Annotated in this window: 198 protein-coding genes and 1 tRNA gene (2 of these 199 cut by a window edge); 107 read left to right on the top strand and 92 right to left on the bottom strand. The window is 52.8% G+C overall.

The features are described 5' to 3' along the window. The 7 genes in view from ATY27_RS18530 to ATY27_RS18500 are tightly spaced (at most 59 nt apart) and all read right to left on the bottom strand, a layout consistent with a single transcriptional unit that may run on beyond the window. Nucleotides 1-1,317, bottom strand: partial view of a tryptophan halogenase family protein gene (locus tag ATY27_RS18530; protein ID WP_208932093.1) — the 5' portion only. The gene continues 192 nt to the left of window position 1, outside the view; only the first 1,317 of its 1,509 coding nucleotides appear in the window; its start codon is at nt 1,315-1,317; its stop codon lies beyond the left edge, outside the window. A 59-nt stretch (nt 1,318-1,376) separates the two neighbouring features. Continuing rightward, the gene (locus ATY27_RS18525; RefSeq protein WP_208932092.1) at nt 1,377-2,411 is read right to left on the bottom strand and encodes an alpha/beta hydrolase fold domain-containing protein; all 1,035 of its coding nucleotides are present in this window, start codon (nt 2,409-2,411) and stop codon (nt 1,377-1,379) included. Further along, nucleotides 2,408-4,003 (bottom strand): GMC family oxidoreductase, encoded by a 1,596-nt coding sequence (locus tag ATY27_RS18520; protein WP_208932091.1) that lies wholly within the window; start codon nt 4,001-4,003, stop codon nt 2,408-2,410. Before ATY27_RS18520 ends, ATY27_RS18525 begins: the two co-directional genes overlap by 4 nt. Further along, nucleotides 4,003-4,452, bottom strand: coding sequence for a hypothetical protein (locus tag ATY27_RS18515; protein ID WP_208932090.1), 450 nt, complete (start codon nt 4,450-4,452; stop codon nt 4,003-4,005). Before ATY27_RS18515 ends, ATY27_RS18520 begins: the two co-directional genes overlap by 1 nt. A gap of 15 nt (nt 4,453-4,467) precedes the next feature. After that, a complete protein-coding gene (locus ATY27_RS18510) occupies nt 4,468-5,430 on the bottom strand; it encodes an acyltransferase (protein ID WP_208932089.1) in 963 nt (320 codons plus the stop codon). 13 nt (nt 5,431-5,443) lie between these two features. Then, nucleotides 5,444-8,536, bottom strand: coding sequence for an efflux RND transporter permease subunit (locus ATY27_RS18505; RefSeq protein WP_208932088.1), 3,093 nt, complete (start codon nt 8,534-8,536; stop codon nt 5,444-5,446). After that, a complete protein-coding gene (locus tag ATY27_RS18500) occupies nt 8,533-9,720 on the bottom strand; it encodes an efflux RND transporter periplasmic adaptor subunit (RefSeq protein WP_208932087.1) in 1,188 nt (395 codons plus the stop codon). Before ATY27_RS18500 ends, ATY27_RS18505 begins: the two co-directional genes overlap by 4 nt. 737 nt (nt 9,721-10,457) lie before the next feature. Here ATY27_RS18500 and ATY27_RS18495 point away from each other — a divergent pair. Next, nucleotides 10,458-11,408: a glycoside hydrolase family 16 protein gene (locus ATY27_RS18495; RefSeq protein WP_208932086.1), complete on the top strand. Its 951-nt coding sequence runs from the start codon at nt 10,458-10,460 to the stop codon at nt 11,406-11,408. 24 nt (nt 11,409-11,432) lie between these two features. Continuing rightward, a complete protein-coding gene (locus ATY27_RS18490; protein WP_244151364.1) occupies nt 11,433-12,434 on the top strand; it encodes a Gfo/Idh/MocA family oxidoreductase in 1,002 nt (333 codons plus the stop codon). A gap of 70 nt (nt 12,435-12,504) precedes the next feature. On the opposite strand, the gene ATY27_RS18485 is transcribed toward ATY27_RS18490, so the two are convergent. Next, the gene (locus ATY27_RS18485) at nt 12,505-15,111 is read right to left on the bottom strand and encodes a family 20 glycosylhydrolase (RefSeq protein ID WP_208932085.1); all 2,607 of its coding nucleotides are present in this window, start codon (nt 15,109-15,111) and stop codon (nt 12,505-12,507) included. A 312-nt stretch (nt 15,112-15,423) separates the two neighbouring features. Here ATY27_RS18485 and ATY27_RS18480 point away from each other — a divergent pair, with 312 nt between their 5' ends. The 5 genes from ATY27_RS18480 to ATY27_RS18460 all read left to right on the top strand — a co-directional run bounded on the left by ATY27_RS18480 (nt 15,424) and on the right by ATY27_RS18460 (nt 21,177). Further along, complete coding sequence (locus ATY27_RS18480; protein WP_208932084.1) at nt 15,424-16,350, top strand: BadF/BadG/BcrA/BcrD ATPase family protein; 927 nt, start codon at nt 15,424-15,426, stop codon at nt 16,348-16,350. 13 nt (nt 16,351-16,363) lie between these two features. Further along, nucleotides 16,364-17,362, top strand: a complete 999-nt coding sequence (locus ATY27_RS18475) for an SIS domain-containing protein (protein WP_208932083.1) — start codon at nt 16,364-16,366, stop codon at nt 17,360-17,362. Between the two features lie 110 nt (nt 17,363-17,472). Continuing rightward, nucleotides 17,473-18,603 (top strand): N-acetylglucosamine-6-phosphate deacetylase, encoded by a 1,131-nt coding sequence (gene nagA, locus ATY27_RS18470; protein WP_208932082.1) that lies wholly within the window; start codon nt 17,473-17,475, stop codon nt 18,601-18,603. Nucleotides 18,604-18,692: 89 nt separating this feature from the next. Continuing rightward, entirely contained in the window at nt 18,693-20,015 is a 1,323-nt protein-coding gene (locus ATY27_RS18465; RefSeq protein ID WP_208932081.1) for a sugar MFS transporter, read from the top strand. Nucleotides 20,016-20,091: 76 nt separating this feature from the next. Further along, nucleotides 20,092-21,177 carry a heparan-alpha-glucosaminide N-acetyltransferase domain-containing protein gene (locus ATY27_RS18460; protein WP_208932080.1) on the top strand — a complete coding sequence of 362 codons (1,086 nt, stop codon included), beginning with the start codon at nt 20,092-20,094 and terminating at the stop codon, nt 21,175-21,177. Here the strand turns inward: ATY27_RS18460 and ATY27_RS18455 are convergent. Genes ATY27_RS18455 through coaD form a run of 3 tightly spaced genes read right to left on the bottom strand, consistent with a single transcriptional unit; the run spans nt 21,109 to nt 24,029 of the window. After that, a complete protein-coding gene (locus tag ATY27_RS18455) occupies nt 21,109-22,089 on the bottom strand; it encodes a hypothetical protein (RefSeq protein ID WP_208932079.1) in 981 nt (326 codons plus the stop codon). The two genes, ATY27_RS18460 and ATY27_RS18455, sit on opposite strands and share 69 nt — an antisense overlap. Before the next feature lie 45 nt (nt 22,090-22,134). Beyond that, entirely contained in the window at nt 22,135-23,550 is a 1,416-nt protein-coding gene (locus ATY27_RS18450) for a capsule assembly Wzi family protein (protein ID WP_208932078.1), read from the bottom strand. Then, nucleotides 23,547-24,029: a pantetheine-phosphate adenylyltransferase gene (coaD, locus tag ATY27_RS18445; RefSeq protein ID WP_208932077.1), complete on the bottom strand. Its 483-nt coding sequence runs from the start codon at nt 24,027-24,029 to the stop codon at nt 23,547-23,549. Before coaD ends, ATY27_RS18450 begins: the two co-directional genes overlap by 4 nt. Nucleotides 24,030-24,149: 120 nt before the next feature. Here coaD and ATY27_RS18440 point away from each other — a divergent pair, with 120 nt between their 5' ends. The 7 genes from ATY27_RS18440 to ATY27_RS18410 all read left to right on the top strand — a co-directional run bounded on the left by ATY27_RS18440 (nt 24,150) and on the right by ATY27_RS18410 (nt 34,519). Beyond that, nucleotides 24,150-24,812 carry a TetR/AcrR family transcriptional regulator gene (locus tag ATY27_RS18440; protein WP_208932076.1) on the top strand — a complete coding sequence of 221 codons (663 nt, stop codon included), beginning with the start codon at nt 24,150-24,152 and terminating at the stop codon, nt 24,810-24,812. A gap of 223 nt (nt 24,813-25,035) precedes the next feature. Further along, nucleotides 25,036-27,108: a M13-type metalloendopeptidase gene (locus tag ATY27_RS18435; protein WP_208932075.1), complete on the top strand. Its 2,073-nt coding sequence runs from the start codon at nt 25,036-25,038 to the stop codon at nt 27,106-27,108. Between the two features lie 286 nt (nt 27,109-27,394). Further along, the gene (gene acnB, locus ATY27_RS18430) at nt 27,395-29,992 is read left to right on the top strand and encodes a bifunctional aconitate hydratase 2/2-methylisocitrate dehydratase (protein WP_208932074.1); all 2,598 of its coding nucleotides are present in this window, start codon (nt 27,395-27,397) and stop codon (nt 29,990-29,992) included. A gap of 73 nt (nt 29,993-30,065) precedes the next feature. Next, nucleotides 30,066-30,434 (top strand): YacL family protein, encoded by a 369-nt coding sequence (locus ATY27_RS18425; RefSeq protein ID WP_208932073.1) that lies wholly within the window; start codon nt 30,066-30,068, stop codon nt 30,432-30,434. 200 nt (nt 30,435-30,634) lie between these two features. Next, nucleotides 30,635-30,973: a P-II family nitrogen regulator gene (glnK, locus tag ATY27_RS18420; RefSeq protein ID WP_208932072.1), complete on the top strand. Its 339-nt coding sequence runs from the start codon at nt 30,635-30,637 to the stop codon at nt 30,971-30,973. 12 nt (nt 30,974-30,985) lie between these two features. Then, entirely contained in the window at nt 30,986-32,257 is a 1,272-nt protein-coding gene (locus ATY27_RS18415) for an ammonium transporter (RefSeq protein WP_208932071.1), read from the top strand. A gap of 1,335 nt (nt 32,258-33,592) precedes the next feature. After that, the gene (locus ATY27_RS18410; protein WP_208932070.1) at nt 33,593-34,519 is read left to right on the top strand and encodes a Dyp-type peroxidase; all 927 of its coding nucleotides are present in this window, start codon (nt 33,593-33,595) and stop codon (nt 34,517-34,519) included. A 29-nt stretch (nt 34,520-34,548) separates the two neighbouring features. Here ATY27_RS18410 and argR read toward each other — a convergent pair whose 3' ends face one another. Further along, nucleotides 34,549-35,016, bottom strand: coding sequence for a transcriptional regulator ArgR (gene argR, locus ATY27_RS18405; RefSeq protein WP_208932069.1), 468 nt, complete (start codon nt 35,014-35,016; stop codon nt 34,549-34,551). Nucleotides 35,017-35,275: 259 nt separating this feature from the next. Here argR and mdh point away from each other — a divergent pair, with 259 nt between their 5' ends. Further along, nucleotides 35,276-36,214, top strand: a complete 939-nt coding sequence (mdh, locus tag ATY27_RS18400) for a malate dehydrogenase (protein WP_208932068.1) — start codon at nt 35,276-35,278, stop codon at nt 36,212-36,214. 67 nt (nt 36,215-36,281) lie between these two features. On the opposite strand, the gene ispB is transcribed toward mdh, so the two are convergent. Next, entirely contained in the window at nt 36,282-37,253 is a 972-nt protein-coding gene (ispB, locus tag ATY27_RS18395; protein ID WP_208932067.1) for an octaprenyl diphosphate synthase, read from the bottom strand. 210 nt (nt 37,254-37,463) lie between these two features. On the opposite strand from ispB, the gene rplU reads away from it, so the two are divergent. The 5 genes from rplU (at nt 37,464) to ATY27_RS18370 (ending at nt 40,320) form a co-directional block, all read left to right on the top strand. Continuing rightward, nucleotides 37,464-37,772, top strand: coding sequence for a 50S ribosomal protein L21 (rplU, locus tag ATY27_RS18390; protein ID WP_031566951.1), 309 nt, complete (start codon nt 37,464-37,466; stop codon nt 37,770-37,772). An 18-nt stretch (nt 37,773-37,790) separates the two neighbouring features. Beyond that, the gene (gene rpmA / locus ATY27_RS18385; RefSeq protein ID WP_031566953.1) at nt 37,791-38,048 is read left to right on the top strand and encodes a 50S ribosomal protein L27; all 258 of its coding nucleotides are present in this window, start codon (nt 37,791-37,793) and stop codon (nt 38,046-38,048) included. Nucleotides 38,049-38,206: 158 nt separating this feature from the next. Then, nucleotides 38,207-39,364 (top strand): Obg family GTPase CgtA, encoded by a 1,158-nt coding sequence (cgtA, locus tag ATY27_RS18380; RefSeq protein WP_208932066.1) that lies wholly within the window; start codon nt 38,207-38,209, stop codon nt 39,362-39,364. Nucleotides 39,365-39,373: 9 nt separating this feature from the next. Beyond that, nucleotides 39,374-39,865, top strand: coding sequence for a type 3 dihydrofolate reductase (gene folA, locus ATY27_RS18375; RefSeq protein WP_208932065.1), 492 nt, complete (start codon nt 39,374-39,376; stop codon nt 39,863-39,865). Nucleotides 39,866-39,942: 77 nt separating this feature from the next. Then, nucleotides 39,943-40,320: a DUF3718 domain-containing protein gene (locus tag ATY27_RS18370; protein WP_208932064.1), complete on the top strand. Its 378-nt coding sequence runs from the start codon at nt 39,943-39,945 to the stop codon at nt 40,318-40,320. 142 nt (nt 40,321-40,462) lie between these two features. Here ATY27_RS18370 and ATY27_RS18365 read toward each other — a convergent pair whose 3' ends face one another. The 7 genes from ATY27_RS18365 to lptD all read right to left on the bottom strand — a co-directional run bounded on the left by ATY27_RS18365 (nt 40,463) and on the right by lptD (nt 49,184). Then, entirely contained in the window at nt 40,463-42,475 is a 2,013-nt protein-coding gene (locus tag ATY27_RS18365) for a methyl-accepting chemotaxis protein (protein WP_208932063.1), read from the bottom strand. Between the two features lie 85 nt (nt 42,476-42,560). After that, nucleotides 42,561-43,373 (bottom strand): symmetrical bis(5'-nucleosyl)-tetraphosphatase, encoded by an 813-nt coding sequence (locus ATY27_RS18360; RefSeq protein WP_208932062.1) that lies wholly within the window; start codon nt 43,371-43,373, stop codon nt 42,561-42,563. Then, complete coding sequence (gene apaG / locus ATY27_RS18355; RefSeq protein ID WP_208932061.1) at nt 43,373-43,744, bottom strand: Co2+/Mg2+ efflux protein ApaG; 372 nt, start codon at nt 43,742-43,744, stop codon at nt 43,373-43,375. The genes ATY27_RS18360 and apaG overlap by 1 nt, the downstream gene beginning before the upstream one ends. Then, nucleotides 43,741-44,586, bottom strand: coding sequence for a 16S rRNA (adenine(1518)-N(6)/adenine(1519)-N(6))-dimethyltransferase RsmA (gene rsmA, locus ATY27_RS18350; RefSeq protein WP_208932060.1), 846 nt, complete (start codon nt 44,584-44,586; stop codon nt 43,741-43,743). The genes apaG and rsmA overlap by 4 nt, the downstream gene beginning before the upstream one ends. After that, nucleotides 44,579-45,574 (bottom strand): 4-hydroxythreonine-4-phosphate dehydrogenase PdxA, encoded by a 996-nt coding sequence (gene pdxA / locus ATY27_RS18345; RefSeq protein ID WP_208932059.1) that lies wholly within the window; start codon nt 45,572-45,574, stop codon nt 44,579-44,581. The genes rsmA and pdxA overlap by 8 nt, the downstream gene beginning before the upstream one ends. Continuing rightward, on the bottom strand, nt 45,574-46,863 hold the full coding sequence (gene surA, locus ATY27_RS18340; RefSeq protein WP_208932058.1) for a peptidylprolyl isomerase SurA: 1,290 nt from the start codon (nt 46,861-46,863) through the stop codon (nt 45,574-45,576). Before surA ends, pdxA begins: the two co-directional genes overlap by 1 nt. Before the next feature lie 11 nt (nt 46,864-46,874). Continuing rightward, nucleotides 46,875-49,184: an LPS assembly protein LptD gene (gene lptD, locus ATY27_RS18335; RefSeq protein WP_244151363.1), complete on the bottom strand. Its 2,310-nt coding sequence runs from the start codon at nt 49,182-49,184 to the stop codon at nt 46,875-46,877. A gap of 108 nt (nt 49,185-49,292) precedes the next feature. Between lptD and ATY27_RS18330 the strand changes: the two genes are divergently transcribed. The 3 genes from ATY27_RS18330 to djlA are packed head-to-tail and all read left to right on the top strand — an operon-like array spanning nt 49,293 to nt 51,768. Then, nucleotides 49,293-50,306 carry a phosphotransferase gene (locus ATY27_RS18330; RefSeq protein ID WP_208932057.1) on the top strand — a complete coding sequence of 338 codons (1,014 nt, stop codon included), beginning with the start codon at nt 49,293-49,295 and terminating at the stop codon, nt 50,304-50,306. Next, a complete protein-coding gene (gene murU / locus ATY27_RS18325; protein ID WP_208932056.1) occupies nt 50,294-50,968 on the top strand; it encodes an N-acetylmuramate alpha-1-phosphate uridylyltransferase MurU in 675 nt (224 codons plus the stop codon). The genes ATY27_RS18330 and murU overlap by 13 nt, the downstream gene beginning before the upstream one ends. Nucleotides 50,969-50,970: 2 nt before the next feature. Further along, a complete protein-coding gene (djlA, locus tag ATY27_RS18320; protein WP_208932055.1) occupies nt 50,971-51,768 on the top strand; it encodes a co-chaperone DjlA in 798 nt (265 codons plus the stop codon). 11 nt (nt 51,769-51,779) lie between these two features. Here the strand turns inward: djlA and ATY27_RS18315 are convergent, their stop codons facing one another. The 5 genes from ATY27_RS18315 to rapA all read right to left on the bottom strand — a co-directional run bounded on the left by ATY27_RS18315 (nt 51,780) and on the right by rapA (nt 58,036). Then, nucleotides 51,780-52,127: a DMT family protein gene (locus ATY27_RS18315; RefSeq protein WP_208932054.1), complete on the bottom strand. Its 348-nt coding sequence runs from the start codon at nt 52,125-52,127 to the stop codon at nt 51,780-51,782. Nucleotides 52,128-52,329: 202 nt separating this feature from the next. Then, the gene (locus tag ATY27_RS18310; RefSeq protein ID WP_208932053.1) at nt 52,330-53,106 is read right to left on the bottom strand and encodes a DUF3530 family protein; all 777 of its coding nucleotides are present in this window, start codon (nt 53,104-53,106) and stop codon (nt 52,330-52,332) included. A 115-nt stretch (nt 53,107-53,221) separates the two neighbouring features. Further along, nucleotides 53,222-54,283, bottom strand: a complete 1,062-nt coding sequence (locus tag ATY27_RS18305) for an OmpA family protein (protein ID WP_208932052.1) — start codon at nt 54,281-54,283, stop codon at nt 53,222-53,224. 178 nt (nt 54,284-54,461) lie between these two features. Beyond that, complete coding sequence (gene rluA / locus ATY27_RS18300; RefSeq protein ID WP_208932051.1) at nt 54,462-55,112, bottom strand: bifunctional tRNA pseudouridine(32) synthase/23S rRNA pseudouridine(746) synthase RluA; 651 nt, start codon at nt 55,110-55,112, stop codon at nt 54,462-54,464. A gap of 11 nt (nt 55,113-55,123) precedes the next feature. Next, entirely contained in the window at nt 55,124-58,036 is a 2,913-nt protein-coding gene (rapA, locus tag ATY27_RS18295) for an RNA polymerase-associated protein RapA (RefSeq protein WP_208932050.1), read from the bottom strand. A 205-nt stretch (nt 58,037-58,241) separates the two neighbouring features. Between rapA and ATY27_RS18290 the strand changes: the two genes are divergently transcribed. The 3 genes from ATY27_RS18290 to ATY27_RS18280 all read left to right on the top strand — a co-directional run bounded on the left by ATY27_RS18290 (nt 58,242) and on the right by ATY27_RS18280 (nt 63,252). Continuing rightward, nucleotides 58,242-59,633, top strand: coding sequence for a PhoH family protein (locus tag ATY27_RS18290; protein ID WP_208932049.1), 1,392 nt, complete (start codon nt 58,242-58,244; stop codon nt 59,631-59,633). 108 nt (nt 59,634-59,741) lie between these two features. Then, nucleotides 59,742-62,171: a hypothetical protein gene (locus ATY27_RS18285; RefSeq protein ID WP_208932048.1), complete on the top strand. Its 2,430-nt coding sequence runs from the start codon at nt 59,742-59,744 to the stop codon at nt 62,169-62,171. After that, a complete protein-coding gene (locus tag ATY27_RS18280) occupies nt 62,161-63,252 on the top strand; it encodes a hypothetical protein (protein ID WP_208932047.1) in 1,092 nt (363 codons plus the stop codon). The genes ATY27_RS18285 and ATY27_RS18280 overlap by 11 nt, the downstream gene beginning before the upstream one ends. Here the strand turns inward: ATY27_RS18280 and ATY27_RS18275 are convergent. Then, nucleotides 63,218-64,150: a hypothetical protein gene (locus ATY27_RS18275; RefSeq protein ID WP_208932046.1), complete on the bottom strand. Its 933-nt coding sequence runs from the start codon at nt 64,148-64,150 to the stop codon at nt 63,218-63,220. The two genes, ATY27_RS18280 and ATY27_RS18275, sit on opposite strands and share 35 nt — an antisense overlap. Continuing rightward, the gene (locus ATY27_RS18270) at nt 64,147-64,797 is read right to left on the bottom strand and encodes a choice-of-anchor H family protein (RefSeq protein WP_208932045.1); all 651 of its coding nucleotides are present in this window, start codon (nt 64,795-64,797) and stop codon (nt 64,147-64,149) included. Before ATY27_RS18270 ends, ATY27_RS18275 begins: the two co-directional genes overlap by 4 nt. A 104-nt stretch (nt 64,798-64,901) precedes the next feature. Between ATY27_RS18270 and ATY27_RS18265 the strand changes: the two genes are divergently transcribed. Then, entirely contained in the window at nt 64,902-65,729 is an 828-nt protein-coding gene (locus ATY27_RS18265) for an RNA pseudouridine synthase (RefSeq protein ID WP_208932044.1), read from the top strand. A 58-nt stretch (nt 65,730-65,787) separates the two neighbouring features. Here ATY27_RS18265 and ATY27_RS18260 read toward each other — a convergent pair whose 3' ends face one another. Together ATY27_RS18260 and ATY27_RS18255 are read right to left on the bottom strand one after the other, a co-directional pair. Next, nucleotides 65,788-67,758 carry a hypothetical protein gene (locus tag ATY27_RS18260; protein WP_208932043.1) on the bottom strand — a complete coding sequence of 657 codons (1,971 nt, stop codon included), beginning with the start codon at nt 67,756-67,758 and terminating at the stop codon, nt 65,788-65,790. A 25-nt stretch (nt 67,759-67,783) separates the two neighbouring features. Beyond that, on the bottom strand, nt 67,784-68,755 hold the full coding sequence (locus tag ATY27_RS18255; protein ID WP_208932042.1) for a D-2-hydroxyacid dehydrogenase: 972 nt from the start codon (nt 68,753-68,755) through the stop codon (nt 67,784-67,786). Between the two features lie 132 nt (nt 68,756-68,887). On the opposite strand from ATY27_RS18255, the gene ATY27_RS18250 reads away from it, so the two are divergent. Continuing rightward, on the top strand, nt 68,888-69,601 hold the full coding sequence (locus ATY27_RS18250) for a transporter substrate-binding domain-containing protein (RefSeq protein ID WP_208932041.1): 714 nt from the start codon (nt 68,888-68,890) through the stop codon (nt 69,599-69,601). On the opposite strand, the gene ATY27_RS18245 is transcribed toward ATY27_RS18250, so the two are convergent. The 5 genes from ATY27_RS18245 to ATY27_RS18225 all read right to left on the bottom strand — a co-directional run bounded on the left by ATY27_RS18245 (nt 69,592) and on the right by ATY27_RS18225 (nt 76,489). Next, nucleotides 69,592-70,014, bottom strand: a complete 423-nt coding sequence (locus ATY27_RS18245; protein WP_208932040.1) for a group 1 truncated hemoglobin — start codon at nt 70,012-70,014, stop codon at nt 69,592-69,594. The two genes, ATY27_RS18250 and ATY27_RS18245, sit on opposite strands and share 10 nt — an antisense overlap. Continuing rightward, nucleotides 70,002-70,841: a DUF3034 family protein gene (locus ATY27_RS18240; protein WP_208932039.1), complete on the bottom strand. Its 840-nt coding sequence runs from the start codon at nt 70,839-70,841 to the stop codon at nt 70,002-70,004. Before ATY27_RS18240 ends, ATY27_RS18245 begins: the two co-directional genes overlap by 13 nt. Beyond that, nucleotides 70,838-73,159 carry an EAL domain-containing protein gene (locus tag ATY27_RS18235; RefSeq protein ID WP_208932038.1) on the bottom strand — a complete coding sequence of 774 codons (2,322 nt, stop codon included), beginning with the start codon at nt 73,157-73,159 and terminating at the stop codon, nt 70,838-70,840. The genes ATY27_RS18240 and ATY27_RS18235 overlap by 4 nt, the downstream gene beginning before the upstream one ends. A 229-nt stretch (nt 73,160-73,388) precedes the next feature. Continuing rightward, a complete protein-coding gene (locus ATY27_RS18230) occupies nt 73,389-73,940 on the bottom strand; it encodes a cohesin domain-containing protein (RefSeq protein ID WP_208932037.1) in 552 nt (183 codons plus the stop codon). A gap of 26 nt (nt 73,941-73,966) precedes the next feature. Then, on the bottom strand, nt 73,967-76,489 hold the full coding sequence (locus tag ATY27_RS18225) for an ExeM/NucH family extracellular endonuclease (RefSeq protein ID WP_208932036.1): 2,523 nt from the start codon (nt 76,487-76,489) through the stop codon (nt 73,967-73,969). A gap of 337 nt (nt 76,490-76,826) precedes the next feature. Here ATY27_RS18225 and ATY27_RS18220 point away from each other — a divergent pair, with 337 nt between their 5' ends. The 3 genes from ATY27_RS18220 to ATY27_RS18210 are packed head-to-tail and all read left to right on the top strand — an operon-like array spanning nt 76,827 to nt 81,432. Beyond that, nucleotides 76,827-79,100 carry a patatin-like phospholipase family protein gene (locus ATY27_RS18220; protein WP_208932035.1) on the top strand — a complete coding sequence of 758 codons (2,274 nt, stop codon included), beginning with the start codon at nt 76,827-76,829 and terminating at the stop codon, nt 79,098-79,100. 17 nt (nt 79,101-79,117) lie between these two features. Next, nucleotides 79,118-80,623, top strand: coding sequence for a glycerol kinase GlpK (gene glpK, locus ATY27_RS18215; protein WP_208932034.1), 1,506 nt, complete (start codon nt 79,118-79,120; stop codon nt 80,621-80,623). Continuing rightward, nucleotides 80,623-81,432, top strand: a complete 810-nt coding sequence (locus ATY27_RS18210) for a hypothetical protein (RefSeq protein WP_208932033.1) — start codon at nt 80,623-80,625, stop codon at nt 81,430-81,432. The genes glpK and ATY27_RS18210 overlap by 1 nt, the downstream gene beginning before the upstream one ends. A gap of 31 nt (nt 81,433-81,463) precedes the next feature. Here ATY27_RS18210 and ATY27_RS18205 read toward each other — a convergent pair whose 3' ends face one another. The 4 genes from ATY27_RS18205 to ATY27_RS18190 are packed head-to-tail and all read right to left on the bottom strand — an operon-like array spanning nt 81,464 to nt 87,945. Continuing rightward, nucleotides 81,464-82,075, bottom strand: coding sequence for a TetR/AcrR family transcriptional regulator (locus tag ATY27_RS18205; protein ID WP_208932032.1), 612 nt, complete (start codon nt 82,073-82,075; stop codon nt 81,464-81,466). 22 nt (nt 82,076-82,097) lie between these two features. Then, nucleotides 82,098-83,558, bottom strand: coding sequence for an efflux transporter outer membrane subunit (locus ATY27_RS18200; RefSeq protein WP_244151362.1), 1,461 nt, complete (start codon nt 83,556-83,558; stop codon nt 82,098-82,100). Between the two features lie 10 nt (nt 83,559-83,568). Next, nucleotides 83,569-86,694 (bottom strand): efflux RND transporter permease subunit, encoded by a 3,126-nt coding sequence (locus ATY27_RS18195; protein WP_208932031.1) that lies wholly within the window; start codon nt 86,692-86,694, stop codon nt 83,569-83,571. A 12-nt stretch (nt 86,695-86,706) separates the two neighbouring features. After that, on the bottom strand, nt 86,707-87,945 hold the full coding sequence (locus tag ATY27_RS18190) for an efflux RND transporter periplasmic adaptor subunit (RefSeq protein ID WP_208932030.1): 1,239 nt from the start codon (nt 87,943-87,945) through the stop codon (nt 86,707-86,709). Nucleotides 87,946-88,077: 132 nt separating this feature from the next. Between ATY27_RS18190 and ATY27_RS19935 the strand changes: the two genes are divergently transcribed. Next, complete coding sequence (locus ATY27_RS19935) at nt 88,078-88,395, top strand: excalibur calcium-binding domain-containing protein (protein WP_244151361.1); 318 nt, start codon at nt 88,078-88,080, stop codon at nt 88,393-88,395. 84 nt (nt 88,396-88,479) lie between these two features. Beyond that, nucleotides 88,480-90,834 carry an exonuclease domain-containing protein gene (locus tag ATY27_RS18180; protein ID WP_208932029.1) on the top strand — a complete coding sequence of 785 codons (2,355 nt, stop codon included), beginning with the start codon at nt 88,480-88,482 and terminating at the stop codon, nt 90,832-90,834. On the opposite strand, the gene ATY27_RS18175 is transcribed toward ATY27_RS18180, so the two are convergent. Next, nucleotides 90,766-91,524 (bottom strand): SDR family oxidoreductase, encoded by a 759-nt coding sequence (locus tag ATY27_RS18175; protein WP_208932028.1) that lies wholly within the window; start codon nt 91,522-91,524, stop codon nt 90,766-90,768. The two genes, ATY27_RS18180 and ATY27_RS18175, sit on opposite strands and share 69 nt — an antisense overlap. A 116-nt stretch (nt 91,525-91,640) precedes the next feature. Here ATY27_RS18175 and ATY27_RS18170 point away from each other — a divergent pair, with 116 nt between their 5' ends. Genes ATY27_RS18170 through ATY27_RS18160 form a run of 3 tightly spaced genes read left to right on the top strand, consistent with a single transcriptional unit; the run spans nt 91,641 to nt 95,468 of the window. Next, nucleotides 91,641-92,549, top strand: coding sequence for a LysR family transcriptional regulator (locus tag ATY27_RS18170; protein ID WP_208932027.1), 909 nt, complete (start codon nt 91,641-91,643; stop codon nt 92,547-92,549). Between the two features lie 53 nt (nt 92,550-92,602). Next, a complete protein-coding gene (locus ATY27_RS18165) occupies nt 92,603-93,043 on the top strand; it encodes a nucleoside deaminase (protein WP_208932026.1) in 441 nt (146 codons plus the stop codon). Further along, a complete protein-coding gene (locus ATY27_RS18160; RefSeq protein ID WP_208932025.1) occupies nt 93,036-95,468 on the top strand; it encodes a diguanylate cyclase in 2,433 nt (810 codons plus the stop codon). The genes ATY27_RS18165 and ATY27_RS18160 overlap by 8 nt, the downstream gene beginning before the upstream one ends. Nucleotides 95,469-95,509: 41 nt before the next feature. Here the strand turns inward: ATY27_RS18160 and ATY27_RS18155 are convergent, their stop codons facing one another. The 6 genes from ATY27_RS18155 to ATY27_RS18130 all read right to left on the bottom strand — a co-directional run bounded on the left by ATY27_RS18155 (nt 95,510) and on the right by ATY27_RS18130 (nt 100,788). After that, nucleotides 95,510-97,081 (bottom strand): PAS domain-containing methyl-accepting chemotaxis protein, encoded by a 1,572-nt coding sequence (locus tag ATY27_RS18155; RefSeq protein WP_208932024.1) that lies wholly within the window; start codon nt 97,079-97,081, stop codon nt 95,510-95,512. 97 nt (nt 97,082-97,178) lie between these two features. After that, on the bottom strand, nt 97,179-97,772 hold the full coding sequence (locus ATY27_RS18150; RefSeq protein ID WP_208932023.1) for a 2OG-Fe(II) oxygenase: 594 nt from the start codon (nt 97,770-97,772) through the stop codon (nt 97,179-97,181). A 168-nt stretch (nt 97,773-97,940) separates the two neighbouring features. Then, nucleotides 97,941-98,873 carry a hypothetical protein gene (locus tag ATY27_RS18145; protein ID WP_208932022.1) on the bottom strand — a complete coding sequence of 311 codons (933 nt, stop codon included), beginning with the start codon at nt 98,871-98,873 and terminating at the stop codon, nt 97,941-97,943. A 24-nt stretch (nt 98,874-98,897) separates the two neighbouring features. Next, nucleotides 98,898-99,545 carry a hypothetical protein gene (locus ATY27_RS18140; RefSeq protein WP_208932021.1) on the bottom strand — a complete coding sequence of 216 codons (648 nt, stop codon included), beginning with the start codon at nt 99,543-99,545 and terminating at the stop codon, nt 98,898-98,900. Then, nucleotides 99,520-100,083 (bottom strand): sigma-70 family RNA polymerase sigma factor, encoded by a 564-nt coding sequence (locus ATY27_RS18135; protein ID WP_208932020.1) that lies wholly within the window; start codon nt 100,081-100,083, stop codon nt 99,520-99,522. Before ATY27_RS18135 ends, ATY27_RS18140 begins: the two co-directional genes overlap by 26 nt. A gap of 111 nt (nt 100,084-100,194) precedes the next feature. Continuing rightward, nucleotides 100,195-100,788, bottom strand: a complete 594-nt coding sequence (locus ATY27_RS18130; RefSeq protein ID WP_208932019.1) for a DUF1801 domain-containing protein — start codon at nt 100,786-100,788, stop codon at nt 100,195-100,197. A gap of 73 nt (nt 100,789-100,861) precedes the next feature. Here ATY27_RS18130 and ATY27_RS18125 point away from each other — a divergent pair, with 73 nt between their 5' ends. After that, a complete protein-coding gene (locus ATY27_RS18125; RefSeq protein WP_208932018.1) occupies nt 100,862-101,449 on the top strand; it encodes a DUF3833 family protein in 588 nt (195 codons plus the stop codon). An 8-nt stretch (nt 101,450-101,457) separates the two neighbouring features. Here ATY27_RS18125 and ATY27_RS18120 read toward each other — a convergent pair whose 3' ends face one another. Further along, entirely contained in the window at nt 101,458-103,014 is a 1,557-nt protein-coding gene (locus ATY27_RS18120; RefSeq protein WP_208932017.1) for a DUF3369 domain-containing protein, read from the bottom strand. Nucleotides 103,015-103,098: 84 nt separating this feature from the next. Next, nucleotides 103,099-103,500 (bottom strand): DUF2721 domain-containing protein, encoded by a 402-nt coding sequence (locus tag ATY27_RS18115; RefSeq protein WP_347876414.1) that lies wholly within the window; start codon nt 103,498-103,500, stop codon nt 103,099-103,101. Nucleotides 103,501-103,621: 121 nt separating this feature from the next. Here ATY27_RS18115 and ATY27_RS18110 point away from each other — a divergent pair, with 121 nt between their 5' ends. The 3 genes from ATY27_RS18110 (at nt 103,622) to ATY27_RS18100 (ending at nt 106,190) form a co-directional block, all read left to right on the top strand. After that, on the top strand, nt 103,622-104,218 hold the full coding sequence (locus ATY27_RS18110; protein WP_208932016.1) for a YhgN family NAAT transporter: 597 nt from the start codon (nt 103,622-103,624) through the stop codon (nt 104,216-104,218). Between the two features lie 3 nt (nt 104,219-104,221). Then, nucleotides 104,222-105,499 carry a hypothetical protein gene (locus tag ATY27_RS18105; RefSeq protein ID WP_208932015.1) on the top strand — a complete coding sequence of 426 codons (1,278 nt, stop codon included), beginning with the start codon at nt 104,222-104,224 and terminating at the stop codon, nt 105,497-105,499. 88 nt (nt 105,500-105,587) lie between these two features. Further along, the gene (locus tag ATY27_RS18100; protein ID WP_208932014.1) at nt 105,588-106,190 is read left to right on the top strand and encodes a YjaG family protein; all 603 of its coding nucleotides are present in this window, start codon (nt 105,588-105,590) and stop codon (nt 106,188-106,190) included. Nucleotides 106,191-106,207: 17 nt separating this feature from the next. Here the strand turns inward: ATY27_RS18100 and rsmD are convergent, their stop codons facing one another. Continuing rightward, a complete protein-coding gene (gene rsmD / locus ATY27_RS18095) occupies nt 106,208-106,828 on the bottom strand; it encodes a 16S rRNA (guanine(966)-N(2))-methyltransferase RsmD (protein WP_208932013.1) in 621 nt (206 codons plus the stop codon). 470 nt (nt 106,829-107,298) lie between these two features. On the opposite strand from rsmD, the gene ftsY reads away from it, so the two are divergent. From ftsY to ftsX, 3 genes are read left to right on the top strand one after another with little or no spacing between them, the layout of a single operon-like run. Next, a complete protein-coding gene (gene ftsY, locus ATY27_RS18090) occupies nt 107,299-108,267 on the top strand; it encodes a signal recognition particle-docking protein FtsY (RefSeq protein WP_244151411.1) in 969 nt (322 codons plus the stop codon). Between the two features lie 2 nt (nt 108,268-108,269). After that, nucleotides 108,270-108,953: a cell division ATP-binding protein FtsE gene (gene ftsE, locus ATY27_RS18085; protein ID WP_208932011.1), complete on the top strand. Its 684-nt coding sequence runs from the start codon at nt 108,270-108,272 to the stop codon at nt 108,951-108,953. After that, nucleotides 108,950-109,924 carry a permease-like cell division protein FtsX gene (ftsX, locus tag ATY27_RS18080; RefSeq protein ID WP_208932010.1) on the top strand — a complete coding sequence of 325 codons (975 nt, stop codon included), beginning with the start codon at nt 108,950-108,952 and terminating at the stop codon, nt 109,922-109,924. The genes ftsE and ftsX overlap by 4 nt, the downstream gene beginning before the upstream one ends. Nucleotides 109,925-109,933: 9 nt before the next feature. Here ftsX and ATY27_RS18075 read toward each other — a convergent pair whose 3' ends face one another. Then, on the bottom strand, nt 109,934-111,157 hold the full coding sequence (locus tag ATY27_RS18075; RefSeq protein WP_208932009.1) for an HDOD domain-containing protein: 1,224 nt from the start codon (nt 111,155-111,157) through the stop codon (nt 109,934-109,936). 271 nt (nt 111,158-111,428) lie between these two features. On the opposite strand from ATY27_RS18075, the gene rpoH reads away from it, so the two are divergent. Next, complete coding sequence (rpoH, locus tag ATY27_RS18070) at nt 111,429-112,283, top strand: RNA polymerase sigma factor RpoH (protein ID WP_208932008.1); 855 nt, start codon at nt 111,429-111,431, stop codon at nt 112,281-112,283. Between the two features lie 116 nt (nt 112,284-112,399). On the opposite strand, the gene ATY27_RS18065 is transcribed toward rpoH, so the two are convergent. The 3 genes from ATY27_RS18065 to gpmM form a co-directional block, all read right to left on the bottom strand. After that, on the bottom strand, nt 112,400-113,458 hold the full coding sequence (locus ATY27_RS18065; protein ID WP_208932007.1) for a divergent polysaccharide deacetylase family protein: 1,059 nt from the start codon (nt 113,456-113,458) through the stop codon (nt 112,400-112,402). A gap of 65 nt (nt 113,459-113,523) precedes the next feature. After that, on the bottom strand, nt 113,524-114,681 hold the full coding sequence (locus ATY27_RS18060; protein ID WP_208932006.1) for a peptidoglycan DD-metalloendopeptidase family protein: 1,158 nt from the start codon (nt 114,679-114,681) through the stop codon (nt 113,524-113,526). Further along, on the bottom strand, nt 114,681-116,225 hold the full coding sequence (gene gpmM, locus ATY27_RS18055) for a 2,3-bisphosphoglycerate-independent phosphoglycerate mutase (protein ID WP_208932005.1): 1,545 nt from the start codon (nt 116,223-116,225) through the stop codon (nt 114,681-114,683). Before gpmM ends, ATY27_RS18060 begins: the two co-directional genes overlap by 1 nt. A gap of 225 nt (nt 116,226-116,450) precedes the next feature. Here gpmM and ATY27_RS18050 point away from each other — a divergent pair, with 225 nt between their 5' ends. The 4 genes from ATY27_RS18050 to gpsA are packed head-to-tail and all read left to right on the top strand — an operon-like array spanning nt 116,451 to nt 118,673. Further along, nucleotides 116,451-116,876 (top strand): rhodanese-like domain-containing protein, encoded by a 426-nt coding sequence (locus ATY27_RS18050; protein WP_208932004.1) that lies wholly within the window; start codon nt 116,451-116,453, stop codon nt 116,874-116,876. A 13-nt stretch (nt 116,877-116,889) separates the two neighbouring features. Continuing rightward, nucleotides 116,890-117,153, top strand: a complete 264-nt coding sequence (grxC, locus tag ATY27_RS18045) for a glutaredoxin 3 (protein WP_208932003.1) — start codon at nt 116,890-116,892, stop codon at nt 117,151-117,153. Nucleotides 117,154-117,174: 21 nt separating this feature from the next. Then, on the top strand, nt 117,175-117,657 hold the full coding sequence (gene secB, locus ATY27_RS18040) for a protein-export chaperone SecB (RefSeq protein ID WP_208932002.1): 483 nt from the start codon (nt 117,175-117,177) through the stop codon (nt 117,655-117,657). A 17-nt stretch (nt 117,658-117,674) separates the two neighbouring features. After that, on the top strand, nt 117,675-118,673 hold the full coding sequence (gene gpsA / locus ATY27_RS18035) for an NAD(P)H-dependent glycerol-3-phosphate dehydrogenase (RefSeq protein WP_208933450.1): 999 nt from the start codon (nt 117,675-117,677) through the stop codon (nt 118,671-118,673). 14 nt (nt 118,674-118,687) lie between these two features. Here gpsA and ATY27_RS18030 read toward each other — a convergent pair whose 3' ends face one another. Next, nucleotides 118,688-120,445 carry an EAL domain-containing protein gene (locus ATY27_RS18030; protein ID WP_208932001.1) on the bottom strand — a complete coding sequence of 586 codons (1,758 nt, stop codon included), beginning with the start codon at nt 120,443-120,445 and terminating at the stop codon, nt 118,688-118,690. Between the two features lie 158 nt (nt 120,446-120,603). On the opposite strand from ATY27_RS18030, the gene ATY27_RS18025 reads away from it, so the two are divergent. Beyond that, nucleotides 120,604-121,068: a tRNA (cytidine(34)-2'-O)-methyltransferase gene (locus ATY27_RS18025; protein ID WP_208932000.1), complete on the top strand. Its 465-nt coding sequence runs from the start codon at nt 120,604-120,606 to the stop codon at nt 121,066-121,068. A gap of 25 nt (nt 121,069-121,093) precedes the next feature. After that, the gene (locus ATY27_RS18020; protein ID WP_208931999.1) at nt 121,094-121,981 is read left to right on the top strand and encodes a cation diffusion facilitator family transporter; all 888 of its coding nucleotides are present in this window, start codon (nt 121,094-121,096) and stop codon (nt 121,979-121,981) included. Here the strand turns inward: ATY27_RS18020 and ATY27_RS18015 are convergent. The 3 genes from ATY27_RS18015 to ATY27_RS18005 are packed head-to-tail and all read right to left on the bottom strand — an operon-like array spanning nt 121,938 to nt 125,028. After that, nucleotides 121,938-122,945, bottom strand: coding sequence for an alpha/beta fold hydrolase (locus ATY27_RS18015; protein WP_208931998.1), 1,008 nt, complete (start codon nt 122,943-122,945; stop codon nt 121,938-121,940). The genes ATY27_RS18020 and ATY27_RS18015 overlap by 44 nt on opposite strands. Next, entirely contained in the window at nt 122,942-124,333 is a 1,392-nt protein-coding gene (locus ATY27_RS18010; protein WP_208931997.1) for an ATP-binding protein, read from the bottom strand. Before ATY27_RS18010 ends, ATY27_RS18015 begins: the two co-directional genes overlap by 4 nt. After that, nucleotides 124,333-125,028 carry a response regulator transcription factor gene (locus ATY27_RS18005; protein ID WP_208931996.1) on the bottom strand — a complete coding sequence of 232 codons (696 nt, stop codon included), beginning with the start codon at nt 125,026-125,028 and terminating at the stop codon, nt 124,333-124,335. Before ATY27_RS18005 ends, ATY27_RS18010 begins: the two co-directional genes overlap by 1 nt. Before the next feature lie 196 nt (nt 125,029-125,224). Here ATY27_RS18005 and ATY27_RS18000 point away from each other — a divergent pair, with 196 nt between their 5' ends. Next, entirely contained in the window at nt 125,225-125,665 is a 441-nt protein-coding gene (locus ATY27_RS18000) for a Spy/CpxP family protein refolding chaperone (RefSeq protein WP_208931995.1), read from the top strand. Between the two features lie 113 nt (nt 125,666-125,778). Here ATY27_RS18000 and glnG read toward each other — a convergent pair whose 3' ends face one another. The 4 genes from glnG to glnA form a co-directional block, all read right to left on the bottom strand. Beyond that, nucleotides 125,779-127,185 (bottom strand): nitrogen regulation protein NR(I), encoded by a 1,407-nt coding sequence (gene glnG / locus ATY27_RS17995; RefSeq protein ID WP_208931994.1) that lies wholly within the window; start codon nt 127,183-127,185, stop codon nt 125,779-125,781. A gap of 3 nt (nt 127,186-127,188) precedes the next feature. Then, nucleotides 127,189-128,259, bottom strand: coding sequence for a nitrogen regulation protein NR(II) (gene glnL, locus ATY27_RS17990; protein WP_244151360.1), 1,071 nt, complete (start codon nt 128,257-128,259; stop codon nt 127,189-127,191). 71 nt (nt 128,260-128,330) lie between these two features. Next, a complete protein-coding gene (locus ATY27_RS17985) occupies nt 128,331-128,870 on the bottom strand; it encodes a DUF4124 domain-containing protein (protein ID WP_244151359.1) in 540 nt (179 codons plus the stop codon). A gap of 141 nt (nt 128,871-129,011) precedes the next feature. After that, nucleotides 129,012-130,421: a glutamate--ammonia ligase gene (gene glnA, locus ATY27_RS17980; protein ID WP_208931993.1), complete on the bottom strand. Its 1,410-nt coding sequence runs from the start codon at nt 130,419-130,421 to the stop codon at nt 129,012-129,014. Nucleotides 130,422-131,000: 579 nt separating this feature from the next. Between glnA and typA the strand changes: the two genes are divergently transcribed. The 9 genes from typA to ATY27_RS17935 all read left to right on the top strand — a co-directional run bounded on the left by typA (nt 131,001) and on the right by ATY27_RS17935 (nt 140,529). Further along, nucleotides 131,001-132,821 carry a translational GTPase TypA gene (gene typA, locus ATY27_RS17975; RefSeq protein ID WP_208931992.1) on the top strand — a complete coding sequence of 607 codons (1,821 nt, stop codon included), beginning with the start codon at nt 131,001-131,003 and terminating at the stop codon, nt 132,819-132,821. A gap of 139 nt (nt 132,822-132,960) precedes the next feature. Then, a complete protein-coding gene (locus tag ATY27_RS17970) occupies nt 132,961-134,571 on the top strand; it encodes a response regulator (RefSeq protein ID WP_208931991.1) in 1,611 nt (536 codons plus the stop codon). A gap of 66 nt (nt 134,572-134,637) precedes the next feature. Next, nucleotides 134,638-135,675, top strand: a complete 1,038-nt coding sequence (locus ATY27_RS17965) for an FAD:protein FMN transferase (protein WP_208931990.1) — start codon at nt 134,638-134,640, stop codon at nt 135,673-135,675. A gap of 107 nt (nt 135,676-135,782) precedes the next feature. Beyond that, the gene (locus tag ATY27_RS17960; protein ID WP_244151358.1) at nt 135,783-136,721 is read left to right on the top strand and encodes a virulence factor BrkB family protein; all 939 of its coding nucleotides are present in this window, start codon (nt 135,783-135,785) and stop codon (nt 136,719-136,721) included. Continuing rightward, on the top strand, nt 136,708-137,670 hold the full coding sequence (pip, locus tag ATY27_RS17955) for a prolyl aminopeptidase (RefSeq protein WP_208931989.1): 963 nt from the start codon (nt 136,708-136,710) through the stop codon (nt 137,668-137,670). The genes ATY27_RS17960 and pip overlap by 14 nt, the downstream gene beginning before the upstream one ends. After that, nucleotides 137,667-138,116, top strand: a complete 450-nt coding sequence (gene dtd, locus ATY27_RS17950) for a D-aminoacyl-tRNA deacylase (RefSeq protein WP_208931988.1) — start codon at nt 137,667-137,669, stop codon at nt 138,114-138,116. The genes pip and dtd overlap by 4 nt, the downstream gene beginning before the upstream one ends. Nucleotides 138,117-138,147: 31 nt before the next feature. Continuing rightward, on the top strand, nt 138,148-139,053 hold the full coding sequence (locus tag ATY27_RS17945) for a bifunctional GNAT family N-acetyltransferase/hotdog fold thioesterase (RefSeq protein WP_244151357.1): 906 nt from the start codon (nt 138,148-138,150) through the stop codon (nt 139,051-139,053). Continuing rightward, nucleotides 139,053-139,853 carry a hypothetical protein gene (locus ATY27_RS17940; RefSeq protein ID WP_208931986.1) on the top strand — a complete coding sequence of 267 codons (801 nt, stop codon included), beginning with the start codon at nt 139,053-139,055 and terminating at the stop codon, nt 139,851-139,853. Before ATY27_RS17945 ends, ATY27_RS17940 begins: the two co-directional genes overlap by 1 nt. 124 nt (nt 139,854-139,977) lie before the next feature. Next, complete coding sequence (locus ATY27_RS17935; RefSeq protein WP_208931985.1) at nt 139,978-140,529, top strand: hypothetical protein; 552 nt, start codon at nt 139,978-139,980, stop codon at nt 140,527-140,529. Between the two features lie 424 nt (nt 140,530-140,953). Here the strand turns inward: ATY27_RS17935 and ATY27_RS17930 are convergent, their stop codons facing one another. Further along, nucleotides 140,954-142,978: a methyl-accepting chemotaxis protein gene (locus ATY27_RS17930; protein WP_208931984.1), complete on the bottom strand. Its 2,025-nt coding sequence runs from the start codon at nt 142,976-142,978 to the stop codon at nt 140,954-140,956. Here ATY27_RS17930 and ATY27_RS17925 point away from each other — a divergent pair. Continuing rightward, nucleotides 142,977-143,198, top strand: a complete 222-nt coding sequence (locus ATY27_RS17925; RefSeq protein ID WP_208931983.1) for a hypothetical protein — start codon at nt 142,977-142,979, stop codon at nt 143,196-143,198. The genes ATY27_RS17930 and ATY27_RS17925 overlap by 2 nt on opposite strands. A gap of 38 nt (nt 143,199-143,236) precedes the next feature. Here ATY27_RS17925 and hutC read toward each other — a convergent pair whose 3' ends face one another. Beyond that, the gene (gene hutC, locus ATY27_RS17920) at nt 143,237-143,968 is read right to left on the bottom strand and encodes a histidine utilization repressor (protein WP_208931982.1); all 732 of its coding nucleotides are present in this window, start codon (nt 143,966-143,968) and stop codon (nt 143,237-143,239) included. 191 nt (nt 143,969-144,159) lie between these two features. Here hutC and hutI point away from each other — a divergent pair, with 191 nt between their 5' ends. Together hutI and ATY27_RS17910 are read left to right on the top strand one after the other, a co-directional pair. Further along, on the top strand, nt 144,160-145,389 hold the full coding sequence (gene hutI / locus ATY27_RS17915; protein WP_208931981.1) for an imidazolonepropionase: 1,230 nt from the start codon (nt 144,160-144,162) through the stop codon (nt 145,387-145,389). Between the two features lie 80 nt (nt 145,390-145,469). Further along, nucleotides 145,470-146,999 carry a bifunctional diguanylate cyclase/phosphodiesterase gene (locus ATY27_RS17910; protein WP_208931980.1) on the top strand — a complete coding sequence of 510 codons (1,530 nt, stop codon included), beginning with the start codon at nt 145,470-145,472 and terminating at the stop codon, nt 146,997-146,999. Between the two features lie 13 nt (nt 147,000-147,012). Here the strand turns inward: ATY27_RS17910 and ATY27_RS17905 are convergent, their stop codons facing one another. Both ATY27_RS17905 and rraA read right to left on the bottom strand, forming a co-directional pair. Then, the gene (locus ATY27_RS17905) at nt 147,013-148,071 is read right to left on the bottom strand and encodes a formimidoylglutamase (RefSeq protein ID WP_244151356.1); all 1,059 of its coding nucleotides are present in this window, start codon (nt 148,069-148,071) and stop codon (nt 147,013-147,015) included. Continuing rightward, entirely contained in the window at nt 148,064-148,549 is a 486-nt protein-coding gene (rraA, locus tag ATY27_RS17900; protein ID WP_208931979.1) for a ribonuclease E activity regulator RraA, read from the bottom strand. The genes ATY27_RS17905 and rraA overlap by 8 nt, the downstream gene beginning before the upstream one ends. A 162-nt stretch (nt 148,550-148,711) precedes the next feature. Between rraA and ATY27_RS17895 the strand changes: the two genes are divergently transcribed. From ATY27_RS17895 to ATY27_RS17885, 3 genes are all read left to right on the top strand, one after another. Continuing rightward, entirely contained in the window at nt 148,712-150,721 is a 2,010-nt protein-coding gene (locus ATY27_RS17895) for a bifunctional diguanylate cyclase/phosphodiesterase (RefSeq protein WP_208931978.1), read from the top strand. A gap of 81 nt (nt 150,722-150,802) precedes the next feature. Beyond that, complete coding sequence (locus ATY27_RS17890) at nt 150,803-151,327, top strand: phosphatase PAP2 family protein (protein WP_208931977.1); 525 nt, start codon at nt 150,803-150,805, stop codon at nt 151,325-151,327. An 83-nt stretch (nt 151,328-151,410) separates the two neighbouring features. Next, nucleotides 151,411-153,273, top strand: a complete 1,863-nt coding sequence (locus ATY27_RS17885) for a HAMP domain-containing methyl-accepting chemotaxis protein (protein ID WP_208931976.1) — start codon at nt 151,411-151,413, stop codon at nt 153,271-153,273. Nucleotides 153,274-153,333: 60 nt separating this feature from the next. Here the strand turns inward: ATY27_RS17885 and ATY27_RS17880 are convergent, their stop codons facing one another. The 5 genes from ATY27_RS17880 to priA all read right to left on the bottom strand — a co-directional run bounded on the left by ATY27_RS17880 (nt 153,334) and on the right by priA (nt 158,473). Beyond that, entirely contained in the window at nt 153,334-153,711 is a 378-nt protein-coding gene (locus ATY27_RS17880) for a DUF971 domain-containing protein (RefSeq protein WP_208931975.1), read from the bottom strand. 26 nt (nt 153,712-153,737) lie between these two features. Next, nucleotides 153,738-155,069, bottom strand: a complete 1,332-nt coding sequence (hslU, locus tag ATY27_RS17875; protein WP_208931974.1) for an HslU--HslV peptidase ATPase subunit — start codon at nt 155,067-155,069, stop codon at nt 153,738-153,740. 9 nt (nt 155,070-155,078) lie between these two features. After that, nucleotides 155,079-155,600: an ATP-dependent protease subunit HslV gene (gene hslV / locus ATY27_RS17870; protein WP_208931973.1), complete on the bottom strand. Its 522-nt coding sequence runs from the start codon at nt 155,598-155,600 to the stop codon at nt 155,079-155,081. Nucleotides 155,601-155,680: 80 nt separating this feature from the next. Continuing rightward, complete coding sequence (locus ATY27_RS17865; RefSeq protein ID WP_208931972.1) at nt 155,681-156,205, bottom strand: SPOR domain-containing protein; 525 nt, start codon at nt 156,203-156,205, stop codon at nt 155,681-155,683. Nucleotides 156,206-156,304: 99 nt separating this feature from the next. After that, nucleotides 156,305-158,473, bottom strand: a complete 2,169-nt coding sequence (gene priA / locus ATY27_RS17860) for a primosomal protein N' (RefSeq protein WP_208931971.1) — start codon at nt 158,471-158,473, stop codon at nt 156,305-156,307. Between the two features lie 240 nt (nt 158,474-158,713). Here priA and rpmE point away from each other — a divergent pair, with 240 nt between their 5' ends. Both rpmE and ATY27_RS17850 read left to right on the top strand, forming a co-directional pair. Then, a complete protein-coding gene (rpmE, locus tag ATY27_RS17855) occupies nt 158,714-158,926 on the top strand; it encodes a 50S ribosomal protein L31 (protein ID WP_208931970.1) in 213 nt (70 codons plus the stop codon). A gap of 515 nt (nt 158,927-159,441) precedes the next feature. Then, nucleotides 159,442-160,686, top strand: a complete 1,245-nt coding sequence (locus ATY27_RS17850; protein ID WP_208931969.1) for a malic enzyme-like NAD(P)-binding protein — start codon at nt 159,442-159,444, stop codon at nt 160,684-160,686. Nucleotides 160,687-160,810: 124 nt separating this feature from the next. Here ATY27_RS17850 and metJ read toward each other — a convergent pair whose 3' ends face one another. Next, complete coding sequence (metJ, locus tag ATY27_RS17845; RefSeq protein ID WP_031567174.1) at nt 160,811-161,146, bottom strand: met regulon transcriptional regulator MetJ; 336 nt, start codon at nt 161,144-161,146, stop codon at nt 160,811-160,813. A gap of 177 nt (nt 161,147-161,323) precedes the next feature. Between metJ and metB the strand changes: the two genes are divergently transcribed. Together metB and metL are read left to right on the top strand one after the other, a co-directional pair. Then, on the top strand, nt 161,324-162,607 hold the full coding sequence (gene metB / locus ATY27_RS17840; RefSeq protein ID WP_208931968.1) for a cystathionine gamma-synthase: 1,284 nt from the start codon (nt 161,324-161,326) through the stop codon (nt 162,605-162,607). Nucleotides 162,608-162,612: 5 nt separating this feature from the next. Next, a complete protein-coding gene (gene metL, locus ATY27_RS17835) occupies nt 162,613-165,045 on the top strand; it encodes a bifunctional aspartate kinase/homoserine dehydrogenase II (protein ID WP_208931967.1) in 2,433 nt (810 codons plus the stop codon). Between the two features lie 40 nt (nt 165,046-165,085). Here the strand turns inward: metL and ATY27_RS17830 are convergent, their stop codons facing one another. Both ATY27_RS17830 and ATY27_RS17825 read right to left on the bottom strand, forming a co-directional pair. Further along, nucleotides 165,086-165,619, bottom strand: a complete 534-nt coding sequence (locus tag ATY27_RS17830; RefSeq protein ID WP_208931966.1) for a response regulator — start codon at nt 165,617-165,619, stop codon at nt 165,086-165,088. After that, nucleotides 165,619-166,950: a HAMP domain-containing histidine kinase gene (locus tag ATY27_RS17825; RefSeq protein WP_208931965.1), complete on the bottom strand. Its 1,332-nt coding sequence runs from the start codon at nt 166,948-166,950 to the stop codon at nt 165,619-165,621. Before ATY27_RS17825 ends, ATY27_RS17830 begins: the two co-directional genes overlap by 1 nt. A gap of 476 nt (nt 166,951-167,426) precedes the next feature. Here ATY27_RS17825 and ATY27_RS17820 point away from each other — a divergent pair, with 476 nt between their 5' ends. From ATY27_RS17820 to argH, 8 genes are all read left to right on the top strand, one after another. Continuing rightward, nucleotides 167,427-167,624 (top strand): hypothetical protein, encoded by a 198-nt coding sequence (locus tag ATY27_RS17820; RefSeq protein ID WP_208931964.1) that lies wholly within the window; start codon nt 167,427-167,429, stop codon nt 167,622-167,624. A gap of 22 nt (nt 167,625-167,646) precedes the next feature. Continuing rightward, nucleotides 167,647-168,261 carry a hypothetical protein gene (locus tag ATY27_RS17815; RefSeq protein ID WP_208931963.1) on the top strand — a complete coding sequence of 205 codons (615 nt, stop codon included), beginning with the start codon at nt 167,647-167,649 and terminating at the stop codon, nt 168,259-168,261. Between the two features lie 42 nt (nt 168,262-168,303). Continuing rightward, on the top strand, nt 168,304-170,073 hold the full coding sequence (dauA, locus tag ATY27_RS17810; RefSeq protein WP_208931962.1) for a C4-dicarboxylic acid transporter DauA: 1,770 nt from the start codon (nt 168,304-168,306) through the stop codon (nt 170,071-170,073). A gap of 269 nt (nt 170,074-170,342) precedes the next feature. Then, a complete protein-coding gene (gene argC / locus ATY27_RS17805; RefSeq protein WP_208931961.1) occupies nt 170,343-171,386 on the top strand; it encodes an N-acetyl-gamma-glutamyl-phosphate reductase in 1,044 nt (347 codons plus the stop codon). After that, a complete protein-coding gene (gene argB, locus ATY27_RS17800; protein ID WP_208931960.1) occupies nt 171,379-172,149 on the top strand; it encodes an acetylglutamate kinase in 771 nt (256 codons plus the stop codon). Before argC ends, argB begins: the two co-directional genes overlap by 8 nt. 113 nt (nt 172,150-172,262) lie before the next feature. After that, nucleotides 172,263-173,177: an ornithine carbamoyltransferase gene (locus tag ATY27_RS17795; protein ID WP_208931959.1), complete on the top strand. Its 915-nt coding sequence runs from the start codon at nt 172,263-172,265 to the stop codon at nt 173,175-173,177. A gap of 10 nt (nt 173,178-173,187) precedes the next feature. Next, nucleotides 173,188-174,408, top strand: a complete 1,221-nt coding sequence (locus tag ATY27_RS17790) for an argininosuccinate synthase (protein ID WP_208931958.1) — start codon at nt 173,188-173,190, stop codon at nt 174,406-174,408. A gap of 67 nt (nt 174,409-174,475) precedes the next feature. After that, nucleotides 174,476-175,861, top strand: a complete 1,386-nt coding sequence (gene argH / locus ATY27_RS17785; RefSeq protein ID WP_208931957.1) for an argininosuccinate lyase — start codon at nt 174,476-174,478, stop codon at nt 175,859-175,861. Between the two features lie 69 nt (nt 175,862-175,930). On the opposite strand, the gene ATY27_RS17780 is transcribed toward argH, so the two are convergent. Continuing rightward, nucleotides 175,931-178,480, bottom strand: a complete 2,550-nt coding sequence (locus ATY27_RS17780) for a penicillin-binding protein 1A (protein ID WP_208931956.1) — start codon at nt 178,478-178,480, stop codon at nt 175,931-175,933. A 152-nt stretch (nt 178,481-178,632) separates the two neighbouring features. Here ATY27_RS17780 and ATY27_RS17775 point away from each other — a divergent pair, with 152 nt between their 5' ends. The 9 genes from ATY27_RS17775 (at nt 178,633) to ATY27_RS17735 (ending at nt 187,765) form a co-directional block, all read left to right on the top strand. Beyond that, nucleotides 178,633-179,712, top strand: coding sequence for a pilus assembly protein PilM (locus ATY27_RS17775; RefSeq protein ID WP_208931955.1), 1,080 nt, complete (start codon nt 178,633-178,635; stop codon nt 179,710-179,712). Continuing rightward, entirely contained in the window at nt 179,700-180,338 is a 639-nt protein-coding gene (locus ATY27_RS17770) for a PilN domain-containing protein (protein ID WP_208931954.1), read from the top strand. The genes ATY27_RS17775 and ATY27_RS17770 overlap by 13 nt, the downstream gene beginning before the upstream one ends. Further along, the gene (locus ATY27_RS17765) at nt 180,335-180,925 is read left to right on the top strand and encodes a type 4a pilus biogenesis protein PilO (protein ID WP_208931953.1); all 591 of its coding nucleotides are present in this window, start codon (nt 180,335-180,337) and stop codon (nt 180,923-180,925) included. The genes ATY27_RS17770 and ATY27_RS17765 overlap by 4 nt, the downstream gene beginning before the upstream one ends. Further along, complete coding sequence (locus ATY27_RS17760) at nt 180,922-181,470, top strand: pilus assembly protein PilP (RefSeq protein ID WP_208931952.1); 549 nt, start codon at nt 180,922-180,924, stop codon at nt 181,468-181,470. Before ATY27_RS17765 ends, ATY27_RS17760 begins: the two co-directional genes overlap by 4 nt. 32 nt (nt 181,471-181,502) lie before the next feature. Next, on the top strand, nt 181,503-183,530 hold the full coding sequence (locus ATY27_RS17755) for a type IV pilus secretin PilQ family protein (protein ID WP_244151355.1): 2,028 nt from the start codon (nt 181,503-181,505) through the stop codon (nt 183,528-183,530). Nucleotides 183,531-183,683: 153 nt separating this feature from the next. Then, nucleotides 183,684-184,202, top strand: coding sequence for a shikimate kinase AroK (gene aroK, locus ATY27_RS17750; protein WP_208931950.1), 519 nt, complete (start codon nt 183,684-183,686; stop codon nt 184,200-184,202). A 19-nt stretch (nt 184,203-184,221) separates the two neighbouring features. Next, on the top strand, nt 184,222-185,310 hold the full coding sequence (gene aroB, locus ATY27_RS17745; protein WP_208931949.1) for a 3-dehydroquinate synthase: 1,089 nt from the start codon (nt 184,222-184,224) through the stop codon (nt 185,308-185,310). Continuing rightward, complete coding sequence (locus ATY27_RS17740) at nt 185,303-186,916, top strand: AAA family ATPase (RefSeq protein WP_208931948.1); 1,614 nt, start codon at nt 185,303-185,305, stop codon at nt 186,914-186,916. Before aroB ends, ATY27_RS17740 begins: the two co-directional genes overlap by 8 nt. A 12-nt stretch (nt 186,917-186,928) precedes the next feature. Further along, complete coding sequence (locus tag ATY27_RS17735; RefSeq protein WP_208931947.1) at nt 186,929-187,765, top strand: Dam family site-specific DNA-(adenine-N6)-methyltransferase; 837 nt, start codon at nt 186,929-186,931, stop codon at nt 187,763-187,765. A 13-nt stretch (nt 187,766-187,778) separates the two neighbouring features. On the opposite strand, the gene ATY27_RS17730 is transcribed toward ATY27_RS17735, so the two are convergent. From ATY27_RS17730 to ATY27_RS17720, 3 genes are all read right to left on the bottom strand, one after another. Beyond that, a complete protein-coding gene (locus ATY27_RS17730) occupies nt 187,779-187,973 on the bottom strand; it encodes a DUF2970 domain-containing protein (protein WP_208931946.1) in 195 nt (64 codons plus the stop codon). Nucleotides 187,974-187,988: 15 nt separating this feature from the next. Next, the gene (locus ATY27_RS17725; protein WP_208931945.1) at nt 187,989-188,270 is read right to left on the bottom strand and encodes a hypothetical protein; all 282 of its coding nucleotides are present in this window, start codon (nt 188,268-188,270) and stop codon (nt 187,989-187,991) included. A 147-nt stretch (nt 188,271-188,417) separates the two neighbouring features. After that, nucleotides 188,418-189,173 carry a TorF family putative porin gene (locus ATY27_RS17720; protein WP_208931944.1) on the bottom strand — a complete coding sequence of 252 codons (756 nt, stop codon included), beginning with the start codon at nt 189,171-189,173 and terminating at the stop codon, nt 188,418-188,420. 238 nt (nt 189,174-189,411) lie between these two features. On the opposite strand from ATY27_RS17720, the gene rpe reads away from it, so the two are divergent. Together rpe and trpS are read left to right on the top strand one after the other, a co-directional pair. Then, entirely contained in the window at nt 189,412-190,089 is a 678-nt protein-coding gene (rpe, locus tag ATY27_RS17715; RefSeq protein WP_208931943.1) for a ribulose-phosphate 3-epimerase, read from the top strand. Between the two features lie 135 nt (nt 190,090-190,224). Beyond that, nucleotides 190,225-191,238 (top strand): tryptophan--tRNA ligase, encoded by a 1,014-nt coding sequence (gene trpS, locus ATY27_RS17710; protein ID WP_208931942.1) that lies wholly within the window; start codon nt 190,225-190,227, stop codon nt 191,236-191,238. Nucleotides 191,239-191,285: 47 nt separating this feature from the next. On the opposite strand, the gene ATY27_RS17705 is transcribed toward trpS, so the two are convergent. Both ATY27_RS17705 and ATY27_RS17700 read right to left on the bottom strand, forming a co-directional pair. Continuing rightward, nucleotides 191,286-192,623 carry an IS4 family transposase gene (locus ATY27_RS17705; RefSeq protein WP_208931129.1) on the bottom strand — a complete coding sequence of 446 codons (1,338 nt, stop codon included), beginning with the start codon at nt 192,621-192,623 and terminating at the stop codon, nt 191,286-191,288. 120 nt (nt 192,624-192,743) lie between these two features. Further along, nucleotides 192,744-194,228, bottom strand: a complete 1,485-nt coding sequence (locus ATY27_RS17700) for a hypothetical protein (RefSeq protein ID WP_208931941.1) — start codon at nt 194,226-194,228, stop codon at nt 192,744-192,746. 235 nt (nt 194,229-194,463) lie between these two features. On the opposite strand from ATY27_RS17700, the gene ATY27_RS17695 reads away from it, so the two are divergent. Both ATY27_RS17695 and ATY27_RS17690 read left to right on the top strand, forming a co-directional pair. Beyond that, nucleotides 194,464-196,548 carry a carbon starvation CstA family protein gene (locus ATY27_RS17695; protein ID WP_208931940.1) on the top strand — a complete coding sequence of 695 codons (2,085 nt, stop codon included), beginning with the start codon at nt 194,464-194,466 and terminating at the stop codon, nt 196,546-196,548. A gap of 4 nt (nt 196,549-196,552) precedes the next feature. Beyond that, nucleotides 196,553-196,732 carry a YbdD/YjiX family protein gene (locus tag ATY27_RS17690; protein WP_208931939.1) on the top strand — a complete coding sequence of 60 codons (180 nt, stop codon included), beginning with the start codon at nt 196,553-196,555 and terminating at the stop codon, nt 196,730-196,732. Nucleotides 196,733-196,862: 130 nt separating this feature from the next. Here ATY27_RS17690 and ATY27_RS17685 read toward each other — a convergent pair. The 5 genes from ATY27_RS17685 to rpsU form a co-directional block, all read right to left on the bottom strand. Beyond that, a tRNA-Ile gene (locus ATY27_RS17685) sits at nt 196,863-196,939 on the bottom strand. 165 nt (nt 196,940-197,104) lie between these two features. Beyond that, nucleotides 197,105-198,958, bottom strand: coding sequence for an RNA polymerase sigma factor RpoD (gene rpoD, locus ATY27_RS17680; RefSeq protein ID WP_208931938.1), 1,854 nt, complete (start codon nt 198,956-198,958; stop codon nt 197,105-197,107). A 103-nt stretch (nt 198,959-199,061) separates the two neighbouring features. Then, a complete protein-coding gene (dnaG, locus tag ATY27_RS17675; RefSeq protein WP_208931937.1) occupies nt 199,062-200,780 on the bottom strand; it encodes a DNA primase in 1,719 nt (572 codons plus the stop codon). 109 nt (nt 200,781-200,889) lie between these two features. Further along, the gene (locus tag ATY27_RS17670; RefSeq protein ID WP_279614567.1) at nt 200,890-201,333 is read right to left on the bottom strand and encodes a GatB/YqeY domain-containing protein; all 444 of its coding nucleotides are present in this window, start codon (nt 201,331-201,333) and stop codon (nt 200,890-200,892) included. A gap of 18 nt (nt 201,334-201,351) precedes the next feature. Continuing rightward, nucleotides 201,352-201,567, bottom strand: a complete 216-nt coding sequence (rpsU, locus tag ATY27_RS17665) for a 30S ribosomal protein S21 (RefSeq protein ID WP_008899776.1) — start codon at nt 201,565-201,567, stop codon at nt 201,352-201,354. Between the two features lie 183 nt (nt 201,568-201,750). On the opposite strand from rpsU, the gene tsaD reads away from it, so the two are divergent. Further along, nucleotides 201,751-202,764, top strand: coding sequence for a tRNA (adenosine(37)-N6)-threonylcarbamoyltransferase complex transferase subunit TsaD (tsaD, locus tag ATY27_RS17660; RefSeq protein WP_208931936.1), 1,014 nt, complete (start codon nt 201,751-201,753; stop codon nt 202,762-202,764). Nucleotides 202,765-202,850: 86 nt separating this feature from the next. Here the strand turns inward: tsaD and plsY are convergent, their stop codons facing one another. Continuing rightward, on the bottom strand, nt 202,851-203,456 hold the full coding sequence (plsY, locus tag ATY27_RS17655) for a glycerol-3-phosphate 1-O-acyltransferase PlsY (RefSeq protein ID WP_208931935.1): 606 nt from the start codon (nt 203,454-203,456) through the stop codon (nt 202,851-202,853). A gap of 151 nt (nt 203,457-203,607) precedes the next feature. Between plsY and folB the strand changes: the two genes are divergently transcribed. The 4 genes from folB to ATY27_RS17635 all read left to right on the top strand — a co-directional run bounded on the left by folB (nt 203,608) and on the right by ATY27_RS17635 (nt 208,876). Then, nucleotides 203,608-203,961 (top strand): dihydroneopterin aldolase, encoded by a 354-nt coding sequence (folB, locus tag ATY27_RS17650; RefSeq protein ID WP_208931934.1) that lies wholly within the window; start codon nt 203,608-203,610, stop codon nt 203,959-203,961. Continuing rightward, a complete protein-coding gene (folK, locus tag ATY27_RS17645; protein ID WP_208931933.1) occupies nt 203,961-204,443 on the top strand; it encodes a 2-amino-4-hydroxy-6-hydroxymethyldihydropteridine diphosphokinase in 483 nt (160 codons plus the stop codon). The genes folB and folK overlap by 1 nt, the downstream gene beginning before the upstream one ends. A 240-nt stretch (nt 204,444-204,683) precedes the next feature. Next, complete coding sequence (locus tag ATY27_RS17640) at nt 204,684-205,775, top strand: efflux RND transporter periplasmic adaptor subunit (RefSeq protein WP_244151354.1); 1,092 nt, start codon at nt 204,684-204,686, stop codon at nt 205,773-205,775. Between the two features lie 20 nt (nt 205,776-205,795). After that, the gene (locus ATY27_RS17635) at nt 205,796-208,876 is read left to right on the top strand and encodes an efflux RND transporter permease subunit (RefSeq protein WP_208931931.1); all 3,081 of its coding nucleotides are present in this window, start codon (nt 205,796-205,798) and stop codon (nt 208,874-208,876) included. 133 nt (nt 208,877-209,009) lie between these two features. Here ATY27_RS17635 and ATY27_RS17630 read toward each other — a convergent pair whose 3' ends face one another. Continuing rightward, nucleotides 209,010-209,525: a DUF1569 domain-containing protein gene (locus ATY27_RS17630; RefSeq protein ID WP_208931930.1), complete on the bottom strand. Its 516-nt coding sequence runs from the start codon at nt 209,523-209,525 to the stop codon at nt 209,010-209,012. Beyond that, on the bottom strand, nt 209,512-210,762 hold the full coding sequence (locus ATY27_RS17625) for a multifunctional CCA addition/repair protein (RefSeq protein ID WP_208931929.1): 1,251 nt from the start codon (nt 210,760-210,762) through the stop codon (nt 209,512-209,514). Before ATY27_RS17625 ends, ATY27_RS17630 begins: the two co-directional genes overlap by 14 nt. Before the next feature lie 76 nt (nt 210,763-210,838). Between ATY27_RS17625 and ATY27_RS17620 the strand changes: the two genes are divergently transcribed. After that, on the top strand, nt 210,839-211,753 hold the full coding sequence (locus tag ATY27_RS17620; RefSeq protein WP_208931928.1) for an AAA family ATPase: 915 nt from the start codon (nt 210,839-210,841) through the stop codon (nt 211,751-211,753). A gap of 24 nt (nt 211,754-211,777) precedes the next feature. Next, nucleotides 211,778-212,599, top strand: a complete 822-nt coding sequence (locus ATY27_RS17615) for a general secretion pathway protein GspB (protein ID WP_208931926.1) — start codon at nt 211,778-211,780, stop codon at nt 212,597-212,599. Between the two features lie 7 nt (nt 212,600-212,606). Here ATY27_RS17615 and ATY27_RS17610 read toward each other — a convergent pair whose 3' ends face one another. Together ATY27_RS17610 and putA are read right to left on the bottom strand one after the other, a co-directional pair. Beyond that, nucleotides 212,607-213,716, bottom strand: a complete 1,110-nt coding sequence (locus tag ATY27_RS17610) for an HD-GYP domain-containing protein (RefSeq protein WP_208931924.1) — start codon at nt 213,714-213,716, stop codon at nt 212,607-212,609. Between the two features lie 126 nt (nt 213,717-213,842). Then, a complete protein-coding gene (putA, locus tag ATY27_RS17605; protein WP_208931922.1) occupies nt 213,843-217,625 on the bottom strand; it encodes a bifunctional proline dehydrogenase/L-glutamate gamma-semialdehyde dehydrogenase PutA in 3,783 nt (1,260 codons plus the stop codon). 137 nt (nt 217,626-217,762) lie between these two features. On the opposite strand from putA, the gene ATY27_RS17600 reads away from it, so the two are divergent. Continuing rightward, nucleotides 217,763-218,257, top strand: a complete 495-nt coding sequence (locus ATY27_RS17600; RefSeq protein WP_208931920.1) for a winged helix-turn-helix transcriptional regulator — start codon at nt 217,763-217,765, stop codon at nt 218,255-218,257. Between the two features lie 113 nt (nt 218,258-218,370). After that, nucleotides 218,371-218,949, top strand: coding sequence for a hypothetical protein (locus tag ATY27_RS17595; RefSeq protein ID WP_208931918.1), 579 nt, complete (start codon nt 218,371-218,373; stop codon nt 218,947-218,949). 64 nt (nt 218,950-219,013) lie between these two features. On the opposite strand, the gene ATY27_RS17590 is transcribed toward ATY27_RS17595, so the two are convergent. Next, the gene (locus ATY27_RS17590) at nt 219,014-219,670 is read right to left on the bottom strand and encodes a TIGR04211 family SH3 domain-containing protein (RefSeq protein ID WP_208931916.1); all 657 of its coding nucleotides are present in this window, start codon (nt 219,668-219,670) and stop codon (nt 219,014-219,016) included. A gap of 144 nt (nt 219,671-219,814) precedes the next feature. On the opposite strand from ATY27_RS17590, the gene ATY27_RS17585 reads away from it, so the two are divergent. After that, complete coding sequence (locus tag ATY27_RS17585; RefSeq protein WP_208931914.1) at nt 219,815-220,726, top strand: CYTH domain-containing protein; 912 nt, start codon at nt 219,815-219,817, stop codon at nt 220,724-220,726. Between the two features lie 23 nt (nt 220,727-220,749). Then, nucleotides 220,750-223,560 (top strand): bifunctional [glutamate--ammonia ligase]-adenylyl-L-tyrosine phosphorylase/[glutamate--ammonia-ligase] adenylyltransferase, encoded by a 2,811-nt coding sequence (gene glnE, locus ATY27_RS17580; RefSeq protein ID WP_208931912.1) that lies wholly within the window; start codon nt 220,750-220,752, stop codon nt 223,558-223,560. Here glnE and ATY27_RS17575 read toward each other — a convergent pair. From ATY27_RS17575 to tolC, 3 genes are all read right to left on the bottom strand, one after another. After that, on the bottom strand, nt 223,550-224,155 hold the full coding sequence (locus tag ATY27_RS17575) for a TcpQ domain-containing protein (RefSeq protein ID WP_208931910.1): 606 nt from the start codon (nt 224,153-224,155) through the stop codon (nt 223,550-223,552). The two genes, glnE and ATY27_RS17575, sit on opposite strands and share 11 nt — an antisense overlap. Before the next feature lie 97 nt (nt 224,156-224,252). Then, complete coding sequence (lpxL, locus tag ATY27_RS17570; protein ID WP_208931908.1) at nt 224,253-225,176, bottom strand: LpxL/LpxP family Kdo(2)-lipid IV(A) lauroyl/palmitoleoyl acyltransferase; 924 nt, start codon at nt 225,174-225,176, stop codon at nt 224,253-224,255. 138 nt (nt 225,177-225,314) lie between these two features. After that, nucleotides 225,315-226,616 carry an outer membrane channel protein TolC gene (gene tolC / locus ATY27_RS17565; RefSeq protein WP_208931907.1) on the bottom strand — a complete coding sequence of 434 codons (1,302 nt, stop codon included), beginning with the start codon at nt 226,614-226,616 and terminating at the stop codon, nt 225,315-225,317. A 114-nt stretch (nt 226,617-226,730) separates the two neighbouring features. Between tolC and nudF the strand changes: the two genes are divergently transcribed. From nudF to parE, 5 genes are all read left to right on the top strand, one after another. Continuing rightward, nucleotides 226,731-227,372, top strand: coding sequence for an ADP-ribose diphosphatase (gene nudF / locus ATY27_RS17560; protein ID WP_208931905.1), 642 nt, complete (start codon nt 226,731-226,733; stop codon nt 227,370-227,372). A 28-nt stretch (nt 227,373-227,400) separates the two neighbouring features. Next, on the top strand, nt 227,401-227,859 hold the full coding sequence (locus tag ATY27_RS17555) for a DUF1249 domain-containing protein (RefSeq protein WP_208931903.1): 459 nt from the start codon (nt 227,401-227,403) through the stop codon (nt 227,857-227,859). Next, the gene (locus ATY27_RS17550; RefSeq protein WP_244151353.1) at nt 227,856-228,608 is read left to right on the top strand and encodes a metallophosphoesterase; all 753 of its coding nucleotides are present in this window, start codon (nt 227,856-227,858) and stop codon (nt 228,606-228,608) included. The genes ATY27_RS17555 and ATY27_RS17550 overlap by 4 nt, the downstream gene beginning before the upstream one ends. Beyond that, the gene (locus ATY27_RS17545; RefSeq protein ID WP_208931899.1) at nt 228,605-229,180 is read left to right on the top strand and encodes a YqiA/YcfP family alpha/beta fold hydrolase; all 576 of its coding nucleotides are present in this window, start codon (nt 228,605-228,607) and stop codon (nt 229,178-229,180) included. The genes ATY27_RS17550 and ATY27_RS17545 overlap by 4 nt, the downstream gene beginning before the upstream one ends. A gap of 81 nt (nt 229,181-229,261) precedes the next feature. Further along, nucleotides 229,262-230,686, top strand: the 5' portion of a protein-coding gene (parE, locus tag ATY27_RS17540) for a DNA topoisomerase IV subunit B (protein WP_208931898.1). 468 nt of this gene lie beyond the right edge of the window; only the first 1,425 of its 1,893 coding nucleotides appear in the window; its start codon is at nt 229,262-229,264; its stop codon lies off the right edge, out of view.

The raw sequence follows: 230,686 nt of genomic DNA, 5'->3' as shown, positions 1-230,686 counted from the left end.
GCCTTTAAACGATTCCTGATCATATTGCACCAGATGACCGCGTTCGCGGTACAGGTCCATTTTATGCTGCAGAGTATCCGGTACCTGCATCGCGGCGCAGTAACGCCAGAATTCAGAATCGCGCCGGTCAGTCAGTTTGTAGTGCAGGATCAGGAAATCACGGATATTTTCCAGCTCGGCATTATGCAGCCGGTTCACTTCGGCAATCGCGGCAGGGGCAAAATCCTGATCCGGGAAAAACGCCTGCAGTTTGGCCAGCGCCGTCTGCACCAATGAGATGCTGGTGGATTCCAGAGGTTCCAGGAAACCACTGGCAAGACCGAGGGCAAAACAGTTTTTGTGCCAGATCACGTCGCGCCGGCCCGGCGTAAAACTTAGCTTGCGCGGGCTGTTCAGTACTTCACCTTCGACCGTATCCAGCAATGTCTGCCGGGCGGATTCGTCACTGCAAAAAGCGCTGGCATAGATGTGTCCATTGCCCATCCGGTGTTGCAATGGGATGCGCCACTGCCAGCCGGCATCCATCGCGATCGAACGGGTGTAGGGCAGGATCGGACCGGTACGGACCGTTTGGACCGCCTGCGCCGCATCACATAATAACCACTGTTGCCAGCTTTGATAGCCGACGCCCAGCGCTTCGCCGAGTAACAGACTGCGAAAACCGGAGCAGTCGATAAACAGTTCGGCACTGAGGGTTTCGCCATTATCCAGCACCAGCTGATCAATAAAACCTGTGGTCGGCTGCAGCACGACCTGACTGATCTCCGCATCCAGGTGTTTGACGCCGGCGGCCATCGCATGTTGTTTCAGGTAGGCCGCGTATAACGAGGCGTCAAAGTGATAGGCATAATTAAAATCGGCCAGTGGCGAGCTGGGCTGCGGGTGCGGCTGAGCAAATTTGTCGTGCCGCGCCAGCACGCTGGCAAAAGAATAGTCTTCAAAATTCACCGGATGGCCAGCCAGTGCCAGCCGGTTCAGATAATGATGAAAAGCGACCTGATCGATTGGCAGACCAAAATCAGAAAATGGATGGAAAAACCGGCTGTCCTGCTGATACCAGTTTTCGAACTGGATCCCGAGTTTAAAGCTCGCCTGTGTTGCCTTAATAAAGGCAATTTCTTCCAGGCCAACCTGATGATTAAAATGCACGATGCCAGGAATAGTCGCTTCGCCCACGCCGACGGTGCCGATCCGGCTGGATTCGATTAAGGTGATCTGTAAAGGCTCTGTTCTGGTCATCCGGGCCAGGCTGATCGCTGCCATCCAGCCGGCGGTGCCGCCGCCAACAATTACAACCGACGAGATGGGTTTAGCCATGACTGCTCTGCTTATAAAATGAAAATGACAGCTTATTTAGCATTGCACTGACAGCGTTGTCAATCGCTGTTGCGGCACTGCTGGTGCTGGCCTTGTTGTGCCGGCGGCACCGGCAGTTTTTGCGCCAGAAAAACTGCCATTTGTTTGAGCAACAGCTGTGTTTCCGGCGCCTGCGGCAACGCAGCGGCAAAGACATGCAGCATGCCATCATACAGATCCAGCTGCACCGGAGCGCCGTTGTCCGCCATGCTGCGATATAACCGGATACTGTCGCTGAGCAGCAGCTCACGACTGCCGCTTTGGATCAATGTTGGCGGAAACTGCGCTGAATATTGTGCATAGACTGGTGACACCCACGGATGTTGCCAGTCAGCCGGCGCGGCATAGGCCGCCGCCGCCCGGGCCAGGTGACGTGGATAACTGAAATAGGGATCGTCGCCACGCAGACTGTCCCGGCTGTCACCGGTATTGCCAAGTTCAGCCCAGGGCGACCATAACAGCAGCGCCTGCGGCGGCTGCTGCGTGCGCAGGGCCATTACTGTCGCGAGGTTTGCGCCGGCAGAATCGCCAAAATATACCAATCCATGCGGATACAACGTATTCAGCTCGCTGGTCAGCTGCAACAAAGAATGTTGGATCCGCTGCCATTGCTGCTGCGGGGCTTTGGCATAATCCGCTACCAGCACCTGCATACCCAGCCGCCGCGCGACCCGGGCGGCCAGTGCACTGCTGCTGTGGGCACTGCCCAGCGTAAAAGCACCCCCATGCAGGTACAGCAGCACCTGGCGGTAACACAGCTGCGGCGGGGTCAGGGTCAGCACTGTTATACCGCCGATAGTCTGCTCAGCCAACGTCACGCCACTGCGCTGTATTTGTGCAAGCGCAGCGGGCCGTGCCGCATGGTCAAGTCGCTGCCGCAGTGCCAGCCAGGCCGCATGATCACCAGGCTGGGGAAACGACGGCAAAGCGCTGAGTGCCGGCAGTTGTTGCCGGTATGCCGCTGCGGCTGCCGATTCCGCCTGAGCCGGTGCCACGCTGCTACATAGTGCCAGCAAGCCTATTCGCTGCAAGGCTGACTGCCAGCGGCGACTCATGCTGCGTTGAGCCTGTTAATCAGATGATCCGCCAGCCGCAAAGCCAGTGCGGCTATCGTCAGGGTAGGATTAACACTGGATCCACTGGCAAACACAGTGCCGCCATTAAGGTACAGATTCGGATGGTCATGTGCGCGGCACTGCGCGTCCACCACCGACTGGGTCGGATCTGTGCCCATGATGGTGGTACCGAGCGTGTGCGCATCCGAGCCCATATGCATATCAATCTGGACTTCAGCGCCTATGGCTTTAGCGATCTGCCGGTATAGTTCTGCACTGTGCTCACAACTTTTGCGGGCATAGTCGTCGACCCGCCAGTGCACCACCGGCAGCGGCAGGCCGAGCACGTCTTTTTCGGTCGGATGTAACGTGATGCGGTTGTCCGGATGTGGCAACTGTTCATGTTGTACATAAGAGCTGAACCGTCTGACCGCCTGATGCCGGATCGCCTGGTTCAGTGCTTCACCGGTCAGGCCCTGGTCAATTAGCGCTTCGCTGACTGGTTCGAGCTGGTTGCCGTTTAAGATCGAGAACTTTTTTGCGCCCATCTGCCGGCGAAAATCGCCATCCATAAACTGGGTAATGCCGGTGATACCAATAGGACCACGCCCCGCGTACACCGGAAAACTGCAGTCAAAGGTGGCGTAAATGTGCGGGTGGTCCATCAGGTTACAGCCGACCAGACCTGAACTGTTGGCAAGACCGGCCGGGCTGTGTTGGCTCACCGACATCAGCAGGATTTTGCAACTTTCGATCGCATTGGCGGCCAGTACATAACAACGCGCTTGCACCTGATGGCGCTGGCCGGCCGGATCGAGATAAAACAGGCCGTTGATCTGACCGTCGGACTGATCCTGCAGCTGATGCACGATCGCGTTATAGCGAATTTCGGCACCGGCTTGCAGCGCTTTGGTTAATGTCATATCGGCGCAGTATTGCGCACCAATGGGGCAGATCGGCACACAATTGTTATTGCCACAGCACGGCGGCCTGTTGTCATACAACTGACTGTTGCGTGCGACCGGCTCCTGAAACAGCTCCATGCCGATGGCCTTCAGCGGACCGGCCAGCACCTGATCCATCACTGAAAACTGTGGCGGTGGCATCGGGAAGGCACTGCTGCGCGGCAGGTCCAGATGCGGAATGTCGCGGCCCGATACGCCCATTTCGCGTTCTGCTTCGGCGTAATAGGTTTCCAGATCGTGATAGCTGATCGGCCAGTCGCGCCCAACACCATAATGTTGTTGTAGCCGGAAGTCTTTGGCTGGGATGCGCCACGACGCTGAGCCCCAGTGCCAGGTGGTACCACCGGCGGCGCGGATATATGTGGTGTCGTAAGACTGTGCCGTTGACGTCAGATAGGCCGGATCGCCAATCGGATCGGCCTGACGGGCATGCGGCTGGGCCGGATAGGGCGCCATCGAATCCCAGCGTGACGAAGCACGGTGGCGGCTGGCCAGCTGGTGACGTTCCAGGCGCGGACCGGCTTCGAGGATCAGCACTTTCAGGCCGCTGCGGGCGGCTTTCCAGGCGGTCATGGCGCCGGCGACACCAGAACCGACTATCACGACATCATAAGGTTGTTGCGACATCAGGACACTCCTTCCACGCTGTGCCAGAAATTCACCGGACCGTGGCAGGTCAGCCGGGCTTTATACAGTTTTGGCAGCAGCTGGCGACAATAACCACCGTCCGGGTCATACCGGCCATCCGGCCGGCCCGGCAGCTGTTTGCCGGTATATAAAGCGCGGCTGATTTGCTTCAGCAATGGCCCGGCTCCGGCGTCTTTTAACCAGTTCGCCGCCGGATCTGCCGCGACTAAAAAACCAGCCAGCGTCTGGCGTTCCGCCGCGGTCAGATCTTGCCAAATCTGCGGCAGATGCTGCTGCAGATAAGGTGTTGGTATCGCCAACAGTTGCTGCAGCCGCTGTTGTAATAACGCTGCTTCGGTCGGGGCGGCCAGAGCCCAGCCAGCCCAGGGCAGAGTGGCGGCAGCCAGTACGGCATGTAAGCCGGATTGCAAAAATATACGACGGTCCATAATCACCTTGTGTTGTTAACTGACACGGTCTGTACTCAGGGTGGCGCGTTGCCATTTACTGAGCAGTTGTTGAAACAGCAGGTATAAATAAGCAGCCGCCATCGAACCAAGCACGGAACCGGCGTATTTGCCGATCGAGCCCTGTGGCACATTCAGCAGGTGCAGCAGATAGTTAAACCAGGGGTGGATCAGATAAATAGTGGTGGCCATTTGTGAATACAGCCTGGAGCGGCCCGAACTGACGGATGGCAGTCCCAGCGCCCACAGGAACAGCACCGGCGCTGCCAGCAGGGCACTGAGTGGCAGGTCGTACCCGACCACCTGCTGATGTTGCTGATAATTCAGTGCAGCCTCGATCACCAATAAACTCAGTGCGCCCAGCAGCCACAACAGCGGAAAACGGCCGGGTAAGCGGGAGATGCCTTCGCGCCGCAGCAAAAAACCAATCAGTACAAATGGAATACCGAAAAACAACGCACTGCGAAAATACAGATAGCCATTTTCCATCGGCAGCCACTGATAATTGGTACCGTACTGCAGCAACACGCCAAACAGATACAGACTGACCGCCCAATAACTGAGCTGACGGGTACTGCCGCGCCGGATGAAATAAACGGCGATGACCGAGACCACCAGCGCGGACAGGTACCATAAATGGTTATAACCAAGCAGTAAGGTGGTTAAAAACTGATCGGTCTGCGTCAGTGCCTGGTCGGCATAAAAATACAGATAGATCAGTTGCCAGCAGGTAAACAGCATAAACAGCTGCGACACTATGGCCGTAGCCTGGCCTTTGCGGATGCTGTCATACAGGTAGTAGCCATTGATAATAAAAAACACCGGCACGGCTACCCGGAACAAGCCCTGTGCCGTCAGCACCCCCCACAACTCACTGTGGTAACCGATACTGGCGCAATGGATCCCTATCACCATCAGCGCCATACCAAACTTCAGATAATCTAAACCGCTGTTTCTCATCAGGATCTCCTTTTCATAGTTCAACAGGGACTGCAAGTTCCGGCGCAAAAACGCGGCGGATATCGGCCAGCGCCAACACCAGAGCCGGCAGCAGCAGCAACGTCACCAGCGTGGACAGCATCAGGCCAAAGCACACCGAAACCGCCATCGGAATGACAAACTGCGCCTGCTGGCTGGTTTCAAAAATAATTGGGAACAGGCCCAGAATGGTGGTCACCGAGGTCAGCAAACAGGAACGGAAGCGGTCGCGGCAGGCTTGAACCAACTGCTGTTGCAGCGGCGCGTCCGGCTGTTGGCGCAAATTATCCAGCAATAACAATCCGTCATTGACCACCACCCCGCACAGCGCCAGAACGCCAAGCAGTGATAACAGCGACAGGTCAAGCTGCAACACCGCATGGCCCAGCACGGCGCCAGTCATAGCAAATGGCAGCACGGCCAGCACCAGCAGCGGTCTGCTGTATGATTGCAGTGGAATAGCCAGTGCGGCGTAAATCAGGATTAACACCAGCGCCGCTGACCAGATCAACTGATGCAGCAATTCGGCGGTTTCGCGGCTGGCACCGCTGAGCTCGGTGCCAAGGCCGGGCAGATTGCGCTGTAATTCGGGCAGGATCACGGTCTGCAGGTGTTGCATCACCTGTTCCGGCGAGATCTGTTGCGGGTCGATATAAGCACTGATGGTGACTGCACGCTGGCCATTCAGCCGCTGGATCTGTGCGATGCCGTTACTCAGCTGCAGATCTGCGACCAGCTGAAACGGCACCTGCCGGCCATTGCTGAGCTTTATCTGTAAGGACGCCAGGTCGCTGACTTCCTTGCGGGCATACGCCGGATACCGCACCATGACACGGGTTTCTTCGGCATTTTTGATGAGCCGCTGTACTTCAATGCCATGCACGGCCGCGCGTACCTGGCGGGCAACTTCAGCCACGGTCAGGCCAAGACTTTGTGCCAGTGGTTTCAGTTGCAGTTCAATCTGCTCACTGCCACTTTGCATACTGTCATAGACATCCTGCACACCAGGTTGCAGCGCCAGCTGTTGGCGCAACTGTTCAGCGCCCTGTTGCAGTACTTTGCTGTCTGCGGCCGTCAGCGTCAGCGCCAGATTGGGTCCGGCGGTACTGCTGGCCGCGTCCATACTGACGGTCTTTAAGCCCGCGGGTCTGCCGGCCAGCGCCCGCCAGCGCTGAATCACCTCGGCGGTACTGATGCCGCGCACTTCGCTTTTACTCAGCTCAATAAACATGCCGGCGCCGGAGTCGCCCTGACGCCAGTACAGCTGATTCTGCACCACACTTTGACCAGTTTCAGTTTTAAGCTGCGCATCCAGCTGTTGTAACCGGGCCGAGAAATGTTGCACCAGCTGATGCACCTGCTGGTTCGGCAGACCGACTTCACCCTGAATATTGACCTGGATGAAATCACTGGGCACGGCTGGCCACAACAAGGTGCGGATATGACCAGCCTGCACCAGCGCAGCGCTGAGCAGCAATACCGCGCAGGCGCCGGTCAGCACGGTCCAGCGTTGTTGTAACAAGCGGCACAACAAAGGCAAATAATACTGTTCACGCAGCCGCTCAATGCCCCGGGCAACGGCACGCCTGAGCCGGCCAGGCTCTTTAGGCGGAGCAGTCCGGACCAGATGCGATGGCAGCAGGCATTTGCTGTCAAGGATCGACATCGACAACGCCACAATCACCACCATGCCGATGGTGTACCACATTTGTGCCAGTTCGCCGTGCAGGAACAGCAACGGTACAAATGCCAGCATGGTTGTCAGCACGCCAAATGTGGCCGGTACTGCCACTTTGCGGGTGCCACGCAGTACAGTATTGCGGTCCTGCTTACCACTGAGCCCGGCTTCGGCGCTGACGCTTTCACAAACTACAATGGCGTCGTCAACCAGAATGCCCAGCACCAGAATAAAACCAAACAGGCTATACATATTGATAGTCAGGCGGCCAAACCAGGGCAGTTGCATCAATGCCAGCGTTGCCCCGATACAGGTCAACAGGCTGACGACCACCCAAACCGCACTGCGCGGACTCAACACCAGACTGATAAAGACAAAAATCAGCAGGGCGCCGGACAGCAGATTGGCAACCAGCAGACCCAGCCGGCTGGACAGGTAATACGAATTATCCGACCAGACGTCCAGTTTGATTTCGGCCGGCAGTTGCCGGCGTTTTTGCTCCAGATACTGGCGGACCGTGGCGGCGATGGTGATGTCATTCTGGTCGTCAATCGACTCGACACTGATGGCTTCGCCGGCCTGGCCGTTGTAACCAAAAAATGCGCCTTTTTCTTCAAAGCCATTGCGGATCGTCGCGACATCACCAAGCCGTAATACAGTGCCGTCTGGCAGCTGACGTAACGCAATCGCAGCAAAATCATCCGGTGAATAGGCCTGCACCGCGGCGCGGATCTGTAAATCACCGGCGGAGCTTCTGAGCAAGCCGGCGCCAATATTGCCGGAGGCAGCTTCTACCTGCTCAGCGATGCCGGCCAGCGACAACTGATATTTCTGCAGCTGCAGCGGCTGCACTTCAATGACCACTTCATAACGGGCCAGCCAGGGAATATGGGCACGGCCAATGCCAGGCAGCGCGGCAATTTCATCGCGGATCTGCTTGGTGACTTCTTTCACCGTCGCCTGATCCATGTCGCCATAAATCTGCACAAACATCACCCGGCGCCAGTTGCGGACCACCTCGATCAGCGGCTTTTCCACATCCTGTGGGAAGGCCGACAGACTGCTGATCCGTAGTTGCACTTCATCCAGCAAAGCCTGCAACGCGGATGGATCTTTGGCCTCCAGCACCAGCGTGCCACTGCCATAACGTGCTTCGCTGCTGAAGCTGCGGATGCCGGGTAAAGGCCGGATCGCTTCCTCCATTTTGGCCAGAATGGCGTCTTCCACTTCTTGTGGTGACGCGCCTGGATAGTGGGTGCTGATACTAATCAGTTTGCTTGGCTGTACCGGCTCATATTGTTTGCCGATGCTGTAGGCCGACACCAGGCCGGCGCAGAGGATAAATAATGTGGCCAGGCCCGCAGCGATGGGGTTCGCCAGAAACCAGGCAATTACACCGCGGTTTTTCATTGCACAGCCCCTGCAAATGCGGTCTGACGATTGGGTTCAGCCAACAAAGGTGTGGCTTCGGTTGCGACCTGCATACCCGGAATAGGATTAGCCAGCGGTGTGGTGGCGATCCATTCGCCATCGTTGATGCCATGGCGGATATAAGCCAGTTCACCACTGCGATGCATGACGTCGACATCACGGATCTCCAGTCGCGAATCTTTAACGACGATCAGTTGCTTACCATTTAGCAGCAGTTTGTCCGGTACCGCTGTCACGGCAAATGCATGCTGACCTTCAACGCTGATTTCGACAAAACTGCCAAAGACGATCGAATTGACAGCGTTGTCATTTTTGCGCAAAAAATAAGGGTCTGGCAGTTCAATCACGCCGTAATGTAATTGTTCGTTGCTGGCAACGGCCGCTTCGGTGCGCACGAGGCGAGCAGGGCGGTAAAATGGCTGGCCGGCCTGCTCGCTGATCACCTGCACCGGTATTGCCTGTGTCAGCAGGCCATCCGGTTGCCCCAGCAATGTCAGCTGGTGGGGCGTCAGTGGGACGCGGATCCGTGCAGTGTCGGTTGCTGCCAGTGTGATAAAAGCATCGCCGGTTTGCACATAGTCGCCGGTCTCGGCGTGTTTGGCAGTGACGAGGCCGGCAAAAGGTGCGCGGATCTCGGCTTTATTCAGCTGCGTCTTCAGGAAATTATATTGCGCCTGTGCAGCGGCCAGACTGGCCTGAGCCTTTTTTAACTGCGGTTGCTTCAGTGCCAGTGCTGAGGTTTTTAACTGCAGGCCAGCTAATTGATGCCGCGCGACTTCGGCCTGCGCCTGACTTTCACTCAGTTCTGCTTCTGCCGCGGCAATTTCAGCGGCTGCCAGCGCCAGCCGTGCCTGGGTCTGTTCAATATCAAGTTGTGCTATCACCTGATGCTGTTGCACAAACTGGCCGACCTGCACGTCGGCCCGGACCAATTTCCCGGCGACTTCAGCAGCGATTTGTGCACTGACTTTTGCTTCCAGTATGCCTTGACTGCGAATGGTAAAACGCTGCGGGCTGGTCTTCACCTGACTGATCTGAATGTGCACAGCCGGTCGTGCAGCCACTGGTGCCGCAGGAACGGACGGGTGTTGCATGATGTACCAGCTCAGGGTCAGCGCAGTCACGGTCAGCAGCGGTATAGCCACTTTTTGTTTGAATGTCATATCCATCTTCAGCATTGATGTGAGTGGGAGCCGGCGCAGTAAAAACACTGCAGCCGCAGTGCTGACGTTTGATCAGCCGGCGGCAGGATAGGGCATCCACTGCGGCAGAAACTGACGAAAAAGTGATAAAAAAGGGATAATTAACCGTTAAAATGTTATCGGTAAGTTAATGCATGATTTGGTAAATTGATGACAGCGCACGATTAATTTTTGATTTTTTTTCAGATTTATTTTTTCATATATACGCAAGCAGTTGAAATATATGAATTAAAATAATTATTTGCGATTTGATAAAATATTGACAACGCTGTCATAAATTGGCTAGTATCTGTTCATCGATACGGATTAGTAGTTGGTTCTTATCGATTGTCTCCCTGTAGAAGTCTATTCGCAGGCGCTGTGTTCCGCTTTGCCCCGGAACACCTGTACCGGATCACCGTCTGGTACAGGACAGCTGCAACGGATGTTGTGTTTTATTTGCCAATCCTTATCCAAGGGTATTCAGGATGCAGTGCGTAAGCGATGCATCCTTTTTTTTTGGGACGTTTTTAACGACACCGCGTTCCGGTAATAGCACCGCATTGTGGCATGATAACGCAGACGACCAGATGCATCTAACCTGATGTTTTCACGACGGATATCACTTTGATATTAAAAATATGTAAAAACCATTATGACAGCGATGTCATTTGTGCGGCACCATCACTGCTGTTTATCATCTGAAGGAGTGTCATAAGATGCGGATCTCCCCGTTAATCAGCGTTAGTACTGTTATGTTATTCGGCTGCGTCGGCGAGCCATCGCTGTCGCAACAACCTCAGACCGGCTCTGCGCCATTATTGTTTGATGATTTTGCCTACCAATCTGCGGCTGAGTTTCAGGCGCACGGCTGGCTGGTACGCCATCAGGCCGGTCATCCCGGTTTGCCAGGGGCGCAATGGGATAGCAATGCAGTGGCATTTTTACCGGCGTCGGCAGAGGCTCCGGCCGGTGCTTTGCAACTGAGTGCCAGCACGGACGGGCAGGGGAGCAACACGCGACAAGTGCAGATTTGCCACCAGCGTAAATACAAAATGGGCACTTATGCCGCGCGGGTGTTGTTCCGGGATGCGCCGGCATTTGGTCCGGACGGCGATGTTGTGATCCAGACATTTTATGCCATCAGTCCGCTGCAGGCCGATTTGCATACCGATTACAGCGAGACCGATTTTGAGTATCTGCCAAATGGCGGTTGGGGGCAGGGCTCTGCAGCGGCACTTTGGGCCACCAGCTGGGAAACATTTCAGCTCCAGCCGTGGACGGCGCTGAACGAGCATAGTCGCCGGCCTGGTTCGATGGCCGGCTGGCACACGCTGGTCCTGCAGGTATCGTCACAGCAGCTACGTTATTATGTCGATGGCGAATTGTTCGCCGAGCACACTGCAGCTGTGGTACCGGAAGACTGGATGTCGATTAACTTTAACCTGTGGTTTATGGCCAGCGGGGCCGACGGCAGCGGCGGGCCAGTGGCGTCAGATTTACTGAGGCAATATCAGCAGGATATCGATTGGGTCATGTATATTGCCGACCAACAGCTGAGTCCGGCGCAGGTTGATGCGCAATTGCAACTGCTGCGACAAGGTGGCCAGACTTTTATCGATACCGTCGCAGCGAAAGTACCTGCCAGTGCCGGTGATTGTGGCCTGTAACCACAGGCTGAAGGAGAGGGGGGCATGAAGCATAATATTCAGCCGCTGCGTTGGGGCATTTTGGGTTGCGGCAATGTCACTGAAGTGAAGAGTGGCCCGGCTTATCGGCAAACGCCTGGTTTTGTCGTGCAGGCGGTGATGCGCCGTGATGCCGCCAAGGCGGCTGATTATGCGGCCCGTCATCAGGTGCCGGTCTGGTACAGCGATGCCGATGCTTTGATCAACGATCCACAAGTTGACGCCGTCTATATCGCCACGCCGCCCGACAGCCATTTGTCGTACGCGTTAAAAGTCGCAGCGGCCGGCAAAATCTGTTGTGTCGAAAAGCCGATGGCGCTGAATACTCAGCAATGTGCAGAAATGAATGCGGCATTTGCTGCCGCCGGAGTGCCGTTATTTGTCGCCTATTACCGGCGTAGTCTGCCGCGGTTTTTACAAATCAAACAATGGCTGGATACCGGGCGCATCGGCACTGTGCGCCATGTGCAGTGGAACTTCAGCCGCAGTGCCAATCCGCTCGATTTAACCGGCGCTGCCAACTGGCGCACTGATCCGGCGCAGGCTGGTGGCGGTTATTTTGTTGATCTCGCCAGTCATGGCCTCGACTTATTGATGTATTTACTTGGCGACATCACGCAAGTGCAGGGACAAGCGCTGAACCAACAAGGTTTGTATGCCGCCGAAGATGCGGTGACGGCGCAGTGGCGGTTTGCACCGGATGCCGTCGGGCATGTCGCGACTGGCAGCGGTTTCTGGCATTTTGGCACCGACGGCCGGCGCGATGCGGTCGAAATTATCGGCAGCAAGGGCCATATCCATTTTTCGGTGTTTCAGGACGAGCTGTTGCAACTGACGGAGAATGGAGTGACAGAGGAACTGTTTATCGAGAATCCGCCGCATATTCAGCAATACCATGTGGCGAATATCGCTGCGCAGATCCGGGGGGAGGCGCCACATCCGTCGTCAGGCGATAGCGCGATACGCACAACTGCGGTGATGGAACAGATCCTGGCGGGACGGGTGTAAGGGTTAAATTTTTTGATGCTGCAGACATAACAAAGCCGGTTTACACCGGCCTCGTTATGTTTCAGTGTGATCAGTGCTGCGGCGTATTATCCGGCAATTTGCTGATCCGGCTGCTGCGGCCATCGACACTGCGGCTGCGCAACCAGACTTCGGCATTGGCGCTCACTTGCACGCCTTCCTGATACCGTAGCCAGCTTTTGCCTTGATCCAGGCTGTATTCGATGCCGAGACCCGGCAATGACACATTGGCCTGCAGCGTGCCGTTTTTGATCTCCGCGCCGACGACCGGCAAATAATAATGCACGCCGGCCAGACTCATTTTCGGCAGCTCTTTTTCCGCCATGACACGGGCGAACAACTGCCAGGATTTATCACGCGCAGCAGTGTCGGCTTTATCGCCTTCCCAGGCCGCATGATGCCAGGCACGTTCAGCGATCGGCACCAGACGTGGAAATAACATCTGCTCCAATTGCTCAGCGGTCCGGATCGTTTCGGTCCAGACCTGGCCTTGTACGCCCAGAATATTTTCCGGTTTTTCCAGCGTCGGCAGCGCGCGGCCGACCAACTGTTCCAAATCGGTGATCACGGCGCCACTGCGGGTTTTATCGGCGTTGGCATAGACATGGTCTGGCATGTAACCAAAGATCCGTTTCGGGTCGGTATAACGTGCCGCCCAATAATAACCACGCTCTTCCGGATGGGCTTCGTTCGGGTGATCAAGATATAAGTGCGTGCCGTGTGACAACACCACCTGATAACCGGCATTGGCCAGCCGGTACGCCCGATCTGCCACGCCCCATTCCCAGATATTGTCCCAGACGTTGGCATACACCTGTTTGCTGGCAAACTGATCACGGTTAAACGGGTTGACCGGGTCATACATCAGGCCGTCTTCCCAGCCGCCGAGTGCCAGTTGGCGTTTGTGCAATAAGTCGGCGACTTTGCTGACAAAATAAGGTTTTAAATCGGCGACCCCGGCCACGCCCGGCAGTGCTTTGGCAAACAACGCCTGACATTGTGGTGATGCAGTCCAGCTACCGGCACCCACTTCATCACCGCCCATATGATAAGTGCTCAGCTTCAGACCAGCGGCGCGGTACATCTGCTGCAGCTCATAAATCACTTTGTCGATAAAGGCATAACTGGAGTCCATACAGACGTTGACCGAGTTATCGCTGTAGTTCTGAACCGTCATGTATTTTGAGGTATCGAGCGGATCGCTCAGCAGATATTGTTCTGCCTCAGTTTTTTTGCCTTGTTTCAGCAGCCGCTGATACCGCGCCTGCATCGATTTGATCGCTGCGCGGGCATGCCCCGGCATATCAATTTCCGGGATCACTTCAATGTGGCGGGCATTGGCGTATTTGAGGATCTCAATAAAATCGTCGCGACTATAAAAACCATTACCGGAGCCATCTTTGTGCGGGCCAGTGCCCAGCTGGGTCAGCAGGCACTGCTGCTCACTGAGATCAAAACACCGGGTTGCACCGATGTCGGTCAGTTCCGGCAGGCCCGGGATCTCCAGACGCCAGCCTTCATCTTCGGTTAAATGCAGATGCAGTTTATTCATTTTGTAACGTGCCATCTGCTCAATCAGCCGCAGCGTGACTGCTTTTCCATGGAAATTCCGGCCCATATCGTAATGCATGCCACGCCAGCGATAACGTGGGCTGTCGCTAACTTCCTGCTGCGCCAGACTGACGCTGTCAAATTGTGCTGGCGTCAGGCTTAACAGCGACTGCAGGCCATAAAACACCCCGGCATTATCTGCGCCGCTGATGCTGATTTGGCTGTCGGTGAGCGTTAAGCGGTAACTTTCCGCCGTTTTTAAGCTGGGGTCGACACGCAGCACAATCTGTTTTTCCGCCGTGTCGGCAATGCCCGCAGTTTTGCTCAGCGCCAGTCCTGCCTGACCAAAACGTTCCTGCAGATAAGCGGCTTCGGCCGTGAGCCTACCAGGAAAACGGATGCTCCATTGTTTATCCAGCAGCACTGTTCCGCCGGTCAGGCGTTGTTGTTTTGGCGTTGGAATGATTTGGTCCGCTACTTTCAGATCCGTATTCAGCGGCGCATTCACTGCTAAGTTGTCCTGATAACGGCTCTGACTGTCGGCCACTTTATATAAGTCAGGTTGTGGCTTTTGATAACGATACAGCTGTTCTTTATGCCGAAACGGTGCAACAAACTTCGTCAAATCTTCAGTGTCGGTGTTGCGGAAGATCTCCGGTTGTAACGACCCTGCGACGATAAAGGCTCGCGGCATAAAATCACTGTAACTGACCAGTGATGGCGCACCACTGACTTCAATAGCGATGACGGCGCCAGACGGCAGGCCTTTAAATGCTTTGGTTGGGGTCAGACGATGTAAGTCGCCCTGAATATGCTCCAGTTTCAGGCCGGATTGAACGTCAGCACTGAGCAGACGCACGGCATGGAAATAGATTTGCCAGTTGCCGGTCCCTGCAGCCAAAGCCTGAGCGGATTGATTGTGCAGACGATACTGGCCTTTAAAAGTACCGGGTTTGTCCTGAAAATTACTAATCACGGCCATCTCAAACTGAGCCTGACTGGCGAATGTCTTTAAGTCTGTCTGCTGAGTAAACTGGCGGGCAAACAGCGTGGGCGCAAACAGCAACGCAGCGGCGGCTGTGGCAAAAACAAGCTGAGATCTCTTCATCGTATTTCCTGTTGCAAAAAGCAGAGTGGACACACTGCTCGTCCGTTTTAAGCGGTTTTCCTCAGAGATTACGGCAAAGTGACTGAGTTAACTCGCTGATTTTTATTTTGTTTTTAATATGCGCACTGACAATACAGCTAAATTAAGTCTGATTTTTAATCAGGGGTCTTGTTATTTGTCAAAATTATTATATGCTGAACTGAAAAAATGACAACGCTGTCATAATTAAAAGTGCCGAATATTTCTACAGGGGCCATTACAGGCCTTCAAACACGGCAAAGACAGTCGCATTTCGTGCAACGAGGGTGCTAGATGAGTAGCGAAGCAGGGCAGCACAGCCCATTGTATCTGGGCATTGATGGTGGTGGCAGCAAATGCCGTGTGGTGATCGTCGATGCCGCAGATCAGCTGTTGGGAGAGGGGCTGGGTGGGCCGGCTAATCCATTGCGTGGCATGAAAGTCGCGACCGATTCTATTCTGACCGCAACACAACAAGCCTTGTTGGCCGCTGGCATGACCTTTAATGACATGTCGCGGTTGATCGCGGGTGCTGGTTTGGCCGGCGTTAATATGCCGCAATATTTTCAGCTATTCAGTGAATGGCAACATCCGTTTGCCGAATTCCATCTGACCTCCGATTTACATACGGCCTGCATTGGCGCGCACAAAGGCGACGATGGCGCGGTGATTATTATTGGCACCGGCTCTTGTGGCCTGGCTGATGTGAAAGGTCAGTGCCTGGATATCGGTGGCCATGGATTCCCTTATGGTGATAACGGCAGTGGCGCCTGGTTCGGCAATCAGCTGGTCCATCATGTGCTGCTGCACAAAGATCAGATTGGTGCGGCAACATTGCTGACGGAGCTGCTGACTGAAGCTCTTGGGGTTAGTGGAACACTGGAAATCGTCAGCCATTTTATGCATGCCACACCGACTGTATTTGCCCGTTATGCACCGTTGATTTTTACCGCTGCAGAGCAGGGGGATCAGGTCGCTGCAGAGATTATTCAGGCCGGTGCCCGGCATATTGAGAATATTGCCTTGCGGTTGTTCAGTCTGGATCCGCCGCGCCTCGCGCTGATTGGTGGCCTTGCTTATAAAGTGCAGCCGTATTTATCCGCACAGGTGCAAGCGTTAATTGTACCAGCACAGGCGGCGCCTGAATTTGGTGCTGTCTGGTTTGCCCGGCAACGTCGGGCCCGCAATGGCCAAGAATTTTTATCCGTCTCCAATCAATGAAGTGAGTATTCGCATGACCAGCACCATCATGGCGCAAGAAGCCGCAGAAGCCCCAATCCGTATCCGTGAGCAGCTCCAGACCAATGCTGCAACTATTGCCGCGGTGGTTGCGCAGATCCGTCAGCGTCAGCCGAAATATGTTTACATGGTCGGTCGTGGTTCATCAGATCATGCCGGTGTGTTCGGTAAATATCTGATTGAAAGTGTGATTGGTCTGCCCGTTGTGGCAGCTGCGCCATCGATTGCCAGTGTGTACAACAAACAGCTGCAACTGACTGATGCACTGGTGATTTGTATTTCGCAAAGTGGCCGTAGCCCGGACATTCTGGCGCAGGTCGCGATGGCGAAGAACACCGGCGCGCTGGTGGTTGCTCTGGTGAATGACACCACGTCGCCACTGGCAGAGCAGGCCGATTTTGTCGTGCCGTTGTTTGTCGGGCCGGAAAAAGCCGTTGCTGCAACTAAGAGTTATCTGGCCACTTTAAGCGCTTTATTGCAGCTGGTTGCGGTTTGGTCCGCTGACCGTGACCTGCAAACAGCGGTCGATCAGTTGCCTGAACTGTTATTACAGGCGCAGCAGTTGCCAGCACAACTGACTGCCGAGTCGGTGGCCGGCGTCCAGCACTGTGTGGTACTCGGTCGTGGTCCTGGTTATGCCATTTCGCGTGAGATCGCCCTGAAATTAAAAGAAGTCTGCGGTATTCACGCCGAAGCCTTCTCCAGCGCAGAGTTCCTGCATGGCCCGGTCACGCTGGTCAAAGATCAGTTTGCCATTATCGATGTGTCGATCCAGGACGAAGCGTTCCAGGCGCACAAAGCGCAGATCGCCGAAGTACAAAGCCGTGGCGCCAGCCTGGTGCATCTGCATCATGGTCAGCTTGCCAGCCATCCACGCGTCCTGCCGCTGTTGTTATTACAACGTTTTTATCTCGATGTCGAAGCGGTTGCGCGCAGCCGTGGTGTTAACCCGGATGCACCACCAGGCTTAAATAAAGTCACCAAAACAGTTTAACGAAATCAAACGAAACCGTTTTTTAGATCCGAATGGTTTCGTTTTTCTTGTGTCTGACGTAGTATGACTGCTGGCAAGCTGGACAGGTCAGGATTAGAGGAGCGGAATTGATGCAGCAATCCACGCAACAGCAGTGGTCAGTCGCGCGGTTATTTGATGGCGAACAGTGGCATTCCAACGTTAGGGTGACGGCCGAACAAGGCGTCATCACCCGGATCGCAGCCTGTGCCCCAGCTGAATGTACTGACCTGACGCTGGTCCCCGGTTTTATTGATGTGCAGGTTAATGGTGGCGGCGGTGCTTTATTTAACACAGCGCCCACTATCGACAGTCTGCGCACCATGCTCAAAGCCCATGCCGGTTTTGGTACCACCGCGATGCTGCCAACGGTGATCACCGACTCTGTTGCCACAATGCAACAATGCGCCGATGCCATTGCCGCAGCAGTTGCCGCCGGTGAACCCGGTATTCTCGGTGTGCATTTTGAAGGCCCGCATTTATCAGTTCCTAAACGCGGCGTGCATCCGACCGAACATATCCGCGGTCTCACGGCAGATGAGCTGGCGTTGTATGGCCGCACTGACCTTGGTATTAAGCTGGTCACCGTCGCGCCGGAAAACGTCACACCGGAGCAAATCCGTCAGCTAGTCGAACTGAACGTCATTGTTTGCCTCGGCCATTCCAACGCCGATGGCGCAACGGTTGAAGCGGCGCTGGCCGCCGGAGCGACCGGTTTTACCCATTTATACAACGCTATGTCGCCGCTGACCTCGCGCGAACCCGGCATGGTGGGCGTCGCGCTCGCTGATCGTAACAGCTGGTGCGGCATCATTTTTGACGGCCATCATGTGCATCCGGTGGCGGCAAAACTGGCGCTGGCGGCTAAACCCCGCGGCAAAATGTTGATTGTCACCGATGCGATGTCACCGGTGGGCACCGCTGACACCGAATTCCCGTTTTTTGCCGGTAAAGTTACCCGCGTCGGCAACAAACTGACCAATGATGCCGGCTCGCTGGCCGGTTCCGTACTGGATATGGCTGGCGCCGTGCAGTATGCCGTGACAGAACTCGGTATTGAGCAAGGCGAAGCGCTGCGGATGGCTGCGTTATATCCGGCAGAGTTTTTGGGCATTGCCAGTCGTCATGGCCGGATCCTGTCGGGTTATCGGGCCGATCTGGTACTGCTCGACGCCCAAGGCGTGGTACAACAGTGCTATATCGCTGGTAAGGCGTTTAAATAGTTTTAACTGACAACAAGTAGAAACATCACAGGGCAATCAGTCTGGCGCCTGCGCCAACTCTCATAATAACAACCGATAAAGAGGTGAATATGGATACGGTATTGGAACGACCGCAGCAAAAAAATACGGTGTTACCGATGGTGATCATCGGGACTTTGTTTTTTGTGTTTGGTTTCGTCACCTGGCTAAACGGATCTTTGATCCCGTTCCTGAAGCTGGTGTGTCATCTGACCGAATCGCAGGCGATGTGGGTGACTTTTGCATTTTACATCGCCTATGTGGTGATGGCGTTACCGATGTCGTGGGTACTGAACAAAGTTGGCTATAAAAACGGCATGGTGGCCGGTCTTGGTATTATGGCCGCCGGTGCGCTGTTGTTTATTCCGGCAGCACAAACCACTTTGTATAGCTTGTTTCTGGTCGCCTTATTCACGCTTGGTACCGGTTTAACCATTCTGCAAACTGCATCGAATCCGTACATCGTATGTATTGGCCCACGCGAAACAGCTGCGATGCGCATCAGTATCATGGGCTTGGTGAATAAAGGCGCTGGCGTGTTAGTGCCGCTGATTTTCACCGCCTGGATCCTGACCGGTATGGACCAGTTCACGCCAGAAGTACTGGCAGCGCTGAGCGAAGAAGAGAAAGCCAGCCGCATTGCGGAGTTATCCAACCGTCTGGTCACCCCATACATTTATATGACCGTTGCGCTGCTGGCGTTGATGGCCTTTGTGAAGTTCTCACCATTACCTGAACCTGAGCTGGAGCAACCCGTTGAGCAAGGTGTGGCGCCGGAGCATCGCACCTCTGTGCTGCAGTTCCCGCAACTGATGCTGGGTGTGGCGGCGTTGTTTTTTTATGTCGGTGTCGAAGTGATCGCCGGCGATACCATTGGTCTGTACGGTCAGCACCTGAATGTGTCGCATTGGGGCGCACTGACATCTTATACGATGGTATTCATGGTGTTAGGTTATCTGGTTGGTGTCAGCTGCATTCCGAAATATCTGTCGCAACCGCGCGCGCTGCAAGGCTCGGCGCTGTTTGGCATCCTGTTTACGCTGGGCGTGATGTTTGGTTCGGCTGAAAGCCACCAGTTGTCGGCGGTCTTATTTGGCTGGGCTGGTATTCCAACTGTGCCTGATACTGTCCTGTTCCTGGCGATGCTCGGTTTTGCCAATGCGCTGGTGTGGCCAGCAGTATGGCCACTGGCGTTGGAAGGTCTGGGTAAATTCACCGCAACCGCATCTGCGTTACTGATCATGGGGATTGCTGGTGGTGCTGTATTGCCAAAAATCTATGGCTATCTGTCTACAGCGTCCGGTGATGCTCAGGGCGCTTACTGGATGATGATCCCCTGTTACGCCTTTATCCTGTACTACGCCTTTAGCGGCTACAAAAAACGACAGTGGTAACCACTGCTGGTAGATAGGAGTCTCAGGGCTGACAACGTCAGCCCTGTTGTGTTTTAGCAACCGGAGAACAATAAAAATGCAAAATACCGGACGGTTTTACGCGCTGGATGTGCTGCGCGGACTCGCGATTGCGCTGATGATTCTGGTCAATACACCAGGCAGCTGGTCGCATGTGTATAGCCCACTGCTGCATGCCAGTTGGGATGGTTTCACCTTTGCCGATATCGTGTTTCCGGGCTTTTTGTTTGTCGTCGGCGCGGCGATGGCGTTTTCACTGAAAGATGCGCGACTTGATGGCTCCATGCTACAGAAAATTTTTAAACGTGGCCTGCTGATGTTTGGCTGTGGTTTGTTGCTGAATTTTTTAAGTCATCCGGAGCTGTCGACACTGCGCATTCCCGGCGTGTTGCAACGTATCGCCATCTGTTATGTCATTGCCGCCGTGCTGATCCTGAGCTTGCCCAAACGCGGGCTTTGGGCGGCGATTCTGCTGTTGCTTGGCGGTTATTTTGCATTGTTACAGCTATCGCCAGCGCCATTTTCGCTGGAACAGAATATCGTCCGCACACTGGATCTGGCTGTGTTTGGCGCGGCCCATGTCTATCAGGGTTTTGGCATACCGTTTGACCCCGAAGGTTTATTAAGTACCTTGCCGGCCACTGTTAACGTGCTGCTGGGTTATCTGGTTGCGACTGGCCTCAAAGGCAAAGCACCGCAGCAAGCAGTACGTGACCTTGTTGCCTTTGGTGCGGCGTTGATTATTCTGGCGCTGGCAGGGCATTGGTTCTGGCCGGTGAATAAAGCGTTGTGGTCCGGTACTTATGTGGCGCTGAGTTGTGGTTTGTTATTGTGGTTGCTGGCGGTGCTGGTGTATCTGGTGGACATCCGTAAAGCGACCCGGCTGACTGAACCGCTGCGGATTTATGGCACCAACCCGTTGTTTATTTATATGCTGAGCTGGATGTTTGCCGTGGCGACCGGGCGTTGGCTCAGTTGGTCGGCAGGTGAGGGGACTCAGTCAGTCGCCGGGTTGTTGTATGACGGTTTATCAGTGCTCATGCCACTGCAACTGGCATCGCTGGTGTTTGCGCTGTTACATGTGGTGCTGTTCTGGGCTTTGTCCCTCTGGTTGTACCGCCGGCAGATTTTTATCAAACTCTGAACCAGTGAAATCGGCCGGCACAAACCAATAGCGGCGGTCGGTATAATCTGTATCCGGGCTCAGGCCCGGATTGGCTAGTTCCAGCCAATGCGCCATGGTGAACTGACTCAGTGGAAATACATGCGCTGTCAGTGGGTGTTGTTGCATATGTTTCAGTAATTCGCCATCGTTGATCATCAGTTGCAACCCCTGTTCTACCCACTTCGCCAATGCTTCATTTTGTTTGCCGGTAAAAAAATAGATGGCAAAAGGGTAGTGCAGCATCATATCTGGATAACGCATCAAGCCGGGATACAAAGCTGCGCGTTCACGCAGTTCGGTCTGGCCTTCATGTAAGCCGCGAGGAAAATAATCACATCGGCCGGCATTGACCTGTTTAAACAGGTTTTCATAGACTGGTGAGGTCAGCACTTTTAAACCCGCTTGTTGCAGGATCTTCGTATCAGGCCAGCTCAGACCCTGGTAGGCAGTCAGTTTATGAAGTTGTTGCAGATTGCTGATCTGGCTGAATTTTTCCAGTTGATTACGTTGAATAGTCAGCATCCGGAAGCCCATCAGGCCGCGCTCCAGCGGGATACGGATGGCTCGGAGTTGTTGTTCTTTGTCGCGGTCAGTCCCCATCCAAAATAAGTCGATGATCTGACCTTTTTGCAATTCGCGTACAGCGCGGCCCTGTTCCATTTCAGCTACTGGCAGGATATCGGGCAGGGGCCGCCCGGCAGCGGCTTTGTGCAAAGCTTTGTGCAGCAGTTCCATATAATACTGATGGGATACATCGTGGACAGAGCGCGGTTTCGGTACCCGGATCTGGCTGGCCCCGGTATTTTCAACAGCAATCACAGCTGTGGCCGAAAATGCCAGCAGCAATAGGCAGCCAGTTAAGCTGTTCCCGAACGCTAACCATCTTTTCACGCAGATCCACGCTCCGTCCTCTCACGCCGCGCGGTGAGAAATCGCTTAGAACCGGTATTCCCAGCTGCCAGCCGCACTGACCTGATGGTCCAGCTCTGGCCGCAATGGTGACTGCTGCAAGTAACGAAGTTGCAGACTGAGTAAGCCGTCAAACAAGCCGCGCCGATGTTCCAGCTTCAGCTGCCAGCTGGTATCTGACAAGGCCGCCTGATGATAGCGTGCCAGCGTCAATTGTGCTGACCAACTGATGCCGCCTAAGGTCTGATAATGATAGGCGCTGCTCAACACCTCTGCATCAGCGCCATAACCGCTGCCGATAATGCGGCCGTAGCGGCGATACCCGTCCGGATAAAGTCCGCCCTGATACGCACAATCACCGGGTTCCAGCTGGTCGGCGCATTTCAGGTATGTATCTGAATATTCAAAGTTAAGCGTGTGAATGCCGTCGGTTTCACCAAAATAACTGCGCACCCCCCACAGTTGTAATAACTGATCCGGTGTACCACTTTGATTGTCATCGTCGGCCAGTTCGGTATAAAGCGTCAGCGGAAAACCAGCCAGTTGCAGGTGCCAGGCGGCATCAAGCGCAGCACGCTGGTCGGCCGGGATTTCATCACGTTTGTCATAGCTCACCAGATCCCACAAAGTACTGAAGCCATTACTGCGGCCCTGGCCACCCCATTGGATCACACGGCTGGCCCCCAATTCAATGGCAGGAACTGGCCTTAACGTCAGGCGCCCCCCCCAATAACGGGTTTGTGGTACCACACTGTTGTGCTGACCGTAGCCAAGGAAAGTCGTGGCCGACCAGGGACCCAGCCAGCGCAACCAACTGCGTTCATCTGGTTGCCAGCCATGACGCGTCAGCCGCACACTGGGCATCGGCCGCGCATTATTACTGAGTAATAAACTGCTTTGTTGACCCGGTCCCCACCAGACAGGCGTCTGGTCGACCTGCAATACCCAGTTGCCGCGGATCAACGCCAGATAGCTGCCATCCAGCGTGCTGGCTTGTTCGGTGCTGTCATCGGCCAGTGCACGGCGATTGACTTGCAAGCGGCCGGCGACTGAATCACTTTGTACTTCCTGAAACAGACTCAGCGCCGCATCTTCAAAATAGCTTTCGCCAAAATGTTGATGGTTCGATGTCGCGCTGTTCGCTTTGATTTTTACCCCGGACTGACGCTCACCGCGGTTGGCATGTAACGCACTGCGTAAATGCGCCACAGCGAATTGCAGCTCCGGGCTTAAGGCCGCGCTGTCGATCCGATTTAAATCGATGGCAATATTCTTCCACATGATCGGATAAGTGTTGACTGGCCCGGTTAACAATCCGGCTTGCGCCAGACTTTGTAACGACTGACGCAGATAATTGTCCTGGGTGTCCAGCCATGGGGTCGCTATTGCAGGCGCGGTACAAAGCGCCAGAGTGAATGACAGCGTTAACAGCTTTAATTTCATCGGCCTAACTTCCGGTTCAGCGCATCCAGCACTTGCGGTGCGACAAAAGGGGAAACATCTCCACCATGCCGCGCCACTTCTTTGACCAGCGTAGAGGAGATAAACATGTTTTTTTCTGACGGGGTCATAAACAGACTGTCGAGGTCAGGATTGAGCTGCCGGTTCATGCTGGCGAGCTGGAATTCATACTCAAAATCAGCGACAGCCCGCACCCCACGGATTAACACCTGTGCCTGATGGATGCGGCCAAATTCAGCCAGCAAGCCGGCGAATCCGACAACCTGCACGTTCGGCAGATCGGCGAACACCTGCTGTGCCAGCGCAACCCGTTCTTCCAGACTGAACATCGGCTGTTTACTCGGATTGGCGGCTACGGCCAGGATCACTTCATCAAATAGGCGGGCCGCGCGGATGACTAAATCGGTATGGCCATTGGTCAGCGGGTCAAAAGTCCCGGGATAAATTGCTTTGGTTTTCATCGTGGGCGCCTGTGGTCGCAGCGGTACCGGCGCAGGCTGGCGCAGGCAGGGCTGGTATTTTTTTTCGATTTGACGTTACTATAACAAAATAATCCCTTTCACTATAAGCCCGTGCCGGTCATGGACAAGAAGTTGCGCACTAAAGATAAAATATTACAAGCCAGCATCGAGTTGTTTAACCAGCAAGGCGAGCGTCAAATCACCACCAACCATATTGCTGCCCATCTCGGTATCAGTCCGGGTAATCTGTATTACCATTTCAGGAACAAAGAAGACATTGTCCGGCAGATTTTTAAAGAATATGCCAAATTGCTGGACAGCCGTCTGCAGCCGCCAAGCCGGCATTCCGAGGCGCTGGATGCATTAGCGCAATATTTGGATACCGTATTTGAACTGATGTGGCGCTTTCACTTTTTTTACGCCAACCTGCCGGATATCCTCAGCCGCGACCCATTGCTGCAGCAGGATTATCTGCTGGTGCAAAAAGGTGTACAAAGCAAAGTAGTCTCAGTGTTACAGGCATTAAAAGCGGCCGATGTCATTGAAATAGATGACGCTGATATCGCCAACTTCGCTCACACCATCAAACTGGTAGTGACTTTCTGGATCAGTTACCTGAAAACGCAGGCGCCGCAGGCGGCGATCGATCAGGCGCAGGCGTATCAGGGCGTATTAAAAGTGCTGTTGTTATTTAAACCTTATTCGTCGCATCAGGCATTGCCTCGCATTGAGAATCTGCAGCGGCATTACCAGCATCTGGCCGGCCAGCCGTTGCTGAATTAACCGCCGGTTAGTGGCCATTTTGCGCTGTTGCTGTAAAGAAGTTTTACACCTGATGCGGTGTTTTGTTGCATTTCGTTACAACTTGCCCGTTGCTATCGTTGTCGGCTGACGTGCGCCGCGTTACCATGCAAGCAGAGTTCAGGCGCATCTGCAGCAGGCTGCATCCCGATCCGCATCCGCCTAAGACTCAGGGTCTTATAAAAATCAACCAGGAATTATCCCGATGAAAAATATCTCTGTACTGGCGCTCAGTGTTGCACTGGCGCTTGGTCTGACCGGCTGCGAAAAAGCCGCACAGGCTCCGGCTGAAGCTCCGGCAGTCGCCGCCGTTCCGGCCAAAACACTGGTATCCGGTGTTGAGCAGGAAAACTTTGACCCGGCGGTCAAACATACTGAAAACTTCTTCTACAGCGTAAACGGTACCTGGTTACAAAAAACCGAGATCCCGGCCGACAAATCCAACTACGGTTCTTTCACCAAGCTGTACGACGATTCACAAGTGGCAATGCGCACTATTATCGAATCTGCTGCCGCGAAAAAAGATAAAGTAGCGGGTACTGACGAACAGAAGCTGGGTGATTTCTACACCAGCTATATGGACGAAGCCGGCATCGAAGCCAAAGGCGTCGCGCCAATCAAAGCCGATTTAGACAAAATCGCTGCGATCAAAGACCACACTGAGCTGGCCCGCGTGATGGGTGAATTCCAGCTGGCTGGCACCAGTCTGCCATTTGGCTGGTACGTCAATAACGACGCCAAAGCCTCAACGCAAAACGCGTTGTATCTGGGCCAAAGCGGTCTGGGTTTACCGGATAAAGATTATTACTTCAACAAAGACGCGAAGTTCGACACAATCCGCACCGAATATCAGAAATATCTGGTCGACATGCTGACCTTAGCCGGCGTAGCAGATCCTGCGAAAGCGGCGGAGCGCATCTATGCGCTGGAACTGAAAATTGCAGAGAAACACTGGAGCCGCGTAGAAAACCGCGACGCCGATAAGACTTACAATAAGTTCAGCAAAGCAGATTTAACCGCCAAACTGGGTGCTTTCCCTTGGGAAGAGTATGCCAAAGTCGTCAAGCTGGATGGCGTGTCAGACATCATCGTTGAACAGCCAAGCTACTTCGAAGCTTTTGCCGGGATCTATAAAGACACCGATCTGCAAACCTGGAAAGACTACCTGAGCATCCGCTTTGTGTCTGAATATTCAGCCAAATTGAGCAAAGCTTTTGTTGATCGTCAGTTCGCCTTCTACGGTACCGTACTGTCAGGTACCAAAGAGCAGCAACCACGCTGGAAAAAAGCCGTGAATGCTTCTGATGAAGTGCTCGGCGAAATCGTTGGCAAACTATACGTCGAACAACACTTCAAACCAGAAGCCAAAGAGCGGATGAAAGTGCTGGTCGACAATCTGATCAAAGCTTATCACCAGAGCATCGATACGCTGGAATGGATGACGCCGGAAACGAAAAAAGCCGCGCATGAGAAGCTGAACAAGTTCACACCAAAAATCGGTTACCCGGATAAATGGAAAGACTACAGCAACCTGAGCATCAAAGCCGACGATCTGGTCAGCAACTATAAAGCGGCTGCACAGTTCGCCTACAGCCAGATGACGGCCAAGCTTGGCAAACCAGTTGACCGTTCAGAATGGTTTATGACCCCACAAACCGTCAACGCCTACTACAACCCGGTGAACAACGAAATCGTGTTCCCGGCCGCGATCCTGCAACCGCCATTCTTTAATCTGGATGCCGATGATGCAGTGAACTACGGTGGTATCGGTGCGGTGATCGGCCATGAACTGGGCCACGGTTTTGACGACCAGGGCGCCAAGTTTGACGGCGACGGTAACCTGCGCAACTGGTGGACCGATGCGGATAAAGCTGAATTCGAAAAACGCGGCAAGCAGCTGGTGGCACAATACAACCAGTACTCACCACTGGAAGGCATGCATGTCAATGGCGAGCTGACGCTGGGTGAAAACATCGGTGACCTGGGCGGTCTGACTGTTGCGCTGAAGGCTTACAAGCTGTCTTTGGCAGGTAAAGAAGCGCCAGTCATGGATGGCTTCACCGGTGAACAGCGTTTCTTCCTGAGCTGGTCACAAGTGTGGCGTCGTAAAGGTCGCGAAGAGTATCTGCGTAACATGCTGACCACAGATCCACATTCACCAAGCGAATACCGTGTTATTGGTATCGTGTCGAACATTCCTGAGTTCTACGACGCATTTAACGTCAAACCAGGCGACAAGATGTACATCGCACCGGAAAACCGCGTCAAAATCTGGTAATTAATCTGCCAGCTTGCAATCAAATCAAAGGCCGCTCCCCGCGGCCTTTTTGCTACTTGGCGTACCGGTGCAAACTGCGGTATCGGCGTTTAGCTGAATTCCTGCCCAACAATTTCCCATATCATTGTTTTAAACGCTAACCATTCATCAAACTTATAGCCACTATAAGCAGTGCGGCATATACTTCGGTGTCATTTGTGGCTGATTTTTCTTATAATCCAGCCGTTTGATTTGCTGCAAACCCGCTTGAGCACAGGCTCGGGTGGACCAACCAGAGGACATTACCGTGCTGCAACAATACCGTGAACACGTCGCTGAACGTGCCGCCCAAGGCATTCCTCCGAAGCCGCTGACTGCGCAACAAGTGGCTGACTTAGTTGAATTATTAAAGAATCCTCCGGTCGGCGAAGAAGCATTCCTCGTCGACTTACTCGAAAACCGTATTCCACCAGGTGTTGATGAAGCTGCTTATGTCAAAGCCGGCTTTTTAACAGCAGTTGCAAAAGGCGAAGTGCCAAGCCCGTTAGTGACGGCCGAGCGCGCCACAGAATTACTGGGCACTATGTTCGGTGGTTATAACATCCAGCCGATGATTGACCTGCTGGACAGCGACAAGTTAGGCGCTATCGCCGCCAAAGGTCTGTCTCACACGCTGCTGATGTTTGATTCTTTCCATGACGTCAAAGCGAAAGCCGATAAAGGCAACCAGCATGCGAAAAACGTGTTGCAAAGCTGGGCCGATGCCGAGTGGTTCTTAAGCAAACCTGCTATTCCTGAGAAAATCACGGTGACTGTGTTTAAAGTCACTGGTGAAACCAATACCGACGATCTGTCACCAGCCCCGGATGCCTGGTCACGGCCGGATATCCCACTGCACGCTTTAGCGATGCTGAAAAACGCCCGTGAAGGTATTGAGCCGGACGTTGCCGGTGCAAAAGGCCCGGTAAAACAAATCGAAACGCTGCTGGCCAAAGGCTTCCCGCTGGCGTACGTCGGTGACGTGGTCGGCACAGGTTCAAGCCGTAAATCTGCGACCAACTCAGTATTGTGGTTCATGGGTGACGACATGCCATTCGTGCCAAACAAACGCACTGGCGGTGTCTGTTTAGGCGGCAAAATCGCACCAATCTTCTTCAACACGATGGAAGATTCAGGCTCTCTGCCAATCGAGCTGGATGTAAACAGCATGGCGATGGGCGATGTGATCGACATTTTCCCACATCAGGGCGTGGTCAAACGTCACGGCACTGATGAAGTGATTTCAACCTTTGAACTGCGTTCAAACGTACTGTTAGACGAAGTGCGCGCTGGTGGCCGTATTCCACTGATCATCGGTCGTGGTTTAACTGACAAAGCCCGTGAAGCGCTGGGCCTGCCGCATTCAACAGTGTTTGAACGTCCGGCGGTGACTGAAGTTACCAACAAAGGCTTCACGCTGGCGCAAAAACTGGTGGGTAAAGCTTGTGGTGTCAAAGGTATTCGCCCTGGCCAATACTGTGAACCAAAAATGACGACAGTCGGTTCACAAGACACCACCGGTCCTATGACGCGTGACGAGTTAAAAGATCTGGCCTGTTTAGGTTTCTCTGCCGACCTGGTGATGCAGTCATTCTGTCACACAGCAGCGTATCCGAAACCAGTGGATGTAAACACACACCACACGCTGCCTGATTTCATCATGAACCGCGGTGGTATTTCGCTGCGTCCGGGTGACGGCGTGATCCACAGCTGGTTAAACCGCATGTTGCTGCCGGATACTGTTGGTACCGGCGGTGATTCACACACGCGTTTCCCGCTGGGGATTTCATTCCCGGCCGGTTCAGGTCTGGTTGCATTCGCCGCAGCCACAGGTGTCATGCCGCTGGATATGCCTGAGTCTGTGCTGGTGCGCTTTAAAGGCGAGATGCAGCCAGGTATCACGTTACGTGATCTGGTCCATGCCATCCCTTATTACGCGATTCAGCAAGGCTTGCTGACGGTGGAGAAAAAAGGCAAGGTCAACATCTTCTCTGGCCGCGTGCTGGAAATCGAAGGTCTGGAGCATCTAACTGCTGAACAGGCGTTCGAGTTGTCAGATGCTTCTGCTGAACGTTCAGCTGCCGGTTGTACTATCACGCTGTCGGAGAATTCAGTCAGTGAATATCTGCAATCGAACATCGTGATGCTGAAGTGGATGATCAGTGAAGGTTACGGTGATATCCGTACTATTGAGCGTCGTATCAACGCGATGGAAGCCTGGCTGGCCAATCCGAAACTGGAACGTGCAGATGCGGATGCTGAATACGCCGCGGTGATCGAAATCGACCTCGCTGACGTGAAAGAGCCAATCCTGTGTGCGCCAAACGATCCGGATGACGCCCGTCTGTTGTCAGCAGTCGCCGGTGAGAAGATCGATGAAGTCTTTATCGGTTCCTGTATGACCAACATCGGTCACTTCCGTGCAGCCGGTAAACTGCTGGACAAATTCAAAGGTCAAATCCCGACGCGTCTGTGGATCGCTCCACCGACCAAAATGGATAAAGACCAGCTGACCGAAGAAGGTTACTACGGCATTTACGGCCGCGTCGGTGCGCGGATCGAGATCCCGGGTTGTTCACTCTGTATGGGTAACCAGGCCCGTGTTGGCGACAACACCACAGTAGTGTCAACCTCAACCCGTAACTTCCCGAACCGTTTAGGCCAGGGCGCCAATGTGTACCTGGCCTCTGCTGAACTGGCGGGTGTAGCGTCTATCATCGGTCGCTTACCAACGGTTGCGGAGTATCTGGAGTATGCGAAGCAGATCGAAACGACGGCAGCGGATACCTACCGCTACCTGAACTTCCATCAGATGAGCCAGTACACCAGCAAAGCATCGAATGTGATTGTGCAGCAAGCTGTTTAATTTCAGTTAGTTGCAGTAGTTTGCCAAAGAGGCCCGCGATTGCGGGCCTCTGTATTTCCGGAGAGAAGTTACAGTGGAACATGATTTTATTTATCTGGCTGACAGCCGGCGATATCTGCTGAAACTACCGTCAGAACAACATGCTTTGCAGTGTTTTTTGTTGGAAGAATTCGACTTAAATGCCCGGAGTTATCAACCGTTGGCCGACAAACTCAGTACATTGGGTCCTTATGATGAGTATCAGTTCGCCGGTCGCGAGTATTCGCTGCACGTCGAACGTATGGAGGTGCGGGTGTTTCATCATAGCTGCGGTCAAATTCAACCGGACGACCAGTTTATCGAAGCCGATCTCAATACGGATGACGCCAGTCTTCAGTCAGAATGTGGTGTCGAAGATCTGCTCCGGCTGCTCCAGGCCTGGCAGCAATTTCTGCCAGCCTGATTGTTTTCTGCTGCACCTGCAACGGGAAGAAGCGCACCATCATGGTGCGTTTTTTTTATCCAATTCTTGCTGATTTGTTCTATCTATCTGTATTTAAAGAAATAAAAAACTTGGCACACGACTTTCTTATACAAATAGCAACAGCAACAAGTTGCCTGGGCCGATTTGCGCCGGTCCGGGAATCAATGAGGATAAAAACTATGAAACTCGTAACAGCCATCATCAAGCCATTTAAGCTTGACGATGTCCGTGAAGCGATTGCGGACATTGGGATAGAAGGCCTGACCGTGACGGAAGTCAAAGGTTTCGGGCGGCAAAAAGGCCACACAGAGCTGTACCGTGGCGCGGAATACCAGGTGGACTTCCTGCCGAAGGTTAAATTGGAAATTGCGACGCTGGACGAAAATGTCGACCGCCTGATCCAGGCGATCCAGCAAGCCGCCCACACCGGTCGGATCGGTGACGGTAAAATTTTCGTGTACGACCTCGAGCAAGTGGTACGGATCCGTACCGGCGAAACCGACGCAGAAGCGATCTAGCAGGAGTTCATCATGCAAGAACAGATTTATCATTTACAGTTTGCCATGGACACCTTCTATTTTCTGGTGTGTGGCGCTTTAGTTATGTGGATGGCGGCTGGGTTCGCCATGTTGGAATCCGGTTTAGTCCGGGCAAAAAATACTACTGAAATTCTGACGAAAAACTTCGTGTTATATGCCATTGCCTGTTTGATGTACTTAATCTGCGGTTACCAGTTTATGTACGGTGGTGGGTATTTCTTAAGCGGGATTGAAGCAATGAATGTCGATGAGACATTAGCCAGTATTGCCAGCCGTGAAAATGGTTTCACTGGTAAAGCCGCTTACTCTAAAGCTGCAGATTTCTTCTTCCAGGTCGTGTTTGTTGCTACTGCGATGTCAATCGTCTCGGGTGCAGTCGCTGAGCGGATGAAACTGTGGGCATTTTTTGCCTTCGCAGTGGTGATGTGCGGTGTGCTGTATCCAATGGAAGGGTCATGGACCTGGGGTGGTCAACCGGTATTCGGTTTGTATAGCCTGGCTGACTTTGGTTTCTCTGATTTTGCTGGTTCAGGTATTGTGCATTTGGCAGGCGCAGCAGCTGCTTTAGCAGGTGTAATTTTGTTGGGTGCCCGCAAAGGTAAATTTACCAAAGATGGTAAAGCTCATGCATTCCCAGGTTCAAACATGCCATTGGCAACTCTGGGTACATTAATCCTGTGGATGGGCTGGTTCGGTTTTAACGGCGGCTCTATGTTGAAACTTGCGGACATCGGCAACGCGCATGGTGTGGCGATGGTTTTCGTCAATACCAACGCTGCAGCAGTGGGTGGTGCTTTATCTGCTCTGATCGTTTCAATGGTGCTGTTCCGTAAAGCGGACTTAACGATGGTATTAAACGGTGCATTGGCAGGTCTGGTCGCTATCACGGCTGAACCATCAACGCCAACACCACTGCAAGCAACGATTTTTGGTGCGGTAGCGGGTGTACTGGTGGTTGCGGCGATTATCGGTTTTGACAAAATCAAAATTGATGACCCGGTTGGTGCGATTTCAGTGCACGGTGTAGTGGGTTTCTTTGGTCTGATGATTGTGCCACTGACCAAAGACAGTGCATCGTTCCTGGGGCAGTTCATTGGTGCCGCGACTATCTTCGTCTGGATCTTTGTTTGCAGTCTGATTGTCTGGGGTGTGCTGAAAGCCACTATGGGCATCCGGGTCAGTGAACAGGAAGAATATGAAGGTGTAGACCGTTCTGAGTGTGGTATTGAAGCATACCCTGAATTTGTGTCGACCTTAAAGTAAGCAGCCTGAGGAGAGCCGGTGGGGCTTCTCAGGAGCGAGTATCCCGCCCGGCAGTGCATGTGATGACTGCCGAAGCGGGACACTAAACCCTTACCACCAAATCGTCTATCCTTGTCCTTTGTCTTCTAAGACGACCCCACTGGTACTAGCCTGTGGGGTTTTTTATTTATGTGCGGACAAAATCTAATCTATCAGTGCAGATGCCAGCTGAAAAGTAGGCAAAGGTACGATGAAAAAAATTTCAACTGTCAGTCATCATCTGTTCACGATGTTTAGGTAGGTGTTCCTGCCGGGTTGGATGAGTCCGCTAAAGACAGGGTTGGGATACAGGCGTCACCGGGGCGAAACTCAATCTGGTTGGGTTGCAGGCAGTTGGAACCAGACTGAGCCGCACGAGGCGCAGACAAATTCAATGATGAGAACCATAAAAACAGGAAAGCCGCTCCTTTTTGGGGAGCGGCTACCGTAATACTTTGCCAAATTCCATTTTGTGCCCAATGGGCATCCATCCCTGCCTCCCGAAGGAGATTCACGCGCTGTGAAGGTTTTAACATCCGTGCTCATAAAACGCTGCCAGTGCAGTGTCCTACTTCAAGCCAATCCTGGCTTTCCATTCCATTGAGGTACCATCCTGATACCGCTGCTACATCCTGTAGCGTCCTGTTCCTTTGGGTATCGTCCTGATACCGCTGCTACATCCTGTAGCGTCCCGTTCCTTTGGGTATCGTCCTGATACCGCTGCTACATCCTGTAGCGTCCTGTTCCTTTGGGTATCGTCCTGATACCGCTACTACATCCTGTAGCGTCCTGTTCCTTTGGGTATCATCCTGACACCGCTGCTACATCCTGTAGCGTCCTTTGTTGTGTTGTTCAATCCCTGAACAACATCTGCTCCTCCGGAGCGACTACTCCATTGGCTGGCATCCTGCCAACACCACCGTTCCCGGTGTCCATTTCCCTAGAGACTTCACCCTGAAATCTCAGCTCTTCCTGAGCCTGTCCATGACAATCTGACTTATCAACCATCCTTGATTGAGCTTTCACAACCATTGCTGTGATGTCTTCCTGTCCGGTGAGAGAATTATGCCCTGAATTTATGAGAGTTTTGTTGTTGTGAGCCAAGATAGGCTTAGCTGGAGTCACTCAATAATCACTCAACATATAAAATATTTAATAAAAATAGCAACTTACTGAAGTTGCTGGCTTGATATCGCTGACCAAAAGGCGCTTTAGCCTACTCAAATGTGAGATATATCTCACAAAGTTCACGTAGATTTGGCGCCACTAACTTTTTTGGTTAGCATGGCGGCATCTGATAACTGTAATGCTGGGACTATGGCAAGAGAACAATTAGGTGTCTGTGCAGAACCAAACTTACATGGGTTGTTGTTGCTGATGAACGCTTTAGATGGGCACGAGCAGCATATCCGGCGAGTGCTTGGGCGGATCCCGGGTTTGATTCAAAAACTCACAGAGCAATTTTCCGAAGCCAACCTGAACGCGGTCATTGCGATTGGTCCAGGTTATTGGGACGCATTGTATCCGGCGCTGCGGCCCTTGGATTTTCAGCCGTTTTCTCCTCTGCTGGTAGACGATCTGGCGATGCCAGCCGTGCCTTATGATGTATTGCTGAAGATCCGGGCAGATCGTTATGATGTCTTGCATCTGGCTATTCAGCAATGTTATCAACAGCTGATGCCGCATCTTGAGCTGGTCGAACAAACCCATTGTTTTCGTTTTATGGATGGCCGTGATCTGACCGGTTTTATCGATCAGCCACAATCGCCACGTGGCCGCAAAAAACGTGAGTTAGCACTGATATCTGAGACAACACAGCCAGAGTTAGCTCAGGGCAGCTATGTGTACTATCAGCGATATCGACTTGATTTAAACCGCTGGCAACAACTGACTCAACAACAACAAGAAGTCATTATTGGCCAGCGAAAACTGGATGGACAGCAATTGGCAATGGCACAGCTACATGAACAAAGTCATGCAGTAAAGGCTGCTGTGACAGATGATTTTGGTGAGTTTTATCCGCTGGTGTTTCAAAATATGCCGTTTGGTCAGCTAAAGGTCCAAGGGCTGGTCATTCTGGCTTGTTCAGCTGAGCCAACAGCATACCTGACATGGCTCAACCGGCGTTTAGGCGACTCGGGCGGGCAAAACTACGATTTGTTACTGGATTATGTGCAAGCCGATAGTGGCGCGGCTTTTTTCGCACCATCTATCTCGTTTCTTGAAGACCAGGCAGGTCTGTGATGCTTTTATTGACAAGGCATCCAAAAAACTCAGACCTTTTCAAATAATTCAGTCACTTTCTTCAATGTGAAATTTATATTTTTCACGCTGGTTGGTGCGATAAATATGGTGTCGTCTCCGGCGATTGTACCCAGCACACCTTCGGCTTTACCCACCGAATCCAGCAGTCTGGCGATCAACTGGGCTGCGCCGGGACTCGTGCGGATAATAATCATCACATCATTGTGTTCTATGTCGAGGACAAGCTGGCGAAGTGGACTTTTGGTTGTTGGCACGCCCAATTCGGGTGGCAGGCAATAGACCATTTCCTGGCGGGCGTTGCGGGTACGGACAGCACCGAATTTACTCAACATCCGCGAGACTTTGGACTGACTGACGTTATCAAATCCTTCCGCTTTCAGTGCATCCACAATGTCGCTCTGTGAACCGAACCTTTCTTCTTTCAGCAGCGCTTTAAAGGCTTGGATCAGCGCTTCCTGTTTGGTTTGTTTGGTCATAGTTACCAGTTAATTCACTTAATTAAGTCTTACTCAAGCATCATGCAACAAAGCATACCATAGCAAAAACCGCCGTTGGATCCACTGAATTCTTTGCTGCGTGCAAGAATGCCATTATCCATGGGCTTTGCTGAATATTGTCCTATATTGATCTGGTTAATTAATGTGCTGCTACTTTGGTATAAGTCATTTGTAATTTGCGCCGTATTTCAGTATTGTTGGCGCGTTTTTTTCGGTGAACCGACAATTGGAGATAAGCATGAAAGTTACCGTTTTAGGTGCTGCTGGTGGTATAGGTCAGGCCCTATCTTTATTACTGAAGTTAAATCTGCCTGCTGGTACTGATTTAGCGTTATACGACCTGGCTCCGGTGACGCCGGGTGTTGCTGTAGACTTGAGTCATATCCCAACCGCGGTAAAAGTGACGGGTTATGGAAAAGACGATTTGCATACCGCGTTAGCAGGTGCAGATGTTGTTATGATCCCTGCCGGTATGCCACGCAAGCCTGGTATGGACCGTTCTGATTTGTTTAACATCAACGCCGGTGTGGTGAAAACCCTGGCCGAAGCCATTGTTGTTCAATGTCCAAAAGCGCTGGTCGGTGTGATCACTAACCCAGTGAATACAACAGTTGCAATCGCTGCTGAAGTATTCAAAAAAGCCGGAACCTATGATGCAAAACGGCTTTTTGGTGTAACGACGCTGGACGTCATCCGCGCGGAAACATTTATTGCGGAATTAAAAGGTAAAAATCCTGCGGAACTGATCGTTCCGGTGATTGGTGGCCACAGTGGTACTACTATTCTGCCACTGTTGTCACAAGTTAAAGATGTGACATTTACCGACGAAGAAGTTGCTGCTCTGACTTACCGTATCCAGAACGCCGGTACAGAAGTGGTTGAAGCCAAAGCGGGTGGCGGATCGGCAACGCTGTCGATGGGCCAGGCTGCCGCACGTTTCTGTGTGTCGCTGATCAAAGGCCTGCAAGGCGAGACAGTTACTGAGTACGCTTATGTGGAAGGCAAAGGTGAGCACGCACGTTTCTTCGCTCAGCCGATCACTTTGGGTAAAAACGGCGTCGAAGCACTGTTAGACATTGGTACTTTGAGCGCATATGAACAAAATGCAATGAACGATATGCTGCCGACTTTAAAAGCAGATATCGCGCTTGGTGAAGAGTTCGTGAATAAGGCTTAATATCAGGCCTGATAAAAAAGCCAGCATCAGCTGGCTTTTTGCATTTTAGTACTGACAACCAGGTACTCTAGTGAGAGCGTTCCACAGCGATATCCGCCAGTGTCAGTAAAGCGTCTTTGTAAGGACTTGGCGGCAAAAACTCAATAGCCTGTTTTGCCAACTCAGCTTCCCTTTCCGCAAGATTTCGGGTGTAACCAAAAGCGTTTGTATCGTGCATAGCGGCCATAATCGCGTCGAAGTGCTGCAACCCATTGCTTTCGATAATCGCTTCCCGAATTAATGCCTGTTGCGTCGGATTACCGTGCTTGAGTGCATGGATCAACGGTAATGTCGGTTTGCCCTCAGCCAGATCGTCGCCGATATTCTTACCAAGTTCATTTACGTCCGCCTGGTAGTCCAGGACATCATCAATTAGTTGGAAGGCAGTACCGAGGTGCAGACCATAAAGCCGCATAGCTTCTGTGGTTGCAGCGTCTTTGTCTGCAAGAATTGCAGCCAATTCGGTTGCAGCTTCAAACAAACGCGCAGTTTTGCAATAAATGACCTGCAGATAACTTTGTTCCGTTGTGTCAGGGTCGTTTACGTTCATCAACTGCAGTACTTCACCTTCTGCAATCACGTTGGTTGCATCTGCCAGAATTTGCATGACGCGCATACGCTCCAACGACACCATCAGCTGGAAGGCTCGGGTGTATAAAAAGTCACCGACCAATACGCTAGCCTGATTACCGAAAACCGCGTTTGCAGTTTCTTTACCACGACGTAGCATCGATTCATCGACGACGTCATCATGCAGTAAAGTAGCTGTGTGGATAAACTCAATAATGGTCGCCAGTGTTATATGCTGCGCCCCCTGATAGCCGAGCGCGCGTGCAGCAAGGACCGCGAGTAGTGGGCGTAAACGCTTACCGCCGCTGTTAACAATATAAATGCCGAGCTGGTTGATCAGCGCAACATCAGAATTCAGCTGAGAAAAAATATGTTCATTCACAGCAGTCATATCGTGCTGGCTCAGTAAGCGGATTTCATCGAGCGTCATGCGGGGTCAGTTAATTCAGGAAACCAGAATGGCTGGATTCTACAACAACAACGAAAGTGGCAAAACTAAATCTCGATCCTTTTTGTGGGTTGATGATCTTTTTAATATTTGTGCTTGCGAGGGTAGGGGAAATTGCGTACAATTCGCGCCCTGTGAATCTAATTAACACGCCCCCTCTGCGGTTGGCGTGATCTGTACGGAGTTCTAACTATGTACGCGGTTTTCCAAAGTGGTGGTAAACAGCACCGTGTGACTGAAGGTCAAACCCTTCGTCTAGAAAAACTGGACTTAGAGATGGGTGCAAAGGTTGAGTTTGCTGCCCTGATGATCGTAAACGGCGACGATGTAAAAATCGGTACTCCAGTCGTAGAAGGCAGTAAAGTTACTGCGGAAGTGGTCGCACATGACCGTGGCGATAAAGTTAAAATCGTCAAATTCCGCCGTCGTAAGCACTACCGTAAACAAGCTGGCCACCGTCAGTGGTTTACTGAAGTGAAAATTACTGGCATCAGCGCTTAATTTCAGGAGTAACGACTCATGGCAAGTAAAAAAGGTGTAGGTAGTACACGTAACGGTCGTGATTCAGAAGCGAAACGCTTAGGTGTTAAGCGTTTTGGCGGTGAATCAGTTCTGGCTGGTAACATCATCGTGCGTCAACGTGGTACTAAGTTCCATGCTGGCACCAACGTGGGTATCGGTAAAGATCACACGCTGTTTGCTTTAACTGACGGTAAAGTTCAGTTTGAAGTGAAAGGCGAGCACAGCCGTAAATTCGTTAGCATCGTTAGCGAATAACAGCTGAAATCTCCGAAGAAACCCCGCACAGAGCGGGGTTTTTTTTTGCTTATCAGTAAAAAGATAACGCATAGTTTTGAAACAACAGGCCTTTGTTTTCGCAGTTCAAGAATCATAGGTTTATAATGTTCGCAATGTATTTAGCAGGATAGGTCGAAATGAAATTTGTTGATGAGGCTCTGATCCGGGTCGAAGCCGGCGATGGTGGTAATGGGATCATCAGTTTCCGCCGCGAAAAATTTGTATCCAAAGGTGGACCAAATGGTGGTGATGGCGGAGACGGCGGCGACGTCTATCTGATTGCGGACAGTAACCTCAATACGTTGGTTGATTACCAATTTGAAAAACTGCATATCGCACAGCGTGGCCAGAATGGCATGAGTACGAACTGTACTGGTAAGCGCGGTGAAGATTCAATTTTACGAGTTCCGGTTGGCACGCGGGCAATTGATGTCGACACGAATGAAGTCTTGGGTGACTTAACCCGAAATGGTTTGAAACTGATGGTTGCTAAAGGCGGTTGGCACGGCCTGGGCAACGCCCGTTTTGCCAGCAGTACTAACCGCACACCGCGGAAAAAAACCAATGGCACGCCAGGTGAAGTTCGAAATCTGCGGCTGGAATTATTACTGCTCGCAGACGTTGGTATGTTAGGTCTGCCAAACGCCGGCAAATCTACCTTTATCCGTGCAGTTTCTTCAGCAAAACCGAAAGTAGCGGACTATCCGTTTACGACATTAGTACCAAATCTTGGTGTAGTTCGGACTGAAAGCAGCAAGTCATTTGTGATCGCCGATATCCCGGGTCTGATTGAAGGCGCGGCAGAAGGGGCCGGTTTAGGCATTCAGTTTCTGAAACACCTTGAACGCTGTGGCCTGTTACTCCATATGATTGATGTTTTACCAGCCGACGGTTCAGATCCAGCCGAAAATGCACAGGTCATTATCCACGAGTTGGGCAAATACAGTGACAAACTGGTAAATAAACCACGTTGGTTGGTATTCAATAAAATCGATCTGGTGCTCGAAGACGAACTTGACGAGATCAAGCAGAAAGTGATTGCAGCGATTGGCTGGGATGGTCCTGTGTATCAGGTCTCTGCGGCGTCCAGAACGCATACAGAAGCCTTGTGTCAGGATATTCAGGCTTACCTTGATCAGTTGCCAAAAGAAGCGCCAAAAGAGCAGCTGCTTGATCCAGTACAGTTCAAATGGGACGACTATCACGCGGATGCGATGAATCTGGCGGACGATTTGGATGATGACGATGATTTCGATGATGATGACTACGAAGTCGAAGTGATTTATCGCCGTTAAGGATGCTGCATGTTGTTAAGTCTGATTGCTGCAATGGCCAATGACCGGGTGATCGGTTTAAACAACCAGATGCCCTGGCATATGCCTGCTGATCTGGCGCATTTTAAGCAGGTGACCTTAGGGAAACCGGTGGTGATGGGCCGTAAGACGTTCGATTCAATTGGACGGTTATTGCCGGGCCGGCGCAATGTTGTGATCAGTCGTCAAGTTAAACCAGAGGGTTTTGCTGCCGATTGGGTCAATAGTCTCGAAGATGCGTTAACGCTGCTTTCAAAGGAACCAGAAGTGATGGTTATTGGTGGTGCTGAGTTGTATCGCCAGACCTTACCGATGGCAGACCGGCTTTATTTGTCCGAGTTTGCGCTTGAAGTGGCTGGAGATGCGTATTTTCCAGACTACCACGCAATTGGTCAGTGGCGGATAAGTTCAGAGCAATTGTTCCAGGCGGATGATAAGAATCCGGTAGATTACCGCTTCTTACAACTTGAGCGTGAACGCTGAAATTTCCAGCGTTGCGCATCACCTAACATGTTGCTACTATTAATTTTGTTTTGCTAATTCTGCCTCAGAGGTTGCCTATGAAATTAATAAACGCCACGTTATGTCTGTCGTTGGCTGCAGGTTTAATGCTCGTTGCACCAGCCGCTCAGGCTCAGGAACAGCTGGCTGCTTCGATGTGCGATTATGTCAAAGCAGATGATAAGAATCGCTTTCGTAAGTTGTTGTCTGATAACCGATTAAGGTTACGTAATATTTATGACGGTGTGGTTTGTGACGGTTTATCCCTGATCCGATTTGCAGTAAAAAGTAATGCAGCCGGTGCAGGGGAGTTTATTGTCAAACAGTTACCTGCCGCCCAAATTACTGCATCAGGTGATATCGCTTGGGCAGAATCTAATCATGCAGGCTCGGCATTGATTGCGGTACTGAAAGCTCGGGCAGGTGGTGGCGAATAGCCATAAAAATTCAGCAAAAAAGCCGTGGATCCCACGGTTTTTTTACGCCCGCAGATATTCGACTCATAACTTAGTCTGGCTGTTCTAAGCAAGTTCACAACAAAAAAGGAGCCGAAGCTCCTTTTTTAATCTTGATGTTCAATCAGACTTTAAATTGATCAACCGACAACCGCAGTTCTTCTGCCAGGCGTGCTACTTCATGGCTGGAGTCTGAGGTTTGCTCTGCACCAGAAGCCGTTTCCTCGGCGATATTGACGATTGATTCCAGCAGCTTGCTGATCTCATGCGATACCTGATTCTGTTCTTTCGCAGCATGAGAGATTTGCTCACTCATGTCATGAGCCATATGTACAGCATGGGTGATTGAATCTAACGCCTGATCAGCCACTTCAGTCTGCGCCACACAGTTTTCTGCCTGACGTCTACCTTTGTTCATCGCCTCAACTGCTGCATGCGCACCACTTTGCAGCACTTGAATCATCGCCTGAATTTCCTGCGTTGAGCTTTGTGTTTTACTGGCCAGTGACCGTACTTCGTCTGCAACTACCGCAAAACCGCGACCTTGTTCACCGGCCCGCGCTGCTTCGATTGCGGCGTTCAGCGCCAGTAAGTTGGTTTGCTCAGCGATACCACGAATTACATCGAGGATACTGCCAATCGAGGCGCTGTCCTGATGCAGTTTATTGATAACTTTGGAAGCCTGTTCAACTTCCTGTGACAACTGCAGAATGGTCTGTTTGTTGTTGGAGGAGATGCCTTTGACACGTTCTGCTTCTGCATCAGCGTGTTTGATTTCAGCCAGTGCATCGTTTGAACTTTGCAGTACACCTTGTGAAGTGCTGCTCATCTCGGTCGTTGCGGTCGCGGCCTGTGTGACCTGTGATTTCTGCTCACGGATCGCTGCGGTTGACTGTACAGTAATAGCAGAAGTCTGCTCTGAAGCTGCGGCTAATTGCGTTGACCGTGAAATGATACCCTGAATCAATTGACGCAAATTACCAATCACCTGATTACAGTTTCGCGCTAGTTCGCCAAATTCATCCTGCGCCGAATCGTCTAACTGTTTGGTCAAATCTCCAGATGCAACCACGCCCAGAATCGCATTCACTTTACCCAGCGGTGTGGTGATGCTGTTACGCGTCCACAATGCGATTGCAGCAGCTGCAACGAAGGAGAAAGCCATGACGCCAAAAATCAACACAATAGCACTGGAGACGCTAGACTCTGATTCTTCCTGAATCTCGCCTGCAGCTTCACGGGCTTTAGTCAGCAGTTTACTGAGAGCTGCACTTGCGTCTGTCGTTTGTTGTTCAGCTGTTGCCAATAATTTCGCGGCTGAAGCTTCTGCCGCTAATTTATTCGATTTTAAAGCCAGAATTCCATCTTCAGCGGTGAGTAATTCATTGATAGTGGTAATTTTTTCGTCTAAATCAGCCACCATATCAACAGCACCACCGGCTTCGGCTTTGATGATTGCCATCTTCGCCACGATATCCGTCATCCGGTTTTTAATCTCATTGCTGAGCGTTTCTGAGGTATTAGCTGCATTAGTCCGGGTTAAATCCACCACAGTACTCACCATCGAGTTCATGCTGGTCTCGAGGACAGAAGCGGCTTCGGCAGCTTTCGGGAAACGACGACTGACATCCCGCACATCACTGAAATCAAGGATTAACGAAGCAGAATCGTCAGCGTTACTTTCTAAATCACCCAGTTTGCTGTTGATTGAATCGCGCAGTGACAGTGATTTTTTCAGCTGAGCAAACAGATTATTGCTGGTTGGAATAAATTCGTCGTATTGACCAGTAACGTCTTTGAAGCTTGCGGCGAGAACGGGTTCATTACCAACCACAGACTGAAGATTTTTTGCAGCGGCATCATACGCATCTTTTTCTGCAGCAAATGCTGTTTCAAAAGCCGTTATTTTTTTCACTTCATCGGTATAAAACGCCTGCAAAGTGATTTTACTCATGATCACGAATTCACTTTTCAGCGTGGCGCTGTTCTCCAGTGCCGGGATCGAAATGGTATTTACCTGGCTTGTTGAATCACTGATATTGTTCAGGCTGGAGTAGGAGGTAAGGCCGATAATCAGTAACAACACTGATATCACACCAAAGCCGCCGATGATGCGCAATGCAACGGTTAACTTCATATGGAACTCCCAACGGGTTGGTCAACAATCGCCTTCAACAGCTTCCATGCAATTGTTCGGGATCGGTATGGATAAAACCCAATTATTATAGTCTTTTTTCGTAGCCGGCAACACTAAAACGCTGTTGAGATTCAATACAATAGCATGTGAGAGCCTGCCCCCAGACACAACCTGTGTCCAGTGCGTGAATTCCCGAAACAGGGGAATAACCCTGTAACGCAGCCCAATGACCAAAAAAGATCGTTGGATGTGTCCTATCAGACCAGAAATCAAACCAAGGGGTCAACAGCGGATTATCTGATAATTCGCCTTTCTGCCGCAGTTCGAGCCTGCCATCGGCAAAACAGTAGCGCATCCGGCTGCAACTATTGATAGTAAACCGGAATTTTTCAGCAGTTGTCTTGGAGTCTGACCATAGATCCGGGGTGTTGCCATACATCTGTGCATACAGACTGACCGGGTCAGTCCGCAGCTGCTGCTCGACGGCATGGCAGGCCTGCAGTGCAGTATCAATGTTCCACTCAGGTGCAAGCCCGGCATGGACCAGCAGTAATTGCTCGGTCTCATTGTAATGAATAAGTGGTTGTTGCTGTAACCAGTGTGCAAGTTCGGACAGATCGGGGGCCTGGAGTAACGCTTCAAGTTGGTCTGCCGGGCTGACCCGGCCATAACCGTGTAAGCTCGCCAGAAAGTTCAGGTCATGATTGCCAAGCACTGTGATCGCTGAAGCACCAAGGTTTTTGACAAAACGCAAAGTTTCCAGAGATTTTGGGCCGCGCGCAATCAAATCACCGCAGAACCATAGTTGATCCTGAGTCGGGTCAAATTGGATTAAAGCCAGCAGCTGCTGCAGCTGGTCAAAGCAGCCCTGTACATCCCCAATGACATAACGGGCCATTAATTCAGCACGTTAGGGACTGCAAGGCGGAACAGTGGGATCGGCGCTTCAAATTCGCTGCCATCCGTAGTTTGCATCTCGTAGTGGCCCTGCATAGTACCGACCGGCGTTTCCAGCACTGCTCCGCTGGTGTAGGTGTAGCTGGACCCTGGCGCCAGTTCCGGTTGCTCGCCGACCACACCATCACCGCGTACTTCAGTATTTTTGCCGTTTGCATCGGTGATCGACCAGTAGCGACGCAATAATTTGACTGCTGAGCCCGATTCATTGCGGATCGTGATGGTATAGGCGAAGACAAAACGTTCCGCCTCGGCATCGGACTGGCCCGCGATGTAAAACGTCTCGACGCTGATTGGGATTTGGTAAATCACAACACTTCTCCGTCGTTACTGACTGCAACTCCCATCGCATCGGGTTGTTGTGCCAGCCACTGGGCGACGCGGATAAACTCGCCGACCGACAACTGTTCTGGCCGCAGACCCGGATTGATGCCCAGTGCTTCGATATCGGCAGCAGTTGCAAAGTTACTGAAACAGTTCCGCAGTGTTTTGCGTCTTTGGTTAAAGGCTTCCAGACACACCCGGTTTAACACAGCGACCGGTACGTCGGCGCGTTCTGCGACCGGTTTTGGAATGAGGCGGACTACTGCAGAGTCAACCTTCGGCGCAGGTTTAAATGCACCGGGGCCTACTTCCACCACCGGAATGGCCTGGCAGAAAAACTGGGTCATGACACTGAGCCGGCCGTAGGTTTTACTGCCGTGTCCGGCTGTCATTCGTTCCACCACTTCTTTTTGCAGCATAAAATGCATGTTTTCGATGCAGTCGGCAAAATCAAACAGGTGAAACAGCAGAGGCGTGGAAATGTTGTATGGCAGGTTGCCAAATACTTTTAATTTGCCGTTTTGCGGCATCAACTGACTGAAATCAAATTTCATTGCATCCGTTTGATAAATAGTTAGTTTATCAGCCAGCGTCGGATGTTCCCGCAGGCGCTGCGCCAAATCCCGGTCCAGCTCGACGACGGTCAGATGGCCACAACGTTCAGCGACAGGTTCAGTTAATGCACCCAAACCTGGACCGATCTCTACCAGATGCTCACCCGGCTTTGGCGCTATCGCTTTGACAATGCGTTCAATCACAGCCGGATCATGCAGGAAGTTCTGGCCAAATCTTTTACGGGCCTGATGCCCCATGTGTACTTTATCAGTCATGTTGTGCTTTTGATTGAGTCGCTAAAAAAATGGCCTGGTCCAGCGCATGCTGGAAACTGCCGGGATCTGCCAGACCTTTGCCGGCGAGGTCCAATGCAGTGCCGTGATCGACCGAGGTGCGGATCAAAGGCAGCCCAAGGCTGATATTGACCGAACGGCCGAAACCTTTGTGTTTCAGCACCGGTAGGCCCTGATCATGATACATCGCCAGAACTGCGTCGGCGTTATCGAGATATTTACTTTGAAACAAGGTGTCGGCCGGCAACGGTCCAATCAGGTCCATGCCTTCCGCCCTAAGTTCATCCAAAGCCGGCCGGATCACGTCGATTTCTTCCCGGCCGAGATGGCCATCTTCGCCGGCGTGTGGATTGAGTCCACAGACATAAATGCGTGGATTGGCGATGGCAAACTTCTGTTGTAAATCCTGATGCAGGATCCGGGTGACTTGCAGTAAACGTTCGCGGGTGATGGCTTTGGCAACATACGCCAGTGGAATGTGCGTCGTGACCAAGGCCACACGCAAGCCTTCCGTTGCCAGCATCATCACGACATAAGGCGTATTGGATTGCAGGGCGAAAAATTCGGTGTGACCACTAAAAGGAATACCTGACTTGTTGATAATGCCTTTGTGTACCGGACCTGTAACAATGGCGTCAAACTGCTTTTGCATCGATTGCTGACCGGCAAAAGTCAGCGTATCGACCACGTAGCGGCCATTATTTTCATTCAGCACGCCGGGTTCAACTGGCTGAGCCAAGGCAAAAGGCGCAATGGTCAGCGTGCCGGCGCGTTGAGGCTGCGGTGGCAGGTCAGCCTGGTAGGGCAGTAACTGCAACGGCAGACCAATGAGCTTTGCCCTGTCCAACAACAACGATGGATCGGCGCAAACCACCAGCTCAGCTGGCCAGTCCTGCTGTGCCAGCTGAATGATCAGATCCGGACCAATGCCGGCAGGTTCGCCCGGTGTGACGCCAATCCGTAACGTCATTATTTATCTGCCAATACTTCGATGAAGGCTTCGTCGCGGATCTCACGCAGGAAGTTGCTGGATTCCTCGTTGAAGCGGCGGTTATAAATCATCCGCGTGACTTGTTCACGTTTTTTCTCGGCAGTGGCGTCTACGGTGCGGCGGTCCATCAACTGTACGATGTGCCAGCCGTGTTCGGTGCGGAACGGTTCGCTGAGCTGATCTTTTTTCAGCGATTTTAAAGTATCGCGGAATTCAGGAACAAACACGTTTGGATCAGCCCAACCCAGTTCGCCGCCTTTTAAACGTGAACCCGGATCTTCTGAATTTTCTTTGGCGAACTTGGCGAAATCCGCTTTACCCGCTTTAAAATCAACGGCAAATTTCGCCAGCATATTTTTAGCTTTTTCTTCACTGACAATGATCGATGGCTTGATTAAGACATGGCGCGAAGAAATTTCTTCGAATTCAACCACGTTAGCGCCTTTGATATCAAAGATGGTCAGAATGTGGAAACCAGCACCTGAACGCAGCGGTCCAATCAGATCCTTTTTCTTTTTGCCACGCACCTGGTCGGCGAACAAAGTTGGCATTTCATTGATATTCATCCAACCCATATCACCGCCTTCCAGCGCAGTTTCAGCAGACGAAGATGCAATGGCGATTTTTTTGAAATCGCTGCCGCCGCGCAACAATTCCATCACTTTGGCTGCTTTGCTTTCCGCATCTTTGATCTGTTCTTCGCTCGGCTGGCCTGGCAGTGCCAGTAAAATATGGCCGATGTTGTATTGTTCGTTACTGGCGCCTTGTTGTTCCATCATTTTGGTCAGCGTATCAATCTCTTGCGGGCTGACATAAATGCGGCGTTGTACGTTGGCACGCAGCACTTCACCTGTGGTGATTTCTTCGCGCAACCGCTCACGGAACAGCTCGTAGCTGCCTTCTTCCCGCACGACCTGAGCACGGAATTGCTCAACAGAGACTTTTTGTTCCCGGGCGATGTTTTCGATGGTCTGATCGAGCTGCGCATCGGTAATTTGCAGGCCCATCCGTTTCGCCACCTGCAGCTGCAGGCTGTTCATGATTAAACGTTCCAGGGCTTGCACCTGTAAGGCCGAATCAGAAGGTAAGGTCTGGCCTTGTTTGGCTGCGTTCTTTTTCACGCGGGCGACCATGTCGCGTACTTCAGTTTCCAGAACGACACTATTGTTGACGATCGCGGCTACGGCATCGACTTTGGTTTCGACGGCCTGGCAATTCAACATGACACAAGTGGTCAGAGTCGCGGCAATCAGCTGTGTTAACTTCATAATTTTCCAGTCTAATTATTTAATAAATAGGGACGGCGATAACCAAAGACCCCAGTGGACAGCATGTCCGACACGTTAAAACCGGCACTATCCCCAAACCCTTTTAACACAAACTGCAACGCAATGCCGCTGTCGAGTTTGAACGGGGAGTTGATATTGTTGATCGGCAAATCCAGATTGGTCTCAATTTGCCGGCGGGCGATCAGCCGGACTGCCCAGCAGCAGGATTCATACTGCAATCCGACGTTGGCTTCAATCATCCGGTCATTGTGTAAATCGCGATAATAGCTGCCAACCAGCTGCCATTGATTATTCAGCGGCATGGTACCCAAGGCACCTAACTGCTCAATCTCGTTGCCTGAGACATAGCGGCTGTAGCGATGGTTCAACTGCAGCAGATTTTTATCATCAGCACGGTAATCCAGCGACACGTTACTTTTAATCACCCGCTTAGTTTTCGAATCATACTGTACGCCGTTGTTTAAAAACCAGCGTTGCTGAAAATGCAGCACAGATTCAGCAGCAAAGATCGATTCGGTGGCAGCGATCGGTTGATTGTTGTCGAGATTTTTCCCATCCGGCGTTGCCAGAAACAGGATTTGGCCGAGGCTGAAACGGAAACGCTCAGTATCAAATTCGTCATAGATCCGCGTCGTCGCACCGAGCGTCAGCTGGTTCGAATCGTTGATCCGATCCAGGCCGGAGAAACGGTTTTGCCGGAACAACCCGTAGTAGTCATCTTGCAGCCGTGCCGTATCGTATTGCCAGATTTGGCTCTGGTCACGGTATGGGATGTACAGGTACTGGATTTGTGGTTCCAGCGTCTGTAACGACGACTGACCAAACCAACGCGCGTCACGTTCAAAATTCAGTTTACCGTTCAGCTGTACTTTCGGCAGATGCCGTTCGGTATCTTCAGCCACCAATGCCAGTTCTGGCGGTAATGTGGCCAGATCGGTGCGGCGTTTTTGCTGGTAAAACGTCGACATCAGACCGGTTTCGAGCTGTAGCTCATAGGCCGGCGTCACATAAGGCAACCGTAATGTGGGTTCCAGATGCAACCGATCGGCTTGTTTAATCGGCGCGTTGTCATTGGCAAAATGGGAATACTGACTGTGCCAGCTGAATTCAACGCCGGCGGGCAGTTGTAGCGGGCGTGCTGATTGTAAATCCCATTGCGGCAGCGCCGCGTAGGAGTATGTATCAGCATAATTACCCAAAATTTCAAAGCCTTGCAATCTGATATCTGAACGCACGTCTGCACCAAAATAACTCAGGCTTGCTTGACGATTTAGCTGCGTATCGCTCTGATTATTAAAATCGGAGCCAAGTTCACTTAAATAACCATCATCGCTGACATCGGTAAAGTCGACCTGCGCGCGCCAATTATCGGCAAAATCAGAACGATGTTCGACATGGCTCAGGTAACGACTGCCAAAACCGGCGGGTTTATCCTGGTCATCCGGCAAAAATTCCAGCTGTAGTTTGCCGCTGTCCTGTGCTGTCAGATAGCGGAACTCGGTTTTCAGTTGAGTGCCACGTTCGCTCATGTAGCGTGGCGTGATGGTGGCGTCGTAGTTGTCGGCCAGATTCAGATAATACGGCAGCTGTAAATCCACGCCCAGTTTTTGCGAGCTGCCAAACTTCGGAATTAACAGACCAGATTTGCGCTGATTACTGACCGGGAAGGTCATATATGGCAAATACAACACCGGCACGCCTTTGATTTTGACCACCGAATTCCAGGCTTCGCCCCAGCCATCATCGGCATTGAGCTGGATATCTTCAGCTTCCAGTGCCCAGCCGTTGTCGCCATCCGGACAGGTGGTAAAGCTGGCTTCTTTTAAGGTGACCTGTTCGCTGGACGCCTGCATTTCCTTTGCATAACCCCGGCCAGCCTGGCTGATAAAGCGGTAGTCGGCATCGGTCATGGTGGCATTGTTGTCGTTGACACGCGCACTGAACGAACTGCTACTGACTTTGAGTTGTGGGCTGTAATAACTAATGCCGCCGTCAGCGAACATATGTTGCTCAGCTTTGGAAAAAGTCGCACTGGGCGCGCTTAATAAGGTATCGCGGTGCGTCAGCTCGACACCGTCACTGAATACAGCACTTTGGTTATCGTTCAGTCTGACTTTGCCGGAAAATATCCGCAGGTTGTTATCATTTTTATCCAGTTGCGCCAGCCGCTCGGGCAACGTCAGTGTAGGGTAACATTGCCTGACCGGCTCAGCAGCAAGCGCCAGACCCGGAAGTCCGAACATCAGCAGGTACAAGGCATGGTATTTCATCCGGCGTTCCAAAAAGTTGCTCTGTTCCATCAGGCCACAGCTGACCTGTGTGCAAAAAGAGGGCCTGTATGATAAATCAATTTTCGCCGCTCGGCTAATCCGTTATAGTGCGGCTTTTGCCCGGTTTGGAGTGCTCAGGTGGCGGAAAGGTTGTCACAAATTCAGAATTTTTTACAGCAGTATCAGGCTGACAGCCCTATACAGTTTCACGCGATCAGTGGCGACGCCAGTTTCCGGCGTTATTTCCGCGTACTAAATGATACCGCACATTGGGTATTAATGGATGCGCCGCCGGCGTTGGAAGATAGTCAGCGCTTCATGGCTGTGGCAAATGCATTGGCTGCTGCCGGTCTGCAAGTGCCGGCGGTACTGACTTCGGATCCGGCTGCCGGCCTGGTGTTATTGCAGGATCTGGGCGATGACTTATTGCAATTTAGCCTGAATGCACAAAATGCAACTGACTGGTATCGTCAGGCGTTGCGGTTATTACCCATGATGCAGACAGTCACGGCCACCTCGCAAGGCCCGTTGCCACAATTTGACCGCGCCTTTGTGTTGCGGGAACTGCAAATTTTCCTCGACTGGTTTTTACCGGTACATTTGCAAATCACGCTGGATGCTACAACCAGCCAGATGCTAAACAGTACTTTTGAACGGATCGCGGATGAAGTACTGGCGCAACCGCAAGCGGGCATGCACCGCGATTTTCATAGCCGCAATCTGATGATCCAGCCCGATCAATCGCTGGCGGTGATTGATTTTCAGGACGCCGTTGTCGGTCCTGTTTGCTATGACGCCGTGTCTCTACTACGGGATTGTTATCTGCGCTGGCCGGATGCATTGGTGGCGTCCCTGCGTGATGAGTTTTATCTGCTGTTACAGCAACACAACCGCGTGAGCGCCGACTACTCGCTGGTGCAATTTCGCCGGGCGTTTGACTGGACCGGCCTGCAACGTCACCTGAAAGTTTGTGGTATTTTTGCGCGCCTCTACCATCGTGATGGCAAAGCCGGTTATCTGGCCGATTTGCCACGAGTGGTTGGTTATGTTCGCGATATTGCAGCTATTTATCCGGAACTGACCGAATTTAGCCAGTGGTTTGACTCAGTCGTGCTAGCGCGGTTTGCTGAGGTCAGTGCATGCGCGCAATGATTCTGGCTGCCGGCCGTGGCGAGCGGATGCGGCCTTTAACCGATCACTTGCCAAAGCCGCTGTTGCCGGTAGGCGACCGGCCATTGATTGAACATCATCTGCTGGCGCTGAGCCATGCCGGAATTCAATCGGTGGTGATTAATCATGCCTGGCTTGGCAAAAAAATCGAAGCCAGGCTTGGTGATGGCCGGCAGTTTGGCCTTGATATTGTTTATTCGCCAGAAGGTGAGACCGGGCTGGAAACGGCAGGTGGGATCCGCTTGGCGTTACCGCTGCTGGGGGATGCGCCGTTTCTGGTGGTGAATGGCGATGTATTGACTGATTTCCCATTTAGCCGACTGCTGCATGCGTTAGCGCCGGATAAAATGGCGCATCTGGTGCTGGTGCCCAATCCGCCACAGCATCCGCAAGGCGACTTTGCGCTGCAGCAAGATTACGCCTGCGTCGACGGTCCGGTTAAATATACTTTTAGTGGTATTGCGCTGTACCGGCCGGAGTTTTTCCATGATGTACCACCGGGTGCACAAAAACTGGCGCCGTTTTTACGGGCTGCGATGCAGCGTGGCGAGATCACCGCCGAGTTGTATCAGGGTTATTGGGCCGACATTGGCACACCACAGCGTCTGGCAGAGGCTGATTTTCATTTTCGCAGCAGGAGCTGAATATGTGGGGTAAATTACTGGGCGGTTTGTTTGGCCTGGCGATGTTTAAAATTCCGGGCCTGATTATCGGCATTTTTATTGGCCATTGGTTTGACCGCAGTATGCGCCAGCAGTTTGAGCAAGCCGGTGGATTCAATGGCTTCAAACGCGATCAGAGCGAAGCGCAAGGCTTGTTTATGTTCAGCACTTTTGCGGTGATGGGGCATCTGGCGAAAGCTGATGGCGTTGTCACCACGGCGCACATCGACAAAGCGGTGGCGTTTATGCAACAGCTGGGGTTAGGACCGCAGCAACAGCAGGAAGCACAGCGGGCTTTTCGTGAAGGCAAAGATAGTCAGTTTCCATTGCAACAGCAGTTGCAGTCGTTGCGTCAGGCATATCGCTGGCGACCTGATTTGCTGCAGATGTTTCTGGAGATCCAGATTTCAGTGGCTTATGTCGATGGCCGGTTAAGTGATATCGAACTGAAACTGCTGCAACAAGTGGCTGCAGCACTGGCGATTTCGAACACCCGTTTACAATATCTGCTCGGCAGATACGAAGCTGAATCACGTTTTTCGCGGCGGCCTACCCAGCAAGCGCCTGCCGCCGATGCGCTGGCCGATGCTTATCAACTGTTAGGTGTTGCGCCGGACTGTAGTGAGGCCGAACTGAAAAAAGCTTATAAAAAACAAATGTCACAGCATCATCCGGACAAACTGATGTCACAAGGCTTGCCGAAAGAAATGCTGGAGCTGGCCAATCAGAAAACTCAGCAAATCCAGGCGGCATACGAGCTGTTAAAACAACATCGCAGCTGAGCCTGGCCGGCTCAGCTTTTGTAATAAAACATAAAATATACCGCGCCCAGCAGACAAACCCCGGCATAAACATAATTCAGCTTAAACGGCTCTTTCATATACAACACGGCAAACGGGATAAACACCGCGAGCGTGATCACTTCCTGCAAAATTTTTAACTGCGCCAGACTCAGTACCTGCGAACCAATGCGGTTCGCCGGCACCATCAGCATGTACTCAAAAAACGCAATGCCCCAAGACACCAGAATGGCGGTTAGCAATGCGGATGATTTCAGGTGTTTCAGATGGCCATACCAGGCAAATGTCATGAAGATATTGCTCAGAACCAGCAAGCCGATGGTAGTCAAAACCGGAGACATTGATATTCCTTTGATCACTGAATTATTCTCAGTTTACCGGGCGGTCAGGTAATTTGCATTTGGCATTTGCTGAACCACCGTTTCGGTGACAGGCGATGCTTGTGTTGTATGGATTCAAGGCAACGATCAGCAAGAATTAGGATGCTGTGTGCCAGAATCTGCCAGCAAATAAAGCGTTTTGAAAATAGTTAGCCGACATCTGTTAATAGCCGATGTAACGCAGCCAACCGAGGATCTCCCCGCCGAGCCAAGGGTGATCCTGTTCCACAGAGCCCGGCAACAGCCGTTGCCGGTAAATTTCTTTGATATGTTTGCGTACCAGCTGCAAGCGAAGGGCTCCACTGTTGCGGGCGAAACCATTGTCGATTTGTGGTAATAAATCCAGTGTCGGCACTTTGTGCTGACTGATTGCCTCTGCAACTTGTTCATTTAACGCGACGTCCTGCATCGCGGCACCGATTAACACTAATGCCTGTGGCGGACTAAGTTCTTCATTTTTGTACAGATTGTTCAACAAGGCGCCGCTGTGACCGAGGCCGATCACGACGATAGTGCCGGGTTTAGCTTCGGCCTCCTGCATGACCACTTTGAGTCGTTCCAGCAGTTGTAGCTGGTAGGCCTGCAGGTTTTCCATACTGGGGTCACTCACGCCAGGCGGTACCATCATCGCCATCGTATTCCAGCCAAAATCAATCAAGTAGTTTCTCAGGTACTCAACAGCCCGTGGACTGGCGGCATGCTGCGACCAGTCAGGGACTAAGATCACAGTGCCTTTGACAAAAGGTGTCATCGCCGTGCGTTGTAAAGTTAAAAAGGATTGTTGGTCGGATTTCAGCGCATTGATTTGTTTGGTGGCAAGCTGGCGTTGTAAATCTGCGGCAGTTTGTTGTTCATCCCATAACGCAGCCTCCGCTTTGAGCAGAAATGGCAGACATAACAGCAGGATACTCAGGGAAAAACAGGAGAAGGCTCGCAACATCGTAAATTCCGCCGGACTTGAGATTAATGTCAGTATCGGCCACATTTCGCCGCACTATAGTGCTGGCAGAAAAAACAAAGCCACCCGAAGGTGGCTTTGTCAGCAGTAAAACGAATTAACGTTGTACGGCTTCTTTCACAGATGCAGTCACAGTCGCTTCGATACGACGGTTGATTGCATGAGCGGCTTTTGAGCTGCCTGCAGCTTTTGGTTTGGTGATACCGTAACCAACTGCTTTCACGCGGCTGCGTTCGATGCCGTAGTTGCTGACCAGAACGTCTGCAATGGCGTCAGCACGACGTTGTGACAGCGCCAGGTTGTAAGCCGGAGTACCAACGTTAGACGCATGACCACCGATTTCTACATCAGTGTTCGGGAAGCGTTTCAGGAAGGTTGCCAGTTTTTCGATCTCTGCATGGTATTGCTCTTTCACGACAGAAGAGTCGTTATCAAACTGAGCATTCAGCGCGATGCTGACTGAGTTTTCAGTGAAGATTGAACAACCGACAGTGTCTACTTTGTCAGTGATTGGCGTGTTAGCGCACTGATCTTTATCGTCTGTTACACCGTCCTGATCGGCATCACCAATGACCGGTGCTGGCGCTGGAGCTGGCTCTGGCGCAGGTGCTGGTTCTGCGGCAGGAGCAGCGCCGAAGTTGTAGGTCAGACCTACTTTCACGCCATGATCGCCAAACGCTTTGCTGATACCCTGGTAACGGTTTGCTTCAACGAAGAAAGCAACTTCGTCAGTGACGAACATGTTCACACCCATACCGATGTTGGCAGCAGATGCTGAACGGCCAGTGGTGTAGTTTTTGATACCACCCACGAAGTACAGCGGCAGGCTGTCAACGTGGTAAACCAGGTCCATACCAACGCGGTTGCCTTTGATATCGGCGTCAGAGAATTCTGATTCCAGATCCTGGCGAACATATTCTGCGCGGATGCCCCAGCTTTCGCTGATACGGTAACCGATGTTCAGGCCAGTGCCGTTGCCGTTGTTCTGACCTTTCCAGTCTAATGATTTAGTTTTGTCGTTGTCCGGTGCGTAGTGCTCCCAGAACACAGAACCGTAAACCCGATCTTGTAATTCAGCAGCAGTAGGGGCGGCTGATGCTACAGCAGTCATCAGGGGTAAAGCTGCCAGAACGGCAATTGCGCTAGTTTTCAGTTTCATCCATATCTCCTTAGGGGTTTTTCCAACGCGCTAATTTTATTTGATTTGTTTAGATTAAACAAATTTACTGTTGTTTTGCTGAACAAAAACATCTCTTTGTTGTCAGCGCAACACGCGTCAGCGGGGTCATGCTAACCGCTGAAGATGAATCTGCGGTTAACACTTGGGTACTTTGTATTCAGAATGGTGCCGGTGACCGAAACTCCAGCCATTGGCCTGTCAGCGGATGGCGTAGCCCCAGCATTGCTGCATGCAGCTGTAAACGTTCAGTTTTTTCGTCCGGCGCCGAGCCATAAAATTTGTCACCACAAATCGGATGCCCCAACCACTGCATATGTACCCGCAGTTGGTGCGAGCGGCCGGTGACCGGCGTCAGTCGCACGCGCGTGGCGTTCTCTTCATAACCGATGTTTTCAAATAGAGTCTGGGCTGGTTTGCCCCGGCTGAAACAAACCATTTGTTTTGGCCGGTTTGGCCAGTCACAAATCAGCGGCAGGTCAACGGTGCCGGCCTGCGTCTGTAACCGGCCTTCGAGTCTGGCAATATAATGTTTTTGCGTTTGCCGACGCTCAAACTGCCAGTTCAGCTCGCGTTGCGCATCCAGAGTCAGCGCCATCACTAACAAACCGGATGTGGCCATATCGAGCCGGTGTACTGTACGTGCCGTCGGGAACACCCGTTGCACGCGCAACTGCAAACTATCCTGATGTTCCAGCGCTTTGCCGGGTACTGACAACAAGCCGCTGGGTTTATTCAGGACCAGCAGCGCCTCATCCTGATACAGGATGTCCAGATAAGGTGTTTGCGGCGGCCGGTACTCCAGCAACATGTCCGTGTGGCCTAATCGTGACTGACGACGATGACGCGGATCGCATCAAAGCGCAGACGTGCTTTACCAATGTATTGATCCAGCTGCTGTTGTTTATCCGCGAGGTGGGCAATTTCTTCCGGCCGTACCAGCGGGTTGATTTTTGCCAGCGCCTGTAACCGGTCTTGTTGCGCCTGCAACTGGTTATGCATATTGCGCAAAGCTTCTTGTTGCAGTTGTTTTAACTGCACATCGGCATAGGCTTCGGCTTTGGCCAGCAGCGGGTGGATTGTGCTTTGCAGCGCGCCGACCAGTTTACTGGCAGTTTGGCGGCCGACCGGTTTGAGCTGACGGTTAAAGTTGTCAAACGGCACATTCGGCGCCAGATTCTTGCCGGTTTTTTCCAGCAACAAGCGAATGGGTGTGGGTGGCAGATAGCGCCCCAGTTGCAGTTCCGCCGGTGCAGACGCTTCGACCAGATAAATACATTCGACAAAAAATGTCGCTGCCGGAAGTTGCTTGTTATGCAGCAATGCGGCCGCGCTGTTGCCCATCGTGTCTTGTGTGACAATATCCAAAGTGCCCTGAACCATCGGGTGATCCCAGCTCAGGAACTGAATATCTTCCTGCGCCAGTGCTGTGGCCCGATCAAAAGTGACGGTAATGCCATCTTCGTCCAGCATCGGGTAATGACCTTGCAGATGCTCTGAAGGCGTCAGCACAATGCTGGTGTCACTGCGGTCATCCTGCTGTACACCGAGCAAATCCCAGGCTTTGAGCATATACAGCGGCAGAATAGTGGCGTCGTCCTGTAAGCGGACTTGTTCGACTAACTGTTGCGCCTGGCCGCGGCCACTGGAGTTCAGTTCCAGCAGTTGGTCCCGGCCTTGTTCCAGCTGTTGTTTCAGCTGTAAGTTCATCTCACGACTATCTGCCAGCAGGTTGCTGACTGCTGCCGGATCTGGCGTTGATTGCGCCAACAGTGGTAACAGCCGTTCACGCATCTGTTGATAGACGGCGCCACCGGTCTGGCAGGTCGCATCAAACGCGCCTAAACCCTGGTGATACCAGTCCAGTAACACTTGCTGCGGTTGGTCGATGAAATACGGCAGATGGATTTGGATATCCTGCGTCTGACCAATCCGGTCGAGCCGGCCGATCCGTTGTTCCAACAAATCAGGGTTCAACGGCAGATCAAACAACACTAAGTGGTGGGCAAACTGGAAGTTGCGGCCTTCGGAGCCGATTTCCGAGCAGATCAGCGCCTGCGCACTTTGATCATCTTGCGCAAAATATGCGGCCGCTTTATCGCGGTCAAAAATCGACATGCCTTCGTGGAATACTGCAGCGCGGATGCCTTCTTTCACCCGCATCGCTTCTTCCAGTGCAATGGCGATGTCGGCATGGGCACAAATCACCAGAAACTTTTTGTATTTGTGTTGTTTAATCAGTGCAATCACCGCTTCAACACGCGGGTCAAACTGCCACCAGCTGGTTTTACTGCCTTCAAATTCCTGGTAAATCCGCTCGGGGAACAACAGCGTTTTCGCTTTGAATTCGTCGGTCTGGTTGGCCATAAAACTGAGCTGCACTTTGATGGCATTCTGATATTGCTCCGGCAGCGGCAAGCCAATGAACTGTGGCTGACGCTGCGGGAAACCGGCAATAGCGGCGCGGGTGTTGCGAAACAGGATGCGGCCGGTGCCGTGGTGGTCCAGCAACAGACTCAATAGCGCATCGATGGCGGCATCGCGCTCGCTGCCGGTGTCCGCAGATTTAAGCAGCGACAAGTGCGCGCTGATATCGGTTTCCTGTAACAACTGTTGCAGCTGCGCGGCAGTGTCACCCGATAATGGCGCTTCCTGCTGTAGTGCACGCGCCAATGTCGCAATCGCTTTATATTGCTGTTCTTCTGCGACAAAGGCCTGGTAATCATAAAAACGGTTGGGATCGAGCAGACGCAGCCGGGCAAAATGACTCTGATGACCCAGCTGATCCGGTGTTGCCGTCAGCAGAATCACGCCCGGAGTGTCTTGGGCCAGCGTTTCAATGCGCTGATATTCGGTGCTCGCTGCTGCTTCACTCCAGGTCAGGTGATGCGCTTCGTCAACGACCAGCAAATCCCAGTGTGTTTCAGCGGCCGCTTCAAAGGCGGCTTTTTTCCGCGTCAGAAAGTCGAGGCTCAGCAGTACCAGCTGTTCGGTTTCAAATGGATTGCCACCGTCGGCGGTGGCTTCTGTCAGGCGTTCGTCATCAAAAATGGCAAACTTCAGATTAAAGCGCCGTAGCATTTCAACCAGCCACTGATGTTGCAGCGATTCCGGCACGACTATCAATACACGGCTGGCAAGGCCCGACAGCAGTTGCTGGTGGATGATAAGGCCAGCTTCGATGGTTTTGCCGAGGCCTACTTCGTCTGACAGTAACACCCGTGGTGCATGACGCTGCGACACTTCATTGGCGATATGCAATTGATGCGGGATCAGGCTTAAACGGCCGCCGACCAGACCGCGTTGCGGATTTTGTTGTTGCTGATGCAGATGTTGCCAGCTGTGGTAACGCAGCGTGAACCAGTCAAAGCGGTCAATCTGACCAGTAAACAGCCGGTCCTGTGGCGAACTGAAACTGATGAAATGGTCGAGAAAGGTTTCGCGCAGACTAACCGCTTCACCGGTGTCAGTGCGCTCACCATGGTAAACCAGCGTTTGATTCACTTCTTCAATCCGTTCGATGACGAGACTGAATTCCTGCGCACTTTTCACCGTATCACCCGGATTAAACTGTACGCGGGTCAGCGGCGCTTCGCTCATGGCATACAGCCTGGTTTCGCCACTGGCGGGGAACAACATGGTCACCATCCGGCCATCAATACCGACAACGGTGCCTAAACCTAAGTCCGATTCCGCGTCGCTGATCCAGCGTTGTCCAAGGGCAAATTTCATCATTATCCGGGTCACTCTGCAAAGGGGGCGCTATGGTACTGAAAATCCGGACAAACTGCATCCGCCTGGCCGGGAATTTTTCTGCACCGTCTGAGTCACAAATGAAAAGCGTTGTATCGTCATGAGATTGTCATCCGGTACAAGGATTCTTGATCTAAATTACATAAGAACCCGCCGGGTTTTTTCATCCGCTGCTAAGGAGCTGCATATGGCGCGAAGAAGAAGTAAAGACATAAAAATCTACGTCCTCGATACCAATATCCTGCTGCATGAACCCTTCGCCTTCTTAAATTTTCAGGAACATGATGTGGTCATCCCGATGACTGTGTTAGAAGAATTAGACCATATCAAAGACAAACACAAAGATGTCAGCCGCGAAGCTCGTGTGGCGATCCGCGCACTGGAGGACGTGCTGAAGGATGCAACCCCGGAGCAAATGCTACAGGGCGTGAAATTACCGCAACATACCGATGATAAAGCCAGTGGTCATTTATTCATCGTCAATGACCATCATATCAGCGACCAGATCCCCGGCTTGCCGGGCGGTGAAAACGACCACCTGATCATCAATACGGCGTTGTTTTTACAGCGTGAAAAAGCACCGGTCAAAGTGATCCTGGTGACCAAAGACATCAATATGCGTCTCAAAGCCAAAGGCGCCGGCTTAAAACTGGTCGAAGACTATCGCACTGACCAGCTGATCGATGACGTGCGGTTTTTGTATAAAGGTTATTTTAAGTTTGCCGGTGATTTCTGGAGTCAGGTCAAAGATTGCCGCAGTGAAAACGAAGGCCGCGACACCTACCACTATTTGCCACGCACATTATTACCCAATGCCTACATCAATGAATATCTGGTGGATGAGCACGAAACATTTGCCGGCCGTGTGGTGTCGATCAACGATCAACAAATTAAAGTGTTGGACCTGGGGTTTGAGCGGATGATGCACCGCCACGCTTGGGGCATTCACCCGAAAAACATTTATCAGGCGATGGCGCTGAACGCCTTACTGGACCCGGATATGGATTTGGTGATCCTGACCGGGCCGGCCGGCTGTGGCAAAACCCTGCTGGCGCTGGCGGCTGCGTTGGAACTGGTGATTGAACGCGGCATGTATGACAAAGTGATCGTGACGCGCAACACACCGGAAATCGCTGAATCGATTGGTTTTTTACCAGGCACTGAAGAAGAGAAAATGGCGCCATGGCTGGCAGCTATTACCGATTCGCTGGAAGTGCTGCATAAAACCGACGAGCACCCACACTCCAGCGTCAACTACATCATGGATAAGGCCAACATTCAGTTTAAGTCGGTCAATTTTATGCGGGGTCGCAGCATTCAGCACGCTATCGTGTTGCTGGATGAATGTCAGAACCTGTCCGCGGCGCAGCTGAAAACCATCATCACCCGCTGTGGCGAAGGCACCAAACTGATTTGTTCCGGGAACCTGTCGCAAATTGATAGTAACTACCTGACTGCGGTGACTTCGGGTCTGACTTATATTGTGGAGCGTTTTAAAAACTTCGAAGGCAGTACCACGATTAACCTCAATGGGGTGGTTCGCAGCCGGCTGGCCTCCTTTGCAGAGGCCAATCTGTAGCGGTTTTACAGATGTTAACAGATTGACTTGCCTGCGTAATCCGTTAGGCTAGTCAGTCTGTTCTGTCGTCAGCATGTCGCTGTCCGCTTACAAGGATGCCGTCCCACCGTGAAACTGTTTTCCTGGTCCAGTTTGTTTTTTCTGCTATCGCTCAGCTTTTTGTGGGGTTGTGGCTATTGGGTCTGGTTGCAGACCAATCAAAGCCAGCAAACGCAACTCTATAGCCAGCTCAGTCTGCAACTGGAACGCAGCGAAGTATTACTGGAAGACTGGCAAAGAAACTACCGTTTACATCTGGATTATTTGCGGGCGGATTTAGCGGGCATGACGCCGGCGACCACCGACAATGTGATTTATGACCCCTGGCAGGAACTAGACGACAAAATTCAGCACGCGCCCTGGCCGGATGCATTGCTGGGCTATGCGTTGCTGGACGAAGCCGGTCGCGCTGTCCGCCTCAGCAATAGTGTCGCCGGTCAGTTGTTTACCATTACGGCGACCGATTTCAGCAGCAATCATCAGTTCCTGACGCCGATGGTATTGCCTGCGTTGTGGGTTGCGCCTGTGCACCTTGAACTGAATAATCAGCACCTGCTGTTCTGGTTCGACTTGTCTGCACTGAAGCAAAATCTGCAAAAAGCGCAACAAAGCGGCGCCGGCGAAGTATTACTGGTGTCTGCGACTGCGCAGTTGGTATCGCCCAGCCGCTATCAACAAACGTTATTGGCGCGCTTTGGACTGACGGATCTGCGTGATGACCAGAGTCTGAAATTTCAACTGAAACGCCCCCCGGAAGACTTAACCCGCAGTAGTCAGCGTTATGACGGCAGTATGGCGTGGCCGGCAACGCCACTTGCACAGTTGATGAACGCCAGTAAACAAGGGCAGACGCCGTTATTTGTGCCGAATTATCTTGGACGTTCCAGTGTCGCCAGCTGGCGTTGGTCAGATAGCTGGCAGGCTTACCTGGTGGCAGAGCGCGATCTTAATAGCCTGCAACTGCAGCGCAAAACTTTGCGGCAGTATTTGCTGCTGGGATTATCGGCGTTGAGTCTGATTTTGCTGTTGTTATTTTGGCTGATCCAACGTGGTGTTCAGCAGCAGGAGCAAGTTGCGGTGTTTGGCGGGAATGAGTTGTTACCTTCGCCAGAGCTGGCTGAAACTACTGCTGAGGTTACGTTGCCCGCAGCAACGCCGGTCACGGATCCTGGCTTGGTGATAAAACCGTTAATCGTGGAACCATCAGAGCAACAAAACCAGTTAAAAATAGCTCAAACCTTATTACAGGCCTGGTTGACACAACCCTCATCCGCACACAACCTGCGGGAGATCTCAGAACTTTGGTTACAACAATCCCGCACTGAGACGCAAGGCCCGGTGTATTGTCAGCCGGCATTATTACTGAGTTTGCAATTAACCCATTTGCAACAGCAGGTAGCCAAAGCATTGTTATTGGAACTGGCGCCGGATCTGCCGGCCTGGGTTAGTTTGGATGCCGGGGCTTTGCGCGATGCGCTCGATTGGGTGGTACGTCTTCGTCTCGCGCAGCATGATGTCAGTACTGTGATGATTAAAGTCGTAGTGACGGAACCGCAGCGGTTGATGCTGGAGATCAGCGATGATGGCGATACTGTCGCGACCGGACAATGGCTGACCTTATTGCATCCGGGCCAGGATCAGACGCTATGGCCGGCAGCACTGCAACGACTGCAACAGGCCGGTGGTCATTTGAGTGCGGCACAGCAACAATTCAGTGGCAATAAGTTACTACTGACTTTGCCGTTACAGGTATTGGCAGAAGCCCGTCCCGGTAGTGAGTTGCAACTGATTGATGGTGCGGCATTATTACTGTGTCCGGCCGGTGATGCACAACAGTTGTACCGGCGGATGCTGAAACAAACCGGGTTAGCGCTGATGCCACTCGATGATGCTGCCCAATTCATGCAATGGTGCAGCGAGCAAAGTGACGCCCGGTTGGATTACCTGATCCTGGATGAAGCTTTTATCAATGCCGATCAGCAAATTGCGACACAAGTATTTCAGGTGGTCCGACGCTATTTCCCGCAGCTGGCATTACTGGTGCTGGCAAAACAGCCCGATCAGTGGCAGACATTGCAACAGAGCTTTCAGCTGCGATTGATCAGCAAGCCAGTGCTTGGCGGGGCCTTGCAACAAGCCCTGGTTGCAACCGAAGGTGCTGAATTTGGTCCTCAGGTGCGGCGCGTCTGGCTGGCACCGGCCAACACTGTGGATGGCTGGGTGTTGCAACAAGTATTAAGTCAGTTGGGCTATCAGCCGATGACGCTGCTGCCGGAACAGGCATTACCGCGTAATGAGCTGTTGATGCTGCCGCTGGAGAATTCAGCGAAGTGGCAAGGCCAGCTGACCCAGCAGCCCTTGCTATGGTACACCGCCCAGCCGGTCGCGCTTGATGCGCTGGACGAGTCGCAGCTGGTCTGGACTCAATCGCAGGGGCTGGCCATGCTGAGTCAGCGTTTATTTCAACTTTCGGAAAGATTGATTACGGATGAAAATTAGCAACCCGCTGTTAAACGAACAAAAAAGAAACCGCCGCAATGGTTTGGTACTGATTATCCTGCTGGCCGTTTCTATGGCGTTGCTGGACTATCTGATGGCGTTATCTGACCGGCTTGATTTGCGGCAACTGCAGTTAAATGCGGCGACCAGTGATTTTGATCATCAGTTGCTGCCGCTGTTACATCTGGCAGAAGTGATGCAAACCAAAGCCAGTCAGGCGCTACAGCAACCACCAGCAGAATCTTCGCTGCCTGCAGGGCAGCTGACTGCATTGCGCCCGGCAGATCAATCACAAAAAGTCCAACCCCTGACAGCTGCTGAAACTGCCATGTTACAGCAAATGGAGCCCTGGTTTCGTCAGCAGTTACAAGCAACGCGGTACTTGCTTAATGTGTCTTACATTTCTGAAGGCTTGCACTGGTTTCATCTGACTGATGCGGACGCCAGCTCCGTCGAGTTGGCCAATGTGGCGGTGCAACAAATCGCCGCATTGGTCCATATGCAGCTCAATAGCAGTTCGGCCAATATGCTGGTATTAGATGAACTGAAACAACGGTATGCGCTGCATATCCCGGTAAAGCTGGACAAAAATGTAGTAGGGCATCTGCTGCTGGAAATTGATTTGCTGGCGATGTTACAGCAGGTCAAAGTTTCTCAGCATGGCGCCACGCTGATGCTGATGGACAAAGTTGGTAAAGTGTTGCTGGCCGTGCAGGATGGCCAGTTAGCGGATGCGACGACTTATAATGGTTCGGATCAAAATGACAGTTTACAGCAACTCGAGTCATTACCCTTTGCCCTGCACATCCAGCCAGATGCGGTGCGTGACACCAGGGCTGAACTGATCCGCTTTGCCAGCGAATTGTTGCTGTATAGCATTCCGCTGCTGGTGTTGTACTTCTATATGTTGTCACGTTTTAAACGCAAGGTGTTGCGGCCGTTTGCTCGTCTACTGATCCACGTGGCGCGATTAGAGCGTGGTGACGTACAGGGTGTTCGTCATGTCCCGCTGGAATGGGAGTCCGTGTTTAAACAAACTGAACAGCTCAGAGATCGAGGGGCGGAAAAGTTCGTTGACTGAACTGCTTGCTACGCAGCGCGGCCTGAAATTCCGGGCTGACCTGCCCTAATTTTAATGGGGCTGGCCCGGTCGGATCGATCAGTAATAAAGATGCATCTGCAAAATCAATGACTTGCTCTGTATCTGTGGCCGGAACCTGCGCGGCAATAACGGCATGGTTGGGCAGGTAGATGATTTTGATCATCAGCGTTGGGAAAATCAGACGCATCACCGTCGCCCATAACACAGCTTTGCTGTCACAATCGCCGTTGTGGTCGAAAATTAGCTGCACCGGCGGGGCATAACCTTTGCCGTTGGATTCTATGCGGTTATCCAGGTCGCGGTATGGGATCTGCTGGATCCACAAGGTCAGCCGGGCGGCGATTTGGCGGATATTTTTTTTGCCATAGTTGGCGATAAACGCATCAGCCACCGGTTGCAGTTGTCTCACTGCATCCCGCATAAAACGCAGATGATCGGGGATTACGCCTTTGCCTTTGACCGGATCATCCAGCAGAAAATAATAACCCTGCGCCAGATACTCATCTAACGCTGAATTTTGCAAAGCACGCAAAGTCGCTGCGACAGCAGCTGCTTTGTTATTGTCATCGGCCTGAACACTGAACTGCAGCGGTAAATTCGGTGGTGAAAACTGGATCCGCACACCCTTTTGCTGTAACGAAGCGGCTTTGCGTATTAACGCATGCCGGACAGCCTGTTCTGCCAGATGCGGCATATAACGTTTCATGCCTCGATATTGATTGAGTAATTTGTTGTCGAGGCGAAACACCAGTGCCGGTTCCGCTGGTAACTGGTAACTGAACTCGGTTTGCTGGCCTGCGGCTGTGCGTTGTAGCAGCATTTGTGCTGACGCTGTACTGCTGCTTAGCAGCAATAACGTACATAAAACTCGTTTCAAGACATCAGCTTCCGCCGCTTCAGGTATAACCAGCTTAATGCCAGCGGCCAGAAAAAGCCAAGACTGCCGCCAGATGATTCATGCACTATCACACTGACAGGTGTGTCCGCCGGGCCGTCTTCCAACGCCAGATTATTCAGTGCAGCCGCTTCATACCCTGAAATTTCGGCGAGTTTTGCACCACTGCGTGCATCACGCAGTTCAATTTTCAGTTTGTAATAATCGCGCGGTAAGTCACGCATATCGACTTCAATGGCGAACCAGTCACTGCGGCTGCTGCCATATAAAGTAAAGATACTGCTGGTATGAAAGATCCGGTTCAGACCGGGGCCAATCAGGCTGTAGACCGCATACACCGGCTGTTCGGTATATTGCGTATGAGCATCAAAACGAATGTAAATCTGCGTATAAAAACGGTCGCCATCGCGGTCGTGCCGCAGTGTTAAATCTACCGAATCAAACCAGCTGCTACTGCTGAAATCCTGGTTCAGTGTGATGGCCGACGGGGCGGTATTTGCATCCGTATTGGCGGCCGCTACGCTGGCGTCGGCGTGGATCTCACGGGTAGGTAACATCTGTTCAGTCGGATCGGCGTGTAGCGTGCAGCTGGCCAGTGCAAGTAAACAGGCGGTCAGTTGGGTTTTCATAGGTGATTCTCCGGTGGCTTTGGTATGATCCTCGTCTCTATGCTCTGAATCTTGGCTGAATCCCTCAGCACTTGTTTTATTTGAGTTAAAAAGCTGAATAACTTATGAAATTAATCCGACGTATCGCCGTGACCGAACCCGGACAGGCCATTGAGTTGCTGGTCAAAAACTGCCCTGAATTGTCCAAAGGCCGGCTGAAAGACGCCATGAACAAAGGTGCCGTGCAACTGGTGCAGGGCAAGCAGCACAAGCGGCTGCGCCGGACACAGGCTGAAGTAGTGGCCGGCAATGTGCTGGAATTGCATTATGATGATGACATCCTGCAGCGCCAGGCCAATGCGCCGGTATTGCTGGCGGATGAACGCGGCTACAGCGTCTGGTTTAAACCGGCGGGCCTGTTGTCACAAGGCAATGAATGGGGTGACCATCTGGCTTTGTTGCGGCTGGCAGAACAACATTTTACCCCACTACGGCCGGTATTTTTGTTGCACCGGCTTGATCGGGAAGCCAGTGGTCTGGTGTTGATCGCCCACCATAAAGCGATGGCTGCGACGTTAAGCCAGCTGATCCAGCAGCACAAAATTGAAAAAACATATCGCATCGTGGTTTCCGGTGTACCGGACGCGACGTTGCAGGCACAAGGTGAAATCAACCTGCCACTGGATGGCAAGGTCTGTTGTACCCGTTTTCGCCTGGTACAAGTTCTGCAGCAGCCAAGCCGGGCGGTGTTGGAAATCGACCTGATCAGTGGCCGCAAGCACCAAATTCGCCGCCATTTTGCTGCGGTTGGCCATCCTGTGATGGGCGATCCGCAATACGGCATTGGTAATCAGGACCCGGCGGGTCTGGCGTTGCAGGCGACGAGATTAGCGTTTGAGTTGCCTGGCAAAGGCTTGCGACAGTATGAATTACCGCCGGCGTTACGGCGGTAAAGCAAAGGGAAAGCGCGTATCATACCTGCGCGGTCGGGAATGCTGCGCGATGCGCCGTTTAAACTGGTTGCTGCTTTAACGGTTGACAGCGTAGTTGCAGCAGACCAAGCGCCAGCGCATTGCTGATATCCTGGCGTAAATTATCCGCTTGCCAGCTACAGGGTACTTGCTGGCTGGCGCTCAGTGCAAAATGTAACAACTCGCCGGCAGCGGCTTGTTGTTGCTGCCAGCTGTACCACACCAGTTCACGCAGGCCGTTGATATCCTGTTCTTGCCAGTCGTGTCCCAATAATGCGGTTAATTGACCTTGCCAGATGCGGAATGCGGGTTGGCCGGGCAGTTGTTGCTGGATGGCCGATAACCCCTGCCAGAGCCGTTGTTGCCATGCCGCATCGGGTTGACTGACCGATAACCACAACACATCGGTATGCACGGTGCTGTCGAGCAATTGCGCACAGGCCAGTTGTTCCAGCAAAGTCCGCATTGATTGACGCAGCAGATGTTCACCGGCCGCCAGTTTGAATTCACTGATTTGCTGCAGTTGCACCGCGATGAGACATAACGACGGATCCCGCTGTTGGTCCTTGCGCAGCTGCCGGCCGAATGCTGTCCAGCTTTTGACCCAGACTTGTCCGGGCGGCGTGATCTTAGGCTTACGGCGCCGCCGAATAAAATAAAGCAGAACACCCAGCCAGCTGACGAGCAGCGCCGCCAGCAGGCTCCACAGCCAATATTGCTGCATGCTGTTCTGCACTGACAGTGTTGCCATTTCTTGCTGCTGCTGTAAGCCTTTTGTGAGTTGGTCCAACCGCTGCTGTTGTTGCGCGGCCTGTAATTCAAAACGGGTCTGATAGGCGGTCAATGCTGTCTGATAGGCCGCTTGCCATTGACCTGAGCTGGCATGAATTCGCGACAAGACATCCCAATACTTGTTTTGTAAAAATACCGGCAGAGTGTCGACTTGCAGGTCGGCCGGCAGATAAGCGCGGGCCTTCTCCAGTTGTTGCTGTTGCAGCGCTACTTCAGTCAGGGTGATGCTGGTTTCGTGCTGCATACTGCGATTACCCAGCTGCTGGAACAACTGCGCGGCTTTCAGCAGTTGCTGTTCAGCCGCCGCTGGTTGATGCTGAGCCAACGATAATTGCGCCTCAGAGAATGACAGTTGTGCGGTGAGGTAGGGATCTTTTAGCTGTTGCAGCAAATCGCGGGCCTTTTGCCGGGCAACTTCGGCGCGGGTTAAATCGCCCGCTGACAGCCAGACATCCATTTGCGTCAGCAACACAGTGACCAGCTGATTGCGACGATCTGGCATCTGCAGGAACTGCTCAGCCTGATGCAGGTGATCAGCTGCCAGCTGATGTAATTCCAGTTTGTCGTAGGCCATGCCGAGGCGTAGATGGATAGAGCCAAGCGATGCCTGATCGTCAGATTGTTGCGCTAATTCCAGGGCTCGGCTCAGATGTTGTTGCGCCATACTGAAGTTGTTTTGTTGCAGCGCCAGCCTGCCGGCAATCAACCGGCTTTGTAGTTCAGCTTTAGGCAACTTGTATTCAGTGGCAATCGCCACGCTCAGTTCAGCATATTTTAGTGCAGCAGTGATGTCGCCGCGTTGGTTGTAACCTTGGGCAAAACTTTCATAGATACTGGTCTGCAAAGCGGGTTTATCGTCTTCATGGTAGGTCTGCAGCGCTGTTTCTGCTTGTTGCAGGACTGCGATCGCCGTTTTGCTGTCGCGAAACATAATGCCGTAAACCAGTGCTTTATGTTGCAACGCTTCGATGTGCAAAGCCGGCGTTAACCCCAGATCAAGCGCTTTATCGACTGCGGATAAAGCGCCATCTTTATTGTGCATTTTCATGTAGCCGTGGCTGAGCAACAGCCACTGTTCTGCTGTGGGAGCCGCCAGCGCGGTGAGCTGGTTTATGGCTGTACCTGGATCGGCCTCAACTTTTTTCCGTTCGGCCTGAAAATCAGCAGCTGCCGCGGTACTGAACCAGCAAAAGGCAATGAGAAAGCACAACAGACGCATCAGCAGCTCCGGAAAAAGACCAGGGTCAGGGACAAGACCCGATCATATTGCAAGTGCGTACCGGGGAGCCAGCAATATACGCCAGAATGTTGCCGGCCAGTTGCTGTACCAGCAATTGCATCGATTCGGTGGTGGCCCAGGCAATATGCGGACTGAGTAACAGATTCGGTAGTGCGACAGTCAGATACGGATGGTCAGCCGGCGGAGGCTCCTGCACCAGTACATCGAGGGCAGCGCCTGCCAGCCGGCCTTGTTGTAAGGCCAACAGCAGCGCGGCCTCATCAATCAGTGCACCGCGGGCAGTGTTGATCAGCAAAGCACTGGGTTTCAGCCAGCTCAGCTGTTCGCTGCCTAACAAAGGTGCTTGGTTGGCCTGTGCCGGACAATGCAGGCTGATGACATCAGCCTTCGCCAGAGCCTCGCGAAAGGCTACCCGACCTGGACGGACAGAAGCGGCATCCGGGCGTTCTGCTAGACAAATCTGCATGCCAAAAGCCTGCGCCAGTTGCGCAGTAGCCTGACCTAAGCCGCCGTATCCGACCACTGTAAAAATTTTGCCTTGCAGGCTTTGTACCGGTTGCTGATGCAGACAAAAAACCGGGCTCTGACTCCATTTTCCGCTCAAGACAGCCTGCTGTTGCAGCAAGATCTGATTGTTCAGCGCCAATAACAGCGCCATTGCATGTTGCGGTACCGCACCGAGCGCATAATCCTGCACGTTACAGACCTGAATACCCAGTGCGGTTGCTGCGGCCAGGTCCACATTATTGGTGCCGGTGGCGGCAATACAAATCAGTCTGAGCTGCGGTGCCGTCGCCAGATCGGCTGCGCTAAGCATCACTTTGTTACTAATCACCACGCTGGCGTCACGGATGCGCTTTGACACTTCTGCAGCGCTGGTTGTCGGGTAACAAAGCAGCTGAGTGCCTGCGATCTTAAGCACAGATAAATCGGCGCCCGCCATAGTGTCCGTATCCAGAAACACAATTTGCTGCATCAGCCTGAGTCCTTTTCATCAAAAAGGTTGCTTTTACCAGACCAGACCTCTAAAAATAAAGCACTTTTTAAAACAACACAGCGGAGTCGGGGATTGGCACGGCAGTGGCAGTGTGAACAATGGACCCGGACAATGGCCAGGCAGACTCGTCTGCTGTGTTTATTTGCCTGTATCAGCATCGGCTTACCACTGCAGGCAAAAACGATCACCGTAGCGGCTGGAGCCTGGGGCGGTATGTCGGCTGCCGATGGCAGCGGGCTGTATTTTCAGGTGCTGCGGGAGGCACTGAGCGGCACCGACATTGAGTTGAAATTCCGGGTAACCAACTGGAAACGTGCCAAACAGATGTTTTATGCCAACCGCGCGGACCTGTTACTTGCCGACTATCGCAGCAATGGCAACCGGCAGTTTTTTCCACAGTGGCATATTGATATGGACCCGCCGGTGGTGGCGTTTAGTCTGCAACCATTGCTCAAAGCCGATGGGTTACAAGGCAAGACGGTCGGCTGGATGCTGGGATATGACTTCGGTCAGTTTATACCGGTACCAGTCGAAGGCGTGGAAGTCTCTGCTGAGCAATTTGGCTTTGATATGTTGGAGTATGGCAGGCTGGATGCCTATATCAGTTATGATTACAACGTGCCGCAGGCGCTCAGACCTAAATTAAAACGTTTACAACTGTCACCGGCGCAACAATTATTCCCGGTATTTCAGAATACCTTTACCGGCCGCCAGCTTGCCGCTGAATTCGACCGTGGCATGCAGCGGTTGTATCAAAGTGGTCGCCTGCAGCAAATCTATGCCGAGCATTACCAGCAAGCGAGCTTTCCTGCGGTTCAGCGGTAAACCACGTCTTTGTACATCGGAGCCAGCTTTGCCAGCAGGCGGTTTTGTGCACCAATCGCTACTTTCTGTGCCGTCATCACTTTAATTAAATGATCGACCAGATTATCAAAATCGGCCTGAGTGATCTGAAAACCGGTATGGCTTTCCTGCATCGTAGCACCGCTATAGCGGCACGGCCCGCCACTGAGTTCACACAGCTGTTCAATCAATAACTTGCGAAAACGCGGGATGTCGGTGTCTTTAAAGTGCTGGACGATTTGCGGATCCTGTTCAATCTCAGTCAGCAGACCATCAACCAGCTGGGTCACACCGGTTTCGGCGCCCAGCTGCTGATATAACCAGTCTTTCGGTTCTGGTGCGCTGCTGCAGCCAACCAACAATAACAACAGGGCAGAGCGGATTAAAACGACCATGTGGACTCCAGCGCCAGGTAATATCCGGTTTGACGGTCAAAGGTCGCGATACTGCCAAGATCAACATGGCCCGCCACCAGACTCAGGTGTTTGTTGGCGAACCAGGCGACAAACACATCGCGCCAGTGATCTTCGCGCGCAAACGCCAGTTCGTTGGGTTTTTGTTTAAATTCAGCACCGATGGCCCATTGCGGGTTGAATAGCAACACTGCCGAAAATTCGCCGACCCACTGGTAATGGTCATTGCTGACCGTACCAAAACCAAGCAATCCGGTTTGTTGGCCTTTGGTACCGCGTACAGTGGCGTTGAGTAAGACGTTGCGTCCCCACAAAGCATCAAGCCAGACTTTACTGGCGGCAACATAGACATCGGTGCCACTGTCACGCCGGGCGCCGACAGCGGCAGGGATGGCAAAATCCAGTTGTTTTTTCAGTTGCAGACCCACACTGATCTGCGGTATTGCGCTGTACAGCAGCTCTCCGGCAATTTTATATTTCAGGCCGATGATTTGTTGGTTCAGCTCACCGCCCATCGTATCGAGTTTTAATTCCTGCCGGCCAAAACTCAGTTCGTATTTGTTGTCGTAGGACAGCCCGATGCCTTTACTGTTCAGCGTAAAATCGTCGACGCCAACCTGACTGGCGTAACCGGTCACCGACCATTGCTCAGAGCTGCCATAGCCATTGATCACGGCCCATGGCACTATGCCCCCGCCGGCAGCGCCTTCAACGCTGGTGGCTCCGCCAGTGGCCAGCACTTTGCTGCCGGCGGCGGTGACATTCATGCTACACAGTAATAATGCGGTACACAGGAGCGGTTTTTTCATGAAACCTCAGGAAACCATCTGTCGTTGTTTTGCTGAAACTCGGTCAGCCAACCGCTCAGATCCGCAGCTTTCAACGGTTTGGCGAAATAATAGCCTTGTACTTTATCTATGCCGGCGGCCTGTAACTTGGCAAGACCCGCCAGATTCTCCAGCCCTTCGGCAGTCACCAGCAAACCGAGACCATGTGCCAGCTCGGTTGTTGTCTGTACAATCAGCGCATCATTATGATTATGCTCAATATCTTTGACAAAGGCCCGGTCAATTTTCACTTCATGCACCGGCAAACGTTTCAGATAAGCCAGCGATGATTGGCCGGTGCCGAAGTCATCGATCGCCAGTTCAATGCCCATTTCGCGTAACGTTTGCAGGTTTTGGATCACTTGTTCCGGATCTTGCATTACCGCACCTTCAGTGACTTCAAGTGCCAGTGCTGCTGCCGGCAGCTGATGCTGTGCCAATAACGCCGCGATTTGCCCCGGCAAATCACTGCTGAGTAAATCATACGCTGACAAATTGACCGCGACCGTCAGTTCTATGCCTTGTTGCCGCCATGTTGCCAATTGCCCGATCACCTGTGCAATCATCCAGTCGGTGACCCGTGAAATCAGCCCGGAATGCTCAGCGAGGCGGATAAATTCATCGGGCGGTACAAAGCCGAGTTGTGGATGTTGCCAGCGGATCAACGCTTCGGCCGAGTGTGCGCTGCGGCTGTGCAGACTGACTTTGGGCTGATACACCACAAACATATGACCGGATTGCAGCGATAACGGTAAATCGTGTAATAAGGTCAGTTCCCGCTGGTGACTTTCGTCCTGACCTGGCTGATATTCGGCAATGAGCTGATGGCTGGTTTTGGCGTGGACCATCGCGATCTCAACCCGGCGCAGCGCATCATTGGCCGTTCCGGCCGACGCCGCCGTCGGGGCCGGGGCCTGATACAACGCCAGTGTCAGCTTCAGGTTTAAACGGGAATTGTCCAGAGTAAAATCATGCGACAGCAGTTGTTGCAGTGCTGGCAGGTCTTTTTGTTGTAAAAGTGTTGGACTGACCAGCAGGAATTCATCACCACCGAGGCGGGCAATCATCGATGCCACCGGCCATGCTTTCACCAGCCGTTGTGACAGCTGCACCAACAGTGAATCGCCATTTTTATAACCAAAGGCATCGTTGACGTGTTTAAAATCTTTGATATTGATCAGCAATAACCACAGTGGCTGACTGCTCAGTAGCATGGGTAACTGCAATTCCACCAGATGACGGTTGGCAAGGCCGGTCAGGGTGTCATGCTGCGCCTGAAACAGAATTTGTTGTTCACGCTGGCGGATATCTTGCTGCATTTTTTGCAGGGTTTCACTGAGTAAACCAACTTCTCCGCGTTTGATCGTCGGGGCCTGCAGTGCCTGACCCAAACCGATAGCACGGGCGAATTGGGTCAGCAGCTGCAGCGGCTCGGTAATACTGCGCGCCAGTCCAACCGCGAATAACACGGCAAGTGTCAGACCGAGACCAAAAATTGCCAATAACTGAGTGCGGGCCTGTTGATAGGTTTCCTGCCATGGCGCTGTCGATAAATGCAACAGGGCACTGATAGTGCCGGCGCGGTCCAGCGGACGCTCGGTGGTCAGTAGTGGCTGATCCAGTACTTGGAGTGAGATTGGTGCCGGGGCCACGGTTAAGTCCATCTGTTGCACCGGTGCCAGTGTGGAGGCCAGCAGTTCTGCACCGGCAGTGCCACGACCAAACACAAAACTGATATCCAAATCGGTCAACGCTTTAATCTGGCCGGCGAGTGCGGTATCCAGCGCAAAGCCCATCGCCACCCAGGCAATCAGCTGCGGCGCTTTCACGGGGACCATCACCATTTGATACGCGTTGTTGCCGATATGCACGATATCGGACACAGAATCCTGACCGGATAAGCGCATATCTTTGAATAACTGTGTGATTTGATCAGCGCTGACGTCCTGGCCGCTGCTGGCGATCAGCTCACCCTGGGGGGTCAATAACACGGTGAGTGTGGCATCAATACGGCTGCCATGATTTTCCAGTACCGAGGCAATGGTGTCCTGTTCACGCAACGCGACGGCCTGACGAAAGCCAAAATCGCTGGCCACCAGCCGCACTGAATTCCCCAGCTGGGTGGCTCTGTTACTTAGCGCTTCCTGAAATACCCGGCTGGCAACATCCAGCGCCTGACGCGCCTGTGCCGCGCTGTCGCGTTGCATCGCGCCAAGTGCAGCAAAGCCCATAGCCACCGTCATAAAGGTCAGCATGCCCAGCAATAACAGGATCAGACGACTACGCAATGAATCTAACATGCCACCTCAAGCCGGTGTTTCAGCAGTAAGCACTCGGAGTGCGTCTGCTGATTATTCAATTGATACAACAGATTAACCTGATTTTACCCAGAAGGGTGAACGCATCAACCATAGCAGTTAATTAAGTCTGACTCAAAGATCTGTGGTGGATTGGTGCTGTAAACAGACGAGCGGCAGCAGAAATGACAAAGCCGGCAAAGGCGCCGGCTTTTTGGGAAAACTATCAGGCTTAAGCGCGACGGCGCGCCAGCATCAGCAGTGCCGGTAACAGCAACAGGGCTGTTGCAGGAGCCGGTACCGCAGGACCTGCCACATTGACCAGGCCATTTTGCAGACTGACACCGTCAACCATACTGCCCCAGGCGTCAGTCAGTTCGACGTTGCCCAGAGTCAGTTTATGCAAACCACCACCTAATGCCTTAAAAGTGATAGTTGCCAGCGTGAAATCCGGGCCTTGTACTGCAGCCAGATCCCAGGCGAAATCAAACAGGTTCAGTTCACTGATGGTCAGTTTGCTGCCACTCTGGCTGTAGTCGCCAAAATTTGGCTCGAACGGCGAGAAGTGCGGGCCAAAAGTCACAGACTCAAAACCGAGCGCAGTTGTCCAGTAACTCAGGTCCAGTTTAAAACCAGCCAGGCCATCTTCATAACCTTGCACCCGGATTTGCGCCTGTACCAGTTCATCTTTCTGGTATTGGGCTTTGTCCAGTTCAACTTTGATCACGGTGGCCTGGCTGCTGAAAGTCAGGCACAGCGCGAATAATGCAATTAACTTTTTCATCTAAAATTCCTACTGTTTATTCGTAATTATTTGATAGCGCAACGAGCGTAAGTACACAGCGTTGCCATGGCACGGGCGTCACTGCTTGACACCACGCCGTCTTTGTTAAAATCGTATTCCAGACCCAGTTTTACACCTGATTTCAGCAGGTTGTTAAACAGAGTGATGTCGTTGTTGTCGACGTCACCGTCTTTATCCAGATCGGCCGGGTTTAACGCTTTCAGTGCCAGTTCGACCACAACCGGATCATGGTCAGAGCCACGGAACGCAGTTGGTTGATAGAAATCAGCTTGTTGCTGCGCCGTTTTATCTTCCATGTTGTAGTCAAACAGCGTGGTCTCGTCGGCATTGATATGCCATTCCATCGCATAAGTGACCTGAGCAGATAAAGCTGAGCTGGCCAACGCATGGTCCAGATAACCGCTTTCACCGCCAAACAGGTAAGAATAACCGCGGTTACCCTGGAACTTCTCCACCAGGTTGACAAAGCCTTTGCCGACCAGCGTATGGATTGGATCTTCTTTGGCGTAGGCGTTTAAGTCGCCCATGATCAACACGTCTTTATCAGCAGAACCGGTTGGATTGGTGGCAAGCCACGCAGTCAGTTCAGTTGCTGCCTGCACGCGGGTAGCATTCCAGCAGCTCTGGCCGTCTTTCAAGTCACGGTCAGGATTGCTTGAACCACTTGGGCAGCTGCCTTTTGACTTAAAGTGGTTGACGGCAAAAGTGAACACTTCATTGTTGGATTTCTGTTTGAAGCTTTGGACCAGTGGCTGGCGGTTACCAAAGCCAAATACGCCGGCGCTGGTGGTGACGGCATTACCAAGCGGCGTCACTTTGGCTGGTTTATACAACATACCGACGCTGATTTGATCAGTGCCAAGTTCAGTGCTGCCAGGAACCTGCACAAACTGGTAAGTACCGGCGCCGAGACGCTGATTCAGCCGGCTGACTAAATCGACGATAGCGCTGGTGCTGCCATAGCCGTCGTTTTCAATTTCCATCAAACCGACCACATCGGCGTTGATTGCGCTTAACGCCGCGACAATTTTGTCGGCCTGACGTTCAAATTCAACGGCTGTTGATGCGCCGCGTGAGGTTGGGAAACCACCGCCCTGGCCATCACCGTTGAAGTAGTTCAACACGTTCGCGCTGGTTACCTTCAGGTTGCCAAGGTTACGCATGACTGGTTGTTCTTCGCGCAGGTTGTTGGCGGTGAATTGCACAGTACCGGCAGGCAGTAAACGCCAGGCGCTGAAGCTATAGTCCAGGATCCCGCTTAAGTTGGCATTGACAGCATCACCGACACGGACCGGGTTGTTCATATTCAGGCCCGGTGCAGGATATATGATATTGGCCGGGTTTTTCCCATTGACGAGGTCATCCAGCACGATTTTGCTGCGGCTGTTTTGTGACGCCAAGGCCACCGCTTCAGCTGTACCCGGGCGGAATTGGTTGGTTGGTGTGAACAGGCGTTGTGGTGCCAGTGTCAGCTCGCCGTAAGTGCCAAGGTTATAGTGATCGGCAACGACCAGCTGTTGCGGGAAGGTCACCTGCATACTTTCCAGGCTTTCCCACTGATTCAGGCTGTTCACCGGCAGCGTCACGCTAACAGGTTGCACCGGAGTGGCAGTGCCACAGGCAGCCAGGCCAGTGCGGCGAATTTGGGTTTTGGTGAAATACTCTTCGACTTTGCCGAGGACCCGGACTTTATCACCAACTGCCGGATAATCTGCTGCTGCATCGTTGTATACGAAAATAGCTTCAGAAGTGGCCGGGTTGTTGTCAGAATCGCTGGTTTCTTCCTGAATATAGAAGCCGGTAGCAAACGCAGTGACCCGGCTGACGACAGCCTCTACCACTACTGTTTTACCTGCTTCTGGTGATGCAGCACCAGCACCTTGCACGGCACTGATTAACGTCGCGCTGTCACCACAGTTACCAATGACCGGACCGACTGGTGGGACTACCACACCGCCGCCATCACCGCCGCCATTGCCTGATCCACTATGGCTGCCCAGATTACTGAATTCGTCTTTGGCGTAAAAATCCCATTCTAAGCTGGGATCAAACGCATCACTGCCATTGGCGTCGCCCTGCACAACACTGCTTTTCCGCACTAAAGTGCGGTCGTGGGTGAAATTGTTATTGCTGCCCCATGAGGTGCCTGGATCCATGCCAATCTGACCAAAGACATCAATTAAATCAGCGCCTTTATATAAGGCGATGGCATCGTCACCGTTAAAGTTGCTGGTGCCGAACGTCATATTGCTTTTGGCAGCCAGTGCCGCGGCAGAGGCGGTATCAGTTAATACCAGCGTGCTTTTGGCGGCCAGAGTGCCGCTGAGCGGGACAGTTTTGCCGGCAGTGGTGGCGCCGTTGGAAAACACTTTGATGGAATAACCAGTCAGATCCAGTGCGACATCGGCCGGATTGTATATTTCCAGTGCTTTATTGTTTGACGAGCCTTCGACATACTCAGAGATAAAGGGTTCTGCATGCACAGCCGGGGCCAGCAGCATTGCCAGCAACAACATATTCAGTTTCATGATGACGTCCGTTTGTAAGAGCTTTGGTTGAATGTCCCGGACCCTGCGCAGGGTCTGAGCGGCTGGACGGCTATTATTCTGCATGTGCTCCGACCAGGGGCTTGTACGTTAAATGACCTTTGTGACAATTTCAATAAAGGCTTATTAAGTTTTTCAGAAAACATTACAGCAACTGTAAAGTAACCTGACACATTTTTAAGCTAAGCTGTTGATCTGAGAACAGGAAAATTTTGAAAAATTTATTTACACTGCTCAGCAGATTTTTAACGCAGATGTTTTAAATCCTAGTTTTTATCAATAGCTTGTATTGGTATAACAGCAACAGGAGAAAAGGCCGATGTTCCCAGTCCGCTGGTTTGTGTTCGGAGTGATGTTGCTGGCACACCAGGTTGCTGAGGCTGAACATTCGGTTAAACAACCGGCTGACAGTCCCTGTGCCCGGGTGCAACACCGGCCTTGCGTGGCTCTGGTACTCGGCGGTGGTGGCGCTCGTGGCGGTGCCCATCTGGCTGTGTTACGCCAGCTCGAAGCGCAGCAAATCCCGGTAGATTTGATTGTCGGCACCAGCATCGGCGCTTTTGTCGGTGGCTTGTATGCGCAGGGTAAATCCCCGGCCGAGATTGAAAAACTGTTGTTAGAGCTGCCGTGGAGTGATGGTTTCCGTGACCGGGTGGATCGGGATGAAGTGCCGGCGCGGCGCAAAGATCAACGCGATCAATTTCCGATCAACCTGGATATAGGCGTTGGCCCGGAAGGTTTACGTGTGCCCAAAGGCGTGCTGCATGGTCAGGCCATGGCGGGATTGTTGCAGCGTGCGTACGGCCTGGCACCTGAGCTCAGCAGTTTTGATCAGCTGGCAGTGCCGTTTCGTGCCGTTGCCACCGATTTGACCAATCGTGAAGCGGTGGTGCTGAGTCATGGCAATCTGCTGCATGCGGTCCAGGCGTCGATGTCCATTCCTGGTGTAGTGCGGCCGATGATGTTGCAAAATCACCTGTTGGTCGATGGTGGCGTGGCTAACAATTTGCCGATCAGTGTGGCCAAGGCGTTAGGAGCCCAGCACGTCATTGCAGTGTCGATTGACTCGCCATTGCTGGCTGGCAGCGAATTAAACAGCGCGATGGCGATCACTGAACAACTGACCAACTTTCTGGTGGCAGAAGCGGTCAGCCGGCAGCTGGCATTATTGGGGCCCGCCGATGTGCTGATCCAGCCGCAGCTGAAAACAGTGGGCACGCTGGATTTTGATAAAATGCCGCAGGCCATCGCAGCCGGGCAGGTTGCGGTCACGGCGGCCCGTACCGCACTTGGCCGCCTGAGCCAGCCGGCCTTGTATGCGGCCTGGCAACAGCAGCGTGTCAGCAAACCACAACAGATCGAACTGACGGGCGTTGCGCTGGAAAATCACACTGCGCTGGATGACCAGTTGCTGTTGCAGCGCTTAAATCTGCCGTTGCAGCAACCGGTGTCGTTACAGACGTTGCAACAAGGCGTCCGGCGTATTTACGGCCTGGATATGCTGGAACGCGTCAGCAGCACTTTGCAGCAGGATGCTGAAGGTAAACAACGGCTGCTGTTAAAAGCAGAAGCCAAAAGCTGGGGGCCCGCTTATCTGAACTTCCGGTTTGCGCTGGAAGATGATTTTGAAAATACCCACAACTATCAGCTGGCAGCGTCCCATCTGTGGACCGGTTTGTCGGCCTATGGCGCTGAACTGGAAAACGTTGTGGCGCTGGGCACTGACAAGCAGTTGGCCAGTACTTTGTATTGGCCGCTGGGATTGTCCGGTTTTTATGGCGAGTTAAAGGTTGATCAGAGCCGCACTGTATTCAGTCTGGAAGATGATGCCGGCCGCTCCGGCGGCGAATTAAATCAGCGCGAGCTGACTTTACGCGCCGCAGTGGGCTGGGAACCGGTCGATCCGCTGCAGATCTCGGTTGGACTACAGCGTCGGGACGGTCGTTTCCGTCTGCCCGCGATTCTGGCGCAGCAACTGCCGTTTGATCGCCTGCCGTATTTGCGGCGCGGCACCAATATGCAAATGAGTTATGACACGCTGAACAGCCGCAGTTTCCCCAGTCGTGGTGTACGGGTTGACGCCAACTGGCAGCGACTGAATGACGAATACCTGTCGGTGCGCAGTCAAAGCCAGTTGTATGGCTTGCAGGCGCAGGCGGCGCGCCAGTGGCAGTCGCATATTTTACGTGGCCGGCTGCGGTTTGACCGGGTTGATGGGCCGAATAATCTGGTCGAGCTGGACCAGTTTTCGCTGGGTGGCTTGCTGAATCTGTCGGGTTATCCGAAGAACTTTTTGTTCGGCTCCGAAATACAGTTTGCCAGCCTGGTGTATCAGTATCAGTGGCCGGAGTCGCGGCTCAGTTTGTTTAAAGCGCCATTTTATCTGGGCACGTCGCTGGAGCGCGGGCTGGTGCGGCAGTCGCGGTTTAGCGCTGTTCGCGATGTGCAGGTAGACGACTGGATTTGGGCCGGCAGTATTTTCGCCGGCTGGGACAGCCCATTTGGGCCGCTGTATCTGGGTTATGGTCAGGCTGACTCTAACTCGGCCGAGCAGCCTTACCGGTTTTATTTGTCATTGGGGCAAACCTTCTGACATAAGGAGTGAAAACAGTGACTGACGGCACATCAACGCAGGACGTGATCCTGGCGATAGATCAAGGCACCTCATCCAGCCGTGCCATGTTGTTTGACCGCAATGGCGTGGTGCGGGCGCAAGCCCAGCAGGAACTGGCCTGCGATTATCCGCAAAGCGGCTGGGTTGAACAGGATGCCGAAGCGCTGTGGCTATCGATATTGACCGTTTGTCGCGAAGTACTGGCGCAGGCCGACAGCTTGCAACTGAAAGTCTGCGGCATTGGCATCACCAATCAACGTGAAACGACCTTGTTGTGGCGCCGTGACAGTGGCGATGTGGTGGCGCCGGCGATTGTCTGGCAAGACCGGCGCACGCTGCAATATTGTCAGATGCTGCAACAACGTGGTCATCAGGCCTGGGTGAGTAGCCGCACCGGTTTGTGTCTGGACCCTTATTTCTCTGCATCCAAGCTGAACTGGTTACTGCAGGAGCCGGCGCTGCGTCTGGCCGCAGAGCAGGGCGAGCTGGCGTTTGGCACTGTTGACAGTTTTATCCTGTGGCGGCTGACGCGCGGCCGGGTGCATGCCACGGATACCACCAATGCCAGCCGCACCTTGTTGTTTGGCATTCAGCAGTTGCAATGGGATGCTGAATTGCTGGAGTTGTTTGATATTCCGGCGCAAATTCTGCCGCAAGTGCGGCAAAGTGCCGACGATTATGGCCGCACCGACGCGCATTGGTTTGGCCGCGAACTGCCCATTGTCGCGCTGGCTGGTGATCAGCAGGCGGCGGCGATCGGTCAGGGTTGTGTGCGGGCTGGTGGCTTAAAAAGTACCTATGGCACCGGCTGTTTTGCATTGTTGAACACTGGTGAACATTTACTGCAGTCCAAACATCAACTGCTCAGTACTGTGGCCTGCACCGTGCAGGGCCAGACGCAATATGCCCTGGAAGGCTCAATTTTTGTCGCCGGCGCCGCAGTGAAATGGCTGCGTGATCAACTTGGTCTGATCAAGGACGCGGCAGAAACGGAAACGCTGGCGGCCAGCCTGACCGACAATGGCGGTGTTTATCTGGTGCCGGCCTTTACCGGCCTTGGCGCGCCGTACTGGCGGCCAGAGTTGAAGGCGCAGTGGTCCGGCTTAACGCTCGGTACCGGCAAAGCCCAGCTGGCCCGTGCCGTGCTGGAAGCTGTGGCCTATCAGACCGCTGATTTATTACAGGCCATGCGTGCTGATGGTGCTGCTTTGTTAAGCCTGCAGGTGGATGGTGGCATGGTGAATAACAGCTGGTTCTGTCAGTTTCTGGCAAACGTGTTAGATATCAATGTGATGCGGCCGTTACAGACCGAAACCACCGCTTTTGGTGTGGCTTTGCTGGCCGGTATTCAGCTTGGTTGGTATGCCGATTTAGACGCTTTGCCAGAACTGGTGCGGGCTGAATCCTGGTTTTATCCGAATTTAAGCGCTGGTCAACGCGCAGAACTACTGGCCGGCTGGCAGCGCGCGGTAGCGCAGTTGCTGGCAACGGAGAATCCCTGATGTTATTGAAATATCTGCAAAATGTGCAGCAGGGTAAAGCGGTTAATTATCAGAAACTGCTGGCATTATTGCCGCCGGCGTTTTATCAGCGCCGCACTGAGCTGTTTAAAGTCAAAGCCAGCGGCGCCGGCAAGTGGCAGGTCAGTATTGCCGATGCCGCGTTGTTTCAGGCCCTGCTGCAAAGCGCCGGTACACCGGCGGATCGCGTCACAGCCAGTTTGCAGGGCGACTCACACCGGGTGCAGACGTCCCATTGTTATTTACTGTTGTATCACGCTGCTTGTGCCGGCCCAAGGCCGGATCTGGTGCTGGCCACCGGCAGCACTGCAGGCGATGGGCAGCCACAGCTGAGCCTAGGCTTCGAGCCAAAACCAACCTTGTTACTGATTGAAAATGAAGAAAATTTCTTCCGCTACCCACAAGTGCTGACGCTCTGTAGCCAGATGTTGGCGCAGTCTTTTGCGCTGACCCACTGTGATGTGGCGCTTGCGGCCGGGTCCCGTATCGGTTCGGCGTTGTTAAGCCCATTGCTGGAGCAATATCAGCAGGTTTATTGCGCCTTTGATTTTGACAGCGCCGGTTTGGAAGTGTTTGACCATCTGCAAAAACGTTATGGCCGCAAAATACAGTTTGTCGTGCCACCTGATTTAACGCAGTGGCTGGACGGTTTTCGCGCCGAGCCCAAAACGGCTGCACAGCTGCAACGCGCGGTGGACCTGGCCGATCAACATCAGCTGTATGGTCTGGCGCAGGCGTTTTTGCAGCGCAAACGTTTTTTAGAGCAGGAAGTGTTGCTGGCGGAACACTGAAAGTCTGGAGCTTCTTATTACGCTGTGCGTTTTAAAACGGTGTCAATAAAGTACGGATCACCGGTTTTAACGCAATCAACACAGTATCTCGGTCCAGTTGCGGATTCAGCACCCGGCGGATCATCAGGCCGCCAAACAGCGCAAACATCACGCTGATCCGGCTGTCGAGTTCCGCTTCCGGCAGGTCACGAACCAGGCTGCCGTCACGGCGCAGCAGTTGTTTCATCAGCCGGCGGGCTTCAACGTCTGACGCTTGCAACGATACGGCGACCTTGTCATTACGCGCCGCTTCCGAAATCATTTCCAGTTTTAACGCGCCTTTTTCTACGTCCAGATGTTTGTCGACACCGTTTTCACAGCCATCGAGCATCACGTCCAGCAAGGGACCTTCGGCCTGTAAAAAACCGTCGAATACCGAAAACATCTCTTCCATATCACGCGCAATAATGGCATCGATGATGGCGTCTTTGCTGTCGAAATAGTTGTAGATATGGCCCGGGCTCATGCCGGCGGTTTTGGAAATTTCGGCCATGCCGGCGCCATGGTAGCCGCGGCGGCGGAAGCAATCTGAAGCCGCGTCCAGCACCTGCAAACGCCGGCTTTGCGCCAGCAATGGATCTTGCCGTCTGGTTTTTGTATTCATTTTGCTTCCTCCGCTTGTGGGGTTACTGCGTTACAGCCTTTGCATTCGTGCTTTGCCAGCCACCGCCGAGTGCTTTATACAAGCCGAGTTGGGCTTGTTGATAACTCAGACGGGCACTGGTCAGCTGTTGCCGTGCACTATACCAGCTGCGCTCGGCATCCAGCAGCTGCAGATAGCTGTCGGCACCTGCGTCAAAACGGGCCTGACTGAGCTGTTTGCTGCGAAAACTGCTGTGTTCCAGCGTTTGCAGCGCGCTTAACTGCGCCTGATAACCGGCTTTGTCGGCCAGCTGGTCAGACACATCCCGAAATGCCTGCAGGATCTTCTGCTGATAAGTTTCGAGCGCGATAGTACGGTCTGTTTCGGCCAGCTGCAAGTTAGCCTGGGTGCGGCCCATATTAAAAATCGGCAGGCTGATGTTCGGCACAAAGCTCCAGCTGCCACTACCACCGGCAAACAACCCACTGAGTTCATTGGAGGCGGTGCCGGCATTTGCGGTCAGGCTGATCGACGGGAAAAACGCCGCCCGCGCCACACCGATATTGGCGTTGGCTGCTTTGAGGAGGTGTTCAGCCTGCTGAAGATCCGGCCTTTGAGTCAGCAGCAGCGACGGGCTACCGGCGGCGAGTTCCGGCAGCGTCAGCTGGTCTTGTGCTGTTGGCAATAAAGCACTGAGATCAGCTTGCGGCTGGCCCAGCAACAACTGCAATGCATTCAGATCGCGCTGCAGCAAACGCTGATAGCGCGCCATATCGGCCTGGCTGATTGCCAGCAGGCTTTGCTGCTGGCTCAGCGTCAGCTCGGACGCCGCACCGAGCGCAACTTTGCGCTCGGTCAACTGCAGGCTCTGCTGATAACTGGCAGCACTATGCTGGGCCAGCGTCAGCAATTGCAGATTGCTGGCATAGCTATACCAGCTGCCGGCCACTTCAGACAGCAAACTGACGGTTGCGGCCCGCTGCGCCGCTTCGCTGGCAAACAGTTGTTGCAGCGCCTGCTCGGATTGATTCCGCACTTTGCCGAACAGATCCAGCTCCCAGCTGCTGCCAACCGTGACACTGGCTTGCTGCTGAATCGATGCGCTGCCGTTTTGGCCCCCGTTTTGGCTTAGATCTGCCGGCAACCGTTGCCGGCTTTGACTGGCGGATAAATCCAGTGCCGGATACCGGTTGCTGTCGCTGATTTGGTACAACGACCGCACGCGGTCGACATTCAGCACGGCCAGACGCAGGTCCTGGTTTTGCTTGAGCGCCTGCGTGAGCAGCTGCTGCAGTCGCGGATCCTGAAAAAATGCCTGCCAGGTTGGTACTGCTGTGTGCTGAGTTTCGAGTGGTGCTTGCGCATACTGAGTCGGCACTGCTGCAGGAGTTGCCGGTAAATCCGGTGCTAAAGAACAGCCGGTCAGCGCACTGGCGGTCAGCACGCTGAGTAGCTGCAGGCGGAACCTGCGGGTACTGCCTGTTGGTTTTGATTGCATCAACATCTAAAACTCCTTAACTCTGGGTATCAGCGGCAGGCTTGGCCGGGAACACCCGGCGCACCCCCACAAAAAACAGCGGAACAAACACCACAGCCAGAATACTGGAGGCTAAAGTGCCGCCAATCACCGAGATGCCGAGCGCGTTTTGCGCGCCAGAGCCTGCGCTCGAGGCAATCGCCAGCGGCAATACGCCACAGATAAAGGCCATCGACGTCATCAGGATCGGCCGCAGCCGTAACCGCACCGCTTCAATCGCGGCGTCGACCAGCCCCAGACCTTGTTCCATCCGGGCGATAGCAAATTCGACGATCAGGATGGCGTTTTTCGACGCCAGACCAATAGTGGTGAGCAAACCGACCTGCAGGTAGATGTCGTTGGACAGCTGGCCGACCAGCGCAGCCAATGCCGCACCAAACACGCCAAGCGGCACAATCATCATGACGGCGGCAGGAACTGACCAGCTCTCATACAGCGCCGCCAGACAGAGGAATACCACCAGCAACGACAGCGCATACAGCAGCGGCGCCTGGCCACCACTTAACCGTTCCTGATAAGAAATGCCGGTCCATTCAAAACCAACACCGGGTGGCAGCTGTTTTACCAGCTGTTCCATTTCTTCCATTGCCTGACCTGTGCTGTAACCCGGTGCTGCAGCGCCCTGAATTTCCATCGCAGAGAAGCCGTTGTAGCGTTCCAGCCGCGGCGAGCCGTAGCTCCAGTGGCTGCTGGCAAAGGCGGCGAATGGCACCATGTCGCCTTTGGTATTGCGGACATACCATTTATTCAGGTCTTCCGGTGCCATCCGGCTGTCGGCTGCGCCTTGCAGGAAGACTTTTTTCACCCGGCCGCGGTCAATAAAATCATTGACGTAGCTGCTGCCCCAGGCAGTGGCGAGCGTGCTGTTGATGTTGGCCTGGCTGATCCCGAGCGCCTCGGCTTTGGCTAAATCAATATCGAGTTTCAGCTCCGGTGTATCTTCCTGACCATTGGGGCGTACGCCTGCCAGCACCGGGCTTTTGGCGGCCATGCCGAGCAACATATTACGCGCCTGCAGCAGCTGGTCGTGACCAAGGCCGGCTCTGTCCTGCAGATAGATGTTAAAGCCATTGGCAGTGCCAAGTTCCACCACCGCTGGCGGCGGGAAGGCAAATACAAAAGCTTCTTTAATGGTGGAGAAATAGCCCATCGCCTTCCCGGCGACGGCGCCGACACTCAGGTCCGGTCTTTGCCGCTCATCCCAGTGCTTCAGGTTCACAAAGCCAATGGCCGCATTTTGGCCGGAGCCGGCAAAACTAAAACCGGCCACAGTGAAAATGGATTTGACTGCTTCCTGTTGATCGACCAGAAAGTGTTGCTCCATTTTTTTGACCACACCCAGCGTTTGTTCTGTGGTGCTGCCTGCCGGCAACACGACCTGATTAAACAAAATGCCTTGGTCTTCGTCCGGTAAAAACGCTGAGGGTAACTGACTGAAGATGTAGATCAGGCCACCAAAAATCAGGCCATACACCAGCAGGTATCTTTTACTTTGCGCAATCATTTTGGCGACCAAGCTCTGCGTGCCCTGATTGGTTTTATCAAAACCACGGTTAAAGCCGCCAAAGAAGCGTCCGGCCAGCGATCCCGGCTGATGCACATGGCTGGGTTTTAACAAAGTGGCACACAGCGCCGGCGTTAACACCAGGGCGACCAGCACCGACAAGGCCATCGCGGACACCAGCGTGATGGAAAACTGCCGGTAAATCACCCCGGTCGAACCACCGAAAAAAGCCATCGGCACAAAAACGGCTGACAGCACCATGGCGATGCCGACCAGTGCGCCTTTGATTTCATCCATCGATTTGCGCGTTGCTTCCAGCGCCGACAATTTCTCTTCGGTCATCACGCGCTCGACGTTTTCCACCACGACGATGGCATCGTCGACCAGCAAACCAATCGCCAGCACCATGGCAAACATCGTCAGCGTGTTAATCGAATAACCAAAGGCATACAGGATGGCAAAAGTACCGAGCAACACCACAGGCACGGCAATAGTCGGGATCAGCGTGGCGCGGAAGTTCTGTAAAAACAGATACATCACTAAGAACACCAGCACTACGGCTTCAATCAGCGTATGCACGACTTTTTCGATCGACAGCGCGACAAAAGGTGTGGTGTCGTAAGGCACCACCGCTTTGAGGCCGGCCGGGAAAAATGGCGTTAAATCGGCCAGCGCCTGTTTGACGCCGTCGGCGGTATTCAGCGCGTTGGCGCCACTCGCCAGTTTAATGCCGATACCTGAGGCAGGTTTGCCGTTGTAGCGGGCGACGACGTTGTAGGTTTCACCGCCGAGCTCGACCGTTGCGACATCACTGAGCCGCACCACGCTGCCATCGGAAGCGCTTTTCAGCAGAATATTGCGGAACTGTTCCGGCGTTTGTAGCCGGCTTTGTGCCGTCACGGTCGCATTCAGTTGCTGGCCCTGCATCGCTGGTAAACCACCAATCTGACCTGCCGACACCTGAGCGTTTTGCGCCACAATGGCTGCGCTGATATCGGCCGGCGTCAGCTTGAAATTCTGCAGCTTGGCCGGGTCCAACCAAATGCGCATTGCATATTGCGAACCGAATAATTGGACTTCGCCGACACCTTCGACGCGCGAAATAATGTCCTGCACATTCGATGCAACATAATCGCCGATATCGATGTTGGTCATGCTGCCGTCTTCGGAAACAAAACCGACCACCATCAGAAAGTTACGGGCTGATTTGGCCACGGTGACGCCCTGGCGCTGCACTTCCTGCGGCAACAATGGCGTCGCCAGTGCCAGTTTATTCTGCACCTGGACCTGGGCGATATCCGGATCGGTTTCCGCATTAAATGTCAGCGTCAACGTAACCTGGCCACTCGACTCCGAGGTGGACGACATATACATCAGGCCGTCCAATCCTTTCATTTTCTGTTCGATCACTTGCGTGACGGTATCTTCCAGCGTGCGTGCGGAAGCACCGGGATAACTGGCGCTGACACTAATGGCCGGCGGCGCAATCGATGGATACTGGGCCACGGGCAGGGCACGGATCGCCAGCACACCGGCCAGCATCACCATGATCGCCAGCGCCCAGGCAAAAATCGGTCTGTTGATGAAAAAATGCGACATCAGGAACCTCGCTTAACGGGCCGCAGCCGGTACTGCCGGGGCAGAACCTTTGCTGGCATTGACTGCAGGGGAAGGCGCTGCAGAAGAAGGGACTTCAGTGGAGGTCGCCGGTACCGCCTGTACCACAGCGCCGGGGCGGATTTTTTGCAGACCTTCAACAATCAGTTGGTCGCCCGCCTGTAAACCGGCGGTGACTAACCAATTACTGCCGACGGTGCGGTGGGTTTGCAGCAGGCGCGGCTCCACTTTGCCGTCCTTGCTGACAACCAGCGCGGTGGCTTCACCTTTGGCGTTGCGGCTGACGCCGCGTTGCGGCACCAGCATGGCGTTCGCCTGCTGACCTTCCTGCACCGTGGCGCGGACATACATGCCCGGCAGCAGCAGCTGGTCAGGATTCGGGAAGCTGGCGCGCAAAGTGACAGAGCCGGTATCCGGGTTCACCGTCACTTCGGCAAATTGCAGGGTACCTTTGTGCGGATAGACGGAACCATCTTCCAGTTTCAGGCTGACTTCGGTCTGGCTGGCCGCCTGGCCGATAGCGCCCTTCGCCAGTGCTTGTTTCAGCGCCAGCAATTCACTGCTGGACTGCGTCAGGTCGATAAACACCGGGTCTAATTGTGTGATTGTGGCCAGTGCCTGGTTTTGGCCGCTACTGACCAAAGCGCCGGTGGTCACCGTCGATTTACCGATCTGACCAGCAATAGGGGCCAGCACTTTGCTGTAATTCAGATTGATTTGTGCCGTGCTGACCTGGGCTTTAGCACTTTGTAAATCGGCTTTGGCCTGTAAAAAAGCCGCTTCGGCTTCATCAAAATCCTGCCGGCTGACCGCTTTGATTTTCAGCAGTTCGCGATAACGTTCAGCTTTGGCCTGCGTGCTGGCGATATTGGCTTTGGCCCTGGCTTCGGCCGCTTGTGCGCTTAACAACGCCGCAGTAAAAGGCGCCGGGTCGATTTGATACAAAGTGGCGCCGGCTTCAACCCGGCTGCCTTCGGTAAAATGGCGCGCCTGTACGATGCCACTGACTTGCGGCCGGATCTCAGCGATCTGCGCGGCCTGCACCCGGCCCGGTAATTCACGGCTTAAGGTGACATCCTGCGGTTGCAGGGTAACAACGCCTACTTGCGGAGCTGCAGGGCCTGCGCCTTGTGTGGCAGGGGCTTGCTGGCCACAGGCTGTTAAAAACAAGGCGCTGGCAAGCAGGGTGAAAGTGCTTTGCAGCAGAGGTTGGTGACGACGAATAGGCTGCATCAGAAAGATCTCCAAATTAGAGTGAACGTTCATTCTAATTAATGGCGGTGAAAAAATCAACGGGGAGAATTGTCAGGATTGGGTAAATGTTGCATAAAGAGAGCTGACTGTGACGATAAAAGGAACTTTGAAATGCTGAATAAACTCTTGGTTCTGGTTATTTTGATTGGGATTTGGCAGTGGTGGCGTGGTCACCAATCTGTCGCTGTTAGCACAGCGCCACCAGAGGTGACTGTTGCTGCAACGCCTGCAGCATTGAATGAAGATCCGCGATGGTCAGATACCAGTTCACAGCAGGCAACGCAGAGTTTTGCCTGTGATGGCCGGCAGTATTGTAGTCAGATGAAAACTCTTGAAGAAGCTGAGTTTTTTATCGCCAATTGCCCTAATACCAAAATGGATGGTGATAACGATGGCGAACCATGCGAAAACGATTCTCGATGGAGATGAAGATTTTTGGACTAAAATGCTGTTTGTTTATCCAGTATTTATTTTGCTACAGTAAGACAAGCTTTTTTCTGACCGGACTTGCTGATGCCTGCGCCTGTTGTATTACCCCCGGATTATTATCTGCAGCATTTCGCTGAGTTTCTGGCACGCGTGGAAGCGCAATATGCCGGGCTGTTGGGGCCGGTGGAGCTGCAATTTATTGGCGATTATCGTGCTTTGTCGCCGGACGCGCGGCGCTTGTGGCTGCGGATGTTCAGCCGCAAAGGCACTGTGTTTGCCCTGGCGGACCTGCAGTATGCCGAAATCAGCGATCAGCCGGCGGCCGCAACGCTGTTGCTGCAAAGTGGTTTTGCCGCGCGGCCGGAACAAGATGCCGATCTCGCCAATTGGTTACTGAAAGCCAATAAACAACAGCTGTGGGACCTGTTGCAGCTGGGGCTGGCCCAGAACCAACTGCTGCAATTGCCGAAAAAATCTGCTGATAAAGCAACCTTGCAACAAGCAGTGACAGATGCCGCGTTACTGCAACCCGCGTTACTGGCACAAAGTGGCGACTGGCTGGCGCTGCGTCAGACCGACGCCTTGCAGTATTTATTGTTTTTGTTTTTTGGCCGGATTGAAACCGATTTGTCCGCTTTTACGCTGCGCGATTTAGGCGTGATGGCAACCGGTGGCCTGCGCACTGAAGCCCAGGCCGGTACCGCACCTGCGGGAGCCGCGGATCGCAGCGAACCGCTGTATCAGGCGCGCTTTCTTGATGTGGCCACCGCGCAGGCGGCTTATGCCTATGCTCAATTAAAAGCCGCACTGCGCGAGGCGCTGCCACGCAAAAACAGTGTGCTGAGCCCTGAGCAATTACAGCAATGGCAGGCGCAGTCAGCATTATGGCCGGAACCGCTGGATGAGCGCACTGAACTGGCGCGGGAGAAACTCTGTGAAGCCTTGGGCCGTCAGGCGGAGCGGCTCGGCCAGGTCGATACCGCCATTCACTGGTATCTGGCCGGTGGCGGCTATCCGGCGTCGGAACGCCTGATGCGGCTGTATCACAAGCTGGGCCGGCGCGACGAGCTCAAGGCGTTGCTGGCGCAAATGCAAACCGAACCTTGTTGCGACGAAGAATATTATCTGGCGCTGGATTTCAGCCGCCGCGTATTCAAGCAAAGCCGTATCACCGCAACCACACATCTGCTGCAGCAAGCGGCTGTATTAGCGCTGGACGAACTCTGGGCCAATGCACCGGAGCAAGGTGCCTTGTTTTATTACCGGCAGCAGGGTTATCAGGCTGAACATCTGGAAAACAACCTGTGGCTGGCTCTGTTTGGCTTGTTGCTGTGGCCGCAGTTATTTGAAGCGCCCGACAGCAGTATTTACAACGAATTTGAACGCCGGCCGCGTGATCTAACCACGCCGCTGTTTTATCAGCGCCATGGTGTGGCTATTGAGGCGCAGCTGAAGCTACTGGACGACAAAGCCGCGGCTTGCCGTTATTTGCTGGCGCAAAGTACGCGCCATTATGGCAAACAGAACGCAATTTTCAGCTGGTATCCGGAATTGACGCGGCCGCTGCTGGCGCTGGTTCAGGGGGCGCCGGCCGGCGCTCTGGCTGCGGTACTACGCAAAATGGCGTTGGATTTTCGCCGTCATAGCAGTGGTTATCCGGATTTAATGCTGTGGCGTGACTGCGACAGTGAAAATAACGGGCAAGTGCAGGATCTGCAGTTTATTGAAATCAAAGCCCCGGGCGACAGTGTGCGGCGCAATCAGTTAAGCCGGCTCTATAGCCTGCGCGACCTTGGCTTTGCGCTGCGGCTGGAGCGGGTGCAGTGGGTGCTGGATCCGGCGCGGATTTATGCCGTGGTCGACGTCGAAACCACCGGCGGCACGGCTGGCAATGATCGGGTGACCGAAATTGGTTTGGTCAAACTGCAATATGGCCGTGAAATTGCGCGTTATTCGACGCTGATTAACCCGCAGCGGCGCATTCCGTCTTTTATTAGTAAGCTCACCGGCATCACCGATCGCATGGTGGCAACAGCGCCAGGTTTCAGTGACATCGCCGCTGAACTGTGGCAGTTGCTGCAGGGCTGTATTTTTGTCGCGCACAATGTGCGCTTTGATTATGGTTTTATCCGCGCCGAATTTGCCCGCTGCGGTTATACGCTGCAGTTACCGCAGCTTTGTACTGTGGTGGAGAGCCGGCGTTATTTCCCCGGCTTAGCCTCCTATAGCCTCGGCAATCTGACGGCGCATTTTGGTATCGAATTGACGCAGCACCACCGCGCGTTCGCCGATGCTGCCGCAACGGCCGAATTGTTGTTGCTGATTAATCAGCAAAGATCGGCCAATGCGACAGCACAGATAACTACCAACTCAGAGGAACATACCACCGGAGGCTTCGATGCGCTGCGCGGTGATCCAGCCAGCGTCGTCACTGAGTAACAACCGCATCACAGCGCCTATATCATCCGGCTGACCGACACGGCCGAGTGCCGTGTTGGCTGCCAGATATTGGTTAATCGCCTGATTGTCCCGCACGGCGCCGCCACCAAAATCGGTTTCGATTGCCCCTGGGGCCAGCACATTGACGCGGATGCCACGCGGCGCCAGTTCTTTCGCCAGATACAAGGTCATAGTTTCCACTGCGCCTTTCATCATCGCATAAGCGCTGTAACCCGGGATGGCAAAACGGGTCAGGCCGGTCGACAACTGCAAAATGCGGGCGTTATCGGCCAACAGCGGCAACAGCTGCTGGGTCAGGAAATACGGCCCTTTAACATGGATGTTCAGCAGCTGATCAAACTGCGCCATGCTGGTCTCGGTAAAAGGCGTATGGACGCCGATGCCGGCATTGTGGATCAGCGCGTCCAGTGTGCGGCCATTCCAACGCGACTGCAGGGTTTCACTGAGGCAGCGGACAAAATCGGGCAGCGTATCCGGGGCCGCTAAATCCAGTTGCAGCGCCACGGCACGCTGGCCTAATTCCCGTGCCTGTTCCGCCACTTGCTCAGCTTCCAGTGCATTGTGTTGATAAGTCAGGATCAAATCAAAGCCAGCCTGTGCCAGTTTTAACGCGCCGTTTTTGCCAAGACCGCGGCTGGCGCCGGTAATCAAAACGATTTTATTGCTCATCTGTTGCTCCTTCAGGTGGGCGAAAGTGCCACCGACAGCTGCAGTGTATTGATAAGCAGATAGCCAATAAATATGCTAAAAATGCTTAAACTATTCGCTAATTGAGGATAATTGGCATGCAGGATTTACTGCTGGCTTACCGGGTTTTTGCCCGCACTGCCGAACTAAAGAGTTTCCATCTGGCGGCGGAAAGTCTGGGCCTGTCGAATACTTATGTGTCGACACTGGTGCGCCAGCTCGAATCTCAGTTGGGCAGCCGCTTGCTGGCACGCACCACCCGCAAAGTGCAGCTGACCAGTGACGGCCAGTTGTTTTATCCGCGTTGTGTTGAGCTACTGGCCGAACTGGATCAGTTGAATCAGCTGTTTGTGCCGCAACAAGGCGAACTGAGCGGAAAACTGCGGATTGACCTGCCTACCGGCATCGCAAGATTGCTGATACTTCCGGCGTTGCCGGCGGCACTGGCAGCGCAGCCCAAATTACAACTGGATATCAGCTGCACCGATCGCAAAGTGGATTTGGTCGCCGAAGGTTTTGATTTGGTATTGCGCATCGGCAGTGTCGACAGCGAAGGTCTGGTGGCGAAACAGCTCGGTGTTGCACCGCTGACACTGGCGGCCAGCCCGGCCTATCTGGCGCGGTTTGGCACGCCGTTGCAGCTGGCGGATTTGGCTGGCCACCAGCAGGTGCATTATGTCCGCCATTTTGGCGCGCAGGACCCGGGGCCGGCCTATTTGCTGCACGAGCAGCTGCAGTATTTTGCGTTACCGGGCGCGGTGACGGTCAATCATACCGACAGTTATGAGACTGCGTGCCTGCAGGGTTTGGGCCTGATCCAGGCGCCGAAATTTGGCCTGCAGCAGTATTTTTCCAGCGGGGCGCTGGTCGAAGTGTTGCCGGGGCTGCCGCAGCCGGCGATGCCGGTCTGGCTGTTGTATCCACACCGGCGCCATCTGACACCGCGGTTGCATTGGGCTTTGCAGTGGTTGCAGAATTTAATCACGCCTTTGCTGCAGCAACCTTGACGGCAAGCCATTGACGGCACAGGCTTAAGCAGAACTTAGCAGCGGAGTGCAAGATGTCTGATCCCTTTATGCAGGCGGCGATAGAACAAGCCGAACTGGGTCTGGCCGAAGATGGCATTCCAATTGGATCTGTACTGGTCATTGACGGCAAAATCGTCGGGCGGGGCCACAATCAACGGGTGCAAAAAGGTAGCTGTACTTTGCATGCCGAAATGGACTGTCTGGAGAATGCCGGCCGGCTTAGCGCCGCCGATTATCGCCGTGCCGTGTTGTATTCCACGTTATCGCCCTGTGATATGTGCAGTGGCACTGTGCTGTTGTATGGCATCCCGAAAGTGGTGATTGGCGAGAACCAGACCTTTCAGGGACCGGAAGCTTATCTGCAAAGCCGTGGCGTTGAACTGGTAAATCTGCAGGATGAACGCTGTAAGTCTTTGATGCAGCAATTTATTGCCGAACGTCCGGCATTGTGGTTCGAGGATATCGGTGAGTAGCCGCTGGTTCTGGACCTTATTGCTGCTGTGCTGGCCGGCTGGCGTCCTGCTGGCGGCAGAAAAAGTCCGCCTGCAGCTAAAGTGGCAGCATGGTTTTCAGTTCGCTGGTTATTACGCGGCAGAGCAACAAGGTTATTACGCGCAGGCCGGCTTAAAAGTTGAACTGGTCGCAGCCAGTCCCGGGCTAAAGGTACTGAACGAAGTGATGGCAGGCCGGGCGCAGTTTGGCGTTGGCACCAGCAGTTTGTTACTGGATTATGCCAAAGGCCAGCAAGTGCACTTACTGGCCAACGTATTCCAGCATTCGGCGCTGGTGCTGTTGTCACGGCCGACTGGTGCGATACCGGATATCCAGGCACTGCGTGGTCAGAAAGTGATGCTGGAATCCGGTGCCGAGGAACTGCGGGCTTATTTACGCCGCGAAGGCCTGACCGATGCGGATTATCAGCTGGTGGAGCACAGCACCTCATTGCCGGACCTGATCAATGGTCAGGTCGCCGCCGTGTCGGCATATAGCAGTAACGAGCCGCTTCTGCTGCAACAAGCAGGGATCCCTTATCATTTATTTTCTCCGCGCAGTGCCGGCATTGATTTTTACGGTGACAATCTGTTTACCAGCGCGGCGCTGATGCGGAAAAAACCGGAGCTGGTGGAAAAATTCCGCGCCGCCAGCCTGCAAGGCTGGTCCTATGCCATGCAGCATCCGGCCGAAGTGGTCGATTACATGGTGCAACATTATCCCGGCGGGTTAAGCCGGTCGCTGCTGCTGGCCGAAGCGGCAGCGATGCAGTCGTTATTGCAGACCGATTTAATCGAGCCTGGTTATATTAATCCGGTGCGCTGGATGCATATCGCGTCGGTGTATCAGCAACAGGGCCTGTTAACGACCATTCCGGATCTGGATGGGTTTTTATACGAGCCGGCCAGTACTATTGATTTAACCTGGGTATTAATTGCGCTGCTGGTGTTGCTTGGGCTGTTACTCGCACTAGCGCTGCTGGCCTATATCACCCAGGTCAATCGCCGCTTGCATCAGTTGTTGCAACAAAAGCGTCAGCAACAAGGCTGGCAACATGCGCGCAGTCAGATCCTGCAACAAATGTTGCGGGATGAAACTGCGCCGCATGAACTGCTGACCAGCGTGTTACAGCAATTGCAGCAATTTCGCAGCGATTTTCATCCGCTGTTATTGTTGGACCGGCGCGGCGAGCTGCCGCAACTGATCCATATCGATCTGAGCGCTGCGGGCTGGAGCGATATGCAGCAACGGATCGCGGTGTTTGACAACGATTGTGATATTCCCGGACTAAATTTATTGGCGGTGCCGCAGCTCGGCAATCCCAGCCCGGAATTTACCGGTGTGGCCGCAGGGCAGCTGCGGTTTTGTGCCTTTCCACTGCAAGGCGACTGTAGCCAGATCCCCGGTGTTTTGCTGGTCTGGCAGCAACCCGAATTCAGCGCGCAGGATTATGAATTACTCGGTGATGTTGGCTCGTTGATCGCGATTAGTCTGGAACGTCAGCGTGACCGGGAAGCATTGCGCCAGAGTGAAGCCCGCCACCGGCTGCTGACCGACCATGCCAGCGATGTGATTTGGACTATGGATCTGGTCGGCAATATCACTTATGTCAGTCCTTCGGTGCAACGCCAACGCGGTTTTACCGCCGAAGAAGTGATGCAACAGCACCTGACGGAAGCTTTAACGCCGGATTCGGCACAACTGGTATGGAATCAAATGATCCAGGCCAGTGCGCTGGTCGCGGCTGGTAAGCCTTATCCGGAATTTGTCGCCGACCTGGAACAACCGCATAAAGATGGCGGGACCGTGTGGAGCGAAGTGAAAACCGGGGGTATTTATAACGAAGCCGGCGAATTTATCGGTGTAGTTGGAGTCGCCCGCGATTTGACAGAACGGCGCAAAACGGAACAACAAATGCGTTATATGGCGCAGCACGACAGCCTGACCGGCTTGCCGAACCGGGCGCTGTTTATGGATCGGCTGCAGCAGGCGCTGACTTATTGCAGCCGGCATCAGCGCCAGCTGGCAGTTTTACTGCTGGACCTGAACAAATTTAAGCCGGTTAATGATGAATACGGTCACGCCGCCGGTGATGAGTTGCTCCAAGCTATCGGCGAATCTTTACGCAAACTACTGCGGGCTTCGGACACAGTGGCACGGCTTGGCGGCGATGAATTTGTCGTGTTACTGCCGCAGCTGGAGTCGCCGTTGGAAGTCAGCAAAGTCGCCGCGAAAATCACCGAAGCATTGGCGCAACCATTTGTGTTGAGTATGGCAACAGTACAGATAGGCTGCAGTATTGGTCAGGCGCTGTTTCCGGATGATGGATCAGATGCGGAGCAACTGATCCGTATTGCGGATGAACGGATGTATCAGCAGAAACAACAGCGCCATCAGGGCCGATAAACCGGCTCTGGCAGCGTCAATTTCTTGCCATAACATCTTTGTCAGGTATCGCGGCGAAAACGCAGCACCAGCTCATGCAGTTCTTCGGCCGTATTGTTTAACTGCTCACTGCTGTGGCACACCTCTTTACCGCTTTGCATGCTGTCGTTGGCAAGTGTAGAGATTGAGACGACTTGCTGATTAATGTCCTCAGCAACGTGAGATTGTTGTTCTACCGCGGCGGCCATTTGCGTGGCCATACTGGCAATGCCAATCACCACATCGCTGATGCCACTCAGCATTTGTTCGGCTTCCTGCACTTTGGACACCCCAACTGCGGCGTCCTGTACACCATTTTCAGCCACAGTGACCGAACTTTTCGCCTGTTCAGACAGTTGCCGGATGATCTGATAGATCTGCCGGGTGGATTCGGTGGTGCGGGAGGCCAGATGACGGACTTCATCGGCAACAACGGCAAAACCACGGCCTTGTTCTCCGGCGCGAGCTGCTTCAATCGCTGCATTTAAAGCGAGCAGGTTGGTCTGGTCGGCGATTTGTTCAATGATTTGTGCCGCCTGATTAATCAGGCTGGTTTGGCCGGCGAGGGTGGTGACCGCCTGGCTCACCCCGTTGACTGTTTGCTGCAGCTGCAAAATAGCTTCGCGGGTTTGCCGGGCAATGGCTGAACCCTGCCGTGCCAGCGCATCGGCATCATTGGCTTTGGTTGCGGTTTCCTGCACATGACTGGCGACTTCGGCGATGGTCGTGGTCATCTGATGCATTGCGGTGGCAACCAGCTCCGTCTGTTGTTGCTGTTGTTGCAGATGCTGCACCGACTGACTGGACAATTCGTAAGCGGACACTGAACGCTGTGCGACCGTAGTGGCGGAATCTTCAATCCGCGTCAGCATCGTATCCAGATGGGAATTACTGGCTGTCAGCGCAACTTCCAGTTCACCCAAAGCACCACCATGCCGGGCATAAGTTAATACGGCCAACGGATCGGTGAACGGATGTTGCATCGCCTGACGCAATACGGCGAGTTCGCTGTTACTGCGTAGTTGCATAGTGGCGAGTGCGGCGACTGCAGCGACTGCTGATAGTCCGGCGGTCCAGCTGACACTACCCACGGCAAAACAGACCGCAGCGCCTGCCAAAGACAAGCCCGGTAACGCGTACCAGCCGAGCTGGTAAGCCAGCGCCGAACTGCGCCCTTTTGGCGTTTTGCCGGCGTTGATCTGGGCGTACATCTCATTGGCGTGCTGGATTAACTGGCGGTCCGGCACCACCCGTACTGATTCATAACCAACCACTTTGCCCATCTCGCTGATGGGAGTGACATAGGCGTGCACCCAATAAAAATCGCCGTTTTTACAGCGGTTTTTCACCAGTCCCATCCAGGCTTTGCCTTGTTGTAAATGTTGCCACATGGTTTTAAAAGCGGCCGCCGGCATTTCGGGGTGGCGAACAATATTGTGATGCTGGCCAACGAGTTCACTGCGGGAGAAGCCGCTAATGGCCACAAATGCATCGTTGGCGTAAGTGATAGTGCCCTTTAAATCCGTGGTCGAAATCAATTTCTGCCCGGCAGGAAAGGTCCGCTCGCGCGTGGTTATTGGCAAATTCTGGCGCATTCGGCTAAATCCTTTTTAGTAAATATATGAAAATCGGGGGGAATCATCGCTGAGCATAGCTCAGTCAGGCGCTTTGTCAGGGAAAGATCAGTTATTTCTAATCTACACGAAACCAGCCGGCGATACTGAACCGGACCATTTCAGCCGGTAATACTTCATGCGGAAAACGGGCGCTTTCAAACAACACCAAAGTGCTGGCTTGCGGCTGGACTTGCAGCAATGGTGTGTCGTGTTCGCTGTAAATCTGTAAAGCGCCACCGCTGGCGACGTCATTGAGGTAACACACGGTAGTCAGCACCCGACTGGACCGGCCGGTAAAGGCGTCCAGATGTTTTTGATAAAAATCGCCACGCTGATAACGGGCAAAATGTGCTTCGTGATGGGTCAGGCCGAGAAAACAGCGGCGGTTGGCTGCCTGCTGGATGTGGCACATTAACGCCAGATATTGCTGTTGCGCATCAGAGCTGCCATCGAGCCATAAGGTCTGATCACGGCGAATGTCCGGGTCGAGTTGCAAGTCCTGGCCGCGGCCGATGCCGGCGGGTTTTAACTGCGCTTGCTGAGCTTCCAGGCACAATTGCTGACAAAGGCTGGCTGGCAATGCGTGCGGGATCACGACCAGTCCGTGCAGATAAAACTGTTCAACCGCGTTGGCTAACCAGACAGGCTCAGGCAATTGACTGACAGGCATCTCAGATCTCCACAGGCATAGTGCTTACTGGAGGGGCTTTTTACGCAGCGGCGGCGGGGCTGTCAAGTCTGTAAGTGGATTAATTTTAGGAACGATCGGCTTTGTAGATAAAAAAACCGGGTCTGCATGGCAGGCCCGGTATCGTGGCTGCAGTTAGCTCTGCTGTGCTTAATACTGATAATAGTCCGCTTTTTTCAGCAATGATTCTGCGCCTAACTTGCCGCTGATGCATTGATTAATATCAGATTTTTTGAATACCCAATAAATATCTCTGCTGTCGCGGCCGCCATCAGTCGACAGCTGCAGCGAGACAAACTCGCTGTCTTTTAATTCGCGCAGACTGGCACCGTAGTCACACAGCGTTGCCGCAAATTTGCTGCCGACCTGTGCGATCAGCTCAATTTGTTTTTGCTGGGCTATTTTGGCCTGTTCCTGACGCTTTTTCAGCATTTCCTGTTCGGCAATATCATATTTTTGCTGCATCTCTTTGACTTGTTTTGCCAGCGCCGCTTCTTTTGCGGTCAGTTGGGTTAACTGTTTTTGCTGCTCGGCATCCAGTTTGCCGACCTTGCCGGAGAATTCGACATCGCGTTTTTCCCGCTGCACATCACGTAAATCGCGCTCCAAATCGCGTTTTTGCTCCCGTAATTCACGGCTTTGGTCACGCATCCGTTCGTGCTGTTCCATCATTTGTTCAGCGGCGAGTTCGGCCTGTTCCTGAAATTCCTGCAATTGGTCTTCATCGACGGCATGTCCGGCCAAAGCGGCCTGGGCAACTGCATTGGCTTGATCCACTACAGCCGACAAATCAGCTGGAGATATCGGCGCCACTGGCGGAACAGGGGCGACCGGTGCTATCGCAAAGAAGCGGCCAAAACCACCCGAAGTACGGGTCTGGAATAACACGCCCTGACCCGCCAGGTAACTCAGGTCAATCCGGCCAACGCCGGCGGAACGGCCGGGTTGTTCCATCGATTTTTGCAGGATATCCCGCATAATTTCCAGATTTTGCTTCAGTTTGTCACTGACCTGCGTCGCCGCATGGCCACCCGTCGATAAAGTCAGCAGCACGGCGGCTGCCACAGAAGAGATAAGTTTCATCACACAACTCCATTAGTTGGGGCGTTAATTTTGGCGATTAATGCGGTTGTCCGGGCTGTAATTCAGTCGCGCCTGGGTTGGCTGGACATTGTCCTGCCAGTATTGCCAGTCGGCCTGTCGTTGCTGGTTAAGGTATTCCACCAGTTCCAGCATGTCACCGCGCCGGTTTTTCTGTTCAGCCTCAGTCAGATAATCCTTCAGCAGGATCAGCTGCGACGCCTGTTGTTGTTGTTGTCTCTGCATTTGGGTCTGCAGATACTGTTGTTGTTCGGTTTTATAGCTGGCCAGCTGCGCCGCCACTTGTTGCTGCACCTGTAGCTGCATTTCCATTGGGTCGACCTCGCTCCAGCGCAGTGCAATACCACCGTTTTGCACTTGCAGACTGAGCGGCGACATGCTGATCACCAGCGCCAGTGCTGACATGCCCACGCTGAGGCGCGGCCACCAGGATGTGGTGGCAGGCGTTTTATGGCCCCACTGCTGGCGGAACATGCTGCTGGTATCCACTTGCGGCACCGGCGGATAATCTGGTTGCCGCGCCAGTTGTTGCAGCTGGGCGGCCGTCTCAAAACGCGCCCGCCAGACCGGATCATGCGACAGCGCGTTGCGGCAGGCATCGGTGGTCAGATCACCGGCGAGCCAGGCGTCAAAAACTTGCTGACTGTTCGACATCGTGGTCCTCCAATTGCACCCGAAGTTTATCCAGGGCGCTGTAAAATCTTGATTTCACTGTGTTACTTGAAATCGCCAGTTGGTCGGCAATTTCGTCAAAGGTAAAGTGTTGATAAAACCGCAGTTCGACCACCAGTTTTTGCTCTGGCGGCAGCGTTTTTAGTTTTTGCTGCACCAGCAGCTGTGTTTGTTGTTCTGATAACCGTTGTTCGTGGCTGGGTTGATCTTCATGTTCCAGTTCCGGCAGATCATCCAGGTCCTGTGTCGGCTTGCGTTTGCGTAGCATATCCATGGCGCGATAATTCGCGATGCCAAATAACCAGGTTTTAAAACTGCTGTCGCCGCGAAACTGCGCCAAATTCCGGCACAATACTAACAACACGTCCTGCAACAAGTCGCGGGCATCGTCCGGATTGCCCATCAATCGCAGGCTGTAATAGTACAAAGCCGACTGATAGCGACCGACCAGCTGGTGCCAGGCCCGCTCGTCGCCATGGATGGCTTTTTCTATTAGGGTTTCGTCGCTGCGTTTAAACACTGTGTGATCTGTTTTTGCGTTGTTGATATGCCTTGGTCGGGGCAGGGATATATTTAGTTTGGCAAAATCGGAAAAAATTCGAATATTTTGCAATTATTCCGAAAAATCATTTTATTTCATGTACTTCCAGTTTCTGGTTTTGTGCTCACTGAGCCATAACACGATAGTCTCCAGCCGTTTTTGCTGAGTGCCGGCAGTTTTTGCCTGCAAAAACCATTCAATATAGTCATTTTGCTGTGCAATAGTCATTTGCTGGAAAAAAACACTGGCAGCGGCGTTTTGTTGCAGCGCCGCAGCAACGGGCGCTGGCAATGGCAGGGCCGTTTGAGGTTTTTTCTGCCGCGGTAATGCTGCTGCCGGGCTGGCCGCTAAGTCTGCCGCCTGACGCAATAATACCTGCAGGTCGACATCGGCCGGTAAATCGCTGATGCGGCAAATCTTACCAAACTGCCCCATGCCCGCAGTGCCACCGGCTGCAGGAACTGTCAGGCCCAGTGCATCAGCACGCCAGAAGCCAAAGCCACAATGCGCTTTGAAAGCGGCCATAAAACACAAATTATGTTGCAGGCAAAAAAACGGCATGCCCCATTTGATCTGCTCGCTGATCTCCGGCAGCGTCTGATGCACCAACTGGCGCAAATGCAACAGCACGGGCCGGGCAAATGGGGCGGCTTGCTCAATATAGCGGTCTACATCAGGATTCATCGGTGTCTCCGGCAGATCCATAGGAAGTTTTCCTGCGTAGTTAAAGTATCTGCAATCAAGTCCGGACCTGTAAATGAAAATTCTCGTTGCGCCCGTTATCCTGCTCTTGCTCAGTGGTTGTAGTCAATCGCTGGATGACTATCAGCAGATGCAACCGACCTTAACTTTACCCGGCTTTTTCAGTGGCAGCAGTCAGGCCTTTGGGGTGCTGCAGAACTGGCGTGGTCAGCAGACGCTGCATTTTTCTGCCGAGCTGTGCGGCCAGTGGCAAGGCAACCGCGGCGATTTGTACGAGATTTTTTTATATAGTGATGGCCGCACCGATAAACGGCATTGGCAACTGCAGGTCGGCGCGGATGGCCAGATCAGCGGCAGTGCCGAAGATGTGGTCGGCGCAGCCAGCGGCCGCATTGCCGGCAACACGCTGTATTGGGAATATGTGCTGCGTATTCCGCAGGTCGACGGCAGTATTGATGTAGCCGTCAAAGACTGGTTATATCTGGTCACGCCACAGCAACTGGTGAATCGGTCGACGCTACATAAATATGGCCTGACAGTTGGTGAGTTGACGTTATCGATTCAACAACTGGATACAAAAGCGTCTTGCCAGGATTTTATTCAGCGTTATCAGCAAACTGTGCGCTCGGCACCAAAGGCCTGAAATCGCGATCAGGACTGAGTACTTTCATCCGGGAACGCGTCGCGGATCGCCAGAAACTCATCGATATGGCTAAGCAGGATGTCGGTCAGCACCGGGTCGAACTGTGCGCCTTTTTGTTCATGCATATACTGCACGACCTTCGGCATCGGCCAGGCTGGTTTGTAACAGCGTTCGCTGGCCAGCGCATCAAACACATCAGCCAGCGCCGTGATCCGGCCAGCGATGTGAATTTCCTCACCTTTTAAGCCCCGCGGGTAACCGATACCATCCCAGCGTTCGTGATGTTCGTGCGCGATCACCGCGCCGTACTGCAGAATTTCGTTTTGTGATTTTTGTAAGATCTGATGGCCAACTTCAGCGTGCGTGCGCATGATGGCCCACTCGTCAGCGTCGTGTTTACCGGGTTTATTCAGAATGTAATCCGGGATGGCAATTTTACCGACGTCATGCAGCGGCGACGCCAGTTTGATTTTCTCCGCATCATAGCCAGATAAGCCGTATTTGACTGCCAGCAGATAGCTGAAATTGGCCACCCGTTTGACATGACTGCCGGTTTCTTTCGAGCGTTTTTCCACCGCTTCGCCAAGGATATACGACAGTTCGCGCTGGCTTTCTTTAATCAGTTCACGCAGTCGGACATTTTCATAAGCCACTGCGATATTACTGGCGAAATAACTCAGCAGATGGTGATCAATCTGGTCAAATTTACTGTCTTTGCTGACATAAAGGAAATTCTCCAGCCCGCGATTCGTCGTGAAGTAGCCGACAAAATAATCGTCGCCATGAAACGAACGTTTTAACTGATGCACCTGTGCCAGTTTTTGTTCCACTTCCGCCGGCAACTGGAATTCTGGCCCGGTCACACACCCGCTGGCAGCGATGATATCTAATGACAGTTGCTGTTGTTTTGGATCGCCGGTCGCGGCGCAACAGAAAATCTGGGAATGTTCAAGCCCAAGTAAGCTCGCAGCCTGGCCGAGAATAATAGAGGCGAACTCCTGCAGACTGTCACATTCGAGGAAACTGACGGTAGAGGCGATCACCCGTTCCAGGCCTTTTTTGTTGTTTTCAATAATGCAGATATCGCGATAGGCGCGCAGGGCAGAATACAGCAGCGTTTTTAATTTGATCGCCGTGACTTCGGTTTTGTTTTTGTAATCGTTAATGTCGTAATCGCGGATCACATGTTCTTCCGGCGCTTCGCCGGGTTGGCCGGTCCGCAGAATTAAGCGGATCTGGTGGTTTTTTAAATCGCTGCGGATGGTTTTGACTAAATCGAGACCGGCGTGATTGGATTCCATCACCACATCGACAATGGCGACTGCGATATTCCGGTGCTGTTCCAGTACCAGCAACGCCGCTTTGGCGCTGTATGCATGTAATAATTGCAGCGGCCGACCTTCGAACTGGAAGCCTTTGAGCACCAGATTGGTGATTTGATGAATGCTCTCATCATCATCAACAATCAGCACCAGCCAGGGTTCCGCCGCCGGTGCGGTTGATGTTGGGTCCGGGGTGGACTGAAATTCCTGATCAACACCAAATAAAAAATCCTGATTCGACATAGAGGGGGCCTGAGTATCCGGTTAATTCAACCACAGCTTTGAATGTAGCAGGCTTGTCAAAAAAATCCTCTGCGGCCTACCGCTTCAGGATTGCCGGTCAGCGGCTTCCAGTGATTCCAGTTCAATATTGATGGCATTGCAGGAGATCTGAATTTCGTACAAAGACACAGTCAGACTCAGCACCAGACTGGCCAGACTGGCGCCAAAAAACCACTGGCCGGCCAGATCCCACTGCATAAATAAAGTAAACATCGACAAGGTGCACAAAATGAAGCTGATCACGCCCCAGCGTTGCATTGAGCGGATCAGCACTATGCGTTGACGCAGATTTTCAATTTGCCGTTTGGCCAGGTCGCGTACCTGATGACCCTCGCGGTTATTCAGCTGGCGAATCAGTTGCGCCAACACCAGAAAACGATTGGTATAGGCCAGCAATAACAAAGAGATGGCGGGGAAGAGTAATGCCGGGGTGGTGATAGTCATCATAATCATGTTCCTCTGAACGCCGTTTTACCGGCGGCAACTGCCATAGTGCGAAAACTGCTGCAGCAGTGCAAGTTTTTGATCATACTCAGATCTTCATAGCAGAAACACAGGAGAATTCCGCATGGCGGTTGATTTGTGGAGCGCGATGCTCACGTTATTTCTGATCATGGATCCACTCGGCAATTTACCGATTGTGGTCGCTATTCTGAAAAACATCAAAGCAGAGCGCCGGATGAAGGTGCTGGTGCGCGAATTGCTGCTGTCGCTGGTGATCCTGTTACTGTTTTTGTATGGCGGTCAGGCGTTCCTCAGTATTTTGGGCGTGAAAGAAGAAGCGGTCAGTATTGCCGGCGGTATTATTTTATTCCTGATTGCGTTACGGATGATATTTCCGCAGGAAGGTGGCGTGATTGGCTTAAAAGAGGGCGAAGAACCCTTTTTGTTTCCACTAGCGGTGCCGATGATTGCTGGCCCTTCGATTCTGGCAGCATTGATCCTGCTGGCGAATCAGCAACCGGGCCAGATGCTGGACTGGACGCTGGCGTTATTAGGCGCCTGGCTGATTAGTTCTGCCATTTTGTTATTTGCGCCGGCCTTGCACCGCATTCTGGGCGAACGTGGTCTGACCGCAATGGAACGGCTGATGGGCATGATTCTGGTTATCATTTCAGTGCAAATGCTGTTAAATGGCATCGGTCATTATTTTAAGTGGAATTAGGTGATGCAACAGGATCCTGTGATCCAGCAATGGCTGGAGCAAACAGAACAGCAACTGCGCGCGCAGCTGCAGGAACTGGCGCAACAGCTGCAGCAGCAACAACAGCTGTGGCAGGAAGAGCTGCGGCGGGATGAGGCAACATCTACAGCGCCTGAACTGGCCGCATTACAACATGAGCTGCAGCAGACCCGGCAGCTGCTGAGTGTCGCGCAAAAACAAGCACAGGCCGACCAACAGGCGGTGACGTTAGCCACGGCGCAACGCCAGTCTGCCCAGGAAGAGCGCGACGAAGCGCTGGAAGCTATGCGCCGGTTAGCTGATCAGCTGCGGCTTAGTCAGGATGAATTCCGCCAGGAAAAACAACAGGTGCTGGCATTGCAGCAGCAGCTGGAGCTACTCAGTAATGAACTGGCACTACAGCACAAAGATAGCGGCGTGCTGACGACGCTGCAGGCTGAACTGCAAGATGCTCAGCTGCAGCTGAAAGAAGGAAGGCAAACGTCAATACAGCAGTCAGAGCAGGCCCAGCAACAACTGAACCAGTTACGTGAACAGCTGCAACAGCTGACGTCGGCAGATCAGCAGGTGCAGCTACAGTTAGAGCAGCAACTGCAACAACTTGACCAATCCAACGCACAACGGCAACAACTGGAACAGCAACTGGCGCAACAACTGGTGCTGACAACCCGGCAACAGACCGAGCTGCAGACACTGCAGCAGGAGTTAACGACCGCGCGGCAAGATCAGCAGGCACTGGCTGGTCTGCAACAACGCCAGCAACAACTCTCTACTGAGCATACGGCGCTGGAGCAACAACTGACCCAATTGCAACAACAACATTTTCAATTACAGCAACAACAGCAGGAATCCAGTGAACTGCAGGCGCAGTTTCTCGCTTTGCAGACTGCATACGCGACATTGCAGCAGCAACAGGAAGAGACAGTTGCACAGCACAGCGTGCAGCAGGCGGAGTACCAGGCACAACAGCTGCTCGTCACTGAACTCACCACTTTACAACAGCAACAGCAGGTGTGGCTGCAACAGCAGCATAAACTGGAAAGTCAGTTATTCCGCGCCCAGGCCCGCGTTGAAAGCATAGAAGAACGCCAGCAGGCCGAAGCTGAGCAGTCGCGTGAGACGATCCGTCAGCTCCGGCAACAATTACAGGCACAGCAAGCCGAAGCACAGGAACAGATCCAGTTACTGCAACAGCAGGCCACCGAATTCCGGCTGAAATTTGATTACGCGCAAAAACAGCTGGTGCAGCAGTCAAACAGTTAGCCGGCAATACCCGTCAAACTGGCCGTGCCGTTGTGCTTTGTGTATGATGGCCGGCATTGCTGCATAGCCTGTTACGGACGCCACATTCATGTCAAAAGCCAATAATTTCCAGAAGATGCGCGAGCTGACCTTTTATCAGCAAGCCGCTGTTGCCATTGTCTTATTAGAGCGGATGTTGCCCAACTACCAGCTGTTTGCTGAAGTCAGTAGTTTTGGTGATGCGGCATTACCGCGGCATACGCTGGATCTGGTGTGGGAATGGTTGCAGGTGCGCCGCGCCAAAATTAACTTTGAACGGTTACAGGACGAACTGGAGCTGATCACACCGGAAGTGACGCACTTTGATATGTTTGGTGTGTATCCGGCGGTGGATGCGATGATTGCGCTCGACAGCATGCTGAATGGGATCCGCGAGCAGGACAGCATGGAATTTATTAATGTTGCGAAAATTTCGCAGGCATCCGTTGCCCGGTTGATTGAACATGAATCGGCCGATCTGGATATCACCACTGAAGCGGAACTGAAAAAAGTGGTGCGTGACCATGAATTAATGGCTTATGAAATGGATTGTCTGGCGGAATTGATTGAGATCTGTAGTGCTATTCAGTCATTTGACCGCGAACAGATCCAGCAACTCAAAGCCTGGGTCAAAGAGCAGGGCGTGACCAATCTGGGCATGGAGCTGAACTGAGTTCAGCTGCTGGCCGCTTAAGCAGCAACCGGTTGGCAGACAAACAGCCGGTAAGCCAGCTGACCGGCAATTTTATCTTTGATTAAGCGCCAATTCTCTGGCAAGTCACTGATATCCAATTCTTTTTCTGTTTCCAGATAAATCAGCGCATCGGTTTTCAGCCAGCCTTGCTGTAATAACGCTGCACAAGGCAACGCCAGCCCCTGACGAAATGGCGGATCGATAAACACTAAATCAAATTGCTGAATGGCTGGTCCTGCGAGGAACTGCATCGTATCGGTCTGGCGGACTTCTGCATTACTGCAGTTGAGACGGGCCAGGTTTTGTTTCAGCTGTGCAGCGGCTTTATTGTCGCGTTCGAGCAATAACGCACTCTGGGCGTGGCGGGATAAGGCTTCAAAGGCCAGGCTGCCACTGCCGCTGAAACAATCCAGGACCACCCGTCCCTGCGTATCCTGCATCAGCCAGTTAAACAACGTTTCTTTGACACGGTCGGTGGTTGGCCTTAAACCCATTACATCCAAAACCGGCAGTTTGCGGCCGCGCCATTGCCCGCTGATGATGCGGACTTCCCCCGGCTGTGCTGACGTGGTGGTGGTTTTTGGACGGGACTGCGGGGCTGGGGAGCGGCTTTTCATCAGGGTTTATGCACTTAGAATAAAGGTGATACTATAAGCGTCGATTTTACCGCAGTTTCGACAATCTGACAGCGAACCTTATGACTAAACCGAATAAACTATTTTCCTGGCTGGGTTTTGGCAAAAAAGATACCACCCCGGTCACGCCTGACGTTGTGGCGGAAACTACTAAAGCCACTGTGCCGGCAACGCCGGCGTCAGCAGTACAACAGACTGAATCGGTCACAGCGCAACCCGTGATTGCGCCTGCCGCAGCGCCGGCGGCTGAGGCGGAAGTAGCAGATAAACCAGAGATTATTACACCTGAGACGTCTCTGATAGTTGAAAACAAGGCGACGCCACACTTCACTGCAGAGCCAGAGCCAGAGCCAGAGCCAGAGCCAGAGCCAGAGCCAGAGCCAGAGCCAGAGCCAGAGCCAGAGCCAGAGCCAGAGCCAGAGCCAGAGCCAGAGCCAGAGCCAGAGCCGGTTATTGCTGCAGCAGCCGTCGCGCCAGCCAATACCGACCAGCCGAAAAAACCAGGTTTTTTTGCCCGGCTGAAACAAGGCCTGGCCAAAACCAGCCAGAATCTGGGTGCTGGTCTTGCCAGCTTATTTCTCGGTAAAAAAATCGACGACGAGCTGTACGAAGAGCTGGAAACCCAGCTGTTACTGGCCGACGTCGGCGTTGAGACTACGCAAAAACTAATTAAACAGCTGGTCGCGGATGCCAATCGCCGTCAGCTGAAAGACGCCGAAGTGCTGTACGAAAAATTACAGGACGAGATGGCGTTGTTACTGGATAAAGTGGAACAACCCCTGCAAATCGACAGCAGCAGCGGGCCTTACGTCATTCTGATGGTTGGCGTCAATGGCGTTGGCAAAACCACCACCATCGGTAAACTGGCGCAGCAATTTAAGCAACAGGGTAAATCTGTGATGCTGGCTGCGGGCGATACCTTCCGGGCTGCTGCAGTTGAACAGTTGCAGGTCTGGGGCGAACGCAACGAGATCCCGGTGATTGCCCAGCATAGCGGCGCCGATAGTGCATCGGTGATTTTTGATGCCTATCAGGCAGCCAAAGCGCGCAAAGTCGACGTGTTAATCGCAGACACAGCGGGTCGTCTGCAGAACAAAGCGCATCTGATGGAAGAGCTGAAAAAAATTGTCCGGGTGATGAAAAAAATCGACGGCGCCGCACCACATGAAGTGATGTTGACGCTGGATGCCGGCACCGGTCAAAATGCCCTCAGTCAGGCCAAATTGTTCCACGAAGCGGTGCAGCTGACCGGCATCACCCTGACCAAACTCGATGGCACAGCCAAAGGTGGCGTGATCTTCGCGATTGCCGACCAGTTCAGTTTGCCAATCCGTTATATCGGCGTTGGCGAAGGCATTGACGATTTACGGGTGTTCCAGAGCAGAGACTTTATCCGCGCACTGTTTAACAGGGAATTCTGAGCATGCTTCGATTTGAGCAGGTGAGCAAAAGCTATCCGGGTGGTTTTGTCGCTTTGGATCGGGTCAGTTTTGAACTGCAAAAAGGCGAAATGGCTTTTTTAACCGGTCACTCCGGTGCCGGCAAAAGTACCATGCTCAAGCTTATCAGCCTGATCGAACGGCCATCGACGGGGCGGGTAGTCATCAATGGCATCGACCTGTCAGGCATCAAACCTAGCCAAATTCCTTATGTACGGCGCGATATCGGCATGATTTTCCAGGATCACCGGCTGCTGATGAATCACACGGTGTTTGATAATGTGGCACTGCCGCTGGTGATTGAAGGGTTTACCGGTCGCGATATGGCGCGTCGGGTGCATGCGGCGCTCGACCAGGTGGGGCTGCTCGACAAAGCGCGTTGTTTGCCGGCGACTTTATCCGGCGGTGAAGCACAACGGGTTGGCATCGCGCGGGCTGTGGTGAATAAACCGCCATTATTGCTGGCGGATGAACCGACCGGTAACCTAGATCCGGATCTGTCCAAAGATATTATGCGGGTTTTTGAAGCCTTTAATCAGGCCGGCGTCTCAGTTCTGGTTGCCAGCCACGACTTAAGCCTGATCGCCCGGATGCGGTATCGCACGATGACGCTGAAATCCGGCAAAATGATTAATGATGGCCTGATGCACAACGAGGAGGCCGAATGAGTATCCTGTTTAACGGCCGCGCCAGCGGCGCCAGTGACAGCGCGCCCGGTTTACTGCAGAAATTTGTGATGGGGATCGTGACCCATCTGCGTCAGGCGGTATCGAGCCTCGGTGAATTGTGGCGCAGTCCGGTCTGGACTATGGTGACTATCGCGGTACTCGGCGTCAGCATGACGTTACCGGCGACTTTGCATGTGCTGGTAAAAAATCTGCAGCAAGTCAGCAGCAATTACGACCAGTCGTTTGAGATCAGTCTGTTCCTGAAAAATGATGTCACCGAAACCGATATTGCGACTTTAGTCACGCTGCTGCAGGGCGACCGCGACGTCGGCAAAGTGCGGTTGATCGATAAAACTGCGGCGATGGCTGAATTTAAACAGGGCTCCGGTTTTGGCGAAGCGATCACTTTTTTGGATCAGAACCCGCTGCCGGACGTGTTGCTGGTGACACCCAGCCAGAGTAAGCCGGCCGCAGCCGAAGCTTTGTTGAATAAACTGCAAAAAGAACGTTTTGTTGAGCTGGCCAAGCTGGACATCAGCTGGCTGGAGCGGCTCGCGGCCATCATGTCGCTGGTGCAGCAAGTGGTCTATACCATTGCGGCGCTGTTACTGTGCGGTGCCTTATTGGTGATTGGTAATACTATCCGTCTGCTGATCATGGATAAAAAAGCCGAAATTGAAGTGATGAAACTGGTCGGAGCCACCGACAGTTTTATTCAGCGACCGTTTTTGTACACCGGTATCTGGTTAGGGGTATTTGGTGGTTTTCTGGCGTTTTTGGTAATAGAACTGATGTTGTTCTGGTTACGTGGCGCTATTGCCAACGTCACTCAGCTGTATCAAAGCGGATTCAGTTTAAATGTACTGACGCTGCAGGAGTTTGGCATTCTGATGCTGATTGCCATTGGCCTCGGCCTGGTCGGTTCCTATCTGGCAGTCCGCAGTCATATTAAAGCCATCGAGCCCTGTTAGGTCGACGGGTCAGCCAGCCGTCGCTTCCTGCATCAGGCCGTGTGCCCAGCTGACCGCGTCCAGATAAGTCATGCTCAAATCACGGGCCTTGCCAAACAGTTGCAGCGTCAGTTGTTGCTGCTGTTCCCACTCGCCATTTTCATAAGCCTTGGTCAGCAACAGATACAACCCCAGCCGGCCCTGATGTTCCAGCAACGCAGCTTTAATCTCCGGCAGGATCGGTAAGTCGTCGAGCAGCAACTGCAGCGGTTGCTCCAGTAATGCATCCACCAGCGAAAACAATCCGGTTAAAAAAGCGGCCGGCGGATTGTCGGCGTCACCCATGATGGCTGCCAGCTGGTCGCAAAACCGCGCCCGCACGATCGACATATGTAACAGTTCATCCGGGCCATCTTCTTTCAGATTGGCCAGTGCTAACAGCGCGATAAATTTCTTCAGTTCCCCTTCACCCATGTACACCATGGCGTGCTTCAGTGAGCCGATGGCTTGTTCCCGGGCAAAACTGGCGCTGTTAACAAAACGCAGCAACTTATACGACAAGCCCAGATCGCGTTCGACAATCGCGGTCAGCTTTTCAAAATCAAGGCGGATGGCGCTGGACTCAGCGATCAGTAACAGCAGATTCAGTTTGCTACTGGCGATTTTTTTGTGTTTCAGCATCTCTGGCCGGGCAAAGAAATAACCCTGAAATAAGGTAAAGCCAAGCTGCAGCAGTTTTTCGTATTCAGCCTGCGTTTCGACTTTTTCCGCCAGTAAGATCACCGGGTGATGTTTCACCCGCGACACATATTTACTGATCTGCAGAATATTAAACTGGCGCACGTCGACTTTGATAAAGCTGATATAAGGCAGGAAAATATCCCATTTCGGATCAAAGTCGTGATCATCCAGTGCCAGCTTATAGCCCATCCGGTGCAGCTCGCGGCAAGCCGTCAGTAACTCCATACTGATAGGCACCGTTTCCAGCACTTCAATGACCATGCTTTTAGGGTTGATCGATGTCGGGAAATGGTGGATTAAGGTGTCGGCAGAGAAATTGATAAAGGCCTGATGGCCGCCGGTGATTTTCTCCACGCCCATCAGCAAGTGATGTTCTGTGATTAATTTTGATGTGGCTTCGTCGGCATTGATATTGGGAAAGCTGTTTTGCACGCCGTCGCGGAACAATAATTCATACCCAAACAGATTTTTATGCTGATCTAAGATCGGCTGGCGCGCCAGGTAACAATACATCGACAACTCCTGAACCAAAGGCCGCAACCGGCCGTAAGCATAGCGGAATTCAGGTCTGGCGGTAGCCAACGTCCGATGTTTTAAAGTGGACCAGACAGCTGATGAGATACTTTGAGCATATCGGAAAATCGGCGTTTGTCTTATGAAGTTATATTCTCAAATTCACATTTTAATACAATTCGGTTCTTAAAAACGCGGGAACTGCTATTAGCACTCTCTGTCAAAGAGTGCTAACATGAGTCCACTTTCAGATCTCCACAGGAGTTTGTTCATGACCAAAGCGAATCAATTGATGACATTGTCAGTCGCCGGTAGCGGTAGCCTCGAAGCTTATACTCACGCTGTCAGCACTATTTCGATGCTGTCGGCTGAAGAGGAACGCGCTCTGGCTGAACGTCTGCAGCAGCACGGCGATCTTGATGCCGCCCGCCAGCTGATTATGTCCCACTTACGGTTCGTTGTGCATATCGCCCGCAGCTATTCAGGTTACGGTCTGCCGATTGGCGATTTGGTGCAGGAAGGCAATATCGGCCTGATGAAAGCGGTGAAACGCTTTGACCCGTCTGTTGGCGTGCGGTTGGTGTCTTTTGCTGTACATTGGATCAAAGCCGAAATTCATGAATTTGTGCTGAAAAACTGGCGTATCGTCAAAGTCGCGACCACCAAAGCACAACGCAAACTGTTTTTTAATCTGCGTAAATCCAAGAAAAACCTGGGTTGGTTCAGCCACGATGAAGTGAAAAACGTCGCTGCATCTTTAGGTGTGCCTGAATATGAAGTGCGGGAAATGGAAGCGCGCATGAGCAACCACGACCTGGCATTTGATGCGCAGGACGACGATGATGACAACAACTTCAGTGCGCCGGTGTTTTTCCTCGACGATAAAAACTCTGATCTGGCGAACAACTTTGAAGAAGATCAAAGTGAAGGTGCTGCCCTGGAACGCTTACAGGCCGCAGTGCGCACGCTGGATGAACGTAGTCAGGATATTATCCGTGCCCGTTGGCTGGATAATGAAAAGCTGACGCTGCAGGAACTGGCAGATCGTTATCAGGTGTCGGCTGAGCGCGTACGCCAGCTGGAAAAAAATGCGATGAAAAAATTACACGCGGCGATGGTTGCCTGAGTTTTTCTTGTCCACAAAAAATGCCAGAGCTTGCTCTGGCATTTTTTTATGTCCATGGAAGGACGGTATGCCGAAAATGCAGGAGCAATTTTCGGCGATGTCCATGGAATGACTGTTTAGCGTAGCAATAACGGCAGCGGCAATACCGGGGCTGGCTGTTCCGCCGGTTGCGGATAAAAGCGCCGCCACACGGGTTCAGCCACCGGTAACGCCGCAGGCGTGTCAAAACCAGGCAGTTGCGGCAGATAAGGCGGATGCCACGGGATCAGTTCCGGTACTGGCTCGACGACGTCAATCACCAATGTTGGCGTTGGTTCTGCATCCAGCGTTGGGGGCGCTGCAGGCATAATGGTTGTGTCTGTCGGCGGTATTATCGCCGTTGGTTTCGCTATTGCCGGCTGGTGGGTCGGGTGTTTAGTAGTGCTGGCAATCAACTGTGCCGGCGCAGCCGGTAAATCCAGTAACGCAGATGCCGGCACCACTTTAATGCCTTGTTGTGCCAACCGCGGTAAATTTTTCTTCAGATAACGGTAAGTTTCCGGATAAGGGTGGCCGATGGCGATGGCATGACCATGTTGTTTTGCCAGCTGGATCAGTTGATTAAACTGGCGGTCCAGTGCTTTGTAAGATTTGTCATTATCAAGAAACACGTCCCGGCTGCGGCTTTTCACCCCATGCTTTTGCGTGATGGCGCTTACCACGCTTTTGCCGGTGGTTTTGCTATCAATAAAGTACAACTGACGCTCGGCAACCACCTCGATCACCCAATCCATCTGTTCCGGTAATGACGTGTAGAGGCTGCCCATGTGGTTATTAATGCCAATGGCCTGTGGCACGCTGTCGAGGGCTTTGTGCAGTGCTTGCTGCACCTGCTGCTTGCTCATCGGGCGACGCAGCGCACCTTTGCCGAGCAGATGGTTCTGTGCCACGGCTTCCATCGGCATGTGTAACATGATTTCTTTGCCATGCTGGCTGGCCAATGCCGTCATTTCATGGCCATTCGGTGTAAATGGCATCACAGCGACGGTCAGTGGATAGGGCAGCCGGATAATGTCCGGATCGACTTTCTGGTAACCGATATCATCAATAATAATGGCCACTTGCGGCGGTAGCGACTGCGCCTGTACCGACAACCAGAAACAACTGAGAACACATAACGACTGGAGAATACGCACGCTGGATTGATTCACTGATGTTGGCAAAGCGCCGGCTGAATTTCAGGCCGGCATTATGCCTGTTGTTATGGATTTCGCAACCAGCGCAACGGGTCAACCGCCGCACCTTTTTGCCTGATTTCGAAATAAAGCCCACTGCGATCCCGGCCACCACTCTGGCCGACCAGCGCCACATGGTCACCACTGCGCACCACATCGCCCGGAGATTTCAGCAAACTTTGATTGTGGCCATATAAACTCATCAGGCCGTTGCCGTGGTCCAGCACAATCACCCAACCATAACCGCGTAACCAATCGGCATAAATCACCTGGCCATCTGCAACTGCGCGCACTGGCTGGCCATTGCTGGCCTGGATTAAAATCCCGCTGGCCGTGGTCTGCCCGCCTTGTGCTGCACCAAACTTCTGCACTAACGCACCTTGCACCGGCCACGGTAACTGGCCTTGTTTCTTGCCTTTATAAGTCAGTCTGCGATTAGCCGCTTCAGCCTTTAACTTGGTGATAGTGCTTTGCAGACTTTTTTCATTGCTCTTCAGGTACGCCAGCTGTTGTTTTTGCTCATCCAGCAGCTGTCTGAGTTTCAGCACACTTTGTTGTTGCTGATTTTTCGCTGTGACTAAATCCTGTTGCTGTGAAGTCAGCTCGTCCAGCCGCAAACTTTGTTCGTGCCGGGTTTGTTGCTGCACTGTGGTCAGCTGTTGCAGCTCACTGACTGTTTGTTTCAGCGCCTGGAGTTGTTGGATCCGGGCGTTATTGAAGTACTGGTAATACGTCAGCAGGCGTTCCAGCTTTAACGCGTCCTGCTGATTCAGCAGCAGCTGGGTGTAATCGTGTCCGCCAACCTGGTAAGCGGCTTTGACCTGAGCGGCAAGCAGTTGCTGCTGAGTTTGCCGTTGTTGCTCCAGCTGTTGTTGCCGGGTGGCCAGTTCGGCCATTTTTTCATCCAGAGCCTGCAGCTGCTGCTGTTGTACAGCCACTGCTGCGGCCGCTTCGGCTAAACGTAAATCTGCCTGTTTTAGCTGCTGTTCTGTGTCTTGCAGTTGTTGCTGCTGCCGCCGGCGCTGTTGTTCGGTGCGGCTGATATCCTGCTGCACCGATTTGAGTTCCTGCCGCGCTTTAGCCGTGTCAGATTGCTGAGCCTGTGCTGACAGACTCAGCAACAGGCTCAGTAACAAACTAAAGCTTATTGGTACCGGCCGCGCCCGCTGGCGATTTGGTCGCATCACCGGACGTGGAACAGTACTTTACCGGTCATTTCTGCCGGCACCGGCATGCCAAGCAATGTCAGCATGGTGGGCGCAATGTCACTGAGAATACCGCCGTTAACCACGTCTGCTGGCCGGCCGACATAAATCAGTGGTACCGGATCTGAGGTGTGGGCGGTATGGGCCTGACCGGACTCATGGTCGACCATCTGCTCGGCATTGCCATGATCCGCGGTGATGATACATTCACCACCGACTGTTTCCAGCGCGGCAACCACGCGGCCAATACAGTGGTCCACGGCTTCTACCGCTTTAATGGCTGCAGACAGAATACCGGTGTGACCAACCATATCGCCATTCGGATAATTGCAGATAATCACGTCAAATTTGCCAGAGTGAATGGCATCCACCAGTTTGTCGGTCAGCAGCGTGGAGTTCATTTCTGGCTGCAGGTCATAAGTCGCGACATTGGGTGATGGCACTAAAATGCGTTCTTCGCCTGGGAATACGTCTTCACGGCCGCCACTGAAAAAGAAAGTGACATGGGCATATTTTTCCGTTTCGGAAATACGCAGCTGGGTTTTCTGATGTTTTGCCAGCCATTCGCCAAGCACATTGTTCAGACTTTCCGGCGGATAGGCGACCGGCGCTTTGATATCAGCGGAATATTCAGTCAGCTGGACAAAAGCGCCCAGTTGCACGACACGTTTGCGGGCAAAATCAGCAAAAGCAGGTTCTGTGAAAGTGCGGCTGAACTGACGGGCGCGATCGGCACGGAAATTCATAAAAATCAGTGCATCGCCATCCTGTAACTGCACCGGCTCACCATCGTCGCCGACAATCGCAGTCGCTTTGACAAATTCGTCATTTTCACCGCGCGCATAAGCGTCCTGCAGTGCAGACACTGCGTCTGTCGCCGTGTAGGCCGCAACGCCATCTACAATTAAATCATAGGCTTGCTCGACGCGATCCCAGCGTTTGTCACGGTCCATCGCGAAATAACGGCCAACCACACTGGCGATCTGGCCTTTGCCCAGTTCAGCACAACGCTGCTGCACGCGTAATAATGATGCTTCTGCGCTGCGTGGCGGCGTGTCGCGGCCATCGAGAAAGGCATGCAGATAAATTTTGTCAGCGCCCTGACGAGCCGCCAGTTCAATCATCGCAATCAGATGGTCTTCATGGCTGTGCACACCACCTGGCGATAACAAACCCATTAAATGCACGGCTTTACCGGCTTGTACTGCGGTTTGCACAGCGCCGGTTAACACCGGGTTTTCGAAAAAATCGCCATCGCTGATGGCTTTGGTGATGCGGGTCAGTTCCTGATATACCACCCGACCTGAACCAAGGTTAACATGGCCCACTTCAGAATTGCCCATCTGACCATCAGGCAGACCGACGTCAAGACCAGAACCTGAAATCAGGCTGTGCGGACAATCCCGCCACAACCGGTCCATTACCGGGGTATTGGCCTGCGCGATGGCATTATCAGCCGGGTCTTCGCGATAGCCCCATCCATCCAGAATCAAAAGTACCAGGGGTTTGCCAGACTTCGCCATAACATGCTCCGCTTTCTCGTTGCTTGATCAACATTTTTCTTTTTCCCGATTCACTGTGCATCTTACCGAAATTCAGCGGTGACTCCAATCAATGCTGTGCAGAAACTGCGCAATCAGCCGCAGCCTTTACCACATGCGTATTCTGGCTGGGGGCGAAGGGCTGTTTTTGCCATTGAAACCCGTTATACTCCGGCGCCTGAGCTTTGACCAACTGAACGGAATGTTATGCAACAATACGTCGAATTTGCCGGAAATCACCCGATTGTCGTGGTGATCTGGGTAGGTCTGCTGCTGGCGATTATCGTCAGTTATGTGCAGTCATTGTTTTCCAAAATCAAATTTGTCAGCCCGACTGAGCTGACTTTGCAGGTCAACCGTGAAGATGCGCTGGTGCTGGACATCCGCAGCATTGATGATTTTAAACGTGGCCACATCACCGGCGCCCGCAATATTCCTCTGGCGCAGCTTTCCAGCCAAATCAGCAGCCTTGAAAAGGCCAAAGACGCACCCATTATAGTGGTCTGTCAGGCAGGCATGTCCGCACAAGGTGCAGCCAAACAACTGTCAGCCGCCGGTTTCAGTCGCGTATCCGTACTGAGCGGTGGTATGGGTAAATGGGCGGAAGCCAGTTTGCCTGTGGTAAAAAAATAACCGGAGCAGGTCCATGAGCAGTCCCAGCGTCACTATTTACACTAAAGAATATTGTCCGTATTGTGTGCGCGCAAAGGCTCTGCTCAGCCACAAAGGTGTTGTGTTTAACGAAATCAAAATCGACGCACAACCTGAGCTCAGACCCGAAATGATTGCAAGATCGGGCGGACGCAGCACAGTGCCGCAAATCTTCATCAATGACCAACATATCGGTGGCTGTGACGACCTGCATGCGCTTGACGCACAGGGTCGGTTAGACACACTGCTGCAACATTAACCGTATTTTCAGGGAACCATCATGGCCGACGAACAACTGAACCCAGCTGCGGATGAGCAGCAAGTCCCATTTGCAATCCAGCGTATTTATGTCAAAGACATTTCGTTCGAATCACCAAATGCACCGGCAATTTTCCGCAAAGAATGGCAACCAGAAGTAAAGCTGGACCTGGACACGCGCAGCGAGAAACTGGAAGACAACATGTTTGAAGTCATCCTGTCGCTGACTGTTACCACGACAGTAGGCGGTGAAACGGCTTTCCTGTGTGAAGTGCAACAAGCCGGTATATTTGCTGTGCCTGAACTGCAGGACGCGCAAATGGCCCACATGCTGGCCTCTTTCTGCCCGAATATTCTGTTCCCATATGCCCGTGAAACTGTGGCAAATCTGGTGAACCGTGGCACTTTCCCACAACTGAACCTGGCTCCGGTCAACTTTGACGCGCTGTTTGCCCAATATGTGCAACAACGTCAGGCTGAAGCTCAGGCGCAGCTGCCAAACTAAGCAGCCGCCGCATGAACATGACTTCGGCAATTACGGTATTGGGCGCCGGCTCTTATGGCACGGCGCTGGCAATTTGTCTGGCGCGTAACGGGCATCACACCTTGTTATGGGGCCGCAATGCTGACGATATCGCGGCGATGACGCGGGATCGGATCAATCATCGTTATTTGCCGGAGATTGTGTTACCAGAGCAGCTGGAAGTGACCGCTGATCTGGAAGGCGCTGTCAAAGCCAGCCAGAATGTGCTGGTGGTAGTGCCCAGTCATGCTTTTGCCGATACCTTGCGGCAAATTAAACCGTTTTTATTACCACACGCCCGTGTGGCCTGGGCTACGAAAGGCCTGGAGCCGGACAGCGGCCGGTTATTACAGGATGTAGCACGCGATATTCTCGGTGACGATGTTTCGCTGGCCGTATTATCCGGTCCGACTTTTGCCAAAGAACTGGCAAAAGGCCTGCCTACTGCTATCTCTTTGTCATCGACCGACGCCGAATTTATTACCGTGCTGTCGGATTTGCTGCACTGCGGCAAAACCTTCCGTGTTTATACCAACCCTGATTTTATCGGCGTGCAGCTTGGCGGCGCGGTGAAAAACGTCATTGCGATTGGTGCCGGCATGGCAGATGGCATTGGTTTTGGCGCGAACGCCCGCACGGCATTAATTACCCGTGGCCTGACCGAAATGTGCCGTTTAGGTTGTGCTTTAGGGGCGAAAAAAGAAACTTTTATGGGCATGGCCGGTTTAGGTGATTTAGTCCTGACCTGTACCGACAACCAGTCCCGTAACCGCCGTTTTGGCTTGCTGCTGGGGCAAGGCGTTGGCGTTGAAGACGCCATCACCCAGATCGGACAAGTGGTTGAAGGCTATCGTAACGCCCGCGAAGTTTACAATCTGGCGACCCGGGTTGGTGTGGAAATGCCGATCACCGAACAAATCTATCAGGTGCTGTATCAGGGCAAAGATGCCCGTGCCGCGGCGCTTGACCTGCTGGGCCGCGAAAAACGCGACGAATAACGTAGCGACAACGTTTAGCCGGCCATGCGCCACTGTTGTTGTCCGCCATAGGGCTGTTGTCGTCCATCGACCAGCCGCATGGCACTGAAGAGCTCACCACGACAGCCATAACAGCCCATCACATGCAGTAAATACGCTTGCATTTCTTTGTCGGTGCCTTGGGCACTGACTTGTAATCCCTGATGGATCAGCAGCCTGATCAGACTGGCGCAAGCATTCCGTTGTGCCTCCGATTCTTCCAGTTGCTTGATCATTGCCGCTGAAAGTTCTGCCGCCTGCCAGAATGGTTGCTGCAATAATTGCAGCGAACTTAAGCCATTGCCGACCTCAACGATCATCAAGCCAAATCCGGCCGTTTTCAGTTCCTCTGCCTGTTTGCTGAAACCTGCCGGATCCTGTAACCAACCGTCTTCCCGCAAGCACAGCACAAACTTATTGGCCTGTAGTTGATGGTCCTCCAGCTGGCTTTGCAAAAAATTCAGCAGTCCACTGTGACGAAAGTTCGTCGCAGACAATTCGACCTGTAGCGGTGGCAGCGGGCCCAGACGTTGCCACAATTCGAGCAACTGACAAATCTGACAAAAAGCCCAGCGTTCCAGCGCCATCAACTGACCGGTTTTCTCTGCCAGAGGCTTTAATTCGGTATAACTTAATAAGCCCCGTTGTGGAGAACGCCAATACAGTTCCAGCCGGAATGCCATGGCGATGCCGGTCTCCAGTTCAATCACGGGTTGCGACCAGATCTCACATTGATATTGGGTTAATGCTTGCTGCAATTCATATTGCAGTTGCAGACCCGGCACCGGATTCTGTCCCTGCATCTGCCATAGATGCAGATGCTCCGGCACCGTTGCCGCAATATGCAGCGCGTGTGACGCGTGGGCCTGCAGTTCGTCAGCATCGTGGCCGGCTTCAGGGAAAATCGCGATGCCAGCGCGGCAATCCAGCCGCAGTTCAGCCTGTGGAATAAAAAATGGGCCCTGACAAAACTGCAGTATTTCCCGGCCGAGCTGGATCGCCTGCTGTTCAGCCTGCTCGCCATGACCGTCCAGGCTGAGCAGCAATGCCAGCTGATGCGGAGCTAACCGGGCCATAAAAGCGCCGGTTGGGATCTCCGCCTGAACATTGTTGACCAGTTGCTGCAACAGACCATCTGCAGCGGTCTGGCCAAAGTTCCGCACTATGGCGGGATAGTCATTCAGCTCCAGCAGCAAGACGGCAAAACTATGATATTTAGCCTGATGGCGCTGCAGCTGCGACTGCAGCCAGTAGCGCCACAGCGCTGCAGCAGGCAGTCCGGTCACCGTATCTGAATACGCGCAGATCTGCGCCTGTGTGTTATCCAGCGTCGCTTGCAGCGGCAGCCAATGCCAGAGTAAAAAGCGCTGGCGATAGCCACTGAGTACCCGCACATTCAACTGATAGGCTTGCCGCTCTGTGCTGCCAATCCAGACCTGACCTTGCCAGTGCGGGCTGATCTGCAGCATCGCCAGGATATCCGGCAGGCCAGGATCCAATCCTGCGGCGGAAAAAAACAGTTGTTGGTCCAGCCTGCTGTTGGCTGCAGGATGGCGGGTGGCGTGATTGTGCCACAGCGGTGTCGCCTGTTGATCCGTGAGCCAATAAGCATGGGGTTGTTGTTGTAAAAATTGCAACAACGGCGAGTTTTGTAATGGGGTGCGGCGGGTGCGTTGTATCTGGATCAGCATCAGACAAAGCAGAAAACCGCTGACGATGGCCAGCAGGTATTGGATCCATAGTGGTATAGTCATTTTGGCATTCCTTGCGCAGCAATACCGTTCAACTATAAGTGTCTGTCTAAAAAATCGCCACTAACAGCGGGAAAAATTGGCGCCAGTCTGCGCGTCGTTGTCACGCTGCGCTGCCGGACTACGGTATACTTGGGCTTTGCTATGGCGCAGGAGTTGTTGTGTTTCATATCGCTTTATTTGAACCCAAAATCGCACCAAATTGCGGCAATATCATCCGGCTGGCCGCCAATACCGGCTGTTTTTTGCATTTGATTGAACCATTAGGGTTTGATTTTGAAGAAAAAAAGCTGCGTCGTGCCGGGCTGGATTATCATGATTTGGCCAATGTCAGCCGCCACGCCAATTATCAGGCGATGTTAGATGCGGTGAAGCCGGCGCGGGTACTGGCGCTGACCACCAAGGGCAGCCGGCCTCACACTGAATTGCAATATCGGGCTGGTGATTTGTTGTTATTCGGCTCTGAGACATCCGGGTTACCGGATGAGATCCGCAATGCCATACCGGCTGAACAGCGCCTGCGGATCCCAATGATGCCTGATGCGCGCAGTCTGAATTTAGCCAACTCTGTGGCGATCGTCTGTTATGAAGCGTGGCGCCAGCAGCAGTTTGCCGGCGCGTTGTAACTCTGCACACTGACAAGGACCTGCAATGACCAGCCATGAATACAATCTGTGGGTACGCCGCTCGGGCAAACTGACGATTGGCATTGCGCTAATTATTGTCGTTATCAAGTTATTTGCCGCTATCGACACCAATGCTGCGTCAATATTGGCGTCGTTGATGGATGCGATGATGGACGTCGCTGTGTCCTTGCTGAACTTTGTCGCGTTACGCTATGCATTAAAACCGGCGGATGACGACCACCGGTTTGGTCATGGCAAAGCTGAAGCGGTGATGGCGTTATGTCAGGCAGCTTTTCTGGCCGGCGCGGCATTTGTCCTGTTGTATCAAGGGGTAAACCGGATTTATCTGCCGGCGCCAATTGGCGCCATCAATAATGGCATCTGGGCCATGTTGCTGTGCAGTGGCCTGACCCTGACGCTGGTATTACTGCAACGCTGGATCATCAAAAAAACCGGTTCTCTGGCCGTAGCGGCCGATCAGGCACATTATCGTAGTGACCTGCTGATGAATGCCTCAGTGTTATTAGCTTTGTATTTAGTGCAAAACAGTCTGCTGTGGGCGGACGCAGCCATCGCCATTCTGATCGCTGTATATTTGTTGTTTAATGCTGCGCAGTTACTGCGCGAAAGCATGGTGCATCTGCTGGATGAGGAATTGCCGGAAACCGAACGGCAGCAAATTTTGCAGCATCTGCTGCAAATGCCCGGAGTGCTCGGCGTTGAGCAGTTGCGCACCCGCCGTGCCGGGCCGCGTATTTTTATTCAGCTGCGGCTGTTATTACCGCAGGACTGGAGTTTACAAAAAGCACATCAGGTGACCGACCTGGCCGAGCAGCAAATCGCGGCGTTTTACCGCGATGCGGAAGTGATTATTCACCCGGACCCGTTGCCACACGCTGCAACCACTGATTAATCAGACTAAACACCTGCTGTCGCTGCGTATCGGTGCCTGCCAGTAATTCATGCCGGGCACCGTCGATGCGATGCAGCTCGATGGCGCAACGCGCGGCCAGCTTGTTTTGCGCCTGATTGTCCACCACTGTATCGGCCCCCGCCTGCAGGATCAGCATTGGCACTGTCGGCACCAGGCCCTGCTGGATCTGCCGACACGCTTGCAGCGCATGATGCAGCCAGCGCCAGCTGACCCCACCAAGCTGATACGCCGGATACTGCTGATATAAATCCCGAAACCACTGATAACGCTCCTCACTCTGTGTCAGGGCATTATCGGCAAAAGGCAGATTTTGATAGCGCCCCTGGCCTGGTACATACCAGCCAGCCTGACTGCAGCGCTGGTTCAGTCGCTGCATCAGAGCAGCTAAGGCGCGCGTCACCCGTGGCAGCGGCCCGGTGGCAATACCAAACATTGGCGCACAGAAAATGGCGGCATCCAGCAGCGGCAGAGCCGTCATTTGCAAATAGCGATACAGGATGGCGCTGCCCATCGAATGCGCCAACGCCAGTAGCGGTAAGTCGGTTTGACTGCGGATCAGGCTGATGGCCTGCATCAGGTCATCACTGTAGCGGCGAAAATCTGTCACATCGCCCAGTTGTGGATCCGGTTCAGGCCGCTGTGCCAGGCCTTGGCCGCGATGCTCGATCACAAACACCTGATAACCGCTGCAAAGTGCATCCTGCGCCAGCTCGGCATATTTATGTGCAGCTTCGATCCGCCCCGGCACGATCAGCAGGGCCGCATGCGGTTTGCGCCAGCCTGGTAAACTGGTACGGCTGTACAGACAAAAACGAGTACCGTCGCGGCCGTAAAGCTCGGTTTTAACAAATTGTTGCCAGCATTGTTGCAGTTGCAGGCGAACGCTGGAGTCATTCAGTGCGTCAGCCTGCAGCTGCGCCTGTAGCGGCGGAAAATACTTCAAAGATTCAGCTCCTGCTGTGCCGGCATTTGCAGACAAATTTGCAAACCACCAACCTGATCAGCCTGATAAATATTTTGAGCCGTGATCTGGCCCTGATGCTGTTTCATCGCCTGCGCGGCGATCGCCAGACCCAGCCCGGTACCTCCCGCGCCAGCTGTGCGCGCATCAGATACGCGGTAAAACGGCTCAAATATCGCCTGCAAAGCGCTATCCGGGATGCCGGGACCCTGATCAGATACACAGAGCTGCAGTTGCCCGGCATCTGCCTGCAGCCGCACTGTGATTATCGAGCCGGCCGGGCTGTATTTAATCGCATTACGCAGCACATTCTCCACAGCACGTGCCAGCAGCCGGCTGTCGGCCTGTAACCAGCACTGCGGTGGTGCGTTTAGCTGTATTTGTTGTTGTTTCTGACTGGCTTCCAGTTGATTGACCTGGATAATTTCTTCCAGCAGTTCGGTCAAATCAAGGTCCTGCAATTGCAGTTGATACTGGCCGGCATCGAGCCTACTGAATGTCAGTAACTCATCGAGCATACTGTCAATTTTATCCAGCTCTTGTGATAAGCGTGGCAGCTGACTGCCACCGCCTTGTCGTTGCTCCAGCGCGATGGCCAGCTGCGCACGGGTCAGCGGTGAGCGCAACTCATGCGAAATATCGCGCAGCAGGCGCTGCTGATTTTGCAATAAAGCGCCGATTTGACTGGCCATGGTATTAAAGCCACGCGCTAACTCACCGATCTCGTCATTGCGGGCGGCGGCTTGTTGCACCCGGCTGGTTAAGTCACCGCTGGCGAATTGCAAACTTTGCTGCTGCAACTGGCGCAGCGGTCGGGTGATCGTCAGGGCCAGGCCAATACTGGCAAGGGCTGACACCAGTAAAAACAGCAGCGGGATGGTCAATTCCGGTAACTGCGCGAGGCCCAACATGCCGGGCCGGTCAGGGCGGGGTTGTTGTTGATATAACACCAGCGGCTGGCCATTCAAACGCACAAAAAACGGCCCGGCCAGGCTGATATGGCGATGCAAAAACAAACGTGGTTTTTCAAACTGTGATAATTCGGTCAGCCAGCTTTGGTCAAAACCGCGTGGCAGAATGTGCGCGTTCAGGATCCGCTGGCTGACCGGGTCGACCAGTAACCAGCGATTATTCTCGCGCCGGTTCAGTCGCTGCAATAAATCTTCAACACTGTCAAAACGTTGCAGACTGTGCAACATGCGTTCGGCATGTTCATGCACACCAGGCGGCAGGCGGCGGATCACCGTGTCATCGAGAAAAGCTTTGGCCAGCACCCAGGCGGCAGCAATCGTCAGCAGCAGCACCAGCCAGAACCAGCTGAAGAGCCGAAATGCCAGAAAACGCCATGGATTGACCCAGTTCAGTTGCATCAGGACTCCAGAAACAAATAGCCGCTGCCGCGCAGCGTCTGGATTTTTTCATGGTCGCTGCCCTGCGCCAGTTTCTTGCGGATATTGCTGACATGCATATCCAGACTGCGGTCATATTGTTGCAGCACCCGGCCCATCACCTCTTTGCTGAGCTCTTCTTTGCTGACCACACGACCTGCATGGTTCATCAGATACTCCAGCAACTGAAACTCCGTCGCGGTCAGGACAATGGCCAAGCCCTGGCAGTGCACCTGACGATTTTGCCGGTTCAGCGTGACCTGATTCAGTTCTAACAATGGGGCCTGATGCTGTTGCGGTTGCTGCGCCAGTTCGACCCGGCGCAGGATAGCCCGCACCCGGGCACTGAGTTCACGCGGGTTAAACGGTTTGGCCAAATAATCGTCGGCGCCAAGTTCCAAACCCAGAATGCGGTCAATGTCGTCGCCGCGGGCGGTCAGCATCAGCACCGGGCAATAACTGGTCTGGCGCAGCTGGCGCAATAAAGACAGGCCATCGAGGCCAGGCAGCATCACATCCAGCAAGATCAGCTGATAAGCGCCGGTCTGCGCCTTCTGCAGGCCTTTGATACCATCTGCGGCATGGTCGAGACTAAAACCGTCCAGCGTCAGATAGTCGGTGACCAGCTGACTTAACTCCTCATCATCATCAATCAGCAGGATATTCGGGTGTTGCATCGGAAACCTTCTTAGCTACTGCTATAGGGTCATCACTGTGGGTGGTGCGCTCAGTGTAAGCAGCAGACATGCCCGGACAAGTGTCTTTACCAAACCTTTACGGCGGCTTTGCGTTGCTTTGCAGCCAGTCGCTTATGCTTGCATCATACAAAACAGACCGCTGTTTGTAATGCCCGAACCTACTGGAGAGACAAAAATGAACACATTGAAAATATTATTAATCCCTGCTTTATTCAGCGCCGCGCTGCTGCTGTCTCAGCCTGCAGTTGCCGGCCACGGTCCGCATGGTGGTGACCCGGCGGTGCGGATGTTAAAAGGCCTGGACCTGACCGACGCGCAACGGGAGCAAATCCGCGTCCTGATGGCAGCCAGTAAAGCCGACAAAGCTGATTTGGCAGCACGGCAGCAGCAGCACGATGCCCTGCAGGCGTTGATCAAAGCGCCGCAATTTGATGAAGCGGCGGCCCGGTTGCTACTGGAGAAACAACAAGCCAGCATGCTGGAGCATCAGCTGACACGGCTGAAACTGCAACATCAGATCCGTGCTGTATTAACCGACGAGCAAAAAACCAAGCTGGACGAACGGATGGTGAAAATGCGGGAACGGATGGCCGAGCGTACAGGTAAAGACGACTAAGCGAGAAGTTATGTCGCAGTTCAGGTGCCGGCGCGCCTGAACTGTCAGCGCTGTGAGTAGACAAAACCGGGCCTGAGCCCGGTTTTTTAGCTTTTGCAGGCGCAGCCGTATGGCTATTCCATATCCAGTTCTTTCAGCTTGCGTGTCAGTGTATTGCGGCCCCAGCCGAGGCGTTTGGCTGCATCTTGTTTATGGCCATGAGTAAACTGTAAAGCTTGCTTCAGGACAATCCGCTCAAACTCCGGGCCTGCTTCAGCCAGAATATCTTCGGCGCCGGTGGCCAGTTTTTGTGTGACCCACAGCGCCAGTAAATCCTGCCAGCTGTGTTGGCCATCGCTGCTGATAGTCACCGGTTTTGGCGCACTGGTCAGTTCCGGCGGTAAATCAGATAACAGGATTTGTTTGCCGGACGCCATCACGGTCAGCCAGCGGCAGGTGTTTTCCAGTTGTCGTACATTGCCCGGCCAATCCAGCTGAGCCAGAAATTTTTCGGTTTCCAGCGCCAGATCTTTGGCTTCGACATTCATTTCGCGTGCGGCTTGTGCCAGAAAATGCCGGGTCAGCTTTGGAATATCCTGTTTGCGGTCGCGCAGCGACGGAATATGGATCCGGATCACATTGAGGCGGTGGAATAAGTCTTCGCGGAACTTGCCTTCGGCGACCAGTTGCTCCAGGTTTTGGTGAGTGGCGGCAATAATCCGTACGTCGACACTGACTTCCTGATGACCGCCAACGCGATAAAACTGCCCATCGGCCAGCACTCGCAACAGGCGCGTTTGCACGTCGAGTGGCATATCGCCGATTTCATCAAGAAACAAAGTGCCGCCGTCGGCCTGTTCGAACCGGCCTTTGCGCAAAGTGGCGGCGCCGGTAAAAGCGCCTTTTTCGTGGCCAAATAATTCCGATTCAATCAGATCTTTTGGAATAGCCGCCATATTCAGCGCTATAAACGGTGATTCGGCTCTGGGGCTGTGCTTGTGCAGTGCGTGCGCCACCAGTTCTTTACCGGTACCACTCTGACCATTGATCAGCACACTGATACTGGAGCGGGACAAGCGGCCAATGGCACGAAACACCTCCTGCATCGCTGGTGCTTCACCGATGATTTCGGGTACATGCGATGGTGCGCTGGTGCTGGCGCGGGGTTTTTTCGCGTGGGCATGTTCCAGTGCACGACTGATCAGGGCCACAGCTTCATTGACATCAAATGGTTTGGGCAGGTACTCAAAAGCGCCACGTTTAAACGCGTTGACGGCGCTGTCGAGGTCGGAGTGCGCTGTCATAATAATCACCGGCAATTCCGGCGCCAGTTCCTGCAGTTTGCTTAATAACTGCATGCCATCGGTGCCAGGCATGCGGATATCGGACACCACGACCGCAGGTTGATCAAATTCCAGCCGTTGCAGCATCAGATCTGCTGAGGCGTAACTCTCGCAGACAATACCCGCGCGTGACAGGGCTTTTTCCAATACCCAACGGATGGAATTGTCGTCGTCAATGATCCAGACATTCTGCGTCATGGGTTAAGCTCCTTCTGCGCTTATCGGTAAATACAGGGTAAATTCGGTGCGGCCGGGCCAGCTGTCACAATCAATCCAGCCGCCATGCTGATGGATCAGCGTTTGTGAAATCGACAAACCAAGACCGGTGCCGCCGGGTTTGCCGCTGACCATTGGATAAAACAACGTATCTTTAATCGCCGGTGGAATACCGGGGCCGTTATCGATGACGCGGATCACGGCGACCAGCTTATGCCGGCGGCCATGAATAGTGTGCTGATGTAAAATCCGGCTTTGCATCACAATCTGACCACCTTGAGTCAGCACCTGCTGGGCATTGCGGACAATATTCAGCAGGGCCTGCTCCAGCAGTTCCGGATCGAGTGAGAAGTCCGGAATGCTCGGGTCATAATCGCGGATAAATTGCACGGCATGCGGATTGTCCATCTGCGCCAGTTGGCTGACGCGTTCAATAATTTCATGCAGATTAGACACGACTTTATGCGGCGGCTTGTAGGGACCAAGCAACCGATCGACCAGATTCCGCAGCCGGTCGGCCTGGGCAATGATCAACTGGGTATATTCTTTTTGCTCTTCATTCAGTGACTCTTCGAGCAATTGCGCCGCACCGCGTAAACCGCCAAGTGGGTTTTTAATCTCATGGGCCAGGCCACGGATCAGTTCGCGCGCCGCCAGATGCTGATGTTGCTGCAGACTTTCCATGCTGATCTTGCGTTGCTGATCGACCTGACGTAATTCCATCACCAGACTGGGTTGTTCGGTCTCCAACCAGGTCGCTGTCATATCCAGTAATAGATGGCGGCCATCCGGCATCACGCAATGCACGTCACTGATGCCAAAACCCTGTTTGGTATTTAAAGTACTGACCAGTTGGGCTGCACTGAGATCGCTGTATTGAAACAGTCCGGGAAAATATTGCTGTTGCAGGCGTTTTTCACCAATACCCAGCAAAGCGCAACAGGCGGTATTAAAACAGGACACCTGTAACTGCGCATCCAGCACCAGCACGGCGGTGGTCAGTTGTTCGGCCAGATTAATCCCTGGTAATTCAAGAGCGATATGTGCGTGTGTCACGGCAAATCCCTTATTGCACCAAAATGGTGCTCATGGCGCTTAGTCTAGCGGCTAAGCTGTGCCGTGTTGCACTATTTTGGGGTAATTGATGATGCTCGGTGCAGAAAAAACGTCGTTACGGAACTGGTAGCAATAACCTTGCCGTTTTGGTCGCTTAACTCCAGCATCAGCTGATGTTCGCCCCGGTCAATGTTATGCAGGATGAAATTGGCATTACTGCTGGGGCCGGCGACCGCCTGGCCATCCAGATAGAGCCGCACCCGCAGGCCCTGGGCAAACAACGGCTTTACCTGGCCGGATACGTAGATAGTGCCGTTATTTTCACGCACAGTGCCTTCAGGTTCCGGCTTGGTGATGAATACTTCGAACTGTGGCGTGTGATCAATACTACGCTGACTGATTTCGGTGGGGGTGACGGCGGGCATCCGGTTGCCTTCTTTCAGTTGCAACTGCGAGGCGCCCGGGACCGGATTGTCGGAAAATACCGGAACGTTATTTTTATCTACTGTGACAAACACCGGTTTGTCGTCCTTTTTTGCCTGTGCCAGCACCGGCGACGCCGATATTGTCAGCGCGATCAGTAAAAATAGCGGCCAACCGGTAATGTTCATCACAGAGTCCAAGCTGATCAAATGGCTGATAGATTTACTCTAACTGGCTTTTCTGGCTTTGACCAGTACAAAAAGCCCGCAGAAGCGGGCTTTGGTATTGTGCAAATCACACTTTATAAATCAGTGTGTTAGCGCTGAAAATTACACGCTGTAATACAGTTCGTATTCCAGTGGGTGCACAGCCATAGAGACGCGTTTGGCTTCTGCACGCTTCAGAGAGATATAAGCATCGATCATTTCATCTGACATGACGCCGCCTTTGGTGAAGATCGCACGGTTCGCTTCCAGTGCATCCAGAGCTTCGTCCAGTGAACCACAAACTTGTGGGATCAGTGCTTCTTCTTCTGGTGGCAGGTCATACAGGTCTTTGTCCATTGCATCGCCTGGGTGGATCTTGTTCTGGATACCATCCAGACCAGCCATCAGCTGAGCAACGAATGCCAGGTACGGGTTCGCTGCCGGATCCGGGAAACGGACTTCAATACGACGGGCTTTCGCGCTTGGTACCAATGGAATACGCACAGAAGCAGAACGGTTACGGGCAGAGTATGCCAGCATTACAGGCGCTTCATAGTGTGGCACCAGACGCTTGTAAGAGTTGGTTGACGGGTTAGTGAAGGCGTTGATTGCCTTCGCGTGCTTGATGATACCGCCAATGTAGTACAGTGCAGTTTCTGACAGACCGGCATATTTATCACCGGCAAACAGGTTTACACCATCTTTTGCCAGTGACTGGTGGCAGTGCATACCTGAACCGTTGTCACCAACGATTGGTTTTGGCATGAAAGTCACAGTCTTGCCGTACATGTGAGCAACGTTATGAACAACATATTTCAGTTGCTGAATTTCGTCGGCTTTTTTCGTCAGTGTGTTAAAACGGGTGGCGATTTCGTTCTGACCGGCAGTGGCAACTTCATGGTGATGCGCTTCAACAACCTGACCCATTTCTTCCAGCACCATACACATAGCGCTGCGGATATCGTGGTGTTGATCTACTGGTGGTACCGGGAAATAACCGCCTTTCACACCTGGACGGTGGGCTTTGTTACCATCTTCATATTCAGCGTCTGAGTTCCAGGCTGCTTCTGAAGAGTCAACTTTAAAGAAAGAACCTGACATGTCGTTTTTGAAACGCACGTCGTCGAACATGAACCACTCTGGCTCAGGTCCAAACAATACAGTGTCAGCGATGCCGGTTGATTTCAAATATTCTTCCGCGCGTTTGGCGATAGAACGCGGGCAACGATCGTAACCTTGCATAGTGCTTGGCTCGATCACGTCACAGCTGATCAGAATGGTGGTTTCTTCGAAGAATGGATCCAGCAGCATGGTGCTGGCATCCGGCATCAGGATCATGTCTGAGTCGTTGATGCCTTTCCAGCCGGCAATTGAAGAGCCGTCAAACATTTTGCCGTTTTCGAAGAAGTCTTCGTCAATTTGGCTGGCAGGAATTGTAACGTGCTGCTCTTTACCTTTGGTGTCAGTAAAACGTAAATCAACAAACTTCACGTCGTTTTCTTTCATAAAACTCAGAACGTTCGATGCAGACATGCATTCCTCCGGATTCAACTCAAACTAAGGTTCAGGTGCGGCTTGCCGCCGGTTTGCGCTTGTTATGCCAAAGCTGTGCCAGAATCCTAAATATATGATTTTAAAATGTATTTAGTGCAGATTCAGACTGAAATACCAGAGAATTGCACCAATAAAGTGCATGCATGCACAGCCGTGGTGCAATTTGTCTGAATTTGCTCTGCTTCTGTGCAGTGGTCAACGGCAGCGATAACGATAGCAAGAATTCGGCTGAATTCAGTCAGGCAAAGTAAAAATAAAATTGCCGCACAGCCAGCACAGGACGAGGCAGCAAAATGACTGGTAAAAGTGGAGAATCAGCGCAAGCGCACAGGAGTTGCTGTCAGGATGGCAGAGCTTTTGCTTAAGTTCGATGCGGTGTTACTGGCCGCAAAGCGGCATTCAGCTTGGGGCTGATGAAAAAAACAGCAAACGCGGACCAGATAAATTTCCCAGTCAGTCGTAAAGCAGGTAAAATACGCGCACCAATTTTTCGGGTACTTGCGGTGGGTGACTACAAGCGGGTACACATTTACACTACACTAAGCGAGCACCAAATAAATGTCTTATGATATCAGCAAGTTGCGTAATATCGCCATTATCGCGCACGTTGACCACGGTAAAACTACACTTGTTGACAAATTACTGCAACAGTCCGGCACTTTCGATGCACGCGCTAAATTGCAGGAACGGATGATGGATTCAAACGCGCAGGAATCTGAACGCGGAATCACCATCCTGGCTAAAAACACTTCTGTACGCTGGAACGGCTATCAGATCAACATCCTGGACACACCAGGCCACGCCGACTTCGGTGGTGAAGTTGAGCGCGTTCTGTCAATGGCTGACTCAGTCTTATTATTAGTCGATGCGGTTGAAGGCCCAATGCCACAAACCCGCTTCGTAACACAAAAAGCTTTCGCCCACGGTTTAAAACCAATTGTTGTGGTGAACAAAATCGACCGTCCGGGCGCACGTCCGGATTGGGTTATTGACCAGGTATTCGACCTGTTCGACAACTTAGGCGCCACTGACGAGCAATTAGATTTCCCAATCGTCTACGCATCAGCCATCAATGGCTGGGCGACGCTGGATTACAACGAACCAAAAACTGATATCAATGACTTGTTCGCTGCAATCATTGAGCACGTGGCACCACCGAAAGTTGAACTGGATGGCGACACGCAGATCCAGGTATCGCAATTAGATTATTCCAGCTACCTCGGCATTATCGGTATCGGCCGGATCAAACGCGGCACGTTAAAAGTGAACCAGCAGGTCACTGTATTAGGTGCTGATGGTTCAAAACGCAACGGCAAAGTCGGTCAGGTGTTCGGCTATTTAGGTCTGGAACGGATCGAAACTCAGGAAGCAAACGCGGGTGATATCATTGCATTCACCGGTTTAGGCGAACTGAAAATTTCTGACACTATCTGTGCCCCGACCAATCTGGAACCATTACCAGCGCTGCAAGTTGATGAGCCGACAGTGACTATGACCTTTCAGGTCAACACGTCGCCATTCGCTGGTAAAGAAGGCAAATACGTTACTTCCCGCCAGATTTTAGAGCGTTTAACTAACGAACTGAAACACAACGTCGCGCTGCGCGTGGAAGAAACTGAAGACGGTGACAAATTCAAAGTATCAGGCCGTGGTGAACTGCACTTAGGCGTGTTGATTGAAAACATGCGTCGTGAAGGTTTTGAACTGGCCGTATCTCGCCCAGAAGTAATCATGAAAGTGGTTGATGGCGCGAAAATGGAACCAATTGAGAACGTCACCATTGACGTGGAAGAGCAGCACCAGGGCTCTATCATGGAGAAAATGGGTGAGCGTAAAGCCGAAATGACCAATATGCAGCCAGACGGTAAAGGCCGCATCCGGATGGATTTCCAGATGCCAAGCCGTGGTCTGATTGGTTTCCGCACCGAGTTCATGACGCTGACTTCAGGCACAGGTCTGATGTACAACAGCTTTGATCACTACGGTCCATTCAAAGGCGGTTCAATCGGTCTGCGGATGAACGGCGTGCTGATTTCTAATGCGATGGGTAAAGCCGCTGGTTATGCGATTTTCTCTCTGCAGGAACGCGGCCGGATGTTTATCGGTCATGCTGATGAAGTGTATGAAGGCCAGATCATCGGTATTCACAGCCGTAGCAATGACTTAACGGTCAACTGCTTAAAAGGCAAACAGCTGACGAACGTCCGTGCTTCTGGCACAGACGAAGCGATTAACTTAGTGCCGCCAATCCGTTATACGCTGGAACAGGCGCTGGAGTTTATCGATGACGACGAGCTGGTAGAAGTGACGCCACTGTCTATCCGGATCCGTAAACGTCACCTGACAGAAAACGACCGTAAACGCGCCAGCCGCGCTTAATTCCGGTTGTGAATGATAAAACCCGCGCCCAGACGCGGGTTTTGTTTTTTGGGACAAAGCGCTGGCGATGCCAGCCAATGCTGTGTATTGTGCAGCGCAGAGAAAACGTTACTTATTTGTTGCATGGAGCTTTGCCGCAATGACCTCACGCCGGTCGTTTTATAAAAACAAAACTGTGCTGGTGGTGGATGATTCTGACCAAATCCGCAGCTATTTCAAAAGTATGCTGTTGCTGATTGGATTTGATGATGTAACGCTGGCGCGTGATGCGGATATGGCGCTGGCATGTTGCCGGCGGATCCCTTTTGATTTTATTTTGTGTGATTTTCATTTAGGCGTCGGGCGGGACGGCTATCAATTATTTGAAGTGCTGCGCACCGAACAGCTATTAAAAGCTGAATGTTGCTTTCTGGTGGTCAGTGCTGAACGCCAGCGTCAGGCCGTGTATGGCATTGTTGAATATCAGCCGGACGACTATCTGCTGAAACCCTTCAGCTATGCCGAACTGGAACGACGGATCACCCGTGCTTACCACATCAAACAAGCTTTAAAACTGGCTTATCAGGCAATTCAGCAAGGTGAATTCGCCGATGCTGTACAGGCTTGTGATCATGTGGTGGATCATCGCAGCAAGTACGCACTGCATGCGACCCGGCTCAAAGCAGAACTGCTGGTGCGGCTGGAGCGATTTGATGAGGCCGAGCATTTATATCAGTGGGCGCTGACCGTTCGCGATTTTGCCTGGGCGCGGCTGGGTTTAGCGGTGATCTATGGGTATCAGGGACGCAGTGACGAGGCGGAAGTGGCGTTACAGCTGTTGTCCGGACAAGCAGAAACAAGAATTGAAGCACTGGACTGGCTGACCCGCCTGTATATCAGCCAGCAAAAACCAGCGGCAGCGCTGGCGGCGGTGGAACAAGTCGCCAAAACTTCGCCGCGTAACTATTTGCGCCAGCATGTGCTGGCCACGCTTGCGGTCATCGACAACCGCAAAGATCTGGCGGTGCAGGTGCACCAGCGCTTGCTGACTGCTGCCCGTTATTCGATGTATGACACCGCAGATAATATGCTCAATTTTGCCCGCGCTTTGCTGGAGCAGGCGAAAGATCAGGAACCCAAAGGCCGGGTGGAAACGATGCGCCGGCTGGATACATTCCTGACGACTATCAAAAAACGTTTCCATCCGGCCAGTTATGAACATGACCGGCTGGTCGTTGATGCGCGTGTTGCGCTGCTGGAAGGCAAAACCAAAGAAGCACTGCGTTTACTGGAGCACAGTGAGCAACTCAGTCTGGAAAAACATTTATCGCCGGCCGCGATGCTGGACCGGGCCCGGGCGTATTTTGAAGCCGGCAATCTGCCGATGTGCGACCACTATATGGCTGCGCTGTCGGCATTAACGCAAGACGACAATCTGTATTGCAGTGCCATCAGCCTGATGATGCAACATGAGCAAAAGAAACATCAGCAATTGCGCCAGCAACTGATGGATCGCAATGCCGCGGGCATGCAGGCCTATGGCAGCGGCGATTTTTCGATGGCCATCGATTATTTTCGTACTGCGCTCGAATCGATGCCGGCAAATGTCAACATTGCGCTGAATTTGCTGCAGGCGCTGAGTATGCGCCAGACCCTGAATGCCGATCTGAAAGCGTTGGCGCAGCACTGTATCGATCTGATTGCGGCAGGGCAGTTGCCGGCCGATCAACAAAAACGCTATCAGGTGATTATGGGCCATCTGGACCTCTGAACCTGGCTGGCATTTGTGCGGCGCATAAATTACACTGCGCCGGTTTTCCTGCAATGAGAAGCGCCGATGTCTGTCAAAATCTGTTCGTTCACTGGCCTTTGTGCCGCTGTTTTTCTGCCGCTGGTTTTGCTGAGTTGTACGCCAGCCGATCCGATCCAGCGCTTTTCCGGTCCGGCGCAAGGTTCAACCTACAACATCAGTTATTGGTCCGAACCGCAGGTCAAGGCCACAGATTTGCAACAACAGATTGTAAAGGAACTGGAACGAATCGATTTAGTGATGTCGAATTACCGCCCCGATTCAGTGATTGAACAGTTTAATGCCACGCAGCACAGCAATCCGCAGACGGTAGGGGCTGAATTGGTCGGGTTGGTGGAAGATGCCCGCCAAGTCACCCAAGCCAGTCATGGCTGTTATGACCTGACCGTCAAACCGCTGTTTGAACTCTGGGGGTTCAAAGCAGATAAGTTTAATCAGCCGACACCTGCGCAGATCAGTCAGACCATGCAGTGGGTTGGTATGGATAAAATCAGCACGACGCCAGTTGGCGAGATGAGCAAGGCCATCGGTCAGATGCGGGTTGATGTGTCGTCCATTGCACAGGGTTATACCGTGCGCAAGCTGGCGGCGCTGTTGGAGCAAGCTGGTGTGACCAATTATCTGGTTGAAGTCGGCGGTGAATTGCAGGTGCGGGGCAAAAAACCGGAAGGGCAACCGTGGAAAGTGGCGATTGAAAAGCCATTGCCAGGCGATCAACATTTGCAGAAAATCATCACTGTTAACCAGGATGCCCCATTGGCCATCATGACATCCGGCACCTACCGGCATTATTTTGATGCCGATGGCCAACGTTTCAGCCATGTGCTGGACGCCCGCGCCGGCGCCCCCGTGCGGCACAATACCGTGTCGACCACAGTGTTGATCGACAATGCCACTTTTGGTGATGCCTGGTCGACCGCGTTTTTATGTCTGGGCAGTGAAGCCGGGCTGAAAGTGGCCGACGAATTAGGTCTGAAAGTGCTGTTTATTGACCAGCAGGGCGAAACACTGATTGAAAAATCCAGCCAGGCGCTGGTACAAAGCAAGGATGTATCCCTGCAATAGCAACGCGGCATTTTGCTGCGATCTGTCCGGGTCTGCTTGTCGGCACCGGGGCGCTTTGTGATAGGCTGCAACTTCCGGCACCCAGACAGGTGTCTGCTCAGGACAGGATGATGCCCGATTCGATTATTCAGCGCACTGTTACCCTTGGGTTGAACAGTGTGCGTTTTTGCCGCCTTTATCTGCAACGTTGTCAGCACGACCAAATCGGTATGATTGGTGGTTATCTGGCATATATTTCGATTTTATCACTGGTACCGCTGGTTGCTGTGGCATTTTCGGTACTGAACGCTTTTCCGATGTTTGCCGGGCTGCGTGGCGAAATCGAGGCCTTTGTTTACGCCAATATAGTGCCGTCGCGTGGCCAAGAAATTCAGACCTATATCAACGGCTTTGTCGAAAACATCGGTCAGATGACCACCGTTGGTGTGTTGTTTCTGGTGTTGGTTGCCCTGATGCTTATTCATAATATCGATAAGACGCTGAACAAGATCTGGCGCGTGCAAAAACGGCCGCGGCTGATGATTTCGTTGTCGATTTATTGGATGATTCTGACGCTCGGTCCGATTTTGCTGGGCAGCTCAATTGCGCTGACCTCTTATCTGGCGTCGCTGAGCCATCTGGCGGACAATTACACGCCCGGTTTATCGAATTTCCTGCTGTCGTTTACGCCATATGGCATGTCATTGCTGGCGTTTTTTATGCTTTATCAGCTGGTGCCGAATATCAAAGTCCGCTATGGCTATGCTTTTTGGGGCGCTTTGCTTGCCAGTATTTTGTTTGAAATGCTGAAAAACGGATTTGCGCTCTATATCCAGCATTTCCCGTCCTATCAGGCGATTTATGGCGCGCTGGCGCTGGTACCGATTTTATTTGTCTGGATTTATTTGTCCTGGTTGGTGGTGTTGATTGGCGCCGAGCTAACGGCACTTTTGCAGGAACAACATTGCCGCGCATTGCAGTTATTACAGCATAAAACCCAGCGTACACAGCCAGTGGCTGCAACGCCGGGTGCTGTGTCGACGGAGTCTTCTGATGTATCGCACTGAACCTGTTGATTGTTACCACAGTGAATTTCTGTCAAGGCCGCACGGCCATCGGTTGTATCTGGAACAAAGTGGCAACCCGCAGGGGATCCCGGTGCTGATGTGTCATGGCGGCCCTGGTGGTGGTTGTTCGCCATTTCAGCGCACTTTGTTTGACCCGCAGCAGTACCGGATTGTGTTGTTTGATCAGCGCGGTTGTGGTCAGTCGACCCCTTTTGCCAGCCTGGAGCACAATACTACACAGGATCTGATCGGTGATATTGAAGCGATCCGGCAACATCTGGGCATTCACCGCTGGGTAGTGGCCGGGGGCAGCTGGGGCAGTACGCTGGCACTGGCCTATGCCGGGCAATATCCGCAGCATTGTCTTGGCCTGATCCTACGAGGCATTTTCCTTGGCCGGCCTGAAGATATCGACTGGCTGTACCGGCCCGGTGGCGGTGCCAGTCAATTATTCCCGGATTATTTTGCTGATTTTTTTGCGCCGGTGGCCGCGATGAAAGGCCTAGATATTCTGGTGGCTTATCAGCAGCTGTTGCAGCATGCCGATGCCAGTATCCGGTTGCATGCCGCGCAGGCCTGGAGTTTATGGGAAGCTCGGGTTGCAACCTTGTTGCCCAATGCGGCGATGCGCGACGGCGCCACAGAGCCTGAGTCTGCATTGCCATTGGCGCGGATTGAAAACCATTATTTCCTGCATCATTGTTTTTTGCGGCCGGATCAGCTGATGGCGGAACTCGGCAAAGTGCAGCACTTGCCTTGTTTTATTATTCATGGCCGTTACGACATCGTCTGTAAGCTGGAAAATGCCTGGACCTTACATCAGGCCTGGCCCGATTCGGTGCTGACCATTGTTGCCAATGCCGGCCATTCCGCCAGTGAAACCGGTATCAGCCGTGCGTTGTACGATGCGTCGTTGCAACTGGCTAACCGCTTGCGGCAGGCGTCATGATTGCGTTGATCCAGCGCGTGCGACGCGCGGACGTTACAGTCGGCACTGAAGTAGTCGGGGTTATTGGCAGCGGTATGCTGCTGTTGCTCGGCGTGGAAGCCGGCGATACAACGGCGGAGCTGCGCAAGCTGGCCGACAAAGTGCTGAAATATCGTTTATTCAGTGATGAAGCCGGCAAAATGAATCTGAATGTGCAACAGGCCGGCGGTCAGCTGCTGGTCGTGTCGCAATTTACGCTGGCAGCAGACACCAATTCCGGTTTGCGGCCGAGTTTTACGCCGGCGGCACGGCCTGAAGTGGCCGAGCCGATGTATCTGCAGTTTGTAGATTATTGTCGTGCGCAGGGAATGACGGTGGCGACCGGTCAGTTTGGCGCCGATATGCAGGTCGGTCTGGTCAATGATGGCCCGGTCACATTCTGGCTGCAGGTGCCTCCGGCAGCCTGAGTCATTTACGAGGTATTCGATGCAGTATCAGGTGACAAGTCCGCACAGTGCGCAGGATTGGCTGGATTATTATCAGCTGCGCTATCAGGTGTTGCGCGAACCTTGGGGGCAACCGCCGGGTTCAGAGCAGGATGAGCTGGAAGCCAGCAGTGCCCATCGCATGGTGCGGGCGGCAGATGGTCAGCTGCTGGCAGTTGGCCGCCTGCATCAGCTGGTTGATGGCTGGTGTCAAGTGCGTTATATGGCGGTGGCAGAATCTGCCCGTGGTAAAGGCCAGGGGGCATTAGTATTGCGTGCGCTGGAACAGCAAGGTCTGGCTTGGGGTTGTGATCAACTGACGCTCAATGCCCGCGAAAACGCCTTTAATTTTTATCAGAAACTTGGCTACAAGACTGGCAAACCACTTGAACCATTATATGGGATCCCGCATCAGCAAATGACCAAACGGCTGCGGCTGGCCGGTGATGCCGCGCAATTTAGCCGTTGGTGTGCCGATTTGCAGCAAACCTGGCATCAGACGATCCCGTTGTCGGCTTTTATGCAGCTGCAGATACAGCAGTTTGATGGCAATCTGCTGGCCTGTCAGGCGCCGTTGGCGCCGAACAAGAATCTGCATCACACCATGTTTGCCGGCAGTATCTATAGCCTGCTGACGTTAACCGGCTGGGGCCTGATCTGGCTGCAATTGCGGGCGCTGGGTCTGCAGGGCGACATTGTGTTGGCCGACGCTGATATCCGTTATCTGGCGCCGGTAGAGCTAGATGCCCGTGCAGAGGTGCAATTACTGGATGCTGTCGGTGATCTGACGGTGCTGAACCAGGGCCGGCGCGTGCGCCAGTTACTGTTGGTGCGGTTGACTCAGGGCGAGCGGCTGCTGGCCGAATTTCATGGTCGTTTTGTCGTGAAGCCGGTCACAGTCGCAGCGAGTGCCGGTTAATGGCGTCGGTCGTTATTCTCGGCTGTGGCTGGCTGGGCACTCAACTTGGTGTGCAGCTGAGCACAGAAGGGCATCAGGTTTGGGGCAGCCGGCGCAGCAAGGAACGGCTTGCCACCTTGCCAGCTGCAATCCAACCGCTGCTGTGGGATGGCGTGAGTCCGTTAAGTCCACAGATTTGTCAGCTGTTGCCCGGCAGCTGGCTGGTTCTGGCCATGCCGCCGTCTGCCGCACAGGATGGTGGTGCAGCCTATCTGCGTTCGTTGCAGATTGTGCTGGCGCAGGCTGACGCAGCACAAGCGTTGGTGCTGTGTTCATCCAGTGGCGTATATGCGGGCCTTACTGGTGAGGTCAGCGAAGCCGATGCGCCGGGACCTGAGCCTCGGGCAAAACTGATCTGGCAGGCGGAGCAGTTGATGCTAAAGGGGGCGCCGTTGGTCCCGCAACGTTATGTATTGCGTCTGGCTGGTCTGATTGGACCTGGGCGGCACCCGGCGAATTTCACCCGGCGCGGTGTGATGGCAGGACCAGAGCAACCGGTGAATCTGGTCCACAGCGCGGATATCTGCCGGTGGCTGAATTTACTATTGCGTCATCCCGGCGCTTTTCCCGGCACTGTGGTCAATCTTTGCGCGCAGGTCACGTGCAGCAAAGCCGAGTTTTACACTGCGGCTTGCCAACAACAGGGGCTGGAGGTGCCACGATTTATTGCGGCGACTGAGCCATCGCGTCGGGTCAACGCTGCATTAAGTTTGCAAATGCCCGATTTTTCCTATCAGCAGCCGGATCTCGCCAGTTTATAAAGCAAGGTTGATTGCACCAAAAGGAATTGGCGCAATATCAAAATTTTATCAAAGCTTAATCGTCTTTTTCCTGCAGTAAAACGGCAACATGAGCAGAATAGGAACATGATTCAGGATGCTGCGGTTGGATCTCAATAAATGGCTGCTGGGGTCGGGGTGTTGCACTGCGTTAGGGGTGGCCGCCGGTTTTGTGTATTTATATGACAGCCCGGCAGAATCCATGCTGGTCAGTCAACAATGGTATCAGCAACCTTTGTTGCTGTTTTTCTCCGGAATGCTGCTGCTGGCGCTGTTGCTGAATGTGCTGGCGATTTTTGGTGTCGATTTTCACCGGACGCCTTTATTTGTCGTGTCGCGCGATAAAGATGATCTCAGTCATTTCACCCAATTAGCTCAACAGTTTCTGCGACAACAGGCGGCCAGCCCGTTAACCGGTGAAACAAATTACTACCTGCAACGTGAATATGGTGTGTTGTATTACGTGCAGACCGGCGTGGATATGCCGCTGGATATCGTACAACTCCGGCACATTTTTCAGCAGATGTTACGCCATCAATGTCACAGTGCGTTGGCGCTGGTTCCTGACAAGATGCAAAGTCCTGCCCAAATATTTGCGTTAGAAGCCAATATCCGCATTCTGGATAAACAGCAACTGCGGAACTGGATAAAGTCTTAAAAAAAATCACTTTTTAGGCACAATATCAAAGTTTGGTAAGGTTTTTCTGTCTCTGTTTTGGCAAATTGATCTGGCGTAAAACGCTGAAGGACCGATACAAATACCTGGGATTGGGTAGAAACACCGCCTGCCTGGCTGGACTTGTTCCAGCCTTTTTTTATCTTGTGCTCCCGGTGGCAGAATGCCGCTTCTGACCATCTGCCAGACCAATTCATGTCCATCAAAGCTATGTTGATTCACGCCAGTTTCGGCTAAGCAGCATTTGTCGATGCAATCTTAGGCGAAGCCAGGTCAGCCAAAGCCATCATCGCCACAGTCAGCGCAGGCGAAGCAAACCAGCGGCATCTGCCGCAGGTGCAGTTTGAAATCGTTTTGGCAGGAGACTGTGCGCAGAGGCCCTGTCTGCTGACAGGGCCTGCAGATGTTAGATTTTGAACGTACTGATAGCGGCTGTTAACTGCCCGGCGTTGTCACTGACGGCGGCGCTGTGTTGCAGCGTGCGATCGGCTTTTTCCGAACTTTGCGCGGACAGTTGGACCATTGCACTCATGTGATCAGAAATCAAATCACCAAGCGCCAGCTGTTGTTGGGTCGCGCTGGCGATCGCGGTACTGATGTGATGCATCTGACTGATAGCCTGATTAACGTGCCCCAGCGATTGCACCAAATCAGCGGTGTGATTCACACAGTATTCGGCGTCAGTTTTACCGCGGTTGATCGCGCTGACCGCAGCAGTACTTTCCTGTTGCAGCGTTTGGATCATCTGGCGTATTTCATCAACAGCGGCCTGACTGCGTACTGCAAGCGAGCGTACTTCGTCGGCAACAACGGCAAAACCACGGCCTTGTTCACCGGCGCGGGCTGCTTCAATCGCGGCATTCAGCGCCAGCAGATTGGTTTGTTCCGCAATGCCACGGATAGTGGCCAGAATACCGCCAATGTTGTTAGAGTGGGTGTTGACCTTCAGCATGATGTCCGCGGTACTGGCCAACTGACCGGCCAGTCCACTGATCAGGGTATTGTTTTCGCCGGAAATTTTATCGATTTGCTGACTTTGCCCCAACGCATGCTGCATCTCCTCGACAGCCTGTTCGGCTTGTTGTGCAATGTTGTGGGTATTGTCGTTCAGTTGCTGGGTGGTCTGGTTGACGTCATGGATTTGCGTCTGTTGCGTTTGCAGCGCGCGATTAATTTCCTGTACTTCATCTCTGGAACGACTGGCATTGTGCTGCAGCTCACCAGAACTGGCGACAATCCGGTGAATAAGCTGGCTGAGTGCTTCGATCAGGCTGTTGACCTTGGCCGACAAAGCGCCAAATTCGTCTTCCTGCTCAATGTGCAGGCGCCTTGTTAAATCTCCACCTGCTACTTCTCCCAGCACTTTGTTGATACCCGCCAGTGGTTTTAACATCGCATTGATGGTCAGAAATGCCGCGCCGCCGGCCAGTGCCACCAATACCACCATGATGACGATGGTGCGGGCTTTGCCAAAAGATAATGCCGACGACACTTCGGCCTGCAGACTGGTAAATTGTTGATCGGCGGCTTTGAGCAGCTGATCAAGTGCCGCAATAGCGAGGCCAATCGCCTGCTCTGAATTGGCCAGCTGCGCACGGGCTTCTTGCAAAGCAGTTAGCTGTTGTTGTTTCAGGCTAACCAGATTTTGTTCTATCGCTACGCGGGCTTTGACCGCGCTGAGTTGCTCGTTAAAGGTTTGCCACAAGTCCGTTGCATCCACTTCGTCGACCAGATTACCGATGTAATCCAGATTCCCCTGCATATCACTTAGGGCAAACTCAATATTTTGCTGACTTTCTGTCAGTTGGCTTAATTCGGTAAAGGCCGCGGTTTCCCGCACTGTCTGCATCAGCGTCAGCAATTGGCCGTCCACCCGCGATGCCGCGCCTGCCAGCAGCTCAATCTGAGCTTTTTTGCCCGGCGTTTCCAGATAAGACAAATCCACCAGCGTGGCGCCGGCGTCATCAATCAGCTGGACCAGTTGCTTCAACTCGGCTGCAGCAGCCTCACCGGCCTGTAACGTGGTCAGCTTGGCCTTAAACATGTTATTGACTGCCGTGCTGTACAGTTCATGTTGTTGCTCGGCGGTGGTCAGCGCTTTATTCAGCGTTGGATCTGATGCTGTCAGGGCGCGCAGTGCGCTGACCTTTTGTTGGTAATCATTATTGGCGTTGTCAAAGTCAGTTTGAAACTGGCTGATAGTTTTAGCCTGGTCAGCCATAAACCCCAACGCGGATAACTTGCCGAGCTTCAACAACTGGATCTCGGCCTGATTACTTTGTTGCTGCACCGGCACAGCGATATCGTTGACACGGCTGCCCGATTCGGACACCACAGCGAAGCTCCATAAAGACGATAAACTGGCGAACAATAACAGTAATGCAATAAAGCCAAAGCCGAGGATGACTTTGTGAGCCACGGTGAGTTTCATGTCTGATCCTGTTGTCTCATTTGTCTTCTTCGTCTGGAGTGATTTTAGTATTGACGAAGTTCATCTATATGCAAAGAGGATCAGGAAGTTAACAGAGTTAAATCTGCTGGTCCAGCCAGTACATCAGAAAAAATGCATAATGAAAAATGGCAGATCCGGTAATGAACAGGCGGCGAATTGTGGAAAAACGCCAGGTAACACCATCAGCAAACGAAGTTAATAGCAGGTCTAAAACCGCGACAATTGTAGCCTGCACCTTTATGACTGCGGAGTGATATTCAGGTGTCCCCCCAGCCGGTAACGACTGCCAGCGGAGGTTAAATAAGCAAAACTGACGGCACCTTCGCGGCTGAAGGTGCGACGGGTCAGCCGCAGACATGGCTCATGCGCGCTGATTTTCAGATGCTTACAGGTAAATTCGTCAGCTAACACCGCTTCGATAATGTGATCGGCCTCGGTCAGAGGCGCAACAGCGCTCAGATATTCGTGGGGTGTCTGGAAGCCGAAATCCTGCTGCAGGTACAGCGGCACCATGCGGGGATTGACGTAGCGTGCTTCCAGCTGCAGCGGGGTTTGGTTGTCAAAATGTACAATCAGCGAGAAAAACACCGGTTCGTTGCGGACCAGACCCAACGCAGTGGCGACCACAGTCGGGCACGGCAGGCTGGTTAGCTGAACCAGCCGCGCACTGTGAAAATGGCCGCGGGCCTGAATTTCATCAGCGATATTACGGATCTCGAGCAATGCAGACTGCGATTTTGGTGATGCGACAAAACTGCCGACGCCCTGGGTGCGGTATAACACGCCTTGTTCGGTCAGTTCCTGCAAGGCGCGGCGCGCCGTCATCCGGCTGACGGCAAACTGGTCACACAGCTCATGTTCGGACGGAACCCGGCTGTGTTCCGGCCAGTTACCGCTTTCAATCTGACTGAGAATAAACTCTTTGATAGCGGCGAATTTGGGGGTGCCGCTGTCGTTGCTGCGTTGCATCGGGTTGCACTCTGGTCTGAAAATATGTGCGGAATGTGGAACAAAAAATAGCGGCTCTTGATTGTATATACAAGTGAGTGCGGTAGAATTATTGCGGGTCTGCGCAGTGATAACGGCCGGCGGTTTCCACAATAAAGCGCTGCATTCGGGCTTGTAAGGCGCAAACCATTAACAATCAACAGGATGAGAATATGCAGCATTTCGATGCCATTTGGCACAATGTTAATATCGCCACAATGGACCCGCAGCGGCCCGGTCCTTATGGTGCTGTGGAACAGGCAGTGCTGGCTATCCGCGATGGATTGATTGCGTTTTGTGGCCCGCGTGCGGAGCTGCCGCCATACGATGCACTGGCGACACCAACTTTTGATGGTCAGGGTGGCTGGTTGTTGCCAGGTTTTATCGATTGTCATACCCATCTGGTCTATGCCGGCAGCCGCGCCAATGAATTTGAGCTGCGCTTAAACGGCGCGACCTATCAGCAAATCGCCGAAAGTGGCGGTGGGATTAAATCCACAGTAGCCGCTACACGCGCCGCGTCGCATGAAGAGCTGTTTGTGCTGGGAAAAAACCGGCTGAACGCGTTGTTGGCGCAGGGCGTGACTTGTGTAGAAATTAAATCTGGTTATGGCCTCGACCTTGCCAATGAACGCAAAATTCTCGAAGTGGCGCGGTTGCTCGGCGAGCATCATCCGGTTGCGATCCAGACCACTTTCCTTGGCGCGCATGCGTTACCGCCGGAATATAGCGGTGACAGCGATGGTTACATGGATTTAGTGGTCGACAGCATGTTACCTGAGCTGCATCAGGCGGGCCTCGTCGATGCGGTGGATGTATTTTGTGAAGGCATCGGTTTTTCAGTCGCACAAAGCCGGCGATTGTTTGACAAAGCCCGTGCGCTTGGCTTGCCGGTAAAGGCACACGCCGAGCAGTTGTCGAGCCTGGGCGGTGCCAGTCTGGTGGCCGAATTCGGCGGCTTGTCGGCCGATCACATTGAATATCTGACCGAGGCGGATGTCGCGAATATGGCCGGTGCCGGTACCGTCGCGGTGCTGTTACCAGGCGCTTATTATTTCCTGCGTGAGACCAAAATGCCGCCAATTGACTTGCTGCGTCAGTATCAGGTGCCGATGGCGGTATCAACAGATCTGAATCCGGGCACATCGCCGTTATGTAACCTGCCGTTGATGCTGAATATGGCCTGCACTTTGTTCCGGCTGACACCGGCCGAAGCGCTGGCGGGAGTCACACGACATGCGGCCCGGGCTTTGGGTCTGGCCGACCGCGGTATGCTGCGCACCGGTCTGCGGGCTGATCTTGCCTTGTATCAGGTCAGTCAGCCGGCGGAGCTGTGTTATCAGTTTGGTGTCAGTCAGCTGCGGCAGCTGGTGATTGGTGGCAAGGTCATTAATCCCGGCTAAATCCGCATTATTGCGTCGCTTTACAAGCAGTCAAAAAAGCGTAAGCTCAGCAAAAAACGGTCTTTGCAGGTGATCACCAAATGAGACGATTTGCCGCTGTATTGCTTGTCGCCTCGGTTCCGGTTGCAGCACAACAACCGGAGTCCGCCAACACCATGTGGTTATGGGCCAGTTTGTTGCTTTGTGGCATTGGCTGGCTGACCACTATCGGCTTGTGGTTGCGTGGAAAAAGCGCGCCACCGGTCAATCCGCCCGCAGCGCCGCCTTATCAGTTATTGCATGATGAAATGACTGGTTTGCCGAACAAATGGCTGGCCCGGCACGACTTCCAACAGTTTATCGCGTCGCACCCGCAGGCACAGCTGGCACTGGTGTTATTGAAAATTGAACGCTTTGACCGGGTCAACCAGTTGCTGGGGTACAGTCATGCCAATCTGGTACTGAGCCAGATCGCACGCCGGTTAAATCAGGCTGCCAGCCAGCATCATGGCATTGTTGCGTTCAGTAGCACAGATGCCTGGGTGGCACACCTCGGTGGCGTCGATTTTTTGTTGCTGGTGGATCAACAAGGCAAACAACATCAGGCCGGGTATCTGGCGCATCAGCTGGAACATGACATCGCGGAACCATTGTTACTGCGTGGCTGCGCAGTGGACTATCAGATCTTGTCTGGCATCAGTTGTTATCCGCAGCACGGCATTGATTTTGCTGAGCTGGTGGAAAAAGCCCATCTGGCGCTGCAGCAGCGCCAGGGATCCGGCTACGATTCGCCGCTGTATCAGGTGGAAATGTCCGCGACCACTCCAGACAAGCTGGCAATGATGGCAGAACTGCAGCAGGCCATAGCCGGGCAGCAATTGCAGTTAGATGTGCAACCGCAGGTGTTATTGCCCGATCGGCAGGTGGTCGCGGCAGAGGTCTTGCTGCGTTGGGCTCATCCTGTGCACGGCTTGTTAGCGCCTAAACAGTTTATTCCGCTCGCCGAGAGCATGGGGCTGATGTTTCCGCTGACCTGCTGGGTACTGCGTCAGACCGTACAGATGCTGGCGACCCTGCAACAAGAGGGGATCCGGGTGCAGTTGGCGGTTAATATCAGCAGCAGCGATTTGCTCCAAATCGAACTGGTGGAACACATCCAGCAATTGTTGTTGCAATATCAGGTAAAGCCCGGCCAACTGATCCTCGAACTGAAAGAAGAGGCGTTAATGGCTGACCCAGAGGCGGTGCTGCCCATGTTGCAACGCTTACGCTCATTGGGCCTGATGCTGGTGCTGGACGATTTCGGCACTGGCTATACGTCGCTCGGCATGTTGCGCGAGTTTCCGTTACAGCAAGTCAAGATCGATGCACAGTTCATCAGTGGCATGCATAAGTCGGAGGCGCAGGTGGCCATCACCGGCGCCATTATTGATTTGGCAAAAAATCTGAAACTTGACGTGGTTGCAGAAGGGGTAGAGGAGCAGGCCTGTGCCGAGAAACTGACGCGGATGGGCTGTTTGCGGGCACAGGGATTTTTATTCAGTCAGCCTTTTGCACTGGCCGGATTACCGGCGTGGATGCGGCAGCATCAGTTTAACAGCGGCACCATAGAGCGGCCAGGCACGCTGTAAAGGCCGCCGCTGCTCACTGTTGCTGCCTTGCCTGCAGAAATGCCAGCACCAACGCGGTCAGGACTTGACCCGCTTCATTGAATCCGGCTTTGAGTCCGGCCGGATGTTGCGACGGTGCCGCTTCGGCCAGGTGCAGATATCGCACCCGCGGTAACTGTGCAAGCTGCCAGACATAACACTCAGCATCTGCCACTGACACACCACAATTGGTATAGGCACTGACCGGCATACCGCTGATACTGTCTGTATCCAGTTCGATACCAAGTGGTCTGGTATCTTCGGCGCCAACAAAGCGAATGGCTTGCGCAATAGCATCCTGTAACGTCAGCTGTCGGCGTTGCCAAATCTGCTGATAGCTACAAAAGGCTGCGCCAGCCTGCTGTAATTGCGCCAAAGCCGCCTGTGAATTTTTTAGTTCATGCAAACCCAACACAAAATATTTGCGCAGCCAGCCCGCCTGATGGGCGTAGCTGAAGCCATTGCCGCTGTGACGGCCTTCCAGCAAGCGAAAATCACAATGCGGATCCAGATTAATTGCATCGGCGCTTTGACCGGCATGTGCCGCCAAGGCCTGTAAAATCGGCAGAGCGTTATTGTGACCACCGCCAATCACAATGGGGACCAGACCCGAATCAAAACAAGCGCGTAATACAGTGCTGACGCGCAGGTCAAGCTCGGCGCACAGTGCACGCAGCTGTGCCAGCTGCGTGGCGTCGTTGCTGTCGAGGCTTTGTGATCGTTGCTGCAAATCGGCACAGGCTATAGTCCCGGCCAGTAGTAGTTCACCCGATTTGGCGAACACATTGTCCTGCAAATTGATAAACCGGCTTAAAAACGCGGCAAAACCCTGATCGGCGCCGCCATTGCCCAGATTGGCACGGGGACCGATATCTTCAGGGATCCCGAGCAGTATGTAGCGGCAACCATGTTGCACGGCGCTCGCGAGTGCATCTTCCAGCGGCAATAACGGGTTCAGAAACTGTAAAGCGGCACCGAGCCGGGTCTCACCGGCACGGTGTTGTTGCCAGGCCGCTAAATCGGCGGCCTGCATGATTTGCAGGTGATTACTCAATGTCCAGCGGCTCCGCGGACAGGATAATACCGGTGCTGTCGGCATAAATATGGTCTTCCGGCAGGAAGGTCACGCCGGCAAAATTAACCGGTACGTCCGTTTCACCAAACCCCTGGTCATCGGCGCGAACCGGGATGGCGTTGACGGCCTGAATGCCCAGCTCAAAATCTTCCAGCGTATCAACATCGCGCACGCTGCCGTAGCAGATAATCCCTTCCCAGCCGTTTTCAGAGGCCAGCGCCGCCAGTTCGGCATCAATCAGCGCCCGACGTGCTGAACCACCACCGTCAATCAACAACACTTTGCCAACACCTGGCTCCGCCAGCATCTGACGCACCAGACCATTGTCTTCAAAACATTTCACCGTATGGATCACACCACCAAACGAGCGGCGACCGCCGTAGTTGGCAAAAATAGGCTCCACCACATCAATCATGTCTGCATACAGATCACATAACTCAGAAGTATTGTATTGCATGGTATTTCCCGCCTGTTGATCAATTGGTTAGGGGAACAGTATAAACGGATCTCCCCTAAGCTCAAGCATTCAACTTTGGCGGAATTCAATTGGGAATCACAGTGCAAAACTAGTTCAGCTGTGTTAGTTTTTGCTTAATTTTGTCGATTCTGGTCTTACCCCTTGAGCTTTGAACTGACACTGGCCCGCATCTCGTTGTTCCTGATCCAGGCCGGACTGGCTTGCGCTCTCAGTTTTATTCTGTGGTACTTCTACCGGATTTATCAGCGTCATTACCTGAAATCCTGGTCAGTGGCCTTTGCTGTTTTCGCTTTGTATCTGCTGATGTTAACGGGCTACGCCCTGATTGGCCCGCGCACAGACTGGTTATTCTGGCCGTTGTTGGGGCTGGAATTTGGTTATTTATTCTGTAGTTACGCCTTCGCTATTTTTATTCTGGTCGGGGTGCGTGAAGCGGTCAGCACAGAGCGGATCTCCAGCCGGCTGGTCAATCAATTACTGTTACTGGTTGCTGCACTGGCGTTTGTCTCGGTGGCGCTGTTTGTGACAGATACTGAGCCGTCGGTGTGGAAAACGACGGTCCAGCTGAATTTACGTTTGCTGTTTATCGGTGCGGCATTATTTGTTGGCGGGATTTGGTTGTTTGCACTGCCACATCGGATCCTGATTGCCAAGCTGGTTGCCCTGTCCATTATGCTGTGGGGCCTGCTGATGTTTGTCATGGCGATGTTGTCGGGCTGGCTCGGTGAAGGGCAGGCGTTTTTGCGTGTGGTGGTCGTCTGTAAACACCTGGAATTGTTTTTCCAGACCTTGTTAGGGCTGGGGTTGGTAGTCTGGTTGCAGGATGATGAACGCAGCACCAATCAGCAGCTGACAGCAAAGACCCGTTATCTCGATACCCACGACCAGTTAACCGGTTCACTGAACCGGGATGCCTTGTTACAGGAGTTATCCGGCCTGATCCAGCTACCGCAGCAACAGCCGCTGTTACTGGTGATGATCGGGCTGGATCGGTTTAAAACCGTCAACGAAACAGTAGGCCTGAAGCAGGGCGACCGCATCCTGCGGGAAGTCACCCGGCGTTTTGATACCAGCATCCTGAAGCCACGACTGGTCGCGCGTACCGGCGGTGATATATTTGCGCTGGTATTACAGGACATTCTGACCGACAAACAACGCCAGTTCTGCCTGCACCACATCGAGCAATTGATTGAAAAACCGTTTAATTTTGATTCTGGTTTACTAAAACTGACCGCCACTATTGGTGTTGCGCAGTTTCCGGAACATGCCGCCAGTGCCGAGTCTTTGCTGCAAAAAGCTAACATCGCTTTTCACCAGGCCAAGCGGCAGCAACAGCGCTGGATCCAATACCATCAGGGCATGGAAGAAGAAACGGCCCGCTTACTGATGCTGGAAAAAGAACTGCTGCAGGCGCTGGAACTGAAACAGTTTGTGTTGTATTACCAGCCACAGTGGAATATCCGGGAACAACGCATCGATGGTTTTGAAGCCTTGGTGCGCTGGCATCACCCGGACCGCGGCATCCTGATGCCCGGACAGTTTTTACCGCAAATGGAACAAATTGGCCTGATGCGTGAGCTCGATATGCAGCTGCTGGAACAGGCAGTGGAGACACTGGGGCGCTGGCGGAAAAAGCAGGTACAGCTGTCGGTGGCAGTGAATATGTCGCCAATCCATTTTGAACAGGCGGGCCTGAAACAACGGATCCAGCAACTGTTACAACAATACGAAGTGCCGCCAACGATGCTGGAACTGGAGATCACCGAGAACACTGCGATGGGCGACATGGAGCAGGGCCGTAACTATGTGACGGAACTGCAGCAGATGGGGATCCGTGTTTCAATTGACGACTTCGGCACCGGCTATTCGTCTTTGGGTTATTTACGCCGGATGCCGATCGACAAAATCAAAATTGACCGCAGTTTTATCATGGACATGGCCGGCAGTGATTCTGACATGATGATCGTCAAAACTATGATCACGCTGGCGCATGGTCTTGGCAAACGCATTCTGGCCGAAGGGGTCGAAGACGCCAATCAGCTGCTGTTGCTCAAGCATATGGCTTGTGATGCAGCGCAAGGCTATCTGATTGCGAAGCCGTTACCTGAACTGGATGCGCTGGCACTGCTGCAACAAAAATTGTCGTTCTGAGGCCGGCGCAGGCTTTGTCATATCGCTGTCACGGTCACTGGTTAGCCTGTTTGCAGGCAGCAACAGTGACCGGAGCGCGCCATGTACAGACAACGTTGGATAGAACTGGATCAGCGCTGTTTCGCCCGTTTGTTTCTGGGGCTTGGGCAAGGGCGTTTACGCCGGCTCAGCTACTGGGTGTCAAAGTCGGCGGACGGCCCGGCGTATGCGCTGTTGGCGCTGTGGTTATACTGGCAGGGTGATGCAGTCGCGCTGCAGCTGGTCAGCTTGTTGGCACTGGCTTTTGCCATTGAATTACCTACCTATTTGTTACTGAAAAACCTGTTTCGCCGGCAACGGCCTGCCGTGGCTTTGGCCGGACAGATCCGCGCCCACATAGAACCTTCCGATCGTTTCAGCCTGCCGTCTGGCCATACCGCCGGCGCTTTTGTGCTGGTCAGCGTCATTGCACTTTATGCCCCCATCTGGCTGCCGTTGTTACTTATCTGGGGACTGGCCGTTGGCCTGTCGCGTGTACTGCTGGGCGTGCATTTTCCCGGCGATATTCTGGCGGGCATGCTGCTGGGCACTGGCAGCGTGCTGCTGGCCGCCTTTACACTCAGTTAAAAAATAAAAATTCCCGGTAAATTCCTGCAGCACTGATTTTCTTACCTATGATTAGGCAGTTAGCTGGTTTGCAGGAGGGTGGGATGTTACGCAATTTATCAATCAAGAATCGTTTGATGGTGAATAGTCTGGTGGTTGGTGCCGCCATGCTGGTGATGTTGTTATTGTTAGTTTTTCAGAATATGCAGTTCAGTGGCCTGTCGGCGATTAATGTCGAGATCGCAGCAATGGAGCGTGATGTTCTGGTACTGCGCCGGCACGAAAAAGATTTTCTGATGCGTAAGGATTTGTCTTATAAAGATAAATTCAACAAGACCATGCAGGAACTGAATCAAGGTCTGTCTAAGCTTGAAGCCAATTTAATCGATCATGACATTGATACTGTTGCATTACAGAATTTCCGCACCCAGACCGCCAGCTACCAGCAGAAGTTTGAGCTACTGGTCAGTACCGCTGAGCGGGTTGGATTAGATCCTCAGTCTGGTTTGTATGGCGCGCTCAGGGCTGCTGCACATCAACTGGAAAATGAGTTTAAACAAATTAATAACGACACGTTGCTGGTCAGTCTGCTGCAGCTGCGTCGCGCCGAAAAAGACTTCATGCTGCGCTCCGATCTGAAGTACCTCGATAGCTTTAATGCCGAATTCAGCCGTTTTAAGTCGTTGTTAGATGGCCAGCAAGCCAGCAGTGCACTGCAAAGTGCGGCCGACAGCTACGCTGATGCATATCGCAATCTGGTCAGCGGCAGCCAGCAGATGGGGCTGAAACATGATGCCGGCATTATGGGCGATATGCGTAAAGCCGTGCATGAAACAGAGACCAGTCTCAGTACCTTAACCACGAAAGCCAACGAAGCACTGCAGAAAGCATCTGCAGCGGCCCGTTATCTGGCCTTCACACTGTTTTTTGTGGTGCTGGCGGTGGTGATAGTGCTGGTGCTGCTGACCTCGCGTAGCATCCTGCAACCCATTCAGAATGTCTGTCGCACCATCGGGGTGATCCGCAAAGACAATGACTTTCGGCAACGGGTCAGCGTGGAGGGCCGCGATGAAATGACGTTGCTGGCGCAGGATTTCAACGCGATGCTCAGCGATTTTCAGGATTTAGTCCGCAGTGTCAATCAGGCGCTGGAAATGCTGGATCAGGCCACAGCCGAGCTGGCGCAATCGACGGCGGAGACCAGTCGTGGTATGGCGCAGCAACAACTCGAAAGTGACATGGTCGCCACGGCCGTAACCGAGATGGGCGCCACTATTGATGAAATCGCCGGTAACACCGAAAACACCGCCAACAAAGCCGATGCGACCAATCAAAATGCTGCAGAGGGTATGAAAGAGGTTGAGCAAACGGTCAGCCGGATCCGGGCTTTGTCGGATGAATTGCAACAAGCCGCCAATGTGGTGGCGGAACTGGAACAGGACAGCACGACTATCGGCTCCGTCATTGATGTGATCCGTGGCATTGCTGAACAAACCAACCTGCTGGCACTGAATGCGGCGATTGAAGCGGCTCGGGCCGGGGAACAAGGCCGTGGTTTTGCTGTGGTCGCTGACGAAGTCCGCAGTCTGGCACAGCGTACTGCCGAATCGACCCGGCAGATTGAGCAAATTATCTCCAGTTTGCAGGGCCGGACCCGCGCTATCGTCAATTCGATGCAACAATGCCGGGAACGTGGCCAAAGTGGTGCTGAGCAGGCGGGTGTTGCCAGTAAGTTGTTGGTAGCAATCACCGGTGATGTTACCAATATTATGGAAATGACTACGCAAATCGCGACGGCCGTGGAAGAGCAAAGTCATGTTGCCGCAGAAGTGAATAAAAATGTCATTCGTATCCGGGATATTTCCGAGCAATCACTGAAAATTGCCGAACATAATGCACAAATCAGCGAAGAGGTCGCAGCGCAGGCAGCTCGGTTACATCAGACAGTAGACAAGTTTAAAGCCTGATCTGTCCTGTATTGGTGGCGAAAAAAAACCAGCATTTGCTGGTTTTTTTCTTTCGAGGATTTAAATGCCGCTATGAAACCGGACCTCTAGTTTTGCATCACGAACTGCATTGGCCGCTTTGAGCCTGACCAGATAATCCTGCCACAAAGTGTCGCGTTGTTCGTGGAGCTGGCGCAGATAGCTCCAGCTGTACAGCCCGCTGTTGTGGCCGTCATCAAAGACCAGCCGCACGGCATACTGGCCGACTGGTAACAATTGACTAATGGCCACATCGCGTTTATTGGCAACCAGCTGCGGTGTGCCATGACCGCGCACTTCCGCAGAGGGCGACAATACCCGCAGCATCTCTGCACTGAACTGCACCTGCAGGCCGTCGGCAAACCAGACATCCAGCAGTTTGCTGTGGCGGTGATAATGCAATTTGCTGACCTGCTGCATGGGGAGTCCTTAAGATGCCTGCAAAGTTACAGAATAAACCGGCTTAAATCTTCATCCTGCACCAGCGCATCCAGGTGATCGTCGACATAAGCAGCGTCCACCGTCACTTGCTGGCCCTGATGGTCAGCCGCGTCGAACGACACGTCTTCCAGCAGGCGTTCCATCACAGTGTACAAGCGGCGGGCTCCGATATTTTCGGTGCGTTCGTTGACCTGCCAGGCCGCATTAGCGATGCGCTTAATACCATCGTTTGTAAATTGCAGCTGGACACCTTCTGTTGCCAGCATCGCCACAGTTTGTTCGGTCAGCGAGGCTTTAGGTTCAGTCAGGATCCGCTCAAAATCCGCCGCAGTCAGGGGTTGCAGCTCAACCCGGATCGGCAAGCGACCCTGCAGTTCCGGCACTAGATCTGACGGTTTGGCCAGCTGGAAAGCACCGGAAGCGATAAACAGAATGTGGTCAGTTTTGACAATGCCGTGTTTGGTATTGACACTGCATCCTTCGATTAACGGTAACAAATCGCGTTGTACACCTTCGCGGGATACGTCTGGCCCGTTGCTTTCACCACGCTTGCAGATCTTGTCGATTTCATCGATAAAGACGATGCCATTTTGCTCCACGGCTTCCAGCGCTTTGGCTTTCAGCTCTTCCGGATTGATCAGTTTGGCGGCCTCTTCATCAATCAGTTGCTTCAGAGCATCTTTGATCTTCAGTTTGCGTTTTTTCGTGCGCTCCTGACCGAGATTCTGAAACATAGACTGCAGTTGCTGGGTCATTTCTTCCATGCCCGGTGGCGCCATTATTTCAACGCCCATCGGGCCTGCCGCCAGATCCAGCTCAATTTCTTTGTCGTCGAGCTGCCCTTCACGCAGTTTTTTCCGGAAGATCTGCCGGGTATTGGAATCGCTGTCGTTATTGTCTACTTCACCCCAGTTGTTGCGGGCGCGTGGTAACAACACATCCAGGATCCGTTCTTCAGCGGCTTCTTCGGCACGAAAACGGTTCCGCACCACTTCCTGTTCACGCACCATTTTCACTGCGCTGTCGGTCAGATCGCGAATGATACTGTCGACTTCTTTGCCGACATAACCGACTTCGGTGAATTTGGTCGCTTCCACTTTGATAAATGGAGCATTAGCCAGTTTAGCCAGGCGCCGGGCAATTTCGGTTTTACCAACGCCGGTCGGGCCAATCATCAGAATATTTTTTGGCGTTACTTCCTGACGCAATGCTGGGTCAAGCTGCATCCGGCGCCAGCGGTTACGCAGTGCAATAGCCACGGCGCGTTTGGCACCTTGCTGACCGATGATATGGCGGTCCAGTTCGTGGACGATTTCGCGGGGAGTCATTTCCGACATCAGATGGCCTTATTTTAATTCTTCAATCGTGTGATGATGATTGGTGTAAATGCAGATATCACCGGCGATAGTCAGCGCTTTTTCGACAATAGCGCTGGCGGGTAATTCAGTGTTATTCAGTAACGCCGTGGCAGCAGCCTGAGCAAATGGCCCGCCGGAACCAATGGCAATCAAATCCTGCTCTGGCTGGATCACATCGCCGTTACCGGTAATGATCAGCGAGCAGTTGGCATCGGCGACTGCCAGCAAAGCCTCGAGCTTGCGCAGCATCCGGTCGGTGCGCCAGTCTTTGGCCAGTTCCACAGCCGCGCGCATCAGATGGCCCTGGTGCAGTTCCAGCTTGGCTTCAAAACGTTCAAACAGTGTGAAAGCGTCCGCTGTACCACCGGCAAAACCAGCCAGTACCTTGCCGTGATAAAGCCGGCGCACTTTTTTCGCGTTGCCTTTCATCACAGTGTTACCGAGGGTGACCTGGCCGTCACCACCGAGCGCAACTTGGCCGTTGCGGCGTACAGAAACAATAGTGGTCATAACATCAATTCAAAGAGGACAGATAACGCAGATATGTGGGGCAGGGCCGCATTTTTCAAGCGTGCGGCCCGTGTTGGGATTTAGAGTACCCAGCAGTTGGCTATTTTTTGTTTCAGCAGTTTGTTTTTGTCGTTTTGGGCCTGACGTTTGCTGACATATGGGCCGGAGACCACCCGGTATTTGCCGGAAGATTCGCGGATCTCCGAACTGACACCGGCAAAAGCCATTTTGGCTTTTAATTGCTGCGCACCGTCCATCGCTTTAAAGGTGCCACAAAACATGTTGGCCGGTGCTTTGGTGGCGAGCTGGTCGGCTTCCACCTGAATTTCTTTGGTTTGCAGCTCTTTGATGTAGGTATACGGCTCTTTGGCCGGTTTTGGTGGCAATTCATCCAACGATTGTGGGGTCGCTACCGCTGCTTTGGCCTGTTCAGCCGCCGCATCCGCGCCTGGCCGGTGTGAGATGTGCCATAAAAAAGCGCTAAATGCGACCAGCAATAGGGTCACGACGCCTATCAGTAATACTGGTAGTGGTTTCTTTTCGTTTGGTTTTTTCTTCGGACGCGGTGCTGGCCGGGCCGTTTTTACATAATCTTGATGAGGCATGCCAAATTCTTGCGGCGACAAATGTGAGGGGATTGTACTGGATTTGGCGGCAAAAAAGTAAGGTTGAATTGCGCTTCTGCACGCTGGCGCCAGCGGTTTTTAACTCAGATCAAGCGCGTCGACATCCAGTTGCCATTTGATTTTGCGCGAAAGTGCAGTGCTGCAACATTGGTTTAACACCAGATCCAGCGCCTGATGCAGTTGTCGGCGATCACGGCAAAACAGCTGTAGTTGCCAGCGGAATTTGCCGGCTTTTCGTTCCAGTGGTGGTTTCAGCGGGCCTAAATATTGTATTTGTGGGCATTCAGCGGCGATCAGCTGCTGAATGCCGGTTAAAAACATCAGACCGTCATTGCTGTCAAAAGATTCGGTACGAAATAACGCCAGATGCTGATAAGGCGGCAAGCGGGTTTGCTGGCGTTCCAGCAAAGCACTGCGGGCAAACGAGTTGTAACCATTCTGGATCACGTCCTGTAATAGCGGATGACCCGGATAATGGGTTTGCAGCAACACAGTGCCGGCCACATCACCACGCCCGGCCCGGCCTGCCACTTGGGTCAGCAGCTGCGCCAGTTGCTCAGAGGCGCGAAAATCGCTGGAATACAAAGCGCTGTCGACATCAACAATCACCACCAGACTGACTTTGGGGAAATGATGGCCTTTGGCCAGCATCTGAGTGCCGACAATAATGGCCGGCTGGCCCTGATTAATTTCCTCCAGCAAGGCTTCCAGACTGCCTTTACGCCGCGTGCTGTCGCGATCGAGCCGGATCACCCGGAAGTCTGGGATCAGCTGTTGTAGCTGCTCTTCGAGCTGTTCAGTGCCTTGCCCGACCGGCGCGAGCTGCGTGCTGCCGCAATGACCACATTGATGTGGAACCGGCCGGCTGGCGCCGCAATGGTGACATACCAGCTGGCGGCTTTGTTTATGAAACGTGGTAAAGGCGGCGCAGCGCTGGCATTCGGTCAGCCAGCCACATTCATGGCAGATCAGTGCCGGGGCAAAACCGCGGCGGTTTAAGAACAACATCACTTGTTCACCGCGTTGCAACCGCTGTTTGATCTGGGCCAGCGTGCCATCCGCCAGGCCATGTTTAAGTACCTGCTGCTTTAAATCCATCAGCTCAATTTTGGGCACTTTTTGGCTGGTGGCGCGCTCTGGCAATGGTAAATGGGCAAATTTGCCCTGCTGCACGTTGTACAACGATTCAAGACTGGGGGTGGCCGAACCCAGCACGATCGGGCAACCCGCCAGTGCGGCGCGCTTCACGGCAAGATCCCTGGCGTGATACCGGAAGCCTTCCTGTTGCTTTAATGAAGCGTCGTGTTCTTCATCAATGATCAGCAAGCCGAGCTGTAAAAACGGCAAAAACAGCGCGGAACGGGTACCTATGGTGATCGCGGCATCGCCGCTCTGGCTGCGTTGCCAGGCCAGTAATCGCTCCTGATCGGTCATGTTGGAATGCCAAATCTGCAAAGGCACCGCAAAGCGTTTGGCAAAACGCGCCAGCGTCTGTGGGGTCAGACCAATTTCCGGCACCAAGACCAGCACTTGTTGGCCGCGCTGTAGTACCGGGCTGATACATTGCAGATAGACTTCAGTTTTACCGGAGCCGGTGACACCTTCCAGTAAAAACCGGCTGAAGCAACCGGCCGACTGATTGATAGCGCTAACCGCCAATGCCTGCGCCGGATTGAGCTGTAATGGCGTCTGCCGGTCTGGTTGTGGTGTAAAAGGCTTAAATTCAATGGCTTGCCATGCTACCAAATCTTTTTCCAGCAAAGCTTTAATTTGCGGGCTTTCACCAACGAGTTCATCTTCACGGCAAGCGGACTGTTGCAGGCGTTGCCACAGCGCCAGCTGGCGTGGCGCGCGTTGCAGCGAATCCGGTTTGAGACTGCTGCCTTGTGGGGTCAGTTGCAGCAACCGGCCGTGTCCGGCTAACACAGACTTGCCTTCCCGCAGCAGCGCTGGCAGGGCACTGACCAGCACTTCGCCGAGCGGATGATGGTAGTAGTCTGAAGCAAAACTTAACAACTGTTTGATTTCATTGCCAAATAATGGCGTCTGGTCCAGAACCTCCAGCAGCGCTTTCAGCTTATCCGGATGGGCATTTTCCGGCTCGAGTTGCCAGACAATGCCAATCAGTTCCCGCTTGCCAAATGGCACCCGTACCCGCACACCGACCTGGACCTGCATACCCTCGGGCAACAAATAATCAAAATGCTGATGCAGCGGGACAGGCAGTGCGACGCGGACTCGGTTCAACAGGCAAGATCTCAGGGCCAGAATGCGGCAAAGTGTAGCGAGTCGGGCTGACCTGCCACAATGCTTTTTTCAGTGCAGCTCAGCAACGGCAACAATCCGCTGCTTTTTTCTGCAAAAAATGAAGAAAAAGTTGAACCGGCAGGTCGGATCTATTAAGCTACGCGCCCTAAATTAACTGAAATGCGTATGGTGTCTGACAGTGAGCTGATCAGATAGCGATACGGCCTAACGAGGTAAGCCATGAAACCAGGTATCCACCCGGAATACAAAGAAATCACTGCAACTTGTACTTGCGGTAATGCATTCAAAACCCGTTCAGCACTGTGCAAAGACATCCACTTGGACGTTTGCTCAGCTTGCCACCCGTTCTACACAGGTAAGCAAAAAGTTCTGGACGTAGGTGGTCGTGTTGACCGCTTCAAGAAACGTTTCGCAGTACTGGGCGCCAAATAATCCAGTCGCGTTACCGCAAAAAAGCACCTCCGGGTGCTTTTTTTGTGCCTGTAACTTATTGCATAACCTGTTTGGCTATTATTTATTCATCTTCGAAATGAAATCTATTTAGTTTATTTAAAATCAATCAATTAGCGATATTCTTCGCTACGAGTGTGCATGTAAATTCAGCCAGTCTGCACAACTATCTGCCTTTTCATGACAGCTTCTTGCATCTTTAAGCAAATTGCGGTTGCTGGTCTTACCTCTTGGGATTTTGTCGCTTGGCACCACGGCCAAAAGTTGTTATAACAAGCCTGATGGCCAAAAAGTGCACAGACATTTTCCGCCGCTCCTCCACGTAAAAAGGCAACTATTGTGTTCACAAGGCCACTCTGGACAGAGGTACAACCAGCGTGAAGTCAATAGGCATGCCGCGTCAGGCTCTTTACAATGGGCCGCCTTTTGCGCTTACCCTCGCAAAAGTATTGGCAAATAACATAAAGCCCACAGGGCTAAGCCTCAGGACTCTTACCATGTCAGATTTCAGGAAAGCAGCGCTCGATTATCATGCCAATCCCACGCCGGGCAAAATCGGCATTCAAATCACCAAACCGGCTGAGACGGTCAAAGACTTAGCGCTGGCCTACAGCCCCGGTGTCGCTGAGCCGGTGCGCGAAATTGCCGACGACATCGACAATGTTTACAAATACACAGGCAAAGGCAATCTGGTGGCCGTGATCACCAATGGCACCGCGATTTTAGGCCTAGGCAATCTGGGCCCGATGGCGTCTAAACCTGTGATGGAAGGTAAGGCGCTGTTGTTCAAGCGTTTTGCCAATCTGGATTCGATTGACATCGAAGTGACGCACCGCACCACTGAAGATTTCATCAATACAGTAGCGAATATCGCCGACACTTTTGGCGGTATTAACCTCGAAGATATCAAATCGCCGGAATGTTTTGAGATTGAAAAAGAGCTGATCAAACGCTGCAATATTCCGGTATTCCATGACGACCAACACGGCACCGCCATTGTCACCGCGGCCGGTCTGTTAAACGCGCTGGAAATTCAGGGCAAAGATATCCGTAAAGTCACCATTGTTTGTATGGGCGCCGGCGCTGCCGCAATCGCTTGTATGGAGCTGCTGATTAAATGCGGCGCCAAACGCGAATACATCTACATGCTGGACACCAAAGGCGTGATCCATACCCGCCGTGAAGATCTGAACAAATACAAAACTTTGTTTGCCAATAACACGGATAAACGCACGCTGGAAGACGCACTGGATGGTGCAGATGTCTTTATCGGTGTGTCCGGGCCTGATGCATTGCCACCACAAGCGCTGAAACTGATGGCGGCGAATCCGGTGATTTTTGCCTGCTCAAACCCGGATCCGGAAATAAAGCCAGAGCTGGCGCATGCCGAGCGCAAAGATATCATCATGGCCACCGGCCGTTCGGATTATCCGAACCAGGTCAATAACGTGTTGTGTTTCCCGTTTATTTTCCGCGGCGCATTAGACGTGCGGGCCAGTGTCATTAACGATGAGATGAAGATTGCCGCTGTGCATGCGATCCGCGCCATCGCCAAAGAGCCGGTGCCTGCGGAAGTGTTACAGGCCGCGCAGGTCGCTAAGCTTGAATTTGGCGCTGAATACATCATTCCAAAACCAATGGACCCACGCCTGTTGCCGCGCGTGGCCAAAGCGGTGGCCGATGCGGCTGTCGCCTCAGGTGTCGCGCGCATCCCAATGCCAAAACACTATATGGAAAGCTGATTTTTCCGCTGCAATAAAAAGAAAAACCGCGGCGAGCCGCGGTTTTTTTTTATGCCTGTTGTTTGAATTTATTATCGACTCTTGCGGCAACCTGTCGTTGTTAATTTTTCGGTTGCGTCGGTCTTTATTCTTCGTCTGATTCAGCTTCCTGAATGTCCGGAATGGGTTTACCCATGCTGGTCAGGATATTGCGCACTTCGATTGGGATTTGATGTGGGTTATCTTTGCGTAAATCTTCATCGGCAGGCAGTGGCTGGCCGGTAAATGCATGCAAAAAAGCTTCGCATAATAATTCGCTGTTGGTGGCGTGGCGTAAGTTGTTGACCTGGCGGCGGGTGCGCTCATCAGTTAAAACTTTTAATACATTCAGGGGGATGGAGACGGTGATTTTCTTCACCTGTTCTGATTTCTTGCCGTGTTCTGCATAGGGGTGAACGTATTCACCATTCCACTTTGCCATAGTTGTACCTTGATTTAATTATTTGTTGTGCGTTTTGGCCCGAAATTTTATCTCTTTATACGCGTATAAACAAACGCTGCGCAAGAAATAATCATGATAGACGTCTAAATGTTTTGACATCCTTTTTCGGCGCTGTATACTTTTAGCCGTCTAAACATCTAAAAGTATGAGGTTGATATGTCCACACGTCGCTCCGCCACAGTTGCAGCCCGCGCCGGTATCGCGCAGGACCCCGCGTATGGTGCCGTGACGCCGCCGATGTATCTGACCTCTACCTACGAATTACCAGCGTTTAAACAGCCGGGAAAATACGATTATTCACGGTCGAATAACCCAACCCGTGACCTGCTGGGTGATGCGTTGTGTCAACTCGAAGGCGGTGCCAAGGCTCTGGTGACCAATACCGGCATGTCGGCCTGTGTGCTGGCGCTACAGGTGCTGACGCCGGACGATACTCTGGTGATCCCGCACGATTGTTACGGTGGCAGCTACCGCTTATTCACCAATCTGGCCAATAAAAAACGCGCCTTTAAGTTAGTGATCGTCAATTTTCAGCAAGATAACTGGGCAGAACTGGTCAGCGCCGCAGCACCAAAACTGATTTGGCTGGAAACACCAAGCAATCCGTTGCTGCAAATCACCGATGTGCGTGCTGTCTGTGACCTGGCGAAAACGCTGCAGGCACTGGTGCTGGTCGACAACACCTTTTTATCACCGGCACTGCAAAACCCGATCGCGCTCGGCGCCGATTTGGTGTTGCATTCCACCACCAAATATTTAAATGGCCACAGTGATATTGTCGGCGGCGCTTTGATTGTGAAAGACGCTGCATTGGGTGATGAATTGAAATGGTGGGCCAATTGTCTCGGCGTCACCGCCGGTGCCTTTGATTCGCATCTGACACTGCGCGGCATCCGCACTTTGTTACCGCGGATCAAAGCGCATCAGGAAAATGCTGCATTGGTGGTGGACTACCTGCAACAGCAACCGCTGGCCGGTAAGATTTATTATCCGGGCTTAAAAGACCATCCGGGCCATGCCATTGCCAAAGCGCAACAACATGGCTTTGGCGCCATGATCAGCTTTGATTTAGCGGCAGATGCCAAATATCTGGCTGTTTTTTTTGCCGCGCTGGAGTGTTTCACGCTGGCACAATCGTTAGGTGGTATTGAAAGCCTGATTTGCCATCCCGGCACTATGACACATGCGTCGATGGACGCCGCCGCGCAAAAAACCGCCGGCATAGGCCCGACATTAATCCGTCTGTCGGTCGGCATTGAAGATCCACGCGATTTGCTGGCCGATCTGGAGCAGGCATTTACTGCCGTTGCAGTGGCAATCCGGGCAGATGGTGGCAACGCCGCAGCAGGTCATGACACTGCACCGGGCGCAGTCAAACCGGCAAACGCACACAACGAACAACAATTCCGGCTGAATCCAGCCCTGGCCGCTTTTTGGTAATGATCATGGCACTACAACAACTTTCCGCCGAGGCCGACAAGGTCATCGTACATAAATTCGGTGGCAGCAGCCTGGCCACCGCCGAACGTTTTCATGCCGTGGCAGATATTCTGCTGCAGCAACCGCAACGCAGTGCCTGGGTCGTCGTATCGGCGCCGGGCGATACCACCGACCATTTGCTGGATCTAATCGCTGCTGCAGCGGATGCAGGTAGTTTTGACACCCAATGGCAGCAACTGTCGGCGCAGCTGCGCTTACTGGTCAATCGGACTCTAACCGCGTTAACTGCACCACAGGCACTGAATACGCTAAATAACTGGCTGGCGCAGCTGCCGGCGTTGGTACAGGCGGGTCAGCACAATGAAGTACTGGCGACCGGTGAGAAATTATCAGCTTTGTTGTTAAGTGCGGTACTGACAGAGCGTGGCAATGAAGCCCAAGCCATTGATGCCCGTGATTTTTTACGCCTTGAACTGCAACCGCTTGGTGATGCGCAAGTACTGTGGCAGCAATCGGCCGCATTATTGGCCCCGCTGCAGCAACGCGGATTTAATGTCGTCACTGGCTTTATTGCCCGTGATGCGCAGCATAACAGCATCACATTGGGCCGCAACGGCAGTGATTATTCGGCGACGATAGTCGGAGCGCTGATCAAAGCCGATGCCGTACATATCTGGACAGATGTGGATGCGATCTACAGTGCTGATCCACGTAAAGTGCCGTCTGCGCGTGCATACCGCCAGGTGCCGTGGCCACTGGCGATCCGGCTGGCGGAGCTGGGCAATCCGGTACTGCATGCCAAAACGCTGAATCCACTGCTGCAACATCCGGCGGAACTGATTGTGCGCAGTAGTTATGAACCGGAGCAACCGGGTTGCCGTGTCAGCCGTCAGAGTGCGATTGAAGTGCAATTTGTCACAGATCTGGCTGATGCTGTGCTGCTGACATTACCGGCGCATTGTAAAGTCAGTCCGCAACAAGCGGCGGCGGCATTACAGTTTCCGGTCTTTGCCGCGCCGGCAACCAACGGCAAACAATGGCTGGTGGCGCAGAAAAATCTGGAAGTTTTGTTGCAGTTCCTTGGTCAGCAACAAATTTACCCACGCGTCAGCTCTGAACAATTTTATGCCGTCGCCTGGCTCAAACCGGCCGCCCGCCAACAACGCCAGCTGCCGCTGCAGGCCGCGCATTGGCTGGAACGGCAACAACCGGTGCATAGTTTCCAGGATGACGAACTGGCATTGTGGTTATTTAGCCCGGCGCTGACGGCCAACGAACTGACCGAATTACACCAGTTGCTGCTGCCAAGCACAGTGCGGCTGAATATTGTGGTGGCAGGGACCGGCAATGTCGGCTCAGAGTTTTTGAGCCTGTTAGCGAAACAGCAACAAGCTTATGCCGGTCAAATTGAATTGCGCCTGGCCGGTTTGTTTAATTCGCGTCGGGCTGAGTTTAGTGACCAGATCAATGTTGCCGACTGGCAGCAAACCTTAGCCACTGCAGCACCATATCAAAAGCAGGATCTGCTGGATTATCTGACCGGGTTACCGGATCCCAAAGTATTGGTCGATATCACGCCAAGCCGCAGTTTTGCCGAAGATTATGTTGATATCGTCCGTACCGGTTGCCATCTGATCAGCGCCAATAAACAAGGCGTCACGCTGCCATTGCCGCAGTATCAGCAGATCATCGCCGCAGTAGCAGAACAGCAGGTCAGCTGGCAGGCCAATACCACTTGTGGCGCCGGCTTACCGGTGCAGCGGCTGTTGCAGGAGTTACAAAGTTCCGGTGACCAGATCCAGCAAATCAGTGGCATTTTCTCCGGCACTTTGTCCTGGTTATTGTGCAAATACGACGGCAGTGCGCCTTTCTCCGAGTTTGTGCTGCAGGCGCAGGCGGAGGGATTAACTGAGCCGGATCCGCGTGACGATCTGTCCGGCAAAGACGTACAACGTAAATTACTGGTGTTGGCGCGGGAGCTGGGTCTTAGCCTGGATATCAGCGACATCGCATTAACGCCGTTGCTGCCGGCCGGTTTGGATACGCTGAGCTGGGACGAGTTCTGGGCGCGTCGGGCCGAGCTCGACAATGCTCTTGCCGATACTTATGCCCGCGCTCAAGCGGCCGGTAAAGTGCTGCGGTATGTCGCAACGCTGACAGTGACTCCACAAGGCCCGCAAGCCCGGGTCGAGCTGCTGACAGTGGCACCTGATCATCCGCTGGCGGCGATCCAGGCCTGCGATAATGTGTTTGTCATTGAGAGTGACTGGTATCAGGCTAATCCGCTGGTGCTAAAAGGGCCAGGTGCTGGCCGTCAGGTCACTGCAGGTGGCATTCACGCTGACCTCGCGATCCTGGCCCGTCAGCAAATTGCCGCTGCCAAAGCCGCCAGGCACAGTCAGGCACAAGCTGCCGCCTGGGCCAATCCGCGCGCCTGAGTGCGTCTCTGATGTTTTGTGAACGACCAGACCCGGCAACTTAGCCGGGTCTGTGTTTCAGCAGCTTGCGCTGCAAGGTACGCCGGTGCATACCAAGTAACCGTGCGGTCTGACTGATATTGCCATCTTGCTGCGCCAGGACGCGCTGAATATGTTCCCATTCCATTTGGTCGGCCGACAATAAAGTCTCTTGGTCTTCAACACATTGTTCGCCCGTTACGGGCCTATTGGGCTCGCTGCTGAGTGCCTGCAATAACACTGCAAAATCAACAGGTTTAGTCAGATAATCGTCGGCGCCAAGTTTTACCGCCTGCACTGCGGTGGCAATACTGGCAAAACCCGTCAGCAACAAAATGCGGCATTCGGGCAGCGCTGCACGCAGTGGGGCTATGTAGTTGAGGCCTGAGGTATCACCAAAGCGCAAATCAATCAGCCAGACGTCAGCTACGGTCGCCAGCAGTTCTGGCAGTGACGGCGGTGTGGAAAATGTATGGACCTGATGACCGGCTGCAGTGAAACGACGCTGCAGAGTGCGCAACAAGGTCTCATCATCATCTAATAAAGTCAGTTTCATCAGACGTCCTTTGCCGGAAAACGGATTTCAGTGATAAGGCCGGCCCCTTCAGCCTGGCGCCGCAACACCTGGCCACCACAGCGTTCAATGGTGCTGTTTGCCAAAAATTGGCCAAGGCCGAGGCCTTCAGCATTGTCATAAGGTGTTTTGCCCAAAGTGGCCAGCTGCTCTGCCGATAATCCCTGGCCGAAGTCTCTGATTTGCAGACTAAATTGCTGCTGGTGCTGGCTTAGCCGGACATCGATCCTCGGTTGCTGCTGAGCCAGACTGGCGTCCGCAGCATTGTCCAAAATGTTAAATAAGGCGGCAGACCACGCCAACGCGTCAGAGATCGGATTTTCAGTATGGTCTGTGTGTTCTTCCAGCGTCAGACTGATCTCGGGCCGGCTCACCAGCCATAGTTTTAAGGCCCGTTGTGCCACCAGACAGAGTGCTTCCCTGGTTTGTGGCTGACGCAGCTGCAGCGCATTTTGCCGCAGTTGCTGGACAATATGCTGACAGCGGCGCACTTCTCCACGCAGGTCAGCCAGCAGAGCGGGATCTGGCGGGCTGTCGCTCAATTCGTCGGTCAACAGGGTCAGATTTTGTAGTGGGGTCGCGAGATCATGTGCCGCGTTCGCCGCATAAGTTGCCACGGCCAGCATCTGTTCCTGTTGATATTGCTGTTGTTGTAACTGGTACAATTCCCGGCTCTTCTGCCGCACCAACCGGGCCTGTGCACTGCCAAAAGCGGCAATAAAAAACGCTGACAAGGCAAAAGCCCAGGCCATTTGCCATAGATGTGCGCTGAATTGTTCAGGCATCCCCAGGCTTTGCTCTGCGCCATCGATAAAAACCTGATGACTGCGGTGCGCTGCATGCGGGTCATAAATCAGCTGGCCGGTGTGCGGATCCACCTGACTCAGAGGCAACAAGATCGCCAGTAGCAGATAGCAGGTAACCGCCAGTGTCGCCGTCAATAAGGCGATGCGACGCGGCAACAACACGGCACTGACAGCGACTGGTAATAACAACAAGGCAATCAGACCATTACCGGCGCCACCGGACAAAGCCAGCATCAGGGTAAATAAGCTCAGATCGTACAGGATCGCCAGTGCGAAGATCCGATGCGGGTGTTGCGCCGCACCAGGCAACCACACCAGGGACAGGTTAGTACAACCGTACAATGACAATAACAACAGCATTAATGGCCAACTGCTGACTGGATAATTAAATGTCCAGGCTGCCAACGCGGCTAAATAAGTTGTGCCGACCAAGCCCCAGCGAAATTTCTGTAATTGCTTGATTTGACTATGAGATTTTGACTCGGGGCTGAGCAGAACGGGCAGCATAAAGCGCTCTCAAAAAAAGCGGGCGCTAAGCGCCCGTTGCAAAAAACTGACAGGTTCAGACTACGCAGTCGGCCGTAAAAAGTCACGGTCCAATGCACGCTGTACTGAGTCAGCATTGACTATATCCGCTCTTTGCACATTGCGTGGTGTGGCATTTTGCCGCAGCTGATGGGTGCAGTGACAAAATCTTGACAGTTAAGCGGCGGCAAAATGCGGCAAGCAGTCCCGGCAGCGGCGGAAAAATATCGCCGCTTGAGGTCGGATCTGTGGCCAATGTAGGCTGATTTGCTGTGTTGTATTCCAGGGTGTATTTTTAAGGAATTGAAATATATAGATAAAATCATATTTTATTGTATTGATGAGCAGCTGGCACTGACTTTGCAATTTCAACTTGCACCCGCTGGATCTGCATGATCCGGGTCAGGGAACTTAGAATCCAAACCAAATAATCTTTACAATTAAGGGATTTACTCATCATGAAATTCAATGCAAAATCAAAACTGTTCGCAGCTCTGTTTCCAGTATCAAAACAAGAACAATCAGCAGAGCTGGTCGAGTTAAATTCAACTGAACTGGCGCAAGTCAGCGGCGGTATTTCACTGAAATCGAACGATGGCGTTGTCAGCGCATTACATATCGGTGACAGCGACGGTCCAATCTGGATCAAAAACTAAAATTTGGACAAATGCAGGTTCTGTGAATCAGACATCAGACTATCTAAGAAATACAGCCGCCACTTTGTTATGTATCATTGCAATGGCGGCTCCATTTTATCTGAACCATCAGCCCGACTTTGAACGACTGATTTCTTTTGGTTCTATTGCCATCATTGCTTTGTTCAGTCTGCAACGCCGGCAGATCCTGCCACTGCTGTTGTTGATCGTGTTTATAAAGTTACTGCAGTTCCCGATCTCTTATTTCCTGAAAACGCTGGATACTGCTCTGGTGTATTACCTATGTTCGGCACTGATAGATTTAGTGATGGCGTTTTGTATCGTGCATTATCATGATGATTCTGCATTGCTGAAATTATTTCGGGCAAAACGTCAGGGTTATGTCCCCCAGGTGTATCTGATGGCGCTGTTGCTGGCTTTTTCATCATTGATTGCCTGTTTGCAGGCGATGGAATACGTGATTTATACCATGGACCCGGCATTTTACGGCGAAAGCAAACCCTGGATTTATCAACATCAGCATGCAATTAAACTGACGCTAAAAACCTTGTTTGAACTCAGTATCTGGGCTTTGTTACTCGATCCTAACCGCTGGAAAATCCTGCAAAAGATCCAAAACAAATTTCTGGCACCCTGATTTTAACCCTACAATAGAGTTTTAGGGTTGTGAGGCTGTCTGATGTCGCACCGTGCTCATTTGTTTTCTTTGCGGTTTTTTCATGCGCTGCGTGAAGCGGCGGCAGAAGGTTATGGTTTTTCCGAGCTTGGCAAAGACATTCTGGCTGGTATCAGCGTCGGCATTATTGCTATCCCGTTGGCGATGGCCTTGGCCATTGCCTGTGGCGTGCCGCCGCAATATGGTTTGTACACGGCGATTATTGCCGGTTTTCTGATCCCACTCTGTGGCGGTTCGCGTTACAGCATCTCTGGCCCGACTGCGGCTTTTATCGTCATTTTATATCCGGTCGTGCAAAAGTACGGTCTTGGCGGCTTATTGCTCGCCACTATGCTGTCTGGCGGCATTTTGGTGGCAATGGCGGTGCTGCGGCTTGGCCGTTTTATCCAATACATCCCTGAAGCGGTGACATTAGGCTTTACCGCCGGCATTGCTGTGGTCATTGCGACGTTACAGCTGCGCGATTTATTTGGCCTCAGTGTTGAAACGATGCCGGAACATTATCTGGAAAAGCTGCAGGTGCTGCTGAAAGCGGCAGACACGGCACATTGGCCGGCGATGCTGGTCGCTGCCGTTACGCTGTGGCTGATGTTGCTATGGCCTAAGCTCGGCAGCCGTATTCCGCCGCATTTACCTGCGGTGATCATCGCCACTTTATTGGCACTGGTGTTAAATCATTTCGGCTATCCGGTCGAAACGATTGGCAGCAGATTTCATTACACCGCGGCCGATGGTTCGCTCGCCGCCGGCATCCCGGATATGTTGCCGAGCCTGCAATGGCCCTGGTTATTGCCGGGCGCCGATGGTCAGCCGTTGGTGTGGAGCTCACAACTAATCAAAGACCTGCTGACGGCTGCTTTTGCCATGGCGATGCTGGGGGCGATCGAATCGCTGCTCTGTGCCATGGTGCTGGATGGCATGACTGGCCGGCGTCATAGTGCAAACAGCGAATTACTGGGGCAGGGCATTGGTAATATCGTTGCGCCATTTTTTGGTGGCATCACAGCAACCGCAGCATTGGCCCGTTCAGCGGCTAATGTCCGGGCAGGTGCGGTCTCACCTGTATCTGGCATGGTGCATGCGGGCGTGGTCCTGCTGGCGCTTTTTGCATTGGCGCCGCTACTCAGTTATCTGCCATTGGCAGGCATGGCCGCGTTGTTATTGGTGGTCGCCTGGAATATGAGTGAAGCGCCTAAAGCATTGCATTTGATCAATACGTCTCCGCGCAGCGACGTATTGGTGTTCGCGGTCTGTTTCTCATTTACTGTGCTCTTTGACATGGTGATCGCGATCAGTTGCGGCATCATCATTGCGGCACTGTTATTTGTGCGCGAAGTCGCCGAAATGACCAAGGTGTCGGACGTGACAGAGAACCCGAAGCTGGTCAGCGAAAAACTGGCACCCGGCCATAAAGTGTTCCGCATCAGCGGACCATTGTTTTTTGCCGCCGCAGACCGGGTCTTTGCTGAACTGGCGTTGTTGAGTAAAGAGCAACAGCAAGTGGTACTGCTGATGGATGGCGTGACTTTGCTGGATGCCGGTGGCCTGGCAGCCTTTGATAAGTTTCTGGCCGCAACGGCTAAAACAGACTGCCACGTGATGCTGGTAGATCTGCAATTCCAGGTACTGAAAACGCTGGCGAAAGCCAAGGTGCGGCCTGTTGACGGTTTATTGTCATTTTATCCAACCTTGCCTGATGCGTTGCGACTATTACCGAAACGCGATCAAAGCTGGTCGCTGTCCGACAGCGCGCTGGATAATCCAGGTCTTTAGCAACATTTAGCAGTTATCAGCCACTCTGCTAAATTTTCATATTCATGCAAAGCACGGTCTGCGACAATAGACCAATGATGTTCCGGGCCTTGCCAACACTGTGTTGGCGGCCGGTGAATCTTTATGCAAGCGCATAAAGTGAATTTGAATAATATAAAAATTCACAAAAACAGCATAATAATTCTTGAAAGTGCATGAAAGCCTCTATACACTGGCCGCAGTTTTTGGTGTGGCCATTTTTTATTTAGCATTTGGAGACTGACCACAAGATGTCATCACAATCTGCCACCAGTTCAGTGATTCGCAGCGCAGTGTTAGGGGCCGCCGGTTACAGCGGCGCCGAACTTTGTGTGTTATTGGCGCGTAACCCTCACTTTGCACTCTGCCACGCCTATGCCTCTGCCGGGCGGCAGGCAGAGTCTTTTTCTTCCCTGTATCCGCGGCATAAAGGCCAGTTGGATTTGTTGGTACAGCCATGGACCGATGCCGAGATCGAGAATATCCGCGGCAAAGTTGATGTTGCCTTTTTAGCGCTGCCGCATGAGGCCAGTGAAGAAGTGGCGCCAAAACTGATGGCGGCCGGCATTGTGGTGGTGGATTTGTCCGGCGCATTCCGGCTGAAAGACCCTGATTTATACCCAAAATATTATGGTTATGTTCACCAGCATCCAGAGCTTATCAATGAAGCTGTGTATTCACTGATGGAATGGCTGGACCAGCCATTACCGCAATTGATTTCTGTGCCGGGCTGTTATGTCACGGCAGCGTCATTAGCGCTGTTACCTTTAGTCAAAGCCGGCTTGTTGGCAGACGACAATATCCCGGTGATCAGCGCGACCAGCGGTGTTTCCGGTGCTGGCCGCAAAGCAGCATTGAGTACGTCATTTTGTGAAGTCGGCCTCAACGCTTATGGTTTTTTTAAACACAGACACAGACCGGAAATTGAACAGAATTTAGGCCGCAAAGTGGTGTTCACGCCCCACCTTGGCAATTTTAAACGCGGCATTCTGGCGACCAGCGTCGTGACGTTAAAAACCGGTGTGACTGCCGAGCAGGTGAAAGCCGCGTTTGATCAGGCATACCTCGGTAAACCGCTGGTACGGTTATTGAGCCAGTCGCCGAATGTGGCGGATGTGGCGGGTACGCCTTATTGCGATATTTTCTGGCAAATCGACGGCGAGCAGGTTGTTGTGGTTTCAGCGCTCGACAACTTACTCAAGGGCGCCGCAGCGCAGGCGATGCAGGCGGCCAACGTCAAATTTGGCAAGCCGGAAACGGCTGGTTTACTTGGCGGCGGAGTCTGTCATGAATAATTCACCATTAGTGCTGAAGATGGGCGGCCGGCTGCTTGAAGATATGCCGGCACTTGATAGTTTATTGACCGTGATTAAAGGCCTGGCCGCGGAATATCCGTTGGTGCTGGTGCATGGCGGTGGTGCTCAGGTCGACAGCTGGCTGGCGACTTTTGGTTTCGACACGCAAAAAATTGATGGTCAGCGGGTGTCACCGCCGGAGCAAATGCCGGTGATCACCGGCGCATTGGCCGGTGCGGTTAACGGCCTGATGGTGGCGCGGGCGCAGCTGGCCGGATTAAACGCGGTAGGGCTGACACTCGCCGCCGGTCAGAGCTTGAAATTTGACGTCAATACCAAACTAGGCGCTGTTGGTATTGCCAGAGCGAACGACGGCACTTTAGTCAACACTTTGATACATAATGGTTTTGTGCCGGTGTTCAGCTCTATTGGTCTCAGTGATGACGGTCAGTTACTGAATGTGAACGCCGATATTGCCGCTGCAGCCATTTGTCAGCTGGTGCAGGGGACGCTGGTGTTACTCACCGACGTGCCGGGCATTCTGGATGGCAATGGTCAGCTGATTAAGTCACTGAACAGCACGCAAGCGCAGGCGCTGGTTGACAGCGGTGTGATTAAAGGCGGCATGAAAGTGAAACTCGACGCGGCGCTGGAAACGGCCGCAGCATTGCGACGACCAATCATCGTCGCTGGCTGGCAACAGCCGGAAGATTTATTGAAGCTGATGCAACAGCAGGAAGTTGGCACTTGTATCAGTTGGTAACCCCACTGAAATCTGTTCTCTAACGCGCGGACACCCTAAACAGGAGAGGTGTCCGTTGCCGGACAGATTTCCTCAAAAAAAGGTGGCCCGTTGCGGCCGTGCAGTGTGAAACAATGAGTCAATTATCGCAGTTACTGTGTTTAGCGGATTTAAGTAAAAGTCAGTTGTCCGGTTTACTGGCGCTGGCCAGTCAAATCAAACAAACTCCGGAAGATTACAATCAGGCACTAAAAGGCAAGAGCATTGCCTTACTGTTTGAAAAACCATCATTGCGGACCCGGGTCAGTTTTGACGTCGGCATTTACAAGCTCGGTGGTCACAGCGTCTATCTGGACCAGCAAAACGGCGCTATGGGTGTGCGTGAATCGGTGGAAGATTTCGGTTCCAATCTGGCGTGTTGGTGTGATGCGATTGTCGCGCGGGTGTATTCACAGCAAACACTGTTAAAACTGGCGTCCAGCAGTAAAAAGCCGGTCGTAAATGCCTTAAGTGACCTGTACCACCCGTGTCAGGCATTAGCCGATTTATTATCCTTGCAGGAAGTGCTGGGCGATTTATCGCAGGTACATCTGGCTTTTGTTGGTGATGGCAATAATGTCTGTCATTCGCTGATGCTAGGTGCCGCCATTTTAGGCATGACGCTGACGGTGGTGACACCACCGGGTTTTGGTCCGGACGCGCATGTGTTGTTAAAAGCGCAGGCCCTGGCTGCGCAAAGTGGCGCTAAACTGACGCTGAGTCAGCACGTATCGGCCGCTGCCGGCGCCGATGCAATTTATACCGACACCTGGTTGTCGATGGGCAATAAAACCGATCCGGCACAGATCGAAAGGGCCTTTGCGCCATTTCAGATCAATACTGCCGTGATGCAGCGCCTCGGCGCCAAACATTTTATGCACTGCCTGCCTGCACATCGTGGTCAGGAAGTGACCAGCGAAGTGCTGGACAGTGATTATTCTCTGGTCCTGCGGCAGGCGGAAAACCGCATGCATGTCCAGAATGCCGTTTTAGTCAGTTTATTTAGTTGAGGTTTGTCTCATGAGCGAATTAAAAAAAGGTGTGAAGAAAGTCGTTTTAGCGTATTCCGGTGGTCTGGATACCTCGGCCATAGTGCCATGGTTAAAAGATAACTATGACTGTGAAGTCATTGCTTTTGTCGCCGACGTCGGCCAGGGCGCTGAAGACTTAGAAGGCGTTGAGCAAAAAGCGATTAATTCCGGTGCCAGCAGCTGCTACGTCGTGGATTTAAAAGAGCAGTTTGTTAAAGAAGTGATTTACCCGACGATTAAAGCCGGTGCCGTGTATGAAGGCCAGTACCTGCTGGGTACTTCGATGGCGCGTCCAATAATTGCCCGTGCCCAGGTCGAACTGGCATTGAAACTGGGCGCTGACGCGCTCTGTCACGGTTGTACCGGAAAAGGCAATGACCAGGTGCGGTTTGAAGGTGCTTTTGCTGCCTTAGCGCCACAGTTAAAAGTGATTGCACCATGGCGGGAGTGGGAATTTAATTCCCGTCAGTCCCTGCTGAACTATCTGGCAGAGAAAAAAGTGCCAACTACCGCGACCGCGACCAAAATTTACAGCCGCGATGCCAACCTGTTCCACATTTCTCACGAAGGTGGCGAGCTGGAAAACCCATGGAACGAGCCGTCTGAGCAGGTCTGGATGTGGACCAATTCTCCGGAACAAGCACCGGATAAAGCCGAATATATTCAGCTGAGCTTTGAAAAAGGCGAGCTGACAGCGATTGATGGCAAAGCGGTGTCAGGTGTGGAAGCCATTGAACAACTGAACAAAGCCGGTTCAATCCATGGTGTTGGCCGGATTGATATCGTCGAAAACCGTCTGGTCGGCATGAAATCACGTGGTTGTTATGAAACACCAGGTGGCACCATCATTGTGGCGGCACTGCGCGCACTGGAATCGCTGGTGTACGACCGCACTTCACTGAAGTACCGTGAAGAAGTCGGTTTGGAAGTGGCGCAACTGGTGTATGACGGTCGTTGGTTCACGCCATTAAAAGATGCACTGTTTGCCGCGTCTAATTCACTGGCAGAGCAACTGACCGGTGACATCGTAGTGAAACTGTATAAAGGCCAGGTGACTGTCGCCAAACGCCGTTCACCAAACAGCCTGTATTCAGAAGCTTTCGCGACTTTTGACGGTGACGAAGTGTATAACCAGAAAGATGCAGCCGGCTTTATCCGCCTGTACAGTCTGGCGAGCCGCATCCGTGCTTTGCACAGCGTGAAAGAATAACGCCGGAACGTGTTAAAAAAACGCCGGGCTTGCCCGGCTTTTGTTCATAAGATTTGTTGAGGTCAGTATGGCGATGTGGGGCGGCCGCTTCCAGGAAGCGAGTCTGGAAGAATTCCGGGCATTTAATGATTCATTGAGTTTTGACTATCTGCTGGCGCAACAGGATATCGCCTGTTCACGTGCCTGGGCCGGTGGTCTGCTGGAAGGCGGCATTATCACTGCGGACGAAGCCAAAGCACTGGACCTGGCACTGGCTGAACTGGCGGATGAAGTCAGCGCCAATCCACAGCTGCCGCTGCAGACTGTGGAAGAAGATATTCACAGCTGGGTCGAGCTGAAACTCGGCGACAAAATCGGTGTGATCGCAAAAAAATTGCACACCGGCCGTTCCCGTAACGATTTAGTTGCCACCGATTTACGCTTATGGAGCCGGTTGAATGCGCAGCTGGTGCAGCAGGCCCTGACTGGTGCTATCGGCGCATTACTCAATTTCGCCCGCTTGCATCACGGCGCTGTGATGCCGGGTTTTACCCATTTACAACGCGCACAGCCGGTACTGGTCAGTCACTGGGCGCTGGCTTATGTCGAAATGTTCCGCCGTGACTTAAGCCGGATTGACGATGCGTTAAAGCGCCTCGACAGCTGCCCGCTTGGTTCAGGCGCTCTGGCCGGCACTGGTGTGGCGATGGACCGGCAAGCTTTGGCGCAGCGCTTAGGCTTTAGCCAGGCTGCACGCAACAGCCTCGACGCGGTATCAGACCGTGATTATGTTGTTGAGTTATCTGCCTGTGCCAGCATCTGTCTGACGCATTTATCGCGTTTATCCGAAGATGTGATTTTCTTCTGCTCGGGCGAAGCTGGGTTCTTTAAACTCGGCGATGCGATTTCAAGTGGCTCCTCTTTAATGCCACAGAAGAAAAACCCGGATGTGTTTGAGTTACTGCGCGGCAAAACTGGTCGGGTGCTTGGGCATCTGGTGGCAATTCTGCATATCCTTAAAGGCCTGCCTTTGGCATACAACAAAGACATGCAGGAAGACAAACAAGGCTTTTTCGATTTAATGAATACCTGGCAGCAATGCCTGCTGGTACTGGCGACTTGTCTGCCGCATTTATCTGTCAATGTGGACCGTTGTCGTAAAGCGGCTGAACTTGGTTACAGCAATGCCACAGATCTGGCCGATTATCTGGTTAGTAAAGGCATTGCTTTTCGGGATGCACATGAACTGTCCGGGGAGTTGGTGTTAAAAGCCGCCGCCAAACAAGTGGCGTTGGAGCAGCTGAGCCTGGCTGAACTGCAGGAAGTCAGCGCACTGATTGGTGAAGATGTTTATCCGGCACTGACTATTGAAGCTGGCATGGCTAAACGCTCGGCGCTTGGTGGGACATGCCCGGTGCAGGTGGGGCAGGCGCTTGCTGCTGCGGAAGCCTGGTTTGAGACCCTAACGGCGTAAGCGAGTATTTTCTGTGATGCATATAACAAAGCCGCACTTGTGCGGCTTTGTTGTTTCAGTTGGTTCGGATTAACGGAAAATATCAATCTCCGCCGGTTTTTGCTGGTCTGGCTGTAATGGATTGACTGGATCAGCATATTGCGTCGGTTCAGTGCCTTGCATGAAATACTCAAACTCGCTGCTGTCGTCGCTGGCCTGCGTCAGCAAACCGGTTTTGCGATCGATGCGCACCGAGACAATCCCCGTCGGGGTTGGCGGGAATTGTTCCGGCACATTTTCCAATGCCAGCTCGGCAAAACTCAGCCAGCTGGGGAGCGCTGAAGTCGCGCCAGATTCGCCGCCAAGGGTTACAGAACGTCCTAACACACTCTCGGAATCATCAAAACCAACCCAGCTGGTGATCACCAGATCCGGTGTAAAACCGCTGAACCAGGCGTCTTTAACATCGTTAGTGGTACCGGTTTTCCCCGAGATGTCGCGGCGTTTTAACGCCTTTAATTTATGCGCCGTGCCATTCCAGCCCGGACCGCCCCAAATAGCACTTTTCATCGCTTCAGCGATCAGAAAGGCATTTTGTGCCGAGATCACCCGTGGCGCATACTGTTCCGTTGGCTTTGGCGGTTCTGTCACTGCCGGATCCGCTGTCGCGGCTGCGACTGTCTCTGCTGCGTCAGTTGCCGCAGGTTGCGTCTCACTGGTGTCAGCTTCGGCTGTGTTGGCGGCCAGTTGCTCGCATTGATCACAAACACTGATGGCCTGGTGTTCGTAAATCAGATTATTCTGGTCGTCAAGAATTTTGGTTATGACATAAGGTTTCACCAGATAGCCGCCATTGGCGAATACCGCATAACCAGTGACCAGCTCCAGCGGGGTCAGTGACGCAGAACCCAGCGCCAAAGTCTGATTGCGGGGCAGATCGTTGGCGTGGAAGCCGAATTTAGCGAGATGGTTGATGGTATGGTCAATACCAACACCACCAATCAGGCGCACTGACACCACGTTTTTCGATTTTGCTAAGGCCTCACGCAAACGGATCGGGCCGTCGTATTCTTCCGGTGAGTTTTTTGGCCGCCAGGCTTGTCCTGAGCCTTCGTCCCATTCATGGATCGGCGCGTCATTGATCACCGAGGCCAGCGTGTAGCCATGCTCCAGCGCGGCGGAATAGATAAATGGCTTGATATTGGAACCGACCTGACGATTTGCCTGTGTCACCCGGTTGAATTGAGTCTGGCTGAAGCTGTAACCACCAACCAAGGCGCGGATCGCGCCGTCTTTTGGATTCATTGCGACTAAAGCACTGCTGGCTTGCGGCAATTGGCTCAGGCGCCATTGGCCTTCCTGTTCACGCACATAGATGAGCATCCCTGGCGACAATACCTGGCCGGCAGCGCTGGGCGCATTGCCTTGACGTTCATTGCTGATATATGCCCGCGCCCATTTCAGGCCGTCCCAGGGCAGTTCGATTTTGCGGCCACCAGAAAGCATCACCTCAGCACTTTGTGCCATGACTTGGGTAACGACTGCCGGTTGCAGTTTTTCAATCGCATCCTGTTCATCGAGATAAGCCAGAATAGCTTCGTCAGACAAGCGCTTTTCTTCTTTAAACGTGATGCTGCCGTCAGCCGCGGTCACTTTTTCGGCCGGCCAGACTGTTTTGAGTGGGCCACGGAAACCATGCCGCTCATCGTACGCATGCAAATTGGTCTGCAACGCGTTGACGGCACGAGTCTGCTGGCGCGCGTCTACTGTAGTAAACACCTGAAAACCTTTTGAATAGGCTTCTTCTTCGCCATAACGGGCCACTACTTCCTGTCGCACCATTTCTGCCAGATAAGGCGCAGATGCGGTAACCTGGGCGCCGTGCAGTTTCGAAATAATCGGCGACTGAATCGCCTCGTCATATTCCTGCTGGGTGATATATTTCTCTGCCAGCATCCGGCCGAGCACAATATTGCGGCGGGCGCGGGCGCGACTTGGTGAGCGCACCGGGTTCAATACGGACGGCGCTTGCGGTAAACCGGCAATAATGGCAATTTCTGACAGGGTCAGATCCTGAATATTCTTGCCGAAATACACTTGGGCTGCAGCACCGACGCCAAAAGCGCGCTGACCCAGTTCAATCCGGTTCAGATAGAGTTCTAGGATTTCGTCTTTGCTCAGCAGCTCTTCGATATGGATCGCCAGAAAAGCTTCTTTGACCTTGCGGATGATTTTCTTTTCGCGACTTAAAAAGAACAACCGTGCCAGTTGCTGCGTAATCGTTGAAGCACCCTGGCTATAGTCGCCGGTGGTGGCCACAACCGAGGCCGCACGCATCACGCCAATCAAATCAATACCCGGATGCTCATAGAAGCGTGAGTCTTCGGTGGCCAACACTGCTTTTATCAGCATCGGTGGCATTTCGTTTAGTTTAAGCGGGATCCGGCGTTTTTCACCAAATTGGGAAATTAATTCGCCGTCCTGACTGAAAACCCGCATCGGTGTTTGCAGGCGTACATCTTTCAGCGTTTCGACGCTCGGCAGGTCGTTTTTCAGCACCAGATAAGTGATGGCAACGCTAAGTACGCCTAAGGTCAGACAACTCAACAGGATAATGACAAGTTTTTTAAGCCAAGACACTGAATAGCCCCAATTTTTGCTGCCCTTTACCAAAATAGGCTGCTAGTATAAATTCATTAGTAGTTGTTGAAGCACGTTGTTTCTCGTGCAAAAACAACGTACGCCACAGCGAAAACATAATAATCATAAGTTTGAGACGGCTGCAGGAAGCTATGATAAATCGGTTGTTTCGTGCGAAAAATCCACTCATCCTGGGCGTCGACATTGGCGCTCATACCGTCAAGGCTATTCTGCTGAGCCAACACGGCGAGCATTATAAAGTAGAAGCCCTGGCAATAGAACCTATGATTAAAGGGTCTATGACGGACCGTGAGATCCAGGACATCGAAGCTGTCGGTACAGTCATTGCTAAAATCCGCAAAAAAATTCCGAAAAACATCAAGTTTGCTGCAGCGGCGGTATCCGGTTCCACGGTGATCACCAAAGTGATTTTTATGGATGCCAGCCTGTCGGATGATGAATTGGCCAGTCAAATTGAAGTTGAAGCTGACAGCCTGATCCCGTACCCGCTCAGTGAAGTCAGTATGGATTTTGAGAAACAGGATCTGAACGCCAATGACCCGTCGAAAGTAAATGTACTGCTCAGCGCAGCGCGCACTGAAAGTGTGCAAAGCCGGGTGTCTGCACTTGACGCGGGTAACTTTGCGACCAAAGTAGTTGATGTCGAATCTTATTGTTTAAGCCGTGCAGCTGAATTGTGCTTTCATCAACTGCCACCGGATGTGCATGAGAAATTGATTGCCGTTGTTGATATCGGCGCAACGATGACGCTGATGAGTATTCTCGAGGGCGGCAAAACTCACTACACCCGCGACCAGATGTTTGGTGGCGAGCAATATACCCGCAGCATTATTTCTTATTATGGCAAAACTTACGAAGAAGCAGAGCAGGCCAAAGTCAGTAATGACTTACCGCCGACTTACACTTTTGAAGTACTGGCGCCATTTCAGACCATGATCCTGCAGCAGGTCCGCCGTGGTATTCAGATGTATTTAACAACTTCAGGCCGTGAGAGCATTGATTATCTGATCATCTCTGGTGGTACCGCGCTGATTGAAGGTATTGATAAATTACTGACCGAAGAACTTGGCATCCATACGATTGTGGCAAACCCGTTTCAGCATATGGAAGTTGGTCCTGCGGTTGACCGGCAACAGCTGACGCAGCTGGCACCGCAATTAATGGTTGCTTGTGGCCTCGCGATGCGGAGTTTCTCAACATGGCATATCTGAACCTGCTGCCCTGGCGCGAAGCCCAAAAGAAACAACAACAAGCCCGTTTTATGACCACGATGACTGCCGCTTGTGTTGGCAGTTTTTTACTGGTGTTTGCTGTCAGTGCCGTGTACGGCTCGATGATCGAGGGGCAGGATGGTCGTAACAATTACCTGCAGGGTGAGATTGCGATCCTTGACCAGCGGATTGCCGAAATCAAACAACTCGACGAAAAGAAAAAGAATCTGCAGAAACGGATGGAGTTGATTGCGCAGCTGCAGAGCAGCCGAAATCTGGGTACGCAGATTATGGATGAAATTGCCAAAGTGACGCCGGCCGGGGTTTATCTGACTAACCTGGAGAAAAAAGGCCCGTCGTTATTGCTGGTTGGTAAAAGTGAATCGAATAACCGGCTGTCCAATATGATCCGCTCTGTTGAAACTTCTGAGTTACTGTCCAATCCGTTACTTGAATTTATTGAGGCGGCAAAAGATGAAACCCAGCTGCTCAGTGATTTTAAAATGCACCTGATGGTTAAAAGTTATGAAACGGTGCACATCGATACAGCCAAGCAAAAAGCTGACAAAGCAAAAAAACCAGCCAAAAACGCCAAACCTGTTAAAAAAGCAGGAGGCACCAAATGAGCCTGAATATTAATCTGGAAGAACTGAATAATCTGGATCTGGCGAATGTGGGCTCCTGGCCGCCAGTTGCAAAATCCATGTTAGTGGCCGTGTTCAGTATCCTGGTCGCGACACTGAGTTATTTCATGCTGGTCGATGACAAAATTACCACGCTGCAAAAAGCTGAGACGCGTGAGCAGGAACTGCGCCAGACTTATCGGGCGAAGTATGCGGCAGCAGTCAATCTTGAACTGTACAAACAACAGATGATTGAGATGGAAGAAACCTTCTCGTATTTGTTGAAACAATTGCCTGCAACCCACGAAACACCGGGCTTGTTGGATGATATTACTTATGCCGGCACATCCACCGGGTTAACCTTTGTCCGGATTAACTGGATGCCGGAAATTGAAAAAGACTTTTACACTGAATTGCCGATCCAGATTGATGTCGTCGGCGATTATCACCAGTTCGGCAATTTTGTCAGTGAAGTGGCTAAATTACCGCGCATTGTATCGTTGCATGATTTTTCGGTGACAACCGACAAAGAAGAGCGGCTGGTGTTTAATGTGGTTGCCAAAACTTACCGGTATAAGGAGGCGCCATGAGTCGTCCTGCTGGCCGGTTGTTGGCACTGAGTGCCATGATGTTGTTACTGCAGGGGTGTAATGATTCGCTGACTGATATCCAGCAATTTATGGAATCAGTTAAAGCCAATACCCCGGCGGGCATCCCACCACTGCCAAAAGCCAAGCCTTTTGTGCATATCAGTTACCAATCAGTGAACGCCCGTAGCCCGTTCAGTGCGCCGCGGCCGGAAGCGGTGCAGGAACAATTTTCACAATCACAGGACTGTCTGAGCCCTGATCCATCAAGACGCAAAGAACCGCTGGAAAAATTTGCGTTGGATAATCTGGCAATGCGTGGCACGCTCGGGGACAGTGGCAATGTCTGGGCATTGATTGAAGCAGCCGACAAAACCTTGCACAGAGTCAGTAAAAATAATTACATTGGGTTGTTTCATGGCCGGATCATTCAGGTAGATGCAAACCAGATTGAATTAATTGAATTAATCCCGGACGGCGCCGGATGTTGGAAAGAGCGGACGACCACCATGCAAATGGCCGACCCCAATGCCGCAACGCGCAAATAAGGTGTGAGCATCATATGGATCAACTAAAAAACATGCAAAAACAACGATCAGCCTGGTGCCACATCGCGTTAGGTTGCTTGTTGCTGAGCGTCAGCTCTGCGATGGCAGCTCCGCTGTTATATGACGTCAGATATAGTCCGCTCAGTACTGGCGAAACTGAGATTGAGTTTGTCTTTGACGAAACGCTCAGCGCGGCACCTGAAGTACAGATTTTAAATGAACCGTCGCGTATCGAGTTGACCTTCCCGGAAGCTGAGTTTGAAGAAAAACTGACTGATGTCACGATCAACAAAGCCGGTGTCAAAAATGCCCGGACAGAATTCTGGCAAAAAGGCATAAAAACTGCCGTTTTTCTGGACCACCTGAAACTGTATAAAACCCGGCTGGAAGGCAATACCTTTTATCTGCAGGTCAGTGACGCTGCCAGCAGTAGTGCGAAGCCGGATGCCAATGCTTATATCAACAAAGTACAGGCCATCGATTTTCGCCGCGGTGAAAAAGGTGAGGGTAAGGTACTGGTTTTCCTGAAAGACAGCTCGGCAGCCATCGATGTGCGGGAGAATCTGGGTAAAATTGTCGTAGAGTTCCATAACACTGATATCGCTGATGACTTGTTGTACCAGTTAGATGTATTGGATTTCGGTACTATCGTCAAAGGCATTGAAACTTTTAAAGATGGTGTGATCACCCGTCTGGAAATTGAACCGACCGCCGCATTCACTTTTACCTATCAGCAAGTGGATAATATTTTCAGCCTGAGCATCGAAAAAGACCCAATGGCCGGTGGTTTTATGCAGGGCGGTAAAGACTACAAAGGTAAAGCCATATCTCTGAATTTTCAGGATATTCCAGTGCGTACTGTGCTACAGATTATCGCCGACTATAACGGCTTTAACCTGGTGACCAGTGATTCGGTCAGTGGCAATGTCACGCTTCGGCTTGATGGTACGCCATGGGACCAGGCGCTGGACATCGTATTAAAAGTTCGCGGCCTGGATAAACGGATGGACGGTAATATTCTGATGGTCGCACCGACTGATGAACTGGCCGAACGTGAAGCCAAAGAGCTGCAGGCGCGGCAAAAAGTCGAAGATCTAGAAGCGTTATATTCTGAGTTTATCACCGTCAACTACGCCAAAGCCGCAGATCTGGCTAAGCTGCTGGACGGTAAAGACAGTTCTTTATTATCAGCGCGTGGCAATGTGTCGGTTGACGAGCGCACCAATACTATTTTGCTGAAAGACACTGCCAAAGCGATTGAAAACGTACGCCGGCTGGTTGAGCGGCTGGATGTGCCGGTCAAGCAGGTGTTGATTGAATCGCGAATGGTCACAGTCAAAGACAGTGTGGCGGAAGAGTTAGGCATTCGCTGGGGCTTCAGTGATCAGCAGCTGACCAAAGGGATGTCGGGCACTGCAGCTGCCGCGCAGTCGCTGGCAAATGGCCAGATCCCGGCACAGGCGGGGCGCTACAACGTCAATTTGCCGGTATCGACCGATGGCGCTGGTAGTATCGGATTCCATATTTCCAAGCTGGGCGATGGCACTTTAATAGATCTGGAATTGTCGGCGCTTGAAGTGGAAAACAAAGCAGAAATTGTGGCTTCACCACGGATCTCTACCGCTAATCAGAAAAAAGCCCGCATCGAACAGGGTGTTGAAATCCCTTACGTGCAAGCGGCATCCAGTGGCGCGACCACCGTCGAATTTAAAAAGGCCGTGCTAAGCCTCGAAGTCACACCGCAGGTGACGCCGGATAACAAAATTATCCTCGACCTGACTGTAACCCAGGATACTGAAGGCAAAGTGGTACAAACGCCAACCGGTAATGCCGTCGCGATTGATACTCAGCGTATCACGACACAAGTGCTGGTCGACAACGGTGAAACTATTGTCTTGGGTGGGATTTATCAGCAACAAACGATCAATACCGTATCGAAAATCCCGGTACTTGGCGATATTCCATACGCTGGCGCTTTGTTTCGCCGTTCGCTGGATAAAACCGAGAAAAAAGAATTACTGATTTTTGTCACACCAAAAATCATCAACGAGACCCGCTAATTGCAGAAGGGACAGCCGAATGGCTGTCCCTTTTGAACTTTTGCTTGCGAAGCCCGCGCCAATACTGCCATAATTCAGCGCTTAAAATTTTCACGGGAGCTTTTTGGTCCTGACATCAACCCTCTTGAGTTAGCTGAATTAGCATTACGACATATGGCAGAGAAACGCAATATCTTCCTCGTTGGCCCAATGGGCGCAGGAAAAAGTACCATTGGCCGTCACTTAGCAGAAATGCTGCACCTCGAATTCTATGATTCGGATCAGGAAATTGAACGCCGTACCGGCGCAGACATTGCCTGGGTCTTTGATCTGGAAGGTGAGGAAGGTTTCAGGGTGCGCGAAGAAAACGTCATTGAAGACTTAACAGGTATGCAGGGCATTGTGCTGGCAACTGGTGGTGGATCGGTACTGAGTCGAGAGACCCGCAACCGTCTGTCAGCCCGCGGCATTGTGGTCTATCTGGAAACTCCAATTGAGAAACAGGTCGCCCGCACACAACGTGATAAGCGTCGTCCGCTGTTACAGACCGAAGAAGCACCACAACATGTGCTGGAGCGTCTGGCGGCAGAACGCAATCCACTGTATGAAGAAATCGCCGATTTTACCATTCGTACCGACGAGCAAAGCGCCCGCGCTGTTGCCAACCAAATCGTCGAACAACTGGGTTTTTAATTTCAGAAGGGAGCTGTAGATGGAAAAAGTTGCGGTTCAACTTGGTCTGCGCAGTTATCCCATCCTGATTGCTCCGGCGCTTTGTCAAAGCGCCGCTGAGCAAGCCGAATTCACCCCGCTCTGGGGATACAAAAAAGTCGCCATTATTTCCAATCCTGTAGTTGCAGCGTTGTACCTGGATAAGGTGCGTTCGTTGTTTGGCGCCGCTGATGTCAGTGAGTGCCTGCTGCCGGATGGTGAGGCTTATAAAACCCTGCAGTCGTTTGAACAGGTCAATTCGTTTTTGCTGGAACAAAAGTTTCCACGTGATGGCTTATTGGTAGCTTTGGGTGGCGGGGTTATTGGCGATTTGACCGGTTTTGTCGCCGCCTGTTATCAACGTGGTGTCGACTTTGTGCAAATCCCGACCACCTTGTTATCGCAGGTCGATTCGTCGGTGGGTGGCAAGACAGCCGTGAACCATCCGCTTGGCAAGAATATGATTGGTGCTTTTAAACAGCCTCAGGCCGTGCTGATAGACACCAATATGCTGCAAAGCCTGCCACCGCGCGAGTTCGCTGCCGGTATGGCTGAGGTCATTAAATATGGTCTGCTTGGCGATGCCGCGTTTTTGCAATGGTTGATCGCCCATCAGACGCAAATCCAGGCGAAGCAAGAACCCGTGCTGAGCCAGATGATCCGCCATTGTTGTCAGATGAAAGCGGATATTGTCAGCCGGGATGAAACTGAACAAGGCGAGCGTGCACTGCTTAATCTCGGTCACACCTTTGGCCATGCTATTGAAGCCTGGTTGGGTTATGGCAGCTGGTTGCACGGTGAAGCTGTCGCCGTTGGTATGCTGATGGCAGCGCAACTGTCGGCAGCACGTGGCTGGATTGAAGTTGCAGATGTCGATGCGATCCGTAGTTTGTTGTTAGCGGTACAGTTGCCGGTAATGCCGCCGTCTGGCATGACCATTCAGCATTTTATGCCGTATATGAAGACTGATAAAAAGGTTAAAGCCGGCCAAATGCGCTTTATCTTGTTGCAACAATGCGGACGTGCCATTATCGTCGATGACGTGACAGAACAAGAACTTATTCAGGTATTTGGCGCCACATATGGCTGATTTACATCAAAAACTGGCGACACAGCAGGGCTTGTTGCCGTCACAGCGCCAATGGCTCGAACGGTTGGTTTTTCAGCTCGAATTTAATCCTTATCAGCTGATTTATTTGGTCGGTGGTCCGGGCTCCGGTAAATCCACGCTGGCCTTAGCGGTTGCCGAACTATTATCCGACGAATTTAATCTGGCATTACTGACCGTTGAACCTGAACTGAGCGCTGGCAAAATTCGCCAGCACTTACTGGAGCAATGGTTTGGTCACGGCGCGGTTACCGACAAAACCCTGCTCAGTCTGATTGGCGAGCGCGAGAGCCGACAGCCGTTGGCACTGATCCTTGACCAGTCTGAGTATTTGCCGGAACAGTTGTGGAGCGAGCTTGCTGAAATTCCTTGCCTGGTGATTGCGACGGCAGAACAAGCCGATGCCCATGCCGAACTCAATTTGCCATTGGCGCCAATTACGATGGAAGACGCCAGTGTGCTGCTGCAGGACGGCGCTTTCAGTACACTGACGATTGCTGAGCGCCTGGCACAGGCGCAAGGCAATTTACACGTCTTATTAAACCCGCAACTGGCGGCTAAGTCCCCGAAACAGCAGAAGGCTGCAGTGCAAACGGCATCCGTTGCAGCACCATTGTGGGTTTTTACCGTCGGGATGGCTGTGATTGTTGGGATCGTTGTATTCTGGTTTTGGACAGAACGCCAACTGCAACAGGGGGATGGTATTGGTACGCTGACCTATCTGCCGGAAGAACAGGAAGTGGCTGGCAGTGTGACTCAGGTTAAAGAAGCACCACCGCCGCCGGCCGCCGAGAAAGCCGTAGTTGAACAATTGGTCAACCAACTGGAAAAAGCTGAACGGGGAACCGCACAGACGAAAGGTCTTGAGAAGCCAGTAGATTTTACTGAACAAAGCAGCACGCTTAATACTGACGGCTCAGCAGAGCCCGCCGCTCCGGCAGAAGATGTGGCCGTCACTCCGGTGACACAGCAAACCGCCAGTGCGACAGACACAACAAGCGCAGAACCAGTTGCGACAACGCCGGCCCCTGCGGTGACAGATAGTTCGCAGCAGGATTTAGCGGCTGAGATCAGCGCCGATGTCAGCACTGCAACCGGCACAACGCGTCCAGCGACACTGCCGGAAGAAGCCACTGTAGAGTCTGAAATGGCAGCAGAATCAAGCAATATTGCGACACCACAAGCGCCGGTCACGACAACTGAAGCAGCGCCTGAACCAGCGGAAGACTTAGCAGCCGAAGCATCTGCAGAGTTGAATCAGGCGCCAGCCAGCGCGAACACTGTGACTGGTGGTGCTTACCGCTATAGTGAATCTGATCTGTTGTCATTGTCGGGCACGCAGTATGCGCTGCAGTTGGTGGTGTTCTCGAACGATACCGCGCTGCAGAGTTTCCGTCAGTCCTACAGCAACTTGCAAACCTATACCTACGAGCGGAAAAAAGACGGTAAACGCCAGCTGGTGGTGGTGATGGCGCCGTTCGCAAGCACAACGGCCGCTAAACAACAGGCGGCACAGCTGCCGGTACCTTTGCAGCAGGGATTCGCCAAGCCACTCAGTGATATCCATAGTGAAATCAGTACTAACTAATGGGCCGCTGCGTTGACTAAAGCCGTAAAAATAGCCAAACAACGCGCTTTCCTGAAATGGGCAGGCGGTAAATACAATCTGGCGGAGGCGATCCGTCAGCATTTGCCAGCCGGCGATTTGCTGGTTGAGCCTTTTGTTGGCGCCGGTTCAGTATTTCTCAATACCGACTATCCAGCCTATGTGCTCAATGATATAAATGCTGATTTGATTGGGCTGTACCGGCTATTACAAAGTCAGCCAGATATGCTGATTGGAGCAGCGCAGCAGTTTTTTACGCAGCAGAACAATTACAAAGAACGCTTCCTGGAACTTCGTCAGCAATTTAATCAGAGCGAAGATTTGCTTGAACGATCGTTGTTGTTTTTGTATCTGAACCGGCATTGTTTTAACGGGCTGTGCCGCTATAACCAGTCCGGCTTGTTTAACGTACCTTTTGGTAAGTATAAAAAGCCGTATTTCCCTGCAGCGGAGATGTGGCGTTTTGCCGAAAAAGCGCAAAAAGCCGAGTTTACCTGTTTGAGTTACCCGGAATTATTTGCCCGGCTGCCGAAGCCGCCAACAGTGATTTATTGTGATCCGCCTTATGTGCCGCTGTCGAAAACAGCCAGCTTCACTTCTTATGCTAAAAACAGTTTTACTTTTGATGATCAGGCTGAGCTCGCCAATCTGGCAGAGGCGGCGCAAGCGGCCGGTCACACTGTGGTGATTAGTAATCATGATACGCCTCTGACCCGGAAGATATATGCCGGTGCCGAACTGGATTCAATCCAGGTCGGGCGTTCGATCAGTCAGAAGGGCAGTAGCCGTGGCAAGGTTGCTGAATTGTTTGCTATTTATCGGCAGAAGTAACCCGACGCGGCATTCAGCTCAGAACCAGGCTCACCACAAGAATTAATCCCAATACAAAACACAATGTGACGATCACACCAGCAATGATGTAGGGCAAGGGGCCCTGAGTCTGAAAGTCTTGTTGGCGTTGTTGTTCAGATTGCACACCGATAAAGGCGCCGAACACCGCTTTGAGGATTTGTCTGAGTCCGGGCTTGGTGCCTGTCATCAGCAGAAGAGGCCGTTATTCATTATCTTGGCGCGTGTGCAGGCGATTCAGTAATTCCAACAAATCAATAAAGTGGAATTGAGTAGAACGGCTATGACCTTGCGCCCAACCTAACCAGCTTTGTTGTTGTGTGCTGTCACATTGCAGTTGCAGGGTTTCAATTCCCGACTCCGCCACCACAAGCTGTGGTTGGCAGCTGGCCATAGCGTTTTGCTGTTCCGGACTGTGAGAAATCGCGATAGCGACTGTCAAAGGCAGCAGCAATAACGCAGATTTCAGCAGAGTTTTAGTTTTCATCAGAACGTCCATGCAAATAATAGCTGCTCGATTTTACGCCAGCGCCTTGGTTGTGGCAAGAAAAAACCGGCGGCCTTGCGGCTGCCGGTTCGGGTCGTGGACAAAGGCTGTTTTTTTAATTTTTTATGATGTCGTATCTTTCTGTTCTCAGAAAGTCTTGCTCAAACTCAGTACTAAGCGGCCATCACACAGATCGCAGCCCGCACTGCCTTCGATATTCGTTGACGCAAATTTTAACTGCACTGCAGAGCCCAATACCGAAGTGCCTAAACCAACGCTCCAGTCCAGATAGGCATCACCACGCAGCGGACCGGCAGCAATAAAGGTATTGTATTCCGCATTGTCAGCAAACTGGTTGTGGCCGAGGTGCAACAGCAAGCTCAAACTTTCGTGCAATACATAGGTGTAGTCTGCTGACAGGTAGTAGTATTCGTTGACGCCAGATGCAAAATAGTCATCTGAGTAGGCGAAACCGAGGACTAAGTCTTTGTAAATAAACTTGGTATAGAATTCGTTGAAGTTAAACTGGTCGGTTTCATTGTCACCGTTTGGATAGCGATACTGCATTGCACCGACGTCAATGGTCCAGTCTTCGTTAATTTTTCCGGTCCAACCGGCCAGAATGTCCAGCTCCATCGAGCCATTGCCGAATTTAATGTTTGAACCCCAGGTTGACAGGTAAAATCCTGAGTCAGCGGTCAGCGTCATACCGCCTTGCAAGGCCATGCCTTCATTTGTCTGCGAAATACCACGGAACAGGTAATCAGACACATAACCCACGTTTCCGGTCAGTGTGGCGGCTTGTGCAGCTCCGCCAAAACAGCTGGCGACCAATAATGCGATAGCGCCCAGTTTTTTTCCCTGCATCAACGAACTTGTTGTTTTAGTTGCCATTGTTTTCATTTGCTTTGCCCTTATCTGTAATGGTCGCCAAAGGTAATTCCAGTTCTGTGCCATCAGTGAAAGATGTTTTATTTCAATAAGATAGACTTTTACCAGCGAATCAGCCAGCGCGAAATGCGCGAAAGTGGTGCAGGATTGCCTGTTTTTTGGGCGCTTCGTTGGATTCATCATCGGTAAAGCGGCTGCGTGGCGCAATGAAATCGGCTACAGTGACGACTTTGTAAGCTGGGAGAGACGAATGTTACCGTTTTGGATAGCCCCTTCTATTTTGTCGGCGGACTTAGCCCGCCTCGGTGATGATGTGGCCCGCGTGCTGGCTGCAGGCGCGGATGTCGTACATTTTGATGTGATGGATAACCATTATGTGCCGAATCTGACGTTCGGCCCGATGCTGTGTCAGGCAATACGCAACTATGGCGTGACAGCGCCGATTGATGTGCATCTGATGGTGGAGCCGGTGGATAGTCTGGTGCCGCAATTTGCCAAAGCCGGTGCTTCGATCATTACCTTCCATCCTGAAGCTTCACGGCACGTCGACCGCACCTTGCAACTGATTAAAGATGAAGGTTGTCAGGCTGGTTTAGTGTTTAATCCGGCGACACCGCTCAGTTACCTGGATTATGTGTTGGATAAGGTGGATGTGATTTTACTGATGTCGGTTAATCCTGGCTTCGGTGGCCAAAGTTTTATACCAGCGACGCTGGATAAATTGCGCCAGGCCCGCCAAATAATCGACCAGAGTGGCCGGCCGATCCGGCTGGAAGTCGATGGTGGTGTTAAAGTTGACAATATTGCAGCTATTGCCGCTGCCGGTGCGGATATGTTTGTTGCCGGGTCGGCTATTTTCAGTCAGCCGGATTATCAGCAGGTGATCACGGCGATGCGCGCGGAGTTAGCCAAAGTCCGTCCGGTCTGAGTCAGGCCAGAAAGTTCCCGTCAGCCAGCTCTGAGACGGGCGTGGCAAAGCTGGCGGAACCGGTTATAATCGGCGCAATTTTTTGACAATACTGCCAAGCAGAAGATGCAGTATGCAGACAGGATCCCAGCGTTCATGCAGAAGAATTCGGCCAAACCTATCGTATTATCCGGCGCGCAGCCGTCCGGTCAGTTGACTATCGGCAACTATCTCGGCGCTTTGCGCCAATGGGACCGGATGCAGGATGACTATGATTGTCTGTACTGCATCGTTGATTTACACGCGATTACGGTCCGCCAGGAGCCAGCCGCACTGCGTAGTGCCTCTCTTGATTCTTTAGCCCTGTATCTGGCCTGTGGCATAGACCCAAACCGTTCAGCTGTCTTTATGCAATCACATGTGCCGGAGCACAGCCAACTGGCGTGGGTGTTGAACTGCTATACGCAATTCGGTGAACTGAGCCGGATGACACAATTTAAAGACAAATCAGAACGCCACAATAACAACGTCAACGCAGGTCTTTTCACCTATCCGGTGTTAATGGCTGCCGACATTCTGCTGTATCAGGCCAATCAGGTACCGGTCGGTCATGACCAGAAACAACACCTGGAGCTGGCCCGCGATGTCGCAATGCGGTTTAACGCCTTGCACGGCGATATTTTCACTGTGCCTGAGCCTTATATCCCACCAGTGGCAGCTCGGGTGATGAGTCTGCAGGAACCGACCAAGAAGATGTCAAAATCGGACGAAAATCCATGGAATTTTGTCGGTTTGCTCGAAGATCCGAAGATGATCAGCAAGAAGTTCAAAAAAGCGATGACGGATTCTGAAGATCCGCCACGCGTATACTTCGATATCGACAACAAACCAGGTGTTGCCAACCTGCTGAGTATCTTATCAGGCGTTACCAACAAATCTGTTGATGCGCTGGTCAATGAATATGAAGGCAAAATGTATGGCCACCTGAAAGGTGATGTCGCGGATGCCGTTATTGCGCTGTTAGAGCCGGTACAACAACGTTTCCACGAGTTGCGTAATGACCACAACACCTTACAGCAGGTGATGCAGGCAGGTGCCGCAGAAGCGCGTCGTCGTGCGGCGGCAACTTTAGCCAAGGTGAACGAAGCAGTTGGTTTTGTGTTGCCTTAAAACGTGACACCGTCATAGCAAAAAGCCCCGCTTTCGGGCAATGCTCTTCACTTAAGTGGAGCCGCATTGCGGTTTACCGGATAACGGGTTTTGGATATCTTCACCGCCCTGGGCCTTGCTGGCCTGGGGCGTTTTTCTATAAACAGATTGCCGATACAACCGCGCAGCTCTGACAGTCTTCTTGCCGTGTGCGATGGTGAGATAGCGCCTGCCATCATCGCCAGTTTGTTGGCTATAAACTGACAGGCAAACTTAAAGCTGACTTCATCAGGGGCTCGTTTGTGCGCGACTGCTGCCTGACTGGCTTCTCTTCGGACCAGATTGTATCCCAGCAAGAGTCCCCATAATTCCTGATACACCAACGCCACCTTTTTGCTGCGAAGCGTGATGGTATTGTGTTGCATCGAGCTTTTAATATCCCGAAAGCCTAATTCTATTTCCCAGCGCTCATGGTAGAGCGTCGCCACCTGGTGTGCCGTGAACTCTGTCGCAGGTAATGAGGTGAAGACTGTTTTCTCGCCATCTGCAATTTCATAGGTCACAGCCCTGACTTGCCAGAACTCCGGCAATGCCGGGTTCTTTTTACGCGCCTGTGGGGAGATTTTCATCTGCAACAAGCGGTCGCCATCGCCATAGCGTTCGACTTCGGTATACACCAGCCCTTTACGCTCGGGGATAAGCCAGTGCCGGTTAGTTTCTTCATCGGCAATGCCCAGCAGCAAGTCCGCACTGAAGAAACCTTTATCCAGTAACGTCACGGAGTGCGCCGGCAAGGATTGAATGAAATCGCGGGCCAACGGGATTTCGCCTTTGCGATAAGGACTGATGGCTGCGTTGACCACCACATGCGAGCGCACATTCATCAGCGCCACCAGACGCAACATCGGATAAGGCGTCTGACGGTTGGTAGCGGTGTTACCCGAACCAAAATGGCCTCTGAGCTCAGGATTATCCTGCGTTCTGAACAGAGCACCATCGACGGCAAATACCTGCAGACCATGCCATGTATCAGCAGGATAACGCTCATGACCCCAGACTTGCGCACATTGACGGAATAACCATTCAACCGGTTGTTCGCCAAGCCGCTGACGGGCTTGCGACAGCGCACTGTCAGCCAGGAGCACATCGTTGGCAAGACCATCAGCACAGATATTCAGATGACGGGCGACTTCTGAGATAGGTTCATTGCGAAAAAAAGCCATACCGACCACCAGCCACAACACCATATCAGCGGGCAATCGCCTGCGGCGGATAGTGACCTTGTCGGATAAGGCCGCGGCGATACGGACCCATTCATCTGGAATATGGTTGGCAAATACTTCCATCCGGGCGACGGGCTCCCCGGACATCTCAATGACTTCGGTTAAATCCTGAATTAACGGCATAAAAAAATCCGGAACCTATGACGGGTTCCGGATTTTCCTACACTGCCAGGATCGGTCAAGTACTCTTAACTGATCTGCATTGCCGCTTTCGGGGCTTTTGTTTTTGCTGGACTGAACTCGTTATAGGTAAGCTTTACTGAAGGCCTCTTTCGATTCTTTAATATATGCCCGCGCTTTTTTTGCGTGATTTTCCCAGGCAGTTTTGTCGGCGTTGTCGGTAAACGGGTTTTGATCCGGTGCGATTGAGCGATCAAAACGGTCGTAAAAGGTCAGCGCAGCAGCCGTAATCTGATTAAACCGCTCTTTGTATTCCTGCACACTTTCGAGTTGCTCAGAGGTTTTCAGCAGATACTGCACCAGTTCGGTGTTTTGTTCGCGATCATGCAGTTGTTGCGCATGATTGGCGACATTCGCTGCAATTTCACTGCTGATACTGGCGCGGATGCTTCCTTCTTTGCTCATGACCCGACCGAAATTTTCCTGCGTCCGCGCGAGGCCGGCATGCTGAATATAACTGCGTAGTTGTTTGTCCAAATCTTTGCGATAGCTTTCTACCAGCTTCTGCATATTGCCCAGCTCGTTGTCGAGCGCATTGACCTGCTGCAATTCTTTTTCCAGCTCGGTCAGGAAGCGCTCGGCATTTTCGTAAATTTTCAGCCCGTTTTGCTCCGCGAATTTACGATCTTTGCGGTTTAAGTCGGCATTTTCGTAATTGGATTTATCAAAAGTCGCTGCCAGGAAGGATTTAAACGGCTCGGCAAATGCGGAGTAAGTACCACCGCTGACGACATTTAATGTGGCGGTTGCCAGGTCGCCAAATGGTTTCACCATCGAGGTCAGCCGTGCCTGTTGCAGCGGCGACGACACGCGTTTTGTATCGCTGATGATGCTGCGAAACGAGGCATAGGCCATTGGGTTCGACATTTTGTTGCGTTCAGAGCTGGCCAGGACCAGTGTAATGCTGGCGTAGATGGCATTGGCGTACTCTAGATATTGCCGCTGAGTTTCCAGTTGTGCGGCGTAATTCTGGCCCAAACTTTTGAACTGTTCCGCCTGCAGCTCCGGGTTCTTGTTCTGCTTCAGCCGGTCCAAAATACCGCTGACAATGCGCTGTTCGTTTTTCTGTAGCGCCACATCAAGTCCAATGCGTTCGATACTAACGTCATCCAGCGCAATGCCGCCGTTGCTGCTTTCAATATCCAACCGAATAAATTTCCGGCCCGGGTCGTCAATCGAGATCCGGTGTGCCAGATAATCGGCACTGCTGGCCGACATTTCAATCAAACCAATTTGTTGCCAGGGCGCGTCTGCTTTTAAAGAGGCTGAACTCAAGATGTTGATGCGATAGCTGGTATAGGCATTTTCCGGTTTGACCCAGAACTCCAGCATGCCTGGCTCAGTGACCAGTGCCGGCGTCACCAGACTGGCAGGGCCGCGGCTACAAAACAGCGCCTGTTGCCCGCTGCGGGCCAGTTCATGTTGCAGCTGACAGCCATTTAAAATGTTCCAGCTGCTGCTGCCTTCAAAGTCGGCTTTAAATACTGGCTGAGCCAGCGTACTACCTGCGAAGACCACAGAACTCAGGAACAGGGGAAGTACACGCATATTATCCTCAATCAGGCCATAGAGTGGCGGCAACTTGCAGGCTGCCAGTTGCAGACTGTACCAAAGCTGAATCAAAGCAGCCAGAACCGGTTGGCGCATGAGAGTTTTGGCCAGCGCTATAAAGTCGTCAATGCTGCGCCGACCTCTGGCTGTCGCGTTGACATCCGCGGACGAACCCGATAGAACAGAACGATAAAAAACAAACAAAAACAAAAACTTTCAGACGGGGATTTTCATGACCACACCGATAGTACCGCAAGGCTGGTCACAGCGCTTGCTCTGGCTTGGCATCGCCATCACAGGTGCAGCAGCGGCGGGCGGTATCGCTTTGAACCGTGGTGAATCGATCAATGCGATCTGGTTTATTGTGGCGGCGATTTGTACTTACCTGATTGGTTATCGTTTTTACAGTGCCTGGATTGCGGCCCGGGTATTGATGCTGGATGAAACCCGCGCCACACCGGCAGTGCGCCTTGCCGATGGTCGTGATTACGTGCCGACTAACCGCTGGGTGGTGTTTGGTCACCACTTTGCCGCGATTGCAGGCCCGGGCCCACTGATTGGACCTACATTAGCCGCGCAGTTTGGGTATTTACCGGGTACGTTGTGGATTTTGGTCGGCAGTGTGCTGGCGGGCTGCGTGCAGGATATGGTGATCCTGTTTTGCTCAATGCGCCGCGATGGCCGAAGTCTCGGCCAGATGGCCCGTGATGAATTAGGGCCCATCGGCGGTTTTGCTGCGCTGCTGGCGACATTTTTAATCATGATCATCCTGATTGCGGTCCTGGGGTTAGTGGTGGTCAATGCGATGAAACATTCCCCCTGGGCGACATCAACGGTGGCGGCCACCATCCCCATCGCGGTCTTTATTGGCCTGTATATGCGCTATTTGCGACCTGGCCGTGTGCTGGAAGGCTCGTTATTAGGCGTGGTGTTATTGCTGTTGTCGGTTGGGGCAGGGGGTTGGGTCGACCAACAAGCGGGCTTACGCGAATGGTTTAATCATCCGGGTCTGCCGCTGGCATTTGCCGTCATTGGGTATGGCTTACTCGCGGCGATTTTGCCGGTATGGTTGCTGCTGGCGCCGCGGGATTATCTGTCGACCTTTATGAAGCTCGGCACGGTCATTTTGTTAGCGGTTGCGATCGTCATTTTGCAGCCGGACATTAAAATGCCGGCCCTGACCCGGTTTATTGATGGCACAGGCCCCATTTTTGCCGGCAGCTTATTCCCCTTTGTCTTTATTACCATCGCCTGTGGCGCGATTTCCGGCTTTCATTCACTGATCTCAAGCGGAACGACGCCAAAACTGCTGGAGAATGAACGTGATATCCGGATGATTGGTTATGGCGGCATGGCGCTGGAGTCCTTTGTTGCCATCATGGCGCTGATAGCGGCTTGTGTGCTGGATCCGGGGGTTTATTTTGCGATTAATAGTCCGGCCGGTATTGTTGGCGCCAGCCCGGAAGCGGCGGTTGCAACTATCACTGGCTGGGGTTTCCCGGTAACTGTCGAACAAATGCATCAGCTGGCGGCAACAATGGGTGAGGCCACTTTGTTCGCCCGCACCGGCGGTGCGCCGTCACTGGCGGTCGGGATGGCCAGTATTTTTGCCTCTGCTTTTGGTGAGCATTTACTGGCAATGTGGTACCACTTCGCCATTATGTTTGAAGCTGTGTTTATTCTGACCACATTGGATGCCGGTACCCGTGTGGGACGTTTTATGCTGCAGGATATGCTCGGTAACTTTTCACCCAGATTAGGCCAAACCAGCTGGTATCCTTCGGTGGTACTGACCTCGGCGATCGTGGTCGCCGGCTGGGGATATTTCCTCTACATCGGTGTGATCGACCCCAATGGCGGCGTCAATATCCTCTGGCCTTTGTTTGGTATTTCCAATCAGTTACTTGCAGCTATAGCACTGACGGTTGCGACTTCTATTTTGATCAAGATCGGCCGCATCAAGTATCTGTGGGTCACAGCGCTGCCGCTTTTGTGGTTACTGATTCTGACAACCACCGCTGTCTTTGAGAAAATCAGCAGCACAGACCCGCGGATTGGTTTTTTTGCTGCGGCCAATGATTTACAGCACAAACTGGATGCGGGTTTATTGGCGGCTGATAAGGCGGCTGTAGCGCCACAATTGATTTTTAATCAGCAGTTGGATGCCTGGCTCGCGATGTTGTTTGTGGTGCTGCTGTATTTAGTGGTCGGCGATATGCTCAGGATGGCCTGGCGGCGCCAGCGCGGTCTTAGTATTTTGCCTTCTTCTGAGACGCCATACGTGGCTCGTCAGCATCTTCAATCTGCTCAGGAGTAAATGGATGAAACAATTTATTAAAAGCTGCTGGGCAATGCTGCGGCAGTTATCCGGCGATGACGCCTACGAGCGCTATCTGCGTCATCATGTGGTGGTTCATCCAGATGAAGCGCCATTGGATCGCAAAAATTTTTTTCAGCGTGAGCAGGAACGTAAATGGAATGGCGTGAAACGGTGTTGTTGAGATGAAATGGTGACACCAGTTGGGCGGACGGGGCGGTTGGCAAATCATCGCTTGGCGGCGTACGGAGCGCCAAACTGCAGGCTGGGTAGTCCGCTGAGGATAAACACGAATAAAGCAAAGCTTGGTGAAGTGGTGGCCCCACCTGGACTTGAACCAGGGACCAATCGATTATGAGTCGAGTGCTCTAACCAACTGAGCTATGGGGCCAGCGTGCAGACTTGGGTCTGGTTGGTGAAGCGTTGGCAGTATATGGATTTTTTGTTGCCTTGTCACCGCTGAATCATCAGTCGAAACAGTTGATTGCTTATTTTTCATGCAAATAAAACAGGCACCCGCAGGTGCCTGTTTCACATTAGTATCCGAACCAGACCTTTATTCGTCCAGGAAGCTTTTCAGCACTTCTGAGCGGGAAGGGTGACGCAGCTTGCGCAGCGCTTTGGCTTCAATCTGACGGATCCGCTCACGCGTAACGTCAAATTGTTTGCCCACTTCTTCCAGGGTATGGTCGGTGTTCATATCAATACCAAAACGCATCCGCAATACTTTCGCTTCACGAGCGGTCAGGCCAGCCAGAACTTCATTGGTAGCGGCTTTCAGGCTTTCCATTGTGGCTGAATCCAGTGGCGATTCTGAGGAATTGTCTTCAATAAAATCACCCAGATGCGAATCTTCATCGTCGCCAATCGGTGTTTCCATCGAAATCGGCTCTTTAGCGATTTTCAGCACCTTGCGGATCTTATCTTCCGGCATGCCCATGCGTTCAGACAGTTCTTCCGGTGATGGTTCACGACCCATTTCCTGCAACATCTGCCGGGAGATCCGGTTAAGTTTGTTGATGGTTTCGATCATATGTACCGGGATCCGGATGGTCCGGGCCTGGTCCGCGATAGAACGGGTAATCGCCTGACGGATCCACCAGGTGGCATAAGTTGAAAACTTATAACCACGGCGATATTCGAATTTATCGACTGCTTTCATCAAGCCGATGTTACCTTCCTGAATCAAATCAAGGAATTGAAGACCACGGTTGGTGTATTTTTTCGCAATCGAAATGACCAGACGTAAGTTGGCTTCCACCATCTCTTTTTTCGCACGGCGGGCTTTTGCTTCACCGATGGACATGCGACGGTTGATGTCTTTGATTTTGAAAATCGACAGACCGGTTTCTTCTTCGATTTTGCGCAGCTTGTCCGTTGAACGCACCAGCTCTTCGCGCATATCTGCCAACTTGGCTGAATATGGTTTATTCGCGGCGATTTCAGCGTCGATCCAGGCACTGCTGTTTTCGTTGCCAGTGAAGGATTTAAGGAAGTTCTTCTTCGGCATTTTGGCGTATTCAACGCAATGCTTCATGACGATACGTTCCTGCACACGCACACGGTCCATCATTTCGCGCATGTTTTTGACCAAGCGGTCAAATTGCTTCGGTACTAAACGGAAGCAACGGAAAACTTCAGACAACTTGTCGATTTCCGCCTTGGTCTGCGCGTGTTCACGACCGTTTTCGATAATAGATTTGCGGGTGATATCGTATTGGATCCGCAATTCACCGAATTTTTCGCGTGCCAGCTCCGGATCCGGACCTGTATCCGCTTCATCGGATTCACCGTCTTCGCTTTCTTCATCGTCGGCGGTGATATCAGCATCTTCGTCGGCCAGTTCTTCTTCCGGCACATCAGAACCGATATGCGTCGCTGTCGGCGGCAGATCATCGACTTCGTTTGGATCAACGAAAGCGGTGACAATGTCGCTTAAACGAATTTCTTCGGCTTCAAATTTGTCCCACTGTTCCAGCAGGTAAGTAATGGCTTCCGGGTATTCTGCGACCGACGTTTGCACCTGATTGATGCCGTCTTCGATGCGTTTAGCGATGTCAATTTCGCCTTCGCGGGTCAACAGTTCTACCGTACCCATTTCGCGCATGTACATCCGAACTGGATCCGTGGTGCGGCCCAATTCTTTGTCCACACTGACCAGCGCTTGCGCGGCTTCTTCCGCAGCGTCTTCATCCGGTGCTGCGTCTGACATAATCAAATCGTCAGCATCTGGAGCTGTTTCGCAGACCTGGATGCCCATGTCATTGATCATGCGAATAATATCTTCGATCTGGTCAGAGTCGATGATATCTTGTGGAAGGTGATCGTTTACTTCAGCAAAAGTTAAATAACCTTGTTCCTTACCTTTTAAGATAAGAAGCTTTAATTGCGACTGAGGATTTTGCTCCATAGAGGCTGCTCTTCCACCCGATATAGTTAGTTTTCAAAAATGCGAATGCGGGATTATAACAAAGCGCGGCTTTTCTAGCCAGCAAACGCCCACTGCTTCACGGTTATTTCGTCTTAAATGCCTTTAACAACATGGCATATTCCTGACGTTCGGCCAGACTGAGTTTGGTCAGTTGGTCCTTGCGTTGTAAGGCTTCCAGCCGTTGTTGCAGATACTGATCTTCAAGAGCTCTGAAGGTATCAAGAAAATCTGCGGTCAGTTGTTCTTCTGCCACCTGGTGTTCCCATAACGCCAGTTTGCTCAGAATGTTGTACTCCACGGCACCGCGCCAGTGTTCCAGCAATTGCGCTGTGGTCAGGCCCGGCTGCTGTAATAATTTTTGTTGTAGCGTCAGTAAAATCTCAATCCCAGGTAAATTAGCCTGCGCCAGTTCAGGCGCCTGCGGCATCACAGTCGCTAATGCCGGATGCTGCAACAACAATGCGATAGCACGGCGCATTGGTGTAATTTTAGTGGCTGTTGACACCGCCGGATTGGTTTTAATTGTTTTCGGCTGACTTTGATTGGTGCGTGGTCTGCCAACTAAATTTGCCAACCGGTCTAACAACGTCTCCCGGTAAAACTCACTTGGGATCTGCAAAATCATTTCGTTGGCGCGATTCCATAGTGCCGATTTCCCGGCATCGCTGCTGACATCTATGTCGGCCAGCAAGTGCTCAAACAGATAATTGCTCAGTGGTAACGCTTGCTGCAGGCGCGTAACAAACGCCTCTTTGCCTTCTTTTCGCACCAGCGTGTCCGGATCTTCACCGTCCGGCAGAAACACAAATTTCAGTTCCACACCATCTTTGAGGTAGGGAAGCGCGCTTTGTAAGGCGCGCCAGGCGGCATCACGACCGGCGCGATCGCCGTCATAACAACAAACAACAGTCGGCGTATACCGAAACATAGTTTGCATGTGATCGCCGGTTGTCGCTGTGCCGAGGCAAGCGACAGCGAATTCAATACCGAACTGCGACAGGGCTACAACGTCCATATAACCTTCTACGACCAGCAGCATCGCCAAACGTTCCTGTTGCTGGCGAGCTTCATATAGACCGTACAATTCACGGCCTTTATGAAATAAACGGGTTTCAGGAGAATTCAGATACTTAGGGGTACCATCGCCTAACACCCGACCACCAAAACCGATCACTCTGCCGCGTTTGTCGCGGATCGGGAACATCAGTCGATCACGGAAAAAATCGTACTCACGGCCATTATCGTTGCGGTTGGTCAGTTTCAGCTCAAACAATTGATCACGGCCCTGACGGGTGGTGGCCAATTGTTTGAGTAGTAAATCCCAACTATCCGGCGCATAGCCAATTCCGTACTTACGGACCGTCTCCTCAGCCAGGCCGCGTTTGGTTACATAAGCCTGGGCTGCTTCACTTTGTTCCAGCTGCTGCTGGTAAATTTTTGCGGCTTTTTCCATCTGAGTGTAATCATCAGCACTGGCCTGCAGATAAGGCTTTTGTCCGCCTTCCCGTGGCACTTCCAGATGGTGCATTTTGGCCAGTTCTTCGATGGCTTCTACAAATTCGAGCTGTTCGAACGCCATCATAAAGCTGATAGCATTGCCGTGCGCGCCGCAGCCAAAGCAGTGATAAAACTGTTTGTCGGCGCTGACGGTAAAAGAAGGTGATTTTTCGCTGTGGAATGGACAGCAAGCCGCGTAGTTTTTACCGGCTTTTTTTAGCGGCACCCGTTGGTCAATCAATTCAACGATATCGGTACGCGCCAACAGGTCGTCAATAAAGGGTCTGGGGATTTGTCCTGCCACCTTTTTCCTTCCTGCTGAATGCTGATGCCAGAAAAAAACAAACCGTGCACTGAGGCACGGTGTTGCAGTTTTACAGCTGAATGTGGTGACGGTATTGAGACGGTCGCGCTTAGCTCAACCGCGATTTAACAAGACCGCTCAGCGCGCCCATGTCAGTCCGGCCTTGAGCCTGCGGCTTTAACCACGCCATCACTTTCGCCATGTCCTGCATGCCGGAAGCGCCTGTCGCGCTGATGGCCTGCTGTAGCAGATCATCTAATTCGGCAGCAGTCAGAGCTTGCGGCAGAAACTGCTCTATTACTGTGATTTCGGCCAGCTCGGTGTCAGCGAGATCTTGTCTGCTGGCAGCTAAATACTGCGATGCCGACTCTTTGCGTTGTTTGACCATTTTAGTCAATACCGCAAGGACATTCGGATCGTCTGGTTGGATTTGAGCATCAATCTGGCGTTGTTTAATCTCGGCCAGTGCCATGCGGATAGTGCCAAGACGTAACTTGTCTTTGGCCCGCATGGCGTCTTTCTGCGCTTCCTGAAGTTGCTCGAGCAGAGCCATCGTCAGCAGTAACAGCTATTAATACAGCTTGATACGACGAGCGTTTTCGCGTGACAGCTTCTTCATGTGACGTTTCACAGCAGCTGCTTTTTTACGCTTACGAACCCAAGTTGGTTTCTCAAAGAACTCTTTAGAGCGAACGTCAGCCAGAACACCGGCTTTTTCGCAAGAGCGTTTGAAACGACGTAATGCTACGTCAAACGGTTCGTTCTCTTTCACTTTCACTACAGGCATTAAAATCTCACCTCGGTTGTTAGGATACCGCGACCCGGTCAGCGGCTAACCAATACGTTTAAAAATGGTGCGGCATTTTACTCAAAGAGCGGCGATAAAGTAAAGCGATTTGGCAAGTGACTGGTGCTGATCGGTCAAAACCGTTACAATCCGCGGCTTTGGGCCTGTTGCCAGAGGATATTCATGCGGGTTTTAGGTATCGAAACATCCTGTGATGAGACCGGAATTGCGATCTTTGACACAGAACAAGGCCTGATGAGCCATATCGTTTACAGCCAGATCCCGTTGCATGCCGATTACGGCGGCGTGGTCCCCGAACTTGCAAGCCGCGATCATATCAGAAAAACCCTGCCATTGATCAAACAGGCGTTAACTGAAGCTGGGTGCAATGCTGAATCTATTGACGGTGTCGCTTATACCGCAGGTCCGGGACTCGCCGGAGCTTTGCTGGTTGGCGCGGCAATTGGCCGCAGTCTGGCATTTGCCTGGGGCAAGCCGGCGCTGGCAGTGCACCATATGGAAGGTCATTTGCTGGCACCGATGCTGGAACTGGATCCGCCACAGTTGCCATTTCTGGCTTTGTTAGTGTCGGGCGGGCATACCCAGCTGGTTCGGGTAGACGGCATTGGTCGCTACCAGTTACTGGGCGAGTCTGTGGATGACGCGGCCGGCGAAGCATTCGATAAAACCGCCAAATTGATGGGACTGGAATATCCGGGGGGGCCCTTGCTGGCCAAACTGGCGGCAAGCGGCGATGCGAAAAAATATCCGTTCCCGCGGCCGATGACCGACAGACCTGGTCTGGATTTTAGTTTTAGCGGTCTAAAAACTGCAGCTGCCAACGTGATCGTTGCCGAAGGGAAAACGCCGCAGGTACAGGCGGATATTGCTGCGTCTTTTCAGCAGGCCGTCGTGGATACACTGGTAATCAAATGTCGCCGGGCGCTGAAGGAAACCGGGTTAAAACGTCTGGTGGTGGCGGGCGGCGTCAGTGCCAATGAATCGCTTCGCGTGCAGCTTGCTGAGCTGCTGAAATCGTTAAAAGGCCAGGTGTTTTATCCCGGTAAAGAATTTTGCACCGACAATGGCGCGATGATCGCTTATGCCGGCTGGCAGAGATTGCGGGCAGGTCAGGCGCAGGATTTGTCGATTGGCGTGACGCCGCGCTGGCCAATGCAGCAGCTGCCGCCGGTTTAAATTATTTCACTGCAATAAAAAATGCCTGATTTTTCAGGCATTTTTTATTCAACTTTAAGATACAAATACTAGCTTGAGACTAGCATTTATTCTTTCGGTCGTTTGGTTTTATCCCATACTTTTGTTTCGGTACCGTGCCACAGGCGAAGCAGATTTTGCCGGTGGCGGAAAATTATCAGAATACTCAGCATCAACACCGGAATTGTGTATAAGGGTTTGATAAACCAAGTGAATATTGGCGCAAGACCCACAGTCACTATGGCAGCAAACGACGAATAACCGGTTGCTCCAATCAGAATAATCCAGGTCGCAATGAGCAGACCCGCCAGGTCAAGTCCAATTGGCATCATAGTACCAAAAGCTGTTGCGACGGCCTTGCCGCCCTGAAAACCAAAAAACAGCGGGTAGATGTGACCCAGGCAGGCACAAATAGCGATCATGCCAAGATAAAATGCATCGATTTTCAGGAAATATGAACCCCAGACCGGAATGGTTCCCTTGAGGACATCAAACACCAATACCAGCACTGCTGGCAGCGTGCCGCCCAAGCGCAGCACGTTGGTTGCGCCCGGGTTACCGGAGCCATGAAGTCTTGGATCGGGTAAACGGAACAGTTTACTTACTATTACCGCAGATGATACTGAACCACATAAATAGGCTAACAGCATCATCCCGCCAATCAGCGGGGTCATCAATGAAGTTCCTCAGTTATTGATTTTGCGTTAAGATCGCGCCACAAAGGTCGGGCACGTGGCATGGCGGTCAGATTATAGACTTTTCGTGCGTTTGCCTATCCGACCAGCCCGTGTTTCTCCAGACTTCTTATAACAGCGGAATATTCTGATGGATATCGTTTTTATCAAACAACTGGCCGTCGACACTGTAATTGGGGTGTATTCATGGGAAAAAACTATTCAACAGCGTCTGTTTTTTGATTTGGAGCTGAGTACTGATATTCGCGCCGCAGCGGACGCAGACGACATCAGGCAAACACTGGACTACGCCGTTGTTTGCGAGCGCGTAACTGCGTTGGTACAGTCCGGCCCGGTCGAATTAATAGAAACACTGGCAGAGCGCATTGCCGCCATGTTGCTGGCTGAATTCGCCACTACGCAAGTAATAGTACAGGTTGATAAACCCGGTGCAGTGGCCGCAGCCGCGACTGTTGGTGTTCGCATCGTGCGGAGTCGCCGCTGATGGCGCGGATTTACATTAGCGTCGGTACCAACATCAATCGTGAGTTGAATTTGCGTGGCGCGGTGCGTGACCTTGCGCAGTTGCTTGGACCGCTGCAGCTATCGTCAGTTTATGAAAGCGAAGCGGTGGGATTTGTTGGTGATGCCTTTTACAACATGGTGATCGGGGCTGATACCAAGCTCGGACTGGCCGCGGTGATCGCGTTGTGCAAACAAACGGAAGACAACTATGGCAGGGTCCGCGACGGCATCAAATATTGCGGTCGTAGTCTGGATTTGGACTTGCTTAGTTACGATCAGCTGATTTGTTCGGATCCAGTGGAATTGCCGCGGGCGGAAATTTTACACAATGCTTTTGTGCTGCAACCGCTGGCTGAGATCGCACCTGATGCACTGCATCCGGTATTACGCCAGTCATATCAACAGCTTTGGCAAAATTATCAAATCCCACAGAAACTGTGGGTGATCCCGTTCCAATTCTGAACGGGCCAAAAAAACTTCAGTCGCAAGCGTCACACAAGTTAACATTTGTACCGGTCATTCACAGCTTTTTACATTTCTCTGCTGACTTTTTGTGCGAGGCAATCTCGTTGCAACTAAAAAACCGTGTTATTTTATACAGGTGTTTTTCGGTGATTTCCCAAGGAGTTCTGAAATCGCCTGACACTTCCCCCTTAAAATGCAACCTTGGCTCTTAATATGAAAATCCTGAAACCTGTGTTGATGTCTCTTGTGATCACAGCTGTACTGGTTGGTACTGTCGTCGCCGTGAAAATGGACCAGTTTAGTGTGATGGCTGCCGGTGGTGGCCAGGTGCAACCGCCTGAAACCGTCTCTGTCTTTGTTGCCGCTGAGCAACAATGGCCTAATACCTACACAGCGATCGGTACCGTTGAAGCGGACGAGGGCATTATGATCTCCGCCCAGGTACCGGGTAAAGTGAAGCGGATTACCTTTCAGTCTGGTGCTGAAGTTAAAGCCGGCGACGTATTAATCGAGCAGGAATCGATTAATGAAGCAGCCCAACTCAATGCGGCGCAAGCCCGGTTGAAACTGGCAAAAACCAGTTACCAGCGGATTCGTGAGCTGAAAACCAACAAGCTGGCCAGCCAAAGCGAGCTGGATACTGCGTTACAACAAGTCGAATCTGCCCAGGGTGACGTAGACGACTTAAACGCCACGTTACAGAAAAAACTGATCCGCGCGCCTTTTGACGGCCGGGTTGGTATTCGTCAGGTCGACCTTGGGACCGACTTACAGGTTGGCACTGCCATCGTGTCATTACAGGCAACGAACCGTGTCCGGGTCAATTTCCCGGTACCACAGGATTGGCTGAGCCAGATGACCACCACATTGCCAGTAGAAGTGACCACCGGTGGGCGTGACAATCTGGTAGTTAAAGGCATGGTGACGGCGATTGGTACAGAGATCCATCCGGAAACCCGCAATGTGACCGTACAGTCCTCACTGGATAACGGCAGCAAAGCGCTGGTACCGGGCATGGCAGTGACTACCACAGTGACATTAAGCAATCCGCATACAGTGCTTGCCGTTCCCGCTGCCGCCATTATTTATGCCCCTTATGGTGACACTCTGTTCGTTGTGGACGAGAAAGACAACAAACTCATGGCACGTCAGCAGTTTATTCAGACGGGCAGAGCACTGGGCGATTTTATTGAAGTGACCAAAGGCTTAAAAGCGGGTGAAAAGGTCGTGAGCGCAGGCGCTTTCAAATTATTTAATAACCAGGCTGTGGTGATTGGTACAAAACCGACACCGGAATTCAAAGCCACTCCAACGCCCACTGACAGTTAAGGCGCCACAGGCAGGTTTGTATGAAATATACCGATATTTTTATTAAGAAACCGGTACTGGCGATCGTTGTCAGTTTATTGATACTGCTGGCAGGTTTGCAGTCGCTGAGCAGTCTTTCAGTCCGCCAGTACCCGCGCAGTGACATCGCGGTGATTAAAATTACCACCGTTTATATTGGCGCGAACTCGGATGTGATCCGTGGTTTTATCACGTCGCCAATTGAGCGCGCTATCGCGTCTGCCGGTGGTATTGATTACATCGAGTCGCAGAGTTCGATGGGCGTATCGACGATCACCGCCCATTTGCTGTTGAATTATGACCCGCTGAAGGCCATGACTGAGATCAGCGCCAAGGTAAATCAGGTGCGTGGTGAATTGCCGCCAGAAGCCGAGGTGCCGTCATTGGCGATTGAGGCGGCGGACAGCCAGTTTGCTCAGGCGTACTTAAGTTTCAGCTCAGATATTCTCGAACAAAACCAGATCACCGAGTTTTTGACCCGCTCGGTGCAACCGCGTCTGATCGCAGTAAATGGGGTGCAAAAAGCCGAAATCCTCGGCGGCCGTACTTTTGCGATGCGGATTTGGCTGAAGACTGAGAAAATGGCTGCAGTAGGGGTGACGCCGGCGGATATCCGGGCTGCGTTACAAGCGCAGAACGTGCAGGCTGCGATTGGCCAGACCAAAGGCAGTTATACCCAGGTTAACTTGAATGCCAATGCCGGCCTCACCAATGTTGAAGACTTCCGGCGTATTGTAGTCCGGCAAAATGCCGACGGTGTGATCCGGTTATCCGATGTCGCGGACGTGGTGCTTGGTGCTGATGATTACAGCGTCGAAGTGAATTATTCCGGTCAGACGGCAGTATTTATGGGCGTGTTTGTCGCGCCGAATGCCAACAGCCTGGAAGTCATCCGCAACGTCACCGCTGAGATGGAGAAAATCAAAGCCGATTTACCGGCTGGTTTATCCGGTGAAGTCTCATACGACGCCACCAAATACATTGATGCGGCGATCCAGGACGTAATCAAAACGTTGGCGGAGACGCTGATTATCATCATCATCGTGATCTTCCTGTTCCTCGGTTTCAGCCGTTCTGTGCTGATCCCGCTGGTGGCGATCCCATTGTCGCTGATTGGCGCAGTGTTCATCATGAAAGTCTGTGGGTTCTCGCTGAATTTGCTGACGTTATTGTCGGTGGTGTTGTCTGTGGGTCTGGTGGTGGACGACGCCATTGTCATGGTTGAAAACATTGAACGGCATATTCAGGAAGGGCTGAAACCATTCCAGGCTTCACTGGTTGCAGCTCGCGAATTAGCCGGCCCTATCATTGCGATGACCGTGACGCTGATGTCGGTGTATATCCCGATTGGTTTGCAAGGTGGTTTAACCGGGACCTTGTTCCGTGAGTTTGCTATTACACTCGCAGGCGCCGTGACTATCTCAGCGATAGTCGCGGTGACGCTGTCACCGATGATGGCGTCACGGATGCTGTCACCGCATCGGGAGATTAAAGCGCCGTTGTCGAAAATTTTTGACCGCTTCGCTGCGTTTTATAGCCGTAAACTGAATGCCAGTCTGGAAAACCGCGTTGGTGTTTATCTGTTCTGGGGCTTTATCTCTATCTGTGTGGTACCACTGTATATTATGTCGAGCAAAGAGCTGGCGCCCACTGAGGACCAGGGCGTGATCTTTGGTATTGTTGATACACCGGCAAACTCAACCATCGATCAGGCGTCATTTTATGGCAAACAGGTCAATGAAGTGTTTATGGCGGTACCGGAGACCGATTTTACTTTCCAAATCACCTTCCCGACCGGTGGTTTCAGCGGCATGGTGACAAAACCATGGGCGGAACGTGAACGGACAACCACCGAGATCCTGCCGGACGTGCAGCAACAATTGGGTGAAATCGCCGGGGTGCGGATCCTGCCAATAACACCACCATCCTTGCCGGGGGGCGGCAATTTCCCGATTGAGTTTGTGATTGCTTCGACGGCGGATAGTCAGGAAATCTATGACTACGCGTTGAAACTGCAGCAAATTTTCACACAAAGCGGCAAGTTCTTCTTCCCGCCGATGCTGGATATGAAAATTGACCAGCCGGAATATCAGCTGAATATCGACCGTGAAAAAGTCGCCGATTTGGGCCTGGATATGCGCACTGTGACGCAGGATTTAGGCATTCTGCTCGGTGGTGGCTGGGTCAACCGGTTTAACAAAGACGGCCTGAGTTACAAGGTGATCCCACAGGTAAAACGGATTGAACGGCTGACGCCGGACGATCTGACCAAGCTGTATATCACCGGGCCTGATAACAGCATGATCCGGCTGGATCAGATTGCGACGCTGACGCATTCAACAGTGCCACGTTCAATCAACCGGATGCAGCAACTGAATGCGGTGAAGATCTCGGGTGTCGGCGCCGGTTCTTTGGATGAAATGCTGAAGTACATGGAAGCGGAAGCACGCAAGATTTTGCCTGCAACCTACACCATTGATTACACCGGTGAGTCACGCCAGCTGAAACGTGAAGGCAATACTTTCCTGCCAGCATTCCTGACCGCACTGACAATGATTTTCCTGGTGCTTGCTGCGCAGTACAACAGTTTCCGCGACCCGATTGTGATTTTGGCCGGTTCGGTACCTCTGGCAATGTTTGGTGCACTGATTTTCACCTTCTGGAAGATGTATGCGCCGATTCCGCATTGGACCGATGCAATCAGCAGTACACTGAATATCTACTCGCAGGTGGGTCTGGTGACGTTAGTCGGCCTGATCGCCCGTAACGGTATTCTGGTGGTGGAATTTGCCAATAAGTTGCAGGAAGAAGGCCGCGCCAAGTTGGAAGCCATCCGGGAAGCGTCGGTATTGCGCCTGCGGCCGGTACTGATGACCAGTATTGCGACTATCGCCGGTCACACACCGTTGATTTTTGCCGAAGGTGCTGGTGCTGAAGCCCGTAACTCCATCGGGATCGTGTTGGTGTTTGGCATGACTATCGGCACTATCTTTACACTGTTTGTGCTGCCATCGATTTATGTGTTACTGGCCAAAGATCACCAGAAAGACATGATCCGTCAGGCGGAACTCGAAGCGGTTTAATCGCTGTGAAGAGCTAGAAGGGCAGCTAAGGCTGCCCTTTTTTATTTATTTTGCCCGAGAGCGCCGCCAAGGTTTCTCTATCAAATCACTGCAGGTTTTAGGCTACATGGCTTAGTTTCCCGCCAGAATCCACTCAGACCACAGCAATCTGGCTCAAATGCTGGCGGATATGCAGCTGGTGGGCGGCCTGAAAATCGGCATGACTGAGCGTGCCATATGCAAAATGCGGGGCCAGCGTGGTCGCTGCAGCGAATTCGTCCAGTGCCTGCAGCAATGTAGCCAGCGCAACTTGTGGATCTAACATGGCATCCAGATCCGCCGTACCAGGGATGGCTTCATCCAGTGGGTGACGCATCGCGCCGGCAGCTTTAAAGCCTTGCAGCGCCAGTGGGCCAATACTGTGCTGAAACCACCAGCTGCGCTGTTGTGGGTAGCCCTGATAAGAGCCGCGTACACTTTGTGTCAGATGCTGGAAAATTTGACTGACGTTCCAGCTGCCGCTGCTATGCAGAGTTTTACCGGTCATTTGCCTGAGTTCTTGTTGTAGTGTGGCTAAATCAGCGACAAAACGACTACCTGCACCATAGAGGCCTGCTGTACTTACGCCGGCCACAGCCACTCCGGCCAACAAAAATTTACGCCTGTTCATGTGGGATATTCCTTAACTCTGCACGCTGACGTTGAATAGCGTCAAGCCGCGCTGCAGCAACTGCCTGTTTCATCGCCGGCCCCTGGTGTCCGGCCGCCACCAATGCTTTGATATCGACCGCCCGTGCTGCGACGGCTAAAGTTCTGAGATAGTCCGCCTGCGGATATTCATTATGCTCAAAGCCGGTGCGACCGCGTAAATCGGCGATACAGCAGTTCAGCAACAGTTCCAGCCGGTCTGGCTTGCGCCACAGGTCGATGCCATCAAAGAGTTTCAGCACTGTCACCGCGCGCAGTTCCAGCGCTTTATGCACCAACTGATGATACTCACAGGCCAGCAGCGCTAAATCCCGGCAATCGTTTGGAATGCGCAGACGTTGGCACATGGATTCAATCAGTGGTAAACCGCTGTGTTCATGACCATGGTGCGATGGCCATAGCTCAGGTGACGTCAGTCCTTTGCCGACATCATGACACAGCGCGGCAAAACGCACATCGAGCCGTGGCGATAACAACGCTGCTTGTTGCAGCACCAGCATGCAATGCACACCAGTATCAATTTCCGGATGCCAGCGCGGCGGGTTGGGTACGCCCCATAATGCCGACAGCTCCGGCATCAGGACTGCCAAGGCACCGACCTGCTGTAGCAATTCAAAATAAGCGGCCGGCGTTGTTTCCTGCAAAGCACGCGCGGTTTCCTGCCAGACCCGCTCCGCGGTTAAATGTGCCAGTTCACCACTTTGCACCAGCTGCTGCATCAGCCTGAGCGTCTCAGCAGCAACAGTAAATCCGCGGCCAGCAAAGCGGGCGTAAAAACGGGCGACGCGCAAAACACGCAGCGGGTCTTCGACAAAAGCGGCGGAGACATGGCGTAGCACTTTGGCTGCCAGATCCTGCTGACCACCGTATGGGTCGGTGATCAGACCGGTTTGTGGGTCCTGCGCCATTGCGTTAATGGTCAGATCGCGGCGCAGCAGGTCTTCTTCTAAGGTCACGTCCGGCGCGTAATAGCAGGCAAAGCCGGTATAACCCTGGCCTTGTTTACGCTCAGTGCGGGCCAACGCATATTCCTGCTTGGTCTTCGGGTGGATGAATACCGGAAAATCTTTACCCACCGCCTGATAGCCTTCAGCCAGCATTTGCTCGGGAGTGGTTCCTACCACCATAAAATCCTGGTCCTGACATGGCAGTCCCAACAAGGCATCACGCACGGCGCCGCCGACAAGATAAATCTTCACACGCTTTCCTGACAGGTGATTTTTTGCCATTATAACGCTCCAGCAACAATTGCGCTCCAGGTCTGAGCAGGAAGCCATGTACACCGCATTTTTTGGTCTGAACAGCCAGCCGTTTTCGATCGCGCCGAACCCTGAATTTATGTATCTGGGCAATCGACATACTGAGGCATTGGCGCATTTACGTTATGGTCTGGGCGACGCTGGTGGTTTTGTGTTACTCACCGGCGAAGTAGGAACTGGCAAAACCACCGTCTCGCGTTGTTTGCTGGCGGAATTGCCGGCCAATACCCAGGTGGCATTTATTCTGAATCCGACCTTGTCTGAGTTGGAATTGCTGGCCGCTATTTGTGATGAACTGAAGATCCGCTACAAAAAGACCGACGCCAGTCTGAAATTGCTGACTGATAAAATCACCACCAAGCTGCAAAAAAATCATCAGGCCGGCATCAATACGATCCTGATCATTGATGAAGCTCAGCATCTGCAACCGGCGGTACTGGAACAATTGCGCTTACTGACCAACCTGGAAACCAATACCAAAAAGTTGCTGCAGGTGATTCTGATTGGCCAGCCGGAACTGCAGCAATTACTGCAACGACAGGATCTCCGGCAGCTGGCACAGCGGATCACGGCGCGTTATCACTTAATGCCGCTGACGTTGCCGGAAGTGAAGTATTATGTCGAACATCGACTGCAAGTGGCTGGTTGCAGCAGACCGGTGTTTGCCGACAGTGCTTTGAAAAAACTCTTTGAATTTTCTGGCGGCATCCCGCGTCTATTAAATCTGTTATGCGATCGCGCGCTGTTAGGCGGGTATAGCCAGCAGAAGGCGTTGATCGATGGCAAGTTGATCGAGTTAGCCGCCGGCGAAATTCTGGCGATTAAACCACTGGCGCAAAAACCGGGCCTGCCGGTCTGGCTCTGGCCTGTGCTGTTCATGTTGTGTCTGGCGCTTGGTGTCAGTCTGTCTTTGTTATGGTTACAAACCTAAGTTAAACCGGAGTCCGGGTTTTTTATGTCGTTATTAATGGATGCACTGAAACAACAGAATAATGCTGTAGCTGAAACCGCCGTCCCGCCTACAGCGCCGGCACGGGGCTGGCAATATCTGGCGATAGGGTTGTTAGTGCTTTGTGGTCTGGGGCTGGGTTTTGCGCTGGCATTCTGGTTCACCCATAAACCTGTAGCAGAAGTTGTGGTTGCAGCGCCCGTGACTGCTCCGGTCATTGCTACTACCACGCCGGCATTACCACCAGCCAATCCCGGATTGATCCTCAGCGATTTAACCGCTGTGCCGACCAGTGAAGAACAAGAAGCGCAGCTGGTGATTTCCGCGGAACGTGAGGCGTCGCAGGGACAAAGTCTCGATGAGCAGGTGGCGGTGCTGGAACAGTTTGATGAAGGGACGCCGATGCAGGAAGCGGATCCTGATGCACCAGTCACAGAATTGCCGGCACGGCAGCCGGATCTGAGCGCCGACGATGTGCCGCAGGAATTAAAAGACAAATTTCAGTATGCGCTGGAAGCCGCGAAAGGCGAGCGTAGGCCTGCGAAGATCACTGAACATGCGGCGCCAGCCCGTGATATCAGTACGCTGGATGATTCGCTGCAACGCCAGATAGCACCGTTACGCTTTGAAGCGCATGTGTATGCTTCAGAGCCCAAACAACGCTGGGTGAAAGTGAACGGCAAAGATTTACAGGAAGGTCAGTGGATCACAGCGGATATTCAGCTGAAAGAAATCACACCTAATTATGTGTTGATGCAAAATGGCCGGCAGCTCTTTAGCATGGAGGCGTTATCGGAATGGTCGTATCGCTTAAAAACGCGGCCTTAACAGCCGCTTAAAAATACTGCCGCAGGTCTAAGGCAAACTGACTGAGATCGGCGGCTGCTACAATATGCTCTTCCGGTAACTTAGCCAGATCCAGCACTTTGGCCGGCAAATGATGCCGGTGCAGACTGTGATAAAACAGTTTTACTTTGGGTTTGTCCGCGTATTTCGGGTGATTTTCCAGCACCAAAGCTAATTTCCCGGATTTCAGCCTGACCGCAGAACCTGGTGGGTAGACCCCCATTCCGCTCAGGAAAATCTGCGTCTGTTGCGGTTCCAGCGTCTTCCCTGCTGCCGCCAATAACTGAGTACTTAAACTGGCAAAGTCTATTTTGCCGAGTTCTGCCAATTCCTGCAGATTGGCATAGCGATTCACAATAGCCAGTAGCCGGGCTGGCGCGGATTGTTCTGCCAGAGGCGCCAAATGCCCGGCGACAGCATCCAGGCTGCGGGCGGGACAATCCGATTGTTCTAATAAAGCCAGGCTATAGGGTAACGCTGCCAGATCAGTCGGTTGCTCTTGTGGAAAAAGCTGTTTTAGCTGGGCCTTGCCGGCGTCGTGCAGCAGAGCTGCGAGCGTGTAGTCACGGGCCTCAGCCTCTGGTAGTTGCAGGCTCTGACAAAATGCCGCCATCAGGCAGGCACAACGTACTGCATGGCGCAATAATTCATCATCTTCCTGCAGGACTTGTTGCAGATAAAGCAATGCTTGTGGATTGCGGTTGCTGCTGTCGAGCAGTTTGCCGCAGTTTTGCGTAGGTTGTGTCAGGTCCACGCTGTCAGCCTGTGCCATTTTTTCAAATATCAATGCGGTTTGCTGGCGGGTGCTTTGTAAGGTCAGTTCAGTGCGACTGCATTCCTGTGCGAAATCTGCTCTTGGTTTTGTCTGGTGTGGGTCCGATTCTGCCGGTGTAGCCGCGGGGAGTGCTTTGGGCGGCGGTAGCTGTTTGGTTGGATCGATAAATACTTCCAGCACGCCTTTTTGTTTCAGTGTGGCGATCAGCTGCTCACTGCGTACCCAGCCAGCATGCTTAATCACCACATCGCCCGTTTGGCGCGCGACTGCAATGACATAGCTGCCAAGCTCAAGTTCATCGATTAGAACTGCTTGTTTCGTCATGTTAAATCGCCTGAAAGTTGTTTGAATGAACATAAGCAAAAGTGCCGGAAAATGCAAAAGTGTCACACTCTGAATAAAAAAAGCCCGCAGTCGCGGGCCTTGTGATAGCTGACGGAAGTCTGGCTGTTACACTGCGTTGTCACTCATCGTCATCAGCGACGCGTTACCGCCGGCCGCTGTAGTGTTGATGGTGACGGTTTTTTCTGTCACCAGACGGTGCAGCAGACGCTCATCGGCTGGGGTCGTGACCAGTGGTGAAATTGCGCCATCGCGGGCGGCAATCAGTTCACCGGTCAGCGCTTTGACTGCACTGCCCGCTTCAATCACTGCGGCAGCAACCAGAGGGTTGCTGATCAGCGCTTTGAGCTGAGTCAGTTTGGCAACGCTGAACAATGCCGGTGCCAGATTGGCGTTCAGCAGCACTTTACGGATCGCTTCGGCTTCAGCAAAGTCTTTGTCTTCAACCACGGCAACCACAGCATTACCTGCTGCCAATGCGGTCAGTACCGACAACATCCAGTACTTAAAGCAGGCCGATTCGTCACGGATACAAGCGACGACACCCCGGGCTTCCAGGTGCAGCTGGTTGGATTCACCGGTCGGTCCTGGCAGCTGGATCGGTGCCGCCAGTTCTTTTTCGATATGACCGATAAGGCCACGGGCACTGGCCAGCACCTGCGCCAAATCACCCTCTTGTTTGACCACCACGGCATTAGAAGCCAGCTGGGCCATAAATTGGCGAATAACTGAACTGCGCGCGGTAATGTCTTTTTTCTGCCATTCCACCTGAGCTTTCGCCGCCAGTTGCAGGCTTTGCTGCAGGGCGTTGTCGTGGCCGGAAGCGGCCAGCAGGCCGGCTTTTTTGTCGTCAGACAATGGTGCTTCAGTGACCTGCAGATTGTCTTTGACCAGACGGGTTAAATAGAACGGACCACCGGCTTTAGGTCCTGTGCCCGACAGGCCACGGCCACCAAACGGCTGCACACCGACCACGGCACCAATCATATTGCGGTTGATGTAGATATTACCGGCTTTGACTTCACGGGCGACCTGCGCGGTTACTTCGGCGATACGGCTATGCACGCCCATGGTCAGGCCATAGCCGCTGGCATTGATTTGCGCGATCACATCATCCAGCTGCTCGGCTTTAAAGCGGATGATATGTACAACCGGGCCAAACACTTCGCGTTGCAGCACGGCCAGATTGGCAATTTCATACAAACGCGGCGCGAAGAAGAAATGACCTTCACCGGCCGGGATCGGGCACTCGTAATGCAGCTTGGCTTTGCCTTCCAGATATTTGACGTGCGCCGTCAGGCCAGTCAGAGCTTTCTGGTCAATCACCGGGCCGACATCGGTAGAGAACAACGACGGATCGCCAACATACAGCTCTTTCATTGCGCCTTTGATCATATGAATGATTTTGTCGGCAACGTCTTCCTGCAGGAACAGCACGCGCAGCGCAGAACAGCGCTGACCGGCACTCTGGAAACCTGAAGACACTACGTCGTCTACTACCTGTTCCGGCAATGCGGTGGAGTCGACGATCATGCAGTTTTGACCACCGGTTTCAGCGATTAGAGGCACCGGCTCGCCGCCGCGTTCGGCCAGTTTACGTGCGATCCAGCTACCGGTCTCGGTAGAGCCGGTGAACATCACAGCTTGGATGCGTAAGTCTGGTACCACGTGCTCACCAATGATCCGGCCCGGCGCTATGGTCAGCTCGACCACACCGGCCGGCAGACCGGCGGCGCGCCACAGTTCAATGGCGCGAATGGCGATTAACGAAGTCTGTTCAGCTGGTTTGGCAATGACCGTGTTACCGGCGGCAACAGCGGCAGTGACCTGGCCTAAGAAAATCGCCAGCGGGAAGTTCCACGGGCTGATACACAGCACCACACCACGGCTTTGCAGCGGCGTGCCGGTAAACATGGCTTCAGCCCGGGCTGCGTAATAGCGGCAGAAATCCACGGCTTCACGAATTTCCGCCACGCTGTCCGGCACGGTTTTACCAGCTTCTTTAACACAGATAGCCATCAATTCATCGCGGTGCGCTTCCAGCGCATCAGCTAAAGCACGCAACAAACGCGCGCGTTCAGCAACCGGAGTTGTGCTCCAGGCCGGGAAGGCGGTTTCGGCACGGTCTATGGCAGCTTTCATCTGTTCTGGCGTGTGGTGCTCGACATAGCCAATCACCTGGGCGTGATTCGCCGGATTACGCACCGCTTTAGCGCCTTCTATCGGCGTGCTGCTGGTCGCGGTTGTCAGCCATTGCTGCATATTGTTACGCAGTGGGGTAATGGCATCCACTTCAGTTAAATCAATGCCTTTGGAGTTTTGGCGCTCATCGCCATACAGGTTGGCTGACAGAGGGATTTGCGTGTTGCGTTTGTGTTTCCAGCTGCGCACCAATTCAACCGGATCGGTCAGCAGACTTTCTACCGGAATGCTTTCATCAACGATGTTGTTCACAAACGAGCTGTTGGCGCCGTTTTCCAGCAGGCGACGGACTAAATAAGCCAGCAGATCAGAGTGTTCGCCAACCGGCGCATAGATCCGGCATGGTACTTTGTCGTCGGCAACGATTTGGTCGTACAGCGCATCACCCATGCCGTGCAGGCGCTGGAATTCGTAACCGGTACGATCCGGTGCCATTTCCAGAATAGTGGCGGCAGTGTACGCGTTGTGCGTGGCAAACATCGGATAAATGCTGTCGCGGTATTCCAGCAATTTACGGGCACAGGCCTGATAAGACACGTCGGTTGACGGCTTGCGGCTGAATACCGGGAAGTCGTTGTGGCCTTCGATTTGGCTGATTTTCACTTCGCTGTCCCAATAAGCGCCTTTAACCAGACGCACCATCAGCTTGCGGCCGACCCGGACTGTCAGTTCACGTAACCATTCAATCAGCGGCAGACAACGTTTGGAATAGGCCTGAATCGCCAGACCAAACCCTTCCCAGCCGGCTAAATCTTTATCGGCGAACACGGCTTCAATGACGTCCATCGACAGCTCTAAGCGGTCCGCTTCTTCAGCATCCACAGTGAAGCTGATGTCATACCCTTTGGCGGCTAAGGCCAGCGTTTTTAGGCGCGGTACCAGTTCTTCCATCACGCGATCGCGGTGCGAGAAGCGGTATTTCGGGTGAATAGCGGATAATTTGACCGAAATGCCCGGGCTTTTCAGCGGGCCGCGTTTCTTCGCTGCAGTGCCGATGGCATTGATCGCCATCATATAGCTTTGGAAGTAGCGGTCAGCGTCTTCCATCGTGCGGGCGCCTTCACCCAGCATGTCGTAAGAGTAGGTGAAACCTTTGGCTTCCAGTTCAGTGGCGCGTTCAACGGCTTTGTCGATGGTGGTGCCCATGACAAACTGGGTGCCCATGATTTGCATGGCATAACGCACGGCCTGACGGATCACTGGCTCACCGAGACGACCACAGGTGCGTTTTAACAAACCAAACTGGTCTTTTTTATGGTCGTCGCTGTAATTGACCAGTTTGCCGGTCAGTAACAGGCCCCAGGCCGAGACGTTGACGAACAGCGATTCGCTGTTGCCTAAGTGCGAACTCCAGTCGCCATTGGATAATTTGTCACGGATCAGGCGGTCTGCGGTGTGTTTGTCTGGTACCCGCAGCAACGCTTCGGCCAGACACATCAGCACCAGACCTTCTTCGGTCGACAGCGAGAATTCATTCAGCAGCGCATCCACACCACCTTTGCCAATCTGCGCCTGGCGGATATTGACCACCAGCTGGCGGGCGCGTTCCCAGGCACGGGAGCGGGCCTGGTCGCCGATATCGGCCAGCGGTAACAGAGTTTCCAGTACCTGGGCTTCATCTGCGCGGTAGAACTGGCGCAGCGTCTGGCGCAGTGGGCTTGGGGAGGGAAGTTCGCCGTGAAATAGCATAATTTTTATCTCGGTTGATTTAAAATAAATGCTGCATTTTAGTGAAAGCACTACCGTATTTGGTGGCTAAATTTCGATTTAAACCATACATAATTTGGTTTTATAATGATTTAACCAGAAAAAATACGGAATCAGCTATGAATGCCAAAGGCCGGCCGTTAGACCGCATCGACAGAACCATTTTAGACACTCTGCAAAAGGATGGCCGGATTTCCAACGTGGAGCTGGCCAAACGTGTCAACCTAAGCCCAAGCCCCTGTATTGACCGGGTACGCAAGCTCGAGCAGGAAGGTTTTATCGAAGGGTATGGTGCCAAGTTGTCGGCCTCGAAACTTGGGCTCGGCACTGCCGCTTTTATTCAGGTCACTTTGGATCGCACCACCGGCGCTATCTTTGACCAGTTCCGCGACTCTGTCGTGCAAATCGCCGAAGTTGCCGAATGCCACATGGTGGCCGGTGGCTTTGATTATCTGCTGAAACTACGTTTATCCAGTATGGAAGCGTATCGCGCAGTATTAGGCCGGATTGTCGATTTACCGGGTGTATTACAAACTCATACTTATGTGGTGATCGAACAGGTGAAACAAGATTCGGGCCTGCCGCTGGACGACAAAACTCAGGATAAAAACTGAGTTTTGGAACTGATGCATGCCATGACAAAAGTCATGGTTTTTGATGACAAAGCACACTGACTGTCAAGGCGCAGAATCCGGATACTGACACCATCAAATCACGGAGGTGTGCCATGCAAAACAACAAATCGTTAGACCAGCAACTGATTGAATTTCGTAGCAAACGTTACCTGGCAATGCCACTGTCCGGCGCTATTATCTGGGCATTGATTGGCGCATTGTCTTTTGTGCTGACGCCTTATCAGCAAGTGATGGCGACTTTTATCGGCACTGGCAGCATCGTTTATCTGGCGATGGCTATTTCCAGGCTGACCGGTGAGAACATCAGTTTTCAGAAAAATACAGCACGCAATTGGTTTGATACGATTTTCCTCGCAGCCGTCGGCATGAGTTTTCTGGTGTTTGCCATCAGCATTCCGCTGTTCATGGAAAACTATCTGGCGCTGCCGTTCGCCCTGGCAGTACAGACCGGGTTGATGTGGCTGGTGTTTGGTGTCGTGGCAAAAGCGCCGGTGGCTTATGTCCATACCATTGTCCGCACAGTGGCCTGTGTGGCGGCCTATCTGACCCTGCCGCAGCACAGTTTCTGGTTGCAACCGCTGATTGTGGTGGTCTGTTACGGCTTTACCATTCCTGTACTGGAGATGCGGTACCGGGCGCAGCAAGTCTCGACTGCTGCAGTTACGGCATAAATTCTGACTCAGTAAAAACAAAGGGAGCCTGAGCTCCCATTGTTTTTTTTTCTATCTCAACGTCTTACATCCAGCGATCATTGCGCCGGCGTTTTGGTGTGATCAATGGCAAAATCAGACCAAATAAAATGCCGCCCAATAAAATGCCACCACCTATGACCATTTTGTTCTGCAGCAATTCCGGATTCTCTTCGGCCAGACGGGTAGTCAGCTGAGCGGTGGTTTGCTTGGCCAGCTCAGCCGATTTGACGGCTTCGTCGCGTTCGGCCTGCGCTTTGCTGACTTCCTGCTGTAAAGCCTGCCGTTCCTGCTCAAACTGCGCCGCAATCATTTCCTGCTGACCCAATTGTTGTTTCAGCGCTTCCAGATTGGCCTTCGGACTGGCGGTATAGCTGATGTATTCGCCACTGAGCCAGCCTTCCGCACCACTGGCATCCCGAATTTTAACAAAACCATTGGCCGGATTGTCGCCGATAAAGGTAACATTTTCGCCGGCGCGGACTGTCGAAATCGTGCGGTATTCATTGCCCGGGCCGGAACGCAGCGGCGTACTAAGACTGTCGATGATAAAGGCTGGCTTTTCGGCAACTACCGGTTTGGCCGGCGCTTCGGTTGCTGACTGCGCAACAGGTGCCGAACTTTGTTCAGCGGGGACTTGCTGCGCGGACGCAACAAAACTGGCCAATACAGTGGCGATACAAGCAGATTTCAGAGTAGACATAACAAATTCCGGTGGGCTGCAACAAGCATAATTGCGCCCGATCATAGGGAGTTGTGCTGAGGTTGACAAGCAAAAACACTTGCAGCATCAAAGGGGCTGGCTTAGTGTGCCTGACATATCGACTTGGTGTGATCAGGACCTGTTATGTCACTGGAAGTGGAACTGAAATTATTGTTACCGGCGCAGCAGGCTGCGGCCATTTTTACCGCTGTGGTGGACTATTGCCGCCAGCAGTTGCCCAACGTGCAGTGGGTCGGCGAAAAAACCTTATTCAATGCTTATTTTGAAACTGCGGACCAGTGGTTCCGCCATCACGACAGTGGCTTGCGCACCCGGCAAAAACAAGGTCAGTTTGAGCAGACGCTGAAACTGGCCGGTCAGCAGCATGGCGCTGCGCATATCCGGCCGGAATATAATGTACCAACCGCCGGTGTAGTGCCGGTCCTGAGCGCTTTTCCGGCGGAAGTCTGGCCGGTCGGCACCAATGTTGCGGCACTACAGGCCAATCTGCAGGAATTATTCCGCACAGATTTTGTCCGGCAGACCCTGCTGCTGCAAACCGCTGGCGGCGCGCGGATAGAGCTGGTGTTTGATCAGGGGACTGTGCTCGGCGGTGGCCAACAGGAATTGATCTGTGAGCTCGAGCTTGAATTGCAAAGCGGCGAAGTGGCGGAGATCTTCACACTGGCTGCGGCACTGGTGCAGCAATTCCCGTTGCAGCTGGGCGTGCAGTCCAAGGCTGAACGTGGTTATTTACTCGCCGCACAACAAGCACTGCAATGGCAGGATTTTCATCCTACCGGTACCCGGGCAGATGAGCTGGGCATATTTTTGCGGAATCAGTTGCTGGTCAACCAGGGGCTGGCGACGCAAGCCAAGCTGGATCTGCAATGGCAGCAGTGGTTAAGTCTGCTGGCCGCTGCACCTGCCGCTGCGCCGATCTGGTCGCTGGCGGCAGCGCTGGGGCCGCAACCGGCGCCACAGGCACTACAACATTGGTTATTGCAATACAGTATCTGGTTGCTTGACCCTGCCACGCTGAATCGCATCCTTTAACCAGCCTGATCCGGAGTCTGTCCATGTCGCAACAGTCCACTGCAACTTTATTAAATCTGCCGGCTGAACTGACTCAGGCACTGGCGCTGCAACGGGCGCAGCTGGATTTCAGCCTGTCTGAAGCGCAGGAGCGGCAACTACAGCAGTTATTGGCGGCCAGTCCACTGCTTGGTCGTTGCCTGAAACTACAGCCACAAATACTGGCAGGGTTCCTGAGCGGAGAACCTGGTTTCAGTGCGCCGGATCTGAGCCAGCCGCATTCTGAAGCACAGGCCATGGCGGCGCTGCGCCGCTACCGCAATGCCAGCTTGTGTCAAATTCTGGCCGATGACCTGTTGCGCGCACAGGACATCAGCACGGCACTGCAGCGCGTGTCGGCGTTGGCTGACGAGCTGATTAATCTGGCCTATCGTTGGGCCTGGCAGGAACTCACGCCGCAATGGGGCCAGCCGCTCGACAGTGCCGGTCAGGTGATGCCATTGCTGATTTTAGGCATGGGCAAACTGGGCGGCGGCGAGCTGAATTTTTCCTCAGATATCGATCTGATTTTTGTTTACCCGGAAAATGGCGACACCAGCGGCGGCCGGCGCAGCACCGAAAATCAGCAGTTTTATACCAAACTCGGGCAGAAAATCATTCTGCTGCTGAACCAGGTCACGGCCGATGGTTTTGTTTACCGCGTGGATATGCGCTTACGACCTTTTGGCGACAGCGGCCCGCTGGTGCTGAGCTTTGCCGCCTTTGAAGATTATTATCAGGCGCAGGGCCGCGACTGGGAACGTTATGCGATGTTAAAGGCGCGCATTCTGAATCCGGTGGCGCCTTTTGCCGCCGAACTGCAGGCGATGCTGAAACCCTTTGTATACCGGCGTTATATCGATTATTCGGCGATTGAATCGTTACGGCGGATGAAACAGCTGATTGAACAGGAAAACCGCCGGCGCAACCGCGTCGACAACATCAAACTCGGCGCCGGTGGCATCCGCGAAGTGGAGTTTATTATTCAGACGCTGCAGCTGATCCGTGGCGGGCGTATCCCGGCTATTCAACAGCAATCGATTTTTGCCGCGATGCAGGCGTTGTTGCAGGAAGGATTGTTAGATCCTGAGGCAGAGCAAATCCTGTTTCATGATTATCTGTGGCTGCGCCGGGTCGAACATCACCTGCAGGGCATGGATGATCAGCAAACCCAGACGTTGCCGGCGGATACGTTGAGCCGGCAGCGTCTGGTGCTGGCACTGCAGGCCGCCGACTGGCCGGCACTGCAGCAGCAGATTAATGACGCGATGGCGCGAATTCACCAGCAATTCCGCCTGGTGATAGCTCAGGAAGAGCAAACGGAGCCACAGGAGTTGTTGCTGGGGCGCATGTTGTGGGACAGCGAGCAGTCAGCGGCCGAACTTGCTGAACATCTGGACTGGCTGACGCCGGCTGATGCTGAGCTGCTGATGCAACATCTGCAGCAGTTTAAAGCGGACAGTCAAAAACGCCAGGTTGGTCCGCGCGGGCGGGAATTGCTGGCAAAACTATTACCGTCATTGCTGCACGGGGTGGAGCAGGAACAGGCAGGGCCTCTGGTGCTGGAGCGGGTGCTTGGCGTGCTGCGGCAAATCGTCTCGCGTACCGCTTATCTGGAGTTATTATTTGAAAACCCGCCGGCGTTGCAGCAACTGATTAAACTCTGTGGCCGCAGTGGCTGGCTGGCGGAACATCTGGCGCGTTATCCGATGTTACTGGATGAACTGATTGATCCGGAGCTGCTGTATCAGGTCGCGACCGTTGCGGATTACCGCGATAGATTGCGCCAGCAAATGCTGCGGGTGCCGCCAGACGATCTGGAATTGGTGATGGAAGCGCTGCGCCAATACAAGCAAGCCCAGACATTGCGCATCGCTGCGGCCGATATCACCGGCATTTTGCCACTGATGAAAGTGTCTGATCATCTGACCTGGCTGGCTGAAGCGCTGATCGAGACGGTGGTCGAACTGGCGTGGCAACAAATGGCGGATAAATACGGCTATCCGGCCGGGCTCGATGCACACAGCAACAAAGGTTTTGCGGTGATTGCCTACGGCAAACTGGGCGGGCTGGAACTGGGGTATGGTTCGGATTTGGATTTGGTTTTCCTGCATCAGTGTGATTCGCTGGCGCCAACCAGCGGCGCGCGTGGCATTGATTCGCGCCAGTTTTACTTAAAGCTGGTGCAGCGGATTTTGCATCTGTGCACCACCCGCACAACCAGCGGGCTGTTGTATGAGGTCGACACCCGATTGCGGCCATCCGGCAATGCCGGCCTGTTGACAGTGCATGTAGATACTTATGGTGAATATCTGCGCCAGGACGCCTGGACCTGGGAACATCAGGCGTTGGCACGTACCCGGCTGATATACGGAGACGCGGCGATCGCCAGCCGCTTTGAGCAAATTCGGGCAGAAATTCTGGCAAAACCAAGAGATCTCGAAGCGTTACGCGGCGAAGTGCGGGACATGCGGCAAAAACTGCGTGAACATCATGGCGTGGCATCGACCGAAGTGAAACACCGGGCAGGCGGTATTGTGGACTTAGAATTTATCAGTCAGTTTCTGGTGCTTGGTTATGGCGCTGTATATCCGGCGCTTTACCAATACAGCGACAATATCCGCATTCTGGATGCTGCCGCAGCCTGCGGCCTGATGTCATTGGCTCAGGCAGAACAGCTACAGCGGGCGTACCAGCAATTGCGCAGCAGCAGCCATCGTCAGACCTTAGCGCCGGCAGAAGTGGCGGTAGAAGATTTGACCGGGGCCGAGCAGCAGGTGAGGGATGCCTGGCAGCAGTTTATGTTCAGCGTTTAGTTTCTTCGGCGTTCAGGTGCTGACAGTTTTGCTCGACAAACAGATTAGGCTTGTCGGTCAGCACAGCTGCCCGTTGTTTCGGGCAAAAATATGCGCGCACCGGAGACTCAAAATCCGGTGCTATGGCTTTTGCGATATCTTTCAGCGTTTTTAGATAATTGCCTTCGCTTTGGAAGTAATGCTTCACCACATAATCCCGCGGCAAAGTCCAAATCAGTTCCATGTTTTCCTGGTTGGCAAAGTCGATCATTTGTTCGCGTACTTTACTGCCAGGTTCAAACTTACGGTTGGCGATAGTACCGCTCCAGTTTGCCGGCATTTCCGGTACTGTATTGGTGCGGTTTTCCAGCGTAGTCGTCAGCTGGTCACTGGTGTCAGTCAGTTTGATAATAAATTCTTTTGATTTGTCGACACTGGTATCCAAGGAATACCGGAGCTGCTCGTAAAAATTGGTGAATTCCATCGCCGCAGCTTTTTTGACTTCAATTTTGACTGGCTCAGCTTTGGGCAGTAACAGATCAGGGTAAAACAACAAAACCCCGGCAAGGGCAAATAAAATAACCAATGCTGTGATGTGCTTAAACCAAAATCCCATCGTAACTGCCCTGTCGGTATTTGAGCCTTCATACTAAACCGTGCAGCATGCAGATGCCAGTAGCTTTTCTGCTAGGCGGTACAACGCACCGCAGATATTAATACAGTGAAGGCGCGTCCGGATCCGGTCGTGTTTTAAAACGGCGGTGCACCCACATATATTGCTCCGGATGCTGCAGAATCGCCTGTTCCACCCACTGATTCACCCGGCAAATCGCGGCGTATTCATCGTGGCCCGGGAAATCGGTCAGCGCTGGCAATGCCTCAATTTGATAGCCCTGATAGTGAGGGAGTTTGCTGGTGTATATCGGGATCACGGCGCAATTGGCGGCGCTGGCAAATAACAGCGTGCCATTGGTGCAAGCGGTCTCTTTGACTGCAAAAAATGGCGCAAAGATGGCGCGGTTGCGGCCGTAGTCCTGATCTGGCAAATAAAAACACACTTCGCCGTCGTTCAGCGCTTTGATCAGTGATTTCACATCGCGTTTGCCAATCATGTATTTATTGCCGCGACTGCGGCCACGGTACATAAAGAATTCCATCAGTGCATTGTTGTGTGGCCGGTAAAAGCCAATACTCGGATGGGTCAGGCCAAACACCCGGCAGGCCGCTTCCAGATGTAACATATGCGACGCCAGCAACAAGACGCCCTTGCCTTTGGCCAGTTCGGCCTGAATATGTTCATAGCCTTTAAAGTGAGCGAAGCGACGGATCCGCCATGTTGGCCACCACCAGCCAATCAGCGTTTCTATTGCCGCACAGCCGGTTTCTTCCGCATTGCGTTGTACCAGTCGCTCCCGTTCGTCGTTGGGCATATCGGGAAAACACAGTTCGAGATTGCGCCGGGCGATGCGGCCACGCGATTTAAGCAATTTAAAGCTGAGTCGGCCGAGACCCCGGCCAAGCAACATCAGCACCCGGTATGGCAGCCAACTGATTAAATAAGCGATGCCGAGAGCCAGCCACAGCAGCCAATAACGGGGGTGAAGTAAGGTCAGAGAAAATGGCGGCGCCTGATACACAAGAAATCCTTGCAGCTGAAAACCGGCTATTGTAACGAAAAGTGCGAAGCTGCACAGGGCAGAAACAAAAAGGCCACACTGGTCTGAGCTTTGTCAGGTCCGGTGTGGCCTTGTTTCAGCAATTAACTTTGCCGTGAATTACACGCCCAGTGCGGCGTTGACAGTCGCCAGATCGGCTTCAGTCAGGGTTCCGGCTGCTTGTTTCAGCGACAGCACGGCCAGGATGTAGTCGTAACGTTGTTTGGTCAGATTGCGGCGTGCATCAAACAGGTTGCGCGTGCTGATCAGCACGTCGACAATAGTCCGTGTACCCACTTCAAAACCAGCTTCAGTGGCTTTTAATGCACTTTCAGCTGAAACTACCGCCTGTTCCAGTGCCTTAATACCAGCAATGGCCGCACCGACGTTGTTGTAGTTCACCCGAACCTGGCGTACTACAGAGCGATGGCCCAGTTCCAGATCTTCGCTGGTGGCTACGTAGTTTGCGCGTTGCTGCTCTGTTGAGGCAGAAGTGGCACCGCCGGAATAGATAGGTACAGTCAGGCCAACACCGATACTTTCACTGTCTTGCTGGCGGATATTGCTACTGTCTTGCAGCGTTTTAGTCGCACTCAGACCCACTGTTGGGTAATGTCCGGCTTCCGCTAAGTCGATATTGTTTTGTGCAATTTCAACGGCCAGTTTGCGCGCCTGCAGATCCAGATTGTTAGTTTCTGCAATCGACACCCATTCTACTACGTTGGCAGGTTTTGGCGCCGTTGCATTGAACTTGCTGGTATTCAGCGGGCTCAGCTGTGAATGGTATTCACCGGTAATTTCCTGCAGCGATTCGCGGGCATTTTCCAGCGCGTTAGTCGCGGCGATTTCGCGGGCGACCACGCTGTCATATTGCGCTTGTGCTTCGTGTACATCAGTAATGGCAGTCAGACCCACAGCGAAACGTTGTTTGGTTTGTTCCAGCTGACGTTCTACGGCGCGTTTTTCCGCGACCACAAAAGTTAAATCGTCGTTCGCGCTTAACACGCTAAAATAGGCCTGAGAGACCCGGACAATTACTGCCTGTAATGCAGCGTTGTAATAGGTCTGGCCTTGTAAGGCCGTTTTTTCGGCATTTGATAATCTTTCCCAGTCACCCCAGTTAAAAATGGATTGTTCCAGATTCAGGGTATTGGTGTAGCCAGTGCCGGTGGCGCTCATGCCATTGCCAACATCTTTACGGCTTTTACCGTAGTCACTTTTAAAACCAATGCTGGGCAGGAATTGTGATTTACTGATATCGATACCGGCTTTGGCAGCATCGCGCTGCGCGGCTGATTTCAGTACTTGTGGGTCTTTTTTCAGTGCCAGCTGATAAACGTTTTGCAGGTTCTCCGCGCTGGCTTGCAGGCTGAACAAGCCGAGGGCCGCGCACACCAATGAACATAAAGCAGTTTTTTTCATAACCAGGTTCCATGGAAAACAAAATTGAACGGATATTAACGTGTTCGCGTACACTAAGTCGAACCGATCGCGTAAAAGTTGACGCCCCAAGTGTAACAGAATGTGAGCCCCGAGATGGCTGAAAACAAAGCAATTAATTATCCGGCATTCGCCGCAAAAGATGTGGAAATTCACGGTGAACACACCGTTTTCCACGGTTTTTTTACGATGAAATCGTATCAGTTCCGCCACCGGTTGTTTCAGGGCGGCTGGAGTGACCTTGTTACAAGGGAGATCTTCGAACGCGGTGATGCGGTGGTGGTGTTGCCGTTTAACCCGCACAGCGACGAAGTGGTGCTGATTGAGCAGTTCCGGTTTGGTGCCATGCGCAGTTCCGTCACACCATGGTTACTGGAAGCCGTCGCCGGTATGTTTGGCCCGGCTGAACAGCCCGAGCAGGTCGCAAGGCGGGAAGCCGCTGAAGAAGCCGGATTGTCGCTGGGCCGGATGATGCCGTTGCTGAGCTATCTGAGCAGCCCGGGCGGCACCACTGAGCGTATCCATTTGTTTCTCGGCGAGTTAACAGGCCCGGTTCAGGCTGGCGTGTTTGGTCTGGCGGAAGAACATGAAGATATCAAAGTCCATGTCATGCAACGGCAACAGGCGGTCGATTTACTGAATGCCGGTAAAATCGACAATGCAGCGACTGTCATTGCGTTACAATGGTTGTCTTTGCACCTGGAGTCGGTACGAAAACAATGGGCTGTACCGGCCTGAATTGACCAGAATGGGATCCTCGTCAGCGATGAGTTTGAGCAAACAACGGCGATATCAGCCTTATGTGCCGGATTTTCTGAGTCTGTGTGAACGCAATTACGCGCAGCTGCGCCATTTGTTGCCGCGTTCCGGTCAGGTTGGTGATGCCGTGCAAATTCAGGTCAGTGCTGCAGATAAGTACCTGCTGAAACTGCAGGAACTCTGCAAATTCACCAGTACAATCCGCATTGAACACATCAGTGAACCGTTGTTTTCTGAGCAGGTGATCAGCTGGTTACGTCCTCAATTCGAAGTGCGTTTATATCATGATGCGCGGCTGGCTGAAGTGGTGGCTTGTCAGCAGGTCAGGCAGTTCAAGGCTGTCTATGACTACCCGAATACCGATATGTTACTGCCCGATGAAAAACGCCAGATTAATCTGCTGCTGCGCGACTGGCTCAGTTTGTGTCGGGCCCAAGGGCTATGCAGCGCCGTGGTGTTGCTGTGACTGATGCTGTATTCCACTGGCCTGTTCCTTCGCTGGTCCAAATCACCGATTGCCATTTGTTAGCCACGCCGGATGCATGGTATCAGGGCATCAGGCCATACCAGCATTTACACCGGGTTTTGGACTGTCTGCGGGCTGAAGCGCCGCTATTGATCCTGACTGGTGATTTGACCGAAGATCACAGTGCTGACTCGTACGCATTATTGCAGCAGTTGCTGGCCGACTGGCCGGCGCCGGTGTTTTTGCTGCCGGGTAATCATGATGAGCGGGTTGCACTTGAACAACTAAGTCAGCAGCCACCATTTCGGCCCGAGCGCCGGCTGGCGCTGCCGGGTTGGCAGCTGTGGTTACTCGACAGCAAAGGCGACACGCCGGCCGGTAGTTTTCCAGCTGAGCGGCTGGCTACGCTGGAGCAATGGCTGATCGACAGTGCTGATACGCAGATCTTCTGGTTTTGCCATCACCATTTACTGCCGGTGGGCAGTTTTATCGACCGGTTTGATCAGCAGGACAAAGCCGGTTTGCTGGCGATGTTACAGCGTGAGCCGCGCCTGCGCGGGCTGGCACATGGCCATTGCCATCACGCCTATCAATATCAGTTACCGGAGTTTGTCCAAGTGGGCTGCCCGGCCAGCTCAGTCCAGTTTTTACAGACGCCGGACTGGCAGACGCAGGACCAAGGTCCACGCGCCTGTCGCTGGGTGTTTTTGCCGGATGGCCGTCTGCAGTGGGAGTTTTTACAGTTTTGACGTCACAACATATTGTCTATTTACATGGTTTTGCCAGCTCGTCTTTGTCAGAAAAAGCGTTGCTGGTGCGCGATTATTTTCAGCAACATCTGCCGCAGCATCAATTGTCGATACCGGATTTACCCTATACGCCGGCCGAAGCCTGGCAGGAATTGCAGCTGCTTTGCGTACAGAAACCTCCGCAGCTGATCATTGGCAGCTCTTTAGGTGGTTTTCTGGCGACGGCACTGGCGGAGCAATATGGCTGTCGGGCAGTTCTGATCAATCCGGCGGTGCGGCCGCATTTGTTATTACAACAGCATTTGGGCCGTTATTATCATCCGGTGCGGCAGCAGCACTATGAAGTGCGGGCCGATCATCTGCCGTTGTTGGAAGAATTACAGGTACAGCAACTGCGCCGGCCAGCACAATATCTGGTGTTATTGCAAAGCGGTGACGAGGTGCTGGACTATCGTCAGGCGCTGGATTTTTATCAACAATGTCAGACAGATGTACAAGAAGGCGGCGATCACAGCTATCAGAACCTGCAAAGCCGGCTGGCGGATATTGTCAATTTCGGCCAATTAGCGTAAAACACTGTGAATTGATACAGCCTCAGGTACAGTCCTGTTGGACCCGCGCCTTCAACGCATTTCAGACTCCGGAACCTATGCATGACAGAACAACAATATAATGCCGATTCCATTGAGGTCCTGACGGGCCTTGAGCCGGTGCAGCGTCGCCCGGGCATGTACACCGACACATCGCGCCCGAATCATCTGGCGCAGGAAGTCATCGATAACAGTGTTGACGAAGCGTTAGCCGGTCATGCCGACACTGTTCAGGTTATTCTGCATGCGGATCAGTCGATTGAAGTCATTGATAACGGCCGTGGTATGCCGGTGGATATTCACCCGGAAGAAGGCGTCAGCGGCGTCGAACTGATCCTGTGCCGGCTGCATGCCGGTGGTAAATTTTCCAACAAAAACTATCAGTTCTCCGGTGGTCTGCACGGCGTTGGGATCTCGGTCGTCAATGCCTTATCCAGCCGGGTTGAAGTGTCGGTCCGCCGCGACGGCAATGTCTATGAAATGGCGCTGGAACATGGCCATAAAGTCAGTGAACTGGCGATCACCGGGACTGTCGGTAAGCGCAATACCGGCACCCGCGTGCGCTTCTGGGCCGATCCGAAGTATTTTGATTCCCCAAAATTTTCGGTCAGCCGGCTGCTGCATGTCTTAAAAGCCAAAGCCGTGTTATGTCCGGGCCTGACCGTCAAATTCGAAGACAAAATTAACGATCAGAGTTACAGCTGGTGTTACATCGCCGGGATCCGCGATTACCTGATTGACGCGGTGAAAGAATCGGTGACCCTTCCCGAGTTGCCGTTTGTCGGCGCTTTTTCTGCCAGCACTGAAGCCGTTGACTGGGCGGTGTTATGGCTGCCGGAAGGCGGCGAACTGCTGACCGAAAGTTATGTCAATTTGATCCCGACTGCACAAGGCGGTACCCACGCCAATGGTCTGCGCCAGGGCTTATTGGAAGCGCTGCGCGAATTCTGTGAATTCCGTAATTTGCTGCCGCGTGGCATCAAGCTGACACCGGAAGATGTCTGGGATCGCTGTGCTTACATTCTGTCACTGAAAATGCAGGAACCGCAGTTTGCCGGCCAGACTAAAGAACGATTATCAAGCCGGCAAGCGTCCAGCTTTGTCACCGGCGTGGTCAAAGACAGTTTCAGCCTGTGGCTGAATGAACATACTGAAGTCGCCCAAGCGCTGGCGGAGTTCTGCATCAATAATGCACAAAAACGCTTACGTGCTGAGAAGAAAATTGTGCGGAAAAAGGTCACAGCAGGCCCGGCATTACCGGGCAAACTGGCCGATTGCAGTGGCTCCGATGTCAGCCGCTCAGAGCTTTTTCTGGTGGAGGGCGATTCAGCGGGCGGTTCGGCCAAACAAGCACGTGACCGCGAATATCAGGCGGTGATGCCGTTACGCGGGAAAATTCTGAATACCTGGGAAGTCGATTCGGAGCAAATTCTGGCATCGCAGGAAGTGCATGATATTTCAGTCGCGATTGGGCTGGATCCGAATTCA

This window comes from Rheinheimera sp. F8 (genome assembly GCF_001518915.1).
The sequence above is the reverse complement of the archived record's forward strand: the minus strand, read 5'-3'. Positions and strand labels throughout refer to the sequence as shown.

Bases quoted from the DNA above. Each gene is read 5' to 3' on its own strand.
- ATY27_RS18235 (WP_208932038.1), bottom strand. From the start codon at position 73,159: ATGTTAGATTCATTGCGTAGTCGTCTGATCCTGTTATTGCTGGGCATG.
- ispB (WP_208932067.1), bottom strand. From the start codon at position 37,253: ATGACGCTCGATGAAATCCGCTTACTGAGCCAGCACGATATGACTGCT.
- hslU (WP_208931974.1), bottom strand. From the start codon at position 155,069: ATGTCGGAAATGACTCCCCGCGAAATCGTCCACGAACTGGACCGCCAT.
- ATY27_RS17960 (WP_244151358.1), top strand. From the start codon at position 135,783: ATGATGCCCGATTCGATTATTCAGCGCACTGTTACCCTTGGGTTGAAC.
- ATY27_RS17700 (WP_208931941.1), bottom strand. From the start codon at position 194,228: ATGCGTGTACTTCCCCTGTTCCTGAGTTCTGTGGTCTTCGCAGGTAGT.
- ATY27_RS18120 (WP_208932017.1), bottom strand. From the start codon at position 103,014: ATGTCGAATCAGGATTTTTTATTTGGTGTTGATCAGGAATTTCAGTCC.
- ATY27_RS17885 (WP_208931976.1), top strand. From the start codon at position 151,411: ATGTTACGCAATTTATCAATCAAGAATCGTTTGATGGTGAATAGTCTG.
- ATY27_RS17775 (WP_208931955.1), top strand. From the start codon at position 178,633: ATGATAAATCGGTTGTTTCGTGCGAAAAATCCACTCATCCTGGGCGTC.
- ATY27_RS18140 (WP_208932021.1), bottom strand. From the start codon at position 99,545: ATGTCGAACAGTCAGCAAGTTTTTGACGCCTGGCTCGCCGGTGATCTG.
- ATY27_RS17820 (WP_208931964.1), top strand. From the start codon at position 167,427: ATGAAATTCAATGCAAAATCAAAACTGTTCGCAGCTCTGTTTCCAGTA.
- ATY27_RS17865 (WP_208931972.1), bottom strand. From the start codon at position 156,205: ATGCCTCATCAAGATTATGTAAAAACGGCCCGGCCAGCACCGCGTCCG.
- ATY27_RS17760 (WP_208931952.1), top strand. From the start codon at position 180,922: ATGAGTCGTCCTGCTGGCCGGTTGTTGGCACTGAGTGCCATGATGTTG.
- ATY27_RS18165 (WP_208932026.1), top strand. From the start codon at position 92,603: ATGTCTGATCCCTTTATGCAGGCGGCGATAGAACAAGCCGAACTGGGT.
- ATY27_RS17755 (WP_244151355.1), top strand. From the start codon at position 181,503: ATGCAAAAACAACGATCAGCCTGGTGCCACATCGCGTTAGGTTGCTTG.
- hutC (WP_208931982.1), bottom strand. From the start codon at position 143,968: ATGCAACGCAGCAACGACAGCGGCACCCCCAAATTCGCCGCTATCAAA.
- pdxA (WP_208932059.1), bottom strand. From the start codon at position 45,574: ATGACGTTACGGATTGGCGTCACACCGGGCGAACCTGCCGGCATTGGT.
- rplU (WP_031566951.1), top strand. From the start codon at position 37,464: ATGTACGCGGTTTTCCAAAGTGGTGGTAAACAGCACCGTGTGACTGAA.
- ATY27_RS18440 (WP_208932076.1), top strand. From the start codon at position 24,150: ATGGACAAGAAGTTGCGCACTAAAGATAAAATATTACAAGCCAGCATC.
- ATY27_RS18125 (WP_208932018.1), top strand. From the start codon at position 100,862: ATGAAAATTCTCGTTGCGCCCGTTATCCTGCTCTTGCTCAGTGGTTGT.
- ATY27_RS18180 (WP_208932029.1), top strand. From the start codon at position 88,480: ATGCCTGCGCCTGTTGTATTACCCCCGGATTATTATCTGCAGCATTTC.
- mdh (WP_208932068.1), top strand. From the start codon at position 35,276: ATGAAAGTTACCGTTTTAGGTGCTGCTGGTGGTATAGGTCAGGCCCTA.
- hslV (WP_208931973.1), bottom strand. From the start codon at position 155,600: ATGACCACTATTGTTTCTGTACGCCGCAACGGCCAAGTTGCGCTCGGT.
- ATY27_RS18240 (WP_208932039.1), bottom strand. From the start codon at position 70,841: ATGAAAAAACCGCTCCTGTGTACCGCATTATTACTGTGTAGCATGAAT.
- ATY27_RS18100 (WP_208932014.1), top strand. From the start codon at position 105,588: ATGTCAAAAGCCAATAATTTCCAGAAGATGCGCGAGCTGACCTTTTAT.
- ATY27_RS18175 (WP_208932028.1), bottom strand. From the start codon at position 91,524: ATGAGCAATAAAATCGTTTTGATTACCGGCGCCAGCCGCGGTCTTGGC.
- rpsU (WP_008899776.1), bottom strand. From the start codon at position 201,567: ATGCCTGTAGTGAAAGTGAAAGAGAACGAACCGTTTGACGTAGCATTA.
- rapA (WP_208932050.1), bottom strand. From the start codon at position 58,036: ATGATGAAATTTGCCCTTGGACAACGCTGGATCAGCGACGCGGAATCG.
- ATY27_RS17610 (WP_208931924.1), bottom strand. From the start codon at position 213,716: ATGACGAAACAAGCAGTTCTAATCGATGAACTTGAGCTTGGCAGCTAT.
- ATY27_RS17910 (WP_208931980.1), top strand. From the start codon at position 145,470: ATGAGACGATTTGCCGCTGTATTGCTTGTCGCCTCGGTTCCGGTTGCA.
- ATY27_RS18145 (WP_208932022.1), bottom strand. From the start codon at position 98,873: ATGAAACTTATCTCTTCTGTGGCAGCCGCCGTGCTGCTGACTTTATCG.
- argH (WP_208931957.1), top strand. From the start codon at position 174,476: ATGGCGATGTGGGGCGGCCGCTTCCAGGAAGCGAGTCTGGAAGAATTC.
- nudF (WP_208931905.1), top strand. From the start codon at position 226,731: ATGGCTGAAAACAAAGCAATTAATTATCCGGCATTCGCCGCAAAAGAT.
- rpoD (WP_208931938.1), bottom strand. From the start codon at position 198,958: ATGGAGCAAAATCCTCAGTCGCAATTAAAGCTTCTTATCTTAAAAGGT.
- glnK (WP_208932072.1), top strand. From the start codon at position 30,635: ATGAAACTCGTAACAGCCATCATCAAGCCATTTAAGCTTGACGATGTC.
- ATY27_RS18050 (WP_208932004.1), top strand. From the start codon at position 116,451: ATGCAACAATACGTCGAATTTGCCGGAAATCACCCGATTGTCGTGGTG.
- ATY27_RS18010 (WP_208931997.1), bottom strand. From the start codon at position 124,333: ATGCAACTGAACTGGGTCAATCCATGGCGTTTTCTGGCATTTCGGCTC.
- cgtA (WP_208932066.1), top strand. From the start codon at position 38,207: ATGAAATTTGTTGATGAGGCTCTGATCCGGGTCGAAGCCGGCGATGGT.
- ATY27_RS18060 (WP_208932006.1), bottom strand. From the start codon at position 114,681: ATGCGACCAAATCGCCAGCGGGCGCGGCCGGTACCAATAAGCTTTAGT.
- gpmM (WP_208932005.1), bottom strand. From the start codon at position 116,225: ATGGCGAAGTCTGGCAAACCCCTGGTACTTTTGATTCTGGATGGATGG.
- ATY27_RS18460 (WP_208932080.1), top strand. From the start codon at position 20,092: ATGCAAAATACCGGACGGTTTTACGCGCTGGATGTGCTGCGCGGACTC.
- putA (WP_208931922.1), bottom strand. From the start codon at position 217,625: ATGCTATTTCACGGCGAACTTCCCTCCCCAAGCCCACTGCGCCAGACG.
- tolC (WP_208931907.1), bottom strand. From the start codon at position 226,616: ATGAAAAAAACTGCTTTATGTTCATTGGTGTGCGCGGCCCTCGGCTTG.
- gpsA (WP_208933450.1), top strand. From the start codon at position 117,675: ATGACTTCGGCAATTACGGTATTGGGCGCCGGCTCTTATGGCACGGCG.
- ATY27_RS18290 (WP_208932049.1), top strand. From the start codon at position 58,242: ATGGCGCGAAGAAGAAGTAAAGACATAAAAATCTACGTCCTCGATACC.
- ATY27_RS18210 (WP_208932033.1), top strand. From the start codon at position 80,623: ATGTTATTGAAATATCTGCAAAATGTGCAGCAGGGTAAAGCGGTTAAT.
- ATY27_RS18490 (WP_244151364.1), top strand. From the start codon at position 11,433: ATGAAGCATAATATTCAGCCGCTGCGTTGGGGCATTTTGGGTTGCGGC.
- folA (WP_208932065.1), top strand. From the start codon at position 39,374: ATGTTGTTAAGTCTGATTGCTGCAATGGCCAATGACCGGGTGATCGGT.
- glnE (WP_208931912.1), top strand. From the start codon at position 220,750: ATGTCGCAACAGTCCACTGCAACTTTATTAAATCTGCCGGCTGAACTG.
- ATY27_RS17930 (WP_208931984.1), bottom strand. From the start codon at position 142,978: ATGAAACTCACCGTGGCTCACAAAGTCATCCTCGGCTTTGGCTTTATT.
- ATY27_RS17705 (WP_208931129.1), bottom strand. From the start codon at position 192,623: ATGCCGTTAATTCAGGATTTAACCGAAGTCATTGAGATGTCCGGGGAG.
- ATY27_RS18475 (WP_208932083.1), top strand. From the start codon at position 16,364: ATGACCAGCACCATCATGGCGCAAGAAGCCGCAGAAGCCCCAATCCGT.
- ATY27_RS17825 (WP_208931965.1), bottom strand. From the start codon at position 166,950: ATGCTGCCCGTTCTGCTCAGCCCCGAGTCAAAATCTCATAGTCAAATC.
- ATY27_RS18230 (WP_208932037.1), bottom strand. From the start codon at position 73,940: ATGAAAAAGTTAATTGCATTATTCGCGCTGTGCCTGACTTTCAGCAGC.
- typA (WP_208931992.1), top strand. From the start codon at position 131,001: ATGTCTTATGATATCAGCAAGTTGCGTAATATCGCCATTATCGCGCAC.
- plsY (WP_208931935.1), bottom strand. From the start codon at position 203,456: ATGACCCCGCTGATTGGCGGGATGATGCTGTTAGCCTATTTATGTGGT.
- ATY27_RS17600 (WP_208931920.1), top strand. From the start codon at position 217,763: ATGAATGCCAAAGGCCGGCCGTTAGACCGCATCGACAGAACCATTTTA.
- aroK (WP_208931950.1), top strand. From the start codon at position 183,684: ATGGCAGAGAAACGCAATATCTTCCTCGTTGGCCCAATGGGCGCAGGA.
- rpmE (WP_208931970.1), top strand. From the start codon at position 158,714: ATGAAACCAGGTATCCACCCGGAATACAAAGAAATCACTGCAACTTGT.
- ATY27_RS17890 (WP_208931977.1), top strand. From the start codon at position 150,803: ATGTACAGACAACGTTGGATAGAACTGGATCAGCGCTGTTTCGCCCGT.
- ATY27_RS18500 (WP_208932087.1), bottom strand. From the start codon at position 9,720: ATGACATTCAAACAAAAAGTGGCTATACCGCTGCTGACCGTGACTGCG.
- ATY27_RS18515 (WP_208932090.1), bottom strand. From the start codon at position 4,452: ATGGACCGTCGTATATTTTTGCAATCCGGCTTACATGCCGTACTGGCT.
- argC (WP_208931961.1), top strand. From the start codon at position 170,343: ATGTCATCACAATCTGCCACCAGTTCAGTGATTCGCAGCGCAGTGTTA.
- ATY27_RS17720 (WP_208931944.1), bottom strand. From the start codon at position 189,173: ATGAAAACAATGGCAACTAAAACAACAAGTTCGTTGATGCAGGGAAAA.
- ATY27_RS18305 (WP_208932052.1), bottom strand. From the start codon at position 54,283: ATGAAACTGAAAACTAGCGCAATTGCCGTTCTGGCAGCTTTACCCCTG.
- ATY27_RS18005 (WP_208931996.1), bottom strand. From the start codon at position 125,028: ATGCAACACCCGAATATCCTGCTGATTGATGATGATGAGGAGTTAAGT.
- trpS (WP_208931942.1), top strand. From the start codon at position 190,225: ATGCAGAAGAATTCGGCCAAACCTATCGTATTATCCGGCGCGCAGCCG.
- ATY27_RS18435 (WP_208932075.1), top strand. From the start codon at position 25,036: ATGAAAAATATCTCTGTACTGGCGCTCAGTGTTGCACTGGCGCTTGGT.
- ATY27_RS17850 (WP_208931969.1), top strand. From the start codon at position 159,442: ATGTCAGATTTCAGGAAAGCAGCGCTCGATTATCATGCCAATCCCACG.
- ATY27_RS17620 (WP_208931928.1), top strand. From the start codon at position 210,839: ATGTACACCGCATTTTTTGGTCTGAACAGCCAGCCGTTTTCGATCGCG.
- aroB (WP_208931949.1), top strand. From the start codon at position 184,222: ATGGAAAAAGTTGCGGTTCAACTTGGTCTGCGCAGTTATCCCATCCTG.
- secB (WP_208932002.1), top strand. From the start codon at position 117,175: ATGGCCGACGAACAACTGAACCCAGCTGCGGATGAGCAGCAAGTCCCA.
- argR (WP_208932069.1), bottom strand. From the start codon at position 35,016: ATGACCAAACAAACCAAACAGGAAGCGCTGATCCAAGCCTTTAAAGCG.
- argB (WP_208931960.1), top strand. From the start codon at position 171,379: ATGAATAATTCACCATTAGTGCTGAAGATGGGCGGCCGGCTGCTTGAA.
- ATY27_RS18510 (WP_208932089.1), bottom strand. From the start codon at position 5,430: ATGAGAAACAGCGGTTTAGATTATCTGAAGTTTGGTATGGCGCTGATG.
- ATY27_RS18075 (WP_208932009.1), bottom strand. From the start codon at position 111,157: ATGTATTGTTACCTGGCGCGCCAGCCGATCTTAGATCAGCATAAAAAT.
- folB (WP_208931934.1), top strand. From the start codon at position 203,608: ATGGATATCGTTTTTATCAAACAACTGGCCGTCGACACTGTAATTGGG.
- coaD (WP_208932077.1), bottom strand. From the start codon at position 24,029: ATGAAAACCAAAGCAATTTATCCCGGGACTTTTGACCCGCTGACCAAT.
- ATY27_RS18200 (WP_244151362.1), bottom strand. From the start codon at position 83,558: ATGTTGATGCAATCAAAACCAACAGGCAGTACCCGCAGGTTCCGCCTG.
- ATY27_RS17880 (WP_208931975.1), bottom strand. From the start codon at position 153,711: ATGCAGCAGGTCAGCAAATTGCATTATCACCGCCACAGCAAACTGCTG.
- metJ (WP_031567174.1), bottom strand. From the start codon at position 161,146: ATGGCAAAGTGGAATGGTGAATACGTTCACCCCTATGCAGAACACGGC.
- lptD (WP_244151363.1), bottom strand. From the start codon at position 49,184: ATGGAACAGAGCAACTTTTTGGAACGCCGGATGAAATACCATGCCTTG.
- ATY27_RS18170 (WP_208932027.1), top strand. From the start codon at position 91,641: ATGCAGGATTTACTGCTGGCTTACCGGGTTTTTGCCCGCACTGCCGAA.
- ATY27_RS18520 (WP_208932091.1), bottom strand. From the start codon at position 4,003: ATGTCGCAACAACCTTATGATGTCGTGATAGTCGGTTCTGGTGTCGCC.
- ATY27_RS18190 (WP_208932030.1), bottom strand. From the start codon at position 87,945: ATGCAGCCTATTCGTCGTCACCAACCTCTGCTGCAAAGCACTTTCACC.
- rsmD (WP_208932013.1), bottom strand. From the start codon at position 106,828: ATGAAAAGCCGCTCCCCAGCCCCGCAGTCCCGTCCAAAAACCACCACC.
- ATY27_RS17985 (WP_244151359.1), bottom strand. From the start codon at position 128,870: ATGAACATTACCGGTTGGCCGCTATTTTTACTGATCGCGCTGACAATA.
- ATY27_RS18450 (WP_208932078.1), bottom strand. From the start codon at position 23,550: ATGAAATTAAAGCTGTTAACGCTGTCATTCACTCTGGCGCTTTGTACC.
- ATY27_RS18485 (WP_208932085.1), bottom strand. From the start codon at position 15,111: ATGAAGAGATCTCAGCTTGTTTTTGCCACAGCCGCCGCTGCGTTGCTG.
- ATY27_RS18315 (WP_208932054.1), bottom strand. From the start codon at position 52,127: ATGTCTCCGGTTTTGACTACCATCGGCTTGCTGGTTCTGAGCAATATC.
- rraA (WP_208931979.1), bottom strand. From the start codon at position 148,549: ATGCAATACAATACTTCTGAGTTATGTGATCTGTATGCAGACATGATT.
- ATY27_RS17695 (WP_208931940.1), top strand. From the start codon at position 194,464: ATGACCACACCGATAGTACCGCAAGGCTGGTCACAGCGCTTGCTCTGG.
- ATY27_RS17770 (WP_208931954.1), top strand. From the start codon at position 179,700: ATGGCATATCTGAACCTGCTGCCCTGGCGCGAAGCCCAAAAGAAACAA.
- ATY27_RS17640 (WP_244151354.1), top strand. From the start codon at position 204,684: ATGTCTCTTGTGATCACAGCTGTACTGGTTGGTACTGTCGTCGCCGTG.
- ATY27_RS17555 (WP_208931903.1), top strand. From the start codon at position 227,401: ATGAGTTTGAGCAAACAACGGCGATATCAGCCTTATGTGCCGGATTTT.
- ATY27_RS18255 (WP_208932042.1), bottom strand. From the start codon at position 68,755: ATGCAGCAAATTGTGTTTCTGGATACGGACACTATGGCGGGCGCCGAT.
- ATY27_RS18020 (WP_208931999.1), top strand. From the start codon at position 121,094: ATGACCAGCCATGAATACAATCTGTGGGTACGCCGCTCGGGCAAACTG.
- ATY27_RS17630 (WP_208931930.1), bottom strand. From the start codon at position 209,525: ATGAACAGGCGTAAATTTTTGTTGGCCGGAGTGGCTGTGGCCGGCGTA.
- rsmA (WP_208932060.1), bottom strand. From the start codon at position 44,586: ATGACTGATAAAGTACACATGGGGCATCAGGCCCGTAAAAGATTTGGC.
- ATY27_RS17595 (WP_208931918.1), top strand. From the start codon at position 218,371: ATGCAAAACAACAAATCGTTAGACCAGCAACTGATTGAATTTCGTAGC.
- ATY27_RS18525 (WP_208932092.1), bottom strand. From the start codon at position 2,411: ATGAGTCGCCGCTGGCAGTCAGCCTTGCAGCGAATAGGCTTGCTGGCA.
- ATY27_RS17790 (WP_208931958.1), top strand. From the start codon at position 173,188: ATGAGCGAATTAAAAAAAGGTGTGAAGAAAGTCGTTTTAGCGTATTCC.
- ATY27_RS18105 (WP_208932015.1), top strand. From the start codon at position 104,222: ATGCAACAGGATCCTGTGATCCAGCAATGGCTGGAGCAAACAGAACAG.
- ATY27_RS18000 (WP_208931995.1), top strand. From the start codon at position 125,225: ATGAACACATTGAAAATATTATTAATCCCTGCTTTATTCAGCGCCGCG.
- ATY27_RS17740 (WP_208931948.1), top strand. From the start codon at position 185,303: ATGGCTGATTTACATCAAAAACTGGCGACACAGCAGGGCTTGTTGCCG.
- djlA (WP_208932055.1), top strand. From the start codon at position 50,971: ATGTGGGGTAAATTACTGGGCGGTTTGTTTGGCCTGGCGATGTTTAAA.
- ATY27_RS18225 (WP_208932036.1), bottom strand. From the start codon at position 76,489: ATGAAACTGAATATGTTGTTGCTGGCAATGCTGCTGGCCCCGGCTGTG.
- ATY27_RS18280 (WP_208932047.1), top strand. From the start codon at position 62,161: ATGAAAATTAGCAACCCGCTGTTAAACGAACAAAAAAGAAACCGCCGC.
- ATY27_RS17575 (WP_208931910.1), bottom strand. From the start codon at position 224,155: ATGGGATTTTGGTTTAAGCACATCACAGCATTGGTTATTTTATTTGCC.
- ftsE (WP_208932011.1), top strand. From the start codon at position 108,270: ATGCTTCGATTTGAGCAGGTGAGCAAAAGCTATCCGGGTGGTTTTGTC.
- ATY27_RS18480 (WP_208932084.1), top strand. From the start codon at position 15,424: ATGAGTAGCGAAGCAGGGCAGCACAGCCCATTGTATCTGGGCATTGAT.
- ATY27_RS18495 (WP_208932086.1), top strand. From the start codon at position 10,458: ATGCGGATCTCCCCGTTAATCAGCGTTAGTACTGTTATGTTATTCGGC.
- ATY27_RS18265 (WP_208932044.1), top strand. From the start codon at position 64,902: ATGAAATTAATCCGACGTATCGCCGTGACCGAACCCGGACAGGCCATT.
- ATY27_RS18270 (WP_208932045.1), bottom strand. From the start codon at position 64,797: ATGAAAACCCAACTGACCGCCTGTTTACTTGCACTGGCCAGCTGCACG.
- ATY27_RS18220 (WP_208932035.1), top strand. From the start codon at position 76,827: ATGTTCCCAGTCCGCTGGTTTGTGTTCGGAGTGATGTTGCTGGCACAC.
- metB (WP_208931968.1), top strand. From the start codon at position 161,324: ATGTCCACACGTCGCTCCGCCACAGTTGCAGCCCGCGCCGGTATCGCG.
- ATY27_RS17585 (WP_208931914.1), top strand. From the start codon at position 219,815: ATGTCACTGGAAGTGGAACTGAAATTATTGTTACCGGCGCAGCAGGCT.
- ATY27_RS17730 (WP_208931946.1), bottom strand. From the start codon at position 187,973: ATGACAGGCACCAAGCCCGGACTCAGACAAATCCTCAAAGCGGTGTTC.
- folK (WP_208931933.1), top strand. From the start codon at position 203,961: ATGGCGCGGATTTACATTAGCGTCGGTACCAACATCAATCGTGAGTTG.
- ATY27_RS17635 (WP_208931931.1), top strand. From the start codon at position 205,796: ATGAAATATACCGATATTTTTATTAAGAAACCGGTACTGGCGATCGTT.
- ATY27_RS18150 (WP_208932023.1), bottom strand. From the start codon at position 97,772: ATGCCTGTCAGTCAATTGCCTGAGCCTGTCTGGTTAGCCAACGCGGTT.
- grxC (WP_208932003.1), top strand. From the start codon at position 116,890: ATGAGCAGTCCCAGCGTCACTATTTACACTAAAGAATATTGTCCGTAT.
- ATY27_RS17970 (WP_208931991.1), top strand. From the start codon at position 132,961: ATGACCTCACGCCGGTCGTTTTATAAAAACAAAACTGTGCTGGTGGTG.
- dtd (WP_208931988.1), top strand. From the start codon at position 137,667: ATGATTGCGTTGATCCAGCGCGTGCGACGCGCGGACGTTACAGTCGGC.
- rpoH (WP_208932008.1), top strand. From the start codon at position 111,429: ATGACCAAAGCGAATCAATTGATGACATTGTCAGTCGCCGGTAGCGGT.
- murU (WP_208932056.1), top strand. From the start codon at position 50,294: ATGCGCGCAATGATTCTGGCTGCCGGCCGTGGCGAGCGGATGCGGCCT.
- ATY27_RS18030 (WP_208932001.1), bottom strand. From the start codon at position 120,445: ATGACTATACCACTATGGATCCAATACCTGCTGGCCATCGTCAGCGGT.
- ATY27_RS17830 (WP_208931966.1), bottom strand. From the start codon at position 165,619: ATGAAACTGACTTTATTAGATGATGATGAGACCTTGTTGCGCACTCTG.
- ATY27_RS18505 (WP_208932088.1), bottom strand. From the start codon at position 8,536: ATGAAAAACCGCGGTGTAATTGCCTGGTTTCTGGCGAACCCCATCGCT.
- ATY27_RS17670 (WP_279614567.1), bottom strand. From the start codon at position 201,333: ATGGCTCTGCTCGAGCAACTTCAGGAAGCGCAGAAAGACGCCATGCGG.
- ATY27_RS18245 (WP_208932040.1), bottom strand. From the start codon at position 70,014: ATGGTCGTTTTAATCCGCTCTGCCCTGTTGTTATTGTTGGTTGGCTGC.
- ATY27_RS17590 (WP_208931916.1), bottom strand. From the start codon at position 219,670: ATGTCTACTCTGAAATCTGCTTGTATCGCCACTGTATTGGCCAGTTTT.
- ATY27_RS18360 (WP_208932062.1), bottom strand. From the start codon at position 43,373: ATGGCCCGTTATGTCATTGGGGATGTACAGGGCTGCTTTGACCAGCTG.
- metL (WP_208931967.1), top strand. From the start codon at position 162,613: ATGGCACTACAACAACTTTCCGCCGAGGCCGACAAGGTCATCGTACAT.
- ATY27_RS18365 (WP_208932063.1), bottom strand. From the start codon at position 42,475: ATGAAGTTAACCGTTGCATTGCGCATCATCGGCGGCTTTGGTGTGATA.
- hutI (WP_208931981.1), top strand. From the start codon at position 144,160: ATGCAGCATTTCGATGCCATTTGGCACAATGTTAATATCGCCACAATG.
- ftsX (WP_208932010.1), top strand. From the start codon at position 108,950: ATGAGTATCCTGTTTAACGGCCGCGCCAGCGGCGCCAGTGACAGCGCG.
- glnA (WP_208931993.1), bottom strand. From the start codon at position 130,421: ATGTCTGCATCGAACGTTCTGAGTTTTATGAAAGAAAACGACGTGAAG.
- ATY27_RS17690 (WP_208931939.1), top strand. From the start codon at position 196,553: ATGAAACAATTTATTAAAAGCTGCTGGGCAATGCTGCGGCAGTTATCC.
- ATY27_RS17795 (WP_208931959.1), top strand. From the start codon at position 172,263: ATGAGTCAATTATCGCAGTTACTGTGTTTAGCGGATTTAAGTAAAAGT.
- ATY27_RS17925 (WP_208931983.1), top strand. From the start codon at position 142,977: ATGTCTGATCCTGTTGTCTCATTTGTCTTCTTCGTCTGGAGTGATTTT.
- pip (WP_208931989.1), top strand. From the start codon at position 136,708: ATGTATCGCACTGAACCTGTTGATTGTTACCACAGTGAATTTCTGTCA.
- ATY27_RS18115 (WP_347876414.1), bottom strand. From the start codon at position 103,500: ATGATGACTATCACCACCCCGGCATTACTCTTCCCCGCCATCTCTTTG.
- ATY27_RS18130 (WP_208932019.1), bottom strand. From the start codon at position 100,788: ATGAATCCTGATGTAGACCGCTATATTGAGCAAGCCGCCCCATTTGCC.
- ATY27_RS18260 (WP_208932043.1), bottom strand. From the start codon at position 67,758: ATGCGTCTGTTGTGCTTTCTCATTGCCTTTTGCTGGTTCAGTACCGCG.
- ATY27_RS17940 (WP_208931986.1), top strand. From the start codon at position 139,053: ATGGCGTCGGTCGTTATTCTCGGCTGTGGCTGGCTGGGCACTCAACTT.
- rluA (WP_208932051.1), bottom strand. From the start codon at position 55,112: ATGTTGCTGGAGTACCGGCCGCCGCAAACACCTTATCTGGACATCCTG.
- rpmA (WP_031566953.1), top strand. From the start codon at position 37,791: ATGGCAAGTAAAAAAGGTGTAGGTAGTACACGTAACGGTCGTGATTCA.
- ATY27_RS17725 (WP_208931945.1), bottom strand. From the start codon at position 188,270: ATGAAAACTAAAACTCTGCTGAAATCTGCGTTATTGCTGCTGCCTTTG.
- ATY27_RS18370 (WP_208932064.1), top strand. From the start codon at position 39,943: ATGAAATTAATAAACGCCACGTTATGTCTGTCGTTGGCTGCAGGTTTA.
- ATY27_RS17965 (WP_208931990.1), top strand. From the start codon at position 134,638: ATGTCTGTCAAAATCTGTTCGTTCACTGGCCTTTGTGCCGCTGTTTTT.
- nagA (WP_208932082.1), top strand. From the start codon at position 17,473: ATGCAGCAATCCACGCAACAGCAGTGGTCAGTCGCGCGGTTATTTGAT.
- ATY27_RS18250 (WP_208932041.1), top strand. From the start codon at position 68,888: ATGGCCAGGCAGACTCGTCTGCTGTGTTTATTTGCCTGTATCAGCATC.
- rpe (WP_208931943.1), top strand. From the start codon at position 189,412: ATGTTACCGTTTTGGATAGCCCCTTCTATTTTGTCGGCGGACTTAGCC.
- ATY27_RS18410 (WP_208932070.1), top strand. From the start codon at position 33,593: ATGGCAAGAGAACAATTAGGTGTCTGTGCAGAACCAAACTTACATGGG.
- ATY27_RS17615 (WP_208931926.1), top strand. From the start codon at position 211,778: ATGTCGTTATTAATGGATGCACTGAAACAACAGAATAATGCTGTAGCT.
- ATY27_RS18110 (WP_208932016.1), top strand. From the start codon at position 103,622: ATGGCGGTTGATTTGTGGAGCGCGATGCTCACGTTATTTCTGATCATG.
- ATY27_RS18155 (WP_208932024.1), bottom strand. From the start codon at position 97,081: ATGCGCCAGAATTTGCCAATAACCACGCGCGAGCGGACCTTTCCTGCC.
- ATY27_RS18195 (WP_208932031.1), bottom strand. From the start codon at position 86,694: ATGTCGCATTTTTTCATCAACAGACCGATTTTTGCCTGGGCGCTGGCG.
- dauA (WP_208931962.1), top strand. From the start codon at position 168,304: ATGTCGCACCGTGCTCATTTGTTTTCTTTGCGGTTTTTTCATGCGCTG.
- ATY27_RS18465 (WP_208932081.1), top strand. From the start codon at position 18,693: ATGGATACGGTATTGGAACGACCGCAGCAAAAAAATACGGTGTTACCG.
- ATY27_RS18205 (WP_208932032.1), bottom strand. From the start codon at position 82,075: ATGAATACAAAAACCAGACGGCAAGATCCATTGCTGGCGCAAAGCCGG.
- glnG (WP_208931994.1), bottom strand. From the start codon at position 127,185: ATGACGCAGAATGTCTGGATCATTGACGACGACAATTCCATCCGTTGG.
- ATY27_RS18310 (WP_208932053.1), bottom strand. From the start codon at position 53,106: ATGTTGCGAGCCTTCTCCTGTTTTTCCCTGAGTATCCTGCTGTTATGT.
- tsaD (WP_208931936.1), top strand. From the start codon at position 201,751: ATGCGGGTTTTAGGTATCGAAACATCCTGTGATGAGACCGGAATTGCG.
- ATY27_RS19935 (WP_244151361.1), top strand. From the start codon at position 88,078: ATGCTGAATAAACTCTTGGTTCTGGTTATTTTGATTGGGATTTGGCAG.
- ATY27_RS18415 (WP_208932071.1), top strand. From the start codon at position 30,986: ATGCAAGAACAGATTTATCATTTACAGTTTGCCATGGACACCTTCTAT.
- ATY27_RS17765 (WP_208931953.1), top strand. From the start codon at position 180,335: ATGAGCCTGAATATTAATCTGGAAGAACTGAATAATCTGGATCTGGCG.
- surA (WP_208932058.1), bottom strand. From the start codon at position 46,863: ATGAAGTTAACACAGCTGATTGCCGCGACTCTGACCACTTGTGTCATG.